This is a genomic window from Christensenella intestinihominis (assembly GCF_001678845.1).
Lineage (GTDB): Bacteria > Bacillota > Clostridia > Christensenellales > Christensenellaceae > Christensenella > Christensenella intestinihominis.
Window position 1 is genome coordinate 23,146 of the sequence record NZ_MAIQ01000001.1, and the last position, 230,686, is coordinate 253,831.

Genomic DNA, 230,686 nt, shown 5'->3' on the forward strand with positions numbered 1-230,686 from the left:
CTAAAATAAATGCGTAGGCAAAGGGAAAAACGAAATGAATCAAAACAGGCTAATAAATATTATATTTTTGTGTTGACAGGGAAATATGATTATGATAAAGTTTATAATATAAATTTAATAAATAAATTAAAACATTAGAATTAACGAATTCCAATCAGTACTTAGTCCACACAATGACGTGAAAAAGTAAATTAAGGTTTTAACATTTAATCTTGGCGGTAGTCTACACAACGGAGTGAAAAAGTAAATAAAGTATCTCAGTTTTTACGGTTCTTATTAATAGAAAGGAGTCAATGAGTAATGAAAAAAATCATTGATATTACAGGGCCGATTGACAATGGAATGTGGAATTATGACGAACCCTTTCCGAAGGTCAACATCAAACCGCTGCCGCCGATTGGCTGGCTGGGGGGAAGAACGGTCGGCGCGGAGATTTTTGAGGGGGTACATTCTCAAACGGGAACCTATCTGGAAACGCCCGCCCACAATTACGGCAATGAAAATTCCTACCTGCTCTCCGACGTTCCTGCTGAAAAGACATACGAGGTTCCCTGCGTGGTGCTGAACGTAGGAATGTGGGACATGGACCTTGAAAGCGGGCGCCGTGGGATTACCGTGAACGACCTTAAGGCCTGCGGCAATTCGGGGGATATTCGTGAAGGAGACGCGATCCTTGTGGGAACCGGGTGGGGAAGATACTGGTTCGATCCGCACAATCTGGATGGAGCGCCTTATTTTACAAAAGCGGCAATGGAATGGCTTATTTCAAAAAAACCCTTCATCCTGGGAAGCGATACGGCAAGATGGGATAACCTTGAACGGCCTGAAAACTTTTTTGAGGATTTCTACGCGGCAGATATCCTGATGGCAGGCCCATTTATAAACCTTGAACAATGTACTGCAAATCGTTGCAGACTGACGGTGCTGGCGGCGAACTTTATGCATACCAGCTGTGCGCCGGCCCGGGCGGTGCTGATTGAAGAATGACGGACTCAGAACAATTGGCTTTATTCGGTCAAATTGAATAAAAGCCGGGGAATAAATGAAACCAAGAGGAAATATGAAGGGAGAAAATCATGAAAAAATGTATTACTACAGCCATAGTTCTACTGTTGGTCCTGTCCATACTCGTTGTGGCGGGATGCGGCTCTTCTTCGGGTGATGCATCCGGCGAGACAGCATCTGCCGGCAATTCGGCAGGAACCGCTGCTTCCGCAGATTCGCCGGCGGGTGCTGCCTCGGGAAACAGCGATGAACTTGTGATTGGAATCAACGGGGATATTGACGACTTTAACCCGCAGACCAATCAGATGAACAATTATCTGCAGACAATCGCTTTCAATTGCTATGAGCCCCTGATGCATCATAATGAAAGTATGGAGTACAGCATGGATTTGGCCACCGAATATAATAAAGTCGACGACCTGACCTATACTTTCACACTCCGCGAAGATGCAAAATTCCATAACGGGGAACCGTTTACGGCTGCGGATGTAGTGTACACCTTTGAATATATCCAGAATCCGGATAATGGAGCGTGGCGGGCTTCGCAGTATACGACGCTCACCTCCGTTACCGCCGATAACGACTACCAGGTTACATTCAAACTGAACGAACCGACCCCCGCGTTCCTTGACAGTATTGCCTATACGCCAATTTTGTGCAAGAGCGCCGACCCGGCAACATTGAGCACAAATCCGGTCGGGACCGGCCCGTTCAAGTTCATAAGCTGGACGCCAAACGATAACATCTCGCTGGAAAAATTCGACGAATATTATGACGCCGATAAAGTATCGTTCAAAAAAGTTATGATAAAACCCTTCTCGGACTACACGGTCGCAATTACAAATATGGAAGCCGGGGCAGTCGACCTGCTTGTCAACATCACTCCTGATAACGCACAAACAGTTAAAGATACGAATGGCCTCAACGTCCTGCAGGCATCCGCCTCGAACAATTTGATGGATTTGGAAATCGGACGCCATAACGTAGAAGCGTTCAAGGACCCGAACGTCTTAAAGGCAATGTTCATGGTTTTTGATGCAGACACGATTAATGACCAGATATTCTATGGAATGGGGAATAAGACTGTAAGCTGTTTCCCGTCCAGCGCAAAGTACTCCACGCCGACCTATGACTGGACCTATGACCCGGAAGGCGCGAAGGAGCTTCTTGCACAGACGAACTTCAAGGACGGTTTTGAATTTGAAGTCAAAGTCCTGACGGCGGATACGGCCTCTGAAAAAGCCATGACAATCTGGCAGGCGGACCTGGCGCAGCTTGGCATTAATATGAAGATCAGCAAGGAAGAAATGTCGATATGGCTGGACAATTACCTCAACCGTACGTACGACATGATCGCAAACAATTACAATATGGTTGGCGTAGACCCGGCAATGTTCTGCTCGATCATCCTTTCGCAGCTTAAAGATTACCAGACTGCGGACCTGCCCGAACTGAACAGCCTGATTGAAGAAGGGGCGAAGGAAACGGATGAAACAAAGCGCGCGGACATTTATGGAAATATCCAGAAGCTGGTTGCGGAAAATTATCCGGTTGTCGAATGGATAGAAGCGCCGCAGCTTTGCGGGCAAGTTGACCCGCTCAGTGGCGTACAGGTCAATCCTGTCGGTTACCTGTTCCTGAAAGAAGCCAAAAAAAGCTGATTTGAATTTGAAAAGGGCCGGGTTGCGCGTTTCACAAGAGACGCCGGAGACACACCGTGCAGGAAAAGCGAAAAGAAGCAACCCGGACGAAATATTCCGGTTGGCCGGGCGGCGGTTCCGCCGCCCGGAAAATACCGGAGAGCAAGACGGCATATTACCGTTTCATGCCGGAAAAATGACCTGAATTTCATCTAAAACTTAACAAAAAATCAGATATTGGGGGGCGATGTTATTGCAGCGTTCTGGTGCTTCCATTTTAAAGTATAGCCTAAAACGGATTGGACTGTCCGTACTGGTCTTGCTGCTTGTTACGATAATCGTTTTTGCAGCGGTTCGCATGGCCCCGGGCGATCCGGTATTGACAAAAATCGGACCGTACGGTGACCAGTCACAAGAAAATTATGACAGGATTGCGGCCCAGATGGGCCTCGACCAGCCGGTTTTCATCCAGTATTTTATCTGGATCGGGCAAATCCTGTCCGGAGATTTCGGCGTATCACTCCGCAATGGAGCGGATATCGGCGACCTGATCCTCCAGAAAATTCCGGTCAGCCTCGAGCTCATTATCGTAGCGCTGGTTTTTGCGATTGCGATCGCGATTCCATTGGGCACAAAATCGGCGCTTAAGCCAGGGGGCGGATTGGACCAGACCTTGACCGTCCTGACGACGAGCGCCCTCGCCATGCCGGGGTTTTGCCTGGGATTGCTGTTTATTGTCTTGTTTTCGGTACAGCTTGGGTGGCTGCCGCCGAACGGATATATAAGCTTTGCACAAAATCCCGTGGAAAATATCAGGCTGCTGATTATGCCCGCGCTCACACTGGGATTGTTTGAGATGGCAGTGTTTACAAGATTTCTGCGATCTGAAACAATCAGTGTGCTTGGCTCCAATTATATTCGTACCGCGCGTGCGAAAGGACTGCCGCAAAAGAAGGTGTACTATAAGCACGCATTTAAAAATACGCTTGTAACATTCGTTACCGTAGTGGGCAACGAGTTTGCAACGCTGATGGGCGGTACGATTATTACGGAACAGCTTTTTGGCTGGTCAGGCCTGGGGTGGTTCATATACCAATCCGTCATCAACAGGGATTATCCGGCGGTGCAGGCCGGGGTATTGGTTATCGCGTTGTCTTTTGTTGTCATCAATCTGGTCGTTGATCTGGTTTATACGGCAATAGACCCGCGTATCAAACTGAGTTAAACGAGGGCTTGATTATGAAGATACGACGAGTAAAGGTAACAACTGTTATTGCGTTGGTAATATTGGTAATCGTGTTGCTGATGGCGATATGTCCGCAGCTTTTGGCAACCTATGAACCACTTGAGATAGATATGCAGCATAAGCTTGAAGGGCCGTCGGCGGCTCATTGGCTCGGGACGGATGAGTTTGGAAGGGACCTGTGGTCGCGGATCGTATACGGCGCCCGGGCAACGCTGTCGGTAGGCTTTGGCGCGGCGGGCATTGCGCTGCTGCTTGGGGTTCCGCTGGGGCTCATTGCCGGTTATTTCGGGAAAACGATTGACAATGTCATTATGCGTATCATGGATGCGTTCCAGTCATTCCCGTCCTTCCTGCTGGCAATTTTGCTGATTACAATTTTCGCACCATCCGTAACGACGTTGATTTTTACGATCTCCGTCGTCAGCTTCCCGATATTTGCACGGATTGTGCGAGGGAATGTGCTCTCGCTTAAAAACCGGGAATTTGTGGAAGCGACGCGTGCGTTCGGCGCAAAAAGCCCGTATATTATGTTCCGGACAATCCTGCCGAATTGCATTTCTTCGATCACGGTAGAGTTTTCACTGCTCGCGGCAACGGCGATGCTGATAGAAGCCGGCATGAGCTTTCTGGGGCTGGGCATCCAGCCGCCGGAGCCGGCATGGGGTTCTATGCTTTTCTATGCGAATCAATATATTAACCAGTCGATCACTTATATCATCGTACCGACCGTAACCATCTTCCTTGTAGTGCTGAGCGTCAACCTGCTGGGAGATGCGATGCGCGACTGGTTTGACCCGATGAAACTGAAGTAGGAGAGAGGCTTATGAATTTACTGGAAGTAAAAGACCTTGAAACGCATTTCTTTTCAAGGGCAGGCGTTGCAAAAGCGGTTGACAAAGTCAGCTTCAACCTGGAAAAAGGAGAAATCCTTGGCGTAGTAGGGGAATCCGGCTGCGGAAAAAGCGTTACGGCTATGTCCATTTTACAATTGGTAAAATCCCCGCCCGGAAAGATTGTCGGCGGCGAGGTGCTGTTTGAAGGGCAAAACCTCCTGGCCCTTTCCGAAGAAGAAATTGAAAAGGTTCGGGGAAACAGGATTTCCATGATTTTCCAGGAACCGATGACGTCACTGAATCCGTTGTTTACGGTCGGCGAACAGATTATGGAGCCCCTAAGGCAGCACCGCGGAATGGATAAGAACGCTGCGAAAGCCGAAGCTGTAAAGCTTCTGACAGACGTTGGTATCCCGCTTCCTGAAGAACGCGTGGATGAATATCCGAATGCGCTTTCAGGCGGAATGCGGCAGCGGGTTATGATTGCCATGGCGCTTTGCTGCCGGCCGGAAATCCTGATCGCAGACGAACCGACGACTGCGCTCGATGTGACGATACAGGCCCAGATTCTGGAGCTGATGAAGGATTTGCGGGACGATATCGGCACCTCGATCATTATGATTACGCATGACCTTGGCGTTGTCGCCGAGCTGTGCGAGAGGGCGGTGGTTATGTATTGCGGCAACATTATCGAATCCGGCGCAGTAGAGGAAATATTCAAGCATCCCGCACATCCCTATACGCAAGGTCTCTTAAAGGCGATTCCAAAGCTGACGGACGACAGCAACAGCAAGCTCTATAACATTCGGGGGTCCGTGCCAAACCTTATGGATTTGCCAAAAGGATGTAAGTTTGCCAACCGTTGTGATTGTTGTATGGACCAGTGTAAAACGAGCATGCCGGATGAGACGTTTGTATCAAAAGGGCATATGGTGCGGTGCTTCAGGAACGGAGGCTGTGAAAATGAGTGAGACACCACTGTTTCAGATGAAGGGAATCAAAAAATATTTTCCTATGAAAGATGGGTTTAAAACACGCTATGTAAAAGCGGTTGACGGAGTAACGCTCAATTTTGAACGCGGCGTGACGATGGGCCTGGTTGGGGAATCGGGATGTGGGAAGTCGACCCTCGGCCGGGTAGCGCTGAAACTCATCGAGCCGACGGAGGGAGAGAGTATTTTCCGGGGAGAGGATATCTATCGCCTTAAGTCCAGGGATTTGATCGGTATGCGTCGGCATATGCAATTTATTTTCCAGGACCCGCTGGCCTCGCTTAACCCGCAGCTGCGGGTTCGCCAGATCATCGAAGAACCGCTGCGGTTTCACAGTAAGCAGATGAAAATCAATATGCATGACAGGAAGCTGGTGGGGAAACTTGTGACGGATGCCCTGGGCGCGGTAGGCCTTCCGCCCGAGATCGCGAACCGTTACCCGCATGAATTTTCCGGCGGCCAGCAGCAAAGGATCGGCATAGCAAGGGCCCTGATTTTGCGGCCGGATTTCATTGTGTGCGATGAAATGGTTTCGGCGCTTGATGTGTCTGTACAGGCACAGGTCCTGAATCTTCTCCAGGACCTGAAAGAAGAATATCACCTGACGTATCTGTTTATTTCGCATAACCTTTCCGTTATTAAGCATGTCTGCGACCAAATTGCTGTGATGTACCTGGGAAAGGTGGTTGAGCTTGCTGATAACGAACGCCTATTCTCTAATCCGCTGCATCCTTATACGAAGGCGCTGATATCAGCCATACCGATACCGGACCCGGACATCAGGAGAAACCGGATATTACTCGAAGGAGACCTCCCGAGTCCTATGAATCCGCCCTCCGGCTGCCGTTTTCATACGCGCTGCAACGAGGCCGTAGAAGAATGCAGCCGGATTGAGCCGGAGTTCAAAGAAATAGAACCCGGGCACTTTGTTGCCTGTTGTAAATATTCAGACGGCGGGTGCGCCTGCGGGGAAGGAGAGAAGGAATGAAAGTTGAGCATGTGACGGAAAATAAGAAAGATTATCTGGAACTGTTGCTGATTGCGGATGAACAGGAAGAGATGATAGACCGCTATCTTGAAAAGGGCGACTTATATGTGCTTTTTGATGATGGTGTGAAAGGCGTTTGCGTGACTGTTACGGACGGGGATGTCGGTGAGATTAAAAATATAGCCACAGCGGAAGCGGCCCGCGGAAAAGGGTATGGACGGATTTTGATCGATTATGCCGCGGACCGGTGTAAGGAGCAGGGATGCAGTACGCTTTTGGTCGGGACCGGCGACAGCCCCCTTACGGTTCCGTTTTATGAAAAATGCGGGTTCGTCCGGTCGCACCGGATCGAAAACTTTTTTACGGATCATTACGATCATCCGATCTATGAAGCCGGAATACAGCTTAAGGATATGGTCTATCTGAAGAAGAATCTGTAATTACAAATTGATAAGGAGACGAAAATGGATTCCGAACAAAGGGTACTGAACTATATGGATGAAAACCGGCAGGAGCTTTTCGAGTGCCTGTCGGATTTGCTGAAAATCAATACGGAAAATTTTATCACACATGGGAATGAAGCGGAATGTGCGGATGCGGTAAAAAAGCTGTACGAAGGTATAGGGCTGGAAACGGAGCAATATTACCCGGACGATTACCTGAAGGGCCATCCGGCTTATCTTCCGGGCCGGGGAACAGACAAACGGCCTAACGTAGGGGGCGTATACCGTGGGACGGAAGGTAATAAAAGCGTTATGGTTGCGGCCCATATGGATACGGTGGAAATCGGGGACCCGAAAGACTGGAGTGTAGACCCGTTGGGCGGGGAGATTCGCGACGGCCGTATTTATGGCCGTGGGAGCTGTGACAACAAATTTGGGCTGGCTACCGGCGTTTTCGCATTGAAGGCCATTATGGAATGTGGATTGCGTCTGCGGGAGAATGTAATTCTGTCTGCCTACTGTGATGAAGAAGACGGAGGCGGAAACGGGACAATCGCTTCCTGCGTGAAGTATCCATGTGACGTTTACGTCAACCTGGATGCCGGAAACAGCGAGCGCGAATTATGGATCGCCTCAGTGGGCGGACAGGCCCTTGCCGCTGAAATTCGTGCCAAAGAGCCGCAGGATTCAGCGGCCCTCGTGGTAAGCGGAATGAATTTGCTGAACGAAGAGCTGGAAAAGTTCGGACAGGCGAGACGCGAGGAATTGGGTAAGAACGGCTTTTTTGCAGGCAGTGACATCCAGCGTTCCGCGATGCGGATTACCTGTTTTAGCTGCGGCGGCGGATTCGACATGGCGCATGGCCGCGTTCAGTTTTCTTTCTATACGGACCGGACAAAAGAAGAGGTGTGGAATGAACTGCATCATATAGAACGCCGTATGCGGGAAAAACTTGATGGCCTGGGGCTCGTTTTTGACGGTTTCCAGGAGGTCAGCCGGTATTTCGATTATAAATACGCGGATGCGGAAGACCCTGCCGTCTGCCTGATGGCCGAATGCGCGTCTGAAACCAGCGGGAATCCGATCAAAAAGACAGGAGCTTGTCTCAGTGATCTCTTTTTATACATGGAATACGGGTCCCCGGCCTCGTTCGGCTATGGAATCATGAGGGATTTCAAGCTATACGGAGGAGCCCACCAGCCGGACGAATATGTCGATTGCGTTGATTTCCTGAACTGCACGAAAGCGGTCGCTCTTTTCCTGATGCGGTGGTGCGGTATTGAGAAATAAATTCCTAAATTAGGAGGGAAGGTATATGAGCAGTAAATGTTTTATCTACGATCCGGCGCCATGGCTGCCGTTCAGGGATCGGGAAATCCTCGAAAAATGCCGTAATATAAGGCAGGCGGATATGGAAAAAACGGTTTTTGAAAACCCGGATTTCAAGCTGCTGCTGGTCTATGATGCGCGGAACTATTTTGTTACGGATTTGTTCTGCCGCATAAAAAAATCGGATATGGAAGACCGCAAGCTTACAGTCATTGTGCCCGGGCATGAAAATTCACTCTATATCAGCCTGACGGAAGCATTGAACAAATATCGTGTCAGCCTGCGTAACGTTCACATCTTTTTACAATCCGAATATGCGGATGAAAATGGAAATGTCGCTCCGGCAGGGTATGGATGCGGAAAGCAATATCAGTTCATGAAGTATTTTTATGGACGCCTGGATAAAGATTTGCGGCCTCCGCGGGAAAATATTGTGCCGATAACAACAAAAAATGTCGCCGCCTATTCCGATCTGATCGACGAGTGCGGGAACGGCGGGGCGGATGCTGTTTATACCAGCGTGTGCTGGTCCGGACGGATTGCGGGAATCGACCCGGTTAAAGAGTTTTCCGCCGGGAGCATGGAGGAGTACCTGCGGCTTACATCGCGGGTAATAACCCCGTTGCCGGAATCGATTGCGGAAGAATCGCTGCATGGAATTTTTGGATGCTCGGGCGATGTTGCCAACGTTCCGCCCAAAATGGCGACAATCGGCCCGCGGGACGTCGCACACGCAAGGGATCACGCGGAGTTTCAATTCCGTGCGCCGTGCGGCGCGAATACTTCGTGGCAGAGGCTGATTTCACGTCTTATGCTGTTTGGACCGGTAACGCAGCAGGTTCCTGCGTCAATGCTGAGATTGTTCAAGGGGCGCTGTTATACGGATTTTGCGATTTCACAGGATATTTATTACCCGCCGGACAGCGATCCGCTGCAAGAATGGCTATAAGGGAGGTGCTATCGAATGAATGAAAATACTTTTACATTCCGGCCATCCGAATGGATTCCGGTCAAGGATAAAAAGATTTTGGATTACTGCCGTAACATCAGGCGTGATGAAATGGAAACGCTTCCGCATCCCTGTGAGGATTACAAAGTCCGCGTTGTTCCGAATCCATCCAGCGCAATTACGGCGGAGCTTTTCAACTGGGTTTGGCGTTCTGACCTGGAAGACAGGAAAACGGTCATTATCTTTCCAAATTCATGGAAAGAAATTTATTCCGCGGTGGGCAGGATGTGCAATGAGAACAACATCAGCGCGCGGAATATCCATGCGTTTTGTATGGACGAATGGGCCGATGCCGACGGGAATGTAGCGCCGATTTCCTATGCGCCGTCTTTGGGCGGGGAATTTCTCCGGCATTTCTATATGAGTTTCCGGCCGGACCTGCGTCCGCCGCTGGAACAAATGCATTACTATACCAATGAAAATATCGAACATTATTCCGACTTGATTGAAGAAACGGGAGACGGAGGCGCGGACCTTATCATATCGGCGACAGGGTGGATTGGCCATACTGCCTTTATCGACCCGATGAGCAAGGCGTTCCAGGCTGATTCCCTGGAGGAGTTCCTGACGCTCGGGGCGCGGTTTGTCGACAATCACAGGCTCACAATCATTCAGAATTCCAATGCGCCGGATTTCGGCGACTGCGGGGATTTGGCCTATACGCCCTGCTGCTCCGTATCCATAGGCCCGCGGGATATTTATCATGCACGGGATCATCTGGAACGCCATGACCTTGGCTTTTTGGGCGGATACAGCTCGTGGGAGAGAATGATTTCAAGGCTCCAGCTTTACGGGCCGGTAACCAAAGACGTGCCCGCTTCGATTTACCAGCTTTCCAAAGGAACGATTTATGTTAGTGAAGATATGGCAAGGCCGATTGAAAGGCATGAGCTGATTGACTACTAAAAAATGGATTATTGAAAGAGAGGCTTAAAATGAGTAAGAATTTTGATTTCACACCGGCATCCTGGATTCCGTTCCGCGATAAAAATGTGCTTGAGCATTGCAGGAATATCAGGCGTGAGGATATGGAAAAACACGAGAATCCAGATTTCAGGATAAAAATTGTTGCAGACGTTACTTCGGTTTTTGTTGCCGATATGTTTACACGGATCAAGGAATCCGACGAACAGGACAAACCTTTGTCGTTTATTTTACCGAACCCGTGGGCCTCTGCCTATTCGAATGTGGCGCTGTTATGTAACCGTTTTGGGGTCAGCTGCCGTAATCTCCATACGTTTGATATGGATGAATGGGCCAATGAGGACGGCGAAGTCGCTCCGCTTTCCTATGAAGCGGGACTGGGGCATTCCTTCCAGAAGTTTTTCTATGAAAAGCTGGACCCGGACCTGCGTCCGCCCGAAGACCACTTCCATTACCCGACGACGCAAAACATTAAGGATTATTCCAAAATTATTGAGGACGTCACAGGCGGCGGCGTAGATGTCTGCTATAGCGCGACGGGATGGCCGGGACATATTGCGTTCATTGATCCGGATACGGAGGAATTCAAGGCTGGATCAATGGAGGAGTTTTTAACGCTCGGGTCGAGGCTGGTTACCCAGCATCCCCTGACGGTTGCAGAGAACTCGCTTTTTGGGGTGTTCGGCAAAAGCGGAGACGTGGCGAACGTTCCGCCAAGGGCCGCCACAATCGGTCCGCGCGATATCAAAGCGGCCAAAGACCGTTTCGAGATGCATAGCCTTACTTTCATGGGCGGGGTCGATACATGGCAGCGGATGATCTCCCGGCTGACGTTGTACGGACCGGTCAGCATGCAGGTCCCGGCCTCTATTCTGCAGCTGTTCAAGACGTCGGTATTTGTCAGCGAGGCGATTGCACAGCCTTTTGAGTGCTGGGAAGCGGAATAACAATCAGGATACAGCAACTTCCTCCGGCATGCGGGAAAAGCCCGCATACCGGAGGGATTGCCGTGGGGAAAGAAAAATGAAAGACTGCTTAATAGGGCTGGATATCGGGACGACCGGAACCAAAGCGCTGCTTATCGATATACACGGGAAAATTCTGGCTTCGTCTTATCGAAGTTACAGGTGCGAAAACAGGAAGCCGGGCTATTCGGAACAGGATGCACGCGATTGGTGGAAAGCGGCATGCGAAACCGTGCGGGAATGCTGTGAAAAAAGCGAAAGGGGCAATGATGTCGCGGCAATAAGCCTTTCCACGCAAGGGGGAACCTTTGTTCCAGTGGATGCATCGGGGAATCCGCTGAAGGCGGCCGTTTTATGGAATGATACGCGGTGCTGGGCGGAAAAAGAAGAGACGGCCCTGACGCTCGGGGAACAATATATTTATGATACGACAGGATGGAGCCTTTGCGATTCCATGAATGCCATGCAGATTTTATGGATGAAAAAGCATGAGCCGGAAATGTTCGGACGGGTGGCAAAATTCCTGTCGGTTCCCGATTATATGACGGGAAAGATGACGGGACGATATGCCGTCGATCTGTCCAACGGCGGAATTAACCAGATGGTAAATATTACTGCCGGCGAATGGGATGATAAAATTTTATCGTTTTTGGGAGTATCTGGAAACCAACTGCCGGATGTGGTGCCGTCAGGAGAAATGGCAGGAACCCTGACCAAGGATGCGGCTCGTGAGTTGGGCCTTAGGAAAGGCGTTCCCGTAATCAGCGGCGGCCATGACCAGTACTGTGTGGCGCTTGGCGCCGGAGCCATCGAAAGCGGCGATGTGGTGATTGGAACAGGAACCGCATGGGTGGTGACGGCCATCACCGATGCTCCGTGTATTTCAGGGGCCCAGCGCAGCAGGCATACGGTTCGTGGAAAATGGGGAGAGCTTCTGTCGGTTATAACCGGGGGCGCCTGCCTTGAATGGCTGAGAAAAAATATTTGCCCACTTTCCGGCGGGGAACCGCTCCCCTTTGACGAAATAAACGACCATGTAAAAAAAATCGAGGCGGGCGCGGACGGCATGACTTTCTATCCTTATCTTGCAGGAGCGCCGTATCCTTTAACAAGGTCTGATTTCCGGGGCGCTTTTACCGGACTGGACCTGGCGCATGGGAAATACCATATGGCAAGGGCCGTCATGGAAGGCGTAGCATATCAAATCGCCTGGATACTGGAAACGTTCCGCCTGGCCGGATATAAGATGAAAGAAATTAAAATACTGGGTGGAGCGTCAAAAAGCGATGTGTGGACGCAGATTATAGCAGACATCACGGGAGTACCCTTGCTGGTGCCGCAGGTTGCCGATATTGCTTGTGTCGGGGCGGCGGTGCTGGCGGGTGTCGGATGCGGATTATTCCACAGTTTTCGCGAAGGGACGGAGGCGCTAGCAGCGGATTTCTGCCATATTTCTCCCGGACGGAATGCCAGGGTTTATCCGGCGCTGTTTGAAAAATTCAAGGACCATGCGGCGGCGGCCGGCGGCTTGGATAAATTGACCGTTTGATTAAAAGAAGGAGTAATTTGAAATGAGCCTTTTTGAAGTAACTGATTTGGATCGAAACATTTATGATGAAAAACTAAGGGATTTCCTGCCGGAACAAATTATTGATATCCATACGCATGTATATCTGAGAAAGTTCAAAAAGGAAAAAAATCCCGCTGTACAGACCCGGGTAGTGGCATGGCCGGAGATGGTTGCCCGTGACAACAGCATCGAAGACCTTATGGAATCCTACGGGCTGATGTTTCCCGGCAAAGACGTAAAGGCGCTGATTTTTTCAAACCTGAGCCACGGGGACGACGGGGCGGCGGCTAACCGCTATGTTTCGGAAAGCTCGCAAAAAAGCGGATATCCCGCGCTTTACTTTTCCTACCCCTTCCAAAGCGCTGAAGAAATAGAACGGGAAATAATTTCAGGCGGTTTCCTGGGGTTGAAATCCTACCTGTCATTATCCCCGGAATATATTCCGGAAGCTGAAATTCGTATTTTTGATTTTTTTCCTCCGCATCAGCTGGACGTGTTGGACCGGCATGGCTGGATCATGATGCTGCATATTCCCCGTAATGGAAGGCTGAAGGACCCGGTAAATATCGAGCAGATACTGGAAATAAAACAAAAATATCCCGGAATCAAGCTGATTATCGCACATATTGGACGGGCGTATACGACCGATGACATCGGGGATGCTTTTGAACGGCTTGCTCCGGCGGACGACCTTTTGTTCGACTTTACAGCGAACTGTAACCAGGAAGTGATAGAAAGGCTGATTGAAGCGGTAGGACCGAAGCGCATCCTGTTCGGCAGCGATTTGCCAATCCTGCGTATGCGCACGCACAGGATTACGGAAAATGGAACCTATGTCAACCTTGTGCCGCCCGGCATGTATGGGGATGTATCGAAAGATTCGCACATGCGGGAGGTCGGCGAAGAAGAAGGAAAGAAGATCACCTTTTTCATGTATGAAGAAATACTGGCTTTTAAGCGCGCGGCGGCCTCGTGCGGGCTGAGGCCGGAAGATGTGAAGGATGTATTTTACGGCAATGCGAAGCGCCTGATCGACGAAGTAAGAAAGTAAATCCATTCGTACGCTTATCGGTATGCTGCGTAAATACAACAAAATTCCCAGCCTGAAGGAAGATGCGTAAAAAGCATCTTCTTTTTTGTGGAGGAAACAGCCTGTCCTCCGCTTCAAAAGATCGTAAGAATATCGTAAGGATTTTAAACGATTCCCGTTAAGAAGTGCGGCTTATAATTGAAGTATCAAATAAAGAAAAGGAGTGATGAAAGTGAAAAAAATGTTTTATGCGGTGATGGTTTTTGTAAGCGCCTTCTTTTTGGTCAATGCGGGGATGAGCGAAACCGAAACACTCGGAATCATTCCTGACTATAAAAAAGCATAGGACAAAGGGTTATGGAACATTTGCTTTGGGTGGACGACATTGAAAAGATATATGGCGGCAGGAGGAATGTCTCAAGGGCGCTTGCCGGGGTCAGCTTCGGCGTAGACAAAGGGGAGTTTGTCGGGATTATGGGGCCGTCAGGCAGCGGGAAGACGACCCTGCTCAATTGTATTTCGGCAATCGATACCGTAACGACAGGACATGTTTATATCAACGGAACCGATGTTGCCCAGATAAAGCCGGAACATCTTGCCCGGTTTCGGCGGGAGCAGCTGGGGCTTGTGTTCCAGGAGTTTGGGCTCATCGATTCACTGACTGCCTATGAAAATATAGCGCTTACGCTTACGATCAACCAAATCAACTATAAGGAGCTGCGCGTTCTTGTCGCGCAGGTGGCAGACGCGCTCGAAATCAGCGATATCCTGGACAAATATCCGGGGGAGTTATCCGGCGGCCAGAAGCAGCGTGTGGCGGCTGCCCGAGCAATTGTGACGCAGCCCGCGCTGGTGCTCGCGGACGAACCGACCGGGGCGCTTGACTCCCGCGCCGCCCGCCGGATGCTTGAAAGTTTTGCCAATATGAATAAGCGTCTTCATGCTACGATCCTTATGGTAACCCATGACGCATTTGCGGCAAGCTATTGCAGCCGGGTCCTGTTTTTGAGGGACGGAGAAATTTTCACGGAAATCCGGCGGGGAAATCTTGTGCGCAGCGCTTTTTTTAAGAAGGTGTTGGATGTCGTATCCCTTTTGGGAGGGGATACGGAGAACGCCGGTTAATTTTCGGAGAAAATTTATTAAGCGGATAAATGATTGCAAGGCGGTGAAAGCCGCCTTTTTATATAAGAAAGCGTTACAAAATCATAACGGGTATGCTATAATAAATTAATGTCTTAATAAGGAGCATTCATTATGGCAAAAAATATTTTGATTGTGGATGACGAGCCGACTTTGGTGAAGGGCCTGCGTTTTAATTTAGAACAACAAGAGGGCTATGTGATCGACGTTGCTTATGACGGGGAGGAAGCGTTAAATATTTTTGATCCGGAAAAGCATGACCTTATTCTCCTGGATTTGATGCTGCCTAAGATCGACGGGATGGAAGTATGCCAGAAAATACGCAGCGTATCGGAAGTGCCGATCATCATGCTGACCGCAAAAGGCGAAGATATGGATAAGATTATGGGCCTTGAATTTGGTGCGGATGATTATATGACCAAGCCGTTTAATATGCTTGAACTGAAAGCACGCATTAAGACGATCCTCCGTCGGGCGGGTGCGCAGAAAACGGTGGCCGATACGCAGGCAATCCAGGTGAAAGACATGAAGGTCAACCTGATTAACCGCAGTGTGGAAATCAAAGGGGAAGACGTCAACCTTACCGCGAAGGAATTTGACCTGCTGAACCTTTTTATTACAAACAGGGGCAAGGTGTTTGACAGGAACACGCTGCTGGAGCTCGTTTGGAAACACCAGGGGGATTTGCGCACGGTGGATGTGCACATTCGCCGCCTTCGTGAAAAAATTGAGCAAAATCCGGCGAAACCGGAATATATCTTAACAAAATGGGGAGTTGGCTATTATTTTACGAACAAATAAGCTGCTATACTCTATCAGGTGGCAATTTGCCGTCATCTATCTGGTTCTTGTAGGAATCGTATTTGGCTTGGTATCCATTGCGGTTTCGTCGCTGGTGGAGGATTATTTAGTCAACCAGCGGATTTCGTCACTGACAAAGGCGGCGAACAGCACTGCGGTCCAGGTAGCGCCGTATCTTTCGGATGATGATGCGGGGACAATGTATGATATCGTGGTGAACAACGGAAATGATTCGGGCGGCCGTTTTCTGGTTCTGAATAGTTCCGGGATTGTTGCTGTAGATAGTTTTTCCGATTTGAACGGGGTTAAATTGTCGGATCGGGAAGTGAACGACATTTTATATGGCCGGAATTCATCCTCTTACGGGTTTCATTCCATTAACGATCCCGGCAGCGGAAATTTCTGGGCCGTTTACTGCACGTCCTCCATTGTCCATAACGGGCAGGTTATCGGGGCTGTGCTCTATTCTTCCAGTATACAGGATGTGGTAAACGCAACTGCCATGCTGCAGGAGCGTACGCTTACCATATTTTTGCTTGCCTGCGGAATTATTATTATCATCAGCCTGTTTACGACAAACCTGATTACAAAACCGATCAAAAAGCTGACCGACGTTGCGATAAAGATTTCCAACGGCGATCTTTCCCAACGGGCGAATATCCGCGGGAAAGGCGAGGTTGCCGAGTTGGCCCAAACCTTTGATATGATGTGCGGCCGGATACAGAATATGGACCAGCAGAGGAGCGAATTCGTGTCGGATGCTTCCCACGAACTGAAAACCCCGCTTGCCTCCATGAAAATTCTGGTGGAATCCATGTTGTATCAGGACAATGTTCCGGAGGAAGTTTATAAGGAATTCCTGGGCGATATCAACGGTGAAATCGACCGGATGAACAGCCTTATCACAGACCTGCTGCTGCTGTCAAAGATGGACAGCGACATCGTTACGATAAATCTTGAAAAAGTGCGGATTTCCTCCATTGTAAATAAATGCGTGAATGCCCTTGAACCAATTGCGAAAGAGCGGAATATCCGGGTCAGGACGGATGTCAGCGACGATTTTGAACTGGAGTGCGATCCGCTGAAGCTGCGGCAGGCGATCAATAACCTGATTGAAAATGCAATCAAATATACGAGCGATGGCGGGCATGTGTTTGTGACGACAAAGCATCATGGCGGCGAAGGAGCGGTTCGCATTGAAGATGATGGCGTGGGAATGAGCCCGGAGCATCTGGAGCATATTTTTGAACGTTTTTACCGCGTGGATAAGGCTCGTTCCCGCGAAACCGGGGGAACGGGCCTCGGCTTGCATATTGTGCGCCGGATTGCCCTGATGCACGGCGGACGTGTTGATGTGGAAAGCAAGGAAGGCAAAGGGTCCGTGTTTACACTCGTGGTTCCGCTGGCCCAGCATACGGAGGACATATTATGAAGCAATGGAGAAAACTGGTTTGCATGGTCTTGTGCTGCGTTTCTGTTTTGGGAATCACGGCATGCACACAGCAAATCGAAGCGCCGTCCGCAACGCCTTCGGAGGAAGCGGCAATCCAAATCAATCCGCTGCCCGAAGCAGTCAGCAAGGATAAGGAAACGGCACGCTTATATTTCGGATATATGCAGGAAGCGCTTTTGATTGGCGAGGTACGCGTTTTTTCCGTTCCCATCAATGAAAATTCCGAGGCTTCCATTATTGCGGAATTGATCAAGGGGCCTTCAACCGCCCGCACCGATTTAACACAGCTTATCAATCCAAATACCAAGGTGGTAAATGTTGCCCAGGACGGAACGTTCCTCTCCGTAACACTCAGCCAGGAATTTTTAACGCCGCCGGAAACTTCCCCGGCAGACGGGGCTGCCGAAAATGATACCTATGAAAAAACGAGAAGGATGCTGGCAACCTATTCCATTGTAAATACCATTGTGGAGCAGGGGAATTTTTCCCGCGTACAGATTTATATTGACGACGACGGAACCGGAACGGGCCGTCCGCTGACGCTCGAAGAAGCGGGACTCGACGGGGAAGGAACCACCGAAGCGCTGGAACGCCGGGGCGCCCTTGACCTGAACGGGCAGAATACCTTGCGTGAAATTATGAATTGCATTGAAAATAAGGATTGGAATACGCTTTATCGTTATATCTCCTTTAAGAACCTTTACGGAGAAGATAAGCCGTCGCTTGAGGATTTCAAAAGCGAAATTACCACTGCGAAGCTCGTCGTTTCGGATGTTGAAATCGGCGACGAAATACAAAGCGCGGATGACCTTACCGAAGTTGTAATGGCAAGCTATGTATTAAAGCTGCGCGATGGGGACGCGAAAACGGTCTCAAATGTTCCAATCCGGTTAATTCTGGAAAATGATGTATGGAAAATGACGTATACTACATTCAAACGAAATTTCTTGTCATAGGTGATATATGAAACGGTTGCTGGCTGTCCTGCTCATTGGAATATTGCTGCTTTCAGGCTGTTCCGTCGTGAGGGAGGACGAGGACACAAATCAACAAAATAATGATGCGGAAACGGAGACGGTAATGCGCACGGTTAATTTGGAACCGAGCATTACCATCAATCCTGCGCTCTATTTTCTGGATAAATCAAAATCCGAACCGACGCTTGCCGCGGAAACCCGCAGGCTGGCGGTAGGCCAAAATGAGCGGGCAGAGAAGAAAATCATTGAAGCAATCCTCGACGGCCCGGCCTCGGATAACTATGCGCCGGTTGCGGAGGGATTCGCCTATGAAGGGATTGAAATACTGCCCAACCTGATAAATGTTTTTTTAAAAACCGATGAAGAAAAAACCGATGAAGAAATTACGGTGATGGAACTGGCGCTTGTATCCACCCTTGTGGATTTTTCAGGCGTATCCTACATTAACATTTTTGTCAACGGCGTTCAGGCGGGATACGAAGGCCAGCCGGTCGGCGTACTGCAAAAACCTAAGGGGACGCTCCAGGAAGAGCAGACAAAGATTGAACAGCGCGCCCGTATGGAAAAACCGTCGATGGACATCATGCTTTATTTTTTGGACCGGACGGAGCAATTTTTAGTGCCGGAGGCAAGAAGTTTCCAATTTGAGACGAACCGCCCGGAAGAGATGATTAATACTGTGGTGCAGGGGATGATGCGCGGGCCGGAAAACACCTACCAGCATATGTCCGTAATCGATAAAACCATTGCGGAGCTCATCGGGACGGAAATCGTTACCCTCGAGGACGGGCAGACCATTGTGCGGCTTAACTTCAACAAGGCGCCCGTGGCAATTACGCAGCAATTTAGCGATGGGGAAAAAATTGCGGCGTTGGCCCTTGCAAAAACAATTATTGGGTTTATGCCGGATATAGACGGGATAGAAATATATGTAAACGGCAGTGCGCAGGCGGAGCCGGTTGTTTATACCCAGCCAATGAGCGACGAGCTGCTCGGAAACAATATTCTTTTGTATTTTCCAAATTCCACATATACTTTATTTATGAGTGTGGAGCGTATGGTGGCGCAGGGAACGGCAGGGTATCCGGAAGAAATTCTTGCGGAGTTGATGCGCGGCCCGGCAGGAATGGACGATAAAGACGTGAGCCCGGCGTTTTTGTCGGGTATTTCGATGGATGACGTGAACGATGTCTATCTGGCGGGAGATACGGCGGTTGTTGATTTTAACGCTTCCATTTCCGGAAAGCTGGAAGGAATCAGCCGGAAGGATGAATCCATGATGATTTATTCAATCGTTAATACGTTGACCAATATTGAAAATATTAAACGGGTCCAGTTCCTGCTTAACGGCGAGCGCGTGGAAAGCCTCGGCGGCGGAATTATTAATGTGGTCGACCCGCTGCTCAAAAACCCCGGAATCATCAAAGACGAATAACGACGGAGAACAGACAATGGACATAAAGACAAGAAGACTTACAACAACAGCGGTTACAGCCGCCCTGGTCTACGTAGTAACCATATTGCTGGTAATTCAGGTTCCTGCCGTGAAGGGCGCTTATTTTAACCTCGGAGATGTGATTATTTACTGCTCCGCTTTCATTTTAGGCGGGCCGTATGCGGCGGCCTCCGCGGCAATCGGAAGCGGCCTTGCCGACCTCACCGTCGGGTCTACGGTCTATATTCCCGCAACGATCATTATCAAAGCCTGCATGGCGCTTCTCGTTGGGGCCATTACAAAAAAAAGCAATTCATTTAAACATTATGCGGCCGCCTGTGTGGCCGCCGCGCTTGTCATGGCTTTTGGATATTTTGGATATGAAACCTTTCTGGTCGGCCCGGGAGGGGCGCTGCTTACGTTGATACCGAACCTGATTCAGGCGGGATGCGGCGCGGCGCTCGCGCTCGTGCTTTATCATCCGATGGCAATGATGAGGACAAAAATGAATCTGAGGGCAATGGCATGAAAGTTACAGTGCTCGGAAAATACGGGCCTTACCCAAAGCAGGGCGGGGCAACGACCTCTTATCTGGTGGAATGCGGCGGGAAAAAGGTACTGCTTGATGCGGGCAGCGGAAGCCTCTCGCGTGTGCAGGAGTTTTGCGCGCTTGATGATCTTGACCTCGTTATACTGACTCATTTGCATTCCGACCATTGCAGCGATATGTTTATTCTGCGCTATGCGCTGAAGGGGAAAACGCTCCCCGTATTCCTGCCCCGTATGCCTGAAAAAGAGTATGGAATCCTGCATGCCTGTCCATGCTTTGATACGGTGGAAATTTCGGAAACGTTGGATTGCGAAATTCCCGGAACAAATGTAAAGCTTTCATTCTGTAAAACGATTCATCCTGTGGAATGCTATGCGGTTAAATTCCGGGAAGGGCAGGACAGCTTTGTGTTTTCCGGCGATTCGCGCTATAGCGGCCCTTTAACGGATTTTTGTAAAGGAACCGGCACCTTCTTGTGTGACAGTGGCTTTTTATCCTCTCAGGAGGATACGGGAGCGCTTCCGCATATGTATGTCAGGGAAGCTGCCCTTACGGCACGGAGGGCGGGTGTAAAGCGCTTGCTGCTTACCCATATTAATCCTGTTTACGAGGAAAAAAAGCTCCTGGACGAGGCCGCAGCAGTGTTCAGCCCTGTGGAGATTGTGAAAGAATTGGAACAGTACCATATATAAATAAATGTACCGCACAGCGGTCCCGTTGATTGGGGGAAGAAATGAAGCGCGTCTTAAATCCAAGACCGGTCGCTTTTCTTGCATTCTTTTTAGTACTGGGCATTGCCGCGGCCTATTATCTCGGCCTGCCCGCAAATATTTCACTGCCCGTATGGGTTTTATGCGCGGGTGTTTTTTTATTTCTCTTTTTTAAGCAAAACAGGCGGATGTTCACCGCGCTGTACCTGTTTATATTTTTCCTGGGGGCCTTCCTGTTCCAAATGCAGTTTAGCACTGATTTTTCCGGGATTGAATCGAACGAGGTATACCGGATAACAGGATATGTTTCCGACCGTTCCAAAATGGATGCGGAAACGCATACCTATGTTTTAACAGACGTAACGGTTGGGGGACAGGGTTTTGGAAAGAAAGTTCTCTTGTATTCTCCCGATATTCTGGAGTATGGCGATACGGTCGCGATGGAGGGGGAAATCTCCCTGCCTTCGCCGCCGCGGAATCCCGGAGATTTCGATGAAAAAATGTATCTGGCCGGGAAGGGGGCCGGTTTCAGCCTTTACCGAACTTCGGTTGACGTAGAAGGCAATCGGCTATCATGGTATCAATATCCGTTTTTGCTGCGCGAAAAAATGGCACAGGGAATCGATCAAATCTTTTCGGAGGAAAGTGCGCCGATTGCAAAAGCCATGTTTTTGGGGGTGAAGGATGAAATTCCCCAGGAAACAAGGGACAGCTTCTCCAAAACGGGAATCGCGCATATCCTCGCCATTTCCGGACTTCATGTCGCGATTCTTTCCTATGCCTTTAATTTCCTGCTTAAAAAATTGGGATCGGGACGAAAACCGCGTTTTGCCTTGAATATCGTCCTGCTTATCGCATATGCGTCGCTGACAGGGTTCGCGCCCTCTATTTTGCGGGCCGTCCTGATGACTATATTTGTCATTATAGGCAGATGGAAATTCGCAAAACGGGATACGCTTGTGTTTCTTTCGGCCGCCCTCGTATTCACGTTGCTGGGGAATACTGTCCAGCTTTTTTCACCGGGACTTTTGATGTCCTACGGCGTTGTGTTCGGGATATTATGTTTGAACCCTCCGCTCACGCGGATTTTCCGAAAAATCCATCTGGATAAAGCACGGCTTGATGCCCCGCTTGCAACCTCTCTTTCGGCGACTGCTTCGGTTTTTCCCATGACCGCCTACTTTTTCAATAATGTTGCGATTGCCGCCCCCCTGGCAAATTTCTTTGCGGTTCCACTCGCGGGAATTATCGTTCTGTTTACGGGGCTGGGGACTGTTTTTTCGCTTGCGCTCCCGCAAGTAGGGCATATGCTTGCCTTCCCGGCAGAGCTTTCCATTCGGGGGCTTACCTGGCTCAATGAGCAAATTGCCCGGAACTCTTTTGGGTTTATTGAGGTAAACGGATTTCCGGTTTGGGCCTGTATTGCTGTCATGGCAATTATTTTCCTGGGATCGGACTATATGCTTATAAAACGGAAAGCAAAGGCGCTGGCAGCGGGGCTTCTTGCCGGAGTAATTTTGTTCGCGGGCGTTGCGGCCGTACCATCCGCTCCGGTGCGTGCGGTGATTTTGGATGTGGGAACGGGAGACGCAATCCACATCTCCGCGGAAGGGAAGGATTACCTGGTCGATAACGGAGGGAATCTTCAATATTCCAATATCAGCGATTATGCCGGGAAAAACCGGATTGTTTTTGATGCGGTTATCGTAACAAACGACCGGACAAAAAATTTGCAAAGGCTGGCGGCGGATAACCGTATCAAAATGCTGTATGTACCTGGAAATTATATGCCTAAGGAATACGATGCGCAATATCCCGTGAAAGAATACGCAATATATGATAAAATACAAGTAAGCGACAATGTTTTGCTTGAAAGCGTGGGAAGCGATGGAAAATATCAATCGCTGGTCCTGCGTTACAAGGGGAAACCGGTATGCCTGTTTGCACAGACAATGCCGGAAGATATAAATTTTGCGGAGACGGTTCCCGTCCTAAAGCTGGCGGGCGGAGGCAAGGAAGGCGCGGTAACGGATGCGTTTCTTTCGCAGCTCAGGCCGCGGTATGCGGTTGTTTCCGTAAAAGAAAAGAATAAAAAAGCATTGCCCGATTCCCTGACCGTAGGATTGCTTGAGGAAAAGGGCGTTGAGCTGTTCACCACTGCGGAAGACGGTGCGGTGACAGTTTTGGTAAATGAGCAGGGGAACCTTCAAATACAGACGGAAAAGTGAGCGTGTTTCATGAAGGCACAGGAAGCATTAAAACAGATCAAAGCGGGAAACGTTAAAAACTTCATTATATTAGGCGGAGAAGATGACGCACAGATACAACAGGCGTTCCATGCCATTCTGTCCGCCCTTGACGTGCAGATGCCGGAACTGAACCTCTCGTTCTTTGAGGAACGGCCGGAGCCCATGACGGTGGTGCGTTCCCTCGAAACATTGCCGTTTATGGGGGAACGCAGGGTTGTTGTCATTAAAAATACGGACCTTCTTTCAGCCGCCGCCCCAGGAGAGCTCAGCGCGCCCTTTGAAAAGGCAAACATGCCAATGCAGAATGTTTTGCTGGTTGTGCACCGGGGGAAGGCGGATAAACGAAAAGCATTTGTAAAATATGTCATAAAAAACGGAATGTTTGTTGAATGTAATGCGATGAAAGATAACGAACTTGCCGCGTATATCGTACAGGCGGCCAAACGGAAGAACCTGCTGATTTCCACTAAAAATGCGCAAACCCTCGCTGTGCTTGCGGATGGGGATATGGGTGTTGTCGGTAGCGAGCTTGAAAAACTTTCCTGTGTGTGCCGCGGAGATATTACGGCAGACGATATTGAGAAATATGCTGTCAAATCCATGCAATATAACGTATATAAGATACATGACCTGCTGGTGGGCGGCCATGCACGGGAAGCGCATACCCTGATTGACCGTATGCTTGCGGAAGAGAACAATCCGATCGGATTCCTGACCCTCCTTGCCAATAATTTTCGGCAGATGCTGGTTGCAAGGGCATGCCGGGATGCTCGTTTCCCGGAACAAAAGATTATATCCCATATTATGCAGGCTACGGGAGCCTGGGAATTTGCCGCGCGCAGGGCGCTCGCACAGTGCAAACAATTCACGGCCCGGCAAATCAGGCGAGCCCTTGAAAAGCTTGCGCAAATGGATTTTGATGCCAAGCAGGGAATCATCAGCCTGAAAACCGACCTTTATCCGCTGCTTGTGGATATTTATATGAACGCAAACAAAAAAGGCTGAGGGTGAATCAGCCTTTCGTATTTTATCTTTATGGGGGAGACAAAAAATTATTCAGCTTTGCTGTTTAACTTTTTTGCCAACTGCGCTTTGGTACGATTTGCTTTGTTCTTATGGATCGTACCTTTTAAAGCAGCCTTATCTACCGCGCTGACAGCGTCTTTGTACAGATCGCCTGCATTTGCACCGTTTTCAGCGACCGCAGCCTCGAACTTTTTCAGGTCCGTTTTGAGTGCGGATTTAATCATTTTGTTCTGCAAGGTCTTTTTAGCGATTACTTTTACACGCTTCTTAGCTGATTTAATGTTAGGCATCGTTTCACCCCCCGTAATATTTTAATCCAGCAAATGGTATTTTATCATATTACAAGGCCCTTTGCAAGCTATTTTTGGTATGATTGCCGGAAAGCGGGACTCTTTACTCCGCACGTGTCTTGTTATATAATAAAAACCGTCCATAAAAAGAAGAGAACGGGATGGAATATGCAAGCAAAAGAATTGCCGATTGGCGTTTTCGATTCGGGCGCAGGCGGGGTAAGCGTGCTCGCCCAGGCAAAAATATGCCTGCCGCACGAAAAATTTATTTATTATGGGGATAGCGCAAATGCCCCCTACGGTACGAAATCGGAGGATGAAATCCGCGATCTTTCGCTTGCCTGCGGAGATTTTTTGTTCCGCCAGGGCGTGAAAATGATCGTCATTGCCTGCAATACGGCGACCAGCATTACGGTACAGGCAATGCGTGAAAAGTACAATATTCCAATTATCAGCATAGAGCCGGCGGTAAAGCCGGCGGTGGAAAAATATCCTGACGGTAAGATTGCCGTTCTGGCGACCCCTGCGACCCTTCATCAAAAGCGGTATTTCCACCTCCTCAGCAAATTGAACGCGGCGAAGCAGGTGGTCAATATTGAATGCGGCAGCCTTGCGGAGCTTGTAGAACGGGGAAACCTGTCCGATCCGCATATCAAGGCCTATCTTTATGAAAAGCTTTTGCCGTACAGGGGCCAAAATTTTGGCGGCGTGGTCGTTGGATGTACGCATTATTCTTTCGTAAGCAGCCAGATTCGTGATGTGGCGAGAAAAATTTGCGGCGGTTCGTGTGAAATATTCGACGGCATGTATGGCACGGCACGGCATATCGCGGAGGTGCTTGCGGAAGAAGCGCTTTTAAGTGGATCACCGGAAGAAGGGGATGTAACATTTTTTTCTTCCGGGGAAATGGGTCATGTTGACGTTTTCAAACGTTTTTTTCAAAACTTTCTGAAATAAAGAAAAAAGGGCTGGCATTTCAGGTCCCGTTGGTGTACTATATGTAGTGCCTGAATTGTGCTGGTGGCACTAAATATATTGCGCAGGGGGATTTTTTAATGTTAAGCAAAAACGCGGTAACGGTGCTTGAAAGACGTTATCTGAAAAAGGATGCGGCTGGAAAGCCAATCGAAAAACCGGAAGACCTTTTTAAACGCGTGGCCAAGGCCATTGCAGAGGCGGACAGGGAATTTGATGCGGATGCAGATGTAAAAACAACACAGGATATTTTCTACGACATGATGTCTCATTTAAAATTCATGCCGAATTCGCCGACGTTAATGAATGCGGGCAGGCCGCTTGGGCAGCTTTCCGCGTGCTTTGTTCTCCCGGTCGCGGACAGCATGGAGGCCATTTTTGATGCGCTTAAAAATGCGGCGTTGATTCATAAAAGCGGCGGCGGGACAGGCTTTTCTTTTTCGCGCCTGCGTCCGGCAGGGGCGGCGGTCAATTCCACGGGCGGAGTGGCCAGCGGACCGATTAGCTTTATGAAGGTATTCAATGCCGCAACGGAGGCTGTGAAGCAGGGGGGAACCCGCCGCGGTGCGAATATGGGCATTTTACGCATCGATCATCCGGACATCATGGATTTCATCCAGTGCAAGAAAAATACGACCGAAATTACAAATTTCAATATCAGCGTGGGAGTCACGGAAGAGTTTATGAAAGCCGTCCATGAAAAGCGTGAATATGCTCTGATTGACCCGCACGATAAAAAAGAGTGCGGAAGGCTTTACGCTCCGGACGTATTCGATTTGATTGTAAAGATGGCGTGGACGAACGGCGAGCCGGGTATTGTCTTCCTGGACCGGATCAATCGTGATAACCCGGTGCCGTCCCTCGGTGAAGTGGAGAGCACAAACCCCTGTGGAGAACAACCGCTGTTGCCCTTTGAAAGCTGCAATCTCGGCTCCATCAACCTTGACGCCATGCTTGTTAAAAAAGACGGCGAATATGAGCTTGATTATGAGGAATTCGAGCGGACGATCCATAATGCGGTGCATTTTCTGGATAATGTAATTACCGTAAATAGCTATCCGCTTGATGAAATTCGGGAAATGACCCTCTCGACCCGCAAAATCGGGCTTGGGCTGATGGGGTTCGCGGATATCCTGTACAAACTAAAAATTCCCTATAATTCCGATGAAGCAATTGCCCTGGCGGAAAGGATCATGCAGTTTTTGCGTGATACGGCGCGTAAGGCTTCCAATGAACTCGCAAAAGCGCGCGGCACGTTTCCGACCTATTCGGAAAGTGTGTTCAAATCAAATGGAATCGTCCAAAGGAACGCTACGGTTACGACAATTGCCCCTACGGGAACCATTTCGATTATTTGCAGCGCCTCCTCAGGTATTGAGCCGATTTTTGGGCTTTCCTATATTCGCAATGTCATGGATAACGACGAGCTTCTGGAAATCCATCCGTACTTTGAGGAAGTCATGAAGGAACGGGGATTGTACAGTAAAGAACTGATGTCGCGGATTGCGCAGGAAGGGACGATCGCCCATATTGAAGAAATTCCGCAGGATATCCGAGATGTATTTGTAACCGCGCACGATATCACGCCGGAATACCATGTGCGTATGCAGGCGGCGTTCCAAAAATATACGGACAATGCGGTTTCCAAAACCGTGAATTTCCCGCGCGAGGCGACGCAGGGCGATGTGCGGACGGTTTATGAACTGGCGTATGAGCTCGGACTCAAGGGAGTTACAATTTACCGTGACGGGTCCCGGGACGCACAGGTTTTGAATATCGGGAAGGTAAACAAGGCGGAGGAATCCGGTGCAGGCGGCGCCGCTCCGGAGAAAGACGAGGGCCGGGTCGCGCCGCGGATGCGTCCGGAAATCACGCAGGGAATTACGCAAAAGGTTAAGATTGGATGCGGGAATCTTTACATTACGGTAAATTATGATGAGAATGGAATTTGCGAGGTCTTTACGAATCTGGGACGGGCCGGAGGATGTCCTTCCCAATCCGAAGCGACAAGCCGCCTGATCTCGACGGCGCTGCGTTCCGGAATGGATGTGGAATCCATTGTGGAACAGTTGCGCGGAATCCGCTGCCATTCCACGCTCCGCAAGGCGGGGGATGTGAAGGTCCTCTCGTGCCCGGATGCAATCGGCCGGGTGCTCCAGACAGTGGCGCAGATGCAAAGCGAAAAAATCGCCCCGCTTGTCATGCAGGACGAACCCAATGCGCCTGACGATTCCAAATGCCCGGAGTGCGGGAAACCGCTTTCCTTTGAAGGCGGGTGCAACATTTGCCGCTCCTGCGGTTATTCCAAGTGCGGATAACCGGGGCTTATGAAATGAAAAGCGGGCAGGATATCCCAATACGGTATCCTGCCTTTTTCTGTATAGAGCAAGGAAACTCCTGCCTGGAACATATCAGAACGCCGGTTTTTAATCCGTAAATTTAGTTTTATGGTTGATTTTTTGCGGTAGATGTATGATACTTAATAGTGAATCTGACCTGTAAAGAGAGGGTTTATATGCCTGCCAAGGAATTTGAAAGCAAATTGAGGTATCTGATTATTTCGGTGCCCGATGTGATCAGGACAGCGCCGGGGATCAAAATATTCGGGCGCACCCTTCGGTCCTTCCTGTTTACGACGGATATCGCGCTGATTCGGAACACCGATGCAGATGCAATTATGGCGGTCTATCCGTTTACCCCCCAGCCGTCCATAAACCAGGCGATTATGACGACGGCCGATGTGCCCGTTATGTGCAGCGTTGGCGGAGGGGAACTGAAAGACGAGCGCGCGGTTCACCTGGCGCTGGAAACCGAATTTCGCGGTGCGGTAGGGGCGGTGTTAAGCCCGGAAATCGGTAACGACATTATCGCGAAGATAAAAAAACGGGTGGATATTCCGGTTGTGGTAACGGTGGTTTCGGAAAAAGAAGATATTGAACGAAGGATTGAAAGCGGTGCGGATATCCTGAATGTATCCGGTGCGGCGGATACCTGCCGTATTATCGAGCGGATACGCAATAAATATCCTTATATGCCGATCATTGCGACGGGCGGTCCTACGGATGACAGCATTCGCGAAACCATTGCCTGCGGCGCGGATGCGATTACCTACACGCCTCCGACCAATGCGGAATTGTTTAAGAAGACGATGCAGCTTTTCCGGGAGAATCTGTAAATAAAAAATCCGGCCTTGAGGGCCGGATTTTTTCTGCTGTTTTAACCAAACAATCTTCCTGTAAGCGCTCCGACGAGGATAAATAACCCAAGACCGATAATCAGGCCGATGAGCCAGAATTTAGTGAACAAAGCCAGCCGCATGTCGAGCGAACGCTCAATTTTCCGCTGGCCGAAGATGACGACGGCAAAGATAATGATAAACAAATATTGCAGCAAAATATTGTCGGATTCACTGCCGAAATAAATTGCGAGCCAGATGCCGATCCCGGCGACAATCCCCAAAAACCTCTGCCAAAAATTCAATTGTTTTTCCGTAAGTTGTTTCATAGAATACCCCTCAATTCCAAGTGCTTTTCCTATTATTGCACAGAATGCCTTTAAATTCCATATTAAATCGAAAAATTTATTTATTTTTTAGCAGGAATCTGTTACACTGAATATATCTTCATTTCAAATATTGGAATTTAAGTTTAAGAGGCTTCACATAAATAAATATCATTAGGGAGGCTTATTACATGAAAGTATATCATCCACAGGACATTTTTAACATTGCGGTTGTCGGGCACGGCGGAGAAGGAAAGACGACGCTCGTCGAGGCAATGCTTTATGATTCCGGTGCAATAGAGCGTATGGGCCGCGTGGAAGACGGAAATACCGCGACGGACTATGACGGCGAAGAGGTTAAGCGGCAGATATCAATTGGGCTTGCACTTGCCCCCGTTGAATGGAAAAATAAGAAAATCAATCTGATCGACGCCCCGGGGTATTTTGATTTTGAAGGGGAAGCGGTTGCGGCATATGAACTCTGCGACAGCGCACTGATTGTGTTAAGCGCGAATGGAACGGTGCCGGTGGGCGCGCAAAAGGCTTATGATTATTGTTCAAAGCACGAAATTCCGCGAGCGTTCCTTGTTAATCAGGTAGATAAGGAGCATGCGGATTACATGAAAACGGTTGCCGCGCTTGGAACCAAATACACCTCCGCAATCACAGCCGTGCAGATGCCCGTTATGCAGGACGGCAAGTTTGTCGGCATCGTTGATATTATCGGCATGAAAGCATATCTTTTCGACGGCCAGAATGTGAAAGAAGCGGAAATCCCGGCGGACTGTTCCGCAGATGCGGAAAGCCTGCGGGAAACTCTGGTGGAGAATGCCGCCGGTAATGACGAGGAACTGATGGAGAAGTTTTTCGACGGTCAGGAGCTTTCCACGGAAGATATTTTAAAGGGCCTGCGGGCGGGAATTCTCCAGGGGAGCATCGCTCCCGTATTTGTCAGTGCGGCTGCGCCGAATACCGGAGTCCGGGAACTGATGGATGAAATGATTGCCCTTATGCCGAATGCGGCGGAAATGCCGGGCACCGAAGCGCTCGATGCCGCCGGAAATTCCGTAACGCTTAAAATCGATACTTCCGCACCATTTACGGCGCATGTTTTAAAGACAATCGCGGACCCGTTTGTGGGAAAATTATCTATCATAAAAATTGTACAGGGTACGTTGAAATCGGATATGTCCATCACAAATGCCAATACGGGCAAACCGGAAAAATGTTCGGGCCTTGGCGTTATGCGCGGTAAGAAGCTGATTAATATAGGCGAGCTCGAAGCCGGCGATATCGGCGCGGTTGCCAAGCTGCAGCATACGGCGACAGGCGATACGCTGTGTTCTACGTCGTGCGTCGTGAAATTCCCGCCGCTTGATTTTCCGGAGCCCTGCATCTGCCTTGCAGTCGGCGCGAAAAAAAAGGGCGAGGAAGAAAAGGTATTTTCCGGCCTGCATCGCCTGGAGGATGAAGACCCGACGTTTAAACTTGTAAAAGATACCGAGACGGGCGATATGCTTGCCAACGGTATGGGAGAAATGCACCTTGAAGTAATCAACAACAAACTGAAAAGCAAATTCAATGTGGAAGGCGAGCTGCATGATCCGCGGATTCCGTATCGCGAAGCAATTAAAAAAGCCGTCAAGGCACAGGGGAAACATAAAAAGCAGTCGGGCGGCCACGGGCAGTACGGCGATGTATGGATCGAGTTTTCGCCCGTTCCGGACGGGCTCGCCGACTTTGTGTTCGAAGATAAAATTGTCGGCGGCGTTGTACCGAGACAATATATTCCGGCCGTAGAAAAAGGCCTTAAGGAAAGCATCAGGAAGGGCGTGCTGGCGGGTTATCCGGTGGTCGGGCTGAAATGCACGCTCTATGACGGCTCCTACCACACGGTGGATTCTTCGGAAATGGCGTTTAAGGTGGCCGCGAACCTTGCGTTCAAAAAGGGAATTGCGGAAGCGAATCCGGTTCTCCTCGAACCGATTATGAAAGTTGTGGTTACGATCCCGGACGAATACATGGGGGATATTATTGGCGACCTCAACCGCAGGCGCGGAAGAATTCTCGGAATGAATCCGCTTGACGGGGTGCAGGAAGTGACGGCCGAAGTGCCGCTCAGTGAATTGTTTAAATATGCGACGGACCTGCGGTCCATGACACAGGCGCGCGGTACGTTTAAGCAGACCTTTGAGCGGTATGAAGAGGTTCCGGCGCAGATGGCAGGAAAAATTATCGAACAGGCAAAAAAAGATATGGAAGAATAACTTGAAAACTGGTAAGATAAAGGCTGTGGCGACACAGCCTTTATTTTTTGGCGCCGAAACAGGCCGGGCCCTTTTGCGGCTTTGTGCCGGAGCAGGATTGATTAAGATAAAATTTTAAATTGTACGGGAGAATATGAATGAGAAAGACAAAAATTATTTGCACACTTGGGCCTTCCAGTGAAGATGAAAATTCGATCAGCCGCATGGTGGAAGCCGGTATGGATGTGGCGCGTCTTAATTTTTCGCATGGAGACCACAAGACCCAGTTGGAGCGCATCAAAAAAATCAGAAAAATAAGCAAGGCGATGGGAAGGCATATTTCCTGCCTTTTGGATACGAAAGGTCCGGAAATCAGGATCGGCACCTTCAAAGATGGGCGCATTGAGCTTCACGAGGGCGATACCTTCACACTTACGACGCGCGAGGTGGAGGGGGACGAAACATGCGTATCTGTTTCATTCAAAGATTTGCCGCAGGACCTGGCCCAGAAAGCGATTGTCCTGATTGACGACGGCCTGATCGAGATGCAGGTAATGTGCATCACCGATACGGAAATCACCTGCAAAGTCCTGAACGGCGGCGTGCTTTCCGACCGCAAGGGCGTTAATGTTCCCGGCTTCTCCGTATCCCTGCCTTATATCAGCGAGAAAGACCGTGCGGATATCATTTTTGGTATTGAAAATGACGTTGATTTTATCGCCGCCAGCTTTACCCGCAGCGAACAGGATATTCTCGATATTAAACGCATTCTCGATGAGCACAAATGTAAAAGCATTAAAATCATTGCCAAGATTGAAAATGCGGAAGGCGTAAAAAATATTGACGATATCCTGCGCGTGTCCGACGGCATTATGGTGGCGCGCGGCGATATGGGAGTGGAAATTCCGCTCGAAGAGGTGCCTGTACTGCAAAAGCAGCTGATTCGCAAGGCGTATGGGGCGGGAAAAATTGTTATTACGGCAACCCAGATGCTGGAGAGCATGATGCACAATCCGCGGCCGACACGTGCCGAGACAACCGATATTGCCAATGCGATTTATGACGGAACGAGCGCGATTATGCTGTCCGGTGAAACGGCCGCCGGGAAATATCCCGTGGAATGCGTCAAAACAATGGCGCGTATTGCGCTGCGCACCGAAAAAGATATCAATTATGAAATGCGGTTCAAGAAAAACGACATGGCGCAAATTTCGGACGTGACGAACGCCATATCGCACGCCGCCTGCACAACGGCCTATGACCTTGGAGCCTCCGCGATCATTGCCGTAACAAAAACCGGACGGTCGGTTCGTATGGTGTCAAAATACAGGCCTTCCATCCCGATTATCGGCTGCTCGCCGGATGAACAGGTGTGCCGCCAGCTCAGTATGTCGTGGGGTGTAACACCCATGAAGGTAGAGCAAAAGCTCAATACGGACGAGCTGTTTGAGATGGTCGTAAACTATGGAAAGAAAGCGGGGCTGCTTGAAAATGGCGATCTCGTGGTAATTATGGCCGGTGTGCCGCTTGGCATCGCGGGAACCACCAATCTTTTGAAGGTTCATATCGTGGGGGATGTGCTGGTAAAGGGAACGGGGATCAACGGCTTGTGCGCCTCCGGGAACCTTTGTGTTGCACGTACGGAAAAGGAAGCGCGCCAAACCTTTAAGCAGGGCGATATTTTGGCGGTTCCCACGACGTCCAATAATATTTTGGATTTAATGAAGCAATCCGCGGGTATTATAACAGAAGAGGACGGCCCGGATACGCATGCCGCTATTGTCGGTATGGCGCTCGATATTCCCGTGCTGGTGGGGGCGGTGAGCGCAACGCAAATATTGAAAAGCGGGACGCATATTAAGCTGGATGCGGAACGCGGGCTTGTCTGCAATGAGAATCGTGAGGACTAATAATATTTATGCTTAATTTTAAACCGTTGGAGCTTGAAGATAAACCAATCTTTGATCGTTTTGTATTGCCGCAGCAATTCCGGCATTCCGAAGCTTCCTTTTCCAATATGTATACATGGCAGGAAGCGTGGGATATCCAGATGGCAGTGGAGGGGAACGGCCTGTATATCTGGATGTACAGCGACGTATATAAACCATTTATGCTTCCTCCTTACCTGCGGGACCCCGGCGAATCAATCGAGCCGTATATGCGGAAATGTGAAGAGTATATGGCAGGCAGGGGCGGCGTATTCTATATTAAATGCGCCACACCGCGCATGGTGGAGAAAATAAAAGATGATTGCGGTGATCGTTATGGCTTTGTCTATGACGAATATAATTCGGAGTACATTTATAACGCAGAAGACCTGATTAACCTTTCCGGGAAAAAATATCATTCCAAGCGAAATCATATCAATGCGTTTCTCCGCAGCTATCAAAGTGAATTCGATCTGTATGACGATAAATACCGGGATGAGTGCCTGAAAATTCAGGAAGACTGGGCAACGGATAAGGATGCCGATCCCCGGGAGGCGGAAGAAGAAATGCTCTCCATTACAAAAGCACTCGACCACTGGCGGGAACTGAATTTCAAGGGCTGTGTGATTAAGGTTGCGGGAGAGGTTGTCGCGTTTTCCTTTGGGGAACAAATCAGCGAGGATACGGCAATCATCCATATTGAAAAGGCGCGTTCGGGCTATAACGGCTTATTTACCTACGTGAATAATGCCTTTGTGAAAAATGTGTGGCCGCATTGTACGTACATCAATCGCGCGGAGGACATGGGAGTCCCCGGAATCCGTAAGGCAAAACAATCCTACCATCCTGTGTTTATGCTGGAAAAGTATGACGTGATTTTAAGCGGTGAAACAGCATGAATATCCGGCCGCTTGTAAAAACGGATGAAGCACGGGCAAAGGAAATCTGGAAAATCTGTTTTGGGGATTCAGATGCCTTTATTGAAAAATATTTTGATGAAATTATACGCTATGAGGATACGCTCGGCTATTATGAAGAGAGCGACCTCATAGCGGACCTTTTTATGCTCAAATTCCAGGCGAAGCTTGCGGGTGCCGATTTTGAAACGGAATTCCTAGCAGGCTGCGCGACACTTCCCAGGGCCAGAAAACGCGGCCTGATGCGGGAACTGGTACAAAGCGCCATGCTGGATATGAAGCGGCGGGGCCTTGCCGTTACATACCTTCATCCGTTCCTGCATGCTTTTTACCGCCGGTTTGGCTATGAAACAGTCGCCTATATAAAAAGAAGAAGCCTCGCGCCATGTCTTGATTCCAAAGGGAAAAGGCCGGTCATCTATTCCAAAATGGATAAAATTCCATGGAAGGAAATGGAGCTTGCATACGGCCGTTATATCGGGGGATTTGACAATGCGTTCAGCCGTTCGGGGAAACGTTTCAACGAATGGCTTCGCCTGCTCTTTGCCGATCAGGGCTATGCGGTGGTAAGTGAAGCGGGGCCGGGCCTTTCATACGCGCTTTACTATATGGAGGAGGATACTGCGGACGTATTCGAATTGGTATGCCCGGGAGAAAGAGAGCGAGGGATTCTTCTGAATTCTATTCCCGCAAAAAGAGTAAATTATTTTATTCCGTCGGGAAACGATGGGGAAGCGGAAGAATTTACGATGATGAGGGTGCTGTCTCCTGCTTCCCTGCTGGAAAAAATTCCGGTTCATAGGGACTTTACGATTGAAATCGAGGATGACTTTCTTGGAGAGCGTTACAATTTGAAAATAGGGAAACTGCCGGATGGCCGAAACCGGGTTGAAGAAGGTTGCGGGGCAGCGGATATTTCGCTTGCGATAGGCGAACTGGCGCAGGCTGCGGCGGGGGCTTTCCCGCCGGGCAGCGGGCTTGAGGAATATTTTTCCCGGCAGACGGCAAGTTTTTTCGAGACTTATTGAATATCGCGAGTATTCGCGGGTAAGTATGCGTACCGGGTGAATAATGAAAGTAAACCCCGTTTTTCGCGGGAATTTGCGGTTGCATTCTTCAATAAATAGGACTAAACTAAGGTTTAGAAATTTTTTATATTTGAGCAGGTAGATACTATGTGGGGAATCTTTGTCGGATTCGGTCTCGGAATTTTTGAAGTGCTTCTTCTGAAGAAGTTGATAGAGATGATGACGTCCGATCGAAGAAATACTGCAATTGCAGTCCCGGTCACAATTGCCAAGCTCGCTTTAATCCTGGTGGTATTGTGGCTAATGGCCAAGTTTGTTTCCCTGACTGCCATGGTCTGGTGCGCGGCGGGGGTCGCGGCCGCAATGATCGGAATCCCGGTCGTAACAAGTATTTTGACAATCAAAAAATATAAGCAGAGCGGAGGTGAGCAAAAATAATGGATATACCAAGCGTATTTCCTGACAAAGTAACGATTTTCGGCGGTTTTACGGTTTCGACGACGCTGATTGCCGCCTTCGGCACAACACTGGCGATTATTGTGTTTAGCCTCATTTTTCGGTTTGTTATCCTGAAAAATTTCAAACGGGTGCCTAAGGGCCTGCAAAATGTGATGGAACTTATGGTGGAGGGGGTAAACAAATTCTCCAATTCCATTATGGGCGCAGGGAAGAAGGCAAGTTCCATAGCGCCGTATATCATGACTATTTTTGGGTTCATTATTTGCAGCGGGCTTCTGGAATTCCTGGGAATCCGTTCTCCCGCAACGGACCTCGATTGTACGATAGGGCTTGCGCTGATTACGTTTGTGCTCATTATTGCCTATTCAATCCGCTTCCGCGGTGTAAAAGGGTGGCTCAAGACCTATGCGGAACCGAAGCCGTTCATGGTTCCCATCAATGTGCTTTCATCGGTGGCGGTTCCGATTTCACTCGCATGCCGGCTTTTTGGCAACATGTTCAGCGGTCTCGTGGTTATGGATATGCTTTATGGGGCAATGGGGAATTTTGCGATTGTCGTTCCGGCGCTTGCCTCTATCTATTTTATTTTGTTCCACCTTGGTATGCAATCGTATGTATTTTCAATGCTGACGATGTCGTTCATCGAGGAAAAAGCGTAAATGTGTTTAGGCGGTACGCCGCTTGTATATTTTAATGAATAATGGAGGTAAATTAGTTATGGATATGGGTTTGATTGCAATCGGCGCAGGCCTGGCCGTTTTTACAGGCATGGGTGCAGGGATCGGTATGGGAATTGCTACGAGCAAGGCGTGTGAGGCTGTGGCAAGGCAGCCGGAAGCAACCGGAAAGATCAATCAGGTGCTGCTGATCGGGCTTGCGCTTGCAGAATCTACGGCCATCTACGGTTTTGTTATTTCAATCATTATGATCTTCACGATGGGAAAATAAGAAACGTAGGGCGCACAAACGGGTTGCGCAAATAAGCACAGGGGAAACTTGAGATGGAAATTAATTTTCTGGAAATTATACTCTATATTGTAAACATCATCGTTTTGTTTTTATTTTTGCGGTGGCTGCTTTATAAGCCGATCACGCGTTTTTTGAATAACCGGACAAACGAGATTCAAAAGCAGATTGACGAAGCCGCGCAGAAGTATTCGGATGCGGAGCAGCTAAAGGCCAAGTATGACGAAATGATGGAAAATGCGCAGGACCTTGCGACGGAGCTGATTAATAAAAGTAAATCCGTGGCGGACGAACAGGCGCGCCAAATTGTTTCCGAAGCGGAAGAGAATGCGGATGAAATCCGCACGCGTACGGAAAAACATATTGAATCGCAGAAACAGCAGGCTGTACTTGAAATGCGGCAGGAAGTGACGCGCATGGCAATTCAGATTGCAGAAAAGGTGTTGCAGCGCGAAGTGTCTTACGAAGATAACAAAAATGTTATCAACGAATTTTTTGAGAAGGTGAGTTAATATTTGGAAATGAAGGGTAAACTCGTTTGTGCAGCTGAATTCACGCCAGATGAAATATCCGCGATCACCGGAAAGTTTGACAAACTTTTTGACGCGAAAATAGATTTTGATATTACTGTCGATCCGTCTCTTATCAGCGGTTTTGTTGCGACTGTAAACAATATGGTTTACGATCTCAGCGCGAAATCCTATTTAGACAGGATGCAGGAATATATTGGCGATAATTCGATTCATACGGACACTGAAAATATTGAAGATATCATAGCCGCCCTGAAAAAGAATGTAGACGGGGCACTCGGGAATACTGCGGTAGGGGAAGACCTTGCGAGTAAAATCACCCAGTTTGACGTTAAATATGATATCTCGATGATTGGCATTGTAGAGCGCACGGGCGACGGCGTTGTCTTTGTGCGCGGGTTAGACGGGTGCAAATACGGCGAACTCCTGCAGTTTGAAAATGACGCATACGGGATTGTTATGAACCTGGAGCTCGAACGGGTGGGCGCCGTCCTTTTAAATGGCGTGGCGGACGTTGTAGAGGGTTCTATGGTACGTCATACCGGCGATGTCGTTAAAGTGCCGGTGGGAGATGCCGTGCTGGGGCGCGTGTTGAATCCGCTGGGCCTTCCGATTGATGGGAAGGGCCGGATTCTGACTGAAAATTCCCGCCCGATTGAAACGCCGGCGCCGGCGATCATCGACAGGCAGCCGGTTGATACGCCTCTTCAAACGGGAATTATGGCGATTGATTCGATGATCCCGATTGGCCGGGGTCAGCGGGAACTCATAATCGGCGACCGCCAGACAGGAAAGACGGCGATTGCGGTCGATACGATTATCAACCAAAAGGGACAGGATGTTAAATGCGTCTATGTGGCCATTGCCCAAAAAGCATCGACCATTGCGGAAATTGTGAACCGTCTCGATGAATTCGGGGCGCTTGATTATACGACGGTTGTGGCCTCTACGGCAAGTGATACCGCCCCGATGCAGTACATCGCACCCTATGCGGGCTGTGCGATTGCAGAGGAATTTATGCGCGACGGCCAGGATGTGCTCGTTGTCTATGACGACCTTTCCAAGCACGCGGTAGCCTACAGGACGATGTCCCTGCTGCTGCGCAGGCCGCCGGGACGCGAGGCGTATCCCGGGGATGTTTTCTATCTGCATTCACGGCTGCTCGAGCGTGCCGCGAAGCTTTCGGAAGAACTTGGCGGCGGCTCGATGACGGCCCTTCCGATTATTGAAACGATGGAAGGGGATATCTCGTCCTACATTCCGACAAATGTGATTTCGATTACGGACGGCCAGATTTATCTGGAAACGGAATTGTTCAACTCCGGGCAGCGTCCGGCTGTTAATGTCGGGCTTTCCGTATCGCGCGTGGGCGGCAGCGCCCAGATCAAGGCGATGCGCAAGGTTGCGGGCCCGCTGCGGCTTGAGCTTGCCCAGTATCGGGAATTGGAGGTGTTCTCCCAGTTTGCTTCCGATTTGGATAAAGCGACGCAGGACGCCCTTAATAATGGACTCAAGGTAACGAAAGCGTTGGTGCAGCCGCAGTATACGCCATATTCTGTAGAAAACCAGGTTATTTTACTGTGCATTGCAACCAACAAAATACTGATGGATATCCCGGTGGACAGGGTGCGTAAATTCAACGAAGAATTTTTGGATTTTGTGAACGCGAAGTATCCGCAGATTCGCGGCGCGATCAAGGAAACAAAAGAGCTTTCGGAAGAGAATGAAAAATTAATCCTCGATGCAGTCAAGGAATTTGAACGCGGATTTTTGGCGGAGAAAACAAAGGACGCCCCCGGCGGAGAAACCCCGAAAATTGAAGCGGAAGCAGGAGCGGCCGAATCATGAGGAGTCTTGCAGACGTAAAAAACAGCATGCGCGCAATTGGCGACACAAGCAAAATTACGAGCGCGATGAAGCTTATTTCCACGTCGAAAATGCAAAAAGCAATTCAGCGGTACGATGCAAACCTGCTGTACTTTAACCGTGTCCGCAGCGCGATCAAGGATATTCTCGTGCATTCCCACGAACTGCACCATACGTTTCTGGAAAAGCATGAAAAGGGGCATCCGGCCTATATCGTAATTGCCGCGGATAAGGGGCTGTGCGGGGCCTACAACCATAATATCCTGAATTTCGCCTCGGATTTCATGACGCCGGGGGAAAAGTTTGTCGTTACAATCGGCCAGGAAGCGCGTGCGTTTTTTGAGCGTAAAAATATTCCGATCGACGTGGAATATCTTCATATTTCTCAGAACCCAACCTTGTATGAGGCGCGAAACCTGGTAGACGACCTCTCAAAAATGTATAAAAGCAGTGAAATGAACGAGGTCTATCTTCTTTATACGCGTTATTATTCTTCCGTTAAACAGGTGCCGACGGCACTTAAGCTGCTGCCCATGGAGCTTGACAGCTTTGCGGATATTGAAACAGAGCTCGATTATGAGAACGAGATGAATTATCATCCGTCCCCGCGGAAGGTGTTCGACGTGCTTGTGCCGCAATATATCGTCGGCCTTATCTACGGCGCGTTGGTCCAGGCGTTTGCGAGCGAAAACAGCGCGCGTATGATGGCTATGGATTCTTCCTCGAAAAATGCGGCTGAAATGCTTGGCAAACTCAGTATCGAGCTGAACCGGGCGCGCCAGCAGGCGATTACGATGGAAATCACGGAGATTGTCGGCGCGATGGAGGCATTAACCTAAGGAGCAGGAATGTATGTATGATTATAAGATTATAAGCGAAGGTGAAATTATAAAAATAACAGGCCCGGTTATCGACGTGAAATTTACCGAGAAAGCGGACCCGTCTATCAATACGATCCTTTACGCGAAGAACGATGCGGATCAGGACGGGCGCGTATGGATGGAAGTTGCCTCGCAGATTGGCGACAGTGTCGTGCGTTGCATTGCCCTTGAAGCGACGGAAGGCCTTGCGTGCGGCATGAAGGTATATAACACCGGGGAGCCGATTACGGTCCCGGTCGGGGATCATATCCTCGGGCGGGTTGTGAACGTAATGGGGGAAGCGATTGACGGCAAAGGTGAAATTGAAACGGATGAATATTGGCCTATCTACCGTTCGGCTCCGCCGTTTGCGGAACAAAACCCGGTTTCCGAAATTTTTGAAACCGGCTTAAAGGTAATCGATTTAATTGCCCCATACGCAAAGGGCGGCAAGATCGGCCTGTTTGGCGGCGCCGGCGTAGGGAAAACAGTCCTGATTAACGAGCTGATTCATAATATTGCAACGGAAAGCGGCGGATATTCCGTATTCACCGGCGTGGGAGAGCGCAGCCGGGAAGGGCGCGACCTGATTGGTGAAATGGCTGAAAGCGGCGTTTTGGAAAAAACAGCCCTGGCATTCGGGCAGATGAACGAACCGCCGGGTTCGCGTATGCGGGTAGCCATGACGGGCCTTACGATGGCGGAGTATCTGCGGGATAAGACACAGCAGAATGTGCTCTTGTTTATCGATAATATTTACCGGTTTATCCAGGCGGGCTCCGAAGTCTCGGCCCTGCTTGGGCGTATTCCATCCGCAGTCGGTTACCAGCCGACGCTGGCGAACGAACTGGGGGCGCTGGAAGAGCGCATTACGTCGACAACGCATGGCTCCATTACTTCCGTACAGGCGATTTATGTTCCGGCCGACGACCTCACAGACCCGGCGCCTGCAACGACGTTTTCGCATCTTGACGCGATTACCGTGCTTTCGAGAAGTATCGCCGAGCTTGGAATCTATCCGTCGGTCGATCCGCTGGAGTCCTCCTCCCGTATCCTGGACCCGCGCATCGTGGGAGAGGAACACTACGAGGTGGCAAGCCGCGTTATTCTCACGCTCCAGCGCTATAAGGAACTGCAGGATATCATTTCGATCCTTGGGATGGAAGAGCTTGCCCCGGAGGATAAAATTACCGTGTTCCGGGCTAGGAAAGTGCAGAGATTCCTGTCACAGCCGATGTTTGTAGCTGAAATTTTTACTGGAATCAAGGGAAAGTATGTTCCGCTGGAGGATACAATCAGAAGCTTTAAAGCGATCCTTGACGGCGAAGTTGACGATTTGCCCGAGCAGGCATTTTTGATGGTCGGGGATATTGACGAGGTAAAAGAAAAAGCAAAAGGAATGAAATAAATGGCTTCGGAATTCTTGCTTGAAATCCTAACGCCCGAGCGGTCTTTTTTCTGTGACAGCATCTTGTCCGTGATTTTTCCTACGGAAGATGGACAGATGTCAATCCAGAAAAACCATGAATCGGAAGTGGTGACCGTAGTTCCGGGAGAGGTGAAAATCAATACGGGGAAAAAATGGCTGATATGCTCTGTTGCGGAAGGGTTTCTTGAGATACGCCCGGATGAAACAATCATGTTTACGCAGGCGGCGGAGTGGCCGGATGAAATTGATGTGAAACGTGCGGAACGCGCGAAAGAGCGCGCGGAAGAGCGCCTGCGCCAAAAGCGGAGCGAACAGGAATACCGGCGGAACAAAATTGCGCTCGCGCGGGCAATGGCGAGGCTGAGCCTCACCAAGCGGAAAACGACGCTGTAATGGTTATGGGCGAGGGATATGAAAATCCCCCGCCTTTTTCATCATGGATTCTGAAAAGGTGTGTTCAATGGGAAAGATTACTTTTATTACGGGCGGCGCCCGGAGTGGGAAAAGCGATCATGCGGAGCGGATGGCGGAAAAGTACCGGGATGTGGCCTATATTGCGACGGCGGTGGTTACGGATGACGAAATGAAGCTGCGGATTGAGCGCCATAGGAAACAAAGGCCGCCCATGTGGAAGACTTATGAAGCGCCGTACGATATTGCGCGTATAATTCAGGAAAGCAGCCATGAGGCATATCTGGTCGACTGTATTACCGTGTATATCACCAATCTGCTTTTGTGTGAAAAAGCGGATTGGGAATCCGGCGTCCTCGGGTCCGCAGAACAGAAATACCTGGAAAAATCTGTGGAACAGAAAATCGGCGAAATGCTTTCCGCTATGGAGGAAAATCCGGCGCGGTTTATTGTCGTTTCAAACGAAGTGGGGATGGGACTTGTCCCGGAATATGCGCTGGGAAGGATTTTCCGTGACCTGGCCGGACGGGCAAACCGCAGGATCGCCGAAAAAGCGGAAGAGGCATATTTTTCAGTGAGCGGGATATTGATTCCCTTAAAAAAGATGCAGGAGGAATTATGAGCACCAGTTTTACATTTTTACGTCATGCACAGACAGAGGCAAATGAAAAGGGCGTGTTCAGCGGGAGCACAGACCTTCCGCTTAGCCGCGAAGGAGAAGCCTGCGCGCGGCAGGCGGCCCTTGAACTTGCGGACGAACACTTTGATGCAATCTTTTACGGGAGGGCGAAGCGCGTCCTCCAGACGACGGATTATGTGCTCAGCAAGCTGCGGGAGGTTCCTAAAATCATCCTGAAATCCGACCGCATCAGGGAAACGGATTTTGGCTTGTTTGAAGGACTTTCAGCGGATGAAATTGAAAAAAAATATCCACAGGAATGGAAGCGGTATATGGAGGATTGGCAAACCTTTGTTTTTCCTGAAGGAGACGGGATAGAAGCTTATTATGAACAGTGCGGACAGTTTATCCATGACCTCCTGTTTGAATATGAAAACAACAGGATACTGGTGATTGCCCACAAGGGCTTTATCCTCGCGTGCTGGTCGGCCCTCCTTACCGGCGATATCTCCGATGTGTTCACCCGCGATATCAAAAATGGAGAAACCATAACGGTTACAGTGTGACGAAAAGGGATTCTTTAAATAGCTTTCAGATGAATCGAAAGCTATTTCTTTTTTTCTATAGATGTATTATAATATTATGTAATTGTCTTAAAGCGGATAGTACCGCTTTCTTTTAGGAGGGAATCATACGTTGGAACACATTATTTGGGACAGGGAATTTGAATGCGCAGACCGAAAGAAAATCAAGGAACTGCAGCTCGAAAGGCTCAGGCATACGGTGCAGTATTGCTACGACAACGTACCTCATTATAGAAAGAAATTTGATGAAATCGGTTTAAAGCCGGAGCATATCAAAACGCTCCGCGACATTGAAAAAATACCCTTTACAACAAAGGAAGATTTTCGCGCAAATTATCCGTACGATATGTTTGCGGTGCCTATGAAAGATATTGTCCGCCTCCACGGTTCGTCGGGCACGACGGGGAATCCGGTGGTGACCGGCTATACCAGGCACGACCTTGACATGTGGACGGGCCTTGTGTCGCGTATCGCCTGTGCGGCGGGCGTTGTTCCGGACGACATCGCGCAGATTTCCTTTGGATACGGCCTTTTTACCGGCGGATTCGGCCTGCACTACGGCCTTGAACGCGTGGGCCTGAGTGTGATTCCTGTTTCGAGCGGGAACACAAAACGCCAGATTAAGTTCATGCAGGACTTTGGGAGCACTGTGCTGATCAGTACGCCGTCGTATGCGATGTACCTTGGCGAAACTGCGCAGGAAATGGGAATCGATTTCAAAAAGCTGAAGCTGCGTCTTGGGCTTTTCGGGGGCGAGGGCCATACCAAAGAGATGCAAAAACAGATTGAGAAATACCTGAACATCACGGATACGGAAAATTATGGCCTGACGGAGGTTATTGGCCCCGGCTTTTCCGGGGAGTGCTATGTGCAGAACGGAATGCATATCGCAGACGACGAATTTATTTCCGAAATCATCGACCCGGAGACGGGAGAGGTGCTTCCCATGGGCGAAAAGGGAGAGCTTGTCGTAACCAGCCTGACAAAGGAGGGCGTGCCGATCCTGCGCTACCGCACAAAAGATATCACGCGCCTGATGGACGAGCCCTGCCCGTGCGGACGGACGACGACCCGTATGGAAAAGGTTTCGGGCCGGACGGACGATATGCTTGTAATCCGCGGGGTGAATGTTTTCCCGTCGCAGATCGAAGGAGTGTTGCTGGGGATGGACGATGTCGCGCCGCATTACGAGATCGTGCTGACAACGGAAAAGCATCTGGACCGGATCGAGGTCAAGGTGGAGGTTGCGAACGCGGAACTGCTCACCAGCTATTCTGCGCTCGAAGCGCTGAGGGAACGGATTTCTAATAATATTTATTCGATCCTGAATATGCATGTCAAGGTGACGCTCGCAGAACCGCACACCCTGAAACGCTTTGAAGGAAAAGCGCGCCGGGTTACGGATATGCGTACCGAATAAAGAACCCTCCTTCCGGCAGGCCGGCAAGGAAGCTTTACAATAGGAGAGAACTAAAGAGGATTGGTATGGGAATGAAAAAAATTATGCTTGGAAACGAGGCGTACGCGCAGGGGGCGTATGAGGCGGGGGTAAACGTCGTCTCATCCTATCCGGGTACGCCCAGCACGGAAGTTACCGAAAACATTGTAAAACATGACGAAGTGTACGCGGAATGGGCGCCAAATGAGAAGGTTGCGCTCGAGGTTGCCGCCGGTGCGAGCTATGGCGGCGCGCGGGCGCTTTGCTGCATGAAGCATGTCGGCCTGAACGTAGCGGCAGACCCGCTTTTTACCGCATCGTATACGGGAGTGAACGGCGGGCTGGTTGTTTTGGTCGCAGACGATCCAGGGATGCATTCAAGCCAGAATGAACAGGATTCCCGTTTTTATGCGCGCAGCGCCCATGTGCCGATGCTTGAACCCGCCGACAGCGGCGAAGCGAAAGAGTTTATGAAAGCGGCCTTTGAATTGAGCGAACGCTTTGACACGCCTGTACTGGTGCGCTCCAACACAAGAATTTCACATTCGCGGGGAATTGTGGAAACGGGGGAACGCAGGGAGATTCCGCTGAAAGAATACCGGAAGGATATTAAGAAATATGTCATGATGCCGGGAATGGCGCGGGGGCGTCATATTGTTGTGGAACAGCGCATGAAGGATATTGCGGAATATGCGGAAACAACGGAACTTAACCGCACCGAATATGCCGGTTCGGAGATTGGCGTAATCACGAGTGGAACATGCTATAACTACGTGAAAGAAGCGCTGCCGAATGCAAGTATCCTGAAACTTGGCATGGTGTATCCGCTTCCGCAAAAGAAGATCAGGGAATTTGCGTCGGGGGTGAAGACGCTGTATGTCATCGAAGAGCTTGAGCCCTTTTTTGAAAACCAGATCAAGGTTATGGGAATCGATATAAAAGGGAAGGAACTTTTTACGGTGCAGGGAGAGTATTCCACGCGTATGCTCCGTGAAAAGCTGTGCGGGGAAGTTTGTAAGCCGGTAGAAGTCGGCGGGCTGCCGCAGCGGCCCCCGGTGCTTTGCCCGGGCTGCCCGCACAGGGCCGTCTATTATATGTTTAATAAGCTGAAGCTTACCGCAATGGGGGATATCGGGTGTTATACCCTTGGTGCGGGCGCGCCGCTTTCCGCGATCGACACGACGCTGTGTATGGGCGCGTCGATTGGAATGGCGCACGGTATGGAAAAGGCGCGCGGCAAGGAATTCGCGCGAAAGCTTGTCAGCGTAATCGGCGACAGCACCTTTATGCATTCCGGCATTACCGGCCTTACCAATATGATTTACAACGGCGCGACTTCAACCGTGCTGATTTTGGATAATTCAACTACGGGCATGACGGGACATCAGGATCATCCCGCAACGGGCAGGAATGCAAAAGGCGAACCGGCCCCGGCGGTGGACATCCCAAAGCTTGTGGAAACGCTGGGGATAAAAAATGTTCGCGTTGTCGATCCATTCGACCTTCCGGCGCTGGAAGCGGCGCTGCGGGAGGAAACGGCACGCGAAGAGGTTTCCGTCATTATTACGAAACGTCCGTGCGTGCTGATTGACAGAAGTTCGGTCAAGGGAACGCTTACCGTTACCGACGCCTGCCGTAATTGCGGCACCTGCATGAAGCTCGGCTGTCCGGCACTTGTCAAAGGAGAAGATGCGGTGCGGATTGATGCGTCGCTGTGCATCGGCTGCGGCCTGTGCGCGGATGTCTGCCCGTTCCATGCGATTGAAGGAGGGTGCGAATGAAAAGTATATTGATAGCCGGGGTTGGCGGCCAGGGTACGCTGCTTGCGAGTATGGTATTTGGTCAAATTGCCCTGAAGCTTGGATATGACGTAAAGCTTTCGGAAGTGCACGGAATGGCGCAGCGCGGCGGAAGCGTGGTAACCTATGTGCGGATTGGGGACGAAGGAGAAAAGGTATATTCTCCCGTAATCGACGAATGCGGTGCGGATATTCTTTTGGCGTTCGAAGAACTGGAGGGCCTGCGCTGGCTTCCTTACTTGAATCCCGACGGGGGAAAAATGTACTGCAATTCGCAGCAGATTCTGCCGATGCCCGTGATTACGGGGGCGGCCGCCTATACGGAGAATATTCCGGGGAAAATAAGGGAACACTTTCCAGACGCGGTATTTGTAGACGCGCTTGCGCTCGCCAATGAAGCGGGCAGTGTAAAAGCCGTAAACACTGTGCTGCTCGGCGTCCTTGCCAGGAATATGGAGATCGACAAGGAGATTTGGACAGAAGCAATCCGCTCTGTGGTAAAACCAAAATTTGTGGAATTGAATGAAAAAGCATTTGAACTTGGGTATGCCTTATAGAATGCCCGGAAAGTATCTGTACGCAGAAGCGCTGGAGGAGGAGAGAAAATGTTAATTAAACAAATATCGGCTTTTGTTGAGAATAAAAAGGGAAGATTGTACAGCCTGACGCAAACGCTTGCCGACCATAACATTGACCTGAAGGCGCTTTCCATTGCGGATACGTCGGAATTCGGGATATTGCGGTGTATTGTAAACGATCCGGATAAGGCGCTTGAAGTCCTGCAGGAGGGAGGCTTCACGGCTTCCATGACGCCCGTGCTTGGGATTGAAGTGGAAGATATGCCCGGCGGGCTTGCGCGTGTCCTGAAGGCGCTGCATGAAAATGAAATCAGCGTTGAATACCTGTATTCCTTTGTTGGAACGAGGGGGGAAAACGCAATCGTTATTTTTCATGTGAAGGAAACGGAAAAAGCATTCGAAATTTTAAAAAATGCCGGGTTGAAAATGCTCACCGGTGAAATGATCTATAATATTTAAGAGGCTGAAATTTGTATAGAAAAACGTTTGCCCGGATTCATCTTGGGAACCTCAAACAAAATATCAGAAATGCGGCGGGGAATGTGCCGGATGCGTGCGGAATCGTTGCAGTGGTGAAAGCGAACGCTTATGGACACGGTGCGGTGGAGTGCGCACGGGCGGCAAAACAGGCTGGGGCATGCATGCTTGCGGTGGCCCTTGCGGAAGAAGCGGTGCCGCTCATACAGGAAAATATCGGACTTCCGATCATCATCATCGGGCGTTCCAACCACGAACAATTACGGCTTGCGGTGGAACTCGGTTTACAGCCGTGCGTATTTACCCCGGACGACATTGCCTTTCTCCAGGAGGCCAGCGCGGAACAGGGAACAAAAACGAAGGTTCACCTGAAATTCGATACGGGAATGTGCCGCATCGGGATTCGCAGCGATCAGGAGCTCGGGGAATGTATCAAAACCCTGAATGCCTGCGACCGGGTCGGGCTTGAGGGGGTGTTTACCCATTTTGCAAACAGTGACGCGAAAAATAAAGACCATGCGATAGGACAGCATGAAAAATTCCTGCATTATATCGATATTTTAAGGGAAAACGGATTCCGGCCGGCCATCCACGCGGATAACAGCGCCGGAACAATTGATTTACCGCAATTTTCACACGATATGGTTCGCTTCGGCATCTCTATGTACGGCTATTATCCTTCGGACGAGGTAGATAAGGACGCGGTTCCTTTAAGCCCGGTGATGGAGGTTTTCGCAGAAATTTCCCATGTTAAAACCATTGAACCGGGTGAAAGCGTGGGATATGGCAGCACGTTTACCGCACAACGTACGACAAAAGTCGCCACTGTGCAGATCGGTTATGGCGATGGCTATAACAGGCTTCTTTCAAATAAAGGAAAAATGATTGTAACTACGGATTGCGGTTCGTTTTACGCCCCTATTATCGGGCGCGTTTGTATGGATCAAACCATGATTGATATAACGGATGTCGGGGGGGCGGTGCAGACGGGCGACGTCGTAACCGTGCTTGGGAAAAAAGGCGATAAACTGGTATCGGCAGACGATATCGCGAAAATTTGCGGGACGATCAGTTATGAGGTCCTTCTCGATTTCAATGAACGAGTGCCGCGGGTTTATTCGGACGACAATGGCGCTGACCCAGCAGGCAAGGAGCAGAAATGACAAAACAGGAAATACGGGAAAAAATTCTCGATATGCGGCGTGGCCTTACTTCCAAGTATATCGACGATGAATCCGCAAAAGTATATGAACGGCTGACGGAGGGTGGAATTTTTAAAGGCGTGAAGACCGTGCTTTCTTACAGCGATTTTGATAACGAGGTAAAAACAGCGATGCTTACGGGATGGCTGATGTTCCACGGCATGAGCCTCTACCTTCCGTGCGTACGAAAGAATGAAATGTTTGCGGCGGATATCAAAAGCGCGGCGCTTGAGTTAAGCCGGTTTGGAATTGCGCAGCCGAAATTTTCAGAGGCTTCTTTTCTGGAACCCGGGAAAATCGACGCGGTAATCGTGCCGGGAATTGCGTTTGACCGGAATGGCCACAGGATTGGGTTCGGCTGCGGGTATTATGATGAATTCCTGAAAAGGGCGGGAAATGCGAAAAAGATTGCCCTGGCCTATGATTTCCAAATAGTGGATTTTATCCCCGCCGAAGCGCATGACGTCCAAATGGATATGATTATTACACCGGATGGAATCATTCTATGAGGATTATCGCAGGTGAAAAGCGCGGCCTGAAACTTATGACACAGGACGGCCTTGAAACGCGGCCGACACTTGACAGGGTAAAGGAAGCGCTGTTTGGCCGGATACAATTTGAACTCAGGGAAAAATGCATCCTGGATTTGTTCGCGGGCAGCGGCGCGCTTGGCCTCGAGGCGCTTTCGCGCGGGGCGCGGGAAGCGATATTTGTCGACCATGACGAGGGGGCGGAACGCGCGATCAAACATAATATTGCCGCTGCGGCAATGGAGGAGCGGGCGGTTTTTATTAAAAATGACTATGCAAACGCAATGAAACTATTTCAAAATAAAAGGAAGTTTGATATAGTATTTATAGACCCGCCGTATGCCAGTGATTTTTACGGGCCGGCAATGCGCGGCCTCACGGAATATGGATTGCTTTCCGACGGTGCGGTTATAGCGGCGGAAAGCGGCGCGCCGCTTACGATTGCGGCATGGGGTTATGCGCTGGAAAAACAGAAAAGGTACGGGAAAACGTTTTTGAGTTTTTTCCGTTGGAAAGAGGAATAAATGAAAGCTTGCATATATCCGGGCAGCTTCGATCCGATTACAAAAGGCCATATGGATATCATTGGCCGCGCGTGTAATCTTTTTCCAAAAGTTTATGTAGGGGTGCTAAAGAATCCTGCGAAAAAGAACCTTTTCCCGGTAGAAGAGAGAAGGGAAATGATACGGCGTGCAACTGCCGGAATGAACGGGGTGGAGGTCGTAACCTTCGACGGTTTACTCGTGGAGCTGATGAAAAAGCTGGATTGCCGCATCATCATCCGCGGCCTTCGGACAGGAACCGATCTTGAGCTTGAACAGCAGCTTTCCGTCATCAATGGAAAATTGCTCCCGGGGGCTGAAACGGTTGCGCTTCTTTCCAAGCCGGAGACTTATTTTATCAGCTCGAGCGCAGTTCGTGAATTGATTGAGTTCCATGCGGATATATCCGACTATGTTCCGAAAGAGGCGGCAGATATGATAAACGGAGGGAATGCAAAATGAAAGTCTTTGATTTGCTGAATGAGATCATCGAAGAAGTAGACAACAGCCGAAAATCCCTGTTTGGAAATAAAAAAACCATCGATGTTGAGTTCGTTCTGGAGATACTGGAAGAAATTAAGGCGTCGCTGCCGGACGAAATTGTTTACGCGCAGGAGGTTCTGGACCATAAACGCGAAATTATTGATTCGGCCCAGGGCAAGGCGAAAAACATATTGGACGGGGTTGACAGCAGGTTGTCCGAACTGGTTGAAGACCACAAGGTGACGCAGCTTGCTTATGAAAAGGCTAACCGGGTAATCGACGCGGCCCAGAAACAGGCGTATGAAATCCGCGTAAATGCAAATGATTATGCGGTGAATGTCCTGGAAGACCTTTCTTCCTATATGAAAGAGTATATGGATATTATTAAGGAAAACCAGTCGAATTTTATCAATAAGAAGAATAAAGACCAGGCCGAATTTGAATAAAAGAAGTTTAAAAAGGAAATCTTTATGTTACTTAAAAATGATATAAAGATTTTTTTGTGGGAGAACATATATGGCTAAGACAAAAAAAATGGGCCTGGCGCTGGGGGGCGGCTCCGCCCGCGGCTTTGCACACATCGGGGTGCTTCGGGTTTTGATCGAGAACAAAATCCCCATCCATTCGATTGCAGGGTGCAGCATGGGCTCGCTGATCGGGGGCATTTATGCCTCGGAAGCAAACCTTGAGACGCTGGAAAATCTTGCCGTCGTATTCGATTTCAAGAAATATTTTGACCTTACCCTGTCTTCCAAAGGCTATGTGAAGGGAAGCAAGGTCCAGGATTTGATTAAGCTGATGACAAAAAACATCATGATCGAAAAAGCAAAGATTCCGTTTTGCTGTATCGCGACCTGCCTTTGCGACGCGACGCTGAAACGCTTTACGGAAGGGCCGATCCATGAGGCGGTCCGCGCGAGTATTTCCATTCCGGGAATGTTTACCCCGCATATAATTGACGGCGTATCCTATGTGGACGGCGGCGTAATCGACCGTACGGCAATTGACGCCGCGTGGGCAATGGAGCCTGATGTGGTGGTTGCCGTAGACGTGGGTTACAAGGGAGAGCAGATCACCCCTCCCAAAAGTGTAATCGGGCTTGCCCAGGCGTCCTTTTCCGTCGCTGATTGGTATCTTGCCAAAACGAACCTTCCAAAAGCGAGCCTGCAAATTTTCCCCGATGTTGGGGGGATTGACGGAAGCCAGTATAAAGATATCCAGAACATTATCGCGAGGGGGGAAGAAGCGGCGCTTGCGGCGCTTCCTGAAATTAAAGAGCTGGTCAAAGTTAAATAATCAGAAGCCTTTGTGTGAAATCGCGCTTGCCCGGCGCGATTTTTTTTGTAAGCAGGGAATAGATATCCGTTGCCAGAATATCCATATCAAGCAGCGGATTTTCCGGGAATTCCGACGCCCTGGTCACAATAGGAATGGAAGATTTCTCTGAAAGACAGGAGAGGAGGCCGGTTGCATCCTTGCGGACGCCAAGCACACGCGCGTAAAGCGGAGCATTTCTCAGCATGCTCATCTGTTGCTTGGTAATGCCAAACAGGCAATGGAGCAGTGCGCGCTGGATGCGGGAATTCGGATAACGCTTACTGGCAATTGAGGTCAGCAGGTCATTATAATCGGTTGCTTTTTTTGCGGCCTCGCAGATTCGGTATTCAAGTCCCTCGGTTATTCCATATATTTTACCAATATCGGCCGCAGCCATGCGGCGAAGCTGAAACATAACAAAAGGAAAAAGGGCTTCCGAAAATACAGGCTCCAACGCCGGGAGCGTTTCAGAGTTGGGGATATAACGCCGATACAAGGCTTTTCCGTCTTTTATTGCGGCCCGGATGGCGCGGGCGCTTGAAAAACCGGGCGTGAGGGCCGATTCCGCATATCCGCCGCCTGCACGCACAACCGGGAGCGGCCGAAGCGCGCTTTTTTGGCGCACGATTGCTTTTAGGTACTCGATGGCAAGAATGTTGTTTGGTTGCTGCCAAGTGGCGGCATCGGTTTCGGGGAGGCAGCAGGCAAGTGCCCGCGCACGCGCAACAGGGAAGGACAGGCCGCTTTCGAGGCCATCCCTCAGCACCGCCTTAAAATGGTCCGGTTCGCTGCAAAGGACTTCCGCCGCCTGCGATAAAGCGCCGGGGTCAGCGCTTTCCGCGCCGAAGGAAAGGACCTCGACGCAGTTAAGCCCCCCAAGGATGGCGATGCCCCCTTCGGCAAAGCCTTCCGCGCTCTGTGTCGCATAGGCAAAAGGAAGCTCGAGCACAAGGCTCGCGCCGCCCAGAAGCGCCGCACGGGCACGTTCCCATTTATCCCAGATTGCGGGTTCGCCGCGCTGTGTGAAATTTCCGCTCATCACACAAATAATGTGATCTGCGCCGCTCTTTTCACACGTCTTTTGGATATGATAGGCGTGCCCGGTATGGAAGGGGTTGTATTCTGCTATGATTCCAGCGATTTTCATAAAATACCTTTGCAAAGCATTGCTTTTTTATATATAATATATGAGTGTCATTATAGCAGAGAAATCAAAAATTTTAAATTCATTTTATAAAATCGTGAGGTGCAGAGAAATGTCGTTAATGGACAAAATCAAGGACAAGGCAAAATCGGTCAAAAAGAATATCGTATTGCCTGAAGGAAGCGAACCGCGTACCATCGAGGCGGCGGCGAAAATTGCCGAGCAGGGAATTGCAAATGTAATCCTGCTGGGCAATGAAAAGGAAATTGAAGCGGCCAATACGAAAAAGGTCGATCTTTCGGGTGCTACGATTATCGATCCGGCAACATCCCCGAAGCTGCAGGAATATGCCGATATGTTCTATGAAATGCGCAAGAAAAAGGGGATCACCCCGGAACAGGCGCTTGAAACAACAAAGGACCCGCTTTATTATGCGGTTTTGATGATTAAGGCAAATGATGCGGACGGTATGGTGTCGGGGGCGATCCATTCCACGGGAGATACGCTTCGTCCGGCCCTGCAGGTAATCAAGACCAAGCCGGGCGTGCCGATCGTATCGAGCTGCTTTATTATGGAACATCCTGACAGCAAATGGGGCCAGGACGGCGTGATGGTGTTCGCGGACTGCGCGGTCAACATTGATCCGAACGCGGAAGAGCTCGCCGCAATCGCGGTTGCGTCCGCAGATTCGGCGAAAGACCTCGCGGGGATCGACGATCCGAAGATTGCAATGCTGTCCTTTTCAACCAAAAACAGTGCGAAGCACGAGCATGTGGACAAGGTTATTGAGGCGACAAAGCTTGCAAAGGAAATGGCGCCGGAATTGAACATTGACGGTGAGCTGCAGGCGGATGCGGCGCTGATCGAAGCGGTCGGCCAGCTGAAGAGCCCGGGCAGCGCTGTCGCAGGGCATGCAAACGTACTGATTTTCCCGGATATCCAGGCGGGGAACATAGGCTATAAACTGGTTCAGCGTCTTGGCGGCGCAGAAGCAATCGGCCCGATCTGCCAGGGACTTGCGCGCCCGGTGAACGACCTTTCGCGCGGATGCAGCGTGGAAGATATCGTTTCCGTTGTCGCAATCACGGCAGTACAGGCTCAGTCTTTCTAATCGAAAAAGGGGTATAGGAAAATGAAAAATGTTCTGGTAATTAACGCGGGAAGCTCTTCCCTGAAATATCAGCTGATCGATATGGATAACGCGGATGTCATCGCAAAAGGCCTTGTTGAAAGAATTGGCATCGACGGCTCCGTCATTAAGCATAAACCGGCAGGAAAAGACAAAGTGGAAATTGAAACGCCCATGAAGGATCACAACGACGCGATGAAACAGGTGATTGCGGCGCTTACCGATCCGGCTCACGGTGTGGTTTCCGACCTTTCCGGCATCTGCGCGGTTGGCCACCGGATCGTCCATGGCGGAGAGAAATTCAGCGAATCCGTACTGATTACGGACGAAGTGATGGAAGCGATCAAGGAAAATATTGAACTTGCCCCGCTCCATAATCCGGCGAACCTCATGGGAATTAACGCATGCCGCGCCCTGATGCCGGATGTGCCGATGGTTGGCGTGTTTGATACGGCATTTCATGCAAATATGCCGAAAAAGGCATTCCTGTATGGGATTCCTTATGCGGCGTACACGGATTACAAAGTCAGGAGATACGGCTTCCATGGAACATCCCATAAATATGTTTCACGGCGCGCGGCGGAAATGCTCGGAAAGGATATCAAGGACCTTAAGATCATTACCTGCCACCTTGGAAACGGCTCCTCCGTTGCTGCGGTTGACGGCGGGATTTCAGTGGATACATCCATGGGCTTCACGCCCCTTGAAGGCCTTGTGATGGGGACGCGTTCGGGAGACCTTGACGCGGCAATCGTTCCTTACCTTATGGATAAAATGAATATGGATGTAAACCAGGCGATCAATTACCTCAATAAGGAATCCGGCGTTTGGGGTATCTCGGGCGTTTCCAGCGATTTCCGTGACCTTTGGGCGGAAGAAGCGAAGGGAAATGAGCGCGCAAAGCTCGCGCTTGACGTGTTCAACTACCGCCTGAAAAAGTTCATCGGTTCCTATGCGGCGGCAATGGGCGGTGTTGATGTTATTACCTTTGCAGGCGGCGTAGGTGAAAATGACTGGGATGTCCGTAAATGTGCCCTTGAAGGCCTCGAGTTTATGGGAGTAAAGCTGGATAAGGAGAAAAACGACGGACTGCGCGGGGAAGAAATGGATATTTCCGCCCCGGATTCCAAGGTGAAAATCCTGGTGGTGCCGACGGATGAGGAAATGACAATCGCGCAAGACACCTACGATATTTGCTGTAAGTGAATCCTGCGGCGCGAATTTCCTGCGAGAAAAAATAGTTGACAAGAGGGCTGCATAAAAATATAATGTAGTGGTACTCGTTTTCTTGCGTGGAGAAGAGCAATGGTAGAGATTGACATTCGGGAAGCACTGAAAGAAGAAGGAAAGGTCTATACTTTCCACTATGAAGGAATTCCCGATTTGGGCGAAGATATAAGCTTCGCAAGGCCGCTCGTCCTCGATGCGGAATACAGTGCGCTTGACCGGAAGGTTTCTGTGAAAGGGGCCTTTGGAACGGTTCTAAATACCGTTTGTGACCGGTGCCTTGATGATATGAAAACGGAAATTTCCTATCGTTTTGACGAGTTGTTCTTTCGGGTCGGCACACAGGAGGAAGAGGAATACACTTATGAAGGCGATGTGTTATCGCTGGACAAGATGGTGTATGACGCAATTATTTTGAGTTTGCCGCACCAGCTGTTGTGCAAGGATGATTGCAAAGGAATTTGCCCGGTGTGCGGGCAAAATCTGAACGATGGTCCGTGCGGATGCAAACCGGAAGATACGGATGAGACAAATCCGTTTGCAAAATTAAAGGGATTGTTTTGACCTTAAGGGAGGTGTGTGAAAATGGCAGTACCAAAGAATAGAACGTCGAAGCAGCGTAAACATACGAGAAGAGCGCATTGGAAACTGACGGCCCCGGCTGTATCTCAGTGCCCCCAGTGCCACCAGCCAAAACTGGCTCACAGGGTTTGCCCGAACTGCGGTTATTATAATGGCAGGCTGGCGGTTGCTCCGAAAGAAGCAGCAAAATAAGAAATGCAAAAAGGTTTGCGTAAAGCAAACCTTTTTTTGTTTTCCTCTCTTTGAAAAATATACATTTTCGTGTATACTGTATCTATTGTACATCGTTGATAGGGGAAACAGCATGAAAATTATTATTGACGCGATGGGTGGCGATCATGCGCCGGAAGAACTGGTTGCCGGTGTATTGTCCGCGCTCGAAAAATTTAGCGACACCTCTTTTTTACTGACGGGGGACGAAGCCAAAATCAAAGCGCTGCTTAATGGGCAGGCCTACGACCGGGACAGGGTTGAAATCATCCATACGACCCAGGTCATTGAAATGGATGATTCGCCGGTGAAAGCCCTGAAAGAAAAAAAGGATTCCTCAATGGTGGTTGCCCTCAACCTTTTGGCAGAAAAGAAAGGCGATATGCTGATTTCGGCAGGCTGCACGGGCGCGCTTGTTGCGGGCTCCACGCTGATTGTAAAACGCCTTCCGGGAATTAAGCGCCCGGCGCTGGCACCCGTGCTCCCTTCACAGACGGGGGAAGTGCTTTTGATTGACGGCGGCGCAAACGCCGATTGCAAGCCCCAGTATCTGCAGCAGTTTGGTGTGATGGGCAGCATCTATATGCAAAAAGTTTTTGGGCTCAATACGCCCCGGGTTGCACTCATTAATAATGGCGCGGAAGAGGAAAAGGGCAGTGAGCTGACCAAAAAAGCATACCAGCTTTTAAAGCAGGCGCCAATTAATTTCGTGGGAAACGCGGAAGGGCGCGAGCTTCTTTCCGGAGAATTCGACGTACTCGTGTGTGACGGCTTCACGGGAAATATTGTCCTTAAATTTTTGGAAGGCTGCGCCAAGACAATCCTCGGAATGCTGAAGGGCTATGTCAAAGAGAGCGGGAGCGCTAAATTCGGATATTTGTTTATGAAGGGCGCGTTCGGTAAACTCAAGCAAAAAATGGATTATAAGGAATATGGCGGCGCGCTTTTATTGGGATTGAACGGCGGCGTTATGAAGGCGCACGGCAGTTCGGACCGGGCTGCGATTTTTCATGCAATCGCAGCGGCGCGTAAATTTATCGCCGGCGATGTGGTTGGCACAATCGGCCGGGAAATAGCAAAGTTGGCAGATGAAAATGAAGCATGAAGGGCTTGAAAAAAGAATTGGGTATTCTTTTCATGACAGTCGGCTTTTGGAACGTGCGCTTACGCATCCTTCCTGCGGCAATGTGCCGAATTATGAACGGCTGGAATTTTTGGGCGACGCGGTGATTGAGCTTATAATCAGCGGCGATCTTTTCAAAAACTATCCGGATTCATCCGAAGGGGTGCTGACCCAGCGGCGTGCCGATATTGTCTGCTCGAAATCGCTCGCGCGCATTGCGCAGTCAATTGCGCTCGGGTCGTATATTTTCCTTGGAAAAGGCGAGGAGGAATCGGGCGGACGGGAAAAAACCTCTATTCTTGAAAATGTAATGGAGGCGCTGATGGGCGCCGTTTATGTGGACGGAGGCTTCGGGGAAGCCCAACGGGTGGTTCGCAATTTATTTGCAGATGCGATTGAAGGCGCGATGAACCGGAAAACCGATCACGATTATAAATCCCAGTTTCAGGAGCTTATTCAAAGGACGGTAAAGCAGGCAATTTCCTATCAGGTAACCCGCCAGGAGGGGCCGCCGCATAACACGGTGTTTCATGTACAGCTTTCCGTAGGCGGGAAGGCATTGAACGAGGGAATGGGAAATTCCAAAAAGGAAGCGGAACAAAACGCAGCTAAGTCCGCGATTGCGGATTTTGAAAAAATTTATAAGGAGTAAATGCGATGTTTGAATTTGAGGAAGTAAAAAACACGGATCAGGAAATCTATGAATCCATGATGCGCGAACTCAATCGGCAGGAACATAATATTGAACTGATTGCTTCGGAGAACTTTGTGTCTCCCGCGGTGATGCAGGCGATGGGTTCCCACCTGACCAACAAATATGCGGAAGGATATCCGGGAAAACGTTATTACGGCGGGTGCCAGTTTGTGGACGAAGTGGAGGAACTCGCACGGCAGCGCGCCAAGAAGCTGTTTGGCGCGGAGCATGCAAATGTCCAGCCCCATTCGGGCGCACAGGCAAATACCGCGGTTTATTTCGGCGTCCTCGAGCCGGGCGATACGATCCTCGGCATGAACCTTTCCCACGGCGGGCATTTGACGCATGGAAGCCCGGTGAACCTTTCCGGTAAGTATTTCAACATCGTACCTTACGGCGTAAGCGAAACGGATGAAAAAATTGATTATGAAAAGCTTTCGGACCTTGCGCTGGAGCATAAGCCGAAAATGATCGTTGCAGGGGCAAGCGCATATCCCCGCACGATTGATTTTGCAAAATTCAGGGAAATTGCGGATTCGGTAGGCGCATACCTCATGGTGGACATGGCGCACATTGCCGGGCTTGTGGCGGCGGGGCTGCATCCCAATCCGGTTCCGTATGCGCATTTTACCACGACAACAACGCATAAAACATTACGCGGCCCCCGCGGCGGCATGATTCTTTGTTCCGAGGAATATGCAAAAATTGTTGATAAAGCGATCTTCCCGGGCACCCAGGGCGGCCCGCTTATGCATGTAATTGCGGCCAAGGCGGTTTCCTTTAAGGAGGCGCTTCAGCCGGAGTTTAAGGAATATCAGAAGCAAATTGTGAAGAATGCGGCGGCGCTTGCCAAGACGTTGATGGATAATGGCCTGCGGCTGGTTTCCGGGGGAACGGATAACCATCTGATGCTTGTTGACGTAGGGGAAAAGGAAAAAACCGGCAAGGAGATTGAAGCGCTTCTTGATACGGTGAATATTACCGTCAACAAAAATACAATTCCGTTTGAAACCTTAAGCCCGTTTGTTACAAGCGGTATCCGTATCGGAACACCTTCCGTGACAACGCGGGGAATGAAGGAAGAGGAAATGGAGACGATCGGCAACCTGATTGCCGATATGATCCTGAACGGCGAATCTGCGTCGAATAAAGTGAAGAAGAGCGTTTCGGAGCTTTGTGAAGCGTTTCCGCTGTATAAATAAGACAAGAAGATGTTTTGGATCGGGCGGAAGGAATTCCGCCCGATTTTGAGGAAGCATGAATGGTTGTTAAACAGGTAGACCCCGGCAGCATCGCTGAGGAATGTGAAATTTCACCCGGCGATGTTTTGCTGTCGATCGACGGGCATGCGCTCCGCGATTATATCGATTATATCTATGAGCTTGCCGGTGATGAAATACTTCTTTCCATCCGGAAAAAGGATGGAACGCTTGAAGAAATCGAGATAGAAAAAGAGCCGTACGAGGAACTGGGGATTACCTTTGAAAACGACGGATTTGGCAGGAAAATAAGCTGCCGGAACAGATGCGTGTTTTGCTTTGTGGACCAGCTGCCGAAACATATGCGCCGAACCCTTTATGTGAAAGACGACGACTGGCGCATGTCCTTTTTAATGGGGAGTTATGTAACGCTTACCAATCTTTCGGAAGAAGAGGCAGAGCGTATTATCGAGCAAAAAATATCCCCCCTCTATGTTTCGGTACATGCATATGACGATGATTTGCGCAAATTGCTTTTCGGCAACGAGGATGCGGGAAAAACCTTTGAACTGATTCGCCGTTTTACGGAAAACGGTATTCGGATGCATACGCAAATCGTAATGTGCGAAGGCCTGAATGACGGAAGTGTCCTGCGCGAGACAATCGAAGAGCTTTACTGTCTTTACCCGGGCGTCCAGTCTGTTGCCGTTGTGCCGGCCGGACTTACGAAATACAGGGAAAAGCGTTATCCGCTTTCCGCAGTAAGCAAAGAAACCGCGAAAGAAGCTATTAATATAATTGAAGCGTTCCAGAAACAATTTCTGGCCAGTAACGGTGAAACGCGTTTTGTGTTTGCTTCTGACGAAATGTACATCCGCGCCGGAATGGAGCTCCCGCCTTATGAGGCCTACGAGGATTTTGCGCAGATCGAAAACGGGGTCGGCCTTGTGGGAATGTTTCTCCATGAAGCAGACGAGGCGATTGAGGCCCTGTGGGATAAAAAACCGCGCTTCCAAAAAATCGGCTTTATAACGGGAGTAGATTTTTACCCGTTCCTGACGGGGCTTGCGGAACGGCTGGAACACGTTTTCGGAATGCATGTGAATGTCCATTTGGTTGAAAACAGCTTCTTCGGCGAGACAATAACAGTTGCCGGGCTTTTGACCGGCGGAGACGTTATGGACCAGGTGAAGCGCGGGGAAGAAGAGGCCTTTTTCCTGAGCAGGAGCTGCTTCAAGGAAAATGAAAATGCAATGCTCGACGGCGCTACGCTGGAGGACCTCGAAAATGCTTTGGGAGTTCCCTGCTATAAGGCCAGCGGCGACGGATATGAATTGATACAAATGCTGCTCGAGGAATGAGAGGAAAGATTTATGGCAAAACCATTGGTTGCAATTGTGGGAAGACCGAATGTTGGGAAATCCACATTTTTCAACCGGATTACAGGAACCAAACTGGCAATCATCGAAGATACGCCCGGCGTCACGCGGGACCGCATTTATGCGGATGCGGAATGGCTTGGAAGGGAATTTACGCTTGTCGATACGGGCGGCGTGGACATGAACACGGAAGACGTCCTGCTGAAGCAGATGCGTATGCAGGTTGAGCTTGCCATCGAAGCAGCCCAACTGATTTTGTTTTTTGTGGACGGGAAAACGGGCATCACCTCGGAGGATTACGAGGTAGCGAAAATGCTTCGTAAGGCCGGAAAGCCTGTTATCGTCGTGGTTAATAAAACAGACAATAAGAACGATGAGCAGAACATCTATGATTTCTATGAGCTCGGCCTCGGTGAAGTAATCGGCATTTCATCCTCGCAGGGCCTGGGCCTCGGCGATTTGCTAGACGTGGTGATCGGCGAACTGGGCGAATATGAGAACGACGGGGAAGAGGACGATACCCTAAAAATTGCGTTGGTCGGGAAGCCGAATGTCGGCAAGTCATCCCTGACCAACAAAATCCTCGGATACGACCGTGTGATCGTAAGCGAAATCCCGGGAACAACCCGCGACGCGATCGATTCCGTATTTGAGCGCGACGGGCAGAAATATACGATTATCGATACGGCGGGAATGCGCAAAAAGGGGCGCATCGACGACAAATCAATAGAACGGTACAGCGTAATACGTTCACTTGGGGCGGTACGCCGCGCGGACGTCGCGGTCGTTATGATCGACGCAACCGAAGGGATTACGGAACAGGACGTCAAGGTGGCGGGATATGTTGACTCCGAGGGGAAGCCATGCGTGATTGCCGTCAATAAATGGGACGCAATTGAAAAGGACACCTACACCATCGAGGAATATAATAAAAAAATTGCCGCCGATTTGGCATTCATGCCTTATGCTCAACGTATTTATATTTCCGCACAGACGGGACTGCGCGTCGACAAGCTGTTTTCGATGCTGCATGCGGCGTATGAAAATAATATCCGCCGTATTCCGACAGGGGTGCTGAACGATTGCCTGCAAGACGCTATCACAGCGGCCGAACCGCCTTCTACGAACGGGCGGCGGCTGAAGATTTTCTACATGACGCAGGTGAGCGTCAAGCCGCCCACTTTTGTCCTGTTTGTCAACGAAACTGCGTTAATGCATTTCTCATACCAGCGTTATCTTGAAAATTATTTGCGCAAAACATTTGACTTTACGGGTACGCCGATTAAAATAATAGTAAGGCAGAAGAGCGATGAAAAGGGGGAATAAGGTATGAACGAGGTTTTAATACTTGCTTTGTGCGCCATAATTGCATACCTTTTGGGGTCCGTTTCCTTTTCCTATATTTTCACGAAGAAGATCAGGCACGAGGATATCCGTAAGAAGGGCAGCGGAAACGCGGGGACGACAAATGTCCTGCGAAGCTATGGCTGGGGCATGGGGCTGCTTGTGTTTGCGGGCGACGTATTGAAAGGCTTGATTGCGGCGTTGATTGGCCTGCACTTCGGCGGAGAGATCGGCCTTTGTATAGCGGGTGTGTTTGCAATCGTAGGACACAATTATTCCTGTTTCCTGAATTTCAAGGGAGGAAAGGGAATTGCGGCAACGATTGGCGTGTTGCTCATCATGCAGACAATACCAACGCTGATTATTTTTACAATCGCAATTATCATTGTCATTTTAACGAAAATTATGAGCATTGGTTCCATTATAGGTCTGATCCTGAGCGCTGTCGCCGCCTTCATTGTAGCGCCGGGAGACCCTTACCACTATATTGCGGTGCTCGTGATTGCCATTTTGGGTATCTGGAGCCATCGCGAAAATATCGAACGTCTGGCACATGGGAACGAGCACAAGCTGAGTCTGTCCAAAAAGTAAAAAATACTTGCATAAATGGCGCTGTTATGGTATTCTTAAGTAGGTTAATAAATGCTTGACTAAAGAGTGGGAGTGAAAACCCACTCTTTCGCATTATGAATACTTTTTTATTGGGAGCTGTTATGGCAAAAAATACACGTACTATAGTGGAAGAAATCGCCATGCCGATTGTTGAGGCGTTGGGTTTTCAGTATGTGGATACGGAATACGCAAAACAGGGGCAGGATTGGCTGCTTACGGTTTATATTGATAAAGACGGCGGCGTGCTGATTGACGACTGCGAAACGGCAAGCCGTGCGATTGAAGCGGTTCTCGACGAAAAGGACCTTATTGCAGAGAGTTATATTTTATGCGTTTCCTCGCCGGGGCTTGACCGCCCGCTTAAAAACGAACGGGACTTTGCGCGGTGCATGGGCAGCGAGATAGATATAAAGCTCTATAAGCCGTTCCAGGGGAAAAAGGAATATACCGGTGTGCTGACGGCCTATACGCCTTCCAGCATCACGGTGGAAACCGATGAAAACGAGATTACTTTCGACTGCAAGGAAACTGCAAAAATTTCCCTGCATTTGGATTTTTGATAAGGAGATAGGGAATGAATACGGAATTTATGGAAGCTTTATCGGATTTAGAGCATGATAAGGGAATAAAAAAAGATATTTTGCTGGAAGCAATCGAGACGGCTCTGATTTCAGCGTATAAACGCCATTTCGGGACGGACCAGAACGCACGTGTTGAAATTGACGGAGATACGGGTGAAATTAAAGTATTCGCCATTAAAAATGTGGTAAGCGAAGTGGAGGACGAAGAGACGGAAATTTCCGTGGAGGACGCGCGCGCAATCAATGAAAAATATGAAGCGGGCGACGTGCTGGAGACCGAGGTAACCCCGCGTGATTTCGGGCGTATTGCGGCACAGACGGCAAAGCAGGTTGTTGTGCAGCGAATCCGCGAGGCGGAACGCGGCATTATTTATGACCAGTATTCGGAAAAGGAAAACGAAGTCCTGACCGCAATTGTCCATAGGATTGAACGCGGAAATGTTTATGTGGAACTCGGACGTGCGGAAGGGATTATCCCTGTGAGCGAGACGGTCTATTCCGAACAATATAACATCAACGACAGGCTGAAGGTTTATGTCCTTGAGGTAAAAAAGACGAATAAGGGACCGCAGATCATCGTATCCCGTACACACCCCGCGCTTATCAAGCGTTTGTTTGAAATTGAAGTGCCGGAAATCCGCCAGAATGTCGTACAGATCAAGAGCATTGCACGCGAAGCGGGCGGGCGCACCAAAATTGCCGTGTGGAGCGATGAAAAAGATGTCGATCCGGTAGGCGCGTGCGTCGGGCACAAGGGAACGCGTATTGAGAAGGTCGTGGAGGAACTTGGCGGCGAGAAAATAGATGTGGTTCCGTGGAGTTCGGACCCGATTGAATTTATTGCAAATGCCCTGCGGCCTGCAAAGGTTGTTATGGTTCAGATCAATGAGGATGAAAAGGCGGCGAAAGTTATTGTTCCGGATTACCAGCTTTCGCTTGCAATCGGAAAAGAAGGGCAGAATGCACGTCTTGCCGCAAAGCTGACCGGCTGGAAGATCGATATCAAGAGCCAGTCCCAGACGGAGCAGGAAGTCTTTGGCGAAGCATTTGCGAATGCGGATACCAGCTTTGATTCCATTGCGAACGATTTCGATGCAATCGATCAGATAAATGAAGAAGAAGCGGTGGAAGAAGCAGAGGAGGATATGATCCTCGACCAGCTTGGGGAAGACGAACCCGGCACGGAGGAAGAAAACTAAAATATGACCGCCCTGAATAAGAAGCAGCCCGTGAGGATGTGCATAGCCTGCCGTTCGGGAAAGCCCAAGCAGGAACTGATACGGATCGTACGGACAAAGGAAGGAGTCCTTTCCGTAGATGAAACCGGCAAGGCGCCGGGACGCGGTACTTACGTATGCAAGGACGGGGCGTGTATCGAAAAGGCAAGAAAGATTTTTCCAAAGGTAATGCGCTGCGAGATGGATGATGCCGTCTATGAAACGCTCATGGGGATTGCACACGGCCATGGAAAATGAGAAGTTCCTGAAATTTATCGGACTTGCAGCCCGTGCCGGAAAGCTTGTTTATGGCGCGCAGGGCGTGGACCAGGCAATAAAAAAAAGGAAAGCGAAGCTCGTCATCGTGGACGGCGGCGCTTCTGAAAATACGAAGAAAGAGATAGGGGACGCCTGCGCTTATTACCACGTAAGAATCATCATTCTTGATGAAAGCGGGGCGCTCGGGCAGAGTCTCCATAAACCAAACAATAAAGTCATAGGAATAGTGTGTCCGCAGTTTGCACAAAGCGCATGGGACAAATATAACGCTATTTCCGGGGGTGAAACTATTGAGCAAGATTAGAATTTTAGAAACAAACAAATCGCTTCTCGCAAATGCGCAGAATATTTTTAACCGAATTTTGGAAATGCAGACGGAGGCGGACGGCCAAATCCGTGATATAAAAGCCATTGAATCCAAGATTCTTGACATTGAAAAAATCAAGAATGAGAAAGCGCGTGCTGAAAAGGAAGAGCAGCAGCGCGCCGAGGAGGCGAAGCGGCTTGCCGAGCAGGAGGCAAAGGCCGCCGAAGAGAAACCGGTTCCGGAAAACGCAGCGGCGGAAGCCGTAAAAGAAGAAACGAAGGCGCAGGAAGCGGTGGAAATAAAGCCGCAAGCGACGGCAAAAGAAATTCCGGAAAAGAAACAGGAAGCACCCGCCGCGCGGGAAGCACGTCCGCCGCGCCCGCAGGTCCGCCCGGAAGCGAAAGAAAAAACGGCAGCGCCTCAGCAAAAGCAAGCACCCCAGAAGCCGGGAGTCAAAGAAGCGCCGAAGAAACAAGAACGCAGCGACGCCAAGCCCGCAAAAAAATTCGCAAATACAAATGCGAAGCCGGGCGGCTTCGATCATGGAAAGAAGACGAAAAAGCAGCTTGAAGAAGAGCGCATGAAGCGTCCTAAAATTAAGGAGCGCGTCTTTAATATTGACGACGATGATTTCCCGAAAGGGTCGAGAAAGCGCCATAAAAAGCAGCAGCAACAGCCCAAGACGGTAATCGAGCCCATCAAGATTGAAAAAGCGGTAATCACGGAAGAGACCATTTCCGTAAAACTGTTTTCGGAAAAGATTGGCAAACCTGTTTCTGAAATTCTTAAGAAGCTGTTGCTTCTTGGAATGATGTCTACCATCAATTCGCAGATCGATTTCGATACGGCAACGCTTGTTGCGGGCGAGTTCGGAATTGAGCTCGAACAGAAAATAGAAAAAACGGCGGAGGATATCCTGATTGAGGAAGCGCCGGATACGGAAGAGCAAATGCAGAAGCGCCCGCCGATCGTCACCATAATGGGACACGTCGACCACGGTAAAACATCCCTGCTCGATAAAATCAGACAGTCCAAGGTTACGGAAGGCGAGGCCGGCGGCATCACGCAGCACATCGGCGCTTACCAGGTGGAGCTGAACGGCGAGAAGATCACGTTTATCGATACGCCCGGCCATGAGGCATTTACTGCAATGCGCGCGCGCGGGGCGCAGGTAACGGATATTGCGATTATTGTAGTCGCGGCCGACGACGGGATTATGCCCCAGACCGTGGAAGCGATCAACCATGCGAAATCAGCGAATGTCCCGATTATTGTGGCGGTGAACAAGATTGACCGCCCGAATGCGAACGTTCAAAAAATCATGCAGGAGCTTACAGAGCACGACCTCCTGCCCGAGGAATGGGGCGGCGAGACGATTGTCGTTCCCGTATCCGCAAAAACGGGCGAGGGAAGCGATAAGCTTTTGGAGATGATCCTGCTTGTAGCAGAGGTACAGGAGCTTAAGGCAAACCCCGACCGCCTCGCGAAGGGAACCATTGTTGAGGCACAGCTTGATAAGGGCCGCGGGCCGGTTGCAACCGTCCTGGTGGAAACGGGCACGCTGCGGACGGGCGATACGATCATCGCGGGAACCGCTTATGGCCGTGTACGCGCTATGGTCGACGATCTCGGCCAAACCGTAAACGAAGCGCTTCCGTCCCAGCCGGTGGAGGTGATTGGCTTCTCCGAGGTCCCGGTTGCGGGAGATATCCTGCACGCGGCGCCTGCGGATAAGCTTTCCAAGCAGGTTGCTGAGGAAAGAAAAGACAGGCAGAAAGCGGAAATGCTTAAGAAAATGTCCAAGGTTTCCCTTGACGACCTGTTCAGCCAGATTGCGGAAGGACAGATCAAGGACCTCAATATTGTAATCAAAGCGGATGTGCAGGGCTCTGTGGAAGCGGTCCGGCAGTCGCTCGAGAAGCTTTCCAATGAAGAAGTGCGTGTGCGTGCGATCCACTGCGGGGTAGGCGCGATTACGGAAACGGACGTTATGCTCGCTTCCGCCGCAAACGCGATTATCATCGGGTTCAACGTGCGCCCGGATAATATGGCGCAGGCGGCCGCGGAACGCGAGAAAGTCGATATCAGGTTATATCGCATTATCTATAAAGCGATTGAGGATATTACCGCCGCCATGAAGGGCATGCTTGAGCCTGAATTTGAAGAACTCGTGATCGGCCATGCGGAGGTACGCCAGACCTTCAAGGTTTCGGCTGTGGGTACGATTGCAGGCTGCTATGTGACAGACGGCATGATCCGCCGCAATGCACAGGCGCGTTTGCTGCGTGATAATGTGGTTATTTATGAAGGAGCGCTTAGCTCGCTGAAACGCTTTAAGGACGATGCCAAGGAAGTTGCCCAGGGGTATGAATGCGGGCTTTCCCTCGAACGTTTTGACGACATCAAGGAAGGCGACGTCGTTGAGTGTTTCGAAATGCATGAAATTGCCCGGTAAGGAGTACCAGTTATGGCTACAAACCGCTTAAACAGGATCGACGAAGAGGTGAAACGCGCCCTTTCAGAGATCATCAGGAACGATGTAAAGGATGACCGGCTGTCTGCAATGACAACCGTAACGAAGGTTGAAATAACGCCTGATTTGAAATTCGGGAAAGCATATATCAGTGTATATGGCACGGATAAGGAAAAGCATGCTTCCATCGACGCACTCACGCACGGCGCTTCGTTTATCCGCGCGAAGCTAGCGAGGGCGGTTGATTTAAGGCGCGTGCCGGAGCTTTCTTTTGTATTGGATGATTCAATCGAATACAGCATCAAAATTTCGAAGCTGATTGACGATGTAAACAGTAAGGAATCGAAATGAAGGATGTCGCTGCGTTTTTGGGAAAACATAATAAATTTGCCGTGCTTACCCACCTGAATCCGGATGGGGACGCGCTCGGAAGCGCTTATGCGCTTGCGCAGACCTTAAATAATCTTGGCAAATCGGCCGAGGTTATTTTATTATGCGAGCCGCCGGCAAAATACCGCTTTGGGCGTTTTGAGCATTTATACAGGCTGCTTACAGACGTATCCGCGGCCGCTTATGACGCGGCGGTTGCGGTCGACTGCGCAACGGTAAAGCGCCTTTCGGACGCCCAGGAATTGTTTCGGCAGTTACCCAATTGCAATATAGACCACCATATTTCCAACACCAACTATGCACAGGTCAATTACGTGGCGGATTTTCCGGCAACCGGGGAGATTATCTGGCAGCTTGGGGAAACGCTGGGCGCGCAAGCGGATGAGACGGTGCGGATGGCTGTATACATGGCGATTGCCACGGATACGGGGAATTTTACATATTCCAACACAAAGAAAACAACCCTTGAACTGTTTTCCCGTTTGGTTGCGGAAGGCTTGCCCTTGTCCGAAATGGCGGAGCAGATTTTTAACCGGCGTTCCCTTGGGGCAACAAAGCTGATTGCGCGTTTTATCGATAAAATCCGGCTTTATGAAAACGGGATGCTCGCAATCTCGATTATTACGCTGAATGATATCGAAGAAAGCGGCGCCGATTTATCGGATACGGAAATCCTGATCGATTATGCGCGGGAGATCGAGGGAGTGGAAATTGCCGCGTTTATCCGCGAAATGAGCAGGGATACCTATAAAATCAGCCTTCGGGCGAATGCCTATGCCGATGTCGGAGAGCTGGCGGCCCAATTTGGCGGCGGCGGGCATGTGAAAGCGGCAGGATGTATGATTAAGGGTAATATTTACAATGTGACGGAAACACTGATAAAGGCAGCGAGGAATTATCTGAAGTGAACGGTGTTTTAAATATACTCAAACCTCCGGCGATGACGTCAAGCGATGTGGTTTCCCATGTGCGCAGGATTCTCGCGCAAAAGAAAGTGGGGCATACGGGAACGCTTGATCCGGGCGCTGCCGGTGTGTTGCCTGTTTGTATTGGACGGGCAACTAAAATCGCGGATTATATTATGCGCGGAGATAAGGAGTATATCGCGGAAATTGCCTTCGGGGCAGAGACAGATACGCAGGACAGCTATGGAAATGTGGTCCATACCTGTGAATGCGATATTACAAGGGAAGCTTTGGCTTCCGTGCTGCCGGATTTTACCGGAAGGCTTTGGCAAAAGCCGCCTATGTATTCGGCGGTGAAGCATGAAGGCAGGAAACTCTATCAGCTTGCGCGCAAGGGCATTACAGTGGAGAAGCCGCCGCGCGAGGTATATGTGCATGAGCTTGAACTGCTCGGTGGGGAACGAAACCGTTTTCTTTTGCGGATTCGCTGTTCAAAAGGCACTTATATCCGCACCTTATGTACCGATGTGGGGAAAGCGCTCTCTTGCTATGCACACACTTCTTTCCTTATGAGAACCGAAACCTGCGGGATACGGATAGAAGACGCGTACACGCTGCCCGAAATTGAAATGCTGATGCGGGACGGGGATGCGGAAAAAGCGGTGCAGCCAATGGAGCAGGCGCTTTCTTTTTTGGAAACGCTCCGCTGCGATCCGTATTTGTACCGGTTCCTTACTACGGGAACGCCGGTCGACCTTGCGAAGGCCAGGTTAAAGGTCCAGGCGGACGTGAATTATGTCGTCTATTGCGGCAATGAATTAATTGGGATTGGGAAAAAAGAAGGGGATACGCTCAAAATTGTATCCATGCTGAAAGAATTGGGGGAGCCTCGCAGGTGAAGCTGCTGACACAAAACGATTTACCGCTGCATGAGGGGACGGCCGTTGCAATCGGCCTGTTTGACGGTATACATGCAGGACATACAACGCTGATTCATGATATTGAATGCCAGGCGGGCCTGAAATCCCTTGTGTATACGTTCGATACGAAGCCGAACCATGCGGCTTACAAGAATATTTATACGGCCGGGGAGAAGGTCTCTATTTTTGCTTCCATGAATGTGGATATGCTTTACGAGCAGCCCTTTACCAAGGAATTTTCACAGCTGACGAAAGAGGCGTTCCTCCAGCGCATTGTGAAGGATATGTGCGCAAAGCATATTACCGTCGGCTTTGATTTCCGGTTTGGCAGGAATGCGGAAGGAACCGCAGGTTATTTGCAGGAACAGGCCGGGCGTTTTGGCTATACGGTATATGTTGTGCCTGCAATAAAAAGCGGGGCTGAAAAGGTAAGCAGCACGTTGATCCGCGGATATATCGAACATGGGGAAATGGAACGGACTGCTTCGCTGCTCAGGCGGTTTTATTTCATTGACGGTAAAATTGAAAAAGGAAGGCACCTGGGTTCGTCTATCGGTTTCCCGACGGCAAACATTTCTACCGACAAGCTTTTGCCGAGATACGGGGTCTATGCGACGATTGTCCAGATCGACGGGAAGTGCTATCCGGCTGTGACAAATGTCGGGGTAAAGCCCACTGTTTCAGATGCGGGGGTTCCCAACGTTGAAACCTTTATTTTTAATTTCTCCGGCGATGTTTATAACGAACGGATGCGCGTTAATTTTGTGTCGTTCCTCCGCGGCGAACGTCCCTTCCCAAATGTTGCCGCACTGCAGAAGCAAATTGCGCAGGATGCGCATTTGGCGCAGGAAATGCTGCGGGATTTAGAGGTTTACAAAGAGTATATCCTGTGGTAAACTATATTACATATTGATTATCGGATGCTCCGATGTACGACAACTCCGACGTCACCGTAGCATCACGAGTTCTTAAAAAAATGGAGGTAAGAAATGGACAAAGCAGTAAAGACGGAAATTATTCAAAAGTATGCCCAGAAGGAAGGGGATACCGGTTCGCCGGAAGTGCAGATCGCTCTTCTTACATACCGGATCAATCACTTAAACGAGCATCTGAAACAATTCAAGAAAGACGCGCATTCGCGGCGCGGACTTTTGAAAATGGTTGGTAAAAGGCGCGGCTTGCTCAACTATCTGAAAGAAAAAGATATCGAGCGTTACAGAAGCCTGATCAGCAGCCTGAATTTAAGAAAATAAGCGGTAAGGAGCGGGCTTGTCTCGCTCTTTTTGCATGCTGACTGCCGGAACATCGTCGGGTGGAAGACACCCATGTGGTGTTCCGGTTTTATCAATTTGTTACCAATGAGGGAATATAAAGAAAGAACATAGGAGGAAACTATGCAGGATCACATGTATGAAATGGAACTAGGAGGCCGTACTCTTTCGATCGAGAGCGGCAAATATGCTTTCCAGGCGGGCGGTTCCGTCATCGTAAGATGCGGGGATACGGCCGTTATGGTAAATGCGACGGGCTCAAAAACGGAACGGGAAGGAATTGACTTTTTCCCGCTCAGCGTTGAGTATGAAGAAAAAATGTATGCCGCCGGTAAAATACCGGGTGGCTTTATTAAACGCGAAGGGCGGCCGGCGACCTCGGCAATCCTGGCGGCGCGCCTGATTGACCGCCCGATTCGTCCGCTGTTCCCGAAGGGATATTACAAAGACGTCCAGGTTGTGGCGACGGTGATGTCCGTTGACCTCGACAATCCGCCGGAAGTCCTGGCAATGATCGGTTCTTCCGCTGCGCTTTCCATTTCGGGATTGCCGTTTGCGGGGCCGACAGGTTCCGTTGCAGTCGGTATGGTGGACGGCGAATACATCATCAACCCGAACTGCGAACAGCGTGAGAAGAGCAGGCTTAACCTCACGGTTTCCGGTACAAAGGATGCCGTGATGATGGTGGAAGCCGGTGCAAAGGAAGTAACGGAAGCGGAAATGCTCGACGCGATTCTTTTCGCCCATGAGGAAATCAAACGCATTTGTGCGTTTATCCAGAACATTAAAGACGAGATCGGCAAGCCCGAGCAGGAAGTGGAGATTCATAAGCCTTCGGCGGAAATCGAAGCGGCTGTTCGCGAATTTGCAGCTGAAAAGGTTGTGTGGAGCCTCGACACCTTTGAGCGTGACGAACGCGAAGCGCGCCAGGACCAGGTGAAGCAGGAAACAGTCGAGCATTTTGCGGAACAGTTTCCGGACAGCGCGGGTGACATCGGCGATGTGCTCTACGCCATGACCAAGGAAGTGCTGCGCGGAAAAATCATGAACGACGGTATCCGTCCGGATGGGCGCGGCTGCGAGGATATCCGCCCGATCTGGTGTGAGACAGGGCTCTTCAAACGCACGCACGGCAGTGCGGTATTCACCCGCGGACTGACGCAGGCAATGAATATCGTGACGCTGGGCGGCCTGCGTGAAGGACAGAACCTTGACGGAATTACCGATGAAGATTTCAAGCGCTATATGCATCACTATAACATGCCTCCGTTCTCTACGGGCGAGGCCAAGATGATGCGCAGTGCGTCCCGCCGCGAAATCGGGCACGGCGCGCTCGCGGAACGCGCGATTGAACCGATGCTTCCTTCCGAGGAAGAGTTCCCGTATGCAATCCGTGCGGTTTCCGAAGTAATCAGCTCGAACGGCTCAACCTCGCAGGCAAGCGTATGTGCAAGCTCGCTTGCGCTTATGGATGCAGGCGTACCGATGAAAAAGCCGGTTGCCGGTTGCGCAATGGGCCTGATTAAAGACCCTGAGACAGGAAAAGTAGTCGTACTGACGGACATTCAGGGCCTGGAAGACTTCATGGGCGATATGGACTTCAAGGTCGCGGGTACGAAAGACGGAATTACGGCGATCCAGATGGATATTAAGATCAAGGGAATTGACAAGGAAATCCTCGAACGCGCGCTTGCGCAGGCCCTGCGCGGAAGACTTTTTATCCTCGACAAGATGAACGAGGTTATTTCGGTTCCGCGCGAGCATCTTTCGCCTTATGCGCCGAAGATTGTCCAGTTTACGATTGATCCGGATAAAATTCGTGAAGTGATCGGTTCGGGCGGCAAGGTAATCAACAAGATTATTGACGACACCGGCGTGAAGATTGACATTGAAGACGATGGACGCGTCGCGATCCTGACCCCCGACGACGAGGCGGCGGCACAGGCGCGCAAGATTATTGAAACAATCGTAAAAGACGTGAAAGTCGGCGAAGTGTTCAACGGAAAAGTAACGCGTATCATGAACTTTGGCGCGTTTGTGGAGCTTGCCCCGGGTAAGGAGGGGATGTGCCGCATCTCCAACCTTTCCAACGAATATGTGAAAAAGGTCGAGGATGTGTGCAACATCGGCGATACGTTGCTCGTCAAGGTTATCGAGATCGATAAGCAGGGCAGGATCAACCTGACACATAAAGGCGTTAAACCGGAAGAATTAAACTAAAACGAATATAAAAAAGCCGACTGATGGGGAACGGCGGTGGCTGTATGTTTCCTGTGTCGGCTTTTTTCCATCATGAAAGGATTTTTGCTATGGATGGAACATTTATCAATGAAAAACTGGAATGCGGAGCGCGGCTGATTGCTGAAAAGCTTCCGAATTTCCATTCCGTAACTGCGGGCATCTGGGTAGGTGCAGGCTCTGTAACGGAAACTCCTGAAGAAAACGGAATTTCCCATTTGATTGAGCATATGCTGTTTAAGGGAACGGAAAAGCGTACCGCCAAACAGATTGCCGTGGATGTCGATAATATCGGCGGACAGATCAATGCGTTCACCTCCAAGGAATGCACGTGCTATTATATCAAGGTAATCGACGAAAAACTGGCGGACGGCCTCGAAATATTGACCGACCTTTTTTGCAGGGCGACCCTGCAGACGGAAGAACTCGATAAGGAACGTAATGTTGTGCTGGAAGAAATTGCCATGAGCAACGATAACCCGGAAGACCTTGCGATGGACCTTATATCGAGCACTTATTTCAACGGCTCATCCCTTGAAAAAACAATTCTTGGCCCGGCGGATAATATCCGGCGGTTCGGGCGCGGGGACCTTGTGGATTACATGAAGCGCTATTATACGGCGTCTAACATTGTTGTAGCCGTGGCGGGGAATTTCGACGAGCAGGAACTTCGGGATTGCCTGAATCGGCTGCTGCAGAACATCAATCAAAATCCGCTGCGCAAGCCCGCCTTTGCGGACTGCACCGGTTTTGTGCCCCAAAAGGACGGGTTCCAGGTAACCGGGCGGGACATTGAGCAGGTCCACCTGTGTATGGGAATGCCCGGAATACGGCTCGACGATAAGCGCAAATATGCCCTTAATATTGTGAATAATGTAATTGGAGGCTCGATGAGCTCCCGCCTTTTCCAGAAAATACGGGAGGAAATGGGAATGGCGTATTCTGTCTTTACCTATCCTGCGCTTTATGCAAGCTCGGGCATGTACGGGGTATACGCGGGAACGATGGCGGATAATACGCTTAAGGTTGCGGAAATGATACTGAAAGAGCTTAAGGCTGTCAAGGAAAAAGGTATTACGGAAGAAGAATTCATACAGAGCCGGGAGCAGTCTAAGGGAAACCTGATCCTGTCCCTTGAAAGCACGTCTTCCAAGATGAGCGCGATTGGAAAATCGATGATTCTCACGGGAAATGTTTATTCGGATGAAGAAGTGCTTCGCTTTATGAAAGACGTGCGCTATCAGGACCTGCAGGAAGTGATTGACGCCTGCCTTGATTTTGAAAAACTGACGGTAACGTGCGTGGGCCGTGTTCCGGATGAGGAAACGCTGCGCAAAGTCGTTTTCTGATCGAGCATGGCTTGAACCGAAGAACAGGTATGGAAGACATTTTCCATATCTGTTCTTTCCGTATTGGCGGTTAAACGCACTCAAACTTTCCACGGGCAAGACAATTGAAATGCGGCTCGTTTGATGCTATAATAAATAAGATTGTTATCTGTGTTTTGAAGGGGTTTTCATGGCAGCTCGCAAGAAACGGAAAAGAAAGAATACCAACAAGAAAAACGAGATCGCCGGCATTATCATTATAGGACTGGCTGTTTTTGTTGCAATCACAATTTATATGAATATTGACAGCGTCTTCGGCAACTTTATTGCGAGCGCCAATTTTGGTATATGCGGGGCAATCGGCTATGTGGTGCCTATTATCCTCGGCATTATCGGCGTTTTGTTCATTGCGGCCCGGAAAAAGGCGCCGAATGCCGGAAAACTTATTTTGCTGGCGTTGGCCGTATTCTTTGTTTTTTCCCTCGCACATTTGATTTTCATCGGCGATATTTATACGGAAGGCGGCAGTTACGGCGGCTTTGTAACGACCTCCTATGATTTTGGCGCGGCCAATCATGCGGGCGGCGGCGTGCTGGGATCGCTGCTTACCTACTGGTCCTACCGTTTCCTTGGAATGGTGGGGAGTTGCATTGTATTTATTACGGGAATCGCGGTATGCATCATCGCGCTCACCAATCTTTCTGTCAAGAAGGTAAGCAAAGAGATCGGCACCGCGGTCAAAACTACGTATGACGAATACCGTACGCGTGCGGAGCAGCGGCGCGAAAAAAAGCGCCTGTATATTGAAAGCCTCGATCTTGAACGGGAAGAGGAGTTGCGTGCCCGGCAGGAAGAAGCGGCCCATATCCGCCAGGAGGAAGAAAACGAATTTAATATGCACGTAGAGGAGCCGGAGCCTACGGATGAAATCTATTCGGCGGAAGAAATCCCGGAAGAATTTACGGATTATGATCCGGAGGAATACCGCAAGGTGTTTTCCGATACGGATATTGAGTTTGACGACGAAATACAGCCGGAACCAAGGGGCAGGCGGAAAATCGGCGTTTCCCAGGTAACGTCCGAGCAACCGAAGGTGCCCGCGCAGACAGAGGTGCCGCAGCAAACAGCGGAATTTGCTCCCGTCAGTGGGGTGCAGGGAAGCATTGCTCCCGCCAAAAAATATATCAAGCCGCCGCTTAACCTCCTTACGATGCCTGCAAAAAGCGCAAGGACCTCTTCGGCGGATTTGAAGAAAAATGTGGAAATACTGGAAAATACGCTCGCAAGCTTCAATGTGAGCGCAAAGGTAACGGGCGTCAGCCGGGGCCCGGTTGTCACGCGTTATGAGGTGCAGCCGGCGCCCGGTGTGAAGGTCAGCAAAATTGTCAACCTTGCCGACGATATCGCAATGAATCTGGCGGCGCGCGACGTGCGTATTGAGGCGCCTGTCCCTGGAAAACCGGTGGTGGGAATTGAAATACCGAATCTGGAAACGAGCTCCGTCGGCCTGCGCGAGCTTGTGGGAAGTGAAGAATTCAAGGAAATCAAGAGCCCGATTGCGTTTGCGCTCGGGAAGGATATTGCCGGGGCAAATGTTTATGCGGATATTGCCAAAATGCCGCATATGCTGATTGCAGGCGCGACAGGCTCGGGCAAGAGCGTATGTATCAATTCGCTGATCGTGAGCATTTTGTACCATGCTTCTCCGGAAGAGGTCAAAATGATTATGATTGACCCGAAGGTTGTGGAACTGAATGTATTTAACGATATTCCGCATTTGCTGATCCCGGTGGTTACGGACCCGAAGAAAGCGGCGTCTGCAATCAATTGGGCGGTTAACGAAATGACGATGCGTTACCGTATGTTTGCGGCTAAGGGCGCCAAGGACCTTAAAAAGTATAACGAATTGATGCAGGCGGAGGAAGAAGGGGAGACGCTGCCACATATCCTCGTTATTATTGACGAGCTTGCGGACCTGATGATGGTTGCCCCTGGGGAAGTGGAAGACGCAATCTGCCGGATTGCCCAACTCGGGCGTGCAAGCGGCATACATCTTGTGATTGCAACGCAGCGCCCTTCTGTGGACGTCATCACCGGCATAATCAAGGCCAATATTCCATCCAGGGTTGCGTTTGCCGTATCTTCCCAGGTAGACTCCCGGACGATCCTCGATATGGCGGGCGCGGAAAAACTGCTTGGGCAGGGCGATATGCTGTTTTATCCGTCAGGAGCGCCTAAGCCGGTGCGCCTCCAGGGCTGTTTTATTTCAGACCGGGAAGTGGAGGCTGTTGCAAAGTTCCTGAAGGAACGGCTTGCCGCCGACTATGACTCCAAGGTAATCGACGGAATTTCCAAAGACAGCGCGAGCCCCATTGCCGGACAGGCAGAGACGGACGAGCTTTTTGTCCGTGCGCTGGAAACGATTGTAGAATACGATCAGGCGTCTACCTCCATGCTGCAGCGCCGTCTTCGTATCGGGTATGCCCGCGCCGCCCGGCTGATCGACCAGCTTGAAGAGCATGGCTATATTTCACCGATGGATGGAAGCAAGGGACGGCAGGTGCTCGTTACCAAAGAGGAACTCCAAAAGATCATGAACCCACAGGAAGAGGAATGATAAAATGACTGTGAAGATTGGCGTTATCTCGCTCGGATGCGTGAAGAACAGGATTGACACGGAAGAAATGCTCGCCCAGCTGCAAGGCGAATATGAGTTTGTGCAGGATATGCAGGATGCGGATATCATGCTTATCAATACCTGCGCTTTCATTAACGATGCCAAGGAAGAATCCATTAACACAATCCTTGAAGCCGAGCAGCAGAAAAAATTTGGCAAGCTTAAGGGGATTGTTGTTACGGGCTGCCTGCCCGAACGCCTTCATGAGGAGTTAAAGCAAGTGGTTCCGCGCGTGGATGCGTTTCTTGGAACGGCGGCATATAAAGAAATACGCCAGGCGGTCGATGCGGTTGTGGAAGGAAGCGGGTTTGACAGTTATCCCGACCGTACAATCGATGAAAATTTTTCGCAGCGCGTACTGACCACCGTTCCCCCGACGGCCTATGTGAAAATTGCGGAGGGGTGCGACAACTGCTGCAGCTATTGCGTTATTCCGTCCATCCGGGGAAAATATCAGAGCAGGAAACCGGAGCATATCCTCGAAGAAATCGCCTCGCTTGCGCGGGACGGCTACAGCGAAATTATTTTGATTGCACAGGATACCACCGCATATGGAAAAGACCTGGACGAAGGAATTAACCTTGCGGGGCTGATGGATCGGGCCGCCGGGATTCCGGGAGTGAAATGGCTGCGCGTGCTTTACAGTTATCCAAATGGAATCACGGATGAACTGCTCAGCGTAATGTGTAAGCATGACAATATCGTAAAATACCTTGATATCCCGATCCAGCATACGGACGATGAAATCCTGAAAAGGATGCATCGCCGCAATACGTGGAAAATGACGGATGAAATTTTGCAGAAGATACGCGCTGCTTCGGAAGATTTTATCATACGTTCTACAGTGATCGTAGGGTTTCCGGGCGAAAAGCGGGAAAATGTAATCCACCTGTACCAGGACCTGAAGAAATACCAGTTTGACCGTCTGGGCGTGTTCACTTATTCGCAGGAGGAAGGAACGCCTGCGGCGGAAATGGACGGGCAGATCGATGAGGAGGAGAAGGAATTCCGGCGTGATTCCGTGCTGAATACGCAATCCTCGATTTCACTCGACAGGAACCAGGCGCGTGTGGATAAAACCTATGAGGTTTTGATCGAAGGATACGACGAGCATTCCGGGCTCTATTACGGAAGGTCTTATGCGGAAGCGCCGGATGTGGACGGGAAGATTTTTGTGAAAACGCAGGAGACGCTGGAAGCGGGAAAATATTATCCCGTAAAAATAAAGATGGCTTACAGCTATGATTGCATGGGAGAACTGCTAAAATGAAGTGGAACGCACCGAACATACTGACAATCATTCGAATCATATTAATTCCATTTTTTGTGCTGTTTTATTTCACAGGTTTACCTCATTGGAATATCTGGGCTGCTATAATATTTATAGTGGCGGCGGTTACCGACTGGCTCGACGGATATCTTGCCCGGAAAAATAACCAGGTTTCCAATTTTGGAAAGCTATGGGACCCGATAGCCGATAAGCTTTTGGTGCTCGCGGCGCTGTTGCTCCTTATGGATTGGGGCAAGGTTGGTTTTATTGCGGTGCTGATCCTCGAGGCAAGGGAACTCCTCATAGGCGGAATGCGTTCCGTGGCGGCGTCAAAGGGCGTTGTGATTGCGGCGGATAAGTCCGGAAAGCTTAAAACGGTGGTACAGTTCATTGCAATTATATTATTGATGCTTAACGATTGGCCGTTTATGTTTGTACCTGTTTCGATCGGCACGATCCTGATTTGGGTAAGCGTGGCTTTGTCGGTCTACTCGTGTATCGAGTATTTTGTGAAGAACCGCAGTGTATTTGCAGATTGATTGATATTGGAAAGGAAAAAATATGGATAATAAGGGAAAAGCTTTAGACGCGGCCCTCGCGCAAATCGAAAAACAGTTTGGGAAGGGCGCGGTCATGAAATTGGGCGACGCGGCAAAAAATATGAATATTGAAGCAATTCCAACGGGGTGTCTGGAACTGGATGTCGCCCTTGGAATCGGCGGCGTGCCGCGCGGAAGGATCATCGAGGTGTACGGTCCCGAGTCCTCCGGTAAAACAACCGTAGCGTTGCACATGATTGCAGAAGCGCAGAAGATGGGCGGCGCGGCGGCTTTTATTGATGCAGAGCACGCGCTTGACCCGGTTTATGCAAAAAATCTTGGGGTTGATATTGACAATCTTTACGTTTCGCAGCCCAGCACGGGCGAGGAAGCGCTTGAGATTGCAGATATGCTGACCCGCAGCGGCGCGATCGATATTGTGGTCATAGACTCGGTCGCGGCACTGGTGCCTAAATCGGAGATTGAAGGACTGATGGGTGATTCGTCGGTAGGCGTGCAGGCACGGCTTATGTCGCAGGCCCTGCGTAAGCTTGCCGGGGCGATCAATAAAACCAACACGGTTGTTGTTTTCATCAACCAGCTGCGCGAGAAAATCGGCGTGATGTTTGGAAGCCCGGAGACGACGACGGGCGGCAAGGCGCTTAAGTTCTACGCTTCCGTGCGCCTTGACGTGCGCCGCATTGAAACCATTAAGGTCGGGGACCAGATGATCGGAAACCGGACGCGTATTAAGGTTGTAAAAAACAAAGTGGCGCCGCCTTTCAAAACGGCGGAATTTGAGATTTATTATGGAGAAGGAATCAGCGAGCCGGCCAGCGTTTTGAACCTCGGGACGCAGCTTGGTCTGATTGTCAAATCCGGGGCGTGGTTCTCGTACCAGGGCGAGCATATCGGCCAGGGGAGGGACAATGCGCGCCAGTATCTCATGGCAAACCCGGAGGTCATGGAAGAGGTTAAGCAGCAGGTGCTGAAAACCTATGGCCTCGGTAAATATAAGGATGAGGTTGCGGCGGAAGAGCCCGCAGCCGAGGGGAAAGAAAAGGAATAATTATGTTTACCGCAGACGCGGGAAACGTATGATAAGTTTTGGTGGTGCAGTATTCTAGTCGGTACTGCCGATTCCGAAGACGGGCCTAAAAATCCGTTATAGGGCACATCGATGAAGTTTCTGGTGTTGGCTGCTGACGCCCCGTCGGGAGCTGATGCTGGGAGTTAAGAAAGAAGGGCGATCCATAAGGGCATATGGGCGTTGACCCAGCTTTCGCGGAGACCTGTTGCGGTGGTGGCGTGCCATTACTGGACAGGGAAAAACCTGCTATGCGGTATTAAGCTGTGTACAGAGTAGCCTGCCTTGAGTTGGCATGGTGGAAATGCGGGATAATTTGCGAGTCATCTGCAGCGTACGGGCGGTGGCGAGCACGACTGTAAAAAACCATGCTGGCAAAAGAGACTAGGAATTGGATTTGTGCTGTTGAGGAAAGCTCCTAGACTGTATTTCAGGCAATAAGGGGATTATAGTGTGGTTTGAACAGGCAATCCGGTCGTGCGTGTGGTAACACCGCACCGGAGGCTTTCAAGGGAAACCGCTCCTTTCGGCGACGGGGAGTAGCCTTCGGGGAAATCCTACCGGACCATATACTGCAAGGTCTACTCTTATTGTCACCACCAATTTTTTTAATATCGGCCGAAAATATTCGGCTGATGGTGAGGATTCGATGAAAGTAATCAAGCACTGGACGATTAAGATATTTTTTATTACGCTCTTTATTTCCGCAGGCGTTTCGGTGGCTGCGGAATATTTTATTTCCAATCTCTCGCTTTGGGCGTCCGTGGGAATTCTGGCAGCCCTGATTACGATTGGCGTGCTGTTCGATATTGTTGGCGTTGCGTTCGCCAGCTGCGACCAGGCCCCGTTTATTGCGATGTCCGCTAAAAAGAATACGAAAGCGCATTATGCGCTTAAAATGCTCAAGAATGCAGATGTGGTTTCCAATTTCTGCAATGATGTAATTGGCGACATTTGCGGGATTGTAAGCGGCGCTGCAGGAGCGGCAATCACATTAAAGGCCCTGGTGTTTGATTTTCCTTTTCCGGACCTTGTCGTGTCGATTGCAATTTCGGCATTGATTGCGGCGGCAACGGTTGCGGGAAAAGCATGGGGGAAAACAATAGCGCTCAAAAAAAACAAGGATATTGTCCTTTCCATTGGCACGGTAGTAAACTTTTTCAGCGGAGGCAGGAAGAATGAAAAAGAGAATTGACGTACTGATTGCCGAAAAAGGCCTTGCGCAGAGCCGGGAAAAGGCCAAGACGCTGATTATCGCCGGACAGGTAAAAGCGAATGGAAAGGCAGTCAAAAGCCCGTCCGAACAATTTGAAGAGGATGCTGCGGTTGAAGTGGAAGGACATGCCTGCCCGTACGTCAGCAGGGGTGGTTTGAAGCTCGAAAAAGCGATCAAGGAATTTAATCTAAATCTGGAAAACAGGATTTGTATGGATATCGGCGCGTCAACCGGGGGCTTTACGGATTGTATGCTGCAAAACGGCGCGCAGTTTGTATATGCGGTCGACGTCGGCTATGGCCAGTTTGACTGGCGCCTGAGAAATGATGGGCGCGTAAAGCTTATGGAGCGTACGAATGCACGGTATCTGGAAATGCAGGACCGCCCGGTTGATTTTGTAAGCGTAGACGTATCCTTTATTTCCTTGAAGCTGATTTTTCCCGCGGTTGCGCGTGTTATTGGAAAAAATGCCCGGATCGTCACCCTGATTAAACCGCAATTTGAAGCAGGCCGGGAGCACGTCGGGAAAAAAGGGGTTGTAAGGGATGCAATGGTCCACCGGGAAGTAATCCTCCGGACGATAGAAAATGCGCTTTCCAGCGGATTCTTCCTGGATGGGCTTACCTATTCGCCCGTGAAGGGACCCAACGGGAATATCGAATATCTGGCTCTTTTTTCAACAGAGCCTATTGAATACTCTCCAAGCGTTGAACAGGTTGTGGCCGATGCGCACAGTGAACTAAATTAGCTTGTATATCTATGCATTTTTATGTATAATGAAACAGTAAAAGCGATCGGAGCGGAGGCTGCATATGCTGAAAATCGGTATTTATACAAATAAAGATAAGGACCCCGGCCTTGAAGCGACGGGCAGGGTAATCGGCGCGCTTGAGACGGCGGGATGCAGTATCTGTTACGATTCGGAAACGGCCGGATTGATGGGGCTTTCCGAATATACGGACGCCGGTGAAGCGGATGCGCTTTTTATTTTGGGGGGCGACGGTACGATCCTGCGTGCAGCCCGTAAATATGTTTCATTCGGTTTGCCGATGATCGGAATCAATATTGGCCATCTCGGATTCATGAGCGAAATTAACCTTCCCGATGTGGAACGGATGATTGACCATATTAAACGCAAAGATTATGTAATTGACGAGCGTATGCTGCTTGAAGCGAAAATCAATGGGAAAGGCCGCCCGTTTATTGCGCTCAACGATTTTATTATCACGAAAATCAACCGTACGCGCATGGTGCAGCTTGACCTTTATGTAAATGGAACATTGGCGGAGCTTTATAACGGAGACGGGCTTATTGTAGCGACCCCCACCGGGTCAACGGCATATTCGCTTTCGGCGGGCGGCCCGATTATTGCGCCCAATGTAAGCTGCATACTGGTTACGCCGATGTGCCCGCATTCGCTGTATGCGCGCAGCATCGTGACCAAGTACAGCGACACGATCACGGTGCGCCCGCATGAAGGAGAGAAAAATGTAACCTTTTCGGCCGACGGGCAGGAGCTGCAGTATTTAAGCGACGAAGACGAAGTTATTATCCGTCGTTCGCAAATGAAAGCAAAATTTTTACGGTTCACAAACGATATGTTTTTCCCGCAGTTGAAAGATAAACTCGCCCAGTGGAGCGGCCCGAAGAAATAGGAGTTTTGCCATGAAATCCAAAAGACAAAATAAAATCTTAGAAATTATCGAGAACAACGAGGTAGAAACGCAGGAGGAACTTGTGGCCCTTTTGAATGAAGCCGGCTATAAGGTGACCCAGGCAACCATTTCGAGGGATATTAAAGAGCTCCATCTCATTAAGGTGCAGGCTTCATCGGGAGCGTATAAATATGCAGATAATAAGAAAAATAAAGGAAACGACATGGATATCCTGATGCGTATCTTCCGGGATACCGTCATTTCAATTGAGAGTGCGGTCAACCTTGTCGTCATCAAAACGCTTTCCGGGAGCGCAAACGCGGCGGCGGAGGTTGTGGACAGCATGCATTACAACGGTGTGCTTGGAACGCTTGCGGGAGACAATACGATTTTTATTGCAGCGACCTCCGAGCAGGCGGCGGAAGAGATTGTGGAACGGTTTTCAAAGATGCTGAACAGATAAAGAAAGTGACGCGCAATGATACAAAGCCTGACGGTGAAAAACATCGCCCTGATAGACGAATTGAATATTGAATTTGAGGCGGGGCTCAACGTCCTTTCCGGCGAAACAGGCGCGGGGAAATCGATTGTGGTTGATTCCATGAATCTTCTTTTAGGCGAGAGGGCCGACCGGGAGCTTATACGAAGCGGGCAGGAGAAAGCGCATGTTGAAGCGAGTTTCCGTATCGATTCCGCGGTTTTCGGGGATTTTTTTGCCAAAAACGAGCTTGACGCGGAGGACGAGATGATCGTATCGCGGGACCTTTCCATTTCCGGGAAAAACGTATGCCGGATTAATGGAACGGTCGTAAGCCTTACTATCCTGAAAACACTGATGGACCGAATTGTGGACCTTCACGGCCAGCACGAACACCAATCCCTGCTTTATGCAAAAAACCACCTTTCCTTCCTTGATAATTATTGCGGCGCGGAAGCGGAAAAGGCGAAGGAGCGTATCGCGCAATTATATTCACAGCTAAAGAAGGCTCAGGAGCAGCTTGATGAAACCGGCGGTGATGAAAAAGAGCGAATGCGGTCGATAGACCTCCTATCCTTTCAAATACAGGAAATTACGGAAGCACAGATTTTCGCGGGCGAGGAAGACATCCTGCGGGAAGAGCGTGAAAAGCTCAACAATGCGCAGGCAATTGCTCAGAATCTCTCCGCGGGATATGCGGAGCTTTACCTTGGCGGCGAGGAAGGCGGAAGCGCTCTTTCACTTGTCCAGGATACGGTTCGTTTGTTGTCGCAAATTTCCATGTACGACGAAGCATATGAAAAAACAGGGGAGCGGCTTCAGGAAAGCGCCTTTGTCTTGGAGGAGTGCGCACACGATTTGCGCAGCTTTTTGGAAGCGGTGGTGTTTGACGAACACAGGCAGGCTGAAATCGAAGAGCGGATTGACCTGATTGCCGGTTTGAAACGGAAGTATGGAAACTCGGAGGACGAGATTCTGGCTTTTTGCGCGGAGGCGCAGCAAAAGCTTGAGAAGCTGCAAAACGCAGACGCGGACGCTGCGCGTCTGGCTGGTGAAATCGAAACGATCAAAGGGCGGTTATATAAGGAATACCAGGCCCTGTCGGGGTTGCGTAAAAAAGCGGCGGAAAAGCTTTCCGGCGCGGTGCTGAAGGAGCTTTCCGATCTTGGAATGCCGGGAGCGAAGTTTGAAGCGCATTTTGCGCCTTTGCCCGAACCGGAAAAGGCCATTTGGCGTAAGGATGGAATTGATGAAATGGAGTTCTATCTTTCGACCAATGAAGGGGAACCGGTGAAGCCTCTTTCCAAAACCGCCTCCGGCGGGGAAATATCAAGGGTAATGCTGGCGTTTAAAAACATATCGGCGGGACTGGAGGATATTTCCACCCTTATTTTTGATGAGATCGATACCGGAATCAGCGGGCGCATGGCCCTTGTCGTTTCCGAGAAAATGGCTTCCATTTCGCGGTCTCGGCAGGTAATCTGCGTAACCCATTTGCCGCAAATAGCAGCAATGGCGGATGCGAATTTCCTGATTCGCAAATATTCCGCGGAGGGAACGACGCATACGGCGGTCACCCGGCTTGAAGGAGCCGATGTGACGGATGAAATTGCACGCCTTGCAGGAGGAATTGAAACCGAAAACTCCCGAATCTATGCAGGAGAGCTGCGCCAAAATGCGGAGAAGATTAAAGAAGCATTCGGCAGGTAAAAGCGGAGGTTTGCATTGGCAAGGTTCGAACGCGTATTAATCGCTGAACAGAGCGGTGATTACGCAGGAAAAATTAAGGGGATGCTCCGGGAGGAAGCGGCATCTTTTTTATGCACGACGGATGGCGGGGAAGCGCTGGAACTGTATGACAGGTATCACCCTGATTTGGTTCTTGCCGAGGCGATCCTGCCCGGCCAGGATGGGTTTGCGCTGATGGAACACATGCTCCCGGATAAAGATGTGGTCAAGATTATCCTGACCGCAATGAATCAGGAGCTTATCATCAAAAAAGCATTCGAACTGGAAGCCGCATATGTTATCGTAAAGCCGTACGTAAAAAAATATTTCGTACAGCGAGTCCTCGAGGCGGCAAATGCCCAGAAAAAGCGGAGGGACATCCGCACGGAAAGCGACCAGCTGCTTGCGGGAAAAATATCCATTGCGCTGAAGCGGCTGGGAATCCCGGCGAATATCAAAGGGTATAAACTGCTGCGCGAGGCGTTGCTGGCCGTTTGTATGGAACCGGGAAAAATGCGTCCGCTCAAACAGAATATTTATATGCCGCTGGCGGAAAGATACGGCTCAACAATCAAATGTGTGGAGCGGAATATCAGGCATGCGATAGAAACGGCCGCCATACGGTGCGATACGGAAGCATTTTACGAATACTTCGGCTATACGATCAGCCCGGAAAAGGGGAAACCCACGAACAGTGAATTTATTGCAACGCTTGCGGAAAAAATACTTTCACGGCATGGGTAAGAAAGGAAAAATGATATGAAAGAACGATTGACCATTGCAAAAAATTATATTGAATCCAAGACAGATTTCCGGCCGGAGGTCGTAATTGTGCTTGGTTCCGGGCTTGGCGATTATGGAAATACGGTGGAAGACGTTGTGATCGAATTTCCCTATGCGGAAATCCCCGGGTTTCCGGTTTCTACGGCGCCCGGGCATGCCGGGAAACTGACCTTCGGCTGCAAAAAGGGAAAAAGGATTGCCTTGCTTTCCGGCAGGTTTCATTGTTATGAAGGATATAAGGCGGCGGAGACGGTCGTGCCGCTGCGCACCCTGTTGATGCTCGGGGCGAAATATGTCGTTCTCACGAATGCGGCGGGGGGGATCAATACGGATTTTTCGGCCGGAGACCTCATGGTAATTACGGACCACATCAACTTTTCTGCAAACAATGCGCTTACCGGTCCGAATATAGACGAGCTTGGCCCGCGCTTTCCCGATATGTCTTTCGCGTATTCAAGGCGGCTCAATACGATAATCGATGAAGTGGCGGCGCAGGAAGGAATTGCTTTGCAACACGGCGTTTACGGATATATGGTGGGGCCTTCCTACGAGACTCCTGCAGAAATCCGTGCTTTGCGCGTACTGGGAGCGGACGCAGTGGGAATGTCCACAGTGCACGAGGTTGTCGCCGCATCGCATGCGGGAGCGGAGACGGTTGCCGTTTCCTGTATCAGTAATTTAGCGGCGGGCGTTGCCAAGCATGCGCTTACCATGGAAGAGGTCCTTGAAGCCGGAAAGATGGTTGCGTCCAAAATGTGCGCGCTTGTCGACGGTTTCCTGCAAAAATTGTGATAGCCTAACTGCTTTAAAAGTGTTAGAATGAATTCACATGCTTAAAAATACGAAACGCGTTTAGGTATGTGAAGCAAATAAACGAGGTACACAGAAAATGTTTAGTTATTTTACAAGCCCAAGCTACTGGATGATGCTTCTTTACAGCATACCGGCCGTGCTTCTGGCGCTTTCAATTCATGAATATTCCCACGCGTTCGCTGCCTATAAATGCGGGGACCCGACGGCAAGGAATCTGGGGCGCATGACGCTTGACCCGGTGAAGCACCTCGATCCGATCGGACTTATCTGCCTGCTCTTATTCCGGTTTGGATGGGCCAAGCCCGTGCCGGTCAATTCCCGGAATTTCAAGCATCCGAAAAAGGACAATATTGTCGTATCCCTATCGGGCATTATTGCAAATTTCATATTATCCTTTATTGCTGCCGCGGTTCTTTTTATTGCCGTGGGGCTCGGATTTACAAATGGAATATTTATCCATATTATGGTGCCGGTTATCACCTTGAATATTACTCTTGGGATTTTCAATTTGATTCCGATCCCGCCGCTTGACGGGTTCCAGTTCCTGAGCAGCTTCCTTACGCGCAAGGCTTCAGCGGTTATTAATGTTTTATACCGCTATGGCTTTATCATCCTGCTGGTGTTGATTATCAGCGGTTTTACAGGATGGTTCCTCGGGAATTTTACATTTTGGCTGATTGGCACCTACGATTCGTTTTTCAGCATATTCGCTCCTGGAATGAAAGGAATTTTGCAGCAGGCATATGTCTTCTCATATACTTATTAAGCTCGCCCAATTTGAAGGACCGCTCGATCTGCTCCTGCACTTAATCAGCAAAGCGAAGATAGATTTGCAGGATATTTTCGTTTCTGAGATTACAGAGCAATATCTGGTTTACATGGACCAGATCGGCGAACTTGATATGGACCGCGCAAGCGAATTCCTTAACATGGCGGCGACGCTTTTGTATATCAAATCCCGTTCGCTTTTGCCTGCAAAGCGGGAAGAGCTTGAGGACGAAGAATTTGTCGATCCGGAAACGGAGTTGATTGAACGCCTGCGGGCATATAAGCTGTACAAGGAGGCGGGCGAGCGCCTTGCCAAAATGGAAAACGAGGCCAAGGCTGCCTATTATAAACTGCCGGAAGAACTTGTGGATATTGAGCAGGAGCTGACCATTGAGGGAAGCGACGCGGATGCGCTTTACATGGCATTTCTCGAGCTCCTGAAAAATCGCAGGGAAGAACCGGAAGAGCGCCGCAGGGTAGAAATCCGCCGGGATACATTCAGCATCCGGGTGCAGAAAAAGAAAATACTTGAGCGCTTGAAACAGGAAAAAAAGGTTTACTTTTCTTCGCTGTTTGAAGGACAGGCGACGCAAATGGAGATTGCTGTTACGTTTGTCGCACTCCTCGAGCTATGGCATGTGGGAAAGCTTGCGGTTCGCCAGGAAAGAGCATTTTCAGATATTGCCCTTAAGTATCAGGATGGAGGAATGCAGGTTGAATAAGAACGAAATATGCGGAGCCGTCATGGCCGCATTATTTGTGGCGGGCGATGCGGTGGAGGTTTCGGCCTTTGCAGAGCTGCTCGGCATGGATACGGACGAGCTCGATATCCTCCTGCAGGAGGTCATGGAAGAGCAAAAGAACCGGGAAGAAGGGCTGATACTTGTCCGCCTTGGAGATAAGATACAGCTTTGTACAAACCCAAAATATGCGGGTTACATCAAGGAACTCCTTGCGCCGGACGAGCATACGTCCCTTTCAAAATCAGTGCTTGAGACCTTGAGTATTGTGGCGTACAAGCAGCCGGTCACGCGCTCCGAGATAGATGAAATCCGCGGAGTTCGTTCCAATTATGCGGTCACGACCCTTGTGGAAAAAGGGCTGATTCGCGTAGTTGGACGAAAGGATGTCCTTGGGAGGCCGTCGCTTTTTGCTACGACGGACGAATTTTTAAGGCATTTTGGGATATCGTCCCTGGAAGAGCTTCCGAAAATAGATTTTGAGGAATTGGAAAAAGACAGCCTGGAGTAAGGGCTGTTTTTTATGGGAGAAAGTTATGAGATTACAGAAATTTTTGGCGGACGCGGGAATTGCTTCACGCAGGAAAGCGGAGGAACTGATTGCCGCCGGCAGGGTAGAGGTCAATGGAAAGACCGTGCGGGAGATGGGCTTTCTTGTCGATCCTGAAAAAGACGAAATAAAATATTTGAATCAGGTGGTAAAACCCGCAAAAAAGAAAATTTACCTGATGCTCAATAAACCGGCGGGATGCGTTTCCACCTGCCACGACGAGAGCGGACGGAAAACCGTTATGCAGTACGTAAAGGATGTAAAAGAGCGGCTTTACCCCGTTGGGCGGCTTGATTTCACAACGGAAGGCCTCCTGTTAATGACAAACGACGGCGCGCTGACCAATGCGCTTACCCATCCGCGGCATAACGTTTCGAAAAAATATCTTGCGGTAGTCGATTCAGAGGTGACGGAAGAAGAGCTCGAAAAGCTTGCCAAAGGAGTTGTGCTGGATGACGGATATAAGACGGCTCCCTGTGTTTTCAAGCTCTTATCGGCAGCCAAGGACCGCAGCGAGGTTTTGTGCGTCATTACCGAAGGGAAAAACCGGCAGGTGCGGCGGATGTTTGCCGCGATCGAAAAAAATGTTTGCTATCTGAAGCGCGTAGCCGTCGGCGATATTAAACTGGGGAACCTGCGCAAGGGAACCTATCGAATGCTGACCGCCGAAGAGGTGGCGTATCTGAAAAAATTTATTTCTTTGTGAAAAAATATTTATTTTGGCAGGGAAGTAGGGGCCGCGCGTTGAATTTGTATAAGTAGGATAAGTTTTTAATTACACGAAAATAAATTGCCGTTCATTGTATTTGCCGCTCTTTTGCGGTCATATTGCATCAGGCAAACCATATTAAATATGGGAGCGTGTAACCTTGTTTTTATTTTAAATTTTTAATGTGGAGGTATCATAATGGGCAAACTGGAAGAGCTCAGGCAAAAGAACGCAGACCTTCTTGCGGGTAATGAGCAGAATGTTCAGGCTCAGCATGCCGCTGGGAAAAAGACTGCGCGAGAGAGAATCAGCAGCCTGCTCGACGAGGGCAGTTTTGTTGAAATCGAAAAGTTTGTAAAACGTACGTTTGCAACCCCTGGCTTTGAGGCTGCAAGCGAAACGGGCGAGGGCGTCGTGTGCGGCTACGGGACAATTGCGGACCGGGCGGTATTCATCTATGCGCAGGATTATACGGTCCTTTCGGGATCGCTTTCCGCGGCGCATGCGTCCAAGATTATCAAGGTCATCGATATGGCCGCCAAAAATGGCGTTCCGGTCATCGGCGTGCTTGATTCGGGCGGCGCGCGTATTTCCGAAGGAATTGCGGCGGTCGGCAGTACGGCGGCAATCCTGAATAAGTACAATGAAGTTTCAGGCGTGGTGCCAACGGTCACTGTGGTGGCGGGCCCGTGCATCGGTACGGCGGCCTATATTACGGCAGTGTCCGACTTCACCCTGATGGTTGACGGCGTATCTGCTGTTGCGCTCCATGGGCCGCAGATTTATGCTTCCGCGCTTGGCAAGGAAATTGAGGCGAAAGATTTCTTTGGCGCCAGGAATCACGCGGAAAAAACAGGACTTGCGCAATTTGAGTGCGCAAATGAAGACGAGTGCGCCGGAGTTGTAAAAAAACTCGTTTCCTTCCTGCCGTCCAACAATCTTGACGAAGCGCCCTATGAAGTTACGGCGGATGACCTTAACCGGCAGCTTCCGTTTACAGGAGAAGAGGCGTATGACGCAAAGGCTGTCATTGCTGCGGTTTGCGATGGGGGCGATATGCTTGAACTCCAGGCTGCTTACGCGCCCGACGTGGTGCTTGCTTTGGGAAGGATCAGCGGAAACGTATGCGGCTTTGTTGCCAATGCGGCCGTCGACCTTACCGGCGCCGGGGCCCGGAAGGCGGCGCGTTTTGTGGAACTCCTGGATGCGTTCAACATACCGGTTGTTACGCTTGCAAATTGCGGCGGTACCGAATTTGATATGGATGCGGAGCAGGATTCGCTGATTATGGATGCGGCGCGGCTGATTTCGGCATACGCACAGGCGGGCGTGCCCAAGCTTACCCTCGTAACGGGAAAAGCGGTGGGAGACGGTTTCGCTGCGATGTGCCCGAAGGCGCTCGGCGCGGATATGGCCTATGCATGGCCGAATGCGGAAATTTCCTCTATGCCTGCCGAAGCCGGTGCATTGATTCTGTATGAAGATGAAATTGGCAAGGCGGAAGACGGAATCGCCGCGAAAGCACAGATGAAAGAAAAATATATCGCGGAATACGCGAATCCGTGGCAAGCGGCGGAACAGGGCGTGATCGACGATGTGATTGAACCCGCGCATACCCGCCAGATTCTTGTGTCCGCCCTTGAAATGACGATTTCAAAACGGGAAAACAAGCTGCCGAAAAAACACGGCGTGCTTCCGCTCTAAGAAAGGTGGATCGTCATGAACAGTGGACTTAGTTTAGCTGAAAAATTAGCGATAGCCGGTGAAACGACGGCGCTTGGAATTGTCGTCGTATTTATATGCCTGGTCCTGCTTATCGTCGTGATTACGCTTTTGTCCGTCATTTTGAAAGAACGTAAAAAGCCGGAATCAAAACTCGAAAAGGCAATGGAAAAGCCCTTACCGGAAGTGCCGACGGTGCAGGTTCAGGATGACGAACTTCTGGCGGTGCTTACTGCGGCTGTCGCGGCGGCAATGGAAAGCGAAGGAAGCTCAACGCCCTTCGTAATCCGGTCTTATAAAAAAACGGGTGGGTCCAGGGCATGGAACCGTGCCGGACGGGACTCGCAGATCACGAACTGGTAATCAAATTTATTTCGGAGGTAATAAAACATGCGTAGATTTATTATTAATGTCAATGGGAATTCCTATAATGTAGATGTGGAAGAAGTCGGAGCCCAGGCTTCACAGGCTGCCCCGGCGGCTCCCGCTCCGGCAGCTGCCCCGGCGGCAGCAGCGCCTGCTCCGGCCCCTCAGGCCGCTCCGCAGGCAGCGGCGCCGACCCCGGCAGCCCCTGTAGCCGGTGCACAGATTACTGCGCCGATGCCGGGCACCATTCTCGATATCAAGGTATCGGAAGGACAGCAGGTTGCGGAAGGCGATGTGCTGATTATCCTGGAAGCAATGAAGATGGAAAATGAAATCATGGCTCCTTCAGCCGGAACAGTGAAGTCGGTTGCTGTTGCAAAGGGAGCTACCGTGGGAACCGGAGACCTTCTCGTGGTGATTGGTTAAAACGACTAAACTTTCATAGAGGAGGTTGATTCATTTTGGAAAATTTTGGAGAAACATTATCCAATTTCTTGCAATCGACCGGGTTTTTTAATGCTACCGACTGGCAGCAGTGGGTAATGATAGGTATTGCGTGCGTGTTGCTTTACCTTGCTATTGTTAAAAAATTCGAACCGTTGCTGCTTTTGCCGATTGCGTTCGGCATGCTGCTGACAAACCTGCCGATTGCGGAAATGTATCATACGGAGCTTTTTGCGGGAGGCCATGTCGACTGGGCGAACTTCCAGGGCTCGGCCGGTTTGCTCGACTATTTATACCTTGGCGTTAAACTCGGCATCTATCCGCCGCTTATTTTCCTTGGAGTCGGCGCGATGACGGACTTCGGGCCGCTTATTGCCAACCCCAAGAGCCTGCTTCTCGGCGCGGCGGCACAGCTTGGAATTTTCGTTGCGTTAATCCTGGCTTTGCTTGTCGGCTTCAATCCCGAGGTTGCGGCGTCGATCGGTATCATCGGAGGTGCGGACGGACCAACTGCAATCTACGTTACATCCAAGCTAGCCCCGGAATTCCTGGGGCCAATCGCGGTGGCGGCGTATACCTATATGGCCCTGGTGCCTGTCATACAGCCGCCTATTATGAAGCTGTGCACGACAAAGAAGGAACGTTCGATCAAGATGGAACAGCTTCGCCACGTATCAAAGCGCGAGAAGATTATCTTCCCGATCGCGGTGACGATTTTCGTTTCCCTGCTTGTACCTGCGGCTGCGCCGCTTGTCGGCATGCTGATGCTTGGTAACCTGATGCGTGAATCCGGAGTGGTAGACAGGCTGTCCAACACCGCACAGAACGAACTGATGAATATCGTAACGATTTTCCTCGGCGTGTCGGTCGGCGCAACGACCAACGGTTCGGTGTTCCTTTCCGGAACAACGGTCGGGATCATCGTCCTTGGCGTCATCGCATTTGGCTGTGGAACGCTTGGCGGCGTGCTGCTCGGCAAGCTTATGTGCAAGCTGACACACGGCAAGGTAAACCCGCTGATTGGTTCTGCCGGCGTGTCTGCGGTGCCGATGGCCGCACGCGTGTCCCAGAAGGTTGGCCAGGCGGAAAACCCGTCCAACTTCCTGCTTATGCACGCAATGGGCCCGAATGTGGCGGGCGTAATCGGCTCGGCAGTGGCGGCGGGCGTGCTGCTTTCATTGTTTGGCTAATGAACTGAAGGAGAAACAAATATGGCAAAAGTAAATATAATGGATACAATAATGAGGGATGCGCACCAGTCGCAGGCGGCGACGCGCATGACGACGGAAGAAATGCTTCCGATTGCGCCCCTCATGGACAGCATCGGCTATTGGTCGATCGAATGCTGGGGCGGAGCAACCTTTGACGCGTGCCTCCGTTTCCTGAACGAAGACCCGTGGGAACGGCTCCGCAAGCTGAGAAAGGCAATGCCAAACACCAAACTGCAAATGCTGCTTCGCGGACAGAACCTGCTTGGCTATAAGCATTACGCGGATGATGTAGTCGATTTCTTTGTAAAAATGGCATGCAAAAACGGGATTGACGTAATTCGTATCTTTGATGCGCTCAACGATACGCGGAACCTGCGCCAATCCATCGAGTCCACTAACCGCTACGGCGGATGGCCGGAGGTTGCGCTTTCCTATACGACGAGCCCGGTGCATACGTTCGATTACTTTATCGAGCTTTCCCAGGAACTCGAGCAGATGGGCGCTAAATCAATCTGCATCAAGGATATGGCAAACCTGCTGCTGCCGTATGAGGCGTATAACCTTGTTTCGGCAATGAAAAAGCATGTTAAGGTGCCGATTCATCTGCATACGCATAATACGAGCGGCGTAGGGGACATGACTTATCTGAAAGCGATCGAAGCGGGAGTGGACATCATCGATACCGCACTTTCGCCGCTTGGAAACGGAACGTCCCAGCCCGCGACAGAATCCATGGTTGCAACGCTTGCGGGAACGGAATACGATACCGGTCTTGACCTTAAAAAGCTGACGGAAGCGGCAAAATATTTCACTAAGGTTGCCGACAGGCTGAAAGCGGACGGGTTCCTTGACCCGAAGGTTTTGGGAATCGATATCAATACGCTTCTGTATCAGGTTCCGGGCGGTATGCTTTCCAACCTCATCAGCCAGCTCAAGCAATCGGGTGCGGAAGATAAGCTGATGGACGTTCTTGCGGAAGTGCCGCGCGTGCGTGAAGATTTCGGTTATCCGCCGCTCGTTACACCGTCGAGCCAGATCGTTGGTACACAAGCCGTGTTGAACGTTCTTTCAGGCGAACGCTATAAGATGGTTACCAAGGAATCCAAAGCAATGCTGCGCGGCGAATACGGCAGGCTGCCCGCGCCGGTGAATGAAGAGGTGCGCAAAAAATGCATTGGCGACGATGAAATCATTACGGTACGCCCGGCAGACCTCCTGCCTCCCGAAATGGATAAATACAGGGAAGAGGTCAAAGGGTGGATGGAGCAGGAGGAGGATATCGTAACCTATGCGATGTTCCCGCAGGTTGCCCCGAAATTCTTTGAGTTCCGCAGGGCGAACAAATATAAAGTGGATTCGGAAATGCTGGATAAGGAAAATATGATCCACCCGGTATAATGCAAAAAACAGGAAGCCGCATAGAATTTGCGGCTTCTTTTTTGTTATAATGGAATGCAGGAGGAAAAACGTAATGAACATTCTGATAACAAATGACGACGGAATTCATGCGCAGGGAATTCGCGCGCTTGCAAAGGCGATGGCGGATACCGGGCACCATGTGACGGTGATTGCGCCGGATCGTGAAAAGAGCGCGTGCGCACATGCGCTTACCATGGATATGCCGCTTACGGTAAAGGAAATGGACGGGCTTGGAACACCGGCTTATGCTGTGTCCGGAACGCCGGCGGATTGTGTGAAGATCGGTTTGGCCCATTTATTGGAAGAACGGGTTGACCTGGTGCTCTCCGGGATTAATATCGGCGCAAACCTGGGATCGGACATTGTGTATTCCGGAACGGTAAATGCAGCCCTGGAAGCAAACATGCTTGGCATACCGGCAATTGCGTTTTCACAGGCGCTTCACAGGAAGCCGGACGAAGACGGCAGCGCATATTTTAAGAGTGCAGCCGAGCTTTCAGCGCAGCTGGTACAGGCGTTTGAAATAAAAAATCTGGAAAATTATATCTACAATGTAAATTTCCCGGCTGTACCGCGGAACCGGGGTGAAGGGACTTAAATTCTGCGAACAGGGAATCAGCGCCTATGACGACGCATATGATAAGCGCATAGACCCCTTTGGAAGGGAATATTTCTGGATCAGCGGACATATGATAGAAGATGAATATAACGAAGCACATGAGACGGATGTGAAATGGAACCGGGAGGGATATATTACGGTAACGCCCTTAAAATGGAACCAAACAGCCGGAGTGGAAGCGTTTTCTGCAAAATGCAAGATAGAACAGATCAAATTGCATTTCTAGGCTTTTTCTGTTATAATAAGACCATTAAAAAAATGTACCCGGTGTAATTGGAGGAAGTAATGGTCGGTAATGTAATAGACCGTATAAACAGTGAATATGCCAAGATGTCCAAGGGGCAGAAACTGATTGCGGATTATATTTTAAAAGAATATGATAAAGCTGCATTTATGACGGCGGCAACCTTAAGCAAGCTGGTCGGAGTGAGTGAATCTACCGTGGTGCGCTTTGCATACGCCCTCGGATATGACGGCTACCCGAAACTCCAGAAGGACCTGCAGGAGGTCATCCAAACCAAACTCACGACTGCGCAGCGCCTTAATATGATGGAGGGGCTTTCGCCGGACGAGGTTGTAAATGCGTCCTTTAAAACAGATATCAATAATTTGCGTGTAACGCGCGAGCATATCGATACGGAAAACCTGGAACGTATTGTGGACAGTATCAGCGGGGCGAGGAAAATCTATATCCTGGGAACCAGGTCGAGCGGCCCGCTTGCAGAATTCCTGCGTTACTATATGAATTATATGAATGAAAACATCCGCCTGATCCGTTTTGACGGAAGTGATATTTTCAGCCAGATTCTTACGGCCAACGAGCAGGATGTGGCCATAGCGATCAGCTTTCCGCGTTATTCAATGCGCACGATTGAAGGCATGACCTATCTTAAAAATTGCGGCTGCAAAATTGTAGCGATCACAGACAACGATGCCGCGCCGCCGGCCCAGATTGCGGACTATACGCTCACGGCCAAAAGCTATATGAATTCCTTTGTGGATTCCTTCGTGGCGCCGCTGGCAGTTATTAATTTGCTGATTATTATGCTGGGATTGCGTAAGAAAGACGTGCTGTTTGCCAACTTTAACCGCCTTGAGGAATTGTGGCAGACAAATGATGTATATGCAACAAAGGAGCTTGACGCCCAGATTACAGACGAGGACCTCTATGAGTGAGCTGGTTATTATCGGAGCCGGGGCCGCAGGGCTGATGGCCGCATATGCTGCCGCCTCGCTCGGTATTTCCACAACGATCATTGAAAAGAACGATAAAGCGGGCAAGAAGCTTTTCATTACGGGAAAGGGACGCTGTAACATTACCAACGATTGCGATATCAGCGATTTTTTCCCGCAAATCGTGCACAACAGTAAATTCCTGATGAGCGCGCTGTATACGCTTGGCAATGACGGGCTTATCACGCTTTTGAATGAAAACGGATTGCCGACCAAGGTGGAACGGGGGGGAAGGGTATTCCCGAAAAGTGACCGTTCCAACGATGTGATAAATACTTTACTCCGGCTGGTCCGCAAGTCCGGGGCAAGGCTCCGCCTGAATACTCCCGTAAAACGCATTGAAAAGCAGGATGAAATATTTACCGTATCCCTGAAGGACGGAACCGATTTACGCGCAGATGCGGTACTGATTGCGACAGGGGGAAAATCATATCCGCTTACCGGTTCGACGGGGGACGGCTATCGGTTCGCGCAGGAGCTCGGACATCAGGTCATACCGCCGCGCCCGGCCCTGGTTCCGCTTGAAGACATGCATCATATTTGCCCGAAAATGCAGGGGCTGGCGCTTAAAAATGTGAATTTCACATTATTTCAGAATGATAAAAGACTTTATTCCGAGCAGGGCGAGCTGCTATTTACACATTTTGGCCTGTCCGGGCCGGTTGTGCTGTCCGCGAGCAGCTTTATTGACCACAAAAAGCAGCCCCTTTCCCTGCGCGCGGAGATTGACCTGAAACCCGCCCTCAGCATAGAGCAACTGGATGCAAGGCTTTTGCGGGAGTTTGAAGCGGCCCAAAATAAGCAATTGAAGAATGTTATGCCCGAGCTTTTGCCCGGAAAAATGATCCATCCGTTTTTGACGGAAAGCGGGCTTGATCCCGATAAAGCGGTCAACAGCATCACGCGGCAGGAACGGGAACGGCTTTGCAGGAGCCTGAAGGCGTTTTCCATCGCGGTTGCCGATACGCGGCCGATAGAGGAAGGGATTATCACCTCCGGCGGCGTATGCGTAAAAGAAATCAACCCGTCAACGATGGAGTCGAAATTAGTGCGAAATCTCTATTTTGCGGGCGAAGTTATTGATGTAGACGCGAAAACCGGAGGTTTTAATCTCCAAATTGCATTTTCCACCGGATTTCTTGCAGGGACAAGCGTATTTAATTGACATTAGCCCCAAATAAAGATACAATATATATTGGTTATATTTGTTATTACTACAAACTTGCCAAGTTAAAATTTGAAAACAGAATATGGAAGAATGGGAGGTGAATTTGCTAAGTGGATGTGATAATTCCTATCCTCGTAGGCGTAGGCGGCCTCGTAATTGGACTCATTATCGGTTACTTTTACAGGCGCAATATTGCAGAGTCAAAAATTGGCCGTGCCGAGGATTCCGTGAAAAAATTGATTGACGAAGCGCAAAAGCGCGCCGAGGTCATCAAGAAGGAAACGGTTCTCGAGGCTCAGGAAGAAGTTCACAAGCTGCGTAGCGAATTTGACAAGGAATCAAGAGAAAGACGAAACGAAATTACAAAGATTGAAAAAAGACTTGTACAAAGGGAAGAACTGCTGGATAAAAAATTAGACAGTATTGAGCAGAAAGAAGAACAAGTCAACAGGAAGACGAAGGAAATTACAAAAGCAAAAGAAGACCTTGCCAGCGTTCATGCCCAGCAGCTCGAACAATTAGAGCATATTTCGGGTATGACCATCGATGAAGCCAAGGGACTCCTGCTTGAAAAGGTTGAACACGAAGCGCGCCACGATATGGCGGTGATGCTGCGTGATATTGAGCAAAAGGCGAAGGATGAAGCCGATAAAAAGGCGAGGAACATCCTGTCGCTTGCGATTCAGAAATGTGCTGCCGACCATGTGGCGGAAAGCACGGTGTCTGTGGTCAACCTGCCCAACGATGAAATGAAGGGCAGGATTATTGGCAGGGAAGGCCGGAACATCCGGACGCTGGAGACGGCGACGGGAATCGACCTTATCATAGACGATACCCCTGAAGCGGTTATTCTTTCCGGTTTTGACCCGGTAAGGCGCGAGGTTGCAAGAATCGCACTTGAAAAGCTGATTGTGGACGGACGGATTCATCCCGCACGTATTGAGGAAATGGTGCATAAGGCCCAAAAGGAAGTCGATACGCAAATCCGGGAAGCCGGGGAACAGGCGGTATTCGACGTGGGGATTCATTCCTTGCACCCTGAGCTTGTCAGACTTCTGGGCAGGCTGAAATACCGTACCAGCTACGGTCAAAATGTATTGAAGCATTCGATTGAAGTTGCACATCTAGCTTCCCTGATGGCGTCGGAAATCGGAGCAAACGCAAAATTTGCGAAGCGCGCAGGTTTGCTGCACGATATCGGAAAAGCGGTTGACCACGAAGTGGAAGGACCGCATATCCAGATCGGTGCCGATCTTGCAAAGAAATATAAAGAAAATGCGGATATTATCAACGCAATCGCGGCGCATCACGGAGATGTGGAGCCCAAAACGGTGGAAGCCGTTCTGGTGCAGGCTGCGGATGCGGTTTCCGCCGCAAGGCCGGGCGCAAGAAGAGAATCTTTGGAAAACTATATTAAACGTCTTGAAAATCTTGAAGGAATTGCAAATTCATTTGCAGGCGTTGAAAAATCTTATGCAATTCAGGCAGGCCGCGAGGTCAGGATTATTGTAAAGCCTGAAGAGATCGACGACGCGGGAACAACTTTACTGGCGCGAGACATCGTGAAGAAGATCGAGGACGAACTCGATTACCCCGGACAGATCAAAGTGAATGTGATTCGGGAAACGAGAACGACAGATTATGCAAAATAACAGGGAAGCGGTTTTATAACCGCTTCTTTTTTATGCCCTGATACCGGAAAGAGCAGTTGTTTTCCTTGAAAACAGAGCATAAAACCGATACAATAATAAAGGTACAATTTTAATCGAAAAGGCGGTATTGAGTCAATGAAGGACGTTTACGAAAATCCATTAATCACGAGATATTCCAGCCGGGAAATGGCGCATACCTTTTCCGACGATATGAAATTCAAGACGTGGCGGCGCCTGTGGATCGCGCTTGCGGAAGCGGAACACGAAATGGGGCTGCCCATTTCAAAAGAACAAATTGACGAACTGAAGGCCCACGCGGAGGATATTAATTATGACGTTGCCCAGGCGCGTGAACGCGAGGTGCGCCACGATGTGATGTCCCATGTGTATGCCTATGGCGTCCAGTGTCCGAAAGCCAAAGGGATTATCCACCTCGGGGCGACGAGCTGCTATGTTGGGGATAATACGGATATTATTGTAATGGACCAGGCAATTTCCATTATCGAGGAAAAGCTGGTAAACGTCATCGCGCGCCTGAAAGAGTTTGCCCTGGATTACAAGGATATGCCGACCCTTGGTTTTACGCATTACCAGCCTGCCCAGTTGACGACAGTCGGGAAGCGCGCCACGCTGTGGATGCAGGACCTTGTGATGGATTACGAGCAGCTTCAATTTGTAAAGTCCCAAATCAGGCTCCGCGGCGTGAAGGGAACGACCGGCACACAGGCCAGTTTCCTGACGCTTTTCGAGGGCGATGCGGCCAAAGTCAGGGAGCTTGAACAAAAGGTTGCCAAAAAGCTTGGCTACGATAAGGTATACGCGGTTACAGGACAAACATATCCGCGTAAATTTGACAGTATTGTTGTCGACCTGCTTTCTTCCATTGCGCAGAGCGCATATAAATTTGCAAACGACCTCCGGCTGCTTCAAAATTTAAAGGAGGTGGAGGAGCCGTTCGGGAAAAAACAGATCGGTTCATCCGCAATGGCGTATAAGCGTAATCCGATGCGTTCTGAGCGGATTTGCTCGCTTGCCCGGTACATTATCAGCCTTGCGTCAAGTCCGGCGATTACGGCCTCTACACAATGGTTTGAACGAACCCTTGACGACAGCGCAAATAAGCGGCTCGTTATTCCGCAGGCATTTATGGCCCTTGATGCCGTGCTGAATATTTACCTCAATGTTTCAAGCGGAATGGTTGTGTATCCAAAGGTAATCGAAAAACGCATCCGCGAGGAACTTCCGTTCATGGCGACCGAAACTATTTTAATGGATGCCGTCAAGCGGGGAGGGGACCGGCAGGAATTGCACGAAAAAATCCGCGAATATTCCATGCAGGCAGGCGCCCGCGTGAAGGAAGAAGGCAAATCCAATAATCTGATCGAACTGATTAAAGCGGACGCGGCTTTCCGCATGAAGGCGGAAGAAATCGACGAGATTATGGACCCGCGTAATTTCATCGGCCTTGCGGATATACAAACGGAAGATTTCATCCGCGAGGTGGCAGACCCGATCCTGGAAAAGTACGGCGATCTTTCCATGCAAGGGGAAATAAACGTATAATGAAGCGAAAAATGTTTAAATCTTTGTCATGAGTTTATTTATAATGCATCCGAATTATTAATAAAATCGTGAAAAAGGAGTATGTATTTATGAAAGATTTAAAGGGTACGAAAACAGAAAAATGTTTACAGGACGCTTTTGCGGGCGAATCTCAGGCTCACATGAAATATCTCTATTATTCTTCACAGGCGAAAAAGGACGGGTATGTCCAGATTTCCAATATTTTTGCGGAAACATCCGCCAATGAAAAGGAGCACGCAAAGCTGTGGTTCAAATGGCTGCATCCCGATAACAAGATTCCGGACACGATTACGAATTTGCAGGATGCCGCGGCGGGCGAGCACTATGAAACGTCCGAAATGTATCCTTCCTTCGCAAAGATTGCGGAAGAGGAAGGCTTCACGGAAATTGCCCGTGAGTTCAAGGGTGCCGCAGCTGTCGAGCAGGAGCATGAAAACAGGTACCGCAAGCTGGCGGATAACCTTACGGACGGAAAGGTGTTCGAGCGTGATACGGAGGTCCTTTGGCAGTGCATCAACTGCGGACATATCCAGAAATCCAAAGCTGCTCCGGAAAAATGTCCGGTTTGCCAGCATCCGAAGGCATATTTCCAACTTAAAGAAGACAATTATTGATTTTAAGAAACAGCAGGAAAACGGGAAGCGATGGTTTCCCGTTTTTTCTGTCTTCAATTGGAAAATAAGAAGGAACAAGTCTTTTTTTTTGCCAACAATCGTGATAAATTAGATAGAGGATTCATGAACGGAGGAAAACAATGGTCGATGTATTGCTCGCCACTTACAATGGGGAAGCCTATCTTAGGGAGATGATAGACTCCCTGCTGAAGCAGACCATGCAGGACTTTCACGTTTACATTAGGGACGATGGGTCGACTGACGGGACGGCCGTCATTATCGAGGGGTTCCGGCAGGCTTATCCGGATAAATTTACTGTAATTTGCGATGACCTTTCGTTTGGGAACGCGCGTGATAATTTTTTTGCGCTTCTTCCTTACGCAAAGCAGGAGTATGTGATGTTCGCGGACCAGGACGATATCTGGCTCCCGGATAAAATCGAACTTGCGGTTTCCACGATGGAAATTGCCCGGGACGATTTGGGGGACGGCCCCCTGCTTGCGCATTCCGACCTGACGGTAGTGGGCGAGAATGGCGCTGTAATTCATCCCTCGTTGTTTTCATTACAAAAATTGGACCCGGAACGTTTATACCTGAACCAGCTGCTTTCTCAGAATAATATTACCGGCTGTACGATGCTGATGAACCGCCCGCTTGTTGAAATAATCCGGACAAGCGGGGAAGCGCTGATGCACGATTGGTGGATTGGCCTTGTCGCCGCTGCCTTCGGTCATATTGTAGTTGCGCCAAACCGCATTCATTACCGCCAGCACCATGCCAACGCGGTAGGAGCCAAGGATGTCAAGAGCGCTTCCTATTTCAGGCAGAAATTAGCGAATACCGGCGGAATCCGCGAGTCGATCCGGGCGACTTACAGGCAGGCGGAAGCATTCCTGCAAATTTACCGGGATTTGCTGGATGATGAACAGCAGGACTTAATTCGCGTATTTACAAGCCTTGGGGAACAGAGCGCGCTGAAGCGGATGCGCCTGCTTTCCAGGTACAAATTATATAAAAGCGGGGCTTACCGCAAAATCGGACAGATAATCTATGGATAAGGAAGTAAGGAAAATATGAAAGCTGAAATTTTATGCGTTGGAACGGAATTGCTGCTCGGGGATATCATCAACACCAACGCGGCTTATATTGCAAAAGAGCTTGCCGCTATCGGCATCGATGTTTATTACCAAACGGTTGTGGGGGATAATGACGGCAGGCTGAAGGACAGCCTGGCGCTTGCCTTTTCGCGTGCGGACGTTGTCGTAATGACGGGCGGCCTGGGCCCCACCTATGACGATCTTACCAAGGAAACGGTAGCGGACTATTTCCATAGGAAAATGGTGATGGATGAAGCATCCCTGCAAAGCATTGAAGGATTTTTCAACCGGCTCAAACGGCCGATGACGGAAAATAATAAAAAACAGGCGCTGATGCCGGAAGGGGCGGTAATTTTCCCAAACAGCAACGGAACCGCGCCCGGCCTTGCAGTCTCGGAAAACGGAAAGACGGCCATCCTTCTCCCGGGGCCTCCTTCGGAGATGCAGCCGATGTTCCAGCAGGCGGTGCTTCCGTATTTGATGGGATTTTCTGATAAAGTTCTCGTTTCACACAATGTGCGGGTATTTGGGATGGGTGAATCACGTGTGGAGGACGCGCTGTATGATTTGATGAAAAACAGTACCAATCCAACCATTGCGCCATATGCAAAGGAAGGAGAGGTAACCCTGCGGGTAACCGCCGCCGCGGATACGAAGGAAAAATGCGAAGAGATGATTGCGCCTGTAATTGGACAAATCCGCGAAGTGCTGGGCAAATATATTTATGGAATTGACGTTCCCAATCTCCAGACGGCTGCCGTAACGGAATTAATCAGGAAAAAAATTACGATTGCAACAGCGGAGAGCTGTACCGGCGGCCTTGTATCGGAGCGGATTACGCAGGTGCCAGGCGCAAGTGAAATTTTCGGATGCGGCGTGTGCTCTTACGCGAATGAAATAAAGCATCGCGTCCTCGGTGTTTCCGAAGAAACGCTTGCGAAATATGGTGCGGTTTCCGAGCAAACGGCGCAGGAGATGGCGCACGGCGTAAGAACGCTTGCCGGAGCTGATATCGGCATTTCCACTACGGGGATTGCCGGCCCGGGGGGCGGAACGCCCGAAAAGCCTGTTGGGCTTGTTTATGTTGGAATCGACAGCGACAGGCTTACGACAGTGCTTAAACTCAATATTAACTATCACAAGGCGGATGAACGTACCTATATCCGCCATATGACGGCGCAAAATGTGTTCAAGCTGGTGCTAAAGGCTTTGGAAAATTATTAACGAAGCACGGGTTCCTTTTTCCTGAAATTGATCTCAAGGATTACAATGGAGACCATGATAATCGCGCCGCCTGCAACAAGCGACCAGGTTACGGGTTCAAGCCCGAGCAGGACGGAAATGATGCTTGCAAACATCCCTTCCAGTGAAATAATCAGTGCGGAGCGCGGCGCAGGGATATATTTCTGCGCGGTGCATTCGAGCAAATAGGGAAGCGCGGTGCACACTACGCCGAGATAGACGGTAATCCAAACCGCGGCGCCGAACATGGGCGTAAATGTGGCCTGCTGCCCGAACAAAAGGAAGTAAACAAGCGCGACTGCGCCCGTTACCGCAATCTGCACAAACGAAAAGGATGCCGCTTCCGATTCGTTTGCCGCATAACCGATGTAGGCGATCTGTATTGCATAGGAAGCGGCGCATAGAAGGGAAAGAACGTCCCCTAGGTTAAAAGTGATCGCCGTATCAAATGCCCTTGTGAGGATGGAAATTCCGAAAAAGCCGATCGCCACCGCAAGGAAGGTCTTAAAGGGAGGACGTTTTTTCAGGAGCAGCCAACTGATGAACGGCACAAAGATTACGTTCGTCGTTGTCAGGAAAGCATTGTTTGAAACGTCGGTATACTGCATACCAATCGTTTGTAAAAGAAAACCGGCCGACATAAATATGCCGGCAATTACGCCGTGTTTTACCTGGACCTTTGTCAGGCGTTTTATCCACGGAAAGAAGATTAACAGCATCGCCCCGGCGGCAAACAGCATACGGAACACGACAATCAGGGAGGAAGACATCCCATAATCCTGCGCGAATTTTGTGCCGATGAAGCCGGTGCTCCATGTAATTGCCACAATAAGCAGCATAAAATCGTACTTAAAAGCAGATGCTTTCACGGAATTTCCCCTTTTACTTTTTTACAAACAAGGTTTATATTAACATAATTTTTATAGGATCACAATTGAAAAACGGGGTGACAAAAATGGATGGAATCCAAAAACTCAGAGATATGGTTGACGTAAGCCGGAGGATCGTTTTTTTCGGCGGCGCGGGGGTATCGACGGAAAGCGGGATACCGGACTTTCGCAGTGTCGACGGACTTTATCACCAAACCTACCGCTATCCGCCTGAAACGATACTCAGTCATGACTTTTTTATGGCCCGCACGGAAGAATTCTATGAATTTTACCGTGCGAAGATGCTCGCGCTTGACGCGCAGCCAAATGCGGCCCACAAAAAGCTTGCCGAATGGGAGCGGGCAGGGAAGCTTACCGCGGTTGTCACGCAGAATATTGACGGTCTCCATCAAAAGGCAGGCTCGAAAAATGTGCTTGAACTGCATGGGTCGGTCTATCGAAATTATTGTATGGATTGCGGAAAAAGCTATGATGTGGAGGCGATTGCGGAAAGCCGCGGAGTTCCGCGCTGTGCGTGCGGCGGCATCATAAAACCGGATGTGGTGCTGTACGGCGAATCCCTCGATAATAAGACTGTCGAGCAGGCTGTCCTGGATATTTCGCAGGCGGATATGCTCATAATCGGCGGGACCTCCCTCGCCGTTTATCCGGCAGCCGGATTGATCGATTACTATAAGGGAAACCGGCTCGTGCTGATTAACCAATCCCCCACACAGTATGACCGCAATGCGGATTTGCTGCTGCAAGAGAAAATCGGAAGCGTTTTTTCCGAAGTATAACCGGGCAGGCAGCCTCCTTCTGTTTTAATGTACGGGTATTTTGTTTATCTATTACAAGTAGAAATAAATATTCCGTTTATATAGCAGGGGGAGGTTTTTTGATGGATTACGAAAAAAAAGCGTTGGAAATGCATAAAAAATGGCAGGGAAAAATAGAAGTAACAAGCAGGGTACCGCTCCGGGATAAGGAAGATTTGTCGATTGCTTATACGCCCGGGGTCGCGGCGCCATGCCTTGCGATTGAAAAGGACCCTTCGCTTTCCTACGAACATACCCGGCGGCATAATCTCGTCGCGGTGGTAACGGATGGCTCGGCTGTGCTTGGCCTTGGCGATATCGGCCCGGAAGCGGGCATGCCGGTCATGGAAGGCAAGTGCGTACTATTCAAAACGTTCGGCGGCGTAGACGCGTTTCCGCTTTGCATCCGCAGCAAGGATGTGAACGAAATCGTCAGCACTGTGTCACTGCTTGCGGGAAGTTTTGGTGGAATAAACCTGGAGGATATCAGCGCGCCGCGCTGCTTTGAGATAGAAAAACAGCTTAAGGAAAAATGCGATATCCCGGTTTTTCACGACGACCAGCACGGGACGGCAATTGTTACGCTGGCGGCCCTTTTAAACGCGCTTAAGCTTGTTAAAAAGGATATCAATGACATCAGTGTCGTGACCTCGGGCGCGGGTGCGGCAGGGATTGCAATTATCAAGCTCCTGATGTCCATGGGCCTTGAAGATGTTGTCATGTGCGACCGCCACGGGGCAATTTACGAAGGCCGTGATAACCTGAACGAAGAAAAAACTGAAATGGCCGCGATTTCAAACAGGAAAAAGAAAAAGGGAAGCCTCGAGGATGTCATAAAAGGCGCGGATGTGTTTATCGGCGTTTCTGCGCCGGGAACCGTAACGGAGGATATGGTGCGTTCCATGGCCAAGGATGCGATTCTTTTTCCGATGGCAAACCCGACGCCCGAGATCATGCCGGACCTTGCCCTAAAGGCAGGGGCGGCTGTTGTGGGAACGGGCCGCAGCGATTTTCCGAATCAAATTAACAATGTACTTGCTTTCCCGGGAATTTTCCGGGGAGCGCTCGACGTACGTGCAGGCGACATCAATGATGAAATGAAGGTTGCCGCCGCGCGTGCAATTGCGGCGCTGATTCCGGAAGCGGATTTGACTCCGGAATATGTAATTCCGTCTCCCTTTGACCGTCGGGTAGCGCCTGCGGTTGCGAAGGCGGTCGCACAGGCGGCGAAGGATACGGGAGTGAATCGAATCTGAATAATGCAAAGCATCCGGGATAGAAAATTCCGGATGCTTTTGTACATTTCCGGGAACTTTTCCATACGGGTTCCTGAAAGGTTTTTTGCACCTGCGAAAAGGGTTTGATGCATAAAGTAACAAAAAAAAGCGTTACAGAAGGCCGTTTTTGTAGTATAATGAAATTATTAACAATTTGTTACCCGTTTATTAGGAAATCGTGAACTGTGATCATTTAATTGTGGGAAGCAAAATCAGCCATGAATCAATCACCGGATGCATGACAGAGTGTTTGCTCTATCATGAGGGCGGGAATGGCGAAACAAGGCAGGATAACGCAGTTTAAAACAATACTGGAAAGAGGAGGAAAGTGCATGGAAAATAAAAATATTTCTGAAATCACGCCGGAAATTTACGAGCTGACGGAACGAATCTATCAGACTGGTACCATTGATCCTGAATTATATACAAAATACGAGGTCAAGCGCGGCTTGCGCGATATCAGCGGCAAAGGCGTTCTGGCCGGACTGACGAGGATATCGGATATCCAGTCTTTTATTGAGAAAGACGGCGAACGTATTCCCTGTGAGGGAAAATTGTTCTACCGCGGAATCAATATCAAAGAAATCGTAAGGGGCTTTATGCAGGAAAAGCGTCATGGCTTTGAAGAGGTTGTATACCTCCTGATGATGGGGAACCTCCCTGATAAAAAACAGCTTGACGACTTCACAAAGCTTTTGGCGCATTATCGGACGCTCCCGACCAGCTTCGTACGGGATATTATTATGAAGGCGCCCAGCCCGGATATGATGAATACGCTTGCACGGAGTGTGCTTACGCTTTATTCTTATGACGATAAAGCAAATGATATTTCGATTCCCAACGTATTGCGCCAGTCCCTGCAGCTAATTGCGCTGTTCCCGCTGCTGTCGGTATACGGCTACCAGGCCTATCGCCATTATCATGATGGACAGAGCCTCTTTATCCACGTGCCCGATCCGGAGCTTTCGACAGCGGAAAACATTTTGCATTTGCTTCGGCCGGACAGCAAATATACCGAGCTGGAAGCGAGAATACTCGACGTATCGCTTGTGCTCCATGCGGAGCATGGCGGCGGTAACAACTCAACCTTTACGACACATGTCGTCTCTTCCTCGGGAACGGATACCTATTCCACAGTGGCGGCGTCCCTCGGGTCTCTCAAGGGGCCGAAGCATGGCGGCGCAAACATTAAGGTTGTCCAGATGGTCGAGGATATGAAAAAGAACCTTTCCGACTGGACCAGCGAAAGTGAAGTGCGGGATTACCTGACCAAGCTGCTTAATAAGCAGGCGTTTGATAAAGCGGGCCTGATTTATGGTATGGGGCATGCGGTTTATTCATTGTCCGACCCGCGTGCGGATATATTCAAAAGCTTTGTTGAAAACCTCTCGGAAGCAAAAGGCCTTTCCGATGAATTTAAGCTTTATACGCTCGTAGAGCGGCTCGCGCCCGAAGTAATCGCCAAAGAGCGCAGGATATACAAGGGTGTCAGCGCAAATGTCGACTTCTACAGCGGTTTTGTATACAATATGCTCAAGCTTCCGACCGAGCTGTTTACGCCGATTTTTGCGATCGCGCGTATTGCGGGGTGGAGTGCGCACCGCATTGAAGAGCTTTCCAATGCGGGCAAAATCATTCGCCCGGCCTATAAGAATATTCAGGACGAACGTCCCTATATTCCGCTGGACGAACGTAATTAACAGGAGAATAAGTAAAAAACCGCTTTTGGTAAAAGCGGTTTTTTTATGGGAAAGTAATTGACGCAAAGCATGGTTTCGGGTATAATTTAATACGTTGCCTTTCATAAATAGGGGTGTAGTATAATGGTAGTGCATTGGTCTCCAAAACCAATTGTGGGAGTTCGATCCTCTCCACCCCTGCCATGCGTCGGAACAAAGCTCGCTTTGTTCCGTTTTTCTTTTGCGAGAAAAACTCCACCTGCGCGCTTGTTCCTGCGCTCACCCCACGCGACCCATTGCCAGCCTGCTTGCTGCTTTTTTGCTTCGCATAGCTACATTAGGTCTACGGGCGAAAGGCAAAGAAAAATTAATTTTTTAAAAGTCTCGAAATTTTAACATCGCTTGCCTGTGCTATTTTCCCTTGTGCAGGGAAAATTCCATGAGGCTGCGTCGTTGCCTTTTTTCCTGTCTTACAGTATAATGGGCTAATACGGGAGAAAAAAGCAAATGCCAACCTATTCAAATATCAGCGAACGACATAAAAATATGCTCAATATCCTGCGGTATATTATGCGTACGGGCGAGGTTTCCGCAAATGATATTACACAAGCGACCGGCCTCAGCTTCGCAACGATCAGCCGCGTTCTTGCCTTGCTTCTGGAGGCGAAATATATCGTGAAATGCGGAAAGACCTGCACGGAAATGGGCCGCCATCCGGAGGTATTTGCCTTTAACAATAAATGCGGTTATTTGGTGCATTTTTTCATCGAGACGGATTCAATTTCCGCGTGGATTGCAGACCTTGGAAAATATATTGCCGCGAAAGCGTCGAGAAAAATTGCACGTGACATTACGCTTGAGGAATTGGCGGATAAATTTGCCGAGCTTGTTTCTTCATTGACGGAAAGGCATTCCATTGACAGGAGCCAGGTGCTTGCGGCGAGCATAGCGGTTCCGGGCCTTGTGGATGATAAGAACCATGTTATCCGCAGAATCCCGAATCTTTCGGGCCTGAACGACAAGGATTTGCGCAGGCAGATTATGGAGATTCTTGGTATTCCTGTCCTCATTTCAAATGAAGCGCGGTTTTGCGCCCTGGGCGAAAAAATCTGCAGCTTTCCTTATGTGGATGATATTGCTTATGTCGATATCACAAAGTACAGTGGAATCGGCGCGGGCATTTTGCTCAACGGCCAGATTTTCAACGGGAAAAACGGGGTCGCCGGGGAACTTGGCGATATCATTATTGACACCCGCAACCTAGATTATGAATACCGGGAACAGGAAGGCTGCCTTGAAACGCTTGCAGGGCTTGCGACCCTTTACCGCAAATGCGAGTATTTGATCGGGGAGGGGAACGCGCCGTTCCTCGGGCAGGAATTAAAGGATGGGCCGCTTGAATTCAATATGATTGAACGCGCCGTATCCAAAGACCCGGCGGTTGAGGCCGTATATGACGAGACTGTAAGGATGTGGAGTATTGCGATCATCAATATCATATCGATCCTGAATCCGGAATTGATTATACTGGGCGGCGTGCTTGACAGCCATAACCGGAAAACACTTGACCGGATTGACCATTATGTGAAAAAAGCCGTCTACCACGACGTACATATCCGCCTGACCACTATGGGCGAGAAGGCACAGCTCTATGGCGGGCTCGACATGCTCGCTTCATACACCTTTGAAACCATCATCACAGAAAAAATTCTTGGAATTTGAATTTTAGGGATTGACAAATTCTATAGCTTAGTGTTTAATTAGTAATATAGATTATAATTATTTTTGTAAATACTTCTTTTCAAACTGAAAAAAACTAACTCAATGACGAGATAACTGAATAATGAAAAGCCTGCTGAAGAAGACAACGCTATTGTTCTTAAGGCAGGGAAGGAGCGAATATGTTTTATTCAAATATTGGAGATGTAATTCCCGAAAAAAATATTGTATGTGTTTCACCGCATTATGATGATTTCTTATTTTTCCTGGGCGGCTATCTCCTTGAACTAAAGAAGAACGGCCTGCTCGGAAGCAAAAATTTTACCAATATAAGCACCTTTTCGCGTTCAAATTATCAGGAACGCGATTCGGAAGGCAATAAGGACGCGAGCCTCAGGCGCGTGCAATATGCGACAGGCATCCGTTTTATCGAAGACTTGGAATGCCTTGATGCCTTGCTGGGGCCGCACAATTATTTTTATCGCGTTATGGGCGAAGAAGAAAGCCAGGTGCGGGGCAAAATCCTGAATGAGGGAGAAGGAGAAATGGAGATGGCTTTCGGAAGCTACGAAAGCATGGACGCCCATGACCGTGAAATTCTTGCCCGTATGAAAGACGCCGCTATGGAATATATGATGCAGGCAGATACGGCTGTGGTTCTTCCCTTATCCATGAAGGGTCATATCGACCACTTTATCGTCCGCGAAGCGGGGCTCACCGCCGCTAAAGAGGCGGGAGCCTCCCGGCGTGCATCTCTTTACTTTGCGGAAGATAAGCCTTATGCGGGAATGATGGATGAAGCCGAAAGTAAAATCAACGACGATTTTATTGCGGAAAACGGTCTTGTCGACAAGGCTTTCCCACATCATCCCGAGGAAATACTGCAGCTGGCGTTCCGGCATTATCCAAGCCAGGTGGACGAAGTATATAATACGGGGATACGTGACCGCAGCCGCTATTTAAAAGACTTATATCACGTATCCGGTGAATGTGACAGAATATATCAATATGATAATAAATAAACGGAGGTAATTAATGATGGAACTGAACATGATGAGCACAATCAAGGGCTCGATGCTGGAAAACTTTTTTCCGGCAGGGTGGGACTTGCAAAAAATAGAAGACTGCTGTGCGACTCCTCCAGAGCATGCGCTTGACCGGATGCCGCATTGGAATAAGGATTTTAAGACGGAGGAATGCGAAGACGTCGCAAGCTTCAATATGCAGATGGGTTATGAAATTGCGAAGCAGATTAAGCGCGTGCGCGATGCAGGCAAGCAAATGGCGCTTATCCTGTCGGTAGGGCCGATGGGCATGTATCAATGGGCGGTTTATTTCCTGAAAGACTGGAATTGCAGCTGCGACCACGTATGGGGTTTCAACATGGACGAATGGTCGGATGCGGACGGCAATACGCTTCCTTCCAATGATCCGGGTGCATTCCAGAATGCCATGGAACAGAGCTTTTACGGTCCGCTTGGCGAATTAACCGTTCCCAAGAGCCAGCGGAATTTTGCAACGCGGGATAACCTTCCGCTCTACCCCGAAAAAATCAGGAAGATTAAAGAGGGCGGCGGGGAACTGATTACGATCTACGGCATCGGGCGTTGCTTCCACATCGCATTCTGGGAACCGCATTTCGCGGCCGACTATGCGAATGTTGAGGAATGGAAAAAGGCGCCTTACCGTGTAGGGGCGAAACTGCACCCGATGACGATTGAGCAAAATTCGCTCATCAGCTTCAAGAGCCGTGTCACCTTGATTCCCGCGCGGGCAAACACCATCGGCCCCGGCCTGTTCCTGAATTCGGATTACTGCATCGGCGGCGTAGACGGCGCGGTCAGCCGCGGAATGAACTGGCAGGGAATGACGTTTTTTGTAACACTGAAATACGGCCCGGATATGTGGGTCCCCTCGAGCTGGATGCCGACCCTTCCCGGGAAATTCTTTGTTGTCAAAGAACTGGAAGGACCGCTTGTCCCTGAATGCAATTAAACAGATAAACAACCTCTCTCTTAGTTCAAAAAGGCCGGCGGGGATGTGCGCGTTTGCTGGACATCCCCGAAGCCGGCAAGATTAAAATCTTACTTTGTTGTTTTAACGGCGCTTCGCTTTTATGGTTTCAAGCGGGGCATCGGGTAATCGTATTTTTTGTACTCTTTTTTTGGCCGCCTGGTCATATTGGCATAACGGAGTTTCAAAGTCAAAACGCTGAATCAAAAGAATGGAAGGGATTTTCAGATGAAAGAATATTACAAGCACTTGTTTGAACCAATTGAAATTGGAAACATGGTAGTGCCAAACCGTATCTGCCATGTTCCGACAGATATCGGCGCATCTTACTCAAACGGGGAAGCAAGCGAACGGGATGTGTACCATCATTCGCAGCTCGCGAAAGGCGGCACAGGGCTTATTATAGTGGGCGCAACCACACCGGAAATGGAAACGGGGAAATCCACCGTTAATTGTACGGCTGCCGACGGCGACCAACTGATCCCAGGTCTTAACCGCCTGGCTCAGGGAATCCAGCGTTATGGCGCGAAAGCCTGCATACAGCTTGAGCATCCCGGCAGGCAGGGCGCAATGCCGCGTTATCCGGTTTATTCCGCCAGCGATATGGTAATGAGCATACCGTGGTCGCAAAGCCATGAAATCCTTTATGAAAACGAAGAAGCCAAGGGAAAAGCGGTCCGCCAGATGAGCACGGAGGACATCATCAACCTCGTCGGGAAATTTTCCGACGCGGCATGGCGCTGCCAGGCGGCGGGCTTTGATTCGGTCGGTCTGCACGCGGCGCACGGCTACCTGATTTCGCAATTTATGAGTCCCTACCTCAATCGGCGGACAGACCGGTACGGCGGCAGCCTGGAGAACAGGATGCGCTTTGTGCTCGAAATCATTTCGTCGATCCAGCGCAAATGCGGCCACGATTTCCCGATCATTGTCCGGTATTCGGCAGATGAATGGGTGACGGGCGGACGCGAGCTCGATGAATCCATAGAAGTGGCGCAAATTTTGCAGGCTGCAGGCGTTGCGGCGCTGGATATCAGCCAATGCATCCAGGAAAGTCCGGGGGCGGGCTTTGATCCGATGTATTATCCCGAGGGCTGGACGACGTATGCGTCCGAGGCCATTAAAAAAGTGGTGGATATTCCGGTTATCATCAGCCATTCGCTTCGTACTCCCGAATTTTGTGACAAGATTATCGGAGAGGGCCTGACGGATATGGTAGGCCTTTCCCGTCAATTGCTTTGCGATCCGTATTGGCCGGTAAAAGCCAAATATGGAAAGGACGACGAAATCCGCAAATGTATTTCCTGCCTGACCGGGTGCTGGCAGGAATCCCATATGGCAAAGCGCCAGGTTACCTGTGCGATTAATCCGGCAATGGGCGACGAAAGCTTCGCGAAAATGGAAAAAGCGGACAAGCCGTGCAGCATTGCGATCGTAGGCGGCGGCCCCGCAGGCATGGAAGCGGCGCGGCATGCGGCGGTACGCGGGCATAACGTTACCATTTTCGAGCGCAGCGGCGAGCTCGGGGGCGCTATCCTGGGCGACTGCCTGGTGCAGGGAAAAGAAAAAATGAAATGGTATGCCGACTGGATCAGGAACCAGCTGAAAAAGCTCGGGAATGTAAAGGTTGTCCTGAACCATGCGCCGTCCATTGAAGAATTGAAAGCATTCGATATTGTGGCAAACGCAACGGGCGCATCTTCATATGTTCCTCCTGTGTTTGGTAATGTAACGGCGGTTGTTCCCTTTGAGGAGGTTCTGGCCTGCCCCAAAGTCAATTGCGAATTCAACCCCGGCGGCCGCAAGATGGCAAAGGTTGGCGAAAAGGTTCTGGTATGGGGCGATCATTATGCCGCGGCAGATACCGCACAGTTCCTGGCTTCCATCGGAAAAGAAGTTACGATCGTGACGGAACAGCCGCAGTTCGCGGCCAAGGTGGAAACGATCCATATGTATGTGGCGCGCAAACGCTTCAATCTGGAAGAGGCAGAGGCGCTCAGCCCGCATCCGTACAAGCATAAAGTGACGATTATGGAAGGCGCAACCTTGCTCGAAATCGGGGACGGGAAAGTAATTGTGCAGGATAAGGAGTTTAACAGGACGGAGCTTGCGATCGATACGGTCGTAACCTGCCACGTGAAGCCGAATGTGGAATTTATGGAACAGGCGGCCGAGGCGGGGCTGCAAATGGTTAATATTGGCGATTCTGTCCGCCCGCGCAACTTGCACGCCGCGGTAATCGATGGCGCGGTGTTTGGAAAGAATGTTGACGGGGACGCGCTCACCAATCCCAACAATGCACCCATTAATGATTTGCCGATCGACGTTTTGGAGCAGCTTACGAGATAGGAAAGGCATAATATGGGCTGAGAACAGCGTGCGTCGCGCGGCATGAAAATTCCGTACGAAAGCACAGGTATAGTTTGTGTACGAAAAAAATGAAGTTTTAAGCGAGAATGCTTGAAATAGGGAAAGAAAACAAGGAGGAAACAATGATGAAGAAGTCTGGAATTTTGGCACTGGTTGCAATCCTGCTGGTAGCGGTGCTTGTATTTGCCGCCTGTGCGCCTGCGGCGGAGTCGTCCGCACCGGCGGAAGCTTCGGCTGACGATACTGCATCCGCATCTTCCGGAGGCGAGGCGCCTGCCCCTGCCGCCGACGGCGGAAAGAAGCTGAAGTTTGGTGAAATCGCGCATGACCGTGCGTTGGAATGGGTAAACTACGGCGTTCAGAATTTTGAATACACATGTGAACAGCTGGGCGTGGAACCCGTGGTAATAGACGCCCAGAACGATATGGAGAAGGTGCTTGCCGGTATGGAAGACCTGCTCTCCCAGGATGTGGATGCGGTTTCGGTATACTCGTTCAGCCCGGACCTCGATGCGCGTGTGGCCCAGATGGCGCGCGACGCCGGTATCCCGATCGTATTTGAAAACGCAGTTCCGGCCGACTCCGTAGACCGTGATTCCGTCACCTGCTGCACGTACTATGATATCGGATATGCGGCAGCGAAAATGATCGGCGACAAATATCCCGGGTCAAAGTTCGTATATATCATGGGGCAGCCGGGGATGAACATTACGGAGCCGTACAATGACGGAATTGCCGCGGCAATCAAGGACGGGGCGGATACGGAAATGGTAGAGTCCGCACCCACGAACTGGACGGCTGAGGAAGGTATGAATGCTACGCAGAACCTGATCCAGTCAGGAAAAGAATTTGATGTTATCTTTGCCAATAACGAACAGCTTGCGCAGGGCGTGGTAAAGGCTTTGGATGCGGCCGGCCTGAAGGACAAAATTCCGATCATTGCCACAGGCGGAAGCCCGCTGGGAGTGGAAATGCTTGAATCGGGCGATCTTTATGGCACGATTGCCGCGCCGACCTCCTACATGGGCGCGCTTTCTGCAAAGAAGCTGTATGACCTTGTAAACGGTAAGTCGGTGGAAGAGATGACATACCTGCCGCTGCTTCCCGCCACCAAGGAAGAAATCGGCCAGATTATTCCGTGGACGCCGGGCGCAGAGGTGATTGAGGCGATTGGCGGACTCGACTGACGAATGATTGTTTGACATGCATGGGAATGACAGGCATACGGGCAGGGAAAAGCTGCCCGTATGCTATTCCCGGTAAAGGAGAAGCCATGGTGGAAAAGACGGTTGATTATTTAATAGAGGCAAAAGGCATTTCCAAGATATTTGGCGGCACCCGGGTGCTGGACCATGTTTCGATTACGCTCCGGCCGGGTGAAATACATAGCTTGTGCGGGGAAAACGGCGCGGGGAAATCCACGCTTATCAAGGTTCTGTCCGGCGCCTACAAGCCGGAAGAAGGCGTAGTCGCTATCGGGGGAAAGGAATATCCGCATTTAACGCCGCTCATCGCGAAGAAAAAGGGTATAGAGGTAATACACCAGGAAATAATTCTGGTGCCGCAGCTTACGGTAGCGGAAAACATTTATACGGACGTTCCCTACAGGACGGCGGGATTCTTTTCCATGAAAAAGACCTGCGAAGCTGCAAAAAAGTTGATGGATGAGATCGGGATTCAACTCGATCCTTACGAAACAGTGGAGCGTTTAAGCACGGCGGACCAGCAATTCGTTAAGATATTAAAGGCGCTTGCTCCGAATCCCAAGGTGCTCATTATGGATGAGCCCACTGCGATGTTTAACATGAAGGACACGGATATGGTCCTGGACCTTGTGAAGAATATCAGCAAAAAAGGAATCGGAATTATTTACATTTCCCACCATTTGAAGGAAGTGGCTAAGATTGCCGATACGGTCAGCGTATTGCGCGATGGAAAGCTGATTTCCACCTATCATGCAAGAGACGGCGCGGTAGACATGGATCAGGTAACATGCGATATGGTGGGGCGTCCTGTCGATATGTTTTATAAAAGGGAAAAATCAAACACGGGCGATGTGCTGTTTGAGGTAAAAGGCCTACAGCTGAAAGAAAGCGATACGCCTGTTGACCTTTACTTAAAGAAAGGGGAGATACTGGGCCTCACCGGAATGGTGGGATCGGGCCGGACGGAAATCATTCGGGCGATTTATGGGCTGGACCAGCGTTTCGCCGGGGAAATCCGGAAGGACGGGCAAACGCTCCAAATCCATAACCCCCATGATTCAATCCAAAACGGAATCGGATACGTCAGTGAAGACCGGCAAAAATCAGGACTGGTGCTGCCACTTTCCGTCCTGAGTAATCTGACATTTTTGAAATTGCCTCTGAAAAAGGGGCTTATCAGCACCAAACAGGAGATGGATATTTCCGAGGATATGATTAAAAAGCTGGACATCAAAACCCCGAGTATGTTCAAGGAAACGGGTATGCTTTCGGGCGGCAACCAACAAAAGGTCATTATTGGAAAATGGTTGCACAAAGGCTTTGACATTCTGATTCTCGATGAACCCACCAAAGGGATAGACGTAAACGCCAAATTTGAAATTTACAAGCTGCTGCACGACCTGACAAAGCAGGGAAAATCGCTTCTTGTCGTATCCTCCGATATGCCGGAAGTCATCTCGCTTTGCGATCGTGTGATGGTTGTGCGGGACGGCAAAATTGCGGGCGAATTTACGGGCGGCGAAATCACGGAAGAAAACGTTATAAAATCTGCATTAGAGGTGAAGTGAAGTGAAAGAGAAAACTTTGAGGACCAGGGCAAAAATCGGAAATGAAATGATTTTTCTGCCCGTTGTTATTATCGCTCTATGTGTCATATCCGGGCTCATCAATCCCCGCTTTTTCACGATAGCGAACTTTCTGACGATATTCCAGCAGGTAGCGGTATTGGGAATCCTGACAAGCGCAATGCTGATGCTGCTCGTAATGGGGGCAATCGACCTTTCCTACGGCGCCCTGATCGGCCTGTGCAGCGTTATCCTGTGCAACCTTATCAGCGTGCAGGGGGTGGACCCGTGGCTCGCCCTTCTGATTATGTTCGGGACGGCCCTCGGGGCGGGCGCTCTCAACGGCCTGATTATTACAAAATTCAAATGCGAACCGCTGATTGTGACAATCGGCACAAGTTATATCTATCTCGGCTTTGCGCAGGTGATTTCGCAGGGAACATACCAGTCCATCGGCGGAGCGTTTCCGTTTATTGGAACGGGTAAGCTTGGCCTGATCCCGATGCCGATGATCGTGCTCGTAATTGTGCTGTTGCTGATGTTTGTTTTCCTGCGGTATACGCCTTTCGGCCGCAAGCTGCACATTATCGGCGGCAATTCCGAGGTGGCGTTCCTTTCGGGAATCCCGGTGAAGGCATATAAGCTGCTGGCGTTTGTCCTGGGCGGCGGAATCTGTGGGCTGGCGGCCTTTGTACTCACTTCGCGCATCGGGTCAGCCTTGCCGACAAATGGATCGGGATACGAATTAAACGCCCTTGCGGCGGCAATTATCGGCGGTGCGTCTTTTTCCGGGGCGAGGGGAACGGTTCTGGGAGCGTTCTTCGGCGTATTGCTGCTCGGTATTGTAAATAACGCGCTCAATATTTTGGGGGTGGATGCATTTTATCAAACGGTTGTTCTGGGTGTTATAATTGTAATAGCGGTTATTTTCAGTAATATCAAGAGTAAATAAACGATCAAAGCGTTAGGGGGCAATTATGAAAAAGATTACGGCAGTTTTAGTTGGTGCGGGAGACCGCGGCGCAAACGCGTACGCATCCTATGCCATCAATAATCCGGGGACGATCCAGTTCGTCGCCGTTGCGGAAAAAAATGACGAAAAAAGGAAACATTTCCAGGAAGTGCATCATATCCCGGATGAAATGGCTTTCTCCAGTTGGGACGACCTCTTCGCAAAGGGGAAGCTGGCGGATGCGATCCTGATCTGTACAAATGAAAATTACCATTATGAACCGGCAAAAAAGGCAATGGAGCAGGGCTATCATATTCTGCTCGAAAAGCCAATCACACAGGAGCCGGTTACGAGCGTTGAAATCGGGGATATGGCCGCAAATTACGATAAGGTATTTATGCTGTGCTATGTGCTCCGCTATACTCCGTTTTTTGCGGAGATCAAGCGCGTGCTGGACGAAGGGGCGCTTGGCGAACTGAAAACCATCGTGCATTGCGAGAATACCGGAATCGCTCATTTTTCCCACAGCTATGTGCGCGGTATGTTCTCGCGGGAAGAAAATGCCGGACCGATGATTCTTTCCAAATGCTGCCACGACATGGATATCCTGAACTGGCTGACGGGATCGCGCTGCGTCCGGCTGTCGAGCTTTTCGACGCCTACGTATTTCAACGCGAAAAATGCGCCCGAAGGCGCTCCCGCGCGCTGTACGGACGGCTGTCCTTACTCTGATTCCTGCTATTTTTACGCGCCGAAGATGTACTCCGTTCCGCGCTCCGGGTTTAATGTGGATATGATATCCCTCGATACGAGCCCGGAAGGGAAGATGGAGGCGCTTGAGACGGGCCCGTTTGGGCGTTGCGTATATCATTGCGATAACGACGTAGTGGATACGCAGGTAATTAATATGAAATATGAAAACGGCGTAACGGTGGCTTTTTCAATGACGGCCTATTCGGAAGAATGTTATCGGACCATTAAGCTGACGGGCACCAGGGGAGAAATTGAAGGTAATTTGGAAAAAAATGAATTTGTTGTAAAGGATTTCGCGACCGGGCGGCATGATACCATCCAGGTGTCTACCGTGCTTGACAGGCACTCCGGCGGGGACTACTTTATTATGACTGATTTTATCAAGCTTGTGCGCGAAGGGAAAGCGGGCGGCCGGACGAGCACCAAGGGCGCGGTAGACAGCCATGTCATGTGTTTTGCTGCGGAAAAATCCCGCAAGGAAGACCGGGAAATCGATTTGGAGGAATATAAAGAAGAGCTTCGTGCAAAAGTTGGAAAATAAAACGAAAAGAAATATATTTTATCAAGCGAATTGACATACTGATGGGAACGTGATAGAATTACCATAATCGAAAGAAGAGTGGACAATGGCGTTTACAGAAGTGTAAACGCCATTTTTTCATTCATTCCGCCGTGATGGATAATTACAAAGTGAAATGGTTAATCGATCTTTGCACATTGAAAATTAAATCGTTCGGGAAATGTTGCATAAAAACCTTATTTATCAGGTTGGATATGCAAAAAACAGAAAAATTATTTTTTTTAAAAAAGTAGTTGACTGGATAATGAATTGGGAGTATTATTAAAACAATAAAACAACCCACTTTACTAATTATCCAAAATATATTATAAAAGCATCATTAGAAAGCAAGAGGGATATCCAAATGTTTGTATATGGTGACAAAGCCACAGCCGATGCCGAACCGGTTAACCAGCAGCAGCTTAAATCTTACCATCTGCGCCAGTTATTTGATTTAGTGCTCGAAAATAAGCGCGTATCGCGCACATGGCTGGCACGTTATATGAAACTCAGCACCACTGCGGTTTCTTCCCTGGTAGACGAATTGCTGGAAAACGAGGTCCTGGTATCCGTGGGGCAGGGAGTATCCAAAACAGCGGGGCGTAAGCCGATCATGCTGGAAGTAAACAGGAAATGGCGGCAAATCGTTACCTTCCGTCTCGATCTGGATGAAGTTGAATATGTTCTTTACGATATGGTCTGCCAGCCCCTCGAAAAAATAAAGCGGCGGATTGAAGGAAATGATTATGTTGCGGAAATGAAAGCGATCCTTAAGCAATCGGTTATGCTGAACAGGAAAGACGTTATCTCAATGTGCGTTGCTGTTCCCGCAATTGCGGATTGCGAAAGCCAGCGGCTGTTACTGAATATCCTCGAGCTTGAAGATGAAGGGAAGTTCCTGAAAGATATGTCCGGGCTTTTCCCGAGCGCCGTCCTCCTGATAGGAAACGACTCCGCGGCCTATGCGTATTCAGAAAAGGAATTTGCATCGGCGGAAGGAATTGAAAACCTGATTTACATTAATTACACGCACGGAATTGGCGCCGGAATTATTATCGACGGGAAGATATTCAACGATACGAAACACAATACGGGCGAAATCGGCCATATGTCTATCGATATGAACGGCCCGCAGTGCATTTGCGGCAACCGGGGATGCCTTGAACGTATGATCAGTATCCCGGCCATTGTACGGGAAACGAAGCGAAAAATTGAAACAGGAAGCTATTCAATTATTACCGACCTATGCAGGAATGATTTGAGCAAGCTCAATATAGAAATGGTTATCTATGCATTTTTGCACGGCGACATGATGGTTTCACAGATCATTAAGGATATGGCGTTTAAGCTGTCTTTTGGAATTCGGAATATATTCAGTATGTTCCATCCCCAGGAGGTTGTAATCGGCGGAATCGCACACAGGTTCGGCGAACAGTTCCTAAAAATGCTGATTAAGTATACCAAGGGATCGTCGTATTGGGAATCCCTGTACGAAACGAAAATCCGCTATACGCAGATACAGGAGTATGGCGCGAACCTCGGAATGGCAAAATATTATCTGGACAGCGTAATGTCGCTTGACCGCAACGAAGCGGTGCAAAAATGTACAATGACTCTATTTTAACAAGGGGGAAGAATCACATGGATAACAAATTTGCAGTGCTGACAAACACTTATCACGGTTTTACTCTGGATGAAGCGCTCAGCGGCATTGCCGCCGCCGGGTTCCAATATGTGGAGCTTGCGGCGGTCCGCGGCTGGACGGAGCATGTATCTTCCGATATGTCCGATGCGCAAATTGAAGAGGTGAAACAGAAGCTTTCTTCTCTCGGCCTTACCGCAATCGGTATGAGCGGGCATTGTAACCTGATGGAGGAAGAGCGGCTCGATGATTTCCGTAAAAACATTGTTCTTGCATCCAAACTGGGATGCCAATATATCATCAGTTCCACCGGAGAGGCGCACTTTGGAAAAGGGGAAAGTTTCTCGGATGATGTTCTTGCAAAGCATTTGAAAAGCCTTGTGCCGGAGCTCGAGAAGCATCATATGATAATGGTGCTGGAAGTCCACGGCGAATATGGTACGGGCGAATCCCTTTACAAGGTAACGAGAATGGTGGGCTCCCCGTATGTGGCAATTAACTATGATACGGCCAATGTCGTTTTTTACGGAGGCAAATACCCGGAAGAGGAAATAAAATGCTGTGTTGACGATGTAAAGTATGTACATCTGAAGGATAAAGCCGGAGAAATGAAGGAATGGAATTTCCCGGGGGTCGGTTCCGGAAACCTGAAATTGAAGGAATTTATGGAATACATGGACTCAAAGGGCTATACCGGTCCTTACAGCATTGAGATCGAATATACGGAAGATTTCTGTATGCGCGATAAAAAACCGGAAGACCTTGCGGTTGCGAACAAGGCTGTAAAGGATAGTTATGACTATCTGAAATCAATTGGAAGAATTTAAAGTTTTGGCAGGCATTCTGCCAAATAAACTATATCTAAATGGAGGTACGAAAATGAAAAAAATTTTACTGACAATTCTTGCGGTAGTGCTGGTGGTTGCATTAGGTGCAACGATGGTCGGCTGCTCGGCTCCTGCTGCCGAGCCTTCCGAATCCGCTTCCACCGAAGCGTCCACAGCCCCCGAATCTTCGGCTCCTGCTGAAGAATCTGCGTCTGCAGATGCAGGTGCAAAAGACAGCTACACGTTTGGCTATATTGCGTACAACACGGCTGACATCTGGAACGATTATTCCCAGAAAGCATTTGAATATGCTGCGTCCCAGGCGGATGTCGACGTAGAAGTGGTGGCGCTTGATTCCAAGAACAGCGTTGAAGAATCCGTTAAGGCGATGGAATCCCTCATCCAGCAGGAAGTTGACGGCATCTCGATCTTCCCGATTTCGATTGAGCAGGGCGCACAGCTGGTTAAGATGGCAAATGACGCTGGTATCCCCGTAACGATTGAAAACTTCGAAATGGATACGCCGGACCCGGGCGACTACATTGCGGCGGTTGCCTGCAAATATGACGACATCGGGTATGCTGCGATCAACTACATTGCAGAACAGAAGCCGGGCGCGAAAATCTTCTTCTGTGCAGGACAGGAAGGCGCCGGCGTTTACGAGAAGTATCAGGAAGGCGTTGACAAAGCTATGGCTGAACTCGGCGACAAAGTTGAAATCGTAGGTACGGAACACGGCGATTGGGAAACAGAGAAAGCAATGAACGTGACACAGAACTTTATCCAGAGCGGCGCGGAATTCGATTATATTTTCGCAAACAACGGCCTGATGGCAAAAGGCTGCTACCAGGCTCTGAAAGAGGCGGGTATGGAAGATATTCCGATTGTTTCCACAGGCGGATCACCGGACGACTACCAGATGCTCGTTGACAAGGTCGAAGCTGCAAACATGACGGCTCCGGTTTCCATCCAGGGTATCCAGACGTTCAAGAACCTGTATGATACCGTTGTGCTGGGCCAGGCTCCTACGGATACGTTCCAGCCCCTGCCGGTTATCGCAGTTTCCGCCGATGACCTTGGCAAATTCATCGCATGGGATGACTATGAAGCGGCTTACAACTATGTATATGGCGGCGCAGAAATTGCAAAATAAGTAAAATCTCTCTTGTTTGCCGGGCTTCCGTTGGGAGGCCCGGCAAATAAATAAAAGGGAAAAGGTTGTTGCGTATGAGTATTGATTATGAAAACAATAAGCCTGTCATCGAAATGAAGGACATCATCAAGGAGTTTTCGGGAGTACGCGCCCTCTCCGGTATTACATTTGATCTTTACAAAGGCGAAATTCATTGCCTGGTTGGCGAGAACGGTGCGGGGAAAAGTACGCTGATGAAGGTCCTGAGCGGCGCATACAAGCCCGATGGGGGCTCCATTGTTGTAGGAGAGAAAAATTACAAAACTCTTGACCCCAATCTGTCGCAGGAATTGGGAATTAATATCGTATATCAGGAAAATGACCTGGTGCCGACTATGAATGTTGTTGAAAATATTTTTGTCGGCAGCGAAAAAACGAAAAAATTTGGCTTTATCGATTCGAGGGCAATGTTTGAGGAAACAGAAGCTGAAATGAAGGACCTTGGAATCGATATCGACCTGAATAAGACAATTGAAAATTTATCTGTTGCCGAACAGCAGTTTGTTAAAATTTTGAAAGCGATTTCCACACATCCCAAAATACTGATTATGGATGAACCTACCTCCATGTTTAACGTGGAAGACGCGGGGAAGGTCTTAACCCTGGCGCAGACCATAGCCGCAAGGGGAATCAGTATTATCTATATTTCTCACTTCCTGAACGAAGTGGTGCAGATCGCAGACCGTATTACGGTAATCCGGGATGGCGCGGTGGTCAGCACATACTCCAATGAAAAAAAAGATATTCCGCTGGATACGATCACCCGGGATATGGTTGGACGTCCGGTCGATATGTTCTACACAAAGGAAGAGCATGAAATCGGCGAGGTAATGTTTGAAGTGAAAGGCCTCAGGCTGGCAAAAGATTCCCCGGAAATCAATTTTAACGTCCGTAAGGGGGAAATTCTCGGTTTTTCCGGCATGGTCGGCTCCGGACGCACAGAGATCATACGTGCGGTTTCGGGCGCGGACAGAAGATATTCCGGGGATATTTACCTGAACGGCAAAAAGCTCGATATTCATAATCCGGCAGATGGAATCGATGCGGGCATCGCCCATATTACAGAGGACCGCCAGAAACTGGGCCTGATGCTGGGCGGGTCTGTCCTGGAGAATACCACAATCGTGGGCCTGCGCAATAAGATCAAAGGTTTCTTTATTAATGTAAAAAAGGAACCTCCGCTGATCGAAGACATCATAAAGGACCTGAACGTCAAAACTCCGTCCGTCATGCAGGAGGTAAAATACCTCTCGGGCGGCAACCAGCAAAAGGTTGTGCTTGGGAAGTGGCTTTTTGCAGACCAGGAAGTTTACATTTTCGACGAACCGACACGCGGTATTGACGTCAACGCCAAAGTCGAATTTTATAAGCAGATGTCGAACCTGACAAAGCAGGGGAAATGCATTATTATGATCTCTTCCGATATGCCGGAACTCATCTCGATGAGCGACAGGGTATTGGTTGTCCGGAATGGCGAAATTACCGGAGAACTGCAGAAAGAGCAGATTACGGAAGAAGAGATAATCAAGAGAGCATTGGGGGTAAATAAGTCATGAGTGAAGAAAGAGCTCTGAAAAAGAAATCCGGCCTTAATTTCAAAGACCAGCGCATATTGCTTGCGTTTGTCATCATAGGCATTGTGATTGTTGTTTCAATTATCAATCCGAAATTTATCGAACTTAAAAATATCATCCAGATATTCCAGCAGATTTCCGTTATGGGCATCCTGACAATGGCAATGGCATTGCTCCTGATCAGCGGCGGGATCGACCTTTCTATCGGCAACCTGATGGTCCTTTCCGCAATCTGTATGTCTACGCTGATTGCCGGAGGGGTGGCGCTTCCGCTTGCAATTTTGGTGGGCATCATCGTAGCGCTTGCCTGCGGCGCCCTCAATGGTTTTATTATTGCAAAAAGCAAATGTGTGCCGCTTATTATTTCGCTTGGAACCAGCCAGATATTTTACGGGATTTCACTGACGATCTCCGGCGGGCGCATCATGAGCTTCAACGGAACGCTTGATGCAATCGGCAGTACGAAGATTGCGGATGTATTCCCGGTCATGCTCTTTTTCCTGATCGCCATGATTTTTGTTGCCTATGTCCTGCTTAACCGTACAAAATACGGACGGCGGCTGGTGGCCATCGGCGGAAATGAAAAGAACGCATATCTGTCGGGCATCAACGTCGATATGCACAAAATCGGAATTTACATCATCAGCGGTCTTTTCTGCGGGGTTGCGGCAATTGTTTTTTCCGCAAGGCTCGATTCGGTCAGCGCCAGCGCGGGTTCCGGTTACGAGTTGAATGCGCTTACGGCAGCCATTATCGGCGGGATCACCTTTGAAGGCGGCCGCGGAACCATTTCCGGCGCTTTCCTTGGCTGCCTCTTTATGGGCGTCGTTACAAACGCGATGAATATCCTGCGGGTAGAATCGTATACGCAGACAATCGTTACCGGCATCATCATCGTAATTGCCGTGGTACTGAGCAATATCAATAATCTGAGAAAGAATTAACGTAAGAGGGAAGTGAGCGGAATGAATATACTTGCAATTGGTTGTCACCCGGACGATCTGGAAATTGCGTGTGCGGGCACGCTCGCAAAGTATGCAAAGCGCGGGGATAAGGTCATTATGTGCCATGTTGCCAACGGTAATCTGGGGCATGCAATTATTATGCCAGACGAACTGCGCGACATCAGGACGAAGGAAGCGGAAAATGCGGCGAAGATTATCGGCGCGGAATCCGTCAATATCGACGTAGGGGATATGAATGTCGAGGGCTCAAACCGCAATACGATTGAAAAGGTTGTCGAGGTAATCCGTTACGCGAAACCGGACCTTATCATCACCCATAATCCGAACGATTACATGAGGGATCATATGCAAACGAGCCAACTGGCGTTTCATGCCAGTTTCGGCGCGACGGTGCCGCACATGAAAGGTGGAGTCCTGCCCGGAATCAGCGAAGCGGCGGAAGCCTTTGGCACAATCGTTCCCATTTTTTTCATGGACACCCTTGCGGGCATAAACTTTATTCCTACGGAATATGTGGATATCACGGATACAATTGACCTGAAGCTCGAAGCGCTTGCCTGCCACGAAAGCCAGATTAAATGGATGCTGGACCACGACAAGATTGATTTTATCGATTTTGTGCGTACCTGTTCCAAATACAGGGGGCTCCAGTGCAGCGTTCCTTACGCGGAAGGCTTCCGCCAATATGCGGGCTGGCCGCGCTTTGCGACAAAACGCCTGCTTCCGGAATAAGCAAGTCGTCAAATCGTTACGGTTACGGAGTTGTTTGACTTTACGACGGTGAGGAGACTGAAATGGATTTATTATCTACAATAAAAAACTCGAATATGGAACACTTTTATCCTGCCGGGTGGAATCTTAAGAAAATTGATGAATGCTGCTCGCATGGACCGGAAGAGGTCGCGGTTGCGCAGCCTTTCTGGAACGAAGGCTTTCGGCCGGTGATGTGCGAAAACGCAGACACCTTTGCAATGATGATGGGCCACGAGATTGCCCTGACAATTAAGGAAGCAAAAGATCATGGCGAAAAATTGGCGCTGATTTTTCCGGTTGGGCCGATGGGCATGTATCAGTGGGCGGTTTATTTCCTGAAGGAGTGGAATGTTGACTGCCGCCATGTCACCGGTTTCAATATGGATGAATGGAGTGACGAAGAGGGAAACACCCTTGACCCAAAAGCCAAGGGCTCGTTCCAGAATGCAATGATGGATGCCTTCTATGGCCCGCTCGGAAGCCTGACAGTCCCTGAAAATCAGCGGAATTTTGCAACCAAAGAGTTCCTTCCGCATTATGCTGAAAAGATTGCGGAGATCAAACAGGCGGGCGGGAAGCTCGTAACCGTTTACGGCATTGGCCGGGTTTTCCATATCGCCTTCTGGGAACCACATTTTGCCGCGGATTATAAGGATGAGGCAGAATGGAAGCAGCAAACGCATCGGTTTGGCGCAAAGCTGCATCCGCTTACGATTGAACAAAATGCCCTGCACAGCTTCAAAAGCAGGACAACTCAAGTGCCTGCCTTTGCAAACACAATTGGCCCCGGCCTGTTCCTACAGTCCGACAAAATGATCGGCGGCTGCGACGGAACATACAGCCGCGGATTGATATGGCAGGGGATGTCTTTTTGGGTTGCGCTTCGTTACGGGCCTGATATGTGGGTGCCGGCAAGCTTTGTGCCTACACTTCCCGGGAAATTGTTCTATATTAAAGAACTTGGCGGGCCGCTCGAAGCGGAATGCAATTGACAGCTTTTACCAGGCAAGGGACGAAAGGAGAAAAACGATGCTGAAATCTGCCATTATCGGAACCGGATTTATCGGAAACGCGCATGCCACGGCCTATAAAAACATGACCGGCGCACAACTGGTTGCGATTGTCGATGTAGACGAGGAAAAGGGAACAAAGGCCGCAGAGGAATTCGGCTGTAAATATTACAACGATGCGGAAGAAATGCTGCAAACGGAAGAGGTCGACATTGTCGATATATGCCTGCCTACCTTCCTTCACGAGCAATATGTCCTTTTGGCGGCGCGTTATAAAAAGCATATCCTTTGTGAAAAGCCGGTAACGTTATCCCTCAAGTCCATGGATCGTATGCTTGCCGCCGTAAAGGAAGCGGGCGTACGTTTTATGGTGGCACAGGTGGTGCGCTTTTGGCCTGAATATATCAAAATCAAAGAAATGTACGACGCCGGAGAATTCGGGGATGTGAGGATGGTGTATGCAAACCGTATTGCACAGCATCCCAACTGGACGCAGTGGCATCGTGATCCTGCCAAAAGCGGCGGCGGCTTATTTGACCTGCACCTGCATGATATTGACTTTATGCAGTATTTATTTGGCAGGGTAAAAAGCGTTTATGCGGTCGGGAAGGCAAGCGAAACGGGTTGCTGGAATTTCGTAATGACAACGCTTAAATTTGAAAATGGAAACTATGCAACCGTGGAAGGCATCTTCGATATGACGGAAAATTATCCTTTCACCATGACCTTCCGGATTATCGGGGAAACCAAAACAGTGGATTACTCCATGGTTGCAGGCTTCAATCTTGAAGACGTAGGCAGCTCGAAACGTGCGGCGGTGCTGTATGAAACCGGGCACGAACCAAGAAAGCTTCCCATTGATGAAAAAGACGCCTACCAGATAGAGCTTGAATATTTTGTCGATCGTCTCGAGTCTGGAAAGCCGTTCGATGTGATTACCCCCAAAGATTCCAGGCACGTTATCGAGGTGATTTGTGCAATTCAGGAATCTCTTGAAACAGGCAAGGTTGTCGAAGTGTAATGGATAAGGAGTATATCGTCGGGCTTGACGGCGGGGGAACGAAATCGGATTGCGTACTGCTCGATACGGATGGACGGTTTGTTGACTACCTGAAATGGGGAACCACCTCCCACGAGTTTCTTCCGGGGGGAATGCCGGAGCTGGAAACCGAACTGGAAAAGATGTTTGCGGCGCTTTTTGATCGGAATAAAATTAAAACCGGTCAAATTCGCCGTGCCGTTTTTGGTATGGCGGGGGTAGATACGAAATACCAAAAGCAAAAGATCAGCGGAATGATTGCGCGGAGCGGAATCGAAAATTTCCGGGTGTGTAACGACGGCTACCTTGGAATTAAGGCGGGAACAGCCAGCGGTATGGGAATCACGATCATCAATGGCACGGGCTGCAGTTTCACTGGAATCGGCGAAGCCGGCGAAATGATGCAGGTTGGCGGACAGGCCGTCGTTATGGATGATATCGGCGGCGGTTATATTATAGGGCGCAATATTGTGCGTCTTGTCCACCGGGATTTGATTTTAAATGGAAAGCCAACAATACTTTCCGAAATGCTTATGCAAAAAGTCGGTGTTGATTCGCCGGACGACCTGATGGACGAGCTTGTGCAAAAGGTCGGTGAAAACACGATACAGGTAAAACACCTCGCACCGATGATGTTTGAGGCTGCCCGTTGCGGGGATGCGGTCGCAAAAGACTATCTTTCAAAAATGGGAAAACAGATTGCGGAATATATCGCGGCCATCGTGCGCAGGCTGGACCTTGCACACAGGGAAATCATCGAGGTTGTATTGATCGGCTCCGCCTTCCTGAAGGCTGCCGACCGAACGCACATCGAGTCCATGGAGGCAGAGACGGAAAAGCGTTTCGGCCGCGGGAAAATTATCTTTCGCCCCCTTACCGTAAGGCCGGTATGCGGCGCGGCGCTCTGGGCGCTTGCGGATTCCGGCCGCGATACGGAAAACAAAGAGTTTCGTGAGCAGGTAATCGGCGAAATCGAGGCGCATATTACAAATTAAGGAGCAGGCTATGAAACAAGGAGTTAGTTTTTTCTCGTTCGCCCAGGATGTAGATGTAAGGGAAGCCGCACAGCAGATCAGGAAAGCAGGCTATAGCGGTATGGAACCGGTAGTCAGCGAAAGCGGCAGCCTGAATCCGTCTATGACAGACCGGGAGGTTCTGGAAATAAAAGGGATTGCGGATGAGTTTGGTCTTGAAATTCCAAGTGTCGGCGTATGGTCCTTGTGGGACAATAATTTGGTTTCGGATTCACCGGAAATTCGGGCAAAGGCAAAAGGAATTGTAAAAAGACAGCTTGAAATTGCCGCCTTGCTCGGGGCGGATACGATCCTTGTCGTACCGGGATATGTCGGCTGTGACTTTGCGGCCGAACCGGAAAAAATACGGTATGACGTTGCCTATGAAAGGTCACAGGAAGCAATTGCCGGGCTCGCGCCGCTTGCAGCGCAGCTCAAGGTTACGATCGGGATTGAAAATGTCTGGAACCGTTTCCTGCTTTCACCGCTTGAAACAAAGCGGTTTGTGGAAGAAATCGATTCTCCGTATGTCGGCGTATACTTTGACGTAGGCAATATTATTTATATTGGTTATCCCGAGCAATGGATTGAAATTTTAGGGAAGCACATCAAAAAGATACACTTCTGCGATTACCGCGCAGACCAGTGCGGGATAGGTGCGTTCGTTGACCTGTTTGCGGGCGATGTTGATTTTAAAGCGGTCATGGCTGCGCTGAAATCAATTGGATATGATGATTACGTTACGCTCGAAATGCTTCCGAATTATAAGGAATACCCCTATGTGTCCCTCTATGCAAATAAGCCTGCAATGGATACGATTATCACATTATAAAGATCAAAAGGAGATATCATCTTGGAATTTATATTATCGGATACCTATGAACAAATGAGCGGCGCTGCAGCCGAAATTTTGGCAAAAGAATTGAAGCGGAAGCCGAATGCGGTATTTGCACTTCCGACGGGTTCGACGCCAATCGGAACCTATCAGGCGCTGGCGAAACAAAACAGGGAAGGGCAGATCGATTTTTCTCAGGGCAATTTTTTCAATGTAGATGAATATGTCGGTCTCTCGCGGGAAAGCGAGCAGGGCTATTATCATTTCCTGTATACAAACCTTTACCAGCATGTTAATGTTGACCTTGCCAAAACGCATGCCCCCGATGGAACAGCAGCAGACCCGGAACTGGCGGCAATAGACTATGAAAGACAGATCGACAGCCTGGGCGGCCTCGATGTAGCGTTTCTTGGCATTGGCAGAAACGGGCATATCGGGTTTAACGAACCGGCCGACAGCCTGCATTATGCAACCTATTGCGTAACGCTCACGGAAAGCACAATCGAAGCCAACGCACGTTTCTTCGCAAGTGTGGACGAAATGCCGAAACAGGCACTCACAATCGGCATTGGCACAATTATGAAAGCGGATAAGATTGTTATGGTGGCGCACGGGGAAGATAAGGCAGAGGCAATTCGCCGCCTGAAAGAGGATACCAGCCTTAATACAGGCTTTCCTTCCTCTCTCCTGAGGCTGCATCCGGATGTAACGGTTGTGACGACGATTAAATAGTTTTTTCCTCCGAATGGAATTGTAACATACTTTAAGGGCCGTTCGCGCTTCCGCTGCGCGGGCGGTTCTGTATTTACAGAATGTTTTTAACCGGGAAATATGCTATAATGTTTTCTGGAAAGCAAAAAAACAGAAAGCTACCCTAGGGAGGATGAATAAATAGTGAAAGCTTATAAACCCGGTTTTATCGGTTGCGGAAATATGGCGGCGGCAATTATTGGAGGCATGAAGCAAGCCGGAATTACGGAGCTTTATGTCTATGACAAGGATATGGAAAAGTGTAGGGCCTTCGACGGCGCCGCCGTATGTGAAAGCGCAAACGGTGTGGCGGAAAATGCGGATATTATTTTCTTGTGTGTCAAACCCAACGTATTACCTGCTGTTCTGGAAGAAATTGCAGTGGAAGGGAAAGCGTTTGTTTCCATCGCGGCGGGTGTAACGGTGGAAAAAATCCAAGGCTTCCTCAAACCGGAAGCGCGTATTATGCGCATTATGCCCAATACGCCCCTTTTGGTGGGGAAGGGGGCGATTTGCATCCAAACCCCAACGAACCTTACGGAAGATGAGCAGTCTTTTATTGAAAATATTTTCAGTTCAATCGGCATTATAGAACATGTGGACGGAAGCCTGATGGACAGCGTAACCGGAGTCTCGGGCAGCGGTCCTGCATACGTATACATGTTTATCGATGCGTTGGCAAAAGCAGGCGTAAAGCATGGACTGGCGGAGGATGTTGCGCTACGGCTTGCGGTCCAAACGTTTGAAGGAGCATGTGAAATGCTGAAACAAACGGGGGATACGCCGTCGCAGCTGATTCATAACGTTTGTTCGCCGGGAGGCACGACCATCGAGGCAATGAAAGTCTTCGATTTGAATGAGACGCGTGGAATCATTGAATGGGCGGTCGACGCCTGCGTAGCAAAATCCAGGGAACTCTCCAAATAACCAAAGGATATTTATGCTGAAAGAAGTAATTATTTACTGTGACGGCGCATGCTCCGGAAATCCGGGGCCGGGCGGATGGGCCTGCGTGCTCGAGTATAAGGGAAACAGGAAAGAACTTTCCGGCTTTGCGGAAGATACGACAAACAACCGCATGGAGCTTACGGCAGCCCTTCGCGGCCTTCTTGCGCTCAAGGAACGGTGCAGCGTGAAGGTGCATACCGACAGCGCCTATATTCATAATGCCTTTGATAAGGGATGGATTATCGCCTGGCAAAATAATGGCTGGAAGACAGCTTCAAAAAAGCCCGTTGAAAACCAGGACTTATGGAAACAATTGGTCAACGCATCAAAAAACCATGTGGTGAAATGGTATAAAGTAAAGGGTCACGCAGACGATGAGCTTAATAATCTTTGTGATAAGCTGGCGCGTGAACAAATCAAGAAAAATGTTGCAGGCCAGAAAACATAAAACAAGTAACCTGAAACAGGAAAAGAGCGATAAAACAGATGCCGGATTTGAAAACGATTGATGTTCTTGATATTCTGCAGCGCAGTTTGAATAGCATTGATTCCCGCCTGGTCGACCACGGCTCGCGTGTTGCCTATATGGTGTACAGGATGATGCGGGAGAGTGGGGAATATGATGAAGAGTATGAGAAAGAGATTGTCTTTATAACGCTTCTCCACGATATCGGCGCATATAAAACAGAAGAAATTGACCGAATGATGGAATTTGAGTCTGCCAATATTTGGGATCATTCCATTTATGGATACTTATTCCTGAAACACCTGACGCCTTTTGCGAAAACCGCACCGGCGGTGTTGTTTCACCATACAAATTACTGCGATTTAGTCAATATCGATGCGGATATACAGCATAAAAAGGTAGCACAGTTGATCCATATTGCAGACCGGGCGGATACCTATATTTTTGCAGAACGCAACCGTTTTGATATTGACGTCCTGCGCCGTGAGGAGGGCTTACGTTTTTCCGGGGAAGCGCTTGGGCTTTTTCACAGGGCACAGGAAAAAGAAAATATGATTAATAAAATCACGGATGGGAGCTATAAGGGGGAATTCCGGGAACTTCTCCGTCAGAGCGAGTTTTCGCCTGATAAGGTTTACACACTGTTGACAACGGCTATGTTTGCCATTGATTTCAGAAGCGTGCATACTGTCACGCACACCATCACCACAATGGAAATCAGTGATGAAATTGCGAAACAATTGGGAATCACCGGGGAAGAAGCGGATAAGCTTCATCTTGGCGCATTGCTCCATGATATGGGAAAAATTGCGATTCCCATTGAAATATTGGAAAATCCGGACAGGCTTTCGCCGGAAGAAATGGCAGTCATGCGCACACACGTAGATATTACCGAAAAAATTATCGGAAACAGTATTGATCGTGAGATTAAGGAAAATGCCATACGGCATCACGAGAAAATGGATGGCTCCGGATATCCGCGGGGGCTTACGGCGCAGGAGCTCACAACGGCACAGAAAATTGTTGGAGTTGCAGATATTATCAGCGCGCTCAGGGGCACGCGAAGCTACAAAAAGGCGTATCCCAAGGAAAAGATTTTATCTATTTTAAACGACATGTTAAAAAAGCAAAAACTTGATTCGCAAATTGTAGAAACAGTCCGTAAGCGTTTCGATTCAATTATGCAGTGTGTCGATCAGAAATGCGCGCCCATCATTCAATTATATCAAACAATTATATCAAAACATCAACCGGGAATATATGGAGCTTTCAGAGCTGCTGTCGGGGCAAGAAAAACAGTAAAGAGGGCGAAAGGTCCGAAAACTAACTATTCGCAAAACACAAGTTTTGCGAATAGTTATTGCAATAAACAGCCGGAAGTGCTATAATAAAGGAAACCCGCGCCGTACTGCGGAATTTAGTGCTAAAGGAAGTTTTATTGCTATGGATAATTCCCCGAATTATCATCAGAACCTGAATCAAAAAATGACACTCAGGCTGCGCGAGATCATGAAGGACCTGCCATCCTTCACCTCCAGTTTTTTTATTGCCATGGAAAATACCTCTACGATTTTAACGCGCGTAAATTATGCGGCGGACTTGCGGATTTTTTTCCAGTTTTTGGTACGGGAAATCCCCTCTTTCATTGGTCGGTCAGTTTCCGAAATCACGAAGGAAGACCTCGGAAAAATTACGGTGGACGACCTTTACATGTTTCTGGATTACCTCAATTTATATACGGCGCCGGATAACGACGAGAAATTTATTGAAAACCATGAACGCGGAAAGGCACGCAAGGTTGCCTGCCTGCGTTCTTTTTTCAAACATTATTATCGAAAAGGCGCGTTGGATAAGAATATATGCGAATTGCTCGACACGCCTAAGCTCCATGAAAAGGCAATTGTACGCCTTGAACCTGACGAGGTGGCCAACCTGCTGGATATCGTGGAGAGCGGCGAACAGCTTACGGAAAAGCAAAAACAATACCATAAAAAGAATGTAAAACGCGATGTGGCAATCCTGACGCTTTTTTTAACAACCGGAATCCGCGTTTCCGAATTGGTATCTATTAATGTTGACGATATTGATTTTAAAAACGGATGCTTCAAAGTAACGCGCAAAGGCGGAAATCAGGTTATGCTTTATTTTGACGACGAGACGGCGCAGGCGCTTTCGGAATATCTCGACGAACGTAAAGACCGCGGTAATTACGAGCTCGCCTCTCCCCTTTTTCTCTCAATGCAGGGCAAACGGATGTCCGTACGCAGCGTAGAACTTATGGTAAAGAAGTACGCGCGTATTGCGAGTCCGTTAAAGAAAATTTCCCCGCATAAGCTGCGCAGTACCTATGGTACGATGCTTTATGGTGAAACGGGCGATATCTACCTGGTTGCGGATGTGCTCGGCCATAAAGACGTAAACACAACGCGGAAACATTATGCGGCCATGTCTGAAGATAACCGGAAACGTGCCTCGCGCGCGGTTAAACTGCGAAAATAGGCAATTTACCTCTGCAATTTTAGGTCCATTGAGTCGAGCGCATACAGAATGCCTAATTTTGCATGCTCATAGGTAAGGGCCCCCTGTAAATATGCGGCATAAGGCTCGCGTATGGGGCCGTCTGCGGTCAGTTCCACGGAAGCCCCCTGTACAAACGTTCCCGCCGCCATAATGACTTTATCGTCATACCCGGGCATATCCCATGCATACGGCACAACATGCCCGTCGATGGCGGAAGCGCGCTGTATTCCCCGTACAAAGCCGGTCATAGGTTCCTCACTGCCGAATATAATCGATTGCGTAATATCTCCCCTCACGGCGTTATACGCAGGCTGTGACCGGTAGCCCAGCCGTTCAAATACGCGCGCGGCAAGCGCTACGCCTTGTAGCGCCTGGCAGACAGTGTGCGGAGCCATAAAAAATCCTTGGTAATACTGCTGGTATCCGAATGCATAGGAACCGATTTCCGTACCAATTCCGGGCGCGGAAAAACTTCCCGCTATTTTTTCAATTAACCCGCTTTTTCCTGCAATATAGCCTCCGGTCGGCGCAATTCCGCCGCCGGGATTCTTGATAAGGGACCCTGCAATTACGTCGGCGCCGACAGCGGTCGGCTCCTCGGTGCATACAAATTCCCCATAGCAATTATCAACCATAATAATTTTATCCGGAAATTCGGCGCGGATTACTGAAATCGCCTTGCCCAGGGCCTCCACCGTAAATGCGGGACGAATTTCATAGCCGGTAGAACGCTGCAGGTAAACGACCTTTACGGACAGATTCTTCTTGATCCCTGTAACGGCGGCTTCAATATTGATTCCTCCATCGCTCTCAAGAGGCGTACAGTCAAAACGGATACCATATTCCTCCAGCGAACCGCTTGCGCCATAAAGCGTGGAAAGCAATGTGTCATAGGGTTTCCCGGTAAGCGAATACAAAGTATCGCCAGGCCGCAGGAGGCCGAATAAAGCCGTAGAGATGGCGTGGGTGCCGCTCATCAGCATCGGGGAAACAATGGCATCCTCCGCGCCGAAAGCGTCCGCAAATACGCGGCACAGCTTTTCACGCCCCTCGTCGCCATAGCCATATCCTGTTGAAGCATAGAAATGCCGCGCAGACACGCCGTTTTTCTGGAACGCCTCAATAACACGGAATTGATTGACCTGGGCGGTCTCCTGAAACGATTTGAAAACCGGCTCCACTTCTTTTTCACATTCAAATACAAATTCCACTAGCTGCGGATCGATATGAAAATGCTTGCTGATGTATGAAATAATATCCATTACTGTAATTTGTTTCTACTCCTGATTTAAAATTTCTTTTGCGATTGCCGCCATATCCGGATAATCCGCAGTATTATACCAGCGAATCCGTTCGTCCCTCCGAAACCAGGTAAGCTGGCGCTTGGCATAACGCCGCGTATTCTTTTTGAGAAGCGCAACCGATTCCTCCAGGTCCGCCCGGCCATTGAGATATGAGATCAATTCTTTATAGCCAATGGCCTGCATAGACGTTGACGTGCTGCCGTATTTTGTGAAAAGCTTACGCGCCTCTTCCAAAAGTCCGCGTTCCATCATCAAATCGACCCGCTTGTTGATGCGTTCATAAAGCGTTTCACGCTCCATGGTAAGCCCGGCCATCACAAACGAATAATCGTCATTGGGAACGCGAAAGCGATATTCTTCGTTTCCATCTCCGTGATGCAAAATTTCAAGACGCCGGATAATGCGCTTTTTATCGTTGGGATGAATACGCGCCGCCGCCTGCGGGTCTTTTTCGGAAAGCTCCTGATATAAATCCCCTGCTTCCCGTTTTTCGAGCGACGCGCGAAATTCGAGATCGTATGCGGTTTCCGTAAAATCGAGGCGATAGGTAAGCGCATTGATATAAAGCCCTGTTCCACCGGCAATAACAGGCGTTTTGCCTCTGCTTAAGATATCCTCGATCCACCCGAAGGCTTCCTGCTGGAACATAGCCACGGAATAAGGACAGTCAGGAGGCACGATATCGATCATATGGTGCGCGATCCCCTGCCGCTCCCCTTCGTCCGGCTTGGCCGTACCGATATTCATTTCGCGGTAAATCTGCATGGAATCGGCTGAAATCACTTCTCCTGCCGTCAACCTGGCGAGTTCCACCGCCGTTGCCGTTTTCCCCGACGCAGTCGGCCCCACAACCACGTATACTTTGCTTTTCATACGATACGCTTGAATCCTTTTTGCAAATCGCTTTTTTTGAGCGCAACGGCAATGGGCCGTCCATGCGGGCAGTTCGGAATTGCCTCAAGCCCGGTAATTTCCCGCATCAGCTCTTCAATTTGTTCATCTGAAAGCTGGTATCCGGCCTTGATGCTGTAGCGGCAGGAAGCCCGGATCACCGCGTCACGCTGCAGAAGGATGTCGTCCTTTGTGTTGCGCAGTTCAAATAACACTTCCTCAACCAACTTTTCCGCGGTGCTTTTTTCCACCTGTGCGGGCAAGGCGCTGAATTTGAGCGTCAGCGGTCCAAATTCTTCCAAATCAAAACCAAGGCTTTGCAGCAGTTCCGCATTTTTGACAAGCAGGGAAAAATCCTCCGCGGGTAATGTCGCAATATAAGGAACAAGAAGCCCCTGGGCCGCAGCCCCGCCCTCCGCGGCCGCCTTTTTCATTCGCTCGAAATTGATGCGTTCATGTGCGGCGTGCTGGTCGATCAGATAGAGGCAATCCGCGCATTCAACAATCACATAAGTATTCCAGACTTGCCCGATAATGCGATAGTCAAGCAGGCGGCGCACATCCTCAAGCATTTCCTGCTCTTCTTCCGGCTCATTATATTTGGCCACCGAATCGATCAAAGCCCCAAAGTCCTGCGTCGGCTGGAATACGTTCGGCTTTTCCCGGGGCGGCATGACATAATTTGGCGTTTGCGCCGCCCGGGGTTTCGGTTGATATATTTTTTCCGCGGAACGCAGCGCCGGGAATTCATCCGGACCTTCTGGTTCTGCGGCGGGTTCCGGCCTGACCGGATTCTTCTCCTCCGCTGTTCCCGTTTCCGCAAAAGAAAGAACCGGAGGCGTGCTGTTTTCCTCGAGCGCTTTGCTTACGGCCGTTTCAACCGCATCCAGCACATCCGTTTCGTTATAAAGCATAACCTGGAGCTTGCTTGGATGAACGTTGACGTCCGCACGGTTCAGGGGAATATCGATATGCAGTATGGAAAACGGATAATGCCCGCGGAGCAGCCGTTCCCCATAACCACGCAATACGGCTGCCTGCAAATTTTTCGATTGCACATAGCGTCCGTTCAAAAAAAAGCTCATATAGTTGGTGCTTTTGTAAAGAAACGTCGGCTGTGAAACGAGGCCGTGAATACGAACCTCGCCGGAGGCCTGATCCGCTTTCGCCAATTTATGGGCGATATCTTTCCCATAAACCGCGACAATTGCATCCCTCAGGCTTCCGTTGCCGGGGCTGTGGTATACAATTTTTCCGTTGCTGATATACTTAATTGAAATATGCGGATTCGCAAAAATCAATTTTGAAACGACGGAAGTTACGTTTACCGTTTCCCGTGACGTATTTTTCAAAAATTTCATACGTGCGGGAATATTGTAGAACAAATTTTCCACCTTAACGGTCGTTCCTTCGGCCAATCCTGCGGAAGAAATTTCCGGGCCGTGTTCCCCGCTGACGGTAAGGACCGCCCCTTCCGGGCTGTCTGCAGTACGGGTCTGGATTGTAAGCCGTGAAACGGCGGCAATACTGGAAAGCGCCTCGCCGCGGAACCCAAGCGTCCCGATTTTATCAAGGTCGTCAAGTGTGCTGATTTTGCTTGTCGCATGCTTTTGAATGGCGAGCGGAACATCCTCGGCAACGATCCCGGCGCCATTATCCGTCACGCGGACCAGCTCCTTACCCCCTTGGGAAATTTCTACCGTGATCGCCGTAGCACCCGCATCCATGGAATTTTCCATCAGTTCCTTAACAACCGCCGCGGGATTCACAACGACTTCCCCTGCCGCGATTCGTTTATAGACGGTCTCATCCAAAACTGTGATTCTATGATTCATCCATGAGCTCCTTTTTGAGCGAATACACAAGGTTCAGCGCTTCAATCGGCGTTAAGGTGTCGATGTTCAGGCTGCCGATTTTTTTCACACACTCGGGAAGCGCCGCCTTTGGCTGCGGAGGCTTTTCACTTTCCGCCGGAAGCCCGCCGAGCGAAATTTCATATTCCTGGAATTTGTCCAGGAACACGCGCGCGCGGGAAATAACCTGTTCCGGAAGCCCGGCCAGCTTTGCGACGTCAATACCAAAGCTCCTGTCCGTTCCGCCCTTAACAATTTTATGCAGGAAAATAATATCGTGCCCCACTTCTTTTACCGCAACCGAATAATTACGAATTCCATCGAACATATTTTCAAGCTCGACAAGCTCGTGGTAATGTGTCGCGAATAATGTTTTGGCCCGCAAATTTGTAATGATATACTCCACACTCGCCCATGCGATGGAAAGACCGTCGGTGGTGCTGGTTCCGCGGCCGATTTCATCGAGGATTAAAAGGCTCCTTCGGGTTGCGTTGTTGAGGATATTGGCCAGCTCGTTCATTTCGACCATGAAAGTGCTCTGCCCCGACGCAAGGTCGTCCGATGCGCCCACACGGGTGAAAATGCGGTCAACAAGGCAAATATGCGCGCTTGTCGCCGGGACGAAGCATCCGATATGCGCCATCAGCACAATCAGGCCAACCTGCCGCATATAGGTGCTTTTGCCTGCCATGTTCGGGCCGGTAATCAGCAGCATATTTTGCTTTTCGTTGTCAAGCAGGGCGTCGTTGGGAACAAACTCCTGCTTGCGGATACTTTCCACAACGGGATGCCTGCCGTTTTTAATATCCAAAACGCCGTCATCCGCCATTTCCGGCCGTACATACGCATTTTCATAGGCAACGCAGGCAAAGGACTGCAGTGCATCCAAAAGCGCGATACGGGCTGCACACGCTTGGATACGCGCTACATTATCGCCTAAGGCCGCACGGATTTTCAAAAAGGCTTCATATTCAAGGGTCTTCCTTTTTTCTTCCGCACCGAGGATCGTATCCTCCATTTCCTTGAGCTCCTCGGTAATATACCGTTCACAGTTTGCAAGGGTTTGTTTGCGCAAATAGCGGTAAGGAACCTGGGAAAGATTCGATTTTGTTACCTCAATGTAATAACCGAATATTTTGTTATAACCAATTTTCAGGTTCCTGATCCCCGTCTCTTCCTTTTCACGCGCTTCAAGCTCGGCAAGCCACGATTTACCGTTTTTGGAAGCGGAAATCAGGCGGTCAATCTCCTCGTCATAGCCGGGCTTGATAATATTGCCATCCATAATGCCGATCGGCGCGTCTTCATTGATCGCGCTGTCCAGCAAGGTGAAAAGGTCCTGCAAATCGTCAAGCCCCTGGTAGATATTCCCGAGGAGCGGACTTGCAGCTTCTTTCAATAAATTTCTTACCGCAGGAAGCGCTTCGATGGAACGTTTCAGCGACAGGCAGTCTTTCGCATCGATTGTTCTATAAGAAATCCGGGAGATAATGCGCTCGAGGTCGTAAATATTTCCGAGGGAATCCGTGAGGGATTCACGCAGGTAAAGATTTTCCTTGATCTCCCCCACCGCGTCAAGGCGCTCGTTGATCGCCTCTATGCTTTTCAGAGGCTGGAGGATCATTTTTTTCAGCAGCCGCGCGCCCATGGCCGTCCGGGTTTTATCCAGCAGCCACAGCAAGGAACCGCGTTTGCCTCCCTCCATTAACGTTTGCGTCAATTCCAGGTTGCGCCGCGTGTTGGGATCAAGCGTCATATAAGATTTATCGTTCAGCGTACGAAGCGCCGTAATGTGCAGCAAAGCATTCTTTTGTGTGTCGACCAGATATTGCATGAGGGCTCCGGCCGCGCTGATTCCGCTGTCCATTTCCGTGCAGCCGAATCCCTTGAGGGAATTGACCTTGAAATGCCCGCATAAGGCTTTTTCCGCGGTATTCTTCTCAAATGCCCAATCGAAGTACGGATTCACGAACGTATTCTTAAAACGCGTTTTTTCCGTCATCACCAGAAGGTCTTTGGCATGGGAATCCGCCACCAAAATTTCCATGGGATTGAGGCGCGTCATTTCGTTTAAAAGCCCGGTTTCATCCTCAAGCTCTTCGACAAAAAATTCACCGGTAGAAACGTCGCAATAGGAAACGCCGTATCTTTCCCCGCCAAAATGGATGCACAGGATATAATTGTTTTCCGATTCATTCAGAATCGAATTTTCAACCACGGTTCCCGGGGTCACCACCCGCGTTATCCCTCGTTTCACAATTCCCTGCGCCGCACGCGGGTCTTCAAGCTGGTCACAGATCGCCACCTTATATCCATTTTCAATCAATCGGCTGATATAGCTGTCAACCGCATGGTGCGGAACGCCACACATAGGCGCGCGTTCCTTAAGCCCGCAATTTCGCCCGGTAAGCGCAATTTCAAGGACACGCGCCGCCGTTTCGGCATCCTCAAAAAACATTTCATAAAAATCGCCCAAACGAAACATCAGGATGCAATCCGGATATTCCTGTTTGAGATCGAGATATTGCTTCATCATAGGGGTCAATTCTGCCATCATGTCTCCTCTTCCGCCAAAGTGCCAAACAGGGTCGTTTTCTTTCCCTGTGTAATTTTTACATTCACGAAGCTTCCAATCAGCGCGCCGCTGCCTTCAAAATTCACCATCTTTGAAGTGCTTGTCCGGCCGCATACATGCCCGGGATTCCTGGTGCTGGTCCCTTCTACAAGAACCTCTACGGTTTTTCCCTCATATTCCCGGTTTCGCTCCTCGGTAATCTTGTTCTGCAACGCCACCAGCTTCATAATGCGTTCCGTTTGTACCGCTTCTTCCACCTGGTCCGGCATTTCTGCCGCACGGGTCCCGGAACGCGGTGAATAAACGAAGGTAAATGCGGAATCAAAACGAAGCTCACCCACCAAAGAAAGCGTATCTTCAAAATCGGCTTCCGTTTCCCCCGGAAATCCAACGATAATATCGGTTGTAACCGCAATTCCGGGGATTTTCCGGCGTATTTTTTTCACAAGTGAAATATAGGTTTCCCGCGTATACTTTCGGTTCATTTCCTGCAAAATGCGCGAGCTGCCGGATTGTACGGGCAAATGAATATGACGGCAAATTTGCGGATATGCGGCAACTACTTCAATTAATTCGTCCGATAAATCCTTGGGATGAGAGGTCATAAAGCGAATCCGCGGAATATCCGTTTCCTCACAAATACGCCCGAGAAGCCGGGCAAAATTAATCCCGCCGTCATAGGAATTCACATTTTGGCCGAGCAGCATCACCTCGCGGTATCCCGCCGAAACAAGCCCCGAGACTTCGGAAATGACGTCCTCCGCACTGCGCGAACGTTCCCTTCCCCGCACGTAAGGAACGATGCAGTAGGAACAGAAATTGTTGCAGCCATACATAATGTTGACGGATGCAAGCGGCCCCTCCGCACGTTTTTGCGGGACGTCGTCATGCAGCTCTTCCGTTTCAGGGGCGCTGTAGATACGGCCGGTTCCCGATTTGCATGCCAAAATCATCTCCGGAAGCTCATACAGATTATGCGTCCCAAAAACAATATCCACAAACGGGAACGTTTCCATCAGTTTTTTTGCGGCGCTTTCCTGCTGCATCATACAACCGCAAACTGAAACAAGCAATTCCTTATTTGCCTGCTTCAGTTTTTTAATACGGCCTACATTTCCAAATGTTTTCTGTTCCGCGTTCTCCCGGACACAGCAAGTGTTAAACAAAATAAAATCGGCATCTTCTTTCGAGTCCGCCGGCATATATCCAATGCTTTCCAGAATCCCCGCAATCTTTTCAGACTCATGCATATTCATCTGGCAGCCATATGTGATAATGTGGTATTTCAGGCCTTTTTCCCTGACTTCAGCTTTCAATTTTTCCATATCGTTCATACCATTTATTATAATGCAAAATCCGAACAAAATCCACCATCAAAGGCTTTATCCGCACAAAAAAATCCACCCATGAAATGGATGGATTTTCAAAGCTACTGATTGGTTTACCAAGGCCGACGACCACATACAAAATGATTTCGCCAATAGGAGGAGTCATAACTGCGGTGCACGACCTTTCCGTTTGAGGAAGAAGCATCGATCATCATTCCGTCCCCGACCACAATACCAACGTGTCCGACCCGTGTGCCCGCGTTGTTGGAATAAAAAATCAGGTCGCCGCGCTGCAAATTATCAAAAGAGATTTTCTCCCATGAAGAATTTTGCGAAAACCCTGCCGCATTGAGACGGCCGGTCGAAGTGCCCGCCTGCCGCAGGCAATATGTAACAAGGCCGGAACAGTCAAACGAATCAGGCCCCGATGCACCCCATACATACGGGCATCCAAGCTGGTCCTCCGCTACGGAAATAAATGTATCGATACTGCCCTTGCGCTGGATTTCCGCTTGCTTTTCAGGCGTTGCTTTTGCATCCGACGAATAAATCAAAGAAAGCGTCATTTCGCCGGTCTTTCCATCGACGCCAAGATCGTTGCGCTCCTGGAAGCGCTTCACGGCGTCAACGGTTTCCGTGCCGTAATAGCCGGTCGCCTTGCCAAGGTAACCGAGCTCCTGTAAACGTTCCTGCAGGAGGTCTACGTCGTCGCCGCTTGTTCCCTCCAGCAGGGTGTAAGGCTTCGCATCGTCGGTATAAATGACCGCAAGCGTCTGGGGGCCGCATACGCCGTCCTGCTCGAGACCGTGCTGGCGCTGGAAAAAGCTGATTGCGCCAGCGGTCGCGGGACCGTAATATTGCGTTGTTTCGTCGATATCAAGGTATCCGAGGTCCATCAGGCGTTGCTGCAAGGTCTGGATTTCCGGGCCTTCCATCCCCTCTTTCAGGGTTGGATCGGGAGTCGGTTCCGGGGTGGGCTCCGGCGTAGGCGATGGAGTCGGTTCCGCCGCCGCGATTTCCCCGCCTGCGGGAACTGTATTGTTTGCGTTTGCCGCACTCGTATTGGAACTGAAAAACGGAACGTTGCCAAATACCCCAAAGGCAAACAGGAGGACAACAATAACGGCAGCTCCACATACGGACCCTGCCATTGTCCACCGCTTTGTCTTCGACATGCGCTTTACATTATCTTTAAAATTCAAGAAAAAACGTTTAACTCGTAAAGAAAAAGGATAATAGGTACGACGTTTTACCTTGACAAACTTTTTTCGCATACCGTCACTCCTTCCGGATATTGCCATAATTGTAACATAAACTTAACAAATATGATAGTAGGTAAATGATGAAATTTGTGCTTTCACAGGGAAAATTCCCGGAAAAAGCAAGGCTTTTGCCAAATCGTATCTATCGCTCAAACTTGTAACCGATTCCCCATACCGTCAGTATATGGTTCCCATACGGGCGGATACTGTCCCGCAGGGTGCGGATATGCGTATCCACGGTCCGGTCTGTGCCGTTAAATTCTTCTCCCCACACATTGGAGAGGATGGCGTCCCGCGACAGGGCACGATTGGGATTCTGCATCAGAAATACCAGCAGATCATATTCCTTTGGAGTCAGGAATACCTGTATATCGTCTGTCCATACCGACCGGGAATTCAAATTGACGGACAGGCCGTCAACAGACAGCAGGATTCTTTTTTGCGTTCCCCTGCAACGGTTTAAAATAGCGTGGATACGGGCAAATAATTCGGAGACGTAAAACGGCTTTACAATATAATCGTCGCCGCCGGCTTCAAAGCCGGCAAGGCGGTCGAATTCCCTGCTTTTTGCGGTCAGGAACACAACCGGTACCGCCGAGACCTTTCGTATCTGGCGGCATACGTTGAGGCCGTCAAGCTCGGGCAGGAAAACATCCAATGCAATCAGGTCGTATTCCTTGCGGCGAAACAATTTAATTGCGCTGATTCCATCGCTTGCTTCGTCGATCAGGAATTCGCGGGGGTCCGCATAATTCCTGATTTTCAAACGTGTCTCCGCATCCGCGTCTGCAATTAACAAATTTGTCATTTCCGTTCCCCTTTTATGACCTCATTATAAGAAAAATGTCTTTATGTTGCAAGCCGTAACCGCAATAAAGAAAAGGCCCACGCGAAAGCATGGACCTTCCTTTCCGCCGATGGTTTTTTACTTTCCCTTTCCCGTATAATCGGAAATGACCTGTTTGTAGATATCCGTTGTTTCCTTCATCTCCGCAAGTTCATCGCGCAAGCGTTCGTTCTCCTGCTCCAGTGTCTTGACGCGAACGGTTTCAATATCGCCCATGAGCCGCTGGGGCTTGTGCTGCCCGCGCGTTTCCTGTGCGGCCTTAAAGCTTTTTTCGGCTGGAATTTCGGTCAAAAATTCAAATGTCCCGCGCTTTACATATTTTGTATGCAGCAGCTCATGCGCTTTTTTACTTCCCGGCCCGCCCAAATATTCCGCATATAAGGCCTGGATGGAAGGATTTTCATGCGACTGGCGGATTTGTTTACCCTCGTCCTCCGAATAGAGGGCCGAAAGGCGCTTTTCGCGCACCTTGGGGTCTTCGCTTCGCGGTTGTCCGCCCCCGGTGATACATCCACCCGGGCAGCCCATGATTTCGATAAAGTGATAAGGCGAGGTACCGTGGGCAATCTGCTCAACCAATTGTTTGGCGCCCGCAAGCCCGCTTGTTACGCCGATGCGCACTTCCCTGCCCTCAAATTCACGGTACGCGGGCAGGACGTTTTCAAAACGCAACGTCGCCTCCTTAACGCGGTCAAGCCCTACAATCGGGGTGACATGCAGATTTTCAAACGGCAGGTTCCGCCCGCATACAATGGCATATACAGTGCGTAAGGCTGCTTCCATTACCCCTCCCGTTAATCCGAAAATATCGGCCGCGCCTGTGGACATGCCGAGCGGCTCGTCGAAACCTTCCTCCTCAAGGGCGCAAAAATCAATTCCCGCCTGCCGGATCATTGCCCCCAGCTCACGGGTGGTAATCACGGCGTCCACGTCAGCGATCCCGTTACGTTTCATCTCTTCCCGTGTAATTTCAAACTTTTTCGCGGTACAGGGCATCACCGATACGACAAACATTTTTTCAGGATCGATTCCGCTTTTTTCCGCATAATATGTTTTTGCCATGGCTCCAAGCATCATGTGCGGAGATTTACAGGAGGAAAGATGCGCTGTCTGCTCCGGGTAATAGTGTTCAATATATTTAATCCACCCAGGGGAACAGCTTGTGATCATAGGAAGCACAGTCGCTTCCCTGTTGATATACCTGGTAAGCCGCCCCAAGAATTCCGTGCCTTCCTCCATAATGGTAAGGTCTGCGCTCCAATCCGTATCAAATACGTCATCCGCTCCAAGCGCCCGCATGGCCGCCGCCATTTTCCCGGTGACACTCGTGCCCGGAGGATAACCGAATAATTCTCCGAGGGCTACCCGCACGGCCGGTGCCGCCTGTATCACGACACGCGTCTCAGGATCGTTCAGCGCCTGCCACACCCGCGCGGTGGAATCGGTCTCCCGCAGCGCGCCGACAGGGCACACAACAGTGCACTGCCCGCAGAAGGTGCAATTCGCTTCGCTTACAGGCAGCCCCATCGCCGGGGCGATCATTGTGTCGAAGCCCCTTTTTTGGGCATTCAGCACGCCGACCCCTTGAATTTGGTTGCACGCCGTAACACATCTGCGGCACAGAATGCACTTGGAAAGGTCGCGCGTAATGGAAACGGAAGTATCGATACTCTGGCGGGAACTGTCGGTTTTAAAACGGGTTTCCGTCACTCCAAGCGTTTCTCCGAGCTTTTGCAGTTCGCAGCTCTGATTCCGGCTGCAGGAAAGGCAATTTTTGGAATGGTCGGAAAGCAGAAGCTCATAGAGCACCTTGCGTGCGTTGCGTACCCGCTGCGTATTTGTCTGAACGGCCATATCCTCACGCACCTCGGTCATGCAGGACGCCATTAAGGTTTTGGCCCCTTCCACTTCCACGGAACAAATCCTGCACGACCCGAATTTGTGGATGTCCTTCATGTAACAAAGGCTCGGTATATGGACTCCGCATTGTTTGGCCGCCTCTATAATCGTGGTTCCTTCCGGTACGCTGACCGGTTTTTGGTTGATCGTCAAATGTACCATCACTTACCTCCTGTCGCAGTGCAGGCAACGCATTGCTTCGGCAATGGCATTGATCCTGTGATATCCGAGCACAACTTCGTCAAAAGTCTTTTTCCGTTCCCCCATCGGCAGGATTTCCCGTTCAAACCGCTTGTGGAAAACAACCTCGCCTTCGTCATATACATCCGGGATATCGATCGCTTCCCCCTTGTTAAGAACGCCTTTTCCGCCAAGGTATTTGTCGATTGACGCTGCCGCCTGCTTCCCGTCTGCGATTGCGCGAATTACCTCATCCGGTCCGCGCGTAACGTCGCCCCCGGCGAAAACGCCGTCCATGGTAGACATTTGGGTCATATTGTCGATGACAAAGGTGCCCCATTCCGTCACACCGATTTCATCCTTGCCAATAAACGGCAGGTCCGCGTATTGGCTGACGGCGGGAATAACGGAGTCCACCTCCAAAATGAAGTCCGACCCTTCGACCGGCGTCGATTTCCGCCGCCCGGAAGAATCAAAGACGCCAATTTCCATTTTGATACATTCGATCCCGGTGATTTGCTCGTTGTGCCCGCCTATGAATCTGACCGGGGATGTCAGTTCCATAATTTCGACGCCTTCCTCAATGGCTTCAAGCACTTCGTCCTTGTAAGCGGGCATCGCATCTGTCGTGCGCCTGTAGATGATGACAACGCGGTCCGCGCCGATCCGCAGCGCCGTACGCGCCGAATCGATCGCGGTATTTCCGCCGCCGATCACCGCTACGGTTCCTTCCAGCCGCATATCCGGCTTCAGGTGGATATCCTTCAAAAAGTCGATTCCCGGAAGAACGCCTTTCAGGTTCTCGCCCGGTATCCCGACCTTTTGCGGGAACTGGGTGCCTGTCGCCACATAAAGTGCGTCATAGTATTCCTTGAGGTTTGCGAAATCTACGTCGACGCCAACCTCCTTGTTAAGCAGAATGTTTACTCCCGCCTGCTCGATCAGGTGTATTTCGTGTGCAAGAATATCTTTCGGCAGGCGGTATTCCGGAATGCCGAACGCCAGCACACCGCCCGCGACGCCCTGAGCCTCCATCACATCCACATCATAGCCGAGGCGGGCAAGGTAATATGCACAGGTCAGCCCGGATGCCCCGGCGCCGATAATCCCGACATTTTTCCCGTTTTTGGGGAATGTGAGCCGCATCTGGAACGGTTCCTCATGCTTAAACGCGTAATCCGCAGAAAACCGTTTCAGGTCACGGATTGCCACCGCCTCGTCCACTGTCCTCCTGCGGCATTTACGCTCGCAGGGACGTGTACAGATTCGACCGCATACGGCGGGGAAAGGGTTCTCCTGCATAATAAGCCTGTAGGCATCCATAAACCTTCCCGCGGCGATTAGGGATATATACCCGGGAACGTTCACATTTGCGGGACAGGTGTTTTCACAGGGTGAAATAAACAACTCCGAGCACACTCCCGCGCGGCAATATTTGCGGTTGATATGCTCCTCATATTCCTCCCGGAAATTGCGGATCGTTGACAATATAGGATTGGGGGCGGTCTGCCCGAGTCCGCACATCGCGGTTTGCTTTACAGTTTCGCCGATTTCCGTCAGCAGCTCGATATCGCCCTGTTCCCCCTTGCCCTGCGTAATCCTTTCAAGAATTTCCAGCATGCGTTTCGTTCCGATCCGGCAGGCCGCGCACTTCCCGCAGGATTCCTCACGGATAAAATCCATAAAAAAGCGGGCCGTATCCACCATACATGTGTCTTCGTTCATAACGATCAATCCGCCGGAGCCCATAATCGCTCCAAGCGCGTTCAGGGATTCATAATCAGCCGGGACGTTCAGATTCTCCTTCGTAATACATCCGCCCGACGGCCCGCCGATCTGTGCCGCTTTAAATTCTTTGTCCTCGCGCATTCCCCCGCCGATTTTGTAGATGATATCCCCGATCGACGTGCCGATGGGAACCTCGATGATCCCCGTATTTACCACGTCTCCGGCAAGGGCAAACACCTTCGTGCCCGGGGCATTTTTAAGCCCAAAACCCGAATACCATTCCCCGCCCCTGCGTACGATGCGCGGCAGGTTTGCCAATGTTTCCACATTGTCAATAATCGTGGGAGAGTCATTAAGCCCTCTTTCAAACGGAAACGGCGGCTTTTGCCTGGGTTCTCCGCGTTTTCCCTCGATGGAAGACAGGAGCGCGGTTTCTTCGCCGCATACAAATGCCCCCGCACCGATTCGGATTTCAAGGTCAAACGAGAAATCCGTGCCAAACAGGCGTTCGCCCAAAAGTCCGTATGAACGGGCTTCGTCAATTGCGTTTTCAAGGCGTTCCACTGCAATCGGATATTCAGCGCGAATATATACATACCCTTTTTGCGCACCGATTGCAAATGCGGCAAGGATCATTCCTTCAATTACGGAATGGGGATCGCCTTCAATTACGCTCCTGTCCATAAATGCACCGGGATCGCCTTCATCCGCATTACACACCATGTATTTTTGACTGCTCTTTTGAGTGTGCCCGCTCCGCAGCTTGATCGCCGTTGGAAACCCCGCGCCTCCACGACCCCGCAGGCCGGATTGTTCAACCTCGGAGATAACATCTTCCGGTGTTTTATGAAGCAAGGCCTCAGCCGCGGCCAGATACCCGTCTTTTGCAATATAGGCCTTGATATTTCCATATTCGATCCTGCCGCAGTTTTCAAGAACGATTCTCACCTGTGACCTGAAAAATTCAATATCGTCGATCACCGGGATATGGCGGTGCAGAGAGGTATCATAAAATGTATATTCTTCTACGGTTTCGCCGTGCTCCAGATGTCTTGCTGTAATTTCACATACTTTTGCCGGAGTCAGGTTTGTATAAAAAATGCGTTCGGGAAGTACGAGCATTACGGGGCCAACCGCGCAAATCCCCATACACCCGGTCTGGATGACATTTACGCGCTTCAAAAGACCACGTTTCCCGAGTTCGCTTTCCAATGCCCCGGCAATTTCAGCACAATTTGAAGATACGCATCCTGCTCCTCCGCATATCAGCACATTATGTTCATAGCTTTCCTGTTTCTTTAAATAGCGTTCCTTTATTTCACCAAGCTGGGCTGTCGTTCTGATTGCCTGTTTCACTTGCTTCGCCTCCGTTTCTCAGTACCGGGCCAAAATGGATTCCAATTGGTTGGGATTAACCTGCTTGTATACCTTCTCGTCAATCATCATTGCGGGAGCAAGCCCGCATGCACCGATACAGCGCGCAATCTCAAATGAAAACTTCCTGTCCGGGGTGGTATCGCCAAGTTCAATCCCAAGCAAGTCCTGTAAACGCTCGATCAGCTTTTTTCCTCCGCGCACATAGCAGGCGGTTCCCATACATACCCTGATCGTATGCTCGCCACGCGGTTTTGTTGCAAAGAAGGAATAAAAGGTTACAACCCCCGATATCTCCGCAACGGGAATGTCCATTTTCTCCGATATGAATTTTTGCACCTTAAGCGGCAGATAGCCGTAAATTTCCTGGGCGAGGTGCAGGATTTGAATCAGGCTGTCCCGCTTTCCTCCATATAAATCGATAACATTGGAAATTTGTTCCAGCTTCTGTTCCTCTTCCTCGTCGGCCGCAAGCATTTTTAAAATATCCTTCCCCACTATGAAACCCTCCTTTGTTGTTGACGCCGCAGTATAGCGGCTCCGGCAGATATGCCTGGAATATGACCGGTTTACTACTTATATAAGGTAAGCATAACAGACAAATGTCACAGATTAATTAAGGAAGAGGTCAGAATCGAATGGAATTTTCTGCGTTTTTCGGAACTGGCAGGCATATCCCATAACATTTCCATAACAATTAGGAATGAAGTGCTATATGAAACACAAAATAGCGTCCATAGCATTTACTATATGGAGGTTTATACAAAAAATAGATGTACGCAAAACGGAGCCCCAGCGCGAGCCCAGCGAAGTAGGTCTGAGACCGACGTATGTCGTTGATACAAGATAGACGCGGCTAAACGGGGCACCGGCGAAAGCCCAATGCAGTAAAACGGAATGGGTTTCGTGGGGAAAAGGAGAGCAATGGAGCATACGCAAAAGCCTCGCTAAAAGCGAGGCTTTTACGTGCAGCGTAGTTTGCTGCGACGTGGTGCACCAGAGCAATCCAAATCCGAACCAAAACTTTCCTTGATTTCATCGAAAGTAATGGTCTTTGAACCGTCCTTGTAGTTGAATGTAATAACTGCCTTATCGTCATAAAGATATATCGCGTTGACGAATGTATCGATCAGCATTTTGCGGTGGTCTTTCTGCCGCACGTCCAGCTTGCGGAAGCGGTGTAACCAGAACGTCACAAAATCCGCGCTGACCTTTGGCCGGATAAGATTCTCGCTGGCGATCCGTATTTCCAAATCCTCTTTGGTTGCTTCCAGTTCGTCAAGCCTGCCCTTTGTGGATTTCGTCAATATGCCCTGTTGGATGGCGTTGAGTATGTTCTCAATACCGTTGTTCGTTTCCTGTAACTGCTGCTCATACAGCGGCAGGCTGGTACTCTCGCGCTCCTGCAAATCCATCACCATAGAAACGATGGCTTCGATGGCCTTATCGTCCATTACGATTTTCATTGTCTCGTCCACAACCATATCTTCCAGCCATATTTTCTTGACAGGCTTTTTTTGACAGGTCTTGCGCTTCTTCACATTGACGCACTTGTAATAGTGGTAAACCTTGCTACGTCCCGTGCCGCTTTCGCCGCACATATACGCGCCGCAATGCCCACAAAACAGTTTTGTCGTAAGCAAATAATCGTCTTCGGCCTTATGACGCGCCGGAGCCTTTTTGTTCTTCGCCATCTTCTCCTGCACACGATCAAATAAATCCTGCGGCACAATTACAGGAATACCGTCTGGAATTATGACATCACGATACCGAAACTCGCCAATGTAGCGGCGGTTTTTCAGCATATGCTCCACGCTGTTGTATTTCATATCGCCGCCTTTTGTGTTGGTAAGGCCCTGTTCGTTCAGCCAATCGCGCACCTTGGTCATGGTCGCGCCGTTGTCGTACATCTTAAATGCTTCCAGCACAAGCGGCGCGGTCAGGGGATTTATCTGGAAATGCCGTTCTTCATCAATCATATAACCAATAGAAAGCGTACCGCCATTGTAGATACATTTCAGCGCGTTGTCCGTCATGCCGCGAATGACTTTCTCTGAAAGGTCGGCGGAATAGTATTCCGCATATCCCTCTAATACTGATTCAAGAATAATGCCTTCCGCACCCTCTGAAATGACTTCGGTTGCAGATACCACCTTAACGCCGTTCTTCTTCAAAACAGACTTGTACCTCGCGCTGTCGTAACGGTTGCGGGCGAAGCGGTCTAGCTTCCAGACGATCACCATATCAAACAGCTTTTTACCGCTGTCCTTTATCATGTTCTGGAACTCCGGGCGGTTGTCTGTCTTGGCAGAAAAGGCGCGGTCAATATAGTGACGCAAAACAGTGATGCCGTTCTTTTCAGCAAAGGCGGCGCACTCCCGAAGCTGCCCCTCGATGGATTCTTCTCGTTGCGAATCCGAACTGTACCGGGCATAAATCACCGCTTTCATTTTTTGCCCCCTTTCATCATTTCCAATAGCATATCTTTCAGCCGCGCGTTCATGGGCGAATCGGGGTCGAAGCACATTTCAATGAACTGCCGCATTTCCTCATCGTCCTCAATTTTGGGTTTGTAATCATACAGCCTGCCCTGCGGCTTGTCCGTCCTGCCATAAATATAATCCATTGAAACGTCAAACTGATCTGCGTACTTTAGAAGCGTTTGATAGGACGCTTCCGCTTGGTTGTTTTCATAACGGTTGACGCTGGATTGATTGATTCCCAGCTTTCCGGCAAGCTGCTTTTGTGAAAGCCGCAAACTGTTCCGAAGCCCTTTTAACCGATGCCCGACAATATCCATATATCCGTCCTCCTCTTATGATATTATTATACCCTGATATCGGCGAATAGTCAATTCTGTAAACGGCGCAAATAAATCCTTAATGTGATACATAAATAATCCCGACGGGACTGCCGGACTTCGGGCCAAGTTGGCCCGAAGTAGCATCACTGATGTTGATGGGGTACCCCACTAACCGCAAAAAAGTGTTGCCCGGTTTTTGTGAGGCAACACTTTTCTGCGGTTGTGCGGGGGTTTCCAAAGGGGGCGCAGCCCCCTTTTGGCACACGATTTTGCGAAGCAAAGTCTAGTGTGTTATGCCTGCCCTCCATCCGGCACGGGAATGTGTGTTCACCTTCTGCGGAAAACAGACCGGCAGCATCGTAAAACCGGGGCAGGATTTTCGAGCGGCCGACGTGGAAACCTCAACCCATTTCAAGCAGGGCGGGCATAGTGTCTTTTTGCTTGTGTGATAGTGGTACGCCCCGAAATGCGTCTTTTTTGAAAAATGTTGTGACCGTAACATAGATAAATGGTTCGCCAAAAAATCTATTGCTTTCGTAAGCCTGATACCGTTCGCGCTTTACTTACCACTTGCAAACTGTTATACTGTTTTTGTACATGAATTCATGTGCACGTACCCACTTATAAAACAATGCTTTTGATGATGCGATCAGAAAAATAGAAAAATCCTGCGTTCAGTAACTTCACGAAAAAAGGACTTGAAAATCATGGAAAATCGGGAACCCATCAGACAGGCACAAAAAGAATCGGCAAGTCTTTTTTACGTTGATTCCCTATAACAGTGCCATTTCGCGTATTTAGGCGAAGCGGTTTTTTGTTGTGAATTAAGGAAGCTGAGAGAGATATATTGTCATGAAAAAGAAAACAATAGCATACACGCTGCTTGTAGCGGCACTGGCATTCATTGTTATTGGAATAGCGCAGAGTGATTACACGGACACTCTACGTAAGGCTGTGGTCATATGTCTGGAGTGTATCGGAATTGGTTAAGCGCAGATATATCCAACTCTTATCCGCATTGCTATATAACGCCAATATTGCCGGATTCGCGAATGGTACGATATTCCAGGGCGATGTAAAAGGTGTTTGTGTTCCTGGGCTAAACTGTTATTCTTGCCCCGGTGCGATTGCTTCTTGCCCGTTAGGCAGTTTGCAGGCCGCGCTGGGCGAGATAAAATACAAATTGCCGCTTTATACTGTAGGAATTTTGTTGTTATTTGGAATATTGTTGGGTAGAGGTGTTTGCGCATTTTTATGCCCGTTTGGACTGATACAGGAACTACTGCATAAAATCCCGACGCCCAAACTCGTCAAAAGCAAATGGACAAAGCGGGCATCACTGGTCAAGTATGGTATTCTCATCACGTTTGTAATATTTCTCCCTCTGTTTTTTCTGGCAAGAGATGGGGTGAGCATCCCGGCATTTTGTAAATTCATTTGTCCTGCGGGCACACTGGAAGGCGGAATTCCGCTCGTCGCGGCAAACGAGAGTTTACAGGCGATTGTAGGCGCGCTGTTTGATTGGAAAATCTTTGTACTCGTGGCCGTGATCCTTGTGAGTGTGTTTGCGTATCGCGCGTTTTGTCGTTTTCTTTGCCCGTTGGGAGCGATTTACTCGCTGTTCAACAGGGTTGCCTTGTTCGGGATAAAGGTAGACGAACACAATTGCGTGAATTGCGGCGCGTGCGTAAGTTCCTGCAAGCTGGATACCCGCAAAATAAATGACCGCGAGTGTATCCGGTGTGGAGAATGTCGTTCCATGTGCAAGCATAATGCGATATATTTTACAAAAAAGAAGGATAATAAACAATGCGAAGAAGAAAAACAATCATCTTAAGAATCGTTTTTACCGTGGCGATTGCATTTGCTGTGCTAATTGTCGGTAGGTTCATCTATGTGGAGTCTGAAAGAAAAAGCATAATCGCAAACCAATTGCAAGCAGGCGATACTGCCCCCGACTTTACCGTGAATCTTCTATCCGGCGATACGTTTACGCTATCCGAAAACAAAGGGAAAGTCGTGTTCCTCAATTTTTGGGCGACATGGTGCGCCCCATGCGTCGCGGAAATGCCCGCAATACAGGAATTGTCCGAGGAATATTCGGATGATGTAATTTTTATCGGCGTGGCTTCTCATGATAGCACAAACAAGATTCAAGATCTTATTACCGAGAGAGGATTTACCTACCCTATCGGGCTGGACGAATCCGGTGATGTAAAGGACTTGTACCCTTCGCTCAGTACATCTTATACGCTCGTAATTGACGCGGAGGGCGTCATATCTGAAATATTTCTCGGCGGCAGCGACCAAACGCACGATGAATTTGAAGCTGCAATAACAGAAGCCCTTAACAAGCAATGATTTGCGGCGCAAAGACGCGTAATCATTGCGGCTTTTGGGCCACGAGCCGCTTATAACGCCCTGTTTCCTGCTTGAAGCAGAGGTGGCGCAAACAGTATGCCGGAATGCAGAACGCTTCAAGAGAAGATAGGGCTGGAAGGAACAGAATATATGCAGGGCAAGATTGCGCAAGCCATCCTCGCATTGCCACATCGGGCTAAGGTGGCCTGATGTATCCAGAAGAAAAAAGTTTGGTTTTCTAGAAATATTTTTTAACAAATCGGGAACAATCGGTCTATACTTTTGACGTGAATTTTTAGATGGCCATTTCGTCGGAAGGAGGCTCTCCCTATGAATCAATTCGTATTCCCCTATGACAGCAATATCCGCTACCTTCCCCTTGTGTACTTCCTGCCCGAAGACGTATTCCTCAAATGTCTCACGCTCCGCAAGCTGCCGCGCGACCTGTCCGAACTGTCCGCATCGGCAGAAAAGATCGAATCCATTAAAGGCGATCCGTTCCTGAAAGAGATCGCGGACGCGATGGCGGGGCTGGCGTTCCCGCATTTCGGCTTTCGCGGGTGGATCGAGCACTACACCGGGTATACCCCCGCATGGCAGTTAGCTTACGCCCTGCCGCTATGGGCACAGGGCGTGGAGCAGGAAACGGGCTGGGGCGTACAGGCGCTGTTCCGTACGCTGCCGCATACCGCCTTCCCCTTTCCCGACGCTGGGTATGTGAAAGAAGTAATGCGGCGGGTTGTTAAGCGGGCGGTTGAGGAAAACGGCTGGCAGCCAATCCTCGACGTTGTGAAGGAAATGCCCTGCGAAGAAGATTTCATGCGCTGGGACACCAAAGTAAGGAAGGATTTCCTGCGCAAGTGGTATCACACGCGGTCAAAGCGGGTTAAGACGGTATCTCTTGAAGCGTGCATGGAGGACGAAGGGCACGGCGTCTATCAGGTGCGGGATAAATCCGCCGGGTTTGAAGACAGGATCGCCGGGGAAGACTATATCCAACGCTTCAAAGCCCTGTTGCCGCAAAAGGATGTGAAGATACTGGAACTGCGGATGGCGGGCTTCACCTACGGGGAGATAGCGGACAGGCTGGGGTACAAAAACCACAGCGGGGTGATTAAGCGAATGCAGGCCATCAAGAAGAAGTTTATCCAGTACGAAAACGAACAGCAATAACGGGCCGCGCAATCAAAAATGAAAGTGCGGTTTTTTGTTGCAACAAAACAGAGGAAGGTGTTTATGTTCAATATCAGGTCTTTACCACCAATCGAGCGAAAGCCGGACGGCTGCCTGCCGCGCATGACGCACAGTCAAAGGCAAAAGGCCGTGAGGCTGATCCGCAATATCTGCTGCAACTATGATGATGGGAATTGTGTGCTGCTGGATAACGGGCAACCTTGCGTATGCGTGCAGAGCATATCATATTCCGTCAACTGCAAGTTTTTTCGGCGGGTGCTGCTCATGGACAAAGCCGGGCAATCGCTGGAAGCGGAGATTTTCAAAGACGATACGACAAAGCGGTGCGCGGTCTGCGGCGTGGCATTTCGCTCCACATCAAACAATGCCAAATATTGCGAAGCGTGCGCGAAAGAGACATTGCGGAAGCAGAAAGCCGCACATGCCCGGAACCGGAGGTCAAGAGTAGAAAAGTAGGGGGCGAAAAAGCCTGTAACCATACGGGTTTTGAGGTTTACAACACGAGGGGGTAATACCCCAATACCTTTTAGGGGCGAAACTGCTCCTGTTTTTCTACTCAAAAACAGGAAAGGAGTGGTCATATCGCACAATACGCGATTATGCGCTTTGCCAAACAAAAGGGCGGCGCGGGTGCGCTGGAAGCGCACCATGAACGCACCAAAGAAAAGTATGCCAGTAATCCCGACATTGACACGGCAAGAAGCAGGCACAATTTTCACATCGTACAGCCCGCGCAATCATATCTGCGGGAAACAAATAGCCGGATAGAAACGGCGGGGTGCAGGACACGAAAGGACAGCGTGCGGTTTGTTGATACGCTGGTTACAGCAAGCCCGGACTTTTTCAAGGGAAAGAAGCGGGAGGAAGTGCAGGCGTTCTTCCAAACGGCGGCGAACTTTCTCGCCCGGAAGATTGGCATGGATAATATCTTCTCCGCCGTTGTCCACATGGACGAGCGAACGCCGCATATGCACCTTTGCTTTACGCCAATAACGCAGGACGGGCGGCTGTCCGCAAAGGAGATTATCGGCAATCGCGCCCAGCTAACGAGGTGGCAGGACGAGTTTTTCGCCCACATGGTCAAATCGTTCCCGAACATTGAGCGTGGCGAATCGGCCAGTAAAACCGGGCGGCGGCATATCCCGACAAGGGTATTCAAACAGGCTGTACGGCTCACAAGGCAGGCAGCACAGATACAAGCCACGTTAGATGGCATCAATCCGCTGAACGCAGGCAAGAAAAGGGACGAGGTGCTTGCGCTGTTACAAAAATTCTTCCCCGGTATGGAGCGGTTTGAAACACAGGTCAGGAAGTATAAGCGGGAGATCAACCAGCTTGAAAAAGAAAACACTGCCCTTGCCAAAAAAGCGGAAGCAGGAGAAAAAGCCAGCATCGGTAAACAGATGGAGGAAGCGAAGATAAAATCTGACTACCAAAACCTGCGACGGTTTGTAGATTCACTGCCGGAGGAAATACGGCGGCAGGCACAGCCGCCGCAAAGGAACAAAGGCTATATGAGATAAGGAGGGGTGCTTATACAAAACTGATTGCCCGCATTGGCGGGCGGTACATCTTAAAATTTAATATATCGTGGAGGTAGCATTTGGGCAGGCGAAAAAAACTAATCAATGACACCAACATTCCGCAGTACAAAATTGAGGCAGTGGCTCGCTGCATTATGCCGGATATCCTCGCGTTTTATGAGAGCGAAGAAGGCCAGCGGGAATTTGCAGAGTGGAAGGCCAAACGTGCAGCGGAAAAGAACGGTGTGGAAAGGAAGCAGAACAACTAAACGACGCGGGGCGGCGGTATCAAGACAATGATACCGCCGCCCCTTTTTTTGTGTACTTCGGGTCAACTTGGCCCGAAGTGATTGCTGCTTTTTATGCGAAGTATATAACAAATCCGAACCCATCCCCAACAGGGAAAATGCGGTTCGGATTATATTGGTCTGGTGCGGATAAGAGGACTTGAACCTCCATGAAGTTGCCTTCACACGGACCTGAACCGTGCGCGTCTGCCAATTCCGCCATATCCGCAAAATTGGTGGAGAGAGATGGATTCGAACCATCGAAGGCGTCGCCGGCAGATTTACAGTCTGCTCCCTTTAGCCACTCGGGAATCTCTCCACATATCGACCTTTACTATTCTATCAGAAATCTCCCAAAATGCAAGTAGAAATTAATAATTTTTTTGAAAAAATATATGTTATAGTGACAGTATATATTATATTGCCGCTTGTGCGTCAACCTGCCCGCCCTCCTTCAAATAATGGGACGCAATTTTTCTCAAAAAACAATGTTTTTACGGATATATTCTTTAGATAAGATTCCAACTGATTTTGTATTTCAGTGAAGCATTCGACAATTTCATATTCTCCCGCATATTTTTGCAATCCTTTTGGAGTTTTATAAAGCAATATACTTCCCTCGATGGCATTTATAACGTCAAAAACAGAAATATCCTCCAACTGCTTCAGCAACCGGTAACCGCCGTCGCGGCCTTGTTCAGACGCAATCATATTTTCTTTGATCAGTTTTGACGAGACCTTCAACAGATACTTATATGAAATCCCAAGTGTTGCGGCAATCTCCGGCCCCGCTACCACCCTTTTTTCATTTTTGTCCAAAAAATATAAAATCCTAAGCGCATAACCCAAGGTAGCCTGGAATAATTTCATTTCGGTTCTCCTCAAATTCTTTACTTGTAGTAGTATGCAACTCTTCTATATTGCTTGCATTATTATTTCCACGGCAAGTGAAAACGTCCTTCATTCAAATCCAAAAGCAATTCAAACCTTACAACGTCGACGGGCTTCATAAAATAATATCCCTGCACAAGATCAACGCCCAAATTCCTCACCATCTTTAATTGTTCCGCCGTTTCCACCCCTTCGCAAACAATTGTCATATTGAGCTTTTTCGCCATTTCGATCAGGCTGGTAAGCACAATAATGGTTCTTTCCCTTTTTTCCTGCTCAGACAAATAGATTACAAAACTGCGGTCAAGCTTGAGTTCATCAAAATTAATGTTCAGCAAAAGGTCCTCCGAAGAATATCCCGAGCCATAATCGTCGATCGATATCCGGTAACCTTCCGCTCTTAATTGCTTTGATGTTTCAATTGCCCGGTCATAGGAATCGAAAAAAATGTTTTCCGTCAGTTCGAATACAATCAATGACGGATCAATGCTGTACCGTCTTGTCAGTTTCGAGATTTTTTCCACCAAATCATCATGCTGCATATGGACGCGCGATAAATTGAGGGAGATTGGAACCACTGTTTTTCCCCCGTCGAGCTTATTGCGTAAATACCGGCATACTTTTTCGTATATCTGGAAATCCATATCGACGATGCTGCCGTTCCGTTCCATTAAGGGCAAAAATTCGTTAGGACCGGATGCAAAGACGGACCCTTTTTGCGGAAGCCTGCATAATGCCTCTGCCGAAAGAATTTTCCCAGTGCTGAGATCGACCTGCGGCTGCAAAAAGAATTCAAATTCATCATTCTGCAAAAAAGTTTTCAATTTCGAAACCAACTGCGCTTCACGCATCTGCTTTTTTTGCATATGCTCATCATAAAGAAGGAATTTCGTATTATAGTCCGTCTTGGCAATTTTCCGGGCTATATTTGCGCGGTCAAGCGCATCGTTCATCCCCTTGTAAGTATCCAGGACAATCGGGCAAATGCCGCCGACAATTTCGATCTTGCATTTCGGATGGTAAAAACGCTGTTGATTCAAAAAGGCTTCAGCCTGCTTATTCAGGTTCTGTATTGTGCCCTCAAGGGTTTCTCCTTTTTCCAGCGTAAAAACAATAATAAAGAAATCGGAGAGGATGCGTGACCCTGTAAAAACATTCAGATTTTGGCGAAAAAAATCGGCTAAAGCAAGCAGCTGCCTGTCGCCTTCGGAAAAACTATAGTAATCATTCAGTGTTTTAAAGTTCAAAATATCCGCATACAGAATAACCAAATTTTGCAGCCCGGTCCGCTGTGAGGCCGAGAATCTGGTATTCATTGACTTTTGCAGGAAATTAAAGGTCGGAAAATGGGTAATCGGATCATATTCCACATTATATTCCCGGTCCGTGGCGGAAAACGTACGGATTGCTTTCGACGGTTCAATGAATGTGCAGTTACACTTTGCCGTCTCCAATATTTCATCCAATGACGGATAGGCAGACCTGTGGTATTCGTTGATACTGTAACGCATCCGCAAAAACAGCATATTCTTTGCAGCCGTTTTTTTCAAAATTCCATGGCTTTTCCGAATTCGTAAGATTGCGACATTATCGGAATAGTTTTTCAAAAGGACGATGAATTCACATTTACCAATTCGGCAAATAGAACCGTCGGAATGAAAGCTTTCCCGCAGGCTGCCCGCCACATCCATAATAAATTGATCGGTTTCGGTAGTATCCATCTCTTCAAGGCCATCGAAACCAATATAACAGACGGTAAATTTGATATTGTCTTTGATATATTTTCCCATCATATCAAAACAAAAATCCCGGTTATACAGGCCTGTAAGGGAATCATACATACTAAACGATTCTTCATCCGATGTTTCCGTTTTGGAAATAGGATCGATTAAATAAGCGTAAACCTGGCAATTTTTCCAAATAAGGTTAAACCGGCAAACCTGATAAACCCTGTCGCTGCCGATGTCAATCGCAGTCGGCGTTTTGCATTTCAAAGAAGAGAATTCAGAGCGCAGGGCTTTCATCTCTTCCGGATGTTCCTTTTCTTCCAGTATCGACATGGAATTCTGGTAGAGAATGCGGCCGCTATGGTCCAGGATCAGGATGGGAGCGTAAAACCGGTTCATCAAATACTGGATAAATGTGTTTAATTCCGCACATAATCGTACGGCCTCCTCGGCACGCCTAGTTTCAAGCTCTACGTTGCATTCCCGTTGCTTCAGCTGTTCAGTCATCAAGTTAAAAGCATCGGAAAATTCACCCATAAATTCAACATGCTGGTTATAATCACCCTGTGTAATCTGCCGCACCTGCCAGGTCAGGTGCGCAAGATTTGAACAGAGGTTTTTAAGTGGCCAACACAATGGGTTGTCTTTATTTGGATGGGAAACGATAAAGTCGCCGTTTGAAATCCCGGTTGCGTATTCACGAGCCTCGGCAACGCAATGGCTCAGGAAATTAAGACCTTCGCCCAAATCGCGGAAGTCCCCGGATAAGGCAGAGATGTCGAGGTTTGGCTGACTATCCGTTTTATAAAGGATATCTTTTAAAAACTGAAATAGTATTTGTGCATCGTTATTTGCCATTATTCTTTCTCGGTTTCCTGCCTATTTAATATGAGCTTCGAACCGACATACCCGATCCCCTGTTGCCCAGCAATCGATTTCGGTAACAATATAATCTTTTCCGGTATATTCCTTCAAAATTCCTGCAATAAAGCCTTCATCATAATTGCAGATCGTCTCGCCCAGAACCGGGAGGCCGGAACAATCCAAATCTTCGGATACCGTTAAAATTGCTTTTCCGGTTTCGCTGTCAAATTGTTCAATACGCAATATCCCAATTTTGTTTTGAGAAAGCGAGGTCTGCAATTCCCTAATAAATCCATCAAAATCCAGCCCGTGATTCAAATTGGACTCGTAAAATGCCTTGCCTGCTTTCTCGCCTGTTTTTCGAAAAAGCTCAATCATTCTTTCTTTTCCCAGTTCATTCGTAAGAACATCGCGCATTGTGTATTGAAACAGGCGGTAAACCTCAACCGGCATTTGGCCGCCCAAGTTTGTCCGGCCATCCTTAATATTGCCGAGTTCAGGTCCGCTCGATTGTATATTCGCTTTTTCGAAAATATTCGTCATAAAATTTCCCTCCGCTCTCATTGGATTCGTTACTGAAAAAATCGCTAGACTGCAAAACAGCGAGTGTGGCTCCTTTGCCCTGATATATAACTTCTTACTTTTTTTCTTTCTGTGCGTGTTCCTTTAATCCGGCAAGTTCTACCAAATTGACGTTCACGTGGACTGCCGCCTGATTTTCCAAAACAACTTTTTTCAGTGTTTCATACCGGAATACCCTCAGGTTTTTAGGCGCTTCGATCCCGATTTTGACCCGTTCAGCATCAATATTCAGTAAAGTAATCTTGATATCATCGCCAATCAGAATCGACTCATTTGCTTTTCTCGACAGAACCAGCATCCGCTGCTACCTCCCCTTCTTTTTTGTAGTATTCAATCAGCGCATCAAAAGCGGGCTCGCTGATCGGAAGGGTTATATAATCCATCATAATCTGTGCGCCGATCATTTTTCTGATGTTTACCAAAAGCGGCGCCATCAGGTTGATCGTCATCTTCGTAAGATCATCAGGTATCACCATAATGCATAAAACAACCAGGTCCTCTTCCGAGTGTGTTTGAATCAAATCCAGTTCAGAATCGTCGATTTCAATCTCGTAATCCGGTTTTAACAGAAACGGATTGATAATGGGGATCGATACGTCCTGATTGTCGACACTTTGCAGCCACTGGATCGGATCGGTCTGGTCGCAGCGGATAATTGCGTATTTCTCCAGGCCTTCCAAACCGGGAAGGCCGCCGTCAAACGATATGATGCTTTGATCGTTTATTTCAATAATTCCAAAACGTGCCGATTGTATTTTCACCCTATAACCCCTTTTTAGATTTTTTTATCGACATTTCGCCCGCTTTTTTCAGGCAAATTATCTTCATTTACCGTTACCTTGACCACGCTGTGGTTTCCCAGGCGAATTTCGACCGAATAAGGCGTTACGGTAATATCGGGCATGAAATCTTCCGTCCAGACAATTTCGACGTCTCCGGGAGACCACTCGATTCGCATAGCACCTTCCGTCCATTCAATTTCAGGAGACGGAATCGCGGAAGACATTGCCATTTCAGGGATATCCCCCATCATTTCACTATAAGCCCATTCACCAACCGGGTTTTGCGAAGTGCCAAAATAGTTCTCCAACGCGCCGAAAGAATCTCCGCTTTCTACCATTTTCCGGACTGCTTCCCTCGTCATTTGCCGCGCAAGCTGCATCGTGTATTGCCGAAAATATTCAGGAGAACGGATACCTCTGTCAGCCCATACCTTTTTCCAATTCACTTTCATTTGCGGCTTTTGATGCACAATTTCCATTTGAGGCCGCGTCGTCCTGACCTGGAAACTACGGCGTACATGATTCCTGATATCAAGCTGCGCACGTGTAGATGAAATTTCCAGTGACGCTCGGCTCGTATTGATACTGAGCGTTTTCATTGCGAACCTCTCCTTTCCCTAAACGATTACCGTAAAAAATCCATCAGAGTCGGCTGTATGATCTGTGCACCGCTGGCAAGCGCCTGCTTAAAAATAGCTTCGCTGTATTTGTAATTCATAATAGTCTGCGCCTGGTCAATATCCTCGATATTAGAACGGATTGCTTCATAATTAATCGCATCCAGCGAATATCTGTTCACCATTGCATCCAGCTTTGTTGTCCTTGTTCCGGTCCCAACCATACAGGTGAGCAGCCGGTCCTGAATGCCTGAAAGGGAACTCAAATACTGCGAAATCTCATCGTTTGCTCCGCCGTTCTGCAAAACATTTTTCAAGTCGATCAGGATGTTGAACATATTGTCGTCCCCTGTTCCAACGACGTCAATTCCCGTAAACGAAACGTCGAACATCATGTTATAACCGATTTCAAACTGGATATCCTGTGTGGCTTCCTCTCCCAATTTAGTGGTTACAAATCCTGCGGAAGCGACCATCTGGGCAACCGATTTTTCAATCGTATCCTTCGCAGGATCATGCGGGTCCACCGCCGAGTCCGCCGTCCATGAAATGATCCCGAAACCATCCGCGGAAAGGTCGATCTCCTTTGCGGCAATTTCGGCTGCATCCACTGTATGAACATACTCCACACTTCCATACGAATTAATGAAGCGTATTTGGTCGCCATCCGCTTCCAACGTGTATTTTTGCATTTCGTCGCCCATTTGTCCCGTCCATGAGAGTCCGTTTGCCGCGACAGCTCCCTGCGCATCCGGTCCCATTACGGGATTAGAGAAACCGTTGGCAATCGAACGGGTTTGAACCGTTCCGGCGGACGCAATCGCCCCGGCAATTTCATCTGCTGTCGGAACAGTTGTCCCGTTGGTCCACGAAAGCGTACCGAAGCTTTTGCCGTCTGCATCCTTCAGTTCGATTTTAGAATCTTTTCCTGCTTCCCATCCGGTTGCATCTATTGTAATTACGCTGGAATTGCCGTGCGAATCTGTAAATGTCACCCTGTTTGCCGCAGATGTAACGGCATAGGTATCCGGCGCAGAAAGAACACCTGTCCATGCAAAACCGGATGCATTGGCCGTATCCGCGATCGGCTGATCCGGCTGGACGTTTTTTCCGGATTTTGAAAGATCAAGCCCATTATATAAAACACCCGTCAAATTTCCGTTTTCATCCCGCTGTGCAACGAAAGGCGCATTCGTTGTGTTAAAGCCGGCAAATACATAACGGTCGCCATTCACTGAATTGCATGTCTCAAGCAACTGCTCTGTTAATTCCGCAATTTGCTTTCCGTAAATTTTTTTATCTTCATCGTGCTTAACGCCAGCCGCCGCCGTAACCAATTCTTTCATATTGATAACAACCTGTTCCATCTCTGTTAAGGCGGTCTCTGTCTGCGTTACCCAACTGCGTGCAGATGTTACATTATTCTGGTACTGCTGTAACCGGCGGATTTGCTGCCGGGCATTAAGGCTGTTTAGTACACCCACCGGATCGTCGGACAGCTTGACGATCTTGCGGTTGCTTGATAATTGGTCGTTATATTTTCCAACGCGCCGCAGCCCTGAATTCAAGTTGCTCAGCAAATTGTCTATCATCATCGAATTTGTAATTCTCATGTTATTCCTCCCAAACAGACTTTAAACTCAGGCCCTGCCCACGAGTCCCATTTTATTGATAAGTGTATCAAGCTGCTCGTCAATCGCCGAAATCACCCTGGAAGCGGCGCTGTATGCATGCCCAAACCGGACGACATTGGTCATTTCCTCGTCCAGCGAAACATCACTGACCGATTTGCGCTGTTGCTGTAAATGTGCCTTCATTACGGCCTGTCCGTCCGCAGTGTCGTGGATATGCTTCATCTCTGTACTGATATCGCTCATAAGCGCTTTATATACGCTGTCGATATTGTCGGGATTGCCTTCGTCATTCTTCTTGGTTATCAATTCAGCCATCGCAATTGCAATTTTTGCGTTTCCCTTTTGTTCGTTTACGTCTCCCGTCTGGGAAACAAGCATATCCGACGCGGCAATATTAAAGACATCTTTCATGATGTCGTCGCTAATCCGAAAATTTTTAGCTGTAATCTGGCTATAATCCCTCTTTGCAGGATCGGTTGGATCAGTCGGAACATCAAAAAAGCTAATTCCTGTTTTACTCTCCCCTCCCTGTTCATTCGGGATGGTGTAACCTTTTTCGTGGACGGAATTTATATCAGATGCAATTTTTTGACAAAGGTTATTCAACTGCTGGACGATATACGGAATCCCCACCGCATCCTTGGAATTTCCGTCACGAACATCCATATAGCCACGCAAGGCCCCGTTGGTAATATTCACTTCGTTTGCCGTCGCATTTCCTTCACGGTCCGCCCAATACACGCCGTACAGCTGTGTTTCACCTCCGTCAATGGGATTGGGAATATTCTGCTCTGCGACAAATTGCTGATACTGCGTATGCCTTACAAGGTTTTTCCCTTCTATTTCAACCACCAGTTGGCCATTGACATCTTCGTAAGAATTCACATTAATAAGGCCGGATAGCGTATCCAAAAGCGTATTTCTCTGATCCCGCAGGTCATTAGCCTTCGCCCCCGAAAGTTCATATCCGTAAATTTGCCCGTTAAGCCGGGCAATTTGCCGGGCAATATCATTTACTTCATCCACTGTGATCCTGACGCTTTCATTAAGCGTATCCTGTTGCTCCACCAAGCGGTCATAGTAGGAATTCATGGTCTGCGTCATCTTAATGGCGTTCTGTTGTACGTTGTCGCGGATGCTCCGCGATTCAGGAGATTTTTCCAGCTCGTAAAGTGAATTATAGAAACTGGAAAATATCGCAGATACGCCTGTCGATATTACCATGTCGTCAAGTTCATCATTGAAAAGAGCTTCTGCATATTCAAAATACTGCTCTTTTGTTTGCCATTTTGCAGTCGATGTATTCTCTTTTCTGTATTGATAATCTAGGAAGGAATTACGAACCTGTTCTACATAAATCGTCTCTACTCCGCGCCCGGACGTACCTTTGATATCCGTTCCAATAAAGCCGTTTCCACCCGCCGGCGGAAGTGCCGCGGTATTAAGTCTTTGGCGTGTATATCCGGTCGTATCTACATTTGCAATATTGTGTCCTGTAATGTCAAGCTGGTTCTGGCTGGTAAACAACCCTGTTTTTGCAATTTCCAATCCGTAAAACGTCGATCTCATAGATAAGCTCCTTTATACGCTGCTGTCGATAATTCCGTGATCGGGATTTTCTTCCTCGACTTCTCCCGAATTACCATAGATATTACCGGCCTGCGGTTCTTTTAAAAAGACGTTAATCATGTAATCCGTATAGTCCAAATGTAATCCGATCAGCGCCTGGTTTTCGGCGTTGATCTTTTTTTGCTCTGCAATCAGCGCCCGCAGCGCCTCTGCTGCATTTTTCAGTTCTTTTGCCTCTTCAGGCGTGCCGTGTTTGCAAATATCTTCAAGCGCAGCTTCACCAGAATCTCCAACCGCGTCTGCACCAAGCACCTCACGCACCATTTGAAGCCTTTTTTCCTCCAAATCGGATATCTTTCCAAGAAGCGTCCACTCCGTCTTTACAATTTCCCCGACACGCTCGACATTGTTGGAGACGACAGCTTCCTTCTTTTCAAGCGATATCCCGTAAATCTCACGGTAAAGGTCTGCAAGCTCGTACAGTACGCCAATCACATTTTCAATCATTCTATCGCCTTTCAGATATACATCAGGATAGAATCGGCGATTTGTTCCGCTTCTACTTTATATGTGCCCGATGCAACCATATTCCTGATTGACTCGACACGCGGGCTCGTATGGCCGTTTTTTTCCAGTCCCGCTTTGGCAGCGCCGAATGCTTTTGCAAATGAAATCGCTTCACCGGAAATCTCGATATCGTCGTTCCCCTGTTTTTTGTTTTCCTGAACGGCGGTCCTGTTTCCGATCATGCGGTAGCGTTGTGTTGCATATATAGACGATGTAGCGTCAATTTTCATTCTGCTCACTCCCTTTTATTTCCTGATGTGAATATCCACATGTAACTTGTCCTGCTTGATTCCCCCGGCACTTTTCTGTTTTTTTGCATCCGCCGCGCCGCCTGCCGCCGGTTGCGGCTTGGAAAGCGCGCTTCCAAGCGCATGGGAAAGTTCTTCCGAGCACTTTTTGCACAGGCGTCCGGAGGTAATCGGCGCGCCGCATTTTTCACACAAAAGAAACCCGTCGGCCGCAACCATTTCCAGCCTGCCCTCCCTCAGGAAATGCAGGATCAACCTCTCATCGACTTCCGTATCCTTCGAAACCTCTTCCACGGAAGCACGCGGGTGCTGGTACAGGTATTCTTTAATTAACTTAAACTGGTCTTCCATTTCCCGCAGGCATTCCGGGCATATATTCGCGCCGCTTGTTTGGAAGATACGACCGCAGTATTTACAGGTTTTATAGCTTAGTGCCATGATTCACCGCTCCTTTAACGCCTGGTTGATATGGCAGTTCCGTCCATTTCGTCCGCTGTCGAAAGCGCGCGTGATGCAAGCTGCATTGCGCGGCTCGCGCGGATCAGTTTAGAAAACTCATCTGCCAAATTAACGTTGGAGCCTTCCAATACCTTTTGTATTACGTTTGCGTCAGTTGCGGCCGGTTGTCCCGATGCCGGAGAGGCTGCATAACGGTTGCCCGAAACTGCGGTAAGGCCTTCCTGGTTTGGAAATCCAACGATGCCCAGCCTGGCATATTCCGCCGCGCCGCCTCCTTCCGAAAGCCCGCCTTCCGGGGAAATTTCAAGTGAGGTTCCCTGGATGCGGATTTTCTGGCCGTTTTGGTCGAGAACATAATATCCGTCAGCCGTTATAAGATACTCTCCATCGGCCTGGCTGCTTTTTGCAAAGCTTCCGTCGCGCGTATAATAAATTTCACCGGCGGGCGACTGCACCGTAAAAAAACCTTCTCCGTCGATATAACAATCAAGGTCTCTGCCCGTCTCCAAATATTGTCCTTCCGTAAAAATACGGTTGGTCCCGGCAACTAATGTTCCATGTCCCTTCCGCATATTCAGGCCATCCTGCGGCTGTTCGACACGCTGCATATTCTGGTAAAGCGCATCCTTGAAATCCAGCCTGCTTGCTTTAAACCCTGTTGTATTTGAATTTGCGAGGTTATTGGCAATCGTATCGATTCGTTTTTGCTGGGAAGCAATCCCGGTCGCGGCCGTATACGTACCCTGCATCATTTCCTGTTTCCTCCGTTAGAATTTAGCGATATCATTGACCGTCTTCGACAGCGATTCGTCAACCATGCGCAGGATGCGCTGGTTGCTTTCATAGGTTCGGTTTGTCAGCAGCATATCCGCCATTTCACGGCCAAGGTCGAGGTTTGACCCTTCCAGCATTCCCTGTGCCACCGCCGGATTCTGCGCTATGGCCGACTGTTCCCCATTATAAGGATAATAGAGGTTTCCTCCCGCCTTTCGTAAAACATCATTATTGGCAAACCTTGCTATATACAGCCTGCCGGCCTGTCCGCCGTTATTGAAAATGCTGCCGTCGCTTTTCACGGAAAAATCCCCGTTACCGACGTTAAGCATTCCCCCGTTCTCGCCCAGCACATAGTATCCGTCCTGAGTCAATAAATTTCCATTTGCATCTACCTGGAAATTGCCGTCCCTCGTATAACGAACCCCTTCCGGCGTCTGTACGCAAAAAAAGCCGTCGCCCGTAATCGCAAGGTCCGTCTGCCGCCCGGTTTCTTCCATCGGCCCCTGTGTAAAATCCGTTACCAGCTCGTCCACATAGATGCCGGTGTTTTGGCCGCCGACTGCGGTATTGCGGTTCAGGATTGAAGGATCATTCAGCCTCTCGAGCAGCAAATCGTCAAAAGACCGGGTCATCACCTGGTCTTTTTTATATCCGGTCGTATCCACGTTCGTAATGTTGTTGATAATTACGTCCATCTTTGACCGCTGGGAAAGCATCCCGGTTGTAGCAATATAAAAGCTTCTTAGCATTTTTCCCTCCTATAAATCCTTCATATATAAAATATCGGATATTACTGAATAAAACTTTAGCGATATTTCCTTATTTTTCACACGAATTTATTTTTAGCACAAATTTTATCTCGTTCCTTGAAAGCGAAAGCTTTTCCGCGATTTCCTCTTCGGTCATACCGCTTTTTTGAAGCTCCAAAATTTTATGCACGAGCGGCTTGGCCTGTTTCGGTTCTTCCCTGGGAAGCTCCGGCCCGGTCTGTTCCGTTTTCGGAAGTTGGGCTGCAGCCTGTTCCCCCGTCCTTGCTTCCATTTGTTCACGCTGCAGTTCAAGCCAGTCCCTGATGTTTTTTACGTCCGTTTCAAATGTTTCCATCATGTCCTGCACTTCGAAGTAAAGGGTCATCAGCCTTTGTTTCCGTTCCTCCCATTCGGATTCCTCTGCTTTTTGACAGCGTCTCTTTCTATGAAAAAAGAGGAATAATACGATTAAGAACATGCCGAACAGCATCAATGCAAATAAAAAATATTCGATACCCATCATCTTTCTCCCCAGTTTGTCCTATACATTAATATCGATGGAATTGCCAAGCCCTGTTTCCCGTCCCTCCACTCCGGCGTCTTCCAAAACCGCTTCCTTGTCATCGGCTGACTGTTGCTCCGGCGGCCTGTCTTCTTGCTTGCTTTTATCATTTTTTTCTCTTCGAATCCGTCCGTCCTCCGTCCGGTCCGTCTCTGCTACGGCCTGATCGCTCTTGTTCATCCGCGCTTTTTCCATTTCGCTGATAAAATCCTGGCCCTGCTGTACATTGTTAATTTGATCGGCCATTTGTTTGGCATAATCCACCGACTTGTTAATCATGATCTGGCCGTCTATTCCCCGTATCATACTTCTACCTCCCGCGCTTTGCTTAAGATGGTAAATTCACGTACCTTTTTTATTTTTCTTTTCGGACATATCTGCATGATTCTGTCAGGATTTCCTTTTGTTCCCGAAAATATGTGACATATTTATTGTCATAAGGAACGGTATATGCCTCTTTCCCAAAATAAAGCTTGACGCCCTTATAAATCGTACCGAGCACATGGACCGTACCTGCTTTGGCAGCGAGGATTTCCTTTTCCAGCGTCTCTTTTTCTTCAAGCAATTTCGTCTTTTCTGCTTTTAGCTTCAGCGAGGCTACCATAAGGTCAAGCTTTGCCTTTTCGTGCGCTTCGGGAGCCTGCTTTTTCAATGCAAGCTCCAGCCTGCCTATATTGGAATCAAGTCCCGCCAGCATTTTTTCCACTTCGGCGGCCCGCTGCCGTTTTTGTGCCAGCGCCCCAATCAAGACCTTTGTCGGGACTCCGGCGTCCGATCCAATCGTTCGTGCAACCACATACTGCCCTGCGCTTGTACTGCCTCCGACCAACGTCCCGCGTCCCTGTGACACGTCGATATATCCTTCACACGTCACATGGCAGTTTACCAGCATACCTGTTGTCACATTTTCCCCGGATGTAATAACAGTGCGCTCAATAAACGGCGCACTCACGCTTCCCCCCGCCGTAATCTTCCCCCGGTCCGCGCCTTTCACCCCGCCCTGGATCGTAACGTTTCCCGCGGCCTGTATCGACGCCGCTTCAAATGATCCGGCGACGAGGACGTCGCCTGTTCCGGTCACAGTGAATCCCGGGTTTACATTCCCGGAAATTACAATATCCCCGTCAAAATCGACATTCCCCACCGACATATCAATATCGCCGTCAATTTTGATGTGGGGCAGCACAAAGACCTTGCCTGCCTTGATAGAGGCCTTCCCGTTAATCAGCGACTTTAGTTCCCTGCGATCCTCGGAAAGCCTGACATTTTTTCCGGGCTTTGGAAACGGCGCTTCCTTACCTTTGGAAGCGGCAAGCCTTTTTCCAAGGACATTTGTTCCATCCTCTCCAACTGCCGCAAATTCCCTGCGCACCAATACTTGCCCTTCGCTCACACGTTCAAATTTCGAAATATTCCTGAAATCAACCTTCCCCGTTTCATCGCTTAAAAGCTCTCCGGATTGATCCTTTGTTGCAAAATAATAGGTAACACTGCCATCCTGTCCAGCCTGCGGAGGAGTTCCCGATGCAATCAGCGTCTTTTTCCCGTAAGGTCTTTCACTGCAAACTGTCTCGAGCCCCTCCGGATCAATTCCATAGGTGATATGGTAATGTTCCTTCAACAGCCGCTCGATCTCTTCGGGCGCCAGCTTCTGTCCGTGTTCATCAGGCGGTAATAATGTCAAAAAAGCCTGCATATGATCCTCGGAAAGTTCGACGCTCATTTCTTCGTCAATAATAAACTCCTCCTGAGCTTCCGCAATTTTTTCTTCCGCAGGCGTTGTAGCAGTTATCAAGGCGCTTATAATGTCCAGGCGCGGATGATCGATCCTTTTCCGTTTGATTGTTTCGATCATTTTTAGTTTATCGATGGCCTTGCCACCGTCTTTTGCCGGCTGTACCCTTAAGTAAACACCGTCGTCCTTGTAGCAGAGCCAAAAGGCGCCGTCCATGCAATCGCAATCGGTTTCAAATTCCTTGCTGTTTTCGATCGTGCTATTCTTTTCCATTTTCGTACCCTTTCAGATACCTTGCCGTAAGTTTTTCAATCGCCTGTTTGTGTATCTGGGATATGCGCGATTCCGTACGTCCGATAACCGCCGCAATTTCCTTCAGTGTCAATTCCTTGACATAATACAGTTCCAGGACCAATTGTTCATTTTCCGATAATTCCCTGATATAGCCTGCCAGCGTGTCACGCGCTTCCTGTTCCAAAAGATTATTGCCCGGGACCCAATCGGCATGATCGTCCTGCAGGAACTGTTCCGTGTTTTCTTCAAATTTGATCCGGAACGTTACGCCGCTGACCATATCTTCAAAATGGACCAGGCTATACTGGTAGTCGTTTAAGAATATCCGTTCCACCTTGGACGGCGGCATATTGAGGCGTTCCGCTATCTCTTCGTATTCCGGTGCGCGCTGCAATTCCATTGTCATATCTTCATAGGTGCGTTTCACAAGTTTGATTTCCTTGCGCATACTGGTCGGAATCCAGTCCTGCTGGCGCATATAGTCGAGTATCGCTCCCCTGATCCGCTGCTGTGCATACGTTTCAAACTTAATGTTCCGTTTCCTGTCAAATTTCCGGATTGCATCCATCAGGCCCAGGATTCCGTTGCTGATAAGATCATCGTAATCACGGAAGGTTGTCTTATAAAGCGGCGACATTCGAAGCACGATCGATTTTACCAAATATAAGTAGTGCTCGATCAACCGGTTGTTATTTTCAATATTCGGTTCCTCAAAATAAGCGTCCCACAATTTTTTGACGTCTGCGTCCCTTTCGTCCGTCAAACACATTTCCTCCATCGGTATTTGCCCCGCCGTAGTTACTCGTCGGTTTCCTTCCTCATTCTTTTCCGCCGTGCGGTCTGTTGAAGGTAAATATAACGCCGGATACCCTTGCGGGTATTATCCCCCGCCCGGATAAATCTCACGCCGACCCGGTATACCTCTTCCTGCGCGTCCGTCACTTGTTTGATAACACGCACTACTTTTGCGGATAAGCGATATCTTGCATCTGCAAGGCTGAACCTGCACTCGATGATTTCACCGAATTGAAACCATTGGCTCGAAGCGAATCCCAGCCCTGCATCGGAAATATCCAGCCCCTGGCATTGAACGGATGGTTTCGCGTCCGGCTTTCCATACAGCCTGGAAACAGAGAGATCGAACAGTTTATAGAGCCGGAAAGACTCCCTGCGGTTGTCGTCCGCCGGATCGGTAACCGCAACAAATTTCAGTAAACTTACCCCATTGATGATTTCCCTGCCGGCAAAAATGGCTTTAAATGAAACGTTTTTAACCCCACGCACCAAAAGCATAGTCAGGAATGTTCCGGGGGTTTCCTGCTGCTCTTCACGAATGGAATCCTGAATCCACAGGTATCTTTTTTCTGCCAACTGCACCTTTGTTTTATAGGTTTCACCATCAGGCAGAACAATTTGAATGGATTCGCCCATCCGTACGATCGATTTTTGAATTTTGCCTTCCATCTGCTTCACCTTTTCGCCAACCGCCGAAAGAAACTATAAATACCGCGCTCTCTTTTCACGGGCTGTAATTTTGTAACATGATCCGCAATCCTCTGAATTTGCATCGCCGTGAGGCTCGATGGATATTGCCTCAGGTATGGTTCCATCGAATTGATGGACTGGGTGATTCTCTTATCGGCCGGAATAAATCCCAGCATCGAAAGTTCATACCCAAGATGCTTGCGGGCAACGTCGGCAAGGCTATGATATGTCACATTCGCTTCCCTTTCGCTTGCCGCCTTATTGATTACGACACTCATATCAGGCCGGTCCGCGAGGCCCGAAGCGGTTTTGATTACGACATAACCGTCCAGAATAGAGGTCGGTTCCGGTGTTGTTATAAGGATCGTCTGGTCGCTCGCCTCAATCATCCGCAGGATATTACCGTTGATCCCGGCGCCTGTGTCGAAAATAATATAGTCCATCTGTTGTTCGAGCTCGCCTAACTGTTGTATCATTTCCTCCATTTGCCCGCCGCGCAGGCGAAGCAGTTCCGCTACGCCGGAGCCGCCGGAAATATACCATACGCCGGGATAGGATTCTTCCATGACCTCCGACAGCTTTTTTTGCCCGCACACAACATGCTCGAGCGAATATTTAGCATTTTTTCCCAACATAATATTTACATTGGAAAAACCAAAATCGCCGTCCAGAATAACTGTTTTTTTTCCGCGGTTTGCAAGCGCAAGCGCAAAATTCACCGAGAAACTCGTCTTGCCTACACCGCCTTTTCCACTGGTTACGCAAAACGTACGCGCTTTGCTTCCTTCCGCTTCCAGCGCCGTTTCCACCCGTTTGCGCAATAATTGCGTCTGATCCTCCATGCTATTTCTCCAGGATGGATTCCGCTATTTCGGAAGAATCCATAAGCTTAATGTCGTCGGGCACGTTTTGTCCTGTTGTCAGGTAGGAAAGCGGCCTTCCGCTGATTTTCGCCAGATAAAGGAATACGCCCCTGTCCGGCGCTTCGTCCGTCTTGGTAACAATGATGCTATAATTTTTCAGGAAGCTATAATTTTTGATCGCCGTACGAAGTACGCGTTCCGAGGTAGCGGCTGAAAGCGTAATATAGATGTCATCTACCTTGCCGATATTGATCAGCTTTGCCAAATCCATCAGGTATTGCTTGTCGTCCGAGACTTTTCCGGCTGTGTCGATCAAGACCATGTCCTTATCCGCAAACGCGTCCAGCGCATCCTTAAGCTCTTCCGGTTTATAGATCGTTATCATATCGGTCTTTAGAATTTCGCAATATGCTTTGATGTGCTCCTTCGCCGCCACGCGGAATGAATCGGCATTCACAATTCCAATATTCAATTTTTCCCGGTACACAAGCATATAGGCAAGCTTAATCAGGGTTGTGGTTTTTCCAACGCCTGTCGGTCCGGCAAGCATAATCGTCTTACGACGGTATTTCGTCGGCTCGATCGGATGCGGATTCCCCAATAAATCCTTGAGCAGGTTCACGATAACTTCATCAGGGTCCGCGTTTCGGCTGTCTGCAATCGTTTCGGTTTCAATGCATATTTCGTTTGCCAATCCTGCCTCAACGCCATTCTTGACCATGCGTTGATATAACGCTGAGATTTTCCCTGGGAACCGCTTCTGCGGCGCCATCTCCGGTCTGGAAACCTGCTCGCTCAGCTGCTCGATCATTTTCTTCATTTCGTCCATTCCACGCACAACCGCTTCGTTGTTTCCGGATGATGTCTCCTGATGGTCAGGCACAGCAGGCCTTGACGGATAACGTACGGGTACGCTGTTTGCAACCATCTCCGGCTGCATACGCTTTGGGATTTCCTCCTCTTCAAATCCCACGCGAACCTCATATTCCTTCTTGCTGAAGAGGCTCAGCGGGCCTTTTTTCTTCCTTACCTGCCTGCTGCTCATAATCACGGCGTCCGGTCCGACTTCATCCTTGATGATCTGCATGGCTTCCGACATATTGGCCGCCCGGAATGTTTTCAGTTTCATTTATCATTTTCCTTTCTTCTGCTGCCGGCTAAAGGCCGATTACTCCGTCCGAATATACTTCCACATTATTTTCCAATTCGTTATACGACAGCACAATAAGGTCCGGCACCAGCGAATGGGTAATATTCTTAAATTGACGGCGGACGAGCGGAGATGTCAGAACAATCGGCGTAATGCCCATCTGGTTCATTTTTTCAACCGCAGTTCTTAAATGGCTGTAAATCCTTTGTATTTCGTCCTGGGAAAGCGCGACATAGGTCCCCTGTTCTGTTTGCTTTGTTTTTTCGGCAATCAGGTTTTCAAGGGACGGATCAAGCGTAATCACCCGGGCATTGCCATCAGGTACAAACCGCTTTGAAATTGCCCGGCATAAGCTTTTCCTGACATATTCCGTAAGTAAGTCGGTATCACGTACCGCAGTTCCATAGTCCGCAAGCGTCTCCAGAATGGAGCCCATGTCCCTGATGGGAATGTTTTCTTCCAAGAGATTTCCCAATACCTTTTGCAGTTCCCCAAGTGAAAAAAGTTTGGGAACCGTCTCTTCCACCAATGCGGGCTGGGTTGTTTTAAGATTATCGACAAGCGTTTGAACCTGTTGCCGCGTCAGAAGTTCTGACGCATGCCGTTTAATGGTCTCCGTAAGATGCGTCGCGATTACGGAAGGCGCATCTACAGTCGTATATCCGAGCAGCTCGGCCTTTTCCCGCTCATTTTCGGTAATCCAGACTGCCGGGAGGCCGAACGTCGGTTCTACGGTTTCGATCCCCTGTATTTTCCCCTTTACCTCATTTGTACTGAGGGCCAGCACGTGGTCCAGCATAACCTCGCCCTTCGCCACTTCAATTCCTTTTATTTTGATAACATATTCATTTGTGCCGAGTTGGATATTGTCCCGGATACGGATTACCGGGACAATAATACCGAGGTCAATCGCGCACTGCCTGCGGATCATAACGACACGTTCCAATAAATCCCCGCCCTGTGTGGTGTCAACAAGCGGGACGAGCCCATAACCAAGCTCGATCCCAATCAGTTCAACCTGTAAAAGCGATGTTACATTCTCCGGTTTTCGTTTTTCCTTAGCTGCGGCAAGCGCCTTGTCCTCCTCTATCGTCGGCTTTTCCGGCTTTTTGTTTGCCCGCAGCAGCACAATGCCAACAATAAGAATCAGGGCGGCGATGATATAAATCGGAACCTTGGGCAAGCCGGGAATCAGGCTGATGACAATCAGCATGATCCCCAAAATCAGGAATACATACGGCTGGCTTGTCAGCTGGTTTATCAGGTCGCGGCCAAAATTTTCTTTCGACGCCGCCCTTGTAACAATAATTCCGGTTGCGGTTGACACCATAAGCGCCGGAATCTGGCTGACCAGTCCGTCGCCAATCGTGGCAATCGTATAAATTTGCAAAATTTCATCAAAGGGCATTCCCGCCCCATACATGCTGCCGATAATCAGTCCGCCGACAATGTTGATTACCGTAATCAGTATGCCGACGATGGCGTCGCCTTTTACAAATTTGCTGGAACCATCCATCGCCCCATAGAAATCGGCCTCGCTGGATATTTTTTCACGCCGTTCCCGTGCCTGTTGTTCGTTAATCAGGCCCGAATTAAGGTCTGCGTCAATCGCCATCTGTTTTCCCGGCATTGCATCCAGTGTAAAGCGTGCGGAAACCTCTGCGACGCGTTCCGCGCCTTTTGTAATAACAACAAATTGAATGACAATAATAATCACAAATATGATGATTCCAACGACAATGTTTCCCCCTGTTGCAAAGCTGCCGAAGGCCTCGATTACATTGCCGGCGTTGCCGTCATTTCCCAAAATCAAGCGGGTAGACGCAATATTGAGACCCAGGCGGAACAATGTCAGGAATAAAAGCAACGTCGGAAAGGCCGCAAAATCCAACGGTTCGTGAACATACAGCGTCATAAGCAAAACGAGCAGCGACGTAGAAATATTCATTACCAGAAACACGTCCAACATGGCTGGTGGAATTGGCAATATGATAAGCAGCACTACCAGTAAAACAACGCCTGCAATTGCCGCATCTTTGATCTTCATTCATTACCTCTTTATCATAAAATTTATACTATTTCCGGTTTCGTTTCTTATAGACCTGCGCAAGGATTTCAGCCACGACCTGGTACATTTCAACAGGGATTTGGTCGCCGATTTCACACATCACATACAGGCTGCGGGCAAGCGGCTTGTTTTCCACGATCTCAATCTTATGTTCGCCCGCAATTTCCTTGATTTTAGCCGCAATCACATCTTTTCCTTTTGCAATCACAAACGGCGCACTGCCTTTCTGGTCGTCATATTCAAGCGCAACCGCGTATTGTGTCGGGTTGGTGATAATGACGTCGGCGTTCGGCACATCCTGCATCATGCGCATCATTGCCATCTGGCGCTGTTTCTGGCGTATTTTTCCCTTAATCTGCGGATCGCCTTCCTGCTGTTTCATTTCCATACGAACCTCATATTTGGTCATCATGAGGTCTTTTTCAAATTTTCTGCGCTGAAACATATAATCCATCAGCGCAATAACCGCAAGAAAGAGCAGTATTTTGAATCCCGCATTGAAAATCATATCCGCCACCTGAAGAATCGATGTCTTTAGGCCCGGATTCAGCATCATGGAAAATGCGGGGAGGTCGGCACTGATTTCGATATAAATAATCACGCCGATCACCACGATTTTCAGGATCGATTTCACCAGTTCAAACAGCGTGCGCCCGGAGAACAGCCTTTTGAACCCCTCTGCAATATTAAGGCGGCTCATTTTTGGTTCCAGGGCCTTTGTGCTGAACAGGAAGCCCGTCTGGACCACATTGATAAGTACCGCCGCAACGACCGCAACCGCAAGAATCGGCAGCATGACCTGCAGGAAACCGAAGATCATCTGCTGCATAACCCTTCCGACGTTGTCTACTGTCAGCATGCCATCCGGCATATATTGCCCGGACAGGAATGAGCCGGTTAAATCCATGATTCCCTGTGCAACCACCGGAGTGAGGAATTTCAGCGCTGCAAACATGATAAGCAGGCAACCTGTCATCACAAGTTCCATGCTTTTCAATACCTGTCCGCGTTCCCGCGCGTCCTGTCTCCTTTTTGGGGTAGCGCTTTCTGTTTTTTCGCCTGTGCTATTATTGTCAGCCATGGCTTTCCTATCCTGTCAGGGTGGAAAACATCTGTTCCATACCCGCAAACATTTGGTCGAACACCTGGGGCATAAAGGTGACATATACTGGTATGACCGCGAACAAAACAAGAAATCCCAGTATAATTTTGATTGGAATGCCGATCGAGAAGGCATTCATTTGCGGCACCATGCGCATCATGATACCGAAGCATGCCTCGCCCAGCAATCCGGAGGCAACGATTGGCATTGCCACAATTGCCGCAAGCAGGAATGCCTGGATGAAAAGCTCCAACGCAACCCAGCCAATCTGGGGATTGAAGGTCACACCGCCAATGGGGATTTTTTCAATCGACAGCGCCATGATACGAATCAGGTATTCATAGCCCCTTATTGAAAAGAATACCATCAGCATCAGTAAATTCAGGAAATTGCCAATCATCGGAATACTGAGATTGCTTTGCACGTCAAAAACGTTAACCATGCCGAAACCCATCTGCATATCGATCATTTGCCCTGCCGTAAAGGAAATCAACTGGAAAAACAGGTTGAGCACAAAACTCAGCACCATACCAAACAGCAGCTCCTTGATGCAAAGAAGGATAAGCAGCAGGATATCCCCGCCGTAATCGAACGCGGTCATTTGCATTGCAATTTGGTCGATGGACATAAAGAACAACACCGCGATACAGGCGCAATAGCCGATTTTAACAATATTCGGAATGTTATTCCTTCCAAATATCGGCGATGTAAAAATGAGGCCGGACACCCTAAGGAACAACAGCAAAAAGAATTCCCAGTTTGAAAAAAAAGCCCCAAAAAATTCTGTCATATCTAAGCGCCCTTTAACTGACCGTCACGGCATATTCATATATACGTGTCGTAAATTCGGTCAGATTGTTCAGCATCATTCCTCCAAAGATCAGCAACGCAACCAATATCGCTATGATTTTCGGCACAAAAGTCAGCGTCTGTTCGTTGATTTGTGTTGCGGCCTGAAAAATTGAAATAATAATTCCCACGACCAGTCCAATCAGGATTGGGGGCAAGGCCACAGTCAGAACCGTACTGATTGCGTCCTGCATAATTGTAATAATTGTTGCCTGATCTATCCTAACCACTTCCTCATCTTAGTTTCTTCTCCCGTTTTCCCGCCCGCTTTATAGGACGCTACGTAAACGTATTGAAGGTGGACAGCAGGGTTTGCATCGTCAGCGACCATCCGTCCACCAGGATAAACAGCAGCACCTTGAACGGAAGAGAGATTACAATTGGCGGAAGCATCATCATCCCCATTGCCATCAAGGTGCTCGAAACGACCATATCGATTACGATGAACGGAATATAGATGAAAAAGCCAATCATGAATCCCCGCTTCAATTCACTGGTAATAAATGCAGGCATAATCGTGGTAATCGGCACTTCTTCCAATTCCTGTACATTCGTCTCGCCCGAAAAATTCAAAAACATATCGAGATCATCCTTGTACGTCTGCATCAGCATGAATTCCCGAATCGGTCCTTCCGCTGCATCAACCGCTTCGTCAAAGGTAATCTCCTGCGCGACATAGGGATCGATTGCTTCCGTTTTGACTTGCCCGAAGACCGGCGCCATAACAAAAAACGTTAAAAACAGCGCCAGGGCAACTAAAACCTGGTTTGGCGGCATTTGCTGCAGGCCGAGTGCGTTTCTGGTAAACGACAATACGATTACAATCCGGGTAAAACCTGTTACCATCAAAAGAATCGACGGTGCAATCGCCAGGATTGTAAGCAGGCCGACAAGCTGCAAGCTTGCAGAGCGGCTGCCGACGAGTTGTGCAAGCGGACCTGCGCCCTGGTCGACTCCTTCCGTTTCGCCGCCGGCTGTACCTGCCGGCTGGCCTGCGCACCCGGTAAAAACAATCAGGATTGCAAGAACGGAAATAATCAATATGCTCAGTTTTAAAACGGTTCTTTTTTTCAAAGTGCCATACCTCTCAAACGCACACTATTGATCCTTTCCTGTTTTATGCTTCTCTTCGTCGGTTTCTTTTCTCAAGTGTTCTTCGAAGGAAGTGTTATTTTTGTTTTTTCTACCGGGCAGATAGCTTTTAATAACAATAAAAAAGCATTTTTTGAAGCGGCCCCAAAAGGTATCCGGGGTTCCGGGCCCGGGCTTTTGTGTATCATTGGCAACAATTGTGCCCGGTTCGCTTTCCGGCTCGGCATTTTCCGCTTCTTCCGTTCTCTTTGGGATATCGACTTTATCTATCTGCTCAAATCCTTGGGCGGTCGTCCCCAAAAGATAGTATTTCCCCTGAAATTCGATAACGACCATCGTTTTATCGCGGTCGATCGAAATCCTGTCGACAACGGAAACCATATGCTCAAATTCATTCCTTTTAAAACCGCTTTGCCCCGCTCCCGTTTTGGGTTTCATCCCTTTCCGGAGGGAACGCTTTGCGACATATTTTGTTAAAAAATATGCGGCCGCCACAATCAGTACCAGATAGAGAATAATGACCAGCACATTGGTAACATCTATTCCGGGCGCAAGCTGCAGCCCCTTTTCCTCAACCATAAATTTTTTCCTGTTTACAGGTTCATGCGCATGATCTCGTTATATGCGTCCAAGACCTTATTGCGCACCTGTATAATCATGTTGAGCGATAAATCTGCCTTGGTACCGTCGATCATGACCTTTGCAATATCATCAACCTCTCCTGCAAGCAAGGCCTGCGTCCCTTCCTGCGATACCGTCTGCAGGTCGTCCGCCTGTGCGACTGCCCTGGAAAGCATACTGCCAAAATCAGCGCCTGCGGCCGCCGATTCATTTTCCTGCTTAACCGGCACCTTGTTTGCCGCATACAACTCTGCCGGAGAACCGACAGGTAAAATATTGCTCATTGTGTAATCCTCCTGTTATTTTCCAATTTCAAGCGCATTCATCGCCATACTTTTTGTCGAATTTAATACGGTAATATTTGCTTCATAAGACCTGGTTGCGGACATCATATCCGCCATTTCACGTGCGAGCTCGACATTCGGCATCCGTACATAACCGAATTCATCCGCGTCAGGATGCGTAGGATTGTAATCCAGTTTGAATTCGGAAGGGTCCTCCGCAATTTCAGTGACGCGAACGCCGCTGCCTGCGCCGCCCGAAAGCGATCTGTTTAACGCATCCGAAAAACTCGCGCCATCCTTTTGCTGAAAGATTGCATATCTTCGCCGGTAGGGTTCGCCATTCGCCGTTCGCGTAGTGCTGATATTAGCCACATTTTCCGCCACAACATCCATCCGCAGCCGCTGCGCCGTAAGCGCGGAACCGGAAATATCCAAAGATGATAAAAACGCCATAACTTTCTCCTCCTTACTGTCCCTTGATCGCCGTCCGAAGCTGGTTGAACTGCCCGTTTATCTTCCTCAGCAACGTATTGTAGTAAATTACATTTTTTGCATAATCCGTCATTTCCTGGTCGATGTCCACGTTATTGCCATCCATGCGGTAGGTTGTCGGGTCCTTTTGCACAACAACGCCCTTCACGTCGCTTCCGTCCGGGCTTCCGCCAATCTGCATGTGTGTCGCCCTTGTCCGCTTGAACTGGAATCCGTCTTCCTTTTCAATGGCTTCCCGATACAAGGCCTCGAATTCTACGCCTTCCGCTTTATAGTCGGGCGTGTCGTTGTTTGCCACATTGTCCAGAATCGTTTTGTTTCTCAGCCACGAGGCTTCCAGTCCGTTTTCAAGGCCTTTAATTCCATCAAACATTCCCATTTAAGCATCCTCCGTTCTTTATTCCCCCGGCATTTTGAGCGAAAATTTCTCCAGCAGGTTGTCGACGACTGTTACCAACCGGCCAATTTCGGGTTTGGAAAGCTGTTCGTCTGCGCCGACCTCCTTTCCTTTAATGCGCATTTCATCGTTAATCAGTGAAGAAAAGACAATAATCGGAATCTTTTTTAGGGTTCCGTCTTCTTTAATCAGCTTTGTAAGGTGGTGCCCGTCCATTTGCGGCATTTCAATATCCGTAATAATACATGCGGTTTTTTCCGTGACCGGAATCCCCTCTTCGTCGCATTCGCGTTTGAGCGCCGTTAAATAATCCCATGCCTCCTGCCCGTTGTCCTTTTTTACCGTATTGGTATAACCGGCCTTGTGCAGCGCCTGCAGGATCATCGCGGAAAGCAGCACGGAATCCTCGACAACCAAAATCGGCTGGTCGTTTTGGTCCCGTTTCCCCAACTCATCAATTTCGGACAGCTGTATCCCTGTTTCCGGGGCAATATCCGCTACGATTTTTTCAAAATCCAGGACGGTAATCAGCCGGTCTTCAAACTGTGCCAACCCGGTTACAATGCCTTCTTCTCCGCCATAAATCGTCTTGTCCGGTTTTTCGATATCCTTCCATGATATCCTGTCGATTCCCACAACAGTGTCGACACGAAAAGCGATATGCATATTATTGAAATTTGCGACAATCAGTAAATCCTTGGAATTGTCATGCTCGCTTTCCATATCAAGATATTTTGGCAGGTTGATTACCGTAATCAAAATGTCCCGCGGCTTAAACACCCCTTCTACTGCCGGGTGTACATGCGGCATGCGTTTTACATCCATCGGATTCATAATTTCCCGAATTTTCGCCACGTTAATGCCGAACGTATTATGTGAAATCGTAAATTCCATAATTTCTATTTCATTGGTGCCCGATTCCAATAGAATCTCTTGTTTGTTTCCCGGATTCATGGCTTTCTCCTTCATTGCATCCTTTAAGGGCTGCGGCTCTTCAGACTCCTTTTCCTTTCAAAAACGCCCCCAATTTAACATCCTCACGCTTAATATGGTTTAAAAGCCACATCCCGACCTTCCTGTTAATTTCACCGACAAGCACGATGGAAGCTCCTCCCGCAGTGTATTCGTCAATCATCTTCTTTACGCTCATTTTAAACTGGTCATGATACGCTTTGTGCTGTACGCGGTCCGGATAGCCGTATTGCCGCTGGAGTCTTTCTTCATCGCTGAAATGCGTGATGATATAGTCGCTCAGGAATTTTAACGTTTTATCAATTTCGTCCCTGCCCTTTCCCTGCTCGCAGGCGTTCGAAAGCTGGTTCATTGCATCGAATAACGCCTTATGCTGCGCATCGACCTGTGCAACGCCTGTTTCCAAATCCTTTGTAAATATATATGCCATTTGCGGTATCTCCTTTTCAATTTGTATTTTCAGTATCCGCCATTATATTTGCGAATTCATATCAATCAGGCTGTCCCATGTTTCATTTACCGTATCCACACATTCAAAATATTTTTGCGATATTACCTGCACGGAAATGCCCAGCGCTTCAGCATTGTTTGACATCCCAACCCAATTGCCCTGTTCATAAAACAATACCAGCCCGTAGAGAAGCCCGGCCCGTCCTTCCTGTGTCAGCAGCGCCTGGACAACATATTCGGAAATGCTCAGCTCGCCGAGCGCTTCTTCAAGGGTCACGTCAAGCAGCGAGCCAAGCGTTGAGAACATTCCCATCAGGTATGCCTCCGACTTTGAAATCGGCATATCCTTTGCGAGAGGCTGAAGCTCCGCACAAAAATTTGCCCGCATAAAAGACATCTTGATAAATTCGGAAGGAATATCCGAATCAGACTGGAAACTGAGCAAATAAATCCATTGGCGCAGCTGACCAAGGCCCAGTACAACCAAGGCCTGGTGTACGGACTCCACATTGTTCCGCAGTGCAAAGTAAGAGGAGTTCACAAGCTTTAGCAGTGCGTATGTAAGCGTAACGTCGCGTGAAATCAGTTCCTCGATCTCGTCGAAATCCGCATCGTCTTTTGTAACGGCAATGACAAGCTGGAAAAAATTACTTTGGAGATGCTCTATCCGGTGTATCTTCTCCGGCAGCATCGTACCGATATAAGTTCCCTGCATGTATTTTACGCCAAGGGCCACCGCCGCATGGTACGTTTCTTCGTTGTCAATATTAAAGGCCACGATGTCCTTGCCGAGCCCTTTCGCAATTTCTGCAATGCTGTCCTTCGAGGCCGTTTCCAACTTGAAATTGATTTTAATCATATCGACGCTGTCAATCGCCGAGAGATACCTGCTGTTGAACTCAAACCCTTTTAGCGCAATCTTATATCCCTGTTTCCGGTATTTTTTCGCCAGTTTCATTGCAAGCGGATTCAAGAGGACGTCCTCATCGATCTGAATCACAAGCTTATCCGAATCAAAAGTCTGGGGCACGTTTCGCAAAAGTAATCCCGGGGTAAAATTTACGAAAGCAACCTTGTCCTCTAAAAATCCTTCGCTTTGAAATTGCATTAAAAGTGTTTCAATCGCATTGGCAGCGGCGGCATCCCCCGAAGGATCGCCTACGCTTTCGTCCTCCACATAAAGAATCTCATATGCGTATAATTGATTATCGCTGTTGTGGATTGGCTGCTTAACGATATATGGCTGTGTCTGCATTCCTTTTCTCCTTTATTTTTACTGTCCGAGTCCTGCGTACCGCAGTACCCTGTCCGCATAATCCCTGACCGACTGCGGTATATTCAGGTATTCGGGACTATTGCTGCTCGTGACATTCCGTTTCGCCACGTTTCCCGGTCCGGTATTATAAGCCGCAAGCGCCAGCTTCATATCTCCGCTGTAGGTCTTGAGGTGCCGGGCAATTTCGTCAACGCCGCAGAAAATATTTTGCCGCGGGTCATATACGTCCGTTACTCCGAATTCCGCGGCGTTTTCCGGCATGATCTGCATCAGGCCTTTAGCTCCCGCACCCGAAACGCATTTCGGATCGAAATCTGATTCCGCTTTAATCACACCCAGTATAAGGTTAACCGGAACTCCATAGACAGAGGACGCTTCCTCGATGATATCCATATAAGGCGCCGCTTTTTCAAGCATTCCGTCGCCTGTATCAACCGCACCGGTATATTGCGCATATATGCTTGCAACCTCAGGCATCCCGCATTTGCTGCAATAACGCCCGGTTGTGGTTGCATTGTTTTGCAGCAAACCCGCCTGGCCGGTTCCAGCGCTTACTTCCGCGCTCTCCGGCGCAGAATCACTGCCAAGCGTTTCTCCAAAAACAGCTTGGAAATCCATGTCGATTTTAGCGGTTTTTTGCCCTATTCTGTTGATAATCTCTCCGATGCGCGCCTGAACGCTCTCGATGCTCAATAATTTCCCCTGCCTTTTTTCCTGTAGATCGACGGCTGCACGTACTCAAACCCGGCTTCGCTTCTGATCAGCGTCTCCGACAGGCCAATAAAAAGATATCCTCCCGGCAGAATTGCGTCATAGAATTTCCGCGCCAGCTTCCGCCTCGTTGGTTCGTCGAAATAAATCATTACATTCCGGCAAAACACTATGTGGAACTTCTTTTTAAAGCGGAATTCCGGCTCCATCAGGTTGAACTTACGATAGATTACTTCCTTTTTGATCTGTGGGACGACTTCGTATTCGTCTCCTTGTATCCTGCTGAAATACTTCCGATACCATTCCTTCGGCATTTTTGTCATATGCTCGCCGCGGTAAACGCCGCTGCCCGCAATTCCCAATACCTTGTCGGAAATATCCGTTGCCAAAATTCTGGTATCCAGTCCATGTTTGTCGCCGCCGAAATAATCATTCAAAAACATTGCAATCGTATAGGGCTCCTCGCCTGAGGAACACCCTGCGCTCCAGATGCTTAGGTTCCCGTCACTGATCCGTGGTACGAGCTCAGGGAGCGCAACATTGCGTAAAAACTCAAAATGCTGTTCCTCCCGGTAGAAATATGTAAAATTCGTTGTCAGTTTTGCCACCACAAGGGATACGTCTTCCCCCGTATGATCCGCCTCCATATGGCTGATAAAGTCCGAAAAGCTTTTAAAGCCCCGCTTTTCAAGGACGTTGCCCAACCGGCCTTCAATCAATTGCTGCTTTTGGCTCAAATTGATTCCAAATCGCTGATACATAAAATCGCGCAGTTTATAAAATTCATGAGTGTTCAGCTTCATTCCATACCGCCCTTTACAGATACATGTCGACGAGCAAGCCCCTGATATCGTCAATATCGTCCAACAGGTTAATATTGTCCTTTTCTTCTTCGAGAACGCTTTTCGTCATCGCATCCAGCTTTTCATTGACCTTGCTGATCATGGCAAAAATTTTGCTGCGTCCGTTCACGCCGATTTTCCCTTCTTTATGAAATGCAAATCCATTGCTTACGGTCTCATTGAGCAATTTGGTAATCATTTCCCTGTATTTTTGCATTTCCCCCATATCTGCCCGTTCGGAAAGCCGCCGCCCCTGCTTTTCAATCTGGCCGATCAACTCCTCAATGTGCCGTATATATACAGAATTCGATTCTTCCGTCAGCTTGCTGGAAAAAGTCAATTCCGTTCCTTGGGGGCTGACGGACTCAATATCGGCCCTCGACATCGATTCCATCGGTATATTGTTAATATTTTGTACCTTCATGCAGCCCCTTTTCTTCCGTCACTTTGTTTGATTGAAAACCGTTCCCTCTAAGGCAATCTCCTGCATTTGCCTGCTGTACGCGCCGATGGTGTCCCGGCTTTGCCGGTTGGAACGCATCCGTTCTTTATATTCCTTCAAGATCAGGAGCATGGCTTCCATATTTTTTTCTTCCATCTCCTGAATCTGGGATAGAAGCTCGCTGCACAGCCATTTTTGCTTTTCCTCATCGTCCGAAGGCCCGGCCTCTGCGCTTTCCGTTTTATGCAGGCGCGATACGGCTTCTATCAACTGGCTGCGGGCATCCACCATATCTCCGAGTTCATTCATACGTTCCGCAGTATTCTCCCCTGCCAGCAAATCCGCTATCCTTCGCGTCAACTCCAGAAAACGCTGCAGCAGGCCCGCCTTTTCCTTCCATACGTTCTCTGTGCCCATCATTCCACTCCCTGCTCGTTTTCCTGCATATACATCCCGCTTTCAACCTGCGTTTTCACTTCACTCCATGCTTCAGATAAAGAGGTCAGCATTTCGATTACAGGCTCAATGCGTTCCATGTCGTTCGTGAGTCCTGTCTGCACGATTTCATCCACCATGAATTGATACAACTCCAGCAGGTTTTCAGAAATCGGGATGCTGAGATTGAGGCTTCTCACCAGCTCCAAAAGAATTTCCTCCGCCTTTTCAAAACACTCCGATACCCGGGCCGGTTCCTTGCTTTCCATATGGATTTTCGCAAGCTTTAATTGTTTGATACACCCTTCGTACAGCATAATTACAAGGTCGACAGGGCTCGCCGTCGTCACGTAATCCTGCTTATATTGGTTTTGTGGATTTGCAGTTGCATAAAAGGTCATGACCATACTCCTTCCCGGTTACCGGGTCAGCCCAGCGTTGAAATTTGCTGCGACAGCCAGGTGCTCTGCGACTGGTATTGTGAAAGCAGCGATTCCATTTGTGCAAACTGGCTATACAGCCGTTCCTGCTCTTCGTACATCTTTTTAATCATGTCGCTCATAGAGTCGCTCATATCATCGATCTTCTCGTTTGTATTTTTCAGGTTGACGCCTCTGATCTGGGTCCTGAACGCTGACATTTGATCGAAAAATTTCGTAATGAGTCCGGACTCTGCAAATTCCGTCTCTTTGTTCGTCGAGGTGGAAACATTTGCCATAACGCGCGAAACCGCATCCGGGTCTTTTTTCATCGCATCCCGGAATTTGTCCTCGTCAAATGTAATTTGACCACCGTATTGCCCCTGTGAATACTTCGATGTGTTAAAGCCGATATCATAGGGTGAGAGACCCGCGCCTTCTACTGTCTTGAAGATATCCATACGGAGGGATGACAAAAGGTCCTTGATTGTATTATCATTGCGCAGGATGCCCTTTTTTGCTTCCGTGTCCCATTTTTCAATTTCCTTGTCGGACATTTCGTCGCTTTCACGCTGCGCCTGTGTCAACGGCGAATAATCATAATCGATTTCTTCCGTCACCTTGGAATATAACGATTGTGTCAGCTCGTTGTACGCTTTGACAAAAGATTTTACCTTATCCACTACCTTGTCGATATCCTGGTCCACGGAAAAATTTGCGGCCCCGAGGTTTTCCGAATTGTTTTCTGCGTCAAAGTCAACCTTAAGCGTAAATTGCAAGCCGTCCAGCGTAAAGATATTGGAGGACTGGGTAATCGTTTCCCCGTCAATTACAATGGTTGCGTCTTTCCCCTTTGCCTCCGTTTCCGCAGCTCCAAAGAAGGAAGCCGCGCCTCCGAATGCATTGGCGCCGTTGGCATTTTTTACGGAAACCGAAGCATTCCTTCCTGTTTCACTGCTCGTAAACACAAAGGAATCTGTAATCTGGCTGTACGTAAGCCGGGCTTTTGCATCCTTGTCCCCGTTGACCGTATTGATCATTTTTTCCAGGGTATCCGTTGAATTGAAGGAAAACTCAACATCGTTTACAATAAAACTGAATTTCCCGTCCTGATCCAGCTGAAGGTCAACGCCCATTTTTGCGGCGGCAGTTGCAATGGTGTCAGTCTGCCGGTCGATCATCTGGTAGCCTTCCGTTTCATCTTCCGCAATCCCGGTAATTCCGCCCTCGCCAAAGAAATTTGTTCCCTGCAGATTTTCGGTTTTGATTTCGGTCCCGCTGCCCTGCAGGTCGCTGCGCAGCATAAAGCGGTCGCGGTCATGATCGTAGGTCAGTGTAACCTTTGCGTCGGGGTCACTGTTTACCGTATCGATTACATCCCGCAGTTCCGTATCGCCGTCGAAATGGAAAATTTTCCCATTGATGCTGAATTCAATAAAGTCTTCACCGTTGTCTCCCAGTGTTTTTCCTGCAGCGGCTGCAATATCGCGCAAGGTCATATTTTCGTCGATCAGGCTCTCCGGCTCGGTTACAAGCTCGTCGATTCCAAACGCACCGCTCCTGCCAAACACCTCCGGGCCAGCGACATTGCCAAACACGAGTGCGGTTTTCTCGCCTTTTACCGTGCTTTTAAACGAAATAAATCCGTCGGACGAAAGCGACATAACCGCTTTTGCAGCGGAGGTGTTGTTCACATCGCTCATTACTTCGGAAAGCCTCTGGTCCTGATTGAATGTAAATGTTTGTCCATTGACCGAGAAAGAAACCCTGTCTGTCGAACTGCTGAACTGAAAGACGCTGGAGCCATCCTCATATTTCAAATCCCGCAATTCCGTCGTAGCCGAATCAGCTGCCAGTTTCTTGGTTCCCGTTACGGCTGCAAGCGAATTTGCATGTTCTGTTCCCGAAAGCCCGGCTACACGGTTACGGTATTGCTCGCCTTGAATGGTCGCATACTCCGCCAGTGTTGTTTTGGTAATCTGGTGGCGGGAAATCGATGCGGCAGAGGTCCCGGCAATATCAAAATATGCTCCATACTTATCTGAAATACTTATTTTGAATGCTTTATATACACTGGAAGAAAAAACATTGTCTTCGCTCAACTGGCTCATGTATTTATCGGTGAACTCCGTGACCAGTTTGTTGATATCGGTATACGCATCCCGTTTCCATTCCAGCTTTGTCTTGTTCTGGTACATACGGTCCAGCTTTGCCTGCTGGGCAGACATTGCTTTTTCGATCAGCGAATCCGTATCCAACCCTGAATTAAGGCCTGTAATCCTCGTTGTGCTATACCCGTTAATCGTATTCATTGCCATAATGACACATCCTTTCTTATATCGTTCGTCGGCGATAAAAATCCTCACTATTTCTATCGGAAAATGCGGCCGCAAACTTTAATACAGCGGCGTGATACAAGCCCTATATGTGGACAAAATACTCAACCTCGGCAAGCCTTTGCGAACTATACGCGCAGCTTGCATAATCATAGTTCTTAAGCTGCCGTCCCGCCTGGGCGATCGCAACACCCCGTCCGGCGTCGTATGATCCGTCGGCCGATGGGCTGACGACCTGCAGGTGCCCGTGTCCGCTGCTGTTTTTCCATGATGTTACTGCAGGCATTCCCATATTTGCATATTGCTGCGCCTCTTCCGGAGAAACCTTCCTCCATCCATAGGTTTGTCCGTATGTATTCAGCCAGTCGTTAACCCCGTTTGCATCAAGCTCCCTGGCGTCCTCCTGGCCGGAGGAAGCGGGCGCACCCGACGCGCTGATATAATGCGGTACTTCCGCGCCCATGGCCCGCGTGACATCCCACGCAAAAATATTGCAGTAGGTGTCGCCGCTTCCACTCTTATTGACGCGATAGCGTTCATTGGTTTCCACATGGAATTGATCGATGACTGCACGATAGGTCGACGCATTCCTTTCTCCTACATGATTTGTAAGCAATGGATTCGCTTCCAGCCATGATTGGCTCGGAATTCCCTGCGCCGCCGTCTGGGTATAAGGATCGATATAATTGTGCTGGCAATATTGCTGTGCCTGCGATATTCCGCTGCTGCCTGCCAAAAGGTTGCCCAAAGAGCCCTGGCTTTTCTGTCCCATCAACAAGAGCAATAAAAGCATGGTGAACATCTCGCTGCTGCTGCCGCCCATCCCCATCAAGGAGGAAGCTCCGCCCATTCCCATGACTCCGTTCATATAGGAATCGCTTCCTGTATCGTTGAAACTGCCAATCGAGCTTGCAGACAATGCCATATAATTGCTCAGCAATTCTGCAAACGAGCCGTTTGTATTGGAGGCCGCCTGGGTGTTACCCGTAGGATAAGACGTATTTATCTGGTTTGTAGGATCGATCGAACCAATCGGCATTTATTTCCCTCCTGTTATATTTGAATATCGATTCCCGAAATGCTGATCTTTTTTTCGTTCTCCAGCGTTTTAAGCACATTGAGCGGGGTTGCCCGCTCCTTCAGTCCGGTAACGGATACCCTGCTGAGCGGAAATCCGTCGCTCTTCATCTGTGCGGCAAATTCCTCCGAGTTTTCCAAAAAAAATTGTCTCACAGGCTCATCCATAATCCGGAATTCTACCGAGAGATTATCCGGGGGCTCTGATCGAAGCACCGCCTCCACACGTCCCATATGTTGCGTATCCAGTCCAATCAACACAGTGACCGCTGTTTTTTCACCGGGCTTTTGCGCATGGCTGCGTTCAAAAACATACAAATCAGCCGTGCCTTTCCCTTCCCGTGTTTCATACGGAATTTGACAATAGCAAAATTGTTCCATTTGATTTCCGAGACGTGCCTGGGTATTTAAATCATTCGCCTTTTGCGCCGCAGGACTCGTCTCTCCCATCAGCTTTATGACGCCGCTTTTTAATGACTCCGTAAGGCCTTGTTGCCCATGAACGGTGTCTTGGAGCACTTTTGCATCATTCTGAATATCGCCGCCCTTTATCCGTACAAAGAGCCGGCTGAGCGTTTCAAGTAAATTCCCGGCTTCCCGCCCATTTACCGCCTCCGTGAGGGGCTGCACATCCATTTTGCCGTCCTGCATTGTTTGGCCGGATTTCGGTATTGCCGCCATATCACTTTTTGGTATGTCGGCGTGAACCTGCTTCAGGCCTGCATCAACAGGCGTTTGTTCCCGGCTTCCGTTTACAGGTGCCTGGGCCTCAGGCCTCCCGGCCGCTTCCCGCGCAAAACGAAGTCCCTCCGTCAGTACGGTTTCAAATTGCTGTCTTTCTCCCGGCGAAAGCGGTAATTTTTCCAGGAACGCTTGAACGGAAGCTTGTATTTCCGCATCACCCGAATCGAACAAATTCAATTGGACAGCCAATCGCTCAAATCCCATATTCTGTAATTCCATCGCTTGCTTCGGCGTTGCCTGGGCCATTACCCTGTCACGAAAAACCTCCGTAAAAAGGTCTTTCCCTGATTGTTGGATCAACTGTCCGATTTCCTCAATGTCTTTCCCAAAATTGGCATCTCCCGAACACCATTTCATTAAGATTTCCGCATTTTCCGGAGTTGGGGGAATTTTGTTGGCCGCCATAAACACTGCAATTGACGTTGGTATCTCGGGCAGGCTTTCAGCAACCCAAAACAAATCAGCGATCTTCTCAGGCGTAGGTTCAATATGAAAACGCAGCAACAGCTGTGTTGCAGCCGCATTCGTGCGGGAAGGCGGCAGGCCCATATCCATCAGGAAGACCTGGAGCTCGTTTGCCTCCAGATCAACTGTCTGGCCGTTGACTGCGCTTAGCCTGAGATATGCTGTGCCGGAATCCTTACTTACCATCGTCAGTTCAACAAAATCCCCGGGCTTTATGAATAATCCCTTGGGAAATTGCGCGTGGATTTCGTGGCCTTCGGGCGTCCTGAACGTTGCTTCCTTCCCGGAAACCTCGATCACTTCCACACTCACCGTATCGCCGGCAGAAAGGTCTGCAAAAGGCGCGGTACTGGTTTGCATTCCGCTTCCCGGTTCCGTTGTGGCGATATTCGTTATACCTGTAATCTGCTGCATCCCTCTTGTTTTCCTTTCTTATTTTCTATTGCATGGCGCTTTGGCCGTGGTATAATGTACCTGAATATTAAAAAACCAAGCGTGGAGCATTCGTTATGAAGCAAAATCCCGACCGCCGCCGGCTTCAGGCCGCCGCCCTCAAATATGATCCCTTATCCGGCGATGCGCCTATCATCGCCGCACTTGGCATAGGGCCTGTCGCTGAAAAAATCATTGAAACAGCGGAAGAACACCATGTGCCTGTCGTTGAGGATAAACCTCTTTCCGACGTTCTTGCGGGCTTCTCTGTAGGCGATGTCATTCCTCCGAAGCTTTATGAGGCTGTAGCCCGGATTCTTGTTTTCGTCAGCCAGAAAGACGCTGAATTTCGGGGAAAACTGCCATTTTAAACATCCGTTCATCAGGCCTGCCGCTTTGTCAGGTAATTCATCAAGGCATCTGCAATTTGGTCGAGCGGGGCCTGCGTCGTAACCGCACCCATCCTTTTGGCAACCATCGGCATTCCATATACGACGCAGCTGGCTTCGTCCTGTCCGATGGTGTAGGCGCCTTTTTCTTTCATTTCAAGAAGCCCCTGGGCGCCGTCCGCACCCATTCCGGTCAGGATAATTCCTACCGTATTCCGATCCGCAAACTTTGCCACAGACTGAAACATTACATCCACCGACGGGCAGTGACCGTTTACTTTCTCACCCTGCCATAGGTGAATCACCATATCGGTCCCCCGCTTAATAATTTGCAGGTGCCTGTCTCCTGGTGCAATATATGCGTGTCCCGGTTTTACGATGTCATTTTCTTCCGCTTCCTTCACAGAAAACGCACACTCCTTATCCAGCCGTTGCGCATACATTTTTGTGAAAACGGGCGGCATGTGCTGTGTAATCACCATACCGGGGATGTTCGCCGGAAGCCGCCTCAAAATCGTGCTTGTAGCCTCGGTTCCTCCGGTTGACGCTCCAAGTGCAATCAAACCGGCACGCAATGAAATACCCGGCACGGCCGCCAGTTTGCTGCGCGCCGCCATGGCAGCTGCGGCGCGTTTGGCCTTCACATCAACACCGGCTGCAACGAGAACCTTCTCTTCGACTTCCCTTGAAAAACTTGCCATGATTTCTCCTGATGTGGCGGAAGGTTTCTCAATAAAATCCACCGCCCCGGCGCGCATCGCATCAAACACCGCCCCGTCAAGCGAGCTAACCATCACAACCGGAAGCGGGTGCTGCGGCATCAGTATTTTAAGGAATTCCAGCCCGCTCATTCGCGGCATTTCTATATCCAGCGTCATTACATCCGGTTTAAGCGCAAGAATTTTATCCCTTGCTTCATACGGGTCTTTTGCAGTGCCTGCAATAGCCACTTTGGGATGATTTGTAAACGCATCCGCAATTGCCGTCCTGAAGAAAGCGGAATCGTCGACAATGAGCAATTTAATTTTTCGATTATTGACCACCATATTCTATCAATCCTATGCAAAAATTTTATAGCAGTTCCCGCGCGCTCGGCATATTGATTTCCGTGATCCGAACTCCATAGTTGTCGTCGATGACAACGACTTCACCCTTTCCGATACACTTCCCGTTGACCAGAATATCCACCGTCTCACCTGCGGCCCGGTCCAGGACGACGACCGCCCCCGTGTTGAAATCCAGGATGTCTTTGATTTTTTTCTTTACCCTTCCAAGCTCTACCGTCACACTCATGGGAACATCCAGAATCATTTCAATGTTTTCCAATGACGGAACCGCGGCGTTGCCTCCTATCTCGTTGAAACTCTGGAATTGCGGCTGCTGAACGCGTATATTTTGCTGTTCATGGATCACCTGCGGCTGTGTTCTCCCTGCTTGTGCGGCCGGTGAGACGGAAGCGACCGGCCCGGGTGCAGCCGGGATGCTTGTAGGCTGGGGCGTCGGGTTCTGCGGCGCCGGTTTACCGCCAGGTTGCTCCCCGGTTACCGCCGGTTCATTTGTTTCCACTCCCATATCGGCTTGCATTTGCTGCCACACCTGATTTGCCATTTCCTTTGCGAACCCCACAGTCAATACCTGCATAATTTCGCTTGTGAGAAGCTCTTCAATTTCCATATGAAAATTAATCCGGACAAAAAGTTCGTTGTTATTGGCAAAAAAATCCGAAAGATTCTCATCGTGGATTGAAATTCGTTTCGTAACCGGCGTTGAAATATCAACCATTCTGTGCAGCATATCGGCCAGCGCCGTTGCGGAGGACCCCACCATTTGATTCATGATTTCGCCAATTGCGCTCATATGAATTTCTGTCAGCTCTATATTGTCCGGATCGATCTCCTCCTCGTCTCCGAGCATAAGATTGGTAATCTTGGCAACGTCATATTCCTTCAGGATCAACAGGTTGTTTCCCTCGAGTCCGCGGGTATACTTAATTTCCGATACCACCAGTGGCGCCGGATATTCGCCGCTTAAAGATTCAACCGTATGGATTGAAAGCTCAGGAGTCGTGATCGTCGTTTTTCTGCCAAGCAGGGTCGACATTGTCGTAGCGGACGTACCCATACAGATGTTTCCAATTTCCCCCAGCAAGTCCTGCTCACTTTTGGTCAGGTAATTGTCAACGGATAGGTCTTCGCCAGAAGTTTCCTGCGCGGGAGTTTCCGTGTCGGAAAGCATTTTTTCAATCTCTTCCTGGGATAAAACTTCGTTACTCAATGTTCTCATTCTCCTTGATAATCTTTGCTATTTGAACTGCATACTTATGGTGATCCGTTCCGACCACTCCCCTAAACTTGGGAATCGATTCCACGCTTAAGTTGATACACTCCTTGATGGGATGATTGAGGCATATGACGTCGCCAACCTGCATTCTTAAAATTTCTCCTAATTGCGTTGCCGTTTCGTTAAACGTCGCTTCAATTGTTACGTATGTGTTTTGTAATTGTTCCTCAATCGTTTTTTCCTGATTCGGTCCCTTATTTTGCTTTTGTGTTTCCGCAAGCGTCCAATTAACCGTGCTTAGCTGCTTTGCAACCGGCTGGATCGCGTAATGCGGGATGCACAGCGCAATAATTCCCTCTATATTATCGATCTTCGCATTCATCGTAATAATCGCTGCCGGTTCGTTCATCGCCGCTATTTGCGTAAACTGCGAACTGCTTTCAATTGTTTTGATTATGGGCTCAACACTGACGATCTTTCCCCACGCATCTTTCATGACCCCCATCATCTGGTGCATAATATTTTCTATGAGCGACATCTCTATCTCTGTGAAGGACTTTTCATTCTGCGAATAGTCCGCTTCCCCGCCGAAAAGGCGGCTGATCAGCGCATAAACGAGGGAAGAAGAAAGTTCCATCAACAGCGAGCCCTGGAATGGGTCCATGTCGATCACTCCTAAAATGACCGGCGTGGGAAGGGAATTGTTGAATTCACCAAAGCTCTGTTCCTCCACCGATATCACTTCAACGCTGCACACGGTGTGCAGCAGCCCGGTCAGTTTATTGGTAAGAAGGTACGAAAAGCTGTCAAATACAACGTTGAGCGTACGCATCTGTTCCCTATAAAATTTGTTCGCTGTTCTGAAATCATAAAGGCGGGCAGCATTCGGCTGCGCCTCCGGCGTTTCCTCCGGGATATCTTCTCCTGCGTTCAAAGCGTTTAACAGCGCGTCAATTTCATTTTGCGATAAAATATCGGACAACTGGCTTCCTCCTACCTTCCTTGTAAAATCACAAACGCTGTCTACTGGATCACAAAATCACTGATGTAAACAGTCTGCAGCTCTTCCAGCCGGAGCGCCGTTTTCAACTCCGCCGACATTTCGCCTTCGAGCATATCGATTGCCCCGGCGGTACGCAACTCGTCCTCCGTATGGCTGATAAGGACCTTGATAACCGCGTTACGGATCACAGCGTTATTCGTTTCAAGGAATGTTGTTTGGTCTTTTCCCGTAAGCGCAAGCGAAACGCTTGTTTTGCACAGCGCACTGCTTTCCTCGATGTTCGTCACAAAATATTCGCCCGGCACATAATAATACATATCTTCCAGTTTTACGGTCTCGCTTCCGGCCTCTTCCTCCGGCGCGGGCTTCAGAACAAAATAATAGACGCAAAAGGCGGCGATCACCGCAATCACTACAATAATAATCGGCAGCACTTTTTTCTTCTTCATGTCATTCTCCTCTATTGTCCTTTATGGAGCGCATTCTTGCTTTCCAGAATAAACTCAACCCGTCGGTTTTGCTGCTTGCCTTCCTGCGTATCGTTCGATGCCACAGGCCTGGTCTCGCCCCATCCCTGGGTAACGATCGAATCACTGTTCGGCATGCCGCAGTTTGTTCCTAAAAACCGCAGGACCTCATTTGCCCGCTCGCTCGAAAGGCTGCGGTTGTCTTTGAACTGTGCAGGCTGTTTTATCAGGTCAGTATCCGTATGTCCTTCGATTTTCAGCATATTGACGCTGTCCCATGACTCCATAATCATATTCCCAAGATCGTTCAAAATTGTTTCCGCCGTTTCGTCCTTGATATCCGCCTTGCCCGAATCGAATAAAATTCCCTCGAGGATTGTGATATAGATGTATTGGCCGTCCTTTTCCACAATAATCGTAGACCCGAGGTTATGTTCTTCAATATACTGCGTCAGCTTGCTGTACAGTTCATTGAATGTCGCCTCAACTTTGTAGTCATACTCCATCTTCTCCTCACTGTCGCTTTCCGCCGTCAGGTCCTCTTTATCCCGCGGCGTCACCTTGGGGATATAGTCGGACGGGGCGAATCCCGCCGTCGGATTCAGCGGATCGATCGGCTCAACGAGCGCGCCTGCCGGTTCTCCCGTAAAGGATTGTACAATGCGAATCCATTTTGCCTCGTTGATCTGTGACGAGGCAAACAGCATTACGAAAAAGGTCAGAAGCAACGTCACCATGTCGCCGTAGGTGTCCATCCAGTAAGCGCCCTTACTTTCGCGCTTCTTTTTCTGCCTTTTGTCAGCCATTCTGAACTTCTCCTTCCGGCTCCGCTGCATCCTCCGCCGGTTCCGCAGACTTCTTCTTTGCATCCTCGAGGTCCGAGGCCGCGATAAACGCCTTCAGCTTATCCTCGATGACCCGCGGGTTTTCTCCATCCTGGATGGAAAGAATTCCTTCAATAATGATATCCTTACACAGCATTTCCTCCGCGTTTTTCGCTGCCAGTTGCTTGGCAATCGGGTTAAAAATCAGGTTTGCGAAGATAACGCCGTAAAAGGTCGTAATCAGGGCTGTAGACATGGAAGGCCCGATCGAATCCATATCCCCCGTCAAATTTTTCAGCATGTTGATGAGGCCAATCAGCGTGCCGACCATACCAAACGCGGGCGCACACGACGAAGCTGTCTCAAACATGGAAATCAGCTTGCCGTGCCGTTCGTCCGTAAAATATGCCTGCGTTTCCAGCATGCTTTTCACAAGCTCCGGGTCCGTGCCGTCCATAATCAGCATAATTCCATTTTTAACAAATGGGTCCTTGATATCGTCAAGGCGGTCTTCCAGCGCCAGGATTCCGTTTTTGCGGGCAACATTCGCCATTTCGACGATCTCATGCACCTGTTCCATATAATTGTTTTCACTTTTCCGCAGCGCCAGTTTGATAAGCGTCGGTATCTTTTTCAGGTCTTCCATTGGATACGAGGCAATCACGGCGCCGATCGTACCGCCCAGCACGATTGAAAGCGAAGCTATTTCTACGAAGTTGTTAATATCGCCGCCCTGCATAATGCCAAAGAATGTCATCCCAAAGCCGAGTGCGATACCCATCAATATTGTTATGTTCAAACAAATTCACCTCTTACCTTGCATAGTCCCGCCGCTTCTATTCCACTGCCCTCGCCGCCGTACCGGGGAGGCCCAGGAATATTTTCTGCTTATAGGCGACGATCCGTTCGACAATCTCCTCCGGGCTGTCCAGCACCAGGATTTTTTTCCCGGATGCCAGAACCAGCACCGTATCCGGAATTATTTCAATGAGGTCGATTGCGTCCGCGTTGACGATACACGTCTCGCCGTTAAGCTTCGATACTTCTATCATTCCCGGCTCCCCTTTCCGGCAGCTTATCCTTACCGTTTCAGGTTAATCAACTCTTCCAGCATCGAATCGGTAGTAGTGATAATCCTTGAATTCGCCTGGAAACCCCTCTGCGTCGTAATCATATTGACCATTTCCTCCGAGAGGTCTACATTTGACATTTCGAGGGAAGACGGCGTAATGCCGCCGGTGCCGCCCGACCCGGCAAGGTTGTATGTTACCCGTCCGGAGTTCGCGGTGGCCGCATAGAGGTTGGTCGCCATCTTTTCAAGCCCTTCCGTATTGGTGAAATTGGCAAGCGCCAAATATCCGAGGATAACCTTTTCGCCCTTTGCCATTTCCACCGCTCCGGTAATCCCGGGCGGCGTCCCCTGCGCTTTAAGCTGGCCTATCACAGCCCCCTCTTCATTGATCGTGATATTTTCATACGCATCCTGGTCGATTACGATATCGCCAATCGTATTGCCCGCTGAAAAAGCGTCGTTGTTCGAAATCGTAATCGTGGCGTTCTGCATCAGGGTATCGAGATTGCTTATCGCGGTGCCAAATCCATTTGCCCCCTCTGTCACAGGCCCTGTGATGGAGAAAGAGCCGTTGCCAAGGATTGCGTTCAGCTGTGCCGCCGAATCCGCCAAGCTCGTCGTATCGATATCGGCCGTCGCCGTAAACGTTACCTTCCCGAGCGGGGTCGTTACAGTATAGGTATTGCCCGCTGTAAAGGCCGTCACGGCAGCGCCCGTCGCATCGTCGATAATGCTGAACGGTCCGCCCGCAACCGCCGTTCCGTCCTTCATCAGTTCAAGGCTTGCGTTGTCCGCGCCCACCTTGAAAGAATATCCGCCCTTTTCCGCCGTAGGAACCGCCGTATCGTCTACGGTAAATGTGACGTTTTCAAAGCCCGTTCCGCTCGCGTCGGTCAATCCTTTCAGGTTATTCATCGCATGTGCGCTTGTCGCAAAGGTAATGTCGCCAAGGTTAGTCGATACCTTATAATTCGTATTTGGCTGGAAACCGTTTGCATTCGTCACAGTGGTCGCGCCGTCCGCCGTTGTAATATCGAGGTCTTCCTGAATCAGTATCCCGTTCTTATACATATTGACCTTGTTGTTTGCATTGATCTCAAATGTATAGGTACCGGAACCGGCAGTCGTGACAGCATTGTTGTTCGCGGTGAACGTATACGAATTAAATCCTGTTGCAGCTGCGTTGCTGATTCCTGTCGAACCCGATATCTTGCCTGCGTCGCCTGCCCTGTAGAGCGCATTGAATCCCTGCACAAAATATCCGCTTGGCGTCACAAGACTGCCGTTGCTGGATACCGAAAGGTTTCCGGCACGGGTATACCGTTCGCCCTCTCCGGTACGCACCGTAAAGAAGCCGTCGCCGCTGATTGCCAGGTCAAGTACATTGCCCGTATACTGCGCCGCACCCGGCGAGTGCTTAATCACAATTGCGTTGCATGTCACGCCAAGGCCAATCTGGCGGGCATTGACGCCGCCCTGGTTTGCCGTCGGCGCAGAAGCCGGCGCTACCGTCTCGCTGTACAGGTCCGCAAAATTCGCTACGCTTTTCTTGAAGCCCAGCGTATTTACGTTTGAAATATTGTTACCGATTACGTCCATTCGGGTCTGGTGGGTCCGAAGACCTGTTACGCCCGAAAAAAGTGCCCTCATCATAATGAGCCGCCTCCTGATATTTCATCAATTTGCCTAATTGTTGTTGCCATCATTATCATAGCTGCAGTCATTGCAAAATAATGTGGAACCTTCCTGCTTTATCACCATGCCATCCTTAGCTTATTTTGGTGATATACGATACAGGGACTTCCTTGCCCGTCTGTGTGTCCGTATCCTTTAATTTTGCATAAACCACGCCGTTCTTTACCAGAATTGCCTCAACTTCGCCCTCGACCTTCACATCCTTTGTAACGGTCTCACCCGTCGCCGCATCCTTGGTCTCTTCGGGCACCGTGGCTTCCACGGTTTTCCCAACCAGGTTCGCAGCCTGGGAAATCATTGCGTTTGAATCGATTCCGGTATCATAAATCTCCGTAACCGCACCCAGCGGCAGATAATAATTGCCTACCTGCAGATAGTCGGCGCCACCCTGGCGGACTACCCCGGTTACCCTTCCGAGTATCTGGACTGTAGACCCATTGTCTTCCTGTACTTCTCCAACGACATTTTTGCCAATTAGGGAATATGCCTGTGAAGTGCTGAATGAAGAATTCAGCTGCTGCATTTGCTGCAAGGAATTAAATTGCGCCATCTGTGCAATGAAATCCGTATCCTCCATCGGCTGCAGCGGGTCCTGGTTGGCAAGCTGTACTGCCAGAATTTGCAAAAATTCTTCCTCTCCAAGTTCCTGCTTGGGAACCCTTGATTTTGTCTCTGTCGCGGATGAAATTCCTCCGGTTGTCGGTGTAACGATTCCTGTTGCCATTTCTCAAAATCCTTTCTGTGTTCTTCGGTTTTCCTTTAATTTAAGCACTGAATTCCACAGAACCTCCTTGCTCTGCAAGCACGTCGTAATACGAAAGGCTGTCATAGAATGCCGCCGCATCCTCCACACCGTCGGTTGTTCTTCCCTGAACACGGCCGAAGGTGTTTTCCTGCTGCCTGTTTCCGTCCCGGTTGTCCCGGGTTGTCGAGCTGGCAGTCTGGTCGTAAATCACTTCCATATGAACGACGTTAATTCCCTTTTCCCTGAGCGTGGCCTGAAGCTGGTTCATATCGCTCTGCAAAATCTGCTGTACATCGTGATTGGATGTCATCAGCTTGGCGGCAATGCCTTTTTCTTCCGCAGAAAGCATAATCGATAAACCGCCCAGATGCTCGGGTTTCAGTTGCAGAAAAAACTCTGTTTTTTCTTTGGTAACCGTACTTTTCACTTGCTCGATCACTCGCGTAAATATACTGTCTTTCTGCTGCAGCGGCTCCATTTGCTCAGGCTGTACTCCCAAAATCTGGAATTCCACCTTCCCATCGCTCCTGACCGGGGCGGTAACCGGCGATTGTTTTCCTGCCACAGGCTTGCCCGCTTCAGTCTCGCCATGATCCCTGCTTTGCTTTTTACCATCGGCCGTTTCTTCTGGAATCCGCGTCTCCGCTTTCGGTACGTCGCCAGCGGACCCGTCGTGTATGCCGGGCGGTAAAGACTCCTTTAGCTGCTGCGCCCCGATGTCCTCCTGTCTGCCGCTTTTTTCCAGCATTGTATCTGCCTCCTTGAGGACTTGCTGTACAAAAGAAACCGCTTCCGGAGTGGAGCCTGTTTTAATTACCGGTTCTTCTGCCGGTGATTCCGGAACAGGCGCGGCCGAATTTATTCCTGCAGTCCTGGCTTGCTGTCCCGTTTCCGGGAACGGAGGAGCCGGGCCGGTTCCAGCCTGAGCCTGCGGCTCACGGTCCGCCTGGCTTTCCTGGTTTGGAAGCATTGCCGTATTTAAAGGGATAAACGGAATTGTTTCCGCGAACCCGGAGACATCTTCCCGCTTTTCATCCTCTGGCAGCCCGGGTTTCTTTTCATCGTTCGGCAACGAAACCTCCTGTTCACCAGCTTTGTTCTCCGGTTCTTGCGCCGCATCTTTTTTTGCAGGATGTTCAACTTGGCCTGCTCCCGTTGCCTTGTCCATCTCCCCGGCGAATTCCCCGGCGAATTCTGCGCCGTCCGTTTTAGGGACGGATATCTGCAGCATCTCCGCAACGCTATTCACTTTCATCATTCTTTTCACCTCCCTTCTCCTGGTTTTATATTTCCAGCGCGCACGTTTCCGTACACGGGGAAATCACGACATAAACTGTGATACTGCGGATGCTTTCGCCGGGTCCATTGCCCCGAGGATTTCCGCCGCCTTTTTTTCGTCGATTGCGCCCAACACTTCCGCGATCCACGAATCACTTGTTGTATTATCAAATATCTCGGCTGCCGCCGCTTTATCCATTTGTTCAAAAACCGGGGCGACAGCCTTGGCGCTTTTGGACTTTCCGCCTCCCGTAGTCGCCGTCTCTCCCTGGGCTGCTTCCGCTTCCTTTTCACTTAATTGCTGTTCCCTTTGTTGCAGGGCCTGTTCCTTGGCATCAAGCTCGCTTTTCTTCTGCTCATATGCTTCCTTTTCGGCGTTATATTCCTCGATTGCGGTCTGGTAAGCCGGGTCTTGCCCCTTAAAGAAATCGATCACACGTGTCTTCAGGCCCAGGAGATTGAAATAGTAAAAAACGCCAATGCCCGCAATTAATACAACAATCAAAATAGCAGCCACCGCTTTTCCGCTGATCCGTTTCTTCTGCGGAGCTGTTTCCCGGTCGGAAGCCTGTCCTGATTTTTCTGCCTTTACTTGTTGCTGAACTGCCTGCTTTTCGTCCACGTTTGTTCTCCGCATTCCTTTCTTGAAAGATTGTTTTTCTCAGTATCTTGCCTGCATAAAGTCCTCGATCATTCTATCGTCGCTTTTCTGCACTTCTTTCATATAAGCGATATACTGCTCCTCGCGCATCCGTTCCAGCACATGCTGCTCATTAATCAGCTTAAGCAATCCGCTCCTGCATTCCCCGATACTTTTCTCACAGCTGGCGATAACATTTTTCTGCCTGCGCATTTCTTTTTCCAAATATTGGAGGTAATCTCCAAACTGCCTTACCTCGCGCATTTCCATTCCCGCCTTGCATTTTTCCCGGTATATGCTTTGCTGGGCGTCAAAGATGGAACGGTTCGCCTTAAGCTGGTTTGAATAATTGAGAAGATTTTGATTCAGCTCTTTCAACCGGGCCCGTTGTCTCTTTTCCTCAGACTGCTTTACGTCATATAGTTTTTGCAGGGTAAATCGAAACCGTTTCATCCGGCCTGCCCCATATCCTTGGCAATCACGCCCAGCATGTTCAGCATCTGGTCAAACGTTGCCTCCTCGCCGATATCCTGCTTCAACATACTGAGGATCGGCTCATGAAGGCTTACCGCCATGTCTGTTTTGGCATTGCTGCCCTGCCTGTAGGCGCCAATAGAAATCAAATCCTTCACACTTTCATATTCCATCATCATATCCCTGACGTAATTTGCCATTTTCCAATGCTCCATGGAAACGATATCCGGCATTAATCTGCTTACGCTGGCCAAGATATCGATTGCCGGATATTGGTTGCTGTTTGCCAGCTTCCGCGACAAAACGAAATGTCCGTCCAGGATTCCCCGCACCGTATCTGAAATAGGCTCGTTCATGTCGTCGCCCTCCACCAGCACCGTATAGATTCCCGTAATGCTGCCTTTCCGGGAAGTCCCCGAACGCTCCAAAAGCTTGGGGAGCATGGAGTAAACAGAAGGGGGAAATCCCCGTGAAACGGGAGGCTCTCCCACTGTCATACCAATTTCCCGCTGCGCCATCGCAAACCTTGTAAGCGAATCCATCATCAGCATGACGTCATACCCCATATCGCGAAAATACTCGGCAATGGCCGTTCCAACCATGGCTGATTTCAACCGTAAAAGGGCGGGCTGGTCGGAGGTCGCAACCACCAGGATTGATTTTCGGAGTCCCTCCTCCTTCAAATCCTTTTCAATAAAATCCAGCACTTCCCTTCCGCGTTCTCCAACCAGCGTAATCACATTGATATCGGCGCTTGCATGCCGTGCAATCATCCCAAGAAGCGTGCTCTTGCCAACGCCGCTGCCGGCAAAAATACCAATCCTTTGCCCTTTTCCAATGGTGAGCAATCCGTCGATTGCCCGGATACCCAGCGGGAGCGCTTCTTTGATGCGCGTCCTTTCCAGCGGGTTGGGCGGCTCGTTTTCAATCGGATAATACGCCTCCGGTTCGATCGCCCCTCCGTCGTCCATGGGCCTTCCAAGCGCGTCGAGGATTCGCCCCCTAAGTCCATTCCCAACGCTTACCTTATATTCTTCCCCCGTGGCCATTACCTTGTTGCCCGCGCCGATGCCCGTTACATTACCAAACGGCATCAGCAGCACGCTCTGGTCCCGAAAGCCCACAACCTCTGCCAATACGGGGGTTCCCTCCACATGGGGATATATCTTACAAATATCGCCCATTTTGACCATCGGGCCCCTTGACTCTATCGTAATCCCTACAACGTTTTTAACGGTTCCGCTCATTTCCATAAACTGCCCGTTTTCAAGGATTGTTTTGTATTTTGAAACCCTGTTTTTAAGGCTCATGCTCCATCCGCCTCATACAATGCTTCGGCTATGCGCCTATGCTGCATGCCAATCCCTGATCGAAGCGCGCCGAACCCCGTTTCGATTACGCATTCCCCGTGTTCTACCGCCAGGTCCTGTTTTACCTGAATTCCGGAGCTTTTGAGCAACGCGGTGAATTCATCTTTATCGTCGGCAAAAAAACGTTCGTATTCTTTTTGGCTTACCTTCAACACAATATCGCTTTGCTCTTTTACTTTTGAAAGCATATCCCGGACAATATTCAGGAATACTTTATCGTTGCGGTCAAGCGTTTCCCGGACAACTTTTTCTGAAACACACAGCGACAGGTCGAGGACGCTGGTTTCCATTTCCCTGAGCATTTCATCCCTTGCTGCCACGAGTTTTTTCTTTAATTCGCCCAATTCCAGCCGTTCCTGTTCGATTTCTTTTTTCAGTTCATCCTCCGCCCTCCTGAGGCCTTCCGCATACCCGTCGTGCTCAGCCTGTTTCAGCGTTGCTTCCGCTTTGCTTTCCGCATCTGCAATGAGCTTCCCGGCGCGCGCTTTCGCTTCCTCGATCTTTTGCTCCATTTGGAGCAGCTCCTTCTTTTTCAGGTCGATTGGCTGCTCCACGCGCGCTTCTTCCTCCGTTCGCGGCGCTTCGGTTTCCGTCTCCTGCTCTTTCGCCAACTCATGAAAACCAGGGATCACAACCACTCCCGCCGATTCGAGTTCGTCATTGCCGATGGAATTCCGATCGATTCTAAACAATGAGTTCATCCTCTGCGCCTCCTCTGGAAATTTCAATTTCACCCGCATCCTCCAGCTTGCGAATCACGTTTACAATCGTCTGCTGGGCCTGTTCCACATCGCGGACGCGGACAGGTCCCATATATTCCATATTCTCAACAATCAGGTCATGCAGGCGCTTACTGATATTTGCATAAATTTTCTCCGCAATTTCTTCTGCCGCTCCCTTGAGTGCAATTGTGAGAATGTCATTATCGATTTCTTTTAATACCTTCTGCAGGTCGGCATTACCCAGCTTTACAATATCCTCAAATACGAACATACGTTTATGTATCTCGTCCGCCAAATCAGGATTGTCTTCCTCAACGGTGTCCATAATGTGCTTTTCCGTGTTCCGGTCCGTTGCGGCAAGCATCTCAACAACCATGTCGACGCCGCCGACCGTCGTACTTTCCTCCTGCCCCATACTGCTGATTTTATATTCCAGAATCCGTTCCGCTTCGCGGATATATTCCATGGAAACAACGCCCATGTCGGCGACGCGCTCCACTACTTTTGCCTGGAGCTCTTCCGGCAGTGTAGAGAGGATGCCCGCCGCCTGTTCCGGCTTGAGGTAAGATAAAATCAGCGCAATCGTCTGCGGATGTTCGTTTTGGATCAGGTTACTGATCTGTGCGGTATCTGCCTTGCGCACAAAATCAAACGGACGCACCTGTAAGGCTGCAGACAGCTTTCCGATCAACTCGTCCGCTTTGTCGTCCCCAACCGCCTTGACAAGCACATCCCGCGCGTAATCGATACCGCCTTCCGAGATGTATTTCTGTGCGACACACAAATCGTAAAATTCCCCGACTACCGCATCCCGCGTCTCCTTGTCAAATGATCTGAGCCCGGTGATGCCGAGTGTCAATTGCTCAATTTCATCCTCCGTCAGGTGCTTATAAATTTTTGAGGAGATGTCTTTTCCAAGCACCACCATTAAAATTGCGGCCTTTTCCTTCGGCAAAAGATTCTCAACCACCGTTATCTCCCTCCGATATCGTCAGAAAGCCAATTACGCAATAATTGGGCGATTGCATCCGGGTCCCTGTCGACAAGCTGGCGCACCTGGCTCACCATATTATCGTTTTTCTCCTGCAGCAGTTCTTCCACATTCAATTCTTCATCCGCCACAACGTCAACGCTTGGCTGTTCTTCCTGTTCTTGCTGCTGCATTTCGGTCCAATTCGCCATACGTTCCTGTTCCAAATCGCTTTCGCGCTTCTTTTTGATTTCCCGCAGGATTATCAGCAGCATAACCATGATTCCGGCAATGATTGCCAGGGGAACAACGACATTTTTAATCATGTCACTGGTGCGCTGCGCTTCCATTTCCTTTGCCTGCTCCTCCATCGCCTGCGCATACAGCGTATTTTCTTCAAACGGCATTGCGGAAACTGTTATTTTATCTTCCGGTACGCCAATCGCCGTGGCGATCTGCTGGCGCACCTCAGGCAATAAATCCGTCAGGCTGTCGTCCCCGTTAATAATCAATGTTGCGGACAGGTCGGAAATATCTCCCTGGGCTTCCTCAATTTGCTGGTTGATCTCGTTGACTTCAGCATTAACTTCGGTCACAGTATTATAATAAGTGCTGTCCTGGGCAGCCGCGTCAATTTCCTGATACGTCGGCGCCCCGCCGTTGGGGTCCACGCCCGGCTCCCCTTCCGGCGTCGTTCCCGCGTTCTGGAGACGCTCCGTCGTCTGCTTCATGCTGGTGATAATTCCCATGTTCTCCGCATCGTTTGTCGGCGGCGAAAGCGTCAGGGAATTCGTCGTATTCTTATCAAAATCAAGAATAACGTTTACGCTCGCAGTCAGGTTTTCCGGCCCGAACACAGGAGAGAGCAGGTTTAATACCTGCTGCTCCAATTCGCTGGAGACCTTTTTCTGCAGCTGAATCTGTGCGTCCACCTGTGTTGTTCCGCCGCTTCCCTCCGAAGCGGTTCCATACAGGTGCATATTCTGGTCGACAATCGAAATATTATCCTCTGTGAGCGCCGGGACCGCTTTCGATACAATCGCACGGATTGCATCCACATCGCTCTGCGAAAGCTGGTCGCCCGACGATTTCAGCGTCACCATTACGGACGCGCTCGACACCTTTTCGTCATCACCCGATAAAACATAAGGACTGTCTTTCGCCAGAGCGAGCAGTACGGTGCTGTTTTTAATCTTTCCAAGCTTATTGATGGTCTGGGCGATATTTTGCTGCAATTGCGCTTGTTCATAATACGCTTTGTCCTTATCGGTTGCGCCAAAGCTGCCCGCATTTTCCGAATAGAGCGTATAATCAAAATTGTCGCTTCCCGGCAGTCCCTCGGATTGAAGCGTATAACGCAGCTCATCCACCTTGTCCTTGGGCACCAAAAGCGTTCCGTTCGGTGCGGATTTCACTTCCACGCCCTCTTCATTCAGCGCAGTAATGATGTTACCGGCTTCTTCGTCGGAAAGACCGCTGAACAAAGCGGCATATTCTACCTGATTCGCCATGTTTAAAACAACACTAAGCGCTATAATCGTCAGAATAACCACCGCAATAATCAGTGCTTTTTGTGATTTTTTTGTATTTTTCCATGCTGTTAAAGCTTTTTTGCCAGCATCTGCGATGTTTACCTGCGCCAGAGAGGATCACTCCTTTTATCGCCTTCGCGGTTCTTCATGGGTTTGCAGGGACCGGAAGCCGTTCCGGTCCCTGCATGCTTCCTGTTTTTGTGCTTAACGGATAGGTAAAATTAATATTTATCCCCGCCCAATTCAAACTGGTCTGCGCCGCCAATCCCGCTTTCCGGATCATAATCCATATTGATTGTGCTTTCATCCCGGCTCTTAAGCTGGAAGCGCCCAACCAATTGCTTCATCATATCCGCCTGCCCCGACAGCTCTTCGCTTGCCGCAGCGCTTTCCTCTGCCGTTGCGGAGTTGGTCTGCACTACCATTGAAATCTGCTCTACGCCTTGGTTGATTTCCGCTACGGAGCGCGCCTGCGCATCGGAAGAAACGCCAATCTCTCCAATCAACACATTGATTTTTTCCGCATTCTCCACAACCGACTTCAATACGTTGGCAGTCTCCACTGCCTTATTGTTCCCGATTTCAACCTTTTGGAGAGAACCTTCAATCAACGCCGAGGTTTCTTTTGCAGCCTCTGCGCTCTTAGTCGCAAGGTTTCGCACCTCATCGGCGACAACCGCAAAGCCCTGGCCTGCCGTACCGGCACGCGCAGCTTCAACCGCCGCATTGAGCGCAAGAATATTTGTCTGGAAGGAAATGTCGTCGATCACCTTGATAATTTTGGAGATTTCCTGGGAGCTTTGGTTGATATCGTTCATGGATTCCAGCATATCGCTCATGTGACCGTTGCAGGTTTCCACAAGTCCCGCTGTCGTGCCGATCAGGTCCTTTGTCTGCTTTACGCTCTCTGCGTTCTGCTGGATTTGGTCGTTCACCTGTGCGATGGATGCGGACAACTCCTGCACGGAACTGGACTGTTCCGTTGCTCCCTGCGCCAGCGCCTGCGCGCCCCTCGATACTTCGTTTGAACCGATCGCCACCTGCCCGGCGGATTGATCCATGCTTTCAAACGTCGAATTCAGCGAAGAAATAATTTTATCCATCGACGATCCGATCAGTTGGAAATTGCCCATATAGTTTTCCTTCGATTCCACATCGAGGTTTCCATTCGAAATTTCATGCAGCACGTTTGAAATTTCACCGATGTAATTTTTAAGGGTGCCAACCATGGAGCGCACATTTCCCGCAAGCATCCCGAGCTCATCGGGCGCTTCATATGCAACGCTGATCTCCAGGTTCCCCTGCGCAATCTGCGTTGTCGCATCCACGCATTCCGACACGGGCTTCCTCACGCTCCTGGTGATCTTCACCGCCAGTACCATCGCTACGATAATCTCTGCCGCCAGTAAGGCAATAATCAAAATAAATTGGTTTCGGGAAGTCGTTTCCGCATCCGCCATAAATTTATCCGCTTCCGCCTGGGCGTTCTCCTTCATCGTGGTGATTTTCTCGAGCGCCTGGTCAAGCAGTGGCGTAAATTCATTTTCCAGCATTGGCCCCACGACCGCCGTGTCGTCTGTTCCGGCTGTTACGGACCCCATGACCTTTTCCAGAATGGGGGTACCGCTTGCAATAATTGCTTCAAATTCCCCGATTGAATCCGAATAGGACGGATAAATTTTTTTCAATTCGGCAGCAGCCGTCACAATCTCGTCGTTGCGTTGCTGAACCTTGTCTTTCGTTTCATCAATTTGTTCCTGAGATGTGGAAAGCGTCATTTGGTATAAGTCGCGCGTGACCTTCTCCACATTTGTTTCAATGACGGCCATTTGCTCAGCCGCCGCATACGGCTGGTTATATAAGCCGTTGAGTTCGCCGCTCATTGTGTTGAAGCCAAATATGGATACCAGCCCCAGCGCGACCGTGAGTATGATGGCAATCAGGAAACCAAACAGTATCCGCGTTCCAACTTTCATCTTCTTTAACATTTCAAGCTCCTCCCAAAGTTCACTCTTTATTTATTCGCAATCGTTATTAATGCTCAAATACATCGTCGCCAATAATTTTTTCACAGGACATCAGCAGGATCAGCTTCTCCGGCTGAACGGCCACCCCGCTTACAAACCGGTCCGCTTCGCCGGATGCGCTTTGGGGAGGCGGATTGATATCCGCGTAGTTAATGTCAAGCACTTCATCCACTGCGTCTACGATCAGGCCTATTTCGATCCCTTCAACGTTCACGACAATAACACAGGTTTTGCTCGTATATTCCTGCTCCTCATATCCTACGCGTAAATTCAGGTCAATGAGCGGCACGATAAGGCCCCGCAGGTTAATGATTCCTTTCGCATAAATGGGAAATTCGGGAACTTCCGCTATTTTTTGTACCCCGATGATTTCCATAACCAATGAAATCGGCAGCCCACAGCATTGACCGTTTATGAAAAACGTCAGATATTTTTCCAATTCGCCCTGCCCGCTTTCCAATGCCGAATTTTTTTCTTCCAAAGGGCATTCCTCCTCGCAGCGTATTTGTTTTCCTTTTTATGCCAAAAGATTATTAATGTCCAGTATCAAGGCAATTTCACCGTCCCCCATGATGGTGCATCCGCTGATCCCCTTGATCCTCTTAATGGTTTTGCTTACGTAAAGGGGCATGGGTTTCACAACCGCCTGCTGTTCTCCGAGGAGTTTGTCCGCAAACAAACATGCTTCCCCAACTTCGCTGTCTACCAAAACCATAATTCCCCTTTTCAGGTCGTCCTCGCTGCCTTGTACATGAAACACTTTATGCAGCCGTACAATCGGGTAGCATACCCCGCGTATGATAATCATTTCGTTTCCATTCGGCTCCGTAACGATCTCATGAAGGCGGGGCTCGAGGGATTCACGGATCGCAAGCGTCGGAATGATATAGGTCGATTTTCCTACCGTCACTTTCATCCCATCCATGATTGCAAGGGTGAGCGGAATATGCATGGTAATGGTGGTGCCTTTCCCATGCTCGCTGTCAACGGTAATACTCCCTCCGATTTTTTCAAGGTTTTTATGTACGACGTCCATACCAACGCCGCGGCCCGAGTATTCCGTCACGGCGTCATTTGTCGAAAATCCGGGGAGCAGCGTAAACCCGTACGCCTCCTTATCCGTAATTTCGTTCTCCGGCTTGGAAGTGAGTCCCTTTTCATAGGCCTTCTGAATAATTTTTGCGCGGTCCATTCCTATACCGTCATCCATGACACGGACAATAATATCGCCGCTTGTGCTGTTTGCCTCGAGTGTGATCTTCCCCCTCGGGTCCTTGCCTGCCGCGCTCCGCTCTTCGGGGGTCTCGATGCCATGATCCATTGCATTGCGGATCAGGTGCATTAAAGGGTCGGAAAGGTTATCGATAATGTTTTTATCGACCTCCGTATCCTCCCCAATAATCACAAGTTCGGCTTCCTTATTCGTCTTTTTCCCGATATCGCGCACGATCCGCTGCATTTTATGGAAGGTTGCTGCCACCGGCACCATGCGAATCGACATCACAATGTCCTGCAATTCGTCCGTCAGCTTCCTCAGCTGGCGCGCCTGTTTTTCAAAGTTTTCCAAATGCAAATCCGCAAGGTCCGAATTTTTGGTCACCATCGATTCGGTTGTCACGATCTCACCAACAAGGTTCATCAGCTTATCGATCTTGTTGACATTTACGCTGATAAAGCTCTGTTTGACGGTTTTATCTTCTTTTCCCTGTTTTTTCTTTCCCTTATTATCGCCGGAAGGTTCTTTTTGGGGCGCGGGTTCCTTCTGCGCGGCGTCTTCCCCGCATTCGTCGGCCGGTTCCTTCTCCGCTTCCTGCTGTTTTAAGTCCGCCGTTGCTGCAGGCGCGGCAGCTTCATCTTCCTCGCCAAACAATACGCTTTCCACCAGCATGGTTTCTTCCACTTTTTGTTTGATGATTTCTTCATATTCTTCCGGCGTCGAAAACGCCATCCAAAATCCATTTTCCGCAATTTCGGCGTCATGCTCCGTCTCGAGGTCTTCCGGCCACGTCAGGATACTGGAATACAGGTCCTTAATAGACATTTTTATGCTGTCCGCGCGGATCGTTTCCATTTGGCAGCCTTTTTCAAATAAAATTTTTGCCCAGAATTTTTTGTCTCCCGGCAACGCTTTCAGATTCCCAAGCAATGAACGGGCAATGTCATTCAGCCCCTGCGCCTGCTTCGCATCATCATCTTGTGCTGGGGTTGCAGGTTCGCCAATCCCTTCCTCGCCTTCCAGCCGTTTCCTCAGCTCCGCAAGCTCCGAGCAAAGCTTTTGGGGATCGCCGTCCGGCGCGTTGCCATCCTGGATTTTTTCGATTTCTTCCTTGAAAAAATCGATTGACTCCAAAACAATATCAAAAATACGCTCCCACTCCGATTCAGGAGGATTCGTCTCACGTATCTTGGAAAACAGGTCCTCCACGGCATGTGCAAGCGTTGCCACATCGTTATATTCCATCATGGCTGACGAGCCCTTGATGGTATGCATCACACGAAAGGTTTCATCGATCTGTTCTTTGGATAGCCCTTCGTTTTTTTCGCCGCCCAACAGCAGTTCTTCAAGCTGTTCCAGCAGTTGGCTGTTCTCAAGCACATACATCGAGACCATTGAATCCATTTCGCTCATTTGCGTTTCTCTCCTGTCCTGAATAATCTCACAGCTGCAAGCACCGGTTTTAAACCATTACTTAAATTTACTGAGCGCGGCTACGATGATGTCTTCCTTGAAGGGTTTCACAACAAATCCTTTTGCCCCGAGCATAACGGCCTCCTTGACCATTCCCTCCTGTCCAAGGGCGGAAACCATGACAACATTTGTCTGGGGCCTGGCCTTCATAATTTCCCTTAAGGCGTCGATCCCCGACATCTCCGGCATCGTAATATCCAGCGTCACGATGTCGGGGGCGAGCTCCGTACATTTCTGGATTGCCTGCGCGCCGTTTTCGGCTTCTCCCACAACTTCAAAGCCGTTCTTGGAGAGCATGTTTTTAATTGTGAGTCTCATAAATGCGGCGTCGTCTACAACCAAAACTTTTTTCATGTTTTTCCTCCTAAATCTATCCTGTCTTTCGATCTTTCCGGATTTCAGTCATTTCAAAACTTAAAGGTCCGGCTTCTATATTGTCTTAACTCCTTTGCCCACAGTCTTGACCATGAGCGATCCATTCTCCGGATCAAGTTCAATCGTCCTGCCATAGCTGCCACCCATATCTTCCGCAATAATTGGAATCCTGAGGCGCAGTACCGCCATCTTACTGTTGAATGCGTTCCTGTCCCCAACCTTCAGGGCGTCGCTTTTCCCAAGGCCGCCAAACATATGTGCACCTCCGGCAAGCTTGGCGGTAAGGGCCCTGGGGTTTGCTCCTGCCCTGACCATTTGTGACAGCAATTCATCCACGCCGGTATCGGCATATTTGGCCCGTATTACATTCGACTTTTTTCCGCTGTCCGGCATAACAATATGGACCATGCCGCCAATTTTGTTAATTTTGTCGTAAAGTACAACTCCGATACACGAGCCCAGTCCCAGCGTGGCAACATGCTGCGGCGCTTTCACGACGGCAAGCTCTGCCATTCCGATGATTACCGTTTTCATAAGCTTCCCGTCAGTGCTTTCTTTAAAGTCTCAAGAGACTCAAGCGTGGGCATCATAAAGAAATTGCCTTTAATGCTCTTGGCGTCTCCCCCAAATTCCGTGCGCAAAAAAAGAACCGATTCCAGCTCTCCATAGACAAGAACCGGAACGTTCATAATCGCCATAGCCATATCGATTGTCATTTCAGGTACGCTCGGCATGATCGTAAGCTGCATCATTGACGCAATTGCCGAGAGATAGGTGCTGACCATAATATTGCATACTTCGCGCATTGCCTCGTAATCCGGCACCTCAAAGTCCTGCTGCGGAATTTCCTGCCCCAGCAGGATGCGGAGCGTATTGCGCGCGTCTTCAAGCTCCTGTGCAAGCAAAATATAACCGTCTATATCGCCGCTCATCTGAACGAGCATTCCCAAAATTACATTATCCGCCCCGCCCATTCGCTCTGCGATTTCCGCATAGCTGATCATTTCACATTTCGGAACGCTGATGTCGATTGCCTGCCCCGTCATTTCGGAAAGGGCGGAAGCCGCGTTTCCCGCGCCTATATTGGCAACTTCTTTTAGCATATCTAAGTCAATTTCACTTATTTCCATACCCGTTCCATACCCGCTTCCTTTTTATGTGTATATCCCCTCTATGCATTACCCATGCCGCCTTGTTCCCCGGAAATATAAGTTTTTTCCGTCGCAGCGGCGGTTATGATATAATATGTGTACATTTATCACTATCCTGCTACTACACAACATAAAAAACGGCATAACGCCTTTCTTTGGGATACGGATATTCCCACTTACATTCGCGTATATTTCAAAGCCGTTCAAAAACGTCACTTATACCTTCAAATTCGTAATATTTTTTATATTACGAAATATTTTCCATTACCATAACGCCATGCTTTTCGTTCCGCGCCGGTGACGGCTCTTTGACGGCGCAACGCTTTTGGGTTTCCCGATCGGCTGCAGGCGGCTGATTGCCTCCGCCTTATGCTCCAAAGTGCAATGTGCGTAATACCTCCATGTGATTTCGGGTGAGCTATGCCCCAAAAAATCACACAGGGTTTCGATTCCAATACTCTCTTCCAGGCAACGCGTGGCAAAGGAATGCCGCAGCGTATGCATATGAACGCCATTAAGACCGGCTTTTTCGACAAGGCGTGACAACCGTTTTTGCAATGTACGGGGATCGGAAGCGTATCCGTTTCTCCCGGGAAAAACGAATCCGTCCGTATCGTCGGTATCCTCGTGGCGCATCTTCAGCCTCTGCATCAGAAAAGGTGAAATTGGTATTTCGCGGTTGGACGATTCGGATTTCGTCTCGCTGACAATAAGCCTTGTCTTTGTAAGACCTGCTGAAGTATGAATTTTGATCCGCTTGACGGAATGGTCAATGTGCATTGTAGCATTTTCAAAATCAACGTCATGCCATTGAAGCGCACAAATTTCACCCAAGCGAAGGCCTGCGTAGAGTCCCAGAAGGAACTCGTCGTACCCCAGCTTGAAAATTTCCTTTTCGAGTTTGTTTTGTTCAAGCCGTGTAAGAACGCGGGGACTCTTTCCCTTGTCTTTAGGTTTCTTTATCTGGTCGAAAGCAATTGGGGGCATCATCTTCTTTCTTATCGCGCTTAAGAGGATTGATTTCAACAAACGGTAAACTCCGCAAACGGTACTGCCAGCCAGATACTCTTTCAGATGGGATATAAATCGGTTGATCGTATCATGATCAATTGCTGCCAAAGGTGTCTCGCCAAAATATGGTTTCAGGTGAAGATCAATCTGGTTTCTGTAGCTTTCATAGGTCGATTCCTTAATATCAGGCTTTGCTATGGCGTCAAGCCAATATTCCGCCCAAACATAAAATGTCCACAGCCCGGATGCAGGGATGTTGGACTGCTGCATCTTGGCTTTCAATATGCAGAGCGCATTTTTTACATCCGTATACTTCTGGCCATAAACATATCCGAATTTTGTTGTGCCGTCAGGGCGCTTCCCTTTGACATATCGGCCCTCCCAGCGTCCGTCCTTTCTTAAATAAATATTTTCTCCACGTTTTGTCATAAATGTCATTTCTCCTTTGTTATTTTCCACAAAATGACGGCCTTTCCGACGGCTTAAATCAGAAAGGCCGTTTTAACTGTACTTTTGCTATAAAAAACGCATCTGCGACTATATAATACTTGACATGTCTAGAATCTTTTGCTACGATATCTGTGGCAAAAGAGGGCCGTCCCAGGGTATTTCGTAATATAAAAAATATTACGAACTTTTTTATGCCACGAAATATAGCATAATACTTTTGAAATCCAGTAGAATTAAAAAGTGCATTAAAATTCGGTAAAAACAATTAAATTTTTCTCCGTTTAAAAATAAAGAAAAGACCAAAATATATTTTAGTCCCTTCCCTTTCACTCAAAAAGCGATATAAATTTATGCTGCATGCTTCTTTTCTAGACAGCAAAATCAAACAAAAATCCACTGTTGGGGAGCAATGCATCAATCAGGCTGTCAGAAACCTGCATTTTGCTGAAATCCGTATAGGTGGCGGCGGGAATTCTCATCGCTTGTTCGGCATTTTCATGAACGATTTCAGGGATGCTTCCCCGCCCCGTCAATATGGATTTTACGGAGGCCGGACTTTTTTGTGCGGCGTCCGTGAGTTTTTTCGCATCAACCTGCATTTTTCCATCCTGGTCAATCGAGACGCCCATCACAGCCGCCCGGTTCGCCGTATACGACCCGTAATTCCCTATGGAAAGCCCGGTCATGCGGTTGTCTGCAACCAGGTTAAGCGCCTTTTCTACCCCGGCTCCATCCGCCGTGCCGGAGGTAAGATGGGAAATCGTTTTGTTATATGCGGATGCGAAATTTTGGGCCGCCGCAACAAGCTCGCTTTCCGTTGCGTAAGACCCGAGGCCGCGCGCCGTTGAATTCAGTGCGCTCGCCGCCGCCTTCAGCATTTGCAGGTTCGATACGTTTTGGCTGGTAAACGCCGCGTTGTTCCTGACCGTATTGCTTTTAACGGATGCAAAAGAATTGTCAGCCTTTCCAATTCCGCTTCCCGGCTTTACAGAATTCATATACGTCCTGACAAGGTTGGACGCATAAAGGCCCACGTTCCCAATCCCATTCAAATTATATCCACTTCCGGCCATGATACCGTCTCCTTTCATCGATTCCTGCGACAAGTCGTCCTGCTAATTTTATCTTATTTATATATATCGTACATTTTGCCCGCAAACTTTAATGTTTTGAAAAATATTTCTTTTAAATAAATATTTCCATTAAAACATTAAAGTTTTCTGCAGTTTATCCGAAAGAATGTTTAGAGAAACAAATTATGTTTTCTCGTTTTATCCGGGGGACGTCACCTGGATGAAACAGGGAGGCTGTTTTGCTTTTCAAAGGGTTCGTGCATAGAATGCAGTCAAAACGAACCTGATGCCCTGCCGGTAATTGAATTCTGCCGACCGGGTAAATCAAACAAATACATGGAGGTATTTATTATGAGAATTCAAAACAACATTATGGCGCTGAACACACATCGCCAGTACACAATCAACAACGATAACGTAGCCAAGAGCGCTGAAAAGCTTTCGTCCGGCTACAAAATCAACCGTGCGGGCGATGATGCCGCCGGTCTCGCGATTTCCGAAAAAATGCGCAGCCAAATCCGCGGCCTGAACATGGCCACCAAGAATTCGCAGGATGCGATTTCGCTGGTACAAACGGCTGAAGGCGCGCTGCAGGAAACGCACACGATGCTGCAGAGGATGAACGAACTGGCAAACCAGTCCGCGACGGGCACCAATCAGGAGCTTGACCGGAACGCACTTGCCAAGGAATTCGACCAGTTGAAGCGCGAGATCAACGACGTTGCGGAACAGACCACGTTCAACAACATGAAAATTCTTGACGGTTCCCTTTCCTATCAGGGCCCGCAGAGAAGCGCTGCGACGGCAGGCATCAACGTCAATGAGACTGTTGACCCGGCGAACAACACCGCAATCACGCATCAAGTGACCACCAAAGGTGTAGCGGCGGTTACTGCCGCGGCGGGCGTCTATGATATGACGATCGCTGACGCAGACCTCACCGCACTCACGAACGGCGACGACTACGAAATCGAAATCGCGGGGGCGAGGGTTACTTTCACGGCGGGCGCAAATGCAGGCGCTAGCCGCACGGCTTTGGTTGCCGCGCTCAACGGTTCTACCGACCCGATCCTCAGCACGTACACCTTCGCGACGCAGGGCGCGGATGGTCTTCGCCTGACGCAGGATGCCTCGGTCACAGACCCGAACAGGTCCGCGGTCATGGGCGGCTTAAAGCTGAACGGGAATAATTATGCGGTTAGTGAAACTACAAAAGGCGAGACGGCGGTTACGGCGGTTCCCGGCGTAACGACCGCAAATGTAAATGTTGCCGACCTTAAAATCGGCGATACGCTCACAGTCGGCGGACGCCGCTTCGAGCTTGTGGAAGCCGGACAGCAGGCGCAGGATGGCAACGTCGGCATTGCGTGGGACAGCACCAAGACGAACGCCGATCTGGTAACGGCGTTGCAGGCAGGTATTCCCGGAGGCATCACGGTTGCGGCAACTGGGGCTGGCGACGGCTTCACTGTAACGCAAGCTGTGGGCGGCGTTGGCGACAACAGCGTTTCCTTTAAGGCTGCCGCCGCGGTACAGTCCACGATCGAGTTTGACACAGTCAAGCTGAAAACGGGCGACCAGATCAGCGTGAAGCTGAACGGCACGGAATACACGTATGAATTCCAGCAGGGTGATTCCTTCACGAATATCGCCCAGGGCCTGAGAGACGCTGCCGGCAATGTGCTGGAAGCGGAGCAGAAGGGTTCCGCCCTTATTGTGCAGGGCCGCGTGGACGTCATGAGCGGCTTCCAGCCGGTTGAAGCAACGGGCTTCGACGCGATCCGCATCCAGGTGGGCGCGCTCGAAGGCGAGCAGCTTTCCGTTTCCATCGATTCGATGAACACCAAAGGCCTCGGTCTTGACGACGTTTCCATCTATACGCAGGATACGGCCGGTAAAGCAATCACGGCGACAAGAACGGCGATCGACAAGGTTTCCGACCAGCGCGCAGCGCTTGGTGCTATGCAGAACAGGCTGGATCACAAGATCGCAAACCTGAAGGTTTCTTCCGAGAACCTGACGGCGGCGGAGAGCCGTATCCGCGACGTGGATATCGCTTCCGAAATGACGGCGTTCACAAAGAGCAACATCCTCGCGCAGGCCGCTACGGCAATGCTGGCGCAGGCGAACTCTTTGCCGCAGAACGTGCTTTCCCTCTTGAGATAAACACGTTCTATTTTGTGGAAATTGCAAGCTGTAAAACATTGGGATGGGGAAAGCCGATTGCAGGCTTTCCCTGTCTTATTTGCCAAAATATTCAGGAGTATTCAATCACCGATGGAACTTTTTTTTGAAAACAAATATCTTGTATCAGAGGAAGGCGGCGGCAGCTATCATACTTCCATGCGTGAAGGAGCGCTGTGCTCCCCTGACCGTCAGCCAATAAAAGGAAGCGGCGTTATGCGCATTGTAGGCCTGGCCGTTGCAATCCTGATTATTGTGATTTCCGTATCGCTGAGGGAGAATATCATCCTTTTCATCGGGTTGGCGCTCGCCGCCGTATACATATACCGGATGATCTATTTTATGCGTAAAAACCGCCGGGCGTCAAACATTTCCGATGCGTCATATCAGGCGGGCCGTATGAATCTCAAATGGGAGCGTATGATTCGTTTCGGGGAAGAAATCATCGTGGACGATCCGCGGTATCCCTCCGTTCATTTCTATAAAAATTTGGTTCGTATTTCCGAAGACCCTATTTATTATACCCTTTGGTTTTCAGACCATTTTACCCTCAAGATTTTTAAAAATGGATTTACCATCGGAACTTGCGACGCATTTGAAGCTTATATAGAACAGATTATCAATCGAAATTTGCTGACCCGGGCACAAACGGATAAATTGAAATGAATATTTTTTCAATGAAAGCAAAAAAAACAGAAAACATTGGAGAAGAGGTTTTCCCATCAAGCGAGGAAGAAACTTCCATTTTCCCTCGGAATCCGCAGGATGAGCCGGTTTATGACGAAGACGGCTATGACCAAAATGGTTTCGACCGTGACGGATATTCGCGAAACGGATATAACGCCAAGGGCTATCGCCGCAATATTGGCGAGCCTCTTTCCGCTTCCGTCAAGCTTGAAGATGAAATTTTAAAATACCGCCGCGCGGACGGATACTTTGAATATGAAATGGCCGTTTATGCCAATTTCGCGGACCTGAAGGAAAACTTTGAATCGAACCGTGAAGATATCGCGGAACTGATATATAATTTATTTTTAATTGATGAAGGCCGCGCGCTCCGTTTGTGGAAGTGGCTCCTTGAATCCTTTGAGAGTACTCTTTCTGAACCGGCGAATGCGTACCGCCTGACAAGCGGTATTTTACATGCGCTTGAACGCAGCGAAATTTCGTCCCTCCTTCCCTGCCTGCAAAAGGATGCCCGGCTTGGCGAATTCCTGTTTGGAAAGTCATCTTATATAGACCGCACCCAGGCCGCTCTCCTTGCGTCCTGCATAGGCGTTTGCAATTATGACCTGTTTCAAATGCTGATTGATTTCCTGCTCTCTAACCCATATGTCGGACATGAAGGTACGCTTTCAACGGATAAGATTTTGAAAACGGTAATAGAGGAAATTCCTGCGCGTGCCATGACGCACGAAGGAAATGATTTGCTGGTTAAGTATATTAAGAAATCCCGGAAGATGATGATGCGGAAAGTCTTGCTTAAACTCCTCGACGGGAAGATGGAATATTTGTTGAAGGAAGAAAAAAGAAAGAAGGCGGAAGCGGAACGCGCCGCACGTCTGGAACAGCAGAAACTCAGGCTGGAGGAGGAACGGAAATCCCATCAAAAGGAAACCGGCGCGCGCCAGAAGCTGCGTACGACAAAAAAGAAATACGGTGAACTGAAAATTTCCGCAATCGCCGAACGTAAACAAAATCCTTTCTTTGAAGGCGGACGTTTTATTGATTTCCAACAGCTTGAGGGCACCGTGGTCGCACTGAAAGAGCATCCGGAGCTTCCTGCGCAATTGCTTCCGGGAGACCGGCTGGAATTAAGGCGCGAGCCATATTATCTGCAAGACCCTATGGCGATTGCCGTAACCGATATCGACGGCATGAAAATTGGATATATCCCCAATCATTCCAACACATTCCTTGCGCTTTTAATGGACGAGGGCCATGAAATCTTCTGCAGGCTCTATTCAATTGGCAGCGAAGACGCGGACTCCCTGCAAATATGCGTGGAATTATTTATGAAGGAATAAAGCAAAGCGTTCAGTGTGCCACCACCTGGTTTTTGCCCCGGGCTTTTCCAATATAAAGGCGTTTGTCCGCACAGGAAATCCATTCGTTGAGATTTCCATATTTATCTGTTTTGCACATCCCAAAGGTTACTGTAACGTGAAACACATTTTTTTGAAAAAGGAAAGAATGCGCGGCAATATCATCACACATTCTTTGGACGAGTTCCGTGCTTTCTTCCCAACCGGTTCCATAAATCATCAAGAGGAATTCTTCGCCGCCATAGCGGCAAACATCCGCTTGCCTACATCCTGCCCGTATCAGCTCCGCAACCGTGCGCAGTACATAATCCCCGCCCTGGTGCCCATAGGTGTCGTTGATACGCTTAAAATTATCAATATCGGCCATTACAAGTGCCCCGGGCTTCCGGTTGTCTCCTGGCTCCTCCACTCCATCCAAAAACGCCCTCCGGGTAAGCAGCCCGGTAAGCTGGTCATAATTTGCAAGAATCGTCAGGCCGTCATTTTCTTTCTCCAACTGCTGCTGATTGACAGTGGCCGATACCCTGGAAAGAAACGCCGAATAGATTATGATAATAAAGCAGGTCGCGGCATTATACAAAAAAATAATTTCCGTAGTTTGCTTTGGCGGCACTTCATAATAAGACCCGTGTCCGCTCAGGTAGAAAAACAGCAGGAAGAAGACGACGGCTTCGGCAAGCGCGAAAAGGTAGGGAATATATTTGCGGTGAAAAGGGCAGAAATAGACCAGTGAACTCATCGCGACCAAATACATCTCAACCCCCAGCGCCCAGCCCCCGGTCAGCGTACAGGCGGTTACAAACAGGCAGACCTCCACGTGAATCAAGGTTACCGACAGGCGGTACAAGCCCCGCCGCGTCGTATATAGCATGAAAAAATAGAAAATTACGCTTCCCACATTGTATACGGATGGAATCAAAAAGTTGAGCGACGCAAAAATCAGTATATACGAGCCATGTGCAAACAAGGCGAGCAAAATAATATTGCGATATACTTTTTTCAGATATAATTCCTCATCATTGACCTGCGGCACAACTGCTTCGGTATTTTTGTGTTTCATTGTTCACCTTTGCCCTATCTATTACCTCCATCAAATTTTTAATGATGCGGATTATTGGCAACAACCCGTATCCCTTCCACAATTGCCGCAACAATGTCCGCAATCCCCTGCGTTGTCTGCGCATCGTGCCTCACCATGGCGTCCCCGATTTCCGACGCAACATAATGTGGCGGAAGATGATTCAAGGCATAGGCCCTGATATCGGCGCGGCAGCGAGCACAATTACAGGTTCCATAGCTTTCAATGCAATGATCCAAATGCTGGTCGACAAAATCTTCCGTCAGGTTCTTGATTTTGATTTTTGTTTCGTTATCCATCCTGTGCGAATCTCCCGGTTATAAGGTCAGCGATTCAAACGCATAAAGCGGCATCGGCTTTGAAAACAAAAAGCCTACGCCATAATTGCAGTGTACATTTTTCAAAATTTCGACATGCTTTTCCGTTTCAATTCCCTCCGCGATAATCAGCATTCCCAATTCATGTGCCATTTGCACAATGTTTTTTAGGACGATAATGTTTTTCTCCATTCGTTCGCCCTTTAAAAATTCACGGTCGAGCTTTATGAGGTTGATCGGCATATCGCTCAGCAACCTCAGGGACGAATATCCTGATCCGAAATTGTCAATTGAGAGCTGGAATCCTTCTTCGCTTAATATTGCCATATGTTCGAGTAAAAAGCGGCTGTTATTGAGGGCGACAGATTCATTGAGCTCCAATTCAATCAAGCAGGACGGCGTATCGTGTTTCCGGACAATTTCGATAATCCGCTCCGCAAAATTTTTTTTGAAAATGTTCAAAGGGGCGATATTGACGGAAAGCGGTACCGGCATCGATTCATTTTCCGTCCATTTTCCAATCAGTTCACAGGCCTGCTCCAGCATATACATGTCAAGGTCCATGATCCTGCCGTTTTGCTCCAGCATGGGCAGGAATACATTTGGCATAATCAAGCCTTTTTCCGGATGCTGCCAGCGTGCAAGTACATCCGCACCCACAATGCGCCGTGTTGTCAGGTCATATTTCGGATGGAAATACGGCACAAATTCTCCGCGCTCCATCGCCCCCGCCGAATCCGCTAAAAGCTGTTTTATGGACGCGCGTTCCTCCTTCATCGCCTTTGTATAAATCACATAAGGAATCTGTTTCTGTCTCGATTCCTGAATGGCCAGGCCTGCCATATCGCATACATCAACGAAAGGTTCTCCCTCATCCGGAATTTCATAAATTCCGCAGGTAAACCAGCGGGGATATACATATTCGGCGACGCCGTCGGTAACGCCGATTTCATGCAGGTCTTTCAAAATATCCTTAATCCGTTTCGTCAGGTTTTCTTCTCCGTCCATCTGCAGCAGAATACCAAAACGGTCCGGTGTTTCCCTGCACAGGAATTCTGTATCGGAGATATTCGAACGCAGGACTTCCGCGATTGTAATAACATTCAGAGCGCCGGCTCCAAATCCAAATACCTCATGGATTTTCAAATATCGCTCCATACAGATTATTACATACGCACATCCTGCTCCGCTATTGCCTAAGGACTGATAGTGCCGCGATAAGCCTTCCTTGTTGGGAAGCTTTGTGAGTTGGTCCCGAAGCTCCGGCTGGTCCGTCGTCCTTTCGTTCTTCGCGCTTTTTTCAATCGCCTTCCGGTCGGTAAATGTCGTCGTCATCGCCGTGAGTCCTCCTTAACTGCGGAAAACAGCAACTCTGAATGGTGCCTTGTGATCGTGCAATGCGCCTGTTCTTTTTCATTCCTGTAAAAAACCCCGTCAATATTTAAATTCACATTGGGAAACAGCAGGCCCGTTACGACAACCTTTCCGCTTTTTGTAGCGCCCTCTTTATTATAAAGCTCCTTCAGCAATTCGTTTTGATTTTCAATTTCCTGTTCCAGCTTCTTTTTGGCATATATAATATCGATTGCCAATTTCTTCCGGACTTCCTTCGGCTGCTTGGCGCCCAACGCCTTTTGCAGCGCTTCCATTAACTGGTCGATTGTTTGGCGGCATTCGTTGATGCGTTCCAGGGCCTTTTCTTTTTCTTTCCTGATTTGCTCCTTCCTCATCAGGAAAATCTCAGTCGGGATATTCGCTGAATTACCAATATTTCCGGCATAAAGGTCTCCCCCGATCTCGCTGGTGCCGCCCAACAGATTTTCATGCTTGCCTGCCAGCCGCAGGGTGCCGCCGCAAAATATGTCCGCCCGCATAATAACGTCCGTTATGATATCCTTCTCAACCTTAACCTGTGCATTTTCGATAAAATAGCTGCGCAATGCGCCTTTTGCTTCAATAATGCTGCTTCCCGTGACTCCTTTGCAAATAATGATATTTCCGTTGGAGGATAATTTTGAATTCTGTACGCTTCCTTTTACAATAATGTCCCCTTCCGATTCGATCACGCTGCCGTTAATGACGTTCCCTTCAACCAGGACCGTTCCCTCGGCGGCCAGCGTCCGGTTATCGAGCTCCTGTTCGGTCTGGGAGGGGTAAACACTAACCTTGCTGTCTTTTATGCTGACAAGGCCGTCACAGGTCGCGTAAAGGGCATTGTTGAATTCCATCGTATTGTCGCCCGTCACGTCGCCCAGCGTTTTTCCATCGACTCCCGCAAGCGATTTACCTCGAATATTCCATCCATTGCGTGCCGGGGTCGCGTCTTCAACTTCGCAAAGAATATCTCCCGATTTTACCTCGACATAATGTATCTGTGCGTAATCCTCCGCATTGCGGAAATTATTTGGCTCTTCGCTTTCTTTAAAGTGGTAATGGAGCCGGGCGTCTTCCCCATCCACCGGCGGAACACCCTGCGCAATTTTAAAGGCTCGATTGTAAACTGTATGGTGGGCAAGCCGGTAAACGTATTCAAATTTAATCCCTTTAATAATCCGCTCCTCGCGAAGCTTTTCCAGAATATCATCCTCCGTTATCGTCCGTCCGCCCATCCTGGGAGGCGTGATGCGGATGCGCGCCGACATCAGGTCCGGGGAAACGTCTATCAAAACCTGGGCGTCAATACTTTTGCTTGTATCCGGTATTGAAGGGGCAATCTTCTGTATGGAAATGGCTTCGGAATCGCCGCCCTCCATCTCTTTGGTTTGCTCGAGAAGGTTCTTGACAAGGTCACTGTCCGGCTGCCCCAAACCATTCGCAATCTGCGCGGCAATATCTTCCTCGCTGATCGTATCAACTGTTTCGCTTGCGGCCTGCAGGTCCTTCAATATTTCATCAATCATATTTTGTTTTGGAACATAATCCCCAGCCATATTTTTTCACTGCCGTCCTTGTCCTTGGAATAAAGTTTATATGTTATCAAGAAATTGATAAAATTTGTTATGATAAACTCTCATACTTTATATCGTAAGAAAACGCATTTAACTTTAGTGTTTTCAGATAAATTCATGACGGCAAATTGAAATTTTTTCAATTCCGGCGGCCGAAAAAATGCAAAAAAAAACCGCATCGAAATGCGGTTGATACTTGGAGCTGGTGATGGGACTTGAACCCGCAACCTGCTGATTACAAATCAGCTGCTCTGCCAATTGAGCTACACCAGCAGGTGTAAATGGTGCCTCCGGGCGGAATCGAACCACCGACACGGGGATTTTCAGTCCCCTGCTCTACCGACTGAGCTACAGAGGCATATTGGCGACCTGGAAGAGACTCGAACTCTCGACCTCTAGCGTGACAGGCTAGCGTTCTAACCAACTGAACTACCAGGCCAATTTTGGCAGCGGGTCCTGCCATGCTATTTACCCTCTACTCCTTATGGGCTTTGCTCTATTGGTGGGCCCTCAGGGACTCGAACCCCGGACCAATCGGTTATGAGCCGACCGCTCTGACCAACTGAGCTAAGGGCCCGCAAGCAAAACAAGAGTAAACCCTGCTCGAAGTAATAAATGGTGACCCCACCGGGAATCGAACCCGGGTTACCGCCGTGAAAGGGCGATGTCTTGACCGCTTGACCATGGGGCCGCTTTGCTGCAAATTCGGGTATGAGCTTTTTGGTCGGGGTGGAGGGACTCGAACCCCCGGCCCCATGCTCCCAAAGCACGTGCGCTACCAAACTGCGCTACACCCCGAAGAAGCATACTCCTTTTATTTGCGACGCTTTATAATATACTTTAATTTGCCCTAAAAGTCAATAGGATTTTCTTCTTTTTTTCAAGATTTTCGAGAGCAAAATACCGATACGCAAAAAGACCGCTTTTCGCGGCCTTTTTGCAGTCATTCAATATAATTTTTTTCCAGTATAAAATCTTATTCTTCGTCCTGCGAATCGTCGTCGTCCATCTTTGGGAAGAAGTCAGCCAAAGAAGAGGTCGCCTCTTCTACCGGAGGAATCTCATAATGGAATCTCTCTTCCTTCTGCTTGGAATTATCTTCCTGTTTTGGCTTTTCCGGTTCATCCATCAGCGCACGGATGCTCAGGCTGATCCGTTTTTTGGCAGGATTTACTTCCATGATTTTTGCCGTCACCTTATCGCCGATACGCAGTTCCTCTTCGACCTTCTCAAGCCTTCTGTTCGTTACCTGTGAAATATGCACAAGCCCGTCAATCGTCGGCTCAAGTGACACAAACGCACCAAAGGGCATAATGCGAACAACCGTACCTTCCACGGTATCGCCCACAAGGTACTTCTCGGGAACAAGGTCCCACGGCTTCGGCGAAAGCTGCTTCAGCCCCAGGGAAATCCGCTTCTTCTCCGGATCGACATTCAATATCTGCACTTCGATATCGTCGCCAACCTTCAGAACATCCGACGGATGCTTAATTTTTACCCAAGAAATATCCGTAATATGCAACAGGCCGTCAACTCCGCCGATATCAACAAATGCGCCAAAATCAGTCAGGCGTTTTACCTTTCCGGTTACTTTGTCGCCCTTTTTAAAGGTATCATAGAGTTTCTTTTCCTGTTCTTCCGCCTGTGCCTTTAAAATGTTTTTGTGCGAAAGCACAAAACGTCTCTGGCGCTTATCCGCTTCGATAATGTTGACTTCAAGGTCCTGCCCGACGAATTCGCTCAAATCCTCTACATACCGCAGGGAAAGCTGTGAAGCCGGAATGAATGCGTCATAACCGTCCAGCTTGGCAAGTACGCCGCCCTTAACAACTTTATCAACCTTAACTGTATAAACGGCACTTTCATCCAAAGATTCAACAAGCTCTTTCCATTTCAGTTTGGATTCAATCGACTTCCTGGAAAGAACAACGTTTCCTTCACCGTCATTGAGTGTAACGACTTCAGCCTCAATCTCGTCGCCAACCTTGAAAAGGTCCATAGGATTATCGTCCCCGGCGGCGGTAAGGTTTTCTTTTTTGATGATACCGTCAGATTTATAGCCAATATTGACACATATTTCACTGTCGGAAATCTGAACAACCGTTCCGGTCACGATCTGCCCCCTCTTGATATAGACAAACGACTTTTCAATTTCAGCCATGAAATCCTCGTTTGCTTGTGATTGTTCTTGCTCAGTGGATACTACTTCCTGTTCCTCCGTATTTTGTGTCGCATCCACAACTTTTTCGACATCGCTCATAAGTGTCTTTACCTCCCTAATTAACCAATCCGGTGTCGATGCACCGGCGACAATACTTATTATAACATGATTCGTCACTTTTTCAAGTGGAAGTTGCGCGATATTGTCTATGTAATAGGTTTTTTCGCAATGACTTTTACATAACTGAAATAATTTTTCCGTATTGGAGGAATGCCTTCCGCCTACCACGAGCACAATATCCGAGGTGCGGGCGAGCTCCACGGCTTCCTTTTGACGTTTTTGCGTCGTATCGCAAATCGAGTTGAAAAGGTCAAGCGTCTCCGCGCGTTCGCTTAATACGGCAACCACTTCATCCCAAAGCTGATGGGTAATGGTCGTCTGCGCCACAACAAGTGCATGTTCCAATTTTGGCAGTTTCTCCGCCTCTTCCGCGCTGCCGGCAACATAGACTTCCCCCTGCGCCCAGCCCCTGATTCCTACGACCTCGGGATGATTTTCCGTTCCAATAATTACGACAGGCGTGTTTCCCGCCTCAATTACGCGCTTATGGATGCGCGCGACAAACGGGCAGGTAAGATCAAGCACCTCAAATCCACATTCTTTAATTTTTTCATAGACCGCTTTTGATACGCCGTGCGAACGGATTACAATGACCGTGCTCTGATCCCGCGGAACCTTGTCCAGGTCCTCGGTTACATGGATTCCTTTTCTTTCAAGGTCGGCGATCACATCCTTATTATGGATCAGTTCGCCGTACGTATAAATATGGTCGAATTTTCCAACGGTTTCATTTACGGCGTCCACCGCGCGGGCGACCCCAAAGCAAAAACCGGCATTTTTTGCCACTACTATTTTTGACATGCCTGCTCCTTCAAATCGAGCATAACGGACTTCAAATATTCCGTCGCCTTTTCAATGGCCGCGCTGTTTGTTTTATCCCCCACGATATCCTTCAAATCGATGGCCGGATGCGTATATAGCTTAATTTGATGGAAAAGCTTATAGTTTCCGCTGATATAAACCGGGACCACCGGAACATCCGCCCGCAGCGCCATCAGGGCCGCGCCCGGCTCAAAAGGCAGCAACTCTTCCGTTTCACTCCGGTGCCCTTCGGGAAATATCCCCAAAATTTTCCCGTTTTTCAAGGCCGAAAGCCCGGTTTTGACAGCCTTCAGGTCGCTCTTGCCCCGCGCCACCGGAATCGCATGCAGCCGCCGCAGGAACCAATTCGCAACCCTGTTGCGAAACAGCTCTTCCTTGGCCATATAACAGACCGGCTGCGTTTTTACGCTGTGCCCAAGTACAATCGGGTCCCAATTGGAAATGTGGTTGCAGATCACAACACAGCCGCCGTGTATGCGAAGGTTTTCCTTGTGGACAACTTTTACAAAAAAAATAGGCATCAGCACAATATAGGCGAAAACGCGCGCAAGAAAGTATACCATAATTTTAGTTTGCTCCTGAAATCATATTGGAAATATGTGCGATCACCTGTTCGCGGTCCATATCCGTCGTATCGACCAGTACCGCGTCCCCTGCCTGGCGCAGAGGGGCGAATTCGCGCGTCGAATCGGTTTTATCGCGCGCTATGATATCGCGTTCAATCTCGTCGATATCCGCGTCCGGCATGGTTTCCCTCAGCTCGAGATAGCGGCGTTTTGCACGTTCGCGCGTCGAAGCGGTAATAAAAAATTTGAAATCCGCGTCCGGCAAAACATAGGTGCCAATATCGCGCCCATCCATCACCACATCATATTCATTGGCCACCTCGCGTTGAAGCTGTACCAGCATAAGGCGCAATTCGGGAATAACCGCGATATCGCTTGCGCCTTTCGAAATACGGGGCGTACGGATATAAGGAGTCACATCCTTGCCGCTGATTAGCACCTTCTGCGCCCCATTCTCATAAACGATTTTCATGGAAAGCCCGGGCAGTGCCGCCAAAACCGCTTCGTGGTCGGAGGGCTCGATCCCCTGTTCGATCATCGCATAGGCGGCGGCGCGGTACATCGCGCCCGTATCAAGGTAATTAAGCTTCATTTTTTTTGCAACCGCTTTTGCGACGGTGCTTTTCCCCGCTCCTGCGGGTCCGTCAATGGCTATTTTCATGATTTTCTCACTTTTCGCGTTTCAGGATAAATTGTGCAAGCTCGGTAAGCTCTTGCCCGCGCGTCCCAAAGATTTTCAAGGCGTTTACCGCTTCCTCCGTCTTTTCCTCCGCGATCTTCATAGACTTTTCCACTCCGTAAAGCGTAGGAAAGGTAAATTTCCTGGAGGTTTTATCTTTCCCGAGCGTCTTTCCCATCTTTTTGGCGTCGCCGACAATATCGAGCACATCGTCCACAATCTGGAATGTCAGCCCGATATTGTTTCCATACACAGTCAGCGCGTCGATATATTCCTGCCGCGGATCGCACAGCAAAAGTCCGGAAAGCAGCGAAGATTTAATCATAGCGCCGGTCTTGTGTTCGTGCACCTGCTTGAGTTCCACTTCCGTCAGTATCTGCCCCTCGTTTTCAATGTCGCCGCACTGGCCCGTAATCATGCCGTACACGCCCGCACCCGTAGCCACCTCAAGCATTGCTTTCATATGCGAATTCATATTGGATGCATGCCTGAGTGCGTTTTTCAACATCACCTCATA

The 230,686-nt window shown here is 49.3% G+C and carries 223 protein-coding genes, 9 tRNA genes and 3 pseudogenes (1 of these 235 cut by a window edge); 139 read left to right on the plus strand and 96 right to left on the minus strand.

Features of this window, described 5'->3' with window-relative positions; all coding sequences use genetic code 11:
• The first annotated feature begins 300 nt into the window (after positions 1-300).
• The 22 genes from BBD38_RS00105 (at position 301) to holA (ending at position 24,297) form a co-directional block, all read left to right on the plus strand.
• A complete protein-coding gene (locus tag BBD38_RS00105; RefSeq protein ID WP_066683225.1) occupies positions 301-987 on the plus strand; it encodes a cyclase family protein in 687 nt (228 codons plus the stop codon).
• 89 nt (positions 988-1,076) lie between these two features.
• Positions 1,077-2,666, plus strand: coding sequence for an ABC transporter substrate-binding protein (locus BBD38_RS00110; RefSeq protein ID WP_066683227.1), 1,590 nt, complete (start codon positions 1,077-1,079; stop codon positions 2,664-2,666).
• Between the two features lie 232 nt (positions 2,667-2,898).
• Positions 2,899-3,870: an ABC transporter permease gene (locus BBD38_RS00115; RefSeq protein ID WP_172807714.1), complete on the plus strand. Its 972-nt coding sequence runs from the start codon at positions 2,899-2,901 to the stop codon at positions 3,868-3,870.
• Positions 3,871-3,884: 14 nt separating this feature from the next.
• Positions 3,885-4,703, plus strand: coding sequence for an ABC transporter permease (locus BBD38_RS00120; RefSeq protein ID WP_082989359.1), 819 nt, complete (start codon positions 3,885-3,887; stop codon positions 4,701-4,703).
• Positions 4,704-4,714: 11 nt separating this feature from the next.
• Positions 4,715-5,695: an ABC transporter ATP-binding protein gene (locus BBD38_RS00125; RefSeq protein ID WP_066683231.1), complete on the plus strand. Its 981-nt coding sequence runs from the start codon at positions 4,715-4,717 to the stop codon at positions 5,693-5,695.
• Positions 5,688-6,704: an ABC transporter ATP-binding protein gene (locus BBD38_RS00130; RefSeq protein WP_066683233.1), complete on the plus strand. Its 1,017-nt coding sequence runs from the start codon at positions 5,688-5,690 to the stop codon at positions 6,702-6,704. Before BBD38_RS00125 ends, BBD38_RS00130 begins: the two co-directional genes overlap by 8 nt.
• Positions 6,701-7,144, plus strand: coding sequence for a GNAT family N-acetyltransferase (locus BBD38_RS00135; RefSeq protein ID WP_066683235.1), 444 nt, complete (start codon positions 6,701-6,703; stop codon positions 7,142-7,144). Before BBD38_RS00130 ends, BBD38_RS00135 begins: the two co-directional genes overlap by 4 nt.
• A gap of 24 nt (positions 7,145-7,168) precedes the next feature.
• Positions 7,169-8,437 (plus strand): M20 family metallopeptidase, encoded by a 1,269-nt coding sequence (locus BBD38_RS00140; RefSeq protein WP_066683237.1) that lies wholly within the window; start codon positions 7,169-7,171, stop codon positions 8,435-8,437.
• Positions 8,438-8,462: 25 nt separating this feature from the next.
• Positions 8,463-9,425, plus strand: coding sequence for a sugar phosphate isomerase family (locus BBD38_RS00145; protein WP_066683239.1), 963 nt, complete (start codon positions 8,463-8,465; stop codon positions 9,423-9,425).
• Between the two features lie 15 nt (positions 9,426-9,440).
• Complete coding sequence (locus BBD38_RS00150) at positions 9,441-10,391, plus strand: sugar phosphate isomerase family (RefSeq protein ID WP_066683240.1); 951 nt, start codon at positions 9,441-9,443, stop codon at positions 10,389-10,391.
• 29 nt (positions 10,392-10,420) lie between these two features.
• Positions 10,421-11,356 (plus strand): sugar phosphate isomerase family, encoded by a 936-nt coding sequence (locus BBD38_RS00155; protein WP_066683241.1) that lies wholly within the window; start codon positions 10,421-10,423, stop codon positions 11,354-11,356.
• A gap of 76 nt (positions 11,357-11,432) precedes the next feature.
• Positions 11,433-12,923 (plus strand): xylulokinase, encoded by a 1,491-nt coding sequence (locus BBD38_RS00160; protein WP_066683243.1) that lies wholly within the window; start codon positions 11,433-11,435, stop codon positions 12,921-12,923.
• A 22-nt stretch (positions 12,924-12,945) separates the two neighbouring features.
• Positions 12,946-13,995 (plus strand): amidohydrolase family protein, encoded by a 1,050-nt coding sequence (locus tag BBD38_RS00165; RefSeq protein WP_066683245.1) that lies wholly within the window; start codon positions 12,946-12,948, stop codon positions 13,993-13,995.
• A gap of 336 nt (positions 13,996-14,331) precedes the next feature.
• Positions 14,332-15,099 carry an ABC transporter ATP-binding protein gene (locus BBD38_RS00170; RefSeq protein WP_066683247.1) on the plus strand — a complete coding sequence of 256 codons (768 nt, stop codon included), beginning with the start codon at positions 14,332-14,334 and terminating at the stop codon, positions 15,097-15,099.
• A gap of 132 nt (positions 15,100-15,231) precedes the next feature.
• Positions 15,232-15,918: a response regulator transcription factor gene (locus BBD38_RS00175; protein ID WP_066683250.1), complete on the plus strand. Its 687-nt coding sequence runs from the start codon at positions 15,232-15,234 to the stop codon at positions 15,916-15,918.
• On the plus strand, positions 15,893-17,350 hold the full coding sequence (locus tag BBD38_RS00180) for a sensor histidine kinase (protein ID WP_147568028.1): 1,458 nt from the start codon (positions 15,893-15,895) through the stop codon (positions 17,348-17,350). Before BBD38_RS00175 ends, BBD38_RS00180 begins: the two co-directional genes overlap by 26 nt.
• The gene (locus BBD38_RS00185) at positions 17,347-18,327 is read left to right on the plus strand and encodes a GerMN domain-containing protein (protein WP_066683254.1); all 981 of its coding nucleotides are present in this window, start codon (positions 17,347-17,349) and stop codon (positions 18,325-18,327) included. The genes BBD38_RS00180 and BBD38_RS00185 overlap by 4 nt, the downstream gene beginning before the upstream one ends.
• Positions 18,328-18,334: 7 nt before the next feature.
• Positions 18,335-19,783: a GerMN domain-containing protein gene (locus tag BBD38_RS00190; protein WP_066683256.1), complete on the plus strand. Its 1,449-nt coding sequence runs from the start codon at positions 18,335-18,337 to the stop codon at positions 19,781-19,783.
• Positions 19,784-19,799: 16 nt separating this feature from the next.
• Positions 19,800-20,312 carry an ECF transporter S component gene (locus tag BBD38_RS00195; protein WP_066683258.1) on the plus strand — a complete coding sequence of 171 codons (513 nt, stop codon included), beginning with the start codon at positions 19,800-19,802 and terminating at the stop codon, positions 20,310-20,312.
• A complete protein-coding gene (locus tag BBD38_RS00200; protein ID WP_066683260.1) occupies positions 20,309-21,025 on the plus strand; it encodes an MBL fold metallo-hydrolase in 717 nt (238 codons plus the stop codon). The genes BBD38_RS00195 and BBD38_RS00200 overlap by 4 nt, the downstream gene beginning before the upstream one ends.
• A gap of 41 nt (positions 21,026-21,066) precedes the next feature.
• Entirely contained in the window at positions 21,067-23,271 is a 2,205-nt protein-coding gene (locus tag BBD38_RS00205; protein WP_066683262.1) for a ComEC/Rec2 family competence protein, read from the plus strand.
• A gap of 9 nt (positions 23,272-23,280) precedes the next feature.
• Positions 23,281-24,297 carry a DNA polymerase III subunit delta gene (gene holA, locus BBD38_RS00210; RefSeq protein ID WP_066683264.1) on the plus strand — a complete coding sequence of 339 codons (1,017 nt, stop codon included), beginning with the start codon at positions 23,281-23,283 and terminating at the stop codon, positions 24,295-24,297.
• A 47-nt stretch (positions 24,298-24,344) separates the two neighbouring features.
• Here holA and rpsT read toward each other — a convergent pair whose 3' ends face one another.
• Positions 24,345-24,608, minus strand: a complete 264-nt coding sequence (gene rpsT / locus BBD38_RS00215; protein ID WP_066683265.1) for a 30S ribosomal protein S20 — start codon at positions 24,606-24,608, stop codon at positions 24,345-24,347.
• A gap of 168 nt (positions 24,609-24,776) precedes the next feature.
• Here rpsT and murI point away from each other — a divergent pair, with 168 nt between their 5' ends.
• From murI to BBD38_RS00230, 3 genes are all read left to right on the plus strand, one after another.
• On the plus strand, positions 24,777-25,565 hold the full coding sequence (gene murI / locus BBD38_RS00220; RefSeq protein ID WP_066683266.1) for a glutamate racemase: 789 nt from the start codon (positions 24,777-24,779) through the stop codon (positions 25,563-25,565).
• 98 nt (positions 25,566-25,663) lie between these two features.
• Positions 25,664-27,901: a vitamin B12-dependent ribonucleotide reductase gene (locus BBD38_RS00225; RefSeq protein ID WP_066683267.1), complete on the plus strand. Its 2,238-nt coding sequence runs from the start codon at positions 25,664-25,666 to the stop codon at positions 27,899-27,901.
• A 197-nt stretch (positions 27,902-28,098) separates the two neighbouring features.
• Positions 28,099-28,758, plus strand: a complete 660-nt coding sequence (locus BBD38_RS00230) for a beta/alpha barrel domain-containing protein (protein WP_066683269.1) — start codon at positions 28,099-28,101, stop codon at positions 28,756-28,758.
• Between the two features lie 41 nt (positions 28,759-28,799).
• On the opposite strand, the gene BBD38_RS00235 is transcribed toward BBD38_RS00230, so the two are convergent.
• The gene (locus tag BBD38_RS00235; protein WP_066683270.1) at positions 28,800-29,087 is read right to left on the minus strand and encodes a hypothetical protein; all 288 of its coding nucleotides are present in this window, start codon (positions 29,085-29,087) and stop codon (positions 28,800-28,802) included.
• Between the two features lie 188 nt (positions 29,088-29,275).
• Between BBD38_RS00235 and fusA the strand changes: the two genes are divergently transcribed.
• From fusA to BBD38_RS00355, 24 genes and pseudogenes are all read left to right on the plus strand, one after another.
• The gene (gene fusA / locus BBD38_RS00240; protein WP_066683271.1) at positions 29,276-31,351 is read left to right on the plus strand and encodes an elongation factor G; all 2,076 of its coding nucleotides are present in this window, start codon (positions 29,276-29,278) and stop codon (positions 31,349-31,351) included.
• Positions 31,352-31,488: 137 nt separating this feature from the next.
• A complete protein-coding gene (pyk, locus tag BBD38_RS00245; protein WP_066683272.1) occupies positions 31,489-33,240 on the plus strand; it encodes a pyruvate kinase in 1,752 nt (583 codons plus the stop codon).
• A gap of 8 nt (positions 33,241-33,248) precedes the next feature.
• Complete coding sequence (locus tag BBD38_RS00250; RefSeq protein WP_082989364.1) at positions 33,249-34,157, plus strand: DUF2156 domain-containing protein; 909 nt, start codon at positions 33,249-33,251, stop codon at positions 34,155-34,157.
• Positions 34,154-35,203: a GNAT family N-acetyltransferase gene (locus tag BBD38_RS00255; protein WP_066683273.1), complete on the plus strand. Its 1,050-nt coding sequence runs from the start codon at positions 34,154-34,156 to the stop codon at positions 35,201-35,203. The genes BBD38_RS00250 and BBD38_RS00255 overlap by 4 nt, the downstream gene beginning before the upstream one ends.
• Before the next feature lie 147 nt (positions 35,204-35,350).
• Positions 35,351-35,641 (plus strand): hypothetical protein, encoded by a 291-nt coding sequence (locus BBD38_RS00260; protein WP_066683275.1) that lies wholly within the window; start codon positions 35,351-35,353, stop codon positions 35,639-35,641.
• Entirely contained in the window at positions 35,641-36,321 is a 681-nt protein-coding gene (atpB, locus tag BBD38_RS00265; RefSeq protein WP_066683277.1) for a F0F1 ATP synthase subunit A, read from the plus strand. Before BBD38_RS00260 ends, atpB begins: the two co-directional genes overlap by 1 nt.
• A gap of 64 nt (positions 36,322-36,385) precedes the next feature.
• Positions 36,386-36,610, plus strand: a complete 225-nt coding sequence (atpE, locus tag BBD38_RS00270) for an ATP synthase F0 subunit C (protein ID WP_046443207.1) — start codon at positions 36,386-36,388, stop codon at positions 36,608-36,610.
• Positions 36,611-36,663: 53 nt separating this feature from the next.
• The gene (gene atpF, locus BBD38_RS00275) at positions 36,664-37,140 is read left to right on the plus strand and encodes a F0F1 ATP synthase subunit B (RefSeq protein ID WP_066683278.1); all 477 of its coding nucleotides are present in this window, start codon (positions 36,664-36,666) and stop codon (positions 37,138-37,140) included.
• 9 nt (positions 37,141-37,149) lie between these two features.
• Positions 37,150-38,940, plus strand: a pseudogene (gene atpA, locus BBD38_RS00280) (F0F1 ATP synthase subunit alpha); the annotation flags it as partial.
• A 62-nt stretch (positions 38,941-39,002) separates the two neighbouring features.
• Complete coding sequence (atpG, locus tag BBD38_RS00285; RefSeq protein ID WP_066683286.1) at positions 39,003-39,863, plus strand: ATP synthase F1 subunit gamma; 861 nt, start codon at positions 39,003-39,005, stop codon at positions 39,861-39,863.
• Between the two features lie 13 nt (positions 39,864-39,876).
• Complete coding sequence (gene atpD / locus BBD38_RS00290; protein ID WP_066683288.1) at positions 39,877-41,292, plus strand: F0F1 ATP synthase subunit beta; 1,416 nt, start codon at positions 39,877-39,879, stop codon at positions 41,290-41,292.
• The gene (atpC, locus tag BBD38_RS00295) at positions 41,293-41,706 is read left to right on the plus strand and encodes an ATP synthase F1 subunit epsilon (protein WP_066683290.1); all 414 of its coding nucleotides are present in this window, start codon (positions 41,293-41,295) and stop codon (positions 41,704-41,706) included. It abuts the gene before it with no gap.
• Between the two features lie 67 nt (positions 41,707-41,773).
• Entirely contained in the window at positions 41,774-42,346 is a 573-nt protein-coding gene (gene cobU / locus BBD38_RS00300) for a bifunctional adenosylcobinamide kinase/adenosylcobinamide-phosphate guanylyltransferase (protein WP_066683292.1), read from the plus strand.
• Positions 42,343-42,909 carry a histidine phosphatase family protein gene (locus tag BBD38_RS00305; RefSeq protein ID WP_066683294.1) on the plus strand — a complete coding sequence of 189 codons (567 nt, stop codon included), beginning with the start codon at positions 42,343-42,345 and terminating at the stop codon, positions 42,907-42,909. Before cobU ends, BBD38_RS00305 begins: the two co-directional genes overlap by 4 nt.
• A 139-nt stretch (positions 42,910-43,048) precedes the next feature.
• Complete coding sequence (locus BBD38_RS00310; protein WP_066684169.1) at positions 43,049-44,347, plus strand: phenylacetate--CoA ligase family protein; 1,299 nt, start codon at positions 43,049-43,051, stop codon at positions 44,345-44,347.
• 71 nt (positions 44,348-44,418) lie between these two features.
• Positions 44,419-46,146 (plus strand): indolepyruvate ferredoxin oxidoreductase subunit alpha, encoded by a 1,728-nt coding sequence (iorA, locus tag BBD38_RS00315; RefSeq protein WP_066684170.1) that lies wholly within the window; start codon positions 44,419-44,421, stop codon positions 46,144-46,146.
• Positions 46,137-46,721 (plus strand): indolepyruvate oxidoreductase subunit beta, encoded by a 585-nt coding sequence (locus BBD38_RS00320; RefSeq protein WP_066683296.1) that lies wholly within the window; start codon positions 46,137-46,139, stop codon positions 46,719-46,721. Before iorA ends, BBD38_RS00320 begins: the two co-directional genes overlap by 10 nt.
• A gap of 48 nt (positions 46,722-46,769) precedes the next feature.
• The gene (locus BBD38_RS00325; protein ID WP_066683298.1) at positions 46,770-47,201 is read left to right on the plus strand and encodes an ACT domain-containing protein; all 432 of its coding nucleotides are present in this window, start codon (positions 46,770-46,772) and stop codon (positions 47,199-47,201) included.
• Positions 47,202-47,212: 11 nt separating this feature from the next.
• A complete protein-coding gene (alr, locus tag BBD38_RS00330; protein WP_066683299.1) occupies positions 47,213-48,382 on the plus strand; it encodes an alanine racemase in 1,170 nt (389 codons plus the stop codon).
• Positions 48,379-48,930: a 5-formyltetrahydrofolate cyclo-ligase gene (locus tag BBD38_RS00335; protein ID WP_066683300.1), complete on the plus strand. Its 552-nt coding sequence runs from the start codon at positions 48,379-48,381 to the stop codon at positions 48,928-48,930. The genes alr and BBD38_RS00335 overlap by 4 nt, the downstream gene beginning before the upstream one ends.
• The gene (rsmD, locus tag BBD38_RS00340) at positions 48,927-49,475 is read left to right on the plus strand and encodes a 16S rRNA (guanine(966)-N(2))-methyltransferase RsmD (protein WP_066683301.1); all 549 of its coding nucleotides are present in this window, start codon (positions 48,927-48,929) and stop codon (positions 49,473-49,475) included. Before BBD38_RS00335 ends, rsmD begins: the two co-directional genes overlap by 4 nt.
• Positions 49,476-49,955 carry a pantetheine-phosphate adenylyltransferase gene (coaD, locus tag BBD38_RS00345; RefSeq protein ID WP_066683302.1) on the plus strand — a complete coding sequence of 160 codons (480 nt, stop codon included), beginning with the start codon at positions 49,476-49,478 and terminating at the stop codon, positions 49,953-49,955.
• Positions 49,952-50,422: a hypothetical protein gene (locus BBD38_RS00350; RefSeq protein WP_066683303.1), complete on the plus strand. Its 471-nt coding sequence runs from the start codon at positions 49,952-49,954 to the stop codon at positions 50,420-50,422. Before coaD ends, BBD38_RS00350 begins: the two co-directional genes overlap by 4 nt.
• 70 nt (positions 50,423-50,492) lie before the next feature.
• Complete coding sequence (locus BBD38_RS00355; RefSeq protein ID WP_066683307.1) at positions 50,493-51,272, plus strand: patatin-like phospholipase family protein; 780 nt, start codon at positions 50,493-50,495, stop codon at positions 51,270-51,272.
• Here BBD38_RS00355 and BBD38_RS00360 read toward each other — a convergent pair.
• On the minus strand, positions 51,265-52,440 hold the full coding sequence (locus tag BBD38_RS00360; RefSeq protein WP_066683309.1) for a nucleotidyltransferase: 1,176 nt from the start codon (positions 52,438-52,440) through the stop codon (positions 51,265-51,267). The genes BBD38_RS00355 and BBD38_RS00360 overlap by 8 nt on opposite strands.
• Positions 52,441-52,549: 109 nt before the next feature.
• Here BBD38_RS00360 and pta point away from each other — a divergent pair, with 109 nt between their 5' ends.
• The 51 genes from pta (at position 52,550) to BBD38_RS00605 (ending at position 103,211) form a co-directional block, all read left to right on the plus strand.
• The gene (gene pta, locus BBD38_RS00365; RefSeq protein ID WP_066683310.1) at positions 52,550-53,548 is read left to right on the plus strand and encodes a phosphate acetyltransferase; all 999 of its coding nucleotides are present in this window, start codon (positions 52,550-52,552) and stop codon (positions 53,546-53,548) included.
• Between the two features lie 21 nt (positions 53,549-53,569).
• Positions 53,570-54,772 carry an acetate/propionate family kinase gene (locus BBD38_RS00370; RefSeq protein WP_066683312.1) on the plus strand — a complete coding sequence of 401 codons (1,203 nt, stop codon included), beginning with the start codon at positions 53,570-53,572 and terminating at the stop codon, positions 54,770-54,772.
• Positions 54,773-54,871: 99 nt separating this feature from the next.
• Positions 54,872-55,357: a YceD family protein gene (locus BBD38_RS00375; protein WP_066683314.1), complete on the plus strand. Its 486-nt coding sequence runs from the start codon at positions 54,872-54,874 to the stop codon at positions 55,355-55,357.
• 21 nt (positions 55,358-55,378) lie between these two features.
• Positions 55,379-55,567, plus strand: a complete 189-nt coding sequence (rpmF, locus tag BBD38_RS14190; RefSeq protein ID WP_079547589.1) for a 50S ribosomal protein L32 — start codon at positions 55,379-55,381, stop codon at positions 55,565-55,567.
• A gap of 112 nt (positions 55,568-55,679) precedes the next feature.
• The gene (plsX, locus tag BBD38_RS00380; protein WP_066683316.1) at positions 55,680-56,690 is read left to right on the plus strand and encodes a phosphate acyltransferase PlsX; all 1,011 of its coding nucleotides are present in this window, start codon (positions 55,680-55,682) and stop codon (positions 56,688-56,690) included.
• Complete coding sequence (gene rnc, locus BBD38_RS00385) at positions 56,680-57,360, plus strand: ribonuclease III (RefSeq protein ID WP_172807715.1); 681 nt, start codon at positions 56,680-56,682, stop codon at positions 57,358-57,360. The genes plsX and rnc overlap by 11 nt, the downstream gene beginning before the upstream one ends.
• Positions 57,361-57,365: 5 nt before the next feature.
• Positions 57,366-58,604, plus strand: coding sequence for a serine hydroxymethyltransferase (locus BBD38_RS00390; RefSeq protein WP_066683320.1), 1,239 nt, complete (start codon positions 57,366-57,368; stop codon positions 58,602-58,604).
• A gap of 59 nt (positions 58,605-58,663) precedes the next feature.
• Positions 58,664-59,962, plus strand: coding sequence for a DUF512 domain-containing protein (locus BBD38_RS00395; protein WP_066683322.1), 1,299 nt, complete (start codon positions 58,664-58,666; stop codon positions 59,960-59,962).
• A gap of 12 nt (positions 59,963-59,974) precedes the next feature.
• Positions 59,975-61,306, plus strand: coding sequence for a ribosome biogenesis GTPase Der (der, locus tag BBD38_RS00400; RefSeq protein WP_066683324.1), 1,332 nt, complete (start codon positions 59,975-59,977; stop codon positions 61,304-61,306).
• Positions 61,307-61,309: 3 nt separating this feature from the next.
• Positions 61,310-61,915, plus strand: coding sequence for a glycerol-3-phosphate 1-O-acyltransferase PlsY (gene plsY / locus BBD38_RS00405; protein WP_066683333.1), 606 nt, complete (start codon positions 61,310-61,312; stop codon positions 61,913-61,915).
• Positions 61,916-62,037: 122 nt separating this feature from the next.
• Complete coding sequence (locus tag BBD38_RS00410; RefSeq protein ID WP_066683335.1) at positions 62,038-62,496, plus strand: ribosome maturation factor RimP; 459 nt, start codon at positions 62,038-62,040, stop codon at positions 62,494-62,496.
• Between the two features lie 14 nt (positions 62,497-62,510).
• On the plus strand, positions 62,511-63,716 hold the full coding sequence (gene nusA / locus BBD38_RS00415; RefSeq protein WP_066683337.1) for a transcription termination factor NusA: 1,206 nt from the start codon (positions 62,511-62,513) through the stop codon (positions 63,714-63,716).
• Between the two features lie 3 nt (positions 63,717-63,719).
• Complete coding sequence (rnpM, locus tag BBD38_RS00420) at positions 63,720-63,992, plus strand: RNase P modulator RnpM (RefSeq protein ID WP_066683339.1); 273 nt, start codon at positions 63,720-63,722, stop codon at positions 63,990-63,992.
• Complete coding sequence (locus BBD38_RS00425; RefSeq protein WP_066683341.1) at positions 63,982-64,317, plus strand: L7Ae/L30e/S12e/Gadd45 family ribosomal protein; 336 nt, start codon at positions 63,982-63,984, stop codon at positions 64,315-64,317. The genes rnpM and BBD38_RS00425 overlap by 11 nt, the downstream gene beginning before the upstream one ends.
• Complete coding sequence (gene infB, locus BBD38_RS00430) at positions 64,304-66,775, plus strand: translation initiation factor IF-2 (protein WP_172807716.1); 2,472 nt, start codon at positions 64,304-64,306, stop codon at positions 66,773-66,775. Before BBD38_RS00425 ends, infB begins: the two co-directional genes overlap by 14 nt.
• A 12-nt stretch (positions 66,776-66,787) precedes the next feature.
• Positions 66,788-67,144 carry a 30S ribosome-binding factor RbfA gene (gene rbfA / locus BBD38_RS00435; RefSeq protein ID WP_066683343.1) on the plus strand — a complete coding sequence of 119 codons (357 nt, stop codon included), beginning with the start codon at positions 66,788-66,790 and terminating at the stop codon, positions 67,142-67,144.
• Positions 67,141-68,091, plus strand: coding sequence for a DHH family phosphoesterase (locus BBD38_RS00440; protein ID WP_066683345.1), 951 nt, complete (start codon positions 67,141-67,143; stop codon positions 68,089-68,091). The genes rbfA and BBD38_RS00440 overlap by 4 nt, the downstream gene beginning before the upstream one ends.
• Before the next feature lie 32 nt (positions 68,092-68,123).
• Positions 68,124-68,987 (plus strand): tRNA pseudouridine(55) synthase TruB, encoded by an 864-nt coding sequence (gene truB / locus BBD38_RS00445; RefSeq protein ID WP_172807717.1) that lies wholly within the window; start codon positions 68,124-68,126, stop codon positions 68,985-68,987.
• Positions 68,984-69,904 (plus strand): bifunctional riboflavin kinase/FAD synthetase, encoded by a 921-nt coding sequence (locus tag BBD38_RS00450; RefSeq protein WP_066683348.1) that lies wholly within the window; start codon positions 68,984-68,986, stop codon positions 69,902-69,904. The genes truB and BBD38_RS00450 overlap by 4 nt, the downstream gene beginning before the upstream one ends.
• A 93-nt stretch (positions 69,905-69,997) precedes the next feature.
• Positions 69,998-70,261, plus strand: coding sequence for a 30S ribosomal protein S15 (gene rpsO, locus BBD38_RS00455; RefSeq protein WP_066683350.1), 264 nt, complete (start codon positions 69,998-70,000; stop codon positions 70,259-70,261).
• 141 nt (positions 70,262-70,402) lie between these two features.
• Positions 70,403-72,499: a polyribonucleotide nucleotidyltransferase gene (locus BBD38_RS00460; protein ID WP_066683352.1), complete on the plus strand. Its 2,097-nt coding sequence runs from the start codon at positions 70,403-70,405 to the stop codon at positions 72,497-72,499.
• 89 nt (positions 72,500-72,588) lie between these two features.
• Complete coding sequence (locus tag BBD38_RS00465; protein ID WP_066684172.1) at positions 72,589-73,866, plus strand: M16 family metallopeptidase; 1,278 nt, start codon at positions 72,589-72,591, stop codon at positions 73,864-73,866.
• A gap of 169 nt (positions 73,867-74,035) precedes the next feature.
• On the plus strand, positions 74,036-76,462 hold the full coding sequence (locus BBD38_RS00470) for a DNA translocase FtsK (protein ID WP_066683353.1): 2,427 nt from the start codon (positions 74,036-74,038) through the stop codon (positions 76,460-76,462).
• Between the two features lie 4 nt (positions 76,463-76,466).
• Complete coding sequence (gene rimO / locus BBD38_RS00475; RefSeq protein WP_066683354.1) at positions 76,467-77,792, plus strand: 30S ribosomal protein S12 methylthiotransferase RimO; 1,326 nt, start codon at positions 76,467-76,469, stop codon at positions 77,790-77,792.
• On the plus strand, positions 77,789-78,331 hold the full coding sequence (pgsA, locus tag BBD38_RS00480) for a CDP-diacylglycerol--glycerol-3-phosphate 3-phosphatidyltransferase (RefSeq protein ID WP_066683356.1): 543 nt from the start codon (positions 77,789-77,791) through the stop codon (positions 78,329-78,331). Before rimO ends, pgsA begins: the two co-directional genes overlap by 4 nt.
• Before the next feature lie 22 nt (positions 78,332-78,353).
• Entirely contained in the window at positions 78,354-79,400 is a 1,047-nt protein-coding gene (gene recA, locus BBD38_RS00485; RefSeq protein ID WP_066683358.1) for a recombinase RecA, read from the plus strand.
• A gap of 667 nt (positions 79,401-80,067) precedes the next feature.
• The gene (locus BBD38_RS00490; RefSeq protein ID WP_066683363.1) at positions 80,068-80,613 is read left to right on the plus strand and encodes a hypothetical protein; all 546 of its coding nucleotides are present in this window, start codon (positions 80,068-80,070) and stop codon (positions 80,611-80,613) included.
• On the plus strand, positions 80,597-81,382 hold the full coding sequence (locus BBD38_RS00495; protein WP_066683372.1) for a TlyA family RNA methyltransferase: 786 nt from the start codon (positions 80,597-80,599) through the stop codon (positions 81,380-81,382). Before BBD38_RS00490 ends, BBD38_RS00495 begins: the two co-directional genes overlap by 17 nt.
• Positions 81,383-81,446: 64 nt before the next feature.
• Positions 81,447-82,289: an NAD(+)/NADH kinase gene (locus BBD38_RS00500; protein ID WP_066683374.1), complete on the plus strand. Its 843-nt coding sequence runs from the start codon at positions 81,447-81,449 to the stop codon at positions 82,287-82,289.
• Between the two features lie 10 nt (positions 82,290-82,299).
• A complete protein-coding gene (locus BBD38_RS00505) occupies positions 82,300-82,752 on the plus strand; it encodes an arginine repressor (RefSeq protein ID WP_066683375.1) in 453 nt (150 codons plus the stop codon).
• A gap of 15 nt (positions 82,753-82,767) precedes the next feature.
• Entirely contained in the window at positions 82,768-84,477 is a 1,710-nt protein-coding gene (gene recN, locus BBD38_RS00510; protein WP_066683378.1) for a DNA repair protein RecN, read from the plus strand.
• Positions 84,478-84,492: 15 nt separating this feature from the next.
• The gene (locus BBD38_RS00515; RefSeq protein ID WP_066683381.1) at positions 84,493-85,239 is read left to right on the plus strand and encodes a sporulation initiation factor Spo0A C-terminal domain-containing protein; all 747 of its coding nucleotides are present in this window, start codon (positions 84,493-84,495) and stop codon (positions 85,237-85,239) included.
• A 15-nt stretch (positions 85,240-85,254) separates the two neighbouring features.
• The gene (locus BBD38_RS00520; RefSeq protein ID WP_066683383.1) at positions 85,255-86,070 is read left to right on the plus strand and encodes a purine-nucleoside phosphorylase; all 816 of its coding nucleotides are present in this window, start codon (positions 85,255-85,257) and stop codon (positions 86,068-86,070) included.
• Between the two features lie 97 nt (positions 86,071-86,167).
• Positions 86,168-86,857 (plus strand): site-2 protease family protein, encoded by a 690-nt coding sequence (locus tag BBD38_RS00525; RefSeq protein WP_082989368.1) that lies wholly within the window; start codon positions 86,168-86,170, stop codon positions 86,855-86,857.
• A complete protein-coding gene (locus BBD38_RS00530; protein WP_066683387.1) occupies positions 86,835-87,581 on the plus strand; it encodes a segregation and condensation protein A in 747 nt (248 codons plus the stop codon). The genes BBD38_RS00525 and BBD38_RS00530 overlap by 23 nt, the downstream gene beginning before the upstream one ends.
• Positions 87,574-88,110 carry an SMC-Scp complex subunit ScpB gene (gene scpB / locus BBD38_RS00535; protein ID WP_172807718.1) on the plus strand — a complete coding sequence of 179 codons (537 nt, stop codon included), beginning with the start codon at positions 87,574-87,576 and terminating at the stop codon, positions 88,108-88,110. The genes BBD38_RS00530 and scpB overlap by 8 nt, the downstream gene beginning before the upstream one ends.
• Positions 88,111-88,135: 25 nt before the next feature.
• Positions 88,136-88,855 (plus strand): pseudouridine synthase, encoded by a 720-nt coding sequence (locus tag BBD38_RS00540; RefSeq protein ID WP_066683389.1) that lies wholly within the window; start codon positions 88,136-88,138, stop codon positions 88,853-88,855.
• A 201-nt stretch (positions 88,856-89,056) separates the two neighbouring features.
• The gene (locus BBD38_RS00545; protein WP_066683391.1) at positions 89,057-90,562 is read left to right on the plus strand and encodes an acyl-CoA carboxylase subunit beta; all 1,506 of its coding nucleotides are present in this window, start codon (positions 89,057-89,059) and stop codon (positions 90,560-90,562) included.
• Between the two features lie 15 nt (positions 90,563-90,577).
• Positions 90,578-90,943 (plus strand): OadG family protein, encoded by a 366-nt coding sequence (locus BBD38_RS00550; protein WP_066683394.1) that lies wholly within the window; start codon positions 90,578-90,580, stop codon positions 90,941-90,943.
• Positions 90,944-90,970: 27 nt separating this feature from the next.
• Complete coding sequence (locus tag BBD38_RS00555; RefSeq protein ID WP_066683396.1) at positions 90,971-91,372, plus strand: biotin/lipoyl-containing protein; 402 nt, start codon at positions 90,971-90,973, stop codon at positions 91,370-91,372.
• Between the two features lie 32 nt (positions 91,373-91,404).
• Positions 91,405-92,580, plus strand: coding sequence for a sodium ion-translocating decarboxylase subunit beta (locus BBD38_RS00560; RefSeq protein WP_066683398.1), 1,176 nt, complete (start codon positions 91,405-91,407; stop codon positions 92,578-92,580).
• Positions 92,581-92,601: 21 nt separating this feature from the next.
• On the plus strand, positions 92,602-93,999 hold the full coding sequence (locus BBD38_RS00565; protein ID WP_066683400.1) for an oxaloacetate decarboxylase subunit alpha: 1,398 nt from the start codon (positions 92,602-92,604) through the stop codon (positions 93,997-93,999).
• Positions 94,000-94,072: 73 nt separating this feature from the next.
• Entirely contained in the window at positions 94,073-94,618 is a 546-nt protein-coding gene (gene surE / locus BBD38_RS00570) for a 5'/3'-nucleotidase SurE (RefSeq protein WP_172807719.1), read from the plus strand.
• The gene (locus BBD38_RS14195; RefSeq protein WP_082989371.1) at positions 94,605-94,865 is read left to right on the plus strand and encodes a SurE domain-containing protein; all 261 of its coding nucleotides are present in this window, start codon (positions 94,605-94,607) and stop codon (positions 94,863-94,865) included. Before surE ends, BBD38_RS14195 begins: the two co-directional genes overlap by 14 nt.
• 59 nt (positions 94,866-94,924) lie before the next feature.
• The gene (locus tag BBD38_RS00575; RefSeq protein ID WP_066683403.1) at positions 94,925-95,815 is read left to right on the plus strand and encodes a MurR/RpiR family transcriptional regulator; all 891 of its coding nucleotides are present in this window, start codon (positions 94,925-94,927) and stop codon (positions 95,813-95,815) included.
• Positions 95,808-97,037 (plus strand): BaiN/RdsA family NAD(P)/FAD-dependent oxidoreductase, encoded by a 1,230-nt coding sequence (locus tag BBD38_RS00580; RefSeq protein WP_066683407.1) that lies wholly within the window; start codon positions 95,808-95,810, stop codon positions 97,035-97,037. The genes BBD38_RS00575 and BBD38_RS00580 overlap by 8 nt, the downstream gene beginning before the upstream one ends.
• A 113-nt stretch (positions 97,038-97,150) precedes the next feature.
• A complete protein-coding gene (rny, locus tag BBD38_RS00585; RefSeq protein WP_066683409.1) occupies positions 97,151-98,692 on the plus strand; it encodes a ribonuclease Y in 1,542 nt (513 codons plus the stop codon).
• Between the two features lie 135 nt (positions 98,693-98,827).
• Positions 98,828-100,255, plus strand: coding sequence for an adenylosuccinate lyase (gene purB, locus BBD38_RS00590; protein WP_066683411.1), 1,428 nt, complete (start codon positions 98,828-98,830; stop codon positions 100,253-100,255).
• Positions 100,256-100,344: 89 nt separating this feature from the next.
• Positions 100,345-100,890 (plus strand): rubrerythrin, encoded by a 546-nt coding sequence (gene rbr / locus BBD38_RS00595; RefSeq protein ID WP_066683412.1) that lies wholly within the window; start codon positions 100,345-100,347, stop codon positions 100,888-100,890.
• 140 nt (positions 100,891-101,030) lie between these two features.
• Positions 101,031-101,948, plus strand: a complete 918-nt coding sequence (locus BBD38_RS00600; RefSeq protein ID WP_066683413.1) for a glycosyltransferase family 2 protein — start codon at positions 101,031-101,033, stop codon at positions 101,946-101,948.
• A gap of 15 nt (positions 101,949-101,963) precedes the next feature.
• A complete protein-coding gene (locus BBD38_RS00605) occupies positions 101,964-103,211 on the plus strand; it encodes a competence/damage-inducible protein A (RefSeq protein ID WP_066683414.1) in 1,248 nt (415 codons plus the stop codon).
• On the opposite strand, the gene BBD38_RS00610 is transcribed toward BBD38_RS00605, so the two are convergent.
• Positions 103,208-104,098 (minus strand): DMT family transporter, encoded by an 891-nt coding sequence (locus BBD38_RS00610; RefSeq protein ID WP_147568030.1) that lies wholly within the window; start codon positions 104,096-104,098, stop codon positions 103,208-103,210. The genes BBD38_RS00605 and BBD38_RS00610 overlap by 4 nt on opposite strands.
• Positions 104,099-104,184: 86 nt before the next feature.
• Between BBD38_RS00610 and BBD38_RS00615 the strand changes: the two genes are divergently transcribed.
• The 28 genes and pseudogenes from BBD38_RS00615 to BBD38_RS00745 all read left to right on the plus strand — a co-directional run bounded on the left by BBD38_RS00615 (position 104,185) and on the right by BBD38_RS00745 (position 134,521).
• Positions 104,185-104,898 carry an NAD-dependent protein deacylase gene (locus tag BBD38_RS00615; RefSeq protein ID WP_066684179.1) on the plus strand — a complete coding sequence of 238 codons (714 nt, stop codon included), beginning with the start codon at positions 104,185-104,187 and terminating at the stop codon, positions 104,896-104,898.
• Between the two features lie 101 nt (positions 104,899-104,999).
• Positions 105,000-106,172 carry an NAD(P)-dependent malic enzyme gene (locus BBD38_RS00620; protein ID WP_066683418.1) on the plus strand — a complete coding sequence of 391 codons (1,173 nt, stop codon included), beginning with the start codon at positions 105,000-105,002 and terminating at the stop codon, positions 106,170-106,172.
• Positions 106,173-106,525: 353 nt separating this feature from the next.
• Entirely contained in the window at positions 106,526-107,893 is a 1,368-nt protein-coding gene (locus BBD38_RS00625; RefSeq protein ID WP_066683420.1) for a citrate/2-methylcitrate synthase, read from the plus strand.
• 109 nt (positions 107,894-108,002) lie between these two features.
• Positions 108,003-108,076: transfer RNA gene (locus tag BBD38_RS00630), tRNA-Trp, on the plus strand.
• Positions 108,077-108,379: 303 nt separating this feature from the next.
• Positions 108,380-109,594, plus strand: a complete 1,215-nt coding sequence (locus BBD38_RS00635; RefSeq protein ID WP_066683422.1) for an ROK family transcriptional regulator — start codon at positions 108,380-108,382, stop codon at positions 109,592-109,594.
• A 179-nt stretch (positions 109,595-109,773) separates the two neighbouring features.
• Positions 109,774-110,613 (plus strand): hypothetical protein, encoded by an 840-nt coding sequence (locus BBD38_RS00640; RefSeq protein WP_066683424.1) that lies wholly within the window; start codon positions 109,774-109,776, stop codon positions 110,611-110,613.
• Between the two features lie 13 nt (positions 110,614-110,626).
• A complete protein-coding gene (locus BBD38_RS00645; protein WP_207644614.1) occupies positions 110,627-111,586 on the plus strand; it encodes a sugar phosphate isomerase family in 960 nt (319 codons plus the stop codon).
• A gap of 246 nt (positions 111,587-111,832) precedes the next feature.
• Positions 111,833-113,953: an oxidoreductase gene (locus BBD38_RS00650; protein WP_066683429.1), complete on the plus strand. Its 2,121-nt coding sequence runs from the start codon at positions 111,833-111,835 to the stop codon at positions 113,951-113,953.
• Between the two features lie 143 nt (positions 113,954-114,096).
• Positions 114,097-115,161, plus strand: a complete 1,065-nt coding sequence (locus BBD38_RS00655) for a sugar ABC transporter substrate-binding protein (protein ID WP_066683433.1) — start codon at positions 114,097-114,099, stop codon at positions 115,159-115,161.
• An 86-nt stretch (positions 115,162-115,247) separates the two neighbouring features.
• Positions 115,248-116,747 (plus strand): sugar ABC transporter ATP-binding protein, encoded by a 1,500-nt coding sequence (locus BBD38_RS00660; protein ID WP_066683435.1) that lies wholly within the window; start codon positions 115,248-115,250, stop codon positions 116,745-116,747.
• Position 116,748: 1 nt separating this feature from the next.
• The gene (locus BBD38_RS00665) at positions 116,749-117,696 is read left to right on the plus strand and encodes an ABC transporter permease (RefSeq protein WP_082989374.1); all 948 of its coding nucleotides are present in this window, start codon (positions 116,749-116,751) and stop codon (positions 117,694-117,696) included.
• 25 nt (positions 117,697-117,721) lie between these two features.
• Positions 117,722-118,990 (plus strand): Gfo/Idh/MocA family oxidoreductase, encoded by a 1,269-nt coding sequence (locus BBD38_RS00670; protein ID WP_066683437.1) that lies wholly within the window; start codon positions 117,722-117,724, stop codon positions 118,988-118,990.
• Between the two features lie 382 nt (positions 118,991-119,372).
• Positions 119,373-120,632, plus strand: coding sequence for an ROK family protein (locus BBD38_RS00675; protein WP_066683440.1), 1,260 nt, complete (start codon positions 119,373-119,375; stop codon positions 120,630-120,632).
• A 17-nt stretch (positions 120,633-120,649) separates the two neighbouring features.
• Positions 120,650-121,477, plus strand: a complete 828-nt coding sequence (locus tag BBD38_RS00680; protein ID WP_066683442.1) for a sugar phosphate isomerase/epimerase family protein — start codon at positions 120,650-120,652, stop codon at positions 121,475-121,477.
• Between the two features lie 52 nt (positions 121,478-121,529).
• Complete coding sequence (locus BBD38_RS00685; protein ID WP_066683444.1) at positions 121,530-122,630, plus strand: sugar ABC transporter substrate-binding protein; 1,101 nt, start codon at positions 121,530-121,532, stop codon at positions 122,628-122,630.
• A 113-nt stretch (positions 122,631-122,743) separates the two neighbouring features.
• A pseudogene (locus tag BBD38_RS15140) lies at positions 122,744-123,223 on the plus strand (ATP-binding cassette domain-containing protein); the annotation flags it as partial.
• Between the two features lie 330 nt (positions 123,224-123,553).
• Positions 123,554-124,225, plus strand: a pseudogene (locus BBD38_RS15145) (ATP-binding cassette domain-containing protein); the annotation flags it as partial.
• Positions 124,222-125,187, plus strand: coding sequence for an ABC transporter permease (locus tag BBD38_RS00695; RefSeq protein ID WP_066683448.1), 966 nt, complete (start codon positions 124,222-124,224; stop codon positions 125,185-125,187). The pseudogene BBD38_RS15145 and the gene BBD38_RS00695, both read left to right, overlap by 4 nt.
• A gap of 21 nt (positions 125,188-125,208) precedes the next feature.
• A complete protein-coding gene (locus BBD38_RS00700; RefSeq protein WP_066683449.1) occupies positions 125,209-125,940 on the plus strand; it encodes a PIG-L deacetylase family protein in 732 nt (243 codons plus the stop codon).
• A 62-nt stretch (positions 125,941-126,002) separates the two neighbouring features.
• Positions 126,003-126,953: a sugar phosphate isomerase family gene (locus BBD38_RS00705; RefSeq protein ID WP_066683450.1), complete on the plus strand. Its 951-nt coding sequence runs from the start codon at positions 126,003-126,005 to the stop codon at positions 126,951-126,953.
• Positions 126,954-126,990: 37 nt separating this feature from the next.
• Positions 126,991-127,992, plus strand: coding sequence for a Gfo/Idh/MocA family protein (locus tag BBD38_RS00710; protein ID WP_066683452.1), 1,002 nt, complete (start codon positions 126,991-126,993; stop codon positions 127,990-127,992).
• On the plus strand, positions 127,992-129,005 hold the full coding sequence (locus BBD38_RS00715) for an N-acetylglucosamine kinase (RefSeq protein ID WP_066683454.1): 1,014 nt from the start codon (positions 127,992-127,994) through the stop codon (positions 129,003-129,005). The genes BBD38_RS00710 and BBD38_RS00715 overlap by 1 nt, the downstream gene beginning before the upstream one ends.
• A gap of 10 nt (positions 129,006-129,015) precedes the next feature.
• Positions 129,016-129,855 (plus strand): sugar phosphate isomerase/epimerase family protein, encoded by an 840-nt coding sequence (locus BBD38_RS00720; RefSeq protein ID WP_066683456.1) that lies wholly within the window; start codon positions 129,016-129,018, stop codon positions 129,853-129,855.
• A 21-nt stretch (positions 129,856-129,876) separates the two neighbouring features.
• Positions 129,877-130,590 (plus strand): glucosamine-6-phosphate deaminase, encoded by a 714-nt coding sequence (gene nagB, locus BBD38_RS00725; protein WP_082989376.1) that lies wholly within the window; start codon positions 129,877-129,879, stop codon positions 130,588-130,590.
• Positions 130,591-130,752: 162 nt separating this feature from the next.
• Complete coding sequence (gene proC / locus BBD38_RS00730) at positions 130,753-131,535, plus strand: pyrroline-5-carboxylate reductase (protein WP_082989377.1); 783 nt, start codon at positions 130,753-130,755, stop codon at positions 131,533-131,535.
• A gap of 13 nt (positions 131,536-131,548) precedes the next feature.
• The gene (gene rnhA / locus BBD38_RS00735) at positions 131,549-132,004 is read left to right on the plus strand and encodes a ribonuclease HI (protein ID WP_066683460.1); all 456 of its coding nucleotides are present in this window, start codon (positions 131,549-131,551) and stop codon (positions 132,002-132,004) included.
• 86 nt (positions 132,005-132,090) lie between these two features.
• Positions 132,091-133,410, plus strand: coding sequence for an HD-GYP domain-containing protein (locus tag BBD38_RS00740; RefSeq protein WP_172807721.1), 1,320 nt, complete (start codon positions 132,091-132,093; stop codon positions 133,408-133,410).
• Positions 133,411-133,465: 55 nt separating this feature from the next.
• On the plus strand, positions 133,466-134,521 hold the full coding sequence (locus tag BBD38_RS00745) for a tyrosine-type recombinase/integrase (protein ID WP_066683471.1): 1,056 nt from the start codon (positions 133,466-133,468) through the stop codon (positions 134,519-134,521).
• Between the two features lie 5 nt (positions 134,522-134,526).
• On the opposite strand, the gene BBD38_RS00750 is transcribed toward BBD38_RS00745, so the two are convergent.
• From BBD38_RS00750 to BBD38_RS00805, 12 genes are all read right to left on the minus strand, one after another.
• Positions 134,527-135,804 carry a methionine gamma-lyase family protein gene (locus BBD38_RS00750; protein WP_066683473.1) on the minus strand — a complete coding sequence of 426 codons (1,278 nt, stop codon included), beginning with the start codon at positions 135,802-135,804 and terminating at the stop codon, positions 134,527-134,529.
• A 15-nt stretch (positions 135,805-135,819) separates the two neighbouring features.
• Positions 135,820-136,719: a tRNA (adenosine(37)-N6)-dimethylallyltransferase MiaA gene (gene miaA / locus BBD38_RS00755; protein WP_066683476.1), complete on the minus strand. Its 900-nt coding sequence runs from the start codon at positions 136,717-136,719 to the stop codon at positions 135,820-135,822.
• On the minus strand, positions 136,716-138,572 hold the full coding sequence (mutL, locus tag BBD38_RS00760; protein ID WP_066683478.1) for a DNA mismatch repair endonuclease MutL: 1,857 nt from the start codon (positions 138,570-138,572) through the stop codon (positions 136,716-136,718). The genes miaA and mutL overlap by 4 nt, the downstream gene beginning before the upstream one ends.
• Complete coding sequence (gene mutS, locus BBD38_RS00765) at positions 138,562-141,147, minus strand: DNA mismatch repair protein MutS (RefSeq protein WP_328585601.1); 2,586 nt, start codon at positions 141,145-141,147, stop codon at positions 138,562-138,564. The genes mutL and mutS overlap by 11 nt, the downstream gene beginning before the upstream one ends.
• Positions 141,144-142,490 carry a tRNA (N6-isopentenyl adenosine(37)-C2)-methylthiotransferase MiaB gene (gene miaB, locus BBD38_RS00770; RefSeq protein ID WP_207644615.1) on the minus strand — a complete coding sequence of 449 codons (1,347 nt, stop codon included), beginning with the start codon at positions 142,488-142,490 and terminating at the stop codon, positions 141,144-141,146. Before miaB ends, mutS begins: the two co-directional genes overlap by 4 nt.
• 116 nt (positions 142,491-142,606) lie before the next feature.
• The gene (locus BBD38_RS00775) at positions 142,607-143,668 is read right to left on the minus strand and encodes a C40 family peptidase (RefSeq protein WP_172807722.1); all 1,062 of its coding nucleotides are present in this window, start codon (positions 143,666-143,668) and stop codon (positions 142,607-142,609) included.
• A gap of 229 nt (positions 143,669-143,897) precedes the next feature.
• Positions 143,898-144,563: a response regulator transcription factor gene (locus tag BBD38_RS00780; protein ID WP_066683482.1), complete on the minus strand. Its 666-nt coding sequence runs from the start codon at positions 144,561-144,563 to the stop codon at positions 143,898-143,900.
• 117 nt (positions 144,564-144,680) lie between these two features.
• A complete protein-coding gene (locus BBD38_RS00785; RefSeq protein ID WP_066683483.1) occupies positions 144,681-146,663 on the minus strand; it encodes an NADH-dependent [FeFe] hydrogenase, group A6 in 1,983 nt (660 codons plus the stop codon).
• A 3-nt stretch (positions 146,664-146,666) separates the two neighbouring features.
• Positions 146,667-149,765, minus strand: coding sequence for an NADH-ubiquinone oxidoreductase-F iron-sulfur binding region domain-containing protein (locus BBD38_RS00790; RefSeq protein WP_066683485.1), 3,099 nt, complete (start codon positions 149,763-149,765; stop codon positions 146,667-146,669).
• Between the two features lie 18 nt (positions 149,766-149,783).
• On the minus strand, positions 149,784-150,260 hold the full coding sequence (locus tag BBD38_RS00795) for an NADH-quinone oxidoreductase subunit NuoE family protein (protein WP_066684189.1): 477 nt from the start codon (positions 150,258-150,260) through the stop codon (positions 149,784-149,786).
• A gap of 485 nt (positions 150,261-150,745) precedes the next feature.
• Positions 150,746-152,233: a recombinase family protein gene (locus BBD38_RS00800; protein WP_066683487.1), complete on the minus strand. Its 1,488-nt coding sequence runs from the start codon at positions 152,231-152,233 to the stop codon at positions 150,746-150,748.
• Positions 152,230-152,583: a helix-turn-helix domain-containing protein gene (locus BBD38_RS00805; RefSeq protein ID WP_066683488.1), complete on the minus strand. Its 354-nt coding sequence runs from the start codon at positions 152,581-152,583 to the stop codon at positions 152,230-152,232. The genes BBD38_RS00800 and BBD38_RS00805 overlap by 4 nt, the downstream gene beginning before the upstream one ends.
• A gap of 855 nt (positions 152,584-153,438) precedes the next feature.
• Here BBD38_RS00805 and BBD38_RS15150 point away from each other — a divergent pair.
• The 7 genes from BBD38_RS15150 (at position 153,439) to BBD38_RS00835 (ending at position 157,933) form a co-directional block, all read left to right on the plus strand.
• Positions 153,439-153,576, plus strand: coding sequence for a CD1871A family CXXC motif-containing protein (locus tag BBD38_RS15150; RefSeq protein WP_268873166.1), 138 nt, complete (start codon positions 153,439-153,441; stop codon positions 153,574-153,576).
• Positions 153,569-154,423 (plus strand): 4Fe-4S binding protein, encoded by an 855-nt coding sequence (locus BBD38_RS00810; RefSeq protein WP_066683498.1) that lies wholly within the window; start codon positions 153,569-153,571, stop codon positions 154,421-154,423. The genes BBD38_RS15150 and BBD38_RS00810 overlap by 8 nt, the downstream gene beginning before the upstream one ends.
• Positions 154,396-154,947 carry a TlpA family protein disulfide reductase gene (locus tag BBD38_RS00815; RefSeq protein WP_066683500.1) on the plus strand — a complete coding sequence of 184 codons (552 nt, stop codon included), beginning with the start codon at positions 154,396-154,398 and terminating at the stop codon, positions 154,945-154,947. Before BBD38_RS00810 ends, BBD38_RS00815 begins: the two co-directional genes overlap by 28 nt.
• Positions 154,948-155,277: 330 nt before the next feature.
• Positions 155,278-156,120, plus strand: a complete 843-nt coding sequence (locus BBD38_RS00820) for an RNA polymerase sigma factor (protein ID WP_066683506.1) — start codon at positions 155,278-155,280, stop codon at positions 156,118-156,120.
• A 63-nt stretch (positions 156,121-156,183) separates the two neighbouring features.
• Positions 156,184-156,597, plus strand: coding sequence for a cysteine-rich VLP protein (locus BBD38_RS00825; protein ID WP_066683508.1), 414 nt, complete (start codon positions 156,184-156,186; stop codon positions 156,595-156,597).
• Positions 156,598-156,722: 125 nt separating this feature from the next.
• On the plus strand, positions 156,723-157,664 hold the full coding sequence (gene mobV, locus BBD38_RS00830; RefSeq protein ID WP_066683509.1) for a MobV family relaxase: 942 nt from the start codon (positions 156,723-156,725) through the stop codon (positions 157,662-157,664).
• An 80-nt stretch (positions 157,665-157,744) separates the two neighbouring features.
• Positions 157,745-157,933, plus strand: coding sequence for a hypothetical protein (locus BBD38_RS00835; protein ID WP_066683510.1), 189 nt, complete (start codon positions 157,745-157,747; stop codon positions 157,931-157,933).
• 160 nt (positions 157,934-158,093) lie between these two features.
• On the opposite strand, the gene BBD38_RS00840 is transcribed toward BBD38_RS00835, so the two are convergent.
• The 42 genes from BBD38_RS00840 to BBD38_RS01045 all read right to left on the minus strand — a co-directional run bounded on the left by BBD38_RS00840 (position 158,094) and on the right by BBD38_RS01045 (position 192,994).
• Positions 158,094-158,180 (minus strand) — tRNA-Leu (locus tag BBD38_RS00840).
• 5 nt (positions 158,181-158,185) lie between these two features.
• Positions 158,186-158,270, minus strand: a tRNA-Tyr gene (locus BBD38_RS00845).
• A gap of 116 nt (positions 158,271-158,386) precedes the next feature.
• The gene (locus tag BBD38_RS00850; RefSeq protein WP_066683512.1) at positions 158,387-158,821 is read right to left on the minus strand and encodes an RrF2 family transcriptional regulator; all 435 of its coding nucleotides are present in this window, start codon (positions 158,819-158,821) and stop codon (positions 158,387-158,389) included.
• 62 nt (positions 158,822-158,883) lie between these two features.
• Complete coding sequence (locus tag BBD38_RS00855) at positions 158,884-161,427, minus strand: bifunctional diguanylate cyclase/phosphodiesterase (protein WP_066683514.1); 2,544 nt, start codon at positions 161,425-161,427, stop codon at positions 158,884-158,886.
• Positions 161,428-161,448: 21 nt separating this feature from the next.
• Positions 161,449-161,976 (minus strand): V4R domain-containing protein, encoded by a 528-nt coding sequence (locus BBD38_RS00860; protein WP_066683516.1) that lies wholly within the window; start codon positions 161,974-161,976, stop codon positions 161,449-161,451.
• Between the two features lie 94 nt (positions 161,977-162,070).
• On the minus strand, positions 162,071-162,313 hold the full coding sequence (csrA, locus tag BBD38_RS00865; protein ID WP_066683522.1) for a carbon storage regulator CsrA: 243 nt from the start codon (positions 162,311-162,313) through the stop codon (positions 162,071-162,073).
• Positions 162,285-162,776, minus strand: coding sequence for a flagellar assembly protein FliW (gene fliW / locus BBD38_RS00870; protein ID WP_066683523.1), 492 nt, complete (start codon positions 162,774-162,776; stop codon positions 162,285-162,287). The genes csrA and fliW overlap by 29 nt, the downstream gene beginning before the upstream one ends.
• Positions 162,777-162,790: 14 nt before the next feature.
• Positions 162,791-163,396: a DUF6470 family protein gene (locus BBD38_RS00875; RefSeq protein ID WP_066683524.1), complete on the minus strand. Its 606-nt coding sequence runs from the start codon at positions 163,394-163,396 to the stop codon at positions 162,791-162,793.
• A gap of 26 nt (positions 163,397-163,422) precedes the next feature.
• Positions 163,423-165,027: a flagellar hook-associated protein FlgL gene (gene flgL, locus BBD38_RS00880; protein ID WP_066683525.1), complete on the minus strand. Its 1,605-nt coding sequence runs from the start codon at positions 165,025-165,027 to the stop codon at positions 163,423-163,425.
• Between the two features lie 27 nt (positions 165,028-165,054).
• Positions 165,055-166,617, minus strand: coding sequence for a flagellar hook-associated protein FlgK (flgK, locus tag BBD38_RS00885; protein WP_066683526.1), 1,563 nt, complete (start codon positions 166,615-166,617; stop codon positions 165,055-165,057).
• A 12-nt stretch (positions 166,618-166,629) separates the two neighbouring features.
• Entirely contained in the window at positions 166,630-167,124 is a 495-nt protein-coding gene (locus BBD38_RS00890; RefSeq protein ID WP_066683529.1) for a flagellar protein FlgN, read from the minus strand.
• A gap of 11 nt (positions 167,125-167,135) precedes the next feature.
• Positions 167,136-167,414 carry a flagellar biosynthesis anti-sigma factor FlgM gene (locus BBD38_RS00895; protein WP_066683531.1) on the minus strand — a complete coding sequence of 93 codons (279 nt, stop codon included), beginning with the start codon at positions 167,412-167,414 and terminating at the stop codon, positions 167,136-167,138.
• 15 nt (positions 167,415-167,429) lie between these two features.
• Positions 167,430-167,870: a hypothetical protein gene (locus tag BBD38_RS00900; protein ID WP_066683532.1), complete on the minus strand. Its 441-nt coding sequence runs from the start codon at positions 167,868-167,870 to the stop codon at positions 167,430-167,432.
• Positions 167,871-167,884: 14 nt separating this feature from the next.
• Positions 167,885-168,643, minus strand: a complete 759-nt coding sequence (locus tag BBD38_RS00905) for a flagellar hook-basal body protein (RefSeq protein ID WP_066683533.1) — start codon at positions 168,641-168,643, stop codon at positions 167,885-167,887.
• 15 nt (positions 168,644-168,658) lie between these two features.
• Entirely contained in the window at positions 168,659-169,417 is a 759-nt protein-coding gene (flgF, locus tag BBD38_RS00910) for a flagellar basal-body rod protein FlgF (protein ID WP_066683534.1), read from the minus strand.
• 70 nt (positions 169,418-169,487) lie between these two features.
• Positions 169,488-169,940, minus strand: coding sequence for a DUF6115 domain-containing protein (locus BBD38_RS00915; RefSeq protein ID WP_172807723.1), 453 nt, complete (start codon positions 169,938-169,940; stop codon positions 169,488-169,490).
• Between the two features lie 18 nt (positions 169,941-169,958).
• Complete coding sequence (locus BBD38_RS00920) at positions 169,959-170,285, minus strand: hypothetical protein (protein WP_066683536.1); 327 nt, start codon at positions 170,283-170,285, stop codon at positions 169,959-169,961.
• A 49-nt stretch (positions 170,286-170,334) separates the two neighbouring features.
• A complete protein-coding gene (locus BBD38_RS00925) occupies positions 170,335-171,987 on the minus strand; it encodes a DUF342 domain-containing protein (protein WP_066683537.1) in 1,653 nt (550 codons plus the stop codon).
• Positions 171,974-172,771, minus strand: a complete 798-nt coding sequence (locus BBD38_RS00930) for a sigma-70 family RNA polymerase sigma factor (protein ID WP_172807724.1) — start codon at positions 172,769-172,771, stop codon at positions 171,974-171,976. The genes BBD38_RS00925 and BBD38_RS00930 overlap by 14 nt, the downstream gene beginning before the upstream one ends.
• Before the next feature lie 35 nt (positions 172,772-172,806).
• Positions 172,807-173,472 (minus strand): PilZ domain-containing protein, encoded by a 666-nt coding sequence (locus BBD38_RS00935; RefSeq protein ID WP_147568031.1) that lies wholly within the window; start codon positions 173,470-173,472, stop codon positions 172,807-172,809.
• Between the two features lie 5 nt (positions 173,473-173,477).
• Positions 173,478-174,335, minus strand: coding sequence for a MinD/ParA family protein (locus BBD38_RS00940; RefSeq protein ID WP_066683540.1), 858 nt, complete (start codon positions 174,333-174,335; stop codon positions 173,478-173,480).
• Position 174,336: 1 nt separating this feature from the next.
• On the minus strand, positions 174,337-175,485 hold the full coding sequence (flhF, locus tag BBD38_RS00945; RefSeq protein ID WP_066683542.1) for a flagellar biosynthesis protein FlhF: 1,149 nt from the start codon (positions 175,483-175,485) through the stop codon (positions 174,337-174,339).
• A gap of 28 nt (positions 175,486-175,513) precedes the next feature.
• Positions 175,514-177,553 carry a flagellar biosynthesis protein FlhA gene (flhA, locus tag BBD38_RS00950; protein ID WP_066683543.1) on the minus strand — a complete coding sequence of 680 codons (2,040 nt, stop codon included), beginning with the start codon at positions 177,551-177,553 and terminating at the stop codon, positions 175,514-175,516.
• A 28-nt stretch (positions 177,554-177,581) separates the two neighbouring features.
• Positions 177,582-178,655: a flagellar biosynthesis protein FlhB gene (gene flhB / locus BBD38_RS00955; protein ID WP_066683545.1), complete on the minus strand. Its 1,074-nt coding sequence runs from the start codon at positions 178,653-178,655 to the stop codon at positions 177,582-177,584.
• A gap of 7 nt (positions 178,656-178,662) precedes the next feature.
• Positions 178,663-179,466, minus strand: a complete 804-nt coding sequence (fliR, locus tag BBD38_RS00960) for a flagellar biosynthetic protein FliR (RefSeq protein ID WP_066683547.1) — start codon at positions 179,464-179,466, stop codon at positions 178,663-178,665.
• Positions 179,467-179,479: 13 nt separating this feature from the next.
• Positions 179,480-179,746 carry a flagellar biosynthesis protein FliQ gene (fliQ, locus tag BBD38_RS00965; RefSeq protein WP_066684193.1) on the minus strand — a complete coding sequence of 89 codons (267 nt, stop codon included), beginning with the start codon at positions 179,744-179,746 and terminating at the stop codon, positions 179,480-179,482.
• 58 nt (positions 179,747-179,804) lie between these two features.
• Positions 179,805-180,599, minus strand: a complete 795-nt coding sequence (fliP, locus tag BBD38_RS00970; RefSeq protein ID WP_207644616.1) for a flagellar type III secretion system pore protein FliP — start codon at positions 180,597-180,599, stop codon at positions 179,805-179,807.
• A 24-nt stretch (positions 180,600-180,623) separates the two neighbouring features.
• The gene (locus tag BBD38_RS00975) at positions 180,624-181,196 is read right to left on the minus strand and encodes a flagellar biosynthetic protein FliO (RefSeq protein WP_066683549.1); all 573 of its coding nucleotides are present in this window, start codon (positions 181,194-181,196) and stop codon (positions 180,624-180,626) included.
• Between the two features lie 14 nt (positions 181,197-181,210).
• Positions 181,211-181,522 (minus strand): flagellar hook-basal body complex protein FliE, encoded by a 312-nt coding sequence (fliE, locus tag BBD38_RS00980; protein WP_066683551.1) that lies wholly within the window; start codon positions 181,520-181,522, stop codon positions 181,211-181,213.
• Positions 181,523-181,537: 15 nt separating this feature from the next.
• The gene (flgC, locus tag BBD38_RS00985) at positions 181,538-181,975 is read right to left on the minus strand and encodes a flagellar basal body rod protein FlgC (RefSeq protein ID WP_066683553.1); all 438 of its coding nucleotides are present in this window, start codon (positions 181,973-181,975) and stop codon (positions 181,538-181,540) included.
• Positions 181,976-181,988: 13 nt separating this feature from the next.
• Positions 181,989-182,393, minus strand: coding sequence for a flagellar basal body rod protein FlgB (gene flgB / locus BBD38_RS00990; RefSeq protein ID WP_066683554.1), 405 nt, complete (start codon positions 182,391-182,393; stop codon positions 181,989-181,991).
• A gap of 18 nt (positions 182,394-182,411) precedes the next feature.
• The gene (locus tag BBD38_RS00995; RefSeq protein WP_066683555.1) at positions 182,412-183,365 is read right to left on the minus strand and encodes a chemotaxis protein; all 954 of its coding nucleotides are present in this window, start codon (positions 183,363-183,365) and stop codon (positions 182,412-182,414) included.
• Between the two features lie 40 nt (positions 183,366-183,405).
• Positions 183,406-183,813, minus strand: coding sequence for a bacteriohemerythrin (locus BBD38_RS01000; protein ID WP_066683556.1), 408 nt, complete (start codon positions 183,811-183,813; stop codon positions 183,406-183,408).
• A 42-nt stretch (positions 183,814-183,855) separates the two neighbouring features.
• Positions 183,856-185,088 carry an EAL and HDOD domain-containing protein gene (locus tag BBD38_RS01005; protein WP_066683560.1) on the minus strand — a complete coding sequence of 411 codons (1,233 nt, stop codon included), beginning with the start codon at positions 185,086-185,088 and terminating at the stop codon, positions 183,856-183,858.
• 18 nt (positions 185,089-185,106) lie between these two features.
• The gene (locus BBD38_RS01010) at positions 185,107-185,802 is read right to left on the minus strand and encodes a lytic transglycosylase domain-containing protein (protein ID WP_066683565.1); all 696 of its coding nucleotides are present in this window, start codon (positions 185,800-185,802) and stop codon (positions 185,107-185,109) included.
• On the minus strand, positions 185,799-186,623 hold the full coding sequence (locus BBD38_RS01015) for a CheR family methyltransferase (protein ID WP_066683567.1): 825 nt from the start codon (positions 186,621-186,623) through the stop codon (positions 185,799-185,801). Before BBD38_RS01015 ends, BBD38_RS01010 begins: the two co-directional genes overlap by 4 nt.
• Before the next feature lie 13 nt (positions 186,624-186,636).
• On the minus strand, positions 186,637-187,086 hold the full coding sequence (locus BBD38_RS01020) for a YaaR family protein (protein ID WP_066683572.1): 450 nt from the start codon (positions 187,084-187,086) through the stop codon (positions 186,637-186,639).
• 18 nt (positions 187,087-187,104) lie between these two features.
• The gene (locus BBD38_RS01025) at positions 187,105-187,524 is read right to left on the minus strand and encodes a hypothetical protein (RefSeq protein ID WP_147568032.1); all 420 of its coding nucleotides are present in this window, start codon (positions 187,522-187,524) and stop codon (positions 187,105-187,107) included.
• On the minus strand, positions 187,521-187,940 hold the full coding sequence (gene fliS / locus BBD38_RS01030) for a flagellar export chaperone FliS (RefSeq protein ID WP_066683576.1): 420 nt from the start codon (positions 187,938-187,940) through the stop codon (positions 187,521-187,523). Before fliS ends, BBD38_RS01025 begins: the two co-directional genes overlap by 4 nt.
• Before the next feature lie 26 nt (positions 187,941-187,966).
• Positions 187,967-190,276 (minus strand): flagellar filament capping protein FliD, encoded by a 2,310-nt coding sequence (gene fliD, locus BBD38_RS01035; protein ID WP_066683577.1) that lies wholly within the window; start codon positions 190,274-190,276, stop codon positions 187,967-187,969.
• A 103-nt stretch (positions 190,277-190,379) separates the two neighbouring features.
• Complete coding sequence (locus tag BBD38_RS01040; RefSeq protein WP_066683579.1) at positions 190,380-191,333, minus strand: hypothetical protein; 954 nt, start codon at positions 191,331-191,333, stop codon at positions 190,380-190,382.
• Between the two features lie 14 nt (positions 191,334-191,347).
• Positions 191,348-192,994, minus strand: a complete 1,647-nt coding sequence (locus BBD38_RS01045) for a hypothetical protein (protein WP_066683581.1) — start codon at positions 192,992-192,994, stop codon at positions 191,348-191,350.
• A 95-nt stretch (positions 192,995-193,089) separates the two neighbouring features.
• On the opposite strand from BBD38_RS01045, the gene BBD38_RS01050 reads away from it, so the two are divergent.
• The gene (locus BBD38_RS01050) at positions 193,090-193,383 is read left to right on the plus strand and encodes an EscU/YscU/HrcU family type III secretion system export apparatus switch protein (protein WP_066683585.1); all 294 of its coding nucleotides are present in this window, start codon (positions 193,090-193,092) and stop codon (positions 193,381-193,383) included.
• A gap of 11 nt (positions 193,384-193,394) precedes the next feature.
• On the opposite strand, the gene BBD38_RS01055 is transcribed toward BBD38_RS01050, so the two are convergent.
• The 24 genes from BBD38_RS01055 to fliD (BBD38_RS01170) all read right to left on the minus strand — a co-directional run bounded on the left by BBD38_RS01055 (position 193,395) and on the right by fliD (BBD38_RS01170) (position 217,249).
• Positions 193,395-194,447, minus strand: a complete 1,053-nt coding sequence (locus BBD38_RS01055; RefSeq protein WP_066683587.1) for a protein-glutamate methylesterase/protein-glutamine glutaminase — start codon at positions 194,445-194,447, stop codon at positions 193,395-193,397.
• Between the two features lie 25 nt (positions 194,448-194,472).
• On the minus strand, positions 194,473-195,675 hold the full coding sequence (gene fliY, locus BBD38_RS01060; RefSeq protein ID WP_066683589.1) for a flagellar motor switch phosphatase FliY: 1,203 nt from the start codon (positions 195,673-195,675) through the stop codon (positions 194,473-194,475).
• Entirely contained in the window at positions 195,668-196,663 is a 996-nt protein-coding gene (gene fliM / locus BBD38_RS01065; protein WP_066683591.1) for a flagellar motor switch protein FliM, read from the minus strand. The genes fliY and fliM overlap by 8 nt, the downstream gene beginning before the upstream one ends.
• A 41-nt stretch (positions 196,664-196,704) precedes the next feature.
• Positions 196,705-197,133, minus strand: coding sequence for a flagellar basal body-associated FliL family protein (locus BBD38_RS01070; protein ID WP_066683596.1), 429 nt, complete (start codon positions 197,131-197,133; stop codon positions 196,705-196,707).
• Positions 197,134-197,144: 11 nt separating this feature from the next.
• On the minus strand, positions 197,145-197,957 hold the full coding sequence (locus tag BBD38_RS01075) for an OmpA/MotB family protein (protein WP_066683597.1): 813 nt from the start codon (positions 197,955-197,957) through the stop codon (positions 197,145-197,147).
• Positions 197,950-198,774, minus strand: coding sequence for a motility protein A (locus BBD38_RS01080; protein WP_066683598.1), 825 nt, complete (start codon positions 198,772-198,774; stop codon positions 197,950-197,952). The genes BBD38_RS01075 and BBD38_RS01080 overlap by 8 nt, the downstream gene beginning before the upstream one ends.
• Positions 198,775-198,811: 37 nt before the next feature.
• Positions 198,812-199,027, minus strand: coding sequence for a flagellar FlbD family protein (locus BBD38_RS01085; RefSeq protein WP_066683599.1), 216 nt, complete (start codon positions 199,025-199,027; stop codon positions 198,812-198,814).
• A gap of 29 nt (positions 199,028-199,056) precedes the next feature.
• On the minus strand, positions 199,057-200,700 hold the full coding sequence (locus BBD38_RS15055; protein WP_066683601.1) for a flagellar hook protein FlgE: 1,644 nt from the start codon (positions 200,698-200,700) through the stop codon (positions 199,057-199,059).
• 115 nt (positions 200,701-200,815) lie between these two features.
• Positions 200,816-201,466, minus strand: a complete 651-nt coding sequence (locus BBD38_RS01095) for a flagellar hook capping FlgD N-terminal domain-containing protein (RefSeq protein ID WP_066683603.1) — start codon at positions 201,464-201,466, stop codon at positions 200,816-200,818.
• Between the two features lie 40 nt (positions 201,467-201,506).
• On the minus strand, positions 201,507-202,745 hold the full coding sequence (locus tag BBD38_RS01100) for a flagellar hook-length control protein FliK (protein ID WP_066683605.1): 1,239 nt from the start codon (positions 202,743-202,745) through the stop codon (positions 201,507-201,509).
• 63 nt (positions 202,746-202,808) lie between these two features.
• Positions 202,809-203,387 (minus strand): hypothetical protein, encoded by a 579-nt coding sequence (locus tag BBD38_RS01105; RefSeq protein ID WP_066683607.1) that lies wholly within the window; start codon positions 203,385-203,387, stop codon positions 202,809-202,811.
• Between the two features lie 39 nt (positions 203,388-203,426).
• Complete coding sequence (gene fliJ / locus BBD38_RS01110) at positions 203,427-203,858, minus strand: flagellar export protein FliJ (RefSeq protein ID WP_147568033.1); 432 nt, start codon at positions 203,856-203,858, stop codon at positions 203,427-203,429.
• Positions 203,855-205,189: a flagellar protein export ATPase FliI gene (fliI, locus tag BBD38_RS01115; RefSeq protein WP_066683609.1), complete on the minus strand. Its 1,335-nt coding sequence runs from the start codon at positions 205,187-205,189 to the stop codon at positions 203,855-203,857. Before fliI ends, fliJ begins: the two co-directional genes overlap by 4 nt.
• Positions 205,186-205,950 (minus strand): FliH/SctL family protein, encoded by a 765-nt coding sequence (locus BBD38_RS01120; RefSeq protein ID WP_066683610.1) that lies wholly within the window; start codon positions 205,948-205,950, stop codon positions 205,186-205,188. Before BBD38_RS01120 ends, fliI begins: the two co-directional genes overlap by 4 nt.
• Positions 205,934-206,941 carry a flagellar motor switch protein FliG gene (gene fliG, locus BBD38_RS01125; protein ID WP_082989383.1) on the minus strand — a complete coding sequence of 336 codons (1,008 nt, stop codon included), beginning with the start codon at positions 206,939-206,941 and terminating at the stop codon, positions 205,934-205,936. The genes BBD38_RS01120 and fliG overlap by 17 nt, the downstream gene beginning before the upstream one ends.
• Positions 206,942-206,943: 2 nt before the next feature.
• On the minus strand, positions 206,944-208,584 hold the full coding sequence (gene fliF, locus BBD38_RS01130) for a flagellar basal-body MS-ring/collar protein FliF (protein ID WP_082989384.1): 1,641 nt from the start codon (positions 208,582-208,584) through the stop codon (positions 206,944-206,946).
• A gap of 110 nt (positions 208,585-208,694) precedes the next feature.
• On the minus strand, positions 208,695-210,461 hold the full coding sequence (locus tag BBD38_RS01135) for a methyl-accepting chemotaxis protein (protein ID WP_066683612.1): 1,767 nt from the start codon (positions 210,459-210,461) through the stop codon (positions 208,695-208,697).
• Positions 210,462-210,507: 46 nt separating this feature from the next.
• A complete protein-coding gene (locus tag BBD38_RS01140) occupies positions 210,508-210,981 on the minus strand; it encodes a chemotaxis protein CheW (RefSeq protein ID WP_066683614.1) in 474 nt (157 codons plus the stop codon).
• Between the two features lie 36 nt (positions 210,982-211,017).
• Positions 211,018-213,129 carry a chemotaxis protein CheA gene (locus BBD38_RS01145; RefSeq protein ID WP_066683616.1) on the minus strand — a complete coding sequence of 704 codons (2,112 nt, stop codon included), beginning with the start codon at positions 213,127-213,129 and terminating at the stop codon, positions 211,018-211,020.
• 57 nt (positions 213,130-213,186) lie between these two features.
• Positions 213,187-213,543 carry a response regulator gene (locus BBD38_RS01150; RefSeq protein WP_066683618.1) on the minus strand — a complete coding sequence of 119 codons (357 nt, stop codon included), beginning with the start codon at positions 213,541-213,543 and terminating at the stop codon, positions 213,187-213,189.
• A gap of 75 nt (positions 213,544-213,618) precedes the next feature.
• The gene (locus tag BBD38_RS01155) at positions 213,619-214,098 is read right to left on the minus strand and encodes a chemotaxis protein CheD (RefSeq protein ID WP_066683619.1); all 480 of its coding nucleotides are present in this window, start codon (positions 214,096-214,098) and stop codon (positions 213,619-213,621) included.
• On the minus strand, positions 214,095-214,694 hold the full coding sequence (locus BBD38_RS01160) for a chemotaxis protein CheC (RefSeq protein ID WP_066683623.1): 600 nt from the start codon (positions 214,692-214,694) through the stop codon (positions 214,095-214,097). Before BBD38_RS01160 ends, BBD38_RS01155 begins: the two co-directional genes overlap by 4 nt.
• A 285-nt stretch (positions 214,695-214,979) precedes the next feature.
• Positions 214,980-216,185, minus strand: a complete 1,206-nt coding sequence (locus BBD38_RS01165; RefSeq protein WP_082989386.1) for a tyrosine-type recombinase/integrase — start codon at positions 216,183-216,185, stop codon at positions 214,980-214,982.
• Positions 216,186-216,544: 359 nt separating this feature from the next.
• On the minus strand, positions 216,545-217,249 hold the full coding sequence (fliD, locus tag BBD38_RS01170; protein ID WP_066683625.1) for a flagellar filament capping protein FliD: 705 nt from the start codon (positions 217,247-217,249) through the stop codon (positions 216,545-216,547).
• Positions 217,250-217,600: 351 nt separating this feature from the next.
• On the opposite strand from fliD (BBD38_RS01170), the gene BBD38_RS15060 reads away from it, so the two are divergent.
• The 3 genes from BBD38_RS15060 to BBD38_RS01185 all read left to right on the plus strand — a co-directional run bounded on the left by BBD38_RS15060 (position 217,601) and on the right by BBD38_RS01185 (position 221,460).
• Complete coding sequence (locus BBD38_RS15060; RefSeq protein WP_066683626.1) at positions 217,601-219,415, plus strand: flagellin N-terminal helical domain-containing protein; 1,815 nt, start codon at positions 217,601-217,603, stop codon at positions 219,413-219,415.
• 111 nt (positions 219,416-219,526) lie between these two features.
• On the plus strand, positions 219,527-220,099 hold the full coding sequence (locus BBD38_RS01180; protein ID WP_066683627.1) for a hypothetical protein: 573 nt from the start codon (positions 219,527-219,529) through the stop codon (positions 220,097-220,099).
• Between the two features lie 11 nt (positions 220,100-220,110).
• Complete coding sequence (locus BBD38_RS01185) at positions 220,111-221,460, plus strand: HIRAN domain-containing protein (RefSeq protein ID WP_172807726.1); 1,350 nt, start codon at positions 220,111-220,113, stop codon at positions 221,458-221,460.
• A gap of 10 nt (positions 221,461-221,470) precedes the next feature.
• Here the strand turns inward: BBD38_RS01185 and BBD38_RS01190 are convergent, their stop codons facing one another.
• The 14 genes from BBD38_RS01190 to BBD38_RS01255 form a co-directional block, all read right to left on the minus strand.
• The gene (locus BBD38_RS01190; protein ID WP_066683630.1) at positions 221,471-222,538 is read right to left on the minus strand and encodes a GGDEF domain-containing protein; all 1,068 of its coding nucleotides are present in this window, start codon (positions 222,536-222,538) and stop codon (positions 221,471-221,473) included.
• A gap of 38 nt (positions 222,539-222,576) precedes the next feature.
• On the minus strand, positions 222,577-222,855 hold the full coding sequence (locus BBD38_RS01195) for a late competence development ComFB family protein (protein WP_082989387.1): 279 nt from the start codon (positions 222,853-222,855) through the stop codon (positions 222,577-222,579).
• 18 nt (positions 222,856-222,873) lie between these two features.
• A complete protein-coding gene (locus BBD38_RS01200; protein WP_066683631.1) occupies positions 222,874-224,208 on the minus strand; it encodes a GGDEF domain-containing phosphodiesterase in 1,335 nt (444 codons plus the stop codon).
• Positions 224,205-225,773 carry a DUF342 domain-containing protein gene (locus BBD38_RS01205; RefSeq protein ID WP_172807727.1) on the minus strand — a complete coding sequence of 523 codons (1,569 nt, stop codon included), beginning with the start codon at positions 225,771-225,773 and terminating at the stop codon, positions 224,205-224,207. Before BBD38_RS01205 ends, BBD38_RS01200 begins: the two co-directional genes overlap by 4 nt.
• A gap of 245 nt (positions 225,774-226,018) precedes the next feature.
• Positions 226,019-226,094: transfer RNA gene (locus BBD38_RS01210), tRNA-Thr, on the minus strand.
• A gap of 9 nt (positions 226,095-226,103) precedes the next feature.
• Positions 226,104-226,179, minus strand: a tRNA-Phe gene (locus BBD38_RS01215).
• Positions 226,180-226,183: 4 nt separating this feature from the next.
• A tRNA-Asp gene (locus BBD38_RS01220) sits at positions 226,184-226,260 on the minus strand.
• 61 nt (positions 226,261-226,321) lie between these two features.
• A tRNA-Ile gene (locus BBD38_RS01225) sits at positions 226,322-226,398 on the minus strand.
• A gap of 39 nt (positions 226,399-226,437) precedes the next feature.
• Positions 226,438-226,512, minus strand: a tRNA-Glu gene (locus BBD38_RS01230).
• A 30-nt stretch (positions 226,513-226,542) separates the two neighbouring features.
• Positions 226,543-226,619: transfer RNA gene (locus BBD38_RS01235), tRNA-Pro, on the minus strand.
• A gap of 178 nt (positions 226,620-226,797) precedes the next feature.
• Positions 226,798-228,903 (minus strand): bifunctional 4-hydroxy-3-methylbut-2-enyl diphosphate reductase/30S ribosomal protein S1, encoded by a 2,106-nt coding sequence (locus BBD38_RS01240; protein WP_066683636.1) that lies wholly within the window; start codon positions 228,901-228,903, stop codon positions 226,798-226,800.
• Positions 228,891-229,487, minus strand: coding sequence for a lysophospholipid acyltransferase family protein (locus BBD38_RS01245; protein WP_082989388.1), 597 nt, complete (start codon positions 229,485-229,487; stop codon positions 228,891-228,893). The genes BBD38_RS01240 and BBD38_RS01245 overlap by 13 nt, the downstream gene beginning before the upstream one ends.
• Positions 229,488-229,491: 4 nt before the next feature.
• Complete coding sequence (gene cmk, locus BBD38_RS01250; protein ID WP_066683652.1) at positions 229,492-230,151, minus strand: (d)CMP kinase; 660 nt, start codon at positions 230,149-230,151, stop codon at positions 229,492-229,494.
• 7 nt (positions 230,152-230,158) lie between these two features.
• On the minus strand, positions 230,159-230,686 hold the 3' portion of the coding sequence (locus BBD38_RS01255; protein WP_066683653.1) for a polyprenyl synthetase family protein. It continues 354 nt past the right edge of the window; 528 of the gene's 882 nt are visible here — the last part of the coding sequence; the start codon falls outside the window, past its right edge — the gene reads right to left on this strand; its stop codon occupies positions 230,159-230,161.

Excerpts from the sequence above, each read along its gene's own strand:
- BBD38_RS00105 (WP_066683225.1), top strand. The coding sequence starts at position 301 with ATGAAAAAAATCATTGATATTACAGGGCCGATTGACAATGGAATGTGG.
- BBD38_RS00110 (WP_066683227.1), top strand. The coding sequence starts at position 1,077 with ATGAAAAAATGTATTACTACAGCCATAGTTCTACTGTTGGTCCTGTCC.
- BBD38_RS00120 (WP_082989359.1), top strand. The coding sequence starts at position 3,885 with ATGAAGATACGACGAGTAAAGGTAACAACTGTTATTGCGTTGGTAATA.
- BBD38_RS00125 (WP_066683231.1), top strand. The coding sequence starts at position 4,715 with ATGAATTTACTGGAAGTAAAAGACCTTGAAACGCATTTCTTTTCAAGG.
- BBD38_RS00130 (WP_066683233.1), top strand. The coding sequence starts at position 5,688 with ATGAGTGAGACACCACTGTTTCAGATGAAGGGAATCAAAAAATATTTT.
- BBD38_RS00135 (WP_066683235.1), top strand. The coding sequence starts at position 6,701 with ATGAAAGTTGAGCATGTGACGGAAAATAAGAAAGATTATCTGGAACTG.
- BBD38_RS00140 (WP_066683237.1), top strand. The coding sequence starts at position 7,169 with ATGGATTCCGAACAAAGGGTACTGAACTATATGGATGAAAACCGGCAG.
- BBD38_RS00145 (WP_066683239.1), top strand. The coding sequence starts at position 8,463 with ATGAGCAGTAAATGTTTTATCTACGATCCGGCGCCATGGCTGCCGTTC.
- BBD38_RS00150 (WP_066683240.1), top strand. The coding sequence starts at position 9,441 with ATGAATGAAAATACTTTTACATTCCGGCCATCCGAATGGATTCCGGTC.
- BBD38_RS00155 (WP_066683241.1), top strand. The coding sequence starts at position 10,421 with ATGAGTAAGAATTTTGATTTCACACCGGCATCCTGGATTCCGTTCCGC.
- BBD38_RS00160 (WP_066683243.1), top strand. The coding sequence starts at position 11,433 with ATGAAAGACTGCTTAATAGGGCTGGATATCGGGACGACCGGAACCAAA.
- BBD38_RS00165 (WP_066683245.1), top strand. The coding sequence starts at position 12,946 with ATGAGCCTTTTTGAAGTAACTGATTTGGATCGAAACATTTATGATGAA.
- BBD38_RS00170 (WP_066683247.1), top strand. The coding sequence starts at position 14,332 with ATGGAACATTTGCTTTGGGTGGACGACATTGAAAAGATATATGGCGGC.
- BBD38_RS00175 (WP_066683250.1), top strand. The coding sequence starts at position 15,232 with ATGGCAAAAAATATTTTGATTGTGGATGACGAGCCGACTTTGGTGAAG.
- BBD38_RS00185 (WP_066683254.1), top strand. The coding sequence starts at position 17,347 with ATGAAGCAATGGAGAAAACTGGTTTGCATGGTCTTGTGCTGCGTTTCT.
- BBD38_RS00190 (WP_066683256.1), top strand. The coding sequence starts at position 18,335 with ATGAAACGGTTGCTGGCTGTCCTGCTCATTGGAATATTGCTGCTTTCA.
- BBD38_RS00195 (WP_066683258.1), top strand. The coding sequence starts at position 19,800 with ATGGACATAAAGACAAGAAGACTTACAACAACAGCGGTTACAGCCGCC.
- BBD38_RS00200 (WP_066683260.1), top strand. The coding sequence starts at position 20,309 with ATGAAAGTTACAGTGCTCGGAAAATACGGGCCTTACCCAAAGCAGGGC.
- BBD38_RS00205 (WP_066683262.1), top strand. The coding sequence starts at position 21,067 with ATGAAGCGCGTCTTAAATCCAAGACCGGTCGCTTTTCTTGCATTCTTT.
- holA (WP_066683264.1), top strand. The coding sequence starts at position 23,281 with ATGAAGGCACAGGAAGCATTAAAACAGATCAAAGCGGGAAACGTTAAA.
- rpsT (WP_066683265.1), bottom strand. The coding sequence starts at position 24,608 with ATGCCTAACATTAAATCAGCTAAGAAGCGTGTAAAAGTAATCGCTAAA.
- murI (WP_066683266.1), top strand. The coding sequence starts at position 24,777 with ATGCAAGCAAAAGAATTGCCGATTGGCGTTTTCGATTCGGGCGCAGGC.
- BBD38_RS00225 (WP_066683267.1), top strand. The coding sequence starts at position 25,664 with ATGTTAAGCAAAAACGCGGTAACGGTGCTTGAAAGACGTTATCTGAAA.
- BBD38_RS00230 (WP_066683269.1), top strand. The coding sequence starts at position 28,099 with ATGCCTGCCAAGGAATTTGAAAGCAAATTGAGGTATCTGATTATTTCG.
- BBD38_RS00235 (WP_066683270.1), bottom strand. The coding sequence starts at position 29,087 with ATGAAACAACTTACGGAAAAACAATTGAATTTTTGGCAGAGGTTTTTG.
- fusA (WP_066683271.1), top strand. The coding sequence starts at position 29,276 with ATGAAAGTATATCATCCACAGGACATTTTTAACATTGCGGTTGTCGGG.
- pyk (WP_066683272.1), top strand. The coding sequence starts at position 31,489 with ATGAGAAAGACAAAAATTATTTGCACACTTGGGCCTTCCAGTGAAGAT.
- BBD38_RS00250 (WP_082989364.1), top strand. The coding sequence starts at position 33,249 with ATGCTTAATTTTAAACCGTTGGAGCTTGAAGATAAACCAATCTTTGAT.
- BBD38_RS00255 (WP_066683273.1), top strand. The coding sequence starts at position 34,154 with ATGAATATCCGGCCGCTTGTAAAAACGGATGAAGCACGGGCAAAGGAA.
- BBD38_RS00260 (WP_066683275.1), top strand. The coding sequence starts at position 35,351 with ATGTGGGGAATCTTTGTCGGATTCGGTCTCGGAATTTTTGAAGTGCTT.
- atpB (WP_066683277.1), top strand. The coding sequence starts at position 35,641 with ATGGATATACCAAGCGTATTTCCTGACAAAGTAACGATTTTCGGCGGT.
- atpE (WP_046443207.1), top strand. The coding sequence starts at position 36,386 with ATGGGTTTGATTGCAATCGGCGCAGGCCTGGCCGTTTTTACAGGCATG.
- atpF (WP_066683278.1), top strand. The coding sequence starts at position 36,664 with ATGGAAATTAATTTTCTGGAAATTATACTCTATATTGTAAACATCATC.
- atpG (WP_066683286.1), top strand. The coding sequence starts at position 39,003 with ATGAGGAGTCTTGCAGACGTAAAAAACAGCATGCGCGCAATTGGCGAC.
- atpD (WP_066683288.1), top strand. The coding sequence starts at position 39,877 with ATGTATGATTATAAGATTATAAGCGAAGGTGAAATTATAAAAATAACA.
- atpC (WP_066683290.1), top strand. The coding sequence starts at position 41,293 with ATGGCTTCGGAATTCTTGCTTGAAATCCTAACGCCCGAGCGGTCTTTT.
- cobU (WP_066683292.1), top strand. The coding sequence starts at position 41,774 with ATGGGAAAGATTACTTTTATTACGGGCGGCGCCCGGAGTGGGAAAAGC.
- BBD38_RS00305 (WP_066683294.1), top strand. The coding sequence starts at position 42,343 with ATGAGCACCAGTTTTACATTTTTACGTCATGCACAGACAGAGGCAAAT.
- iorA (WP_066684170.1), top strand. The coding sequence starts at position 44,419 with ATGAAAAAAATTATGCTTGGAAACGAGGCGTACGCGCAGGGGGCGTAT.
- BBD38_RS00325 (WP_066683298.1), top strand. The coding sequence starts at position 46,770 with ATGTTAATTAAACAAATATCGGCTTTTGTTGAGAATAAAAAGGGAAGA.
- BBD38_RS00335 (WP_066683300.1), top strand. The coding sequence starts at position 48,379 with ATGACAAAACAGGAAATACGGGAAAAAATTCTCGATATGCGGCGTGGC.
- rsmD (WP_066683301.1), top strand. The coding sequence starts at position 48,927 with ATGAGGATTATCGCAGGTGAAAAGCGCGGCCTGAAACTTATGACACAG.
- coaD (WP_066683302.1), top strand. The coding sequence starts at position 49,476 with ATGAAAGCTTGCATATATCCGGGCAGCTTCGATCCGATTACAAAAGGC.
- BBD38_RS00350 (WP_066683303.1), top strand. The coding sequence starts at position 49,952 with ATGAAAGTCTTTGATTTGCTGAATGAGATCATCGAAGAAGTAGACAAC.
- BBD38_RS00355 (WP_066683307.1), top strand. The coding sequence starts at position 50,493 with ATGGCTAAGACAAAAAAAATGGGCCTGGCGCTGGGGGGCGGCTCCGCC.
- BBD38_RS00360 (WP_066683309.1), bottom strand. The coding sequence starts at position 52,440 with ATGAAAATCGCTGGAATCATAGCAGAATACAACCCCTTCCATACCGGG.
- pta (WP_066683310.1), top strand. The coding sequence starts at position 52,550 with ATGTCGTTAATGGACAAAATCAAGGACAAGGCAAAATCGGTCAAAAAG.
- BBD38_RS00370 (WP_066683312.1), top strand. The coding sequence starts at position 53,570 with ATGAAAAATGTTCTGGTAATTAACGCGGGAAGCTCTTCCCTGAAATAT.
- BBD38_RS00375 (WP_066683314.1), top strand. The coding sequence starts at position 54,872 with ATGGTAGAGATTGACATTCGGGAAGCACTGAAAGAAGAAGGAAAGGTC.
- rpmF (WP_079547589.1), top strand. The coding sequence starts at position 55,379 with ATGGCAGTACCAAAGAATAGAACGTCGAAGCAGCGTAAACATACGAGA.
- plsX (WP_066683316.1), top strand. The coding sequence starts at position 55,680 with ATGAAAATTATTATTGACGCGATGGGTGGCGATCATGCGCCGGAAGAA.
- rnc (WP_172807715.1), top strand. The coding sequence starts at position 56,680 with ATGAAGCATGAAGGGCTTGAAAAAAGAATTGGGTATTCTTTTCATGAC.
- BBD38_RS00390 (WP_066683320.1), top strand. The coding sequence starts at position 57,366 with ATGTTTGAATTTGAGGAAGTAAAAAACACGGATCAGGAAATCTATGAA.
- BBD38_RS00395 (WP_066683322.1), top strand. The coding sequence starts at position 58,664 with ATGGTTGTTAAACAGGTAGACCCCGGCAGCATCGCTGAGGAATGTGAA.
- der (WP_066683324.1), top strand. The coding sequence starts at position 59,975 with ATGGCAAAACCATTGGTTGCAATTGTGGGAAGACCGAATGTTGGGAAA.
- plsY (WP_066683333.1), top strand. The coding sequence starts at position 61,310 with ATGAACGAGGTTTTAATACTTGCTTTGTGCGCCATAATTGCATACCTT.
- BBD38_RS00410 (WP_066683335.1), top strand. The coding sequence starts at position 62,038 with ATGGCAAAAAATACACGTACTATAGTGGAAGAAATCGCCATGCCGATT.
- nusA (WP_066683337.1), top strand. The coding sequence starts at position 62,511 with ATGAATACGGAATTTATGGAAGCTTTATCGGATTTAGAGCATGATAAG.
- rnpM (WP_066683339.1), top strand. The coding sequence starts at position 63,720 with ATGACCGCCCTGAATAAGAAGCAGCCCGTGAGGATGTGCATAGCCTGC.
- BBD38_RS00425 (WP_066683341.1), top strand. The coding sequence starts at position 63,982 with ATGGAAAATGAGAAGTTCCTGAAATTTATCGGACTTGCAGCCCGTGCC.
- rbfA (WP_066683343.1), top strand. The coding sequence starts at position 66,788 with ATGGCTACAAACCGCTTAAACAGGATCGACGAAGAGGTGAAACGCGCC.
- BBD38_RS00440 (WP_066683345.1), top strand. The coding sequence starts at position 67,141 with ATGAAGGATGTCGCTGCGTTTTTGGGAAAACATAATAAATTTGCCGTG.
- truB (WP_172807717.1), top strand. The coding sequence starts at position 68,124 with ATGACGTCAAGCGATGTGGTTTCCCATGTGCGCAGGATTCTCGCGCAA.
- rpsO (WP_066683350.1), top strand. The coding sequence starts at position 69,998 with ATGGACAAAGCAGTAAAGACGGAAATTATTCAAAAGTATGCCCAGAAG.
- BBD38_RS00460 (WP_066683352.1), top strand. The coding sequence starts at position 70,403 with ATGCAGGATCACATGTATGAAATGGAACTAGGAGGCCGTACTCTTTCG.
- BBD38_RS00465 (WP_066684172.1), top strand. The coding sequence starts at position 72,589 with ATGGATGGAACATTTATCAATGAAAAACTGGAATGCGGAGCGCGGCTG.
- BBD38_RS00470 (WP_066683353.1), top strand. The coding sequence starts at position 74,036 with ATGGCAGCTCGCAAGAAACGGAAAAGAAAGAATACCAACAAGAAAAAC.
- rimO (WP_066683354.1), top strand. The coding sequence starts at position 76,467 with ATGACTGTGAAGATTGGCGTTATCTCGCTCGGATGCGTGAAGAACAGG.
- pgsA (WP_066683356.1), top strand. The coding sequence starts at position 77,789 with ATGAAGTGGAACGCACCGAACATACTGACAATCATTCGAATCATATTA.
- recA (WP_066683358.1), top strand. The coding sequence starts at position 78,354 with ATGGATAATAAGGGAAAAGCTTTAGACGCGGCCCTCGCGCAAATCGAA.
- BBD38_RS00490 (WP_066683363.1), top strand. The coding sequence starts at position 80,068 with ATGAAAGTAATCAAGCACTGGACGATTAAGATATTTTTTATTACGCTC.
- BBD38_RS00495 (WP_066683372.1), top strand. The coding sequence starts at position 80,597 with ATGAAAAAGAGAATTGACGTACTGATTGCCGAAAAAGGCCTTGCGCAG.
- BBD38_RS00500 (WP_066683374.1), top strand. The coding sequence starts at position 81,447 with ATGCTGAAAATCGGTATTTATACAAATAAAGATAAGGACCCCGGCCTT.
- BBD38_RS00505 (WP_066683375.1), top strand. The coding sequence starts at position 82,300 with ATGAAATCCAAAAGACAAAATAAAATCTTAGAAATTATCGAGAACAAC.
- recN (WP_066683378.1), top strand. The coding sequence starts at position 82,768 with ATGATACAAAGCCTGACGGTGAAAAACATCGCCCTGATAGACGAATTG.
- BBD38_RS00520 (WP_066683383.1), top strand. The coding sequence starts at position 85,255 with ATGAAAGAACGATTGACCATTGCAAAAAATTATATTGAATCCAAGACA.
- BBD38_RS00525 (WP_082989368.1), top strand. The coding sequence starts at position 86,168 with ATGTTTAGTTATTTTACAAGCCCAAGCTACTGGATGATGCTTCTTTAC.
- BBD38_RS00530 (WP_066683387.1), top strand. The coding sequence starts at position 86,835 with ATGTCTTCTCATATACTTATTAAGCTCGCCCAATTTGAAGGACCGCTC.
- BBD38_RS00540 (WP_066683389.1), top strand. The coding sequence starts at position 88,136 with ATGAGATTACAGAAATTTTTGGCGGACGCGGGAATTGCTTCACGCAGG.
- BBD38_RS00545 (WP_066683391.1), top strand. The coding sequence starts at position 89,057 with ATGGGCAAACTGGAAGAGCTCAGGCAAAAGAACGCAGACCTTCTTGCG.
- BBD38_RS00550 (WP_066683394.1), top strand. The coding sequence starts at position 90,578 with ATGAACAGTGGACTTAGTTTAGCTGAAAAATTAGCGATAGCCGGTGAA.
- BBD38_RS00555 (WP_066683396.1), top strand. The coding sequence starts at position 90,971 with ATGCGTAGATTTATTATTAATGTCAATGGGAATTCCTATAATGTAGAT.
- BBD38_RS00565 (WP_066683400.1), top strand. The coding sequence starts at position 92,602 with ATGGCAAAAGTAAATATAATGGATACAATAATGAGGGATGCGCACCAG.
- surE (WP_172807719.1), top strand. The coding sequence starts at position 94,073 with ATGAACATTCTGATAACAAATGACGACGGAATTCATGCGCAGGGAATT.
- BBD38_RS00575 (WP_066683403.1), top strand. The coding sequence starts at position 94,925 with ATGGTCGGTAATGTAATAGACCGTATAAACAGTGAATATGCCAAGATG.
- BBD38_RS00580 (WP_066683407.1), top strand. The coding sequence starts at position 95,808 with ATGAGTGAGCTGGTTATTATCGGAGCCGGGGCCGCAGGGCTGATGGCC.
- purB (WP_066683411.1), top strand. The coding sequence starts at position 98,828 with ATGAAGGACGTTTACGAAAATCCATTAATCACGAGATATTCCAGCCGG.
- rbr (WP_066683412.1), top strand. The coding sequence starts at position 100,345 with ATGAAAGATTTAAAGGGTACGAAAACAGAAAAATGTTTACAGGACGCT.
- BBD38_RS00600 (WP_066683413.1), top strand. The coding sequence starts at position 101,031 with ATGGTCGATGTATTGCTCGCCACTTACAATGGGGAAGCCTATCTTAGG.
- BBD38_RS00605 (WP_066683414.1), top strand. The coding sequence starts at position 101,964 with ATGAAAGCTGAAATTTTATGCGTTGGAACGGAATTGCTGCTCGGGGAT.
- BBD38_RS00615 (WP_066684179.1), top strand. The coding sequence starts at position 104,185 with ATGGATGGAATCCAAAAACTCAGAGATATGGTTGACGTAAGCCGGAGG.
- BBD38_RS00620 (WP_066683418.1), top strand. The coding sequence starts at position 105,000 with ATGGATTACGAAAAAAAAGCGTTGGAAATGCATAAAAAATGGCAGGGA.
- BBD38_RS00625 (WP_066683420.1), top strand. The coding sequence starts at position 106,526 with ATGGAAAATAAAAATATTTCTGAAATCACGCCGGAAATTTACGAGCTG.
- BBD38_RS00635 (WP_066683422.1), top strand. The coding sequence starts at position 108,380 with ATGCCAACCTATTCAAATATCAGCGAACGACATAAAAATATGCTCAAT.
- BBD38_RS00640 (WP_066683424.1), top strand. The coding sequence starts at position 109,774 with ATGTTTTATTCAAATATTGGAGATGTAATTCCCGAAAAAAATATTGTA.
- BBD38_RS00645 (WP_207644614.1), top strand. The coding sequence starts at position 110,627 with ATGATGGAACTGAACATGATGAGCACAATCAAGGGCTCGATGCTGGAA.
- BBD38_RS00650 (WP_066683429.1), top strand. The coding sequence starts at position 111,833 with ATGAAAGAATATTACAAGCACTTGTTTGAACCAATTGAAATTGGAAAC.
- BBD38_RS00655 (WP_066683433.1), top strand. The coding sequence starts at position 114,097 with ATGATGAAGAAGTCTGGAATTTTGGCACTGGTTGCAATCCTGCTGGTA.
- BBD38_RS00660 (WP_066683435.1), top strand. The coding sequence starts at position 115,248 with ATGGTGGAAAAGACGGTTGATTATTTAATAGAGGCAAAAGGCATTTCC.
- BBD38_RS00670 (WP_066683437.1), top strand. The coding sequence starts at position 117,722 with ATGAAAAAGATTACGGCAGTTTTAGTTGGTGCGGGAGACCGCGGCGCA.
- BBD38_RS00675 (WP_066683440.1), top strand. The coding sequence starts at position 119,373 with ATGTTTGTATATGGTGACAAAGCCACAGCCGATGCCGAACCGGTTAAC.
- BBD38_RS00680 (WP_066683442.1), top strand. The coding sequence starts at position 120,650 with ATGGATAACAAATTTGCAGTGCTGACAAACACTTATCACGGTTTTACT.
- BBD38_RS00685 (WP_066683444.1), top strand. The coding sequence starts at position 121,530 with ATGAAAAAAATTTTACTGACAATTCTTGCGGTAGTGCTGGTGGTTGCA.
- BBD38_RS00695 (WP_066683448.1), top strand. The coding sequence starts at position 124,222 with ATGAGTGAAGAAAGAGCTCTGAAAAAGAAATCCGGCCTTAATTTCAAA.
- BBD38_RS00700 (WP_066683449.1), top strand. The coding sequence starts at position 125,209 with ATGAATATACTTGCAATTGGTTGTCACCCGGACGATCTGGAAATTGCG.
- BBD38_RS00705 (WP_066683450.1), top strand. The coding sequence starts at position 126,003 with ATGGATTTATTATCTACAATAAAAAACTCGAATATGGAACACTTTTAT.
- BBD38_RS00710 (WP_066683452.1), top strand. The coding sequence starts at position 126,991 with ATGCTGAAATCTGCCATTATCGGAACCGGATTTATCGGAAACGCGCAT.
- BBD38_RS00715 (WP_066683454.1), top strand. The coding sequence starts at position 127,992 with ATGGATAAGGAGTATATCGTCGGGCTTGACGGCGGGGGAACGAAATCG.
- BBD38_RS00720 (WP_066683456.1), top strand. The coding sequence starts at position 129,016 with ATGAAACAAGGAGTTAGTTTTTTCTCGTTCGCCCAGGATGTAGATGTA.
- rnhA (WP_066683460.1), top strand. The coding sequence starts at position 131,549 with ATGCTGAAAGAAGTAATTATTTACTGTGACGGCGCATGCTCCGGAAAT.
- BBD38_RS00745 (WP_066683471.1), top strand. The coding sequence starts at position 133,466 with ATGGATAATTCCCCGAATTATCATCAGAACCTGAATCAAAAAATGACA.
- BBD38_RS00750 (WP_066683473.1), bottom strand. The coding sequence starts at position 135,804 with ATGGATATTATTTCATACATCAGCAAGCATTTTCATATCGATCCGCAG.
- miaA (WP_066683476.1), bottom strand. The coding sequence starts at position 136,719 with ATGAAAAGCAAAGTATACGTGGTTGTGGGGCCGACTGCGTCGGGGAAA.
- mutL (WP_066683478.1), bottom strand. The coding sequence starts at position 138,572 with ATGAATCATAGAATCACAGTTTTGGATGAGACCGTCTATAAACGAATC.
- mutS (WP_328585601.1), bottom strand. The coding sequence starts at position 141,147 with ATGATGGCAGAATTGACCCCTATGATGAAGCAATATCTCGATCTCAAA.
- miaB (WP_207644615.1), bottom strand. The coding sequence starts at position 142,490 with ATGGAAAAATTGAAAGCTGAAGTCAGGGAAAAAGGCCTGAAATACCAC.
- BBD38_RS00775 (WP_172807722.1), bottom strand. The coding sequence starts at position 143,668 with ATGTCGAAGACAAAGCGGTGGACAATGGCAGGGTCCGTATGTGGAGCT.
- BBD38_RS00780 (WP_066683482.1), bottom strand. The coding sequence starts at position 144,563 with ATGACAAATTTGTTAATTGCAGACGCGGATGCGGAGACACGTTTGAAA.
- BBD38_RS00785 (WP_066683483.1), bottom strand. The coding sequence starts at position 146,663 with ATGGTACATTTGACGATCAACCAAAAACCGGTCAGCGTACCGGAAGGA.
- BBD38_RS00795 (WP_066684189.1), bottom strand. The coding sequence starts at position 150,260 with ATGCTTGCGGCCGACGAGGAAGAGGAACAGAAGCTGGAACAAATTTCC.
- BBD38_RS00800 (WP_066683487.1), bottom strand. The coding sequence starts at position 152,233 with ATGAAAGCGGTGATTTATGCCCGGTACAGTTCGGATTCGCAACGAGAA.
- BBD38_RS00805 (WP_066683488.1), bottom strand. The coding sequence starts at position 152,583 with ATGGATATTGTCGGGCATCGGTTAAAAGGGCTTCGGAACAGTTTGCGG.
- BBD38_RS15150 (WP_268873166.1), top strand. The coding sequence starts at position 153,439 with ATGAAAAAGAAAACAATAGCATACACGCTGCTTGTAGCGGCACTGGCA.
- BBD38_RS00815 (WP_066683500.1), top strand. The coding sequence starts at position 154,396 with ATGCGAAGAAGAAAAACAATCATCTTAAGAATCGTTTTTACCGTGGCG.
- BBD38_RS00820 (WP_066683506.1), top strand. The coding sequence starts at position 155,278 with ATGAATCAATTCGTATTCCCCTATGACAGCAATATCCGCTACCTTCCC.
- BBD38_RS00825 (WP_066683508.1), top strand. The coding sequence starts at position 156,184 with ATGTTCAATATCAGGTCTTTACCACCAATCGAGCGAAAGCCGGACGGC.
- BBD38_RS00850 (WP_066683512.1), bottom strand. The coding sequence starts at position 158,821 with ATGAAATTATTCCAGGCTACCTTGGGTTATGCGCTTAGGATTTTATAT.
- BBD38_RS00855 (WP_066683514.1), bottom strand. The coding sequence starts at position 161,427 with ATGGCAAATAACGATGCACAAATACTATTTCAGTTTTTAAAAGATATC.
- BBD38_RS00860 (WP_066683516.1), bottom strand. The coding sequence starts at position 161,976 with ATGACGAATATTTTCGAAAAAGCGAATATACAATCGAGCGGACCTGAA.
- csrA (WP_066683522.1), bottom strand. The coding sequence starts at position 162,313 with ATGCTGGTTCTGTCGAGAAAAGCAAATGAGTCGATTCTGATTGGCGAT.
- BBD38_RS00875 (WP_066683524.1), bottom strand. The coding sequence starts at position 163,396 with ATGAAAACGCTCAGTATCAATACGAGCCGAGCGTCACTGGAAATTTCA.
- flgL (WP_066683525.1), bottom strand. The coding sequence starts at position 165,027 with ATGAGAATTACAAATTCGATGATGATAGACAATTTGCTGAGCAACTTG.
- flgK (WP_066683526.1), bottom strand. The coding sequence starts at position 166,617 with ATGAGATCGACGTTTTACGGATTGGAAATTGCAAAAACAGGGTTGTTT.
- BBD38_RS00890 (WP_066683529.1), bottom strand. The coding sequence starts at position 167,124 with ATGATTGAAAATGTGATTGGCGTACTGTACGAGCTTGCAGACCTTTAC.
- BBD38_RS00895 (WP_066683531.1), bottom strand. The coding sequence starts at position 167,414 with ATGAAAATTGACGCTACATCGTCTATATATGCAACACAACGCTACCGC.
- BBD38_RS00900 (WP_066683532.1), bottom strand. The coding sequence starts at position 167,870 with ATGGCACTAAGCTATAAAACCTGTAAATACTGCGGTCGTATCTTCCAA.
- BBD38_RS00905 (WP_066683533.1), bottom strand. The coding sequence starts at position 168,643 with ATGATGCAGGGTACGTATACGGCCGCGACCGGGATTGCTTCCCAGCAA.
- flgF (WP_066683534.1), bottom strand. The coding sequence starts at position 169,417 with ATGCTAAGAAGCTTTTATATTGCTACAACCGGGATGCTTTCCCAGCGG.
- BBD38_RS00915 (WP_172807723.1), bottom strand. The coding sequence starts at position 169,940 with ATGATGGGTATCGAATATTTTTTATTTGCATTGATGCTGTTCGGCATG.
- BBD38_RS00920 (WP_066683536.1), bottom strand. The coding sequence starts at position 170,285 with ATGATACGGGGAATAGACGGCCAGATCATGATTAACAAGTCGGTGGAT.
- BBD38_RS00925 (WP_066683537.1), bottom strand. The coding sequence starts at position 171,987 with ATGGAAAAGAATAGCACGATCGAAAACAGCAAGGAATTTGAAACCGAT.
- BBD38_RS00935 (WP_147568031.1), bottom strand. The coding sequence starts at position 173,472 with ATGGAAGGCAAAATTCAAAAATCGATCGTACGGATGGGCGAATCCATT.
- BBD38_RS00940 (WP_066683540.1), bottom strand. The coding sequence starts at position 174,335 with ATGGAGGATCAGACGCAATTATTGCGCAAACGGGTGGAAACGGCGCTG.
- flhF (WP_066683542.1), bottom strand. The coding sequence starts at position 175,485 with ATGAAACTGAAAACATTCCGGGCGGCCAATATGTCGGAAGCCATGCAG.
- flhA (WP_066683543.1), bottom strand. The coding sequence starts at position 177,553 with ATGAAGATCAAAGATGCGGCAATTGCAGGCGTTGTTTTACTGGTAGTG.
- flhB (WP_066683545.1), bottom strand. The coding sequence starts at position 178,655 with ATGGCTGACAATAATAGCACAGGCGAAAAAACAGAAAGCGCTACCCCA.
- fliR (WP_066683547.1), bottom strand. The coding sequence starts at position 179,466 with ATGACAGAATTTTTTGGGGCTTTTTTTTCAAACTGGGAATTCTTTTTG.
- BBD38_RS00975 (WP_066683549.1), bottom strand. The coding sequence starts at position 181,196 with ATGGTTGAGGAAAAGGGGCTGCAGCTTGCGCCCGGAATAGATGTTACC.
- fliE (WP_066683551.1), bottom strand. The coding sequence starts at position 181,522 with ATGAGCAATATTTTACCTGTCGGTTCTCCGGCAGAGTTGTATGCGGCA.
- flgC (WP_066683553.1), bottom strand. The coding sequence starts at position 181,975 with ATGGCGTTTTTATCATCTTTGGATATTTCCGGTTCCGCGCTTACGGCG.
- flgB (WP_066683554.1), bottom strand. The coding sequence starts at position 182,393 with ATGGGAATGTTTGATGGAATTAAAGGCCTTGAAAACGGACTGGAAGCC.
- BBD38_RS00995 (WP_066683555.1), bottom strand. The coding sequence starts at position 183,365 with ATGAATCCGGGAAACAAACAAGAGATTCTATTGGAATCGGGCACCAAT.
- BBD38_RS01000 (WP_066683556.1), bottom strand. The coding sequence starts at position 183,813 with ATGGCATATATATTTACAAAGGATTTGGAAACAGGCGTTGCACAGGTC.
- BBD38_RS01005 (WP_066683560.1), bottom strand. The coding sequence starts at position 185,088 with ATGCAGACACAGCCATATATCGTTAAGCAGCCAATCCACAACAGCGAT.
- BBD38_RS01015 (WP_066683567.1), bottom strand. The coding sequence starts at position 186,623 with ATGAAGCTGAACACTCATGAATTTTATAAACTGCGCGATTTTATGTAT.
- BBD38_RS01020 (WP_066683572.1), bottom strand. The coding sequence starts at position 187,086 with ATGAAGGTACAAAATATTAACAATATACCGATGGAATCGATGTCGAGG.
- BBD38_RS01025 (WP_147568032.1), bottom strand. The coding sequence starts at position 187,524 with ATGATGGGCACAGAGAACGTATGGAAGGAAAAGGCGGGCCTGCTGCAG.
- fliS (WP_066683576.1), bottom strand. The coding sequence starts at position 187,940 with ATGACCTTTTATGCAACTGCAAATCCACAAAACCAATATAAGCAGGAT.
- fliD (WP_066683577.1), bottom strand. The coding sequence starts at position 190,276 with ATGGCAATGAATACGATTAACGGGTATAGCACAACGAGGATTACAGGC.
- BBD38_RS01040 (WP_066683579.1), bottom strand. The coding sequence starts at position 191,333 with ATGCCGATTGGTTCGATCGATCCTACAAACCAGATAAATACGTCTTAT.
- BBD38_RS01045 (WP_066683581.1), bottom strand. The coding sequence starts at position 192,994 with ATGCAGCAGATTACAGGTATAACGAATATCGCCACAACGGAACCGGGA.
- BBD38_RS01050 (WP_066683585.1), top strand. The coding sequence starts at position 193,090 with ATGAAGCAAAATCCCGACCGCCGCCGGCTTCAGGCCGCCGCCCTCAAA.
- BBD38_RS01055 (WP_066683587.1), bottom strand. The coding sequence starts at position 194,447 with ATGGTGGTCAATAATCGAAAAATTAAATTGCTCATTGTCGACGATTCC.
- BBD38_RS01070 (WP_066683596.1), bottom strand. The coding sequence starts at position 197,133 with ATGAAGAAGAAAAAAGTGCTGCCGATTATTATTGTAGTGATTGCGGTG.
- BBD38_RS01075 (WP_066683597.1), bottom strand. The coding sequence starts at position 197,957 with ATGGCTGACAAAAGGCAGAAAAAGAAGCGCGAAAGTAAGGGCGCTTAC.
- BBD38_RS01085 (WP_066683599.1), bottom strand. The coding sequence starts at position 199,027 with ATGATAGAAGTATCGAAGCTTAACGGCGAGACGTGTATCGTCAACGCG.
- BBD38_RS15055 (WP_066683601.1), bottom strand. The coding sequence starts at position 200,700 with ATGATGAGGGCACTTTTTTCGGGCGTAACAGGTCTTCGGACCCACCAG.
- BBD38_RS01095 (WP_066683603.1), bottom strand. The coding sequence starts at position 201,466 with ATGGCAACAGGAATCGTTACACCGACAACCGGAGGAATTTCATCCGCG.
- BBD38_RS01100 (WP_066683605.1), bottom strand. The coding sequence starts at position 202,745 with ATGATGAAAGTGAATAGCGTTGCGGAGATGCTGCAGATATCCGTCCCT.
- fliJ (WP_147568033.1), bottom strand. The coding sequence starts at position 203,858 with ATGAAACGGTTTCGATTTACCCTGCAAAAACTATATGACGTAAAGCAG.
- fliI (WP_066683609.1), bottom strand. The coding sequence starts at position 205,189 with ATGAGCCTTAAAAACAGGGTTTCAAAATACAAAACAATCCTTGAAAAC.
- BBD38_RS01120 (WP_066683610.1), bottom strand. The coding sequence starts at position 205,950 with ATGAACTCATTGTTTAGAATCGATCGGAATTCCATCGGCAATGACGAA.
- BBD38_RS01135 (WP_066683612.1), bottom strand. The coding sequence starts at position 210,461 with ATGTTAAAGAAGATGAAAGTTGGAACGCGGATACTGTTTGGTTTCCTG.
- BBD38_RS01145 (WP_066683616.1), bottom strand. The coding sequence starts at position 213,129 with ATGAGCGAAATGGATTCAATGGTCTCGATGTATGTGCTTGAGAACAGC.
- BBD38_RS01150 (WP_066683618.1), bottom strand. The coding sequence starts at position 213,543 with ATGAAAAAAGTTTTGGTTGTAGACGACGCCGCATTTATGAGACTCACA.
- BBD38_RS01155 (WP_066683619.1), bottom strand. The coding sequence starts at position 214,098 with ATGAAAACGGTAATCATCGGAATGGCAGAGCTTGCCGTCGTGAAAGCG.
- BBD38_RS01160 (WP_066683623.1), bottom strand. The coding sequence starts at position 214,694 with ATGGAAATAAGTGAAATTGACTTAGATATGCTAAAAGAAGTTGCCAAT.
- fliD (WP_066683625.1), bottom strand. The coding sequence starts at position 217,249 with ATGGCCGGAAGTGGATATAATTTGAATGGGATTGGGAACGTGGGCCTT.
- BBD38_RS15060 (WP_066683626.1), top strand. The coding sequence starts at position 217,601 with ATGAGAATTCAAAACAACATTATGGCGCTGAACACACATCGCCAGTAC.
- BBD38_RS01180 (WP_066683627.1), top strand. The coding sequence starts at position 219,527 with ATGGAACTTTTTTTTGAAAACAAATATCTTGTATCAGAGGAAGGCGGC.
- BBD38_RS01185 (WP_172807726.1), top strand. The coding sequence starts at position 220,111 with ATGAAAGCAAAAAAAACAGAAAACATTGGAGAAGAGGTTTTCCCATCA.
- BBD38_RS01190 (WP_066683630.1), bottom strand. The coding sequence starts at position 222,538 with ATGAAACACAAAAATACCGAAGCAGTTGTGCCGCAGGTCAATGATGAG.
- BBD38_RS01195 (WP_082989387.1), bottom strand. The coding sequence starts at position 222,855 with ATGGATAACGAAACAAAAATCAAAATCAAGAACCTGACGGAAGATTTT.
- BBD38_RS01200 (WP_066683631.1), bottom strand. The coding sequence starts at position 224,208 with ATGACGACGACATTTACCGACCGGAAGGCGATTGAAAAAAGCGCGAAG.
- BBD38_RS01205 (WP_172807727.1), bottom strand. The coding sequence starts at position 225,773 with ATGATTGATGAAATATTGAAGGACCTGCAGGCCGCAAGCGAAACAGTT.
- BBD38_RS01240 (WP_066683636.1), bottom strand. The coding sequence starts at position 228,903 with ATGTCAAAAATAGTAGTGGCAAAAAATGCCGGTTTTTGCTTTGGGGTC.
- BBD38_RS01245 (WP_082989388.1), bottom strand. The coding sequence starts at position 229,487 with ATGGTATACTTTCTTGCGCGCGTTTTCGCCTATATTGTGCTGATGCCT.
- cmk (WP_066683652.1), bottom strand. The coding sequence starts at position 230,151 with ATGAAAATAGCCATTGACGGACCCGCAGGAGCGGGGAAAAGCACCGTC.